This window comes from Lysinibacillus sp. COL-1 (genome assembly GCF_059814265.1).
On sequence record NZ_JCAWSJ010000004.1, the window covers coordinates 3,397,489 to 3,628,174 of the forward strand.

Genomic DNA, 230,686 nt, shown 5'->3' on the forward strand with positions numbered 1-230,686 from the left:
CCATGAACTATAGCAATCACAGCCTTTGCTTGTCCTTCAGCTTCCCATTTCCACATTCACATAGTCCTCCTAAAAAATAATTACACATTGATTATATCGAAATAAATAGCTCATTTTAATTTTATATTTCCATAAAGTTGCGTATTTGATACGATAATACTACATTATAGAAAGAATTGAGGCGATTTTCATGATTTATCCATTTAAAGATAAAATGCCAAAGATCGATCCATCTGTCTTCATTGCTGATTACGCAACTGTTACGGGCGACGTAACAATTGGTGCTGAAACAACCATTTGGTTTAATACGGTCATTCGTGGTGATGTTTCCCCAACCATTATTGGGAAACGTGTCAGTATCCAAGATCTTTGTTGCTTACATCAAAGCCCAAAATTTCCGCTAATTATTGAAGATGAGGTAACAGTTGGACACCAAGTCACTTTACATAGCTGTACAATTCGCAAAAATGCTTTAATTGGTATGGGCTCCATTATATTAGACGGGGCAGAGATTGGAGAGGGTGCATTTATTGGGGCAGGAAGCCTAGTACCTCCTGGTAAAGTCATTCCTCCGAATAGTTTAGCATTAGGTCGTCCGGCAAAAGTAGTCCGTGAATTAAATGCAGAAGATAAAGAGGATATGGAACGTATCGTGCGCGAATATGCAGAAAAAGGACAATATTATAAATCCCTTCAGAAGTAAACAATATACACAAAAATTCAATATTAACGAAAAAAATACCTCGCATTTCCGTGTAACCAAAATGTTCACGGATCGTAGCGAGGGATTTTTTGTAAAACAAAGGGGACAATATTGCCCCTTTCCTTTTTAATACATTAGAATAATTTTCTAATGTCTTCATTACTTTAGCTCAATAGTTTATAGATGTGCCTTTTCTCGTAGAGCATCTGCTTTATCGATTTGTTCCCATGGTACATTTAAATCTGTACGACCAAAATGACCATAAGCTGCCGTTTGTTTATAAATCGGACGACGTAAATCTAGCATTTTAATAATACCTGCTGGACGTAAATCAAATAGCTCACGTACCCACTCTACGATTGCGCTTTCTTTCACTTTACCTGTACCAAATGTGTCAACCGCAATGGAAACTGGTTGAGCCACACCAATCGCATAGGCAAGTTGTACCTCAGCGCGTTCTGCCAAGCCAGCTGCTACAATGTTTTTTGCTACATAACGTGCCGCATAAGCCGCTGAACGGTCTACCTTTGTTGCATCCTTACCAGAGAATGCGCCACCACCGTGACGTGCATAACCACCGTATGTATCAACAATGATTTTACGTCCTGTTAAACCAGCGTCCCCTTTAGGTCCACCGATAACAAAACGGCCAGTCGGGTTAATAAAGTATTTCGTGTTTGCATCTAATAATTCACTTGGCACAACGGGTGCAATAACAAATTCTTTCAGATCAGCTTGAATTTGTTCAAGTGTTGCTTCTTCATCATGTTGTGTTGAAATAACAATTGTATCCACTCGCACAGGTACATTATTGTCATCATATTCAATCGTTACTTGTGTTTTTCCATCAGGACGTAAATACGCTAATTCACCTGATTTACGAACTTCTGTTAATCGGCGTGCTAATTTATGTGCTAAGCTGATTGGCAATGGCATTAGTTCAGGTGTTTCATTACATGCATAACCAAACATTAGACCTTGGTCACCAGCACCAATTGCTTCAATATCAGCATCTGTCATAGAGCCTTCACGAGCCTCTAAAGCTTGGTCAACACCTTGTGCAATATCAGGCGATTGTTCGCCAATAGCTACAAGCACCGCTAGATTTTCAGCATCAAAGCCATATTTACCACGTGTATAGCCAATTTCTGCTACAGTATCACGAACGATACCTTTAATATCAACGTAAGTAGAAGTAGTTATTTCTCCTGCTACTAATACTAATCCTGTTGTGACAGTTGTTTCACACGCTACACGTGCATTTGGATCTTCTGCTAAAATAGCATCTAAAATGGCATCCGAGATTTGGTCACAAATCTTATCTGGATGTCCTTCTGTTACACTCTCTGATGTAAACAGTCGACGGTTTGTCATTTGGTTTTCCTCCTATTACTCTTACAAAAAGTAGTTGTGTATGAATACGGTACTCATTACCCATGTCAAGTCCGCTCCTAAGGATTGAACTCTCAAGCCGTTACTGCTGCTTTTAACACGAGGATTTCGAAAGATCTGTCATTATAATAAGGAAAGAACTACATATACTTACCTTTACATTCTTTTTTAGCAATAAAAAAATCCTTTACTCACGTTACTGCACATGAGGAAAGGAATAATGACTTCGTAACCTTTCACTCTTATCGTTCAAGGGATGTTCCCTTGCATCAGGTTGGCACCAACGCATGCTGTGAAATAAAACATGCAGGTTGCCGGGTTTCACAGGGCCTGACCCTCCACCAGCTCGGGATAAGAGTATCCGTTCATTTTCATGTTACTGAAAAGGTTGAACGTTGTCAAATATTTTCTTATGTATTACTGTATAGAAAGGAAGGAACTGATTACACAAAAACTTTTCATACTTGGATGATGATGTAAATAGAAGCAAATTAATCCCTACAACATACCTAGCTACTTGTGGTAACATATGTGTGGCTCAATTTTTGCGCCTAATTACAGTAGGATTGATCGGATTCTACTCGAAAAACATTATTTTTTGTCAGTTTATTGAAAAGTGATAAAAACTCTAAAATAATTTCTTAATTAGTATAGATTATTTAAGCAATTGTGTTATACTATTTTTGAAATTAAGAAAAAATCCCTCTAAATCAAGGGAATACTATAAAAAAGGATGGTATTTAATCGATGAATTCAGTAGAAATTGCAAACGAACTGAAGGAATTATTAAACGGCGGTAACATTAATGTTCAACTTTCAGTACCACAATTAGCAGAAAAAGCTACATCTCGTGGTGAAGCAATGTTAACAGTAGATGGCGCAGTTCGTGCAGAAACTGGCAAATACACTGGTCGTTCACCTAAAGATAAATATACGGTAGAAGAAGAAAGCACAAAAGATCAAATTGACTGGGGTAAAGTCAACCAACCGATTTCTTCTGAAGTGTTCGATAACTTATATGTAAAAGTAATAAAATATTTAAAAGAACGTGACGAGTTATTCGTATTTAAAGGCTTCGCAGGTGCTGACAAAGATTCACAATTAAGCATCCAAGTAATTAATGAATACGCTTGGCACAACCTTTTTGCTCATCAATTATTTATCCGTCCAACTGAAGAAGAATTAGCTTCTCATGTTGCAGACTTCACTGTCATCTCTGCTCCTAACTTTAAAGCAGACCCTGCAGTTGATGGTACTGCTTCTGAAACTTTCATCATTGTATCACTTGAAAAGAAAATGATCTTAATCGGTGGTACTGAATATGCTGGTGAAATGAAAAAATCTATTTTTGGTATCATGAACTACTTATTACCACAGCAAGGTATCCTTTCAATGCACTGTTCAGCAAACGTTGGTGAAGCTGGCGATGTGGCATTATTCTTCGGTCTATCTGGTACTGGTAAAACGACATTATCCGCTGATCCAGATCGTAAGCTAATTGGTGACGATGAACACGGCTGGTCTGATAATGGTGTATTCAACATTGAGGGTGGCTGCTATGCAAAAACAATCAACCTTTCTGCTGAGAAAGAACCAGAAATCTACAATGCAATCCGCTTCGGTTCTGTTTTAGAAAACGTAGCTGTTGATCCAGAAACTCGTATTTGTGACTATGATGATGGTTCATTAACAGAAAATACTCGTGTAGCTTATCCAATCCAATACATCGAAAATATTGTTGATCCTTCTGTTGCAGGTCATCCAAAAACAATCATCTTCCTAACAGCTGATGCGTTTGGCGTATTACCTCCAATCAGTAAATTAACAAAAGAGCAAGCAATGTATCACTTCCTAAGCGGTTTCACTTCTAAGCTTGCTGGAACTGAACGCGGTGTAACAGAGCCAGAACCAGTATTCTCTACTTGCTTCGGTTCTCCATTCCTTCCACTTCCAGCAACAGTGTACGCAGAAATGTTAGGTCAAAAAATTGACGAGCATGGTGCACAAGTATTCCTAGTGAACACTGGTTGGACTGGTGGCGAATATGGTACAGGTAGCCGTATGAAGCTGTCTTACACACGCACAATGGTACGTGCAGCAATCGACGGAAAATTAACAAATGTTGAAACGACACAAGATGCTGTCTTCGGTTTACACATTCCAACAGCAGTTGAAGGTGTACCGTCAGAAGTGTTAAATCCTCGTGAAGCATGGGCAGATAAAGCTGCATATGATGCGAAAGCTGCTGAACTTGCAGGCTTATTCAACGAAAACTTCAAGAAATTCTCAAACGTTTCTGATGCCATTACTACACTTGGTGGCCCATTAAAATAACGACTAGACACAAGAATCAAAGGGAACGAATTCATTCGTTCTCTTTTTCTTTACCTTGAAGGTAGCTAGTATTAGGGAGATACATATGACAAAAAAATATAAAATACTATTTTCTATTCTTATAATGTTGTTAGCTTTATTTGTTGGCGCTGGTTTTTTTGCAGGAAATTACTTTTATAATCTGGCATTAAATCCTGACACTGATAAAACAGCAGTGCTAGATGCACCTCATAATGTAATAGCTGTCAATCCTCAGGAAGCTAAAGAGAAAGAAACAACTGAGCAATGGTTTCATAAGCAATATGAAGATGCTTCGCTTCAATCCTATGATTCGCTAAAGCTCCATGCTTACTCCATCCAAAATGATCACCCCACTGACAAATGGGCTATCATCTTTCATGGCTATTCAAGCGAAGGCGCACAAATGACAAAGTATGCTAAACATTTTTATGATATGGGCTATCATGTACTTATTCCAGATGCGAGAGGCCATGGTAAAAGTGAAGGAGATTATATTGGCATGGGCTGGCATGATCGTTTTGATGTTGTTTCATGGGTCAATCACATTGTCAGCTTAAATGAGAGCGCTGAAATTGTACTTTATGGTGTTTCGATGGGTGGAGCCACTGTCATGATGGCTTCAGGAGAGAATTTACCAACAAACGTTAAAGCAATCATTGAGGATTGTGGCTATTCTTCAGTATGGGATGAATTTTCCTATCAGTTGAAAGCAATCTTTCACTTACCTGCATTTCCAATCATGCATTTCTCTTCTGTAGTGACGAAACTAAAAGCAGGCTATACATTAGGTGAAGCGAGTGCAGTTGAACAAGTGGCAAAATCGAAGACACCCATGTTGTTTATTCATGGAGACAACGATACGTTCGTTCCATCTACCATGTTGAATGAAGTATATGAAGCGGCAAATGTACCAAAGCAAAAGTTGATTGTTGAGGGAGCTGGGCATGGTGGCGCAGAAAGTGTTGCAAGCGAGCTTTACTGGGCTACCATACAACAATTTTTAGAAAGTAACATGAAATAATCATCACCCCTTTATTGCCCCCCTACTCCTTAGCATAGCTATCTTGCCTGAAGCGGATAGCTATTCTAAGGAAGGGGGTATTTTTTTATCATTCATTGCTGTTTCATCCATTCACAAAGTGCACGGACGGTTTCACGATTTTTTGCTGGTGGGTATTGATGTGCATGGTCTGGATCATACCAGGTTTCGTATGATTTATTCGCATCTTCTAAAAAAAAGGCTAGTTGTCTGGCATGTTCGATATCTACATTTTCATCACGATAGCCATGTATGATTAATACAGGCGCAGTGATCTGCTCTATCTCGAAAAGTGGGGTTCGCGCATCATATGCTTCTGGTACACGATTCGGTGTTCCGCCAATTACACGCTTCATCATTCTGCGCATATCCGTACGTTCCCAATAAGTGGCTGTTGCGTCCGAAACACCTGCCCATGTGACGACCGAGGTAATATCCTTTCTTAAAATGGCTGTCCAAAGAGCCATAATTCCCCCACGAGAAAAACCAAAAACATGTATATTGTCATTACAATATTGCTTGAGAACATCTACGGCATAAACAGCATCATAACGGTCTGCTCCTGCAAACTCATCACGGCCTTCTCCACCACGATTTCCACGATAGTATGGGGCAAAAACGATAAAGCCCTGTGCAGCAAATTGGGCAATACGTGAAGGTCTTACCATCCCAATGCTTTGCATGCCCCCTCTTAAATATAAAAAACCATCATATGTACCTTCTGCCTTTGGCTCTGCTAATAATCCTTTTATACGTAAGCCTTGTGATAGATAGGTTATTTCTGTTAGTCGTATGGCTGGATTCGGTGAGGGATAGGCACGTTTTTCCACAATTTCACCATTGTATGTCACGGTCTTTCAACTCCTCCAGCATTTTCTTCATACCCTCATCCTTCATATGAAAGCTTAAATTAGGATGATGAGCAAATTCTTCATCCGTTAGCCAAAGCATACCCGATGTTTCTAAATCAAATTCAATGTCCTCCTGCGTTAAAAATTGTGCAGTAAAAACAGATTTACAAAACACAATGGCATCATGAACGGCATATTCTGCGAACCATTGGAGATTTTTCACACGGACACCCGTCTCTTCGAAAACTTCCCGAATAGCCGCCTCCTCTAAAGTTTCACCTTGCTCTAATTTGCCCCCTGGCACCTCTACACCACGTCGTTTATGAATAGTACATAGCCATTTATTTTCATGCTTTAACAAAACAAGGACGTGCTTTGGCTCGACTTCAAATTCCCCTCTTGAAAAACTCAAATCTACTTGTAGACCATGTAAATCTGTAAATGTTAGCATATTTTCAACCTCACGTTCTTTCTTGATGACCAATAGAAGCTATACCTATTCTTTGCTCCTATTTTATGGACAGGATCTAATGTTGGTTCCTAGTTTAACGGAATGCTAGATGCAAAATGTTTCCTTTCCTCTAGCTTATCTATGTTAACTATAGTGTAATCCTACAAAGACAAGCAACTGTAAACTATAGTGAGGTAAAGCAAAAAAGCGTGCTTCATATGAAGACACGCTTTTCCTTAGATGACTTGCTGACCATCGAAATAGACAGTGGGGTTTTTCACAACGCAATCAATATGGACATCAGCCATATTTGCTCCACCGAATGGCTTATTACTACCAAATGCAATATGGATTGTCCCATACACCTTCTCATCCTCTAGTACATTACCACATAGGATGGCACTTTTATTCGCTCCGATGCCAAACTCTGCAATGATTCTACCATTTCCTTCACCAAGTAAAGCAAGTAATTGAGGACCATCAGGACCGATTGCCTCCTCTAAACGACCATTCGTGATTTTTAATAATAATGGCTCCTTTAAAACACCTATATTAGCAATCGAACCATCCACTAAAATCTCTCCATTCGCAGATGTTTCTAGTGGTGCAATATAAGATTCTCCAGAAGGGATATTTCCATGCTCTCCAGCTTGGCGTATAACACCTGTAGAACGAATTCCCAAACGATTTTCTACACTAAACGTTAATGTATGCCCGTCTTTGTCAATGCGAATATTTTTTGCTGCATCAAGTAAATGAACATATTTTTCTACCATATCTTCTATTTCCTGTGCATCTGCATGTAGCGCACCTTGCTCTAGCATATCCATTGTAACACCTGGCATTGTCGCCACTCGGCCACCCTGTTCACAGGCGTTTTTACGAGCAGCTGTATGTGTTAATGAGTGCGAGGTAATACAAAGCGTGACATCGACATTCGTCATCAGCATCGAAACAGCTTGGATTGGCTCCTGTCCAGATTTATCTAATAGCGGCATTACCATCAACATTGTCTTCGCTGTAATAGATTGCCCAGCTTTATAAAAGATTTGCGCAATATCTTGCTTATGAATATCTGTTAAGATTAACAGTGTTTCAGATGATTGAACATTTAGATTACCTTTTAGTATAGTAAGTGCAATATCATGTAAATGTTGCATAATAAAACTCCTTAATTAAAATTCAAATGATATCTACGAATAATTCCTTCTATTTCATTTCTCGCCTCTTTTAATGGTTCTAAAACTTCTGGAACACGTTGTTCCGTAAAACGATAGATTGGTCCAGAAACAGTAATGGAGGCTACGACCTGATCTTCACTATTGAATATGGGCATGGCAAGTGCCAGTACATCAACAGAATATTCACTGTTACTGAGTGCATAACCACACGCACGAATTTTTTCCAGCTCTGCTCGTATTTCATTAGCATCTGTCATCGTATTATTCGTATAAGCTGTTAAAGGCTCGTCAATCACCTTGGCAATTTGCTCTTCATTTAGAAAAGCAAGCATCGAACGATAGGATGCCCCTACATAAAGTGGGGATCTACTTCCTCTTGAAACAGTAAATTTCACCTTATTAACAGGTTCGGCTTTTAGTAATGTTAACGCTTCCAGTCCATTCAGAACAGTAAAAATAGCTGTTTCGCCTGTGACATCTTTTAATTTCTCAAGAACTGGCATACATAGCTGATCTATGTTTAATGAATCATACATATTCATACCAATCTCCCATAAAGCAATACCGAGTGAGTATTTTTTTGTTACAGGATCTTTTGTAATAAACCCATTATTTTCAAAGGTTTCAAGAATGCGATATAAATTTGTATGATTCATATTCATCGCCATTGCTAACTCTCTTCCACCCCATATGGGCTTTTCTTTTGTAAACATTTTTAAAACCGCAATTGATAAATTTAACGTCTTTAGCATATCTCTCATCCTTTTGATCTATTTATCTGTACAAACGGCTGCAAATCTTTCTCTTAAAGGGGGAAATAAGCGACAGATTTAGCAGCCGTCAGCACCTGATATCACTTTATCAAAAGTAAGAGAGTAGCTAATCTCTTACTTTTGATATAGGAAATCAACAGCAGCAGTAATATATACTTTTGCACAGCGTACGATATCCTCAACACGCACTTTTTCATTATAACCATGAATACTTGGTAAATAGGCTGGGCCGTACTGCAATACAGGAATATTATATTGTCTGAAATGTCGAGCATCACTACTTGCCCATTGCATAACGCCATATGCCTCTTGCCCTGTTACAAATGAAATATTTTCCACAATGGATTGGCATACAGGATTTTCGGCAGGCGTATAATTTGCTACACTTTTGAAGCCAAAACGTTTGATTGAATAATCAATAGCCAAACCATCTAGTTTATGTTTCAAAATTTCTGTTACTTCTTCTTGTGTAATACCGAATGGTAAGCGACAATCGACCTGAACCTTGCAATAATCTGGGATTACGTTGGACTTCGTACCTCCCTCAATTGTACCAATATTTACAGTAATTTTCTCTAAAACTTCTTGATATTTCAAACGATCTTTTTCCACCTCTCGCATGTATTTTTTAGATACCTCGATAAGTGGCAGTACCTCTTCTGGGATCGTAATTTCCAAATCCCATAGTGTACGAATCTCTTGAATAGCTCGAATGGCATCGACAATAGCATTTCTCCCAGCTAAAGGTGATAGGCTTCCATGTCCAGGTTCCCCACGAACCTCTAATTCAAACCAATAAGAACCCTTTTGCCCAATGGTTGGATTTAGCGGTGAAGAAGGCTCAGCGATTAAGCAACCATCTCCTTGCACAAAACCTCGCTCTAACAACCATGGAACACCAAATTCGCCGCCTGTTTCTTCATCTGGCACAATCGCCAATGTTAGTTTCCCTGGTAATTCAATATTCAATTTCTTTAGTAGCTTTGTTGCAAAAATAATACCAGCTAAACCAGCTTTCATATCACTTGCACCACGGCCCAGCATCCAGCCATCCTTCACCTCCCCTGAAAATGGATTGAATTCCCACTTTGATAAATCACCAACAGGAACAACATCTGTATGACCACAATAAATGAGTTCCTTGCCCTCACCACTCCCAATAGAAGCTACTAAATTAAACATTTTATCTGCAGCTTCGTATTTTTGATAAGTAATGCCAACATCCTGTAAATAGTTTTCGATAAAAGCTGTTATTTCAGTCGTATCTCCTGGAGGATTGACACTAGGAATTTGAATGAGTTTCGAACAAAATGCAATCAGTTCATCTTGATGCTTTTCAACTGCCTCTAATAATTGCACTTTGAGTGCTTGTAAATCATTCATGTGTATATACCTCTTTTCCTTTCGTTTGTAGATGATGCATGCTTCCATATAAATTTTTCATATGTGTAAACTGCTTTTCGTCAAAGAAGGAACATTTATGAGCTCCATACGTTTTTGCTACTTCTAACACAAATCGAACTACATTTTCTACATCTGTTACATGTGTGGCGCCTGTTGCACAGCCTGCCACGACAGATTCTGTTGTGATAGCCACACCTACAACAGGGCTTGTTGTTGCCACAGCTGGTTGTAAAATACTATTAATATGGAATAAACCATTGCCATATGGTGTAATGTCTTGCATGGTAATCGGTAGTACAACTGGAGAAATTCCTGCTGCTTGTGTGTAAACATGCAATAAATCATCACTGATTTTTAATATGTAACCTTCTTTGACTGTTGGCGTAATGGCAAACCCTTTATGGTTACATACTTGATTGCCTTTCGTTGTATCGATTGATAGAATGGCATCCATTGTTTCTTCCACTTCATTTTCGTTCATGACACTAATATCCACTGGAGAGTTCATAAATGGTACTGGCTCATGTGGCAAAGTGGGTGCTGTTGGACAAATATGCGTTGAGAAAATAACATCTCCTTCTAACTGATCACCCTTTAACGCCATATCAATGGCTTTGGCTGCACCTGCCATACATGCTAGTGCTCCATCTCCATCTGATACAAAGCCTGTCATTTCAGGACGTGCTCCAATACCACCGAGACGACCAATAATTCCTAACGTCGGTGCCTGACCACCAGAGGATTTTCCTTGCTTTCCTTTCACTAGTACACGCACAAAATCCGTTGAGCCACTTTCACCTTTAATCGTTTTGATCTTCACATCTGCTGTTGGATCAATGCTGTGTAAATAGGCTTTAATCGTTTCTCCGTTAACATGGAAATTATCCATTACCTCGTATAATTCAATAACATGCTTCAATGACATAATCAGTCCGCTCCTTTTTACTTCTATAATTTATTCAATTACTTTCTGCTCTAAGTCGTCGACACTTCTTGCTGTATCGACGAAAATAAATGACAAGAAACTTGATGTGTGGCTGTCACAGTATCGAGTGTCGGTTGGACGTCTGCACATTTGTCTGTAGCAAAACGACAACGCTTGTGGAATGCACAGCCACTCGGTGGATTTACTGGACTTGGAACATCTCCAGATAAAATAATACGGTCCTTTTTATCAAAGGGATTTTCCTTAGGAATTGCCGATAATAAGGCTTGTGTGTAGGGATGTTGAGGGTTCTCATAAATTTCCTTATATGTCCCGATTTCCACAATTTTACCCAAGTACATGACGGCAATCCGATCACACATATAATTCACAACATTTAAATCATGTGAAATAAAAATATATGTTAAACCGAAGTCTCTCTGTAAGTCTTTTAATAGATTGATTACCTGTGCTTGTACAGAAACATCTAATGCTGAAACAGGTTCATCGCATACAACAATATCTGGATTAAGCGCAAGGGCACGAGCAATATTGATACGTTGTCTTTGTCCCCCAGAAAATTCATGTGGATGGCGCTTTGCATGATAAGCACTTAATCCTACTGTTTCAAGTAATTCAATAACACGCTTTTTACGTGATGCTTCATCACCAATACCATGGATGACTAATGGCTCGGCAATGAGATATTCAATCGTTTTTCGAGGATCGAGTGATGCATATGGATTTTGGAAAACCATTTGTATCGACTTTCGAGCAGAGCGAATATCCTTTGTATTTAAGCTTGCTAAATCCGTACCCTTAAACTCTACGATTCCCTCTGTTGGAGAAATCAGCTGGTTGATTAAACGAGCAACCGTCGATTTCCCACAACCTGATTCACCTACAATCCCAAGTGTTTCGCCCTTATATAATTCAAAACTGACGCCATCTACTGCTTTCACAAATTGTGTTGATTTTTTAAAAGGGATTGAACTTTTAATGGGAAAATGCTTTTTTAAATTACTTACCTTTAAAACAAGTTCATTGTGCTGTTGCATTAAAAATTCCCTCCTTCCTTGCGACAATTTGATTTTTCGCTTGTAAATGGCAGGCTACAAAATGATTGTCCTGCACTTCCACTAAGTCGGGTACTGTATGACGACAAATATCTGTTGCTAAAGGGCAACGTGATGAAAAGTGACAGCCGCTATGTGGCATTGTTAAATCCGGTGGACTACCTGGAATGGCCGGCAATCTTTGTTGCTCCTGTGTGCCCATTGTAATTTGAGACTCTAATAATCCCCACGTATAAGGATGTAAAGGTTTTTCATAGAGCTGTCTTGTTGTAGTCGACTCAACTGTTCGACCTGCATACATAACATTTACTTTGTCACATAACTCCCAAACCACACCTAAATCGTGTGTAATCATAATGATGGCTGTATCATGGTCTTGTTGTAATTTTTTCATTAAATCAAGAATTTGAGCTTGTACAGTTACATCCAGTGCAGTTGTTGGCTCATCGGCAATGAGTAGTTTCGGGTTACAAGCAAGAGCAATAGCAATCATGACACGCTGACGCATGCCTCCTGAAAATTCGTGAGGATACATTTTTAATCGTTTCTCTGGCTCAGGAATACCAACCATTTTTAACATATCGACAGCTTTGATAGCGGCATCTTTCTTCGAGATCTTTTCATGTGCTTGGATGACTTCAATAATTTGATTGCCCACTGTTAATACAGGATTCAAACTTGTAATAGGATCTTGGAAAATCATTGAAATATCATTACCTCGCACATTGCGCATTTCTTTTTCAGAAATGCCAATTAAATCACGACCATTAAAGTCAATTTTTCCATTCGTTATTTTTCCTGGCGGAGATGGAATTAAACGCATGAGAGCAGTGGCTGTAACACTTTTTCCCGACCCTGATTCTCCAACAATCCCTAGTGTTTCCTTCTTATTTAATTGTAAATTTACTCCATTGACAGCTTTCATTGTAGAGCCGCCACTTTTAAATTCTACTGTTAAATTTTCTACATCTAGTAAACGTTCAGTCATGACTCCACCCCCTTCCATTAAACTTTCATTTTCGGATCTAACGCATCACGTAATCCATCTCCTAAAAGGTTAATACCAAGAACTGTTAATAAAATACAGATTCCTGAAAATGTCGCCATTTGAGGATTTAATACTAAAAAATCTTTACCATCTTTTAAAATACTACCCCACGAAGCTGTTGGCGGTTGAACTCCTAATCCTAAAAAGCTCAGTGCCGCCTCCGAAATAATAGCGCCCGCTGTACTCATCGTTCCATAAACAATTAAAGGAGCTAAACAGTTCGGTAATATATGGCTAAAAATAATTCGACTATGTGTAGCACCTAGAGAATGCGTCACTTCGATGAATTCTTCTTCTTTTACACTTAAAACCTGACCACGAACAAGTCTTGCGAACCCTGGAATGTTTGCAACACCAATAGCAACAATAACGTTGACAAGTCCTTGCCCTAATACCGTCATTAGTGTAATAGCAAGTAAAATGAATGGGAATGCAAAAAGACCATCCATCGTACGCATAATGATCGAATCAATGCGACCACCGAAATACCCAGCTACTAAGCCTAGGAGCGTTCCAAATACAGCACCAAATAGCACTGCCGCAATCCCAACAATCATCGATATTCTTGTACCATAAACTAAGCGACTAAACAGATCACGACCATAGTTATCTGTTCCTAATAAATGTCCTTCTGTGTTCATTGGTAAAAATGATTTGCCAACGATCATTTCATTTGGTGGATGGGTAGCAATCAATGGTGCAAAAATTGCAACAATGGCCATCAAGGTGACAATGACTAACCCAATTGTCGCTAATTTATTTTTTAGCAACTTGCGCAACAACGTATTTCTTTTTCTTGTTTCATTGACGATTGCTTGAGTCATTGTTATTTTTTCCCTCCATCCGATTCTAAATTGACCTTAGGATTGACAACTTTATAAAGCACGTCCACTACTAAGTTAACAAGTACAAAGATAAATGCGATGAAAATAACAGTACCTTGTACAACAACAAAATCACGTTTATCAATGGCATCTACAATTAGTCGCCCCATTCCAGGCCAACTAAAAATCGTTTCTGTTAAAACCGCTCCCCCCAGTAAATTGGATATCTGCATCCCTAATACCGTTAAAATAGGTGTTAGCGCATTTTTAAAGGCATGTTTACCAATCACTAAATATTCTTTAATGCCTTTAGAACGAGCTGTTTTAATATAATCTTGCGAAATAACCTCTAACATGCTTGAACGGGTAATCCGTGCAAATGTCGCCATTGGAATCGTTGCTAATGCAAATGCTGGCAAAATTAAATGTTTCAAATAGGTCCATAGGCCATCACTGATGTTGCCCATTCCAGTGGCTGGGAACCAACCAAGATTGACACTAAAGAATAAAACAAGCATGATCCCCAACCAAAAAATAGGCATGGATACACCAACTAATGATACAAGCATGACAATATAATCAATGATTGTATTTTGCTTTCTAGCAGCTAATATTCCTGCTGGGATACCAACCACAACCGCTATAAACAAGGCTGCCAATGCTAGTATCACTGTGTTAGGGAATCTTTCTATAATAAGCCCGATGACAGACTCACTATAAGAATAGGAATATCCTAAATTTAACTGTGCTAAGTCTCCTACATATGAAATAAATTGCGAAGGCATTGATTTATTTAATCCTAGCTCTTCTCTTAAATTCTCTACATCTTCCACACTGGCTTGTGGCCCAAGCATTACTGAAGCTGGGTCACCTGGAATCATTCGCGTAATAATGAAGACGATGATTCCTACTACTAGCAGTGTCGGGATAAGGTTGACTAACCTTTTTAAAATAAATGAGCCCATCTTATTAAGACCTCCTTTTCATTATTAGAATCAGTGGTTCATATTGTGAATAACCACATACTACACCATGTGATAATTATTTGTAAATATATTTTTTTCTGAATTTTTTTAATTTTATATTTACTTTCTATTTACAAATGTGCTAATTTTAATTCGAACCTATCATTTTTGAATCAACGGTTCATATTGTGAAACAAAATAAAGGAGGCTTATGCAGATGAAGAAGATAAACGTAAAAAAACCTTTACTACTACTCTTTTTAACTTTATTAATTGGTGTTTTAGCAGCTTGTGGTGGGAACACAGAAAAAAGTAATTCTTCAAATGAAAAAGATGGAGAAGTCACTTCAGGTGGCAAATTAAATGTTGGTCTTTCAGCCAATGCCAAAACATTTGACCCTATCAAATATACAGGGGTTTATGAATCGCAAGTTATGCGTCAAATGGGTGATACTTTAGTTGTTTATAACAAAGATCTATCAGATATCATCCCCTCTTTAGCAACAGAATGGAAAGTGTCAGATGATATGTTAGTCTATACGTTCAAATTACGTGAGGGTGTGAAATTCCAAAAGGGGCAATACCAGGATGGCCGTGAAATGACAGCGGAAGATGTGAAATATTCTTTAGAGCGCTCCGCCAAAGAATCCGCTATGAATCGTTTAAGTGGTGTGACAGAAGTTAAAGTGTTGTCAGATTATGAAATAGAAATTCACTTAACTACACCGAATGCTGCCCTTCTTGCTATGCTAACGGATGCAGGAAATATCATTATTCCAAAAGAAGAGGTTGAAGGCTGGGGCGATAACTTCTCAGAACACTTCATTGGTACAGGCCCATTCCAGTTAACAGAATGGAAAAAAGACCAAGAAGTAAAACTAGTTCGCCATGACAATTATTGGGGTGAAAAACCTCACGTTGATAATTTATCCATGAAGTTTATCTCCGATCAAAATATGATGACAAATGCATTACGTTCTGGTGACATAGATATTGCCATGGATGTCAAAGGCCAAAACAGAGAAATTATTAACCAAGATAGCAACCTTGAGCTTTTAACGAATCCAGGTTTATCTATTGTTTATCTTGACCTTAACAACAAAGTTGGTCCGACTGCTGACAAACGTGTTCGCGAGGCACTTTATATGGCAACAAATGTTGAGGAAATCATTTCTGGTGTTAACCAATGGGGTGGCGGTGATGTTTCTTATTTACCATTACCACCAGGTTCATGGGGATATGATAAATCATTAGTTGATTTAGTACCAAAATATAATCCAGAAGAAGCAAAAAAATTGCTAGCAGAGGCTGGTTATCCTGATGGCTTCAAAACAGAGATTTATGTATCAGAAGCACGTGTGCCTTACGCAACGATTTTCCAAAGTCAATTAAAGAAAAACTTAAACATTGATGTGGAAATTAAAGTGCTTGAATGGGGTACTTACAGTGATACTGTTGCAAAAGGGAACGCTCCAATGAATATTGGTGGCTGGACTTGGTATCCAGATCCTTATTTCTTCCTATATCAATTATTCCACACAAATCAAATCGGTGCGTTAGGTAATGGTAAAGGCTATAGCAACCCAGAGGTAGATAAATTATTAGAACGTGCCGTATCTGAAACAGTGGTACAGGAAGAACGTGCTAAATTATACCAAGAAGCATTAAAACTGATTTTAGCAGATGTTCCGCGTATTGAATTAGAAGCAACACAAACCGTTGCAGGTGTAAACAAAAAAGTACAGGGCTTTGAGGTTTCTACTGACAACTCCGTACAAATTGTACATCCAAACGGTACGAACGTATCCATTTCTAAATAATTAACTGGAAAAGTGGAGATGCTTGTCTCCGCTTTTCTCTTCATAAGGAGAGATTTAATCCCATGACTCGATATATAAATGGACTTGTTTTTAACTCTGAGACACGTAGCTTTAACAAACAGTCATTTCAAGTACAGGGGCAATACTTTGCTCCATCTTCTACAACGTCTGAAATAGACATCGATTTAGATGGCTATTATATTACACCTGGCCTTATCGACAGTTGTTCACAAATTGGCTTAGCTGAAATAGGGATTCGTTGGGAGGGGGATGATAGCTATGAATTTGACTCACATCTGGACTATTCTGTAGTTGATGGCATTTATCCATTCGATGCTGCCTTTCAAAAAGCTATCTCCCATGGGGTGACAGCCTCTCATATCGTTCCCTCCCCTAAAAGCTTGGTCGGTGCAAAAACAGCTATTATTCATCATACACATACAACGGTTGATGAAATGGTCATTGCCAAAGATATTGCTTATTCCTTCTCCATTGGACACCAAGCAAAAAGCACTTTTTTCGCTGAAAAGAGAAAGCCACTAACCCGTATGGGGATTGCCAAAATTTTAAGAGAAACATTGCAACAGATTCAGCAGCAAGAACCTTTAATTAAGAAAATTGTCATACGGGCACATAAAGCTGTGGATCTTGAATTCATTGACCGTCTTCAACAAGAGTTTAAGTCTACTTTTGATTTTCATATTATTCACGGCACTGAAGCTTCACTGCTTCAAGGGACATCCTTCAATACGGTCATTGCTGGCCCAACGTTTCGATATATCGAGCATAACGAGATGATGGCATTATCACCAAAACTATACCGCCAGTTGTCCCAACAACATACTCCGTTTGTTTTTTGTACGGATCATCCTGTTAGTAGCACCTCTCACCTAACATTAGAAGGTTGCTTAGCTGTAAGAGAAGGGCTGACACGTCAGGATGTTCTGTATGCACTAACAACAGGAGCTGCTAATTTCCTTGGAATCGCTCATAAAACTGGCACTATTCGTGATGGCCTTCTAGCTGATTTTGTCATATGGGATAAGCATCCATTAAATTTAGATGCACAGGTTGTAGCTACTTTTATTAAAGGAACAAAAGTTTATGCAAGGGAAGAAGGGTTCTCAGAATGATTATTTATCATCATGCAAAGTTTCTCACAGTCAATGAACAAAATGATATTTTTGAACAGTTATGGATCGAAGATGGACGTATAGTCTATGTCGGTCCAGCCAAAGATTATCCTCCTCAAGCAGAGTTAGTCGATCTTCAGGGAGCTTATGTCACACCAGGCTTAATTGATATTCACGCCCATGTTGGGACATGGGCAGAGGTTACTGAAGACATTAATGATGCTAATGAATATAGCGAGCCCTTTACACCTCTTATGCACGCTCTAGATAGTGTAGATATCCGACACTTTTCCTTCCAACATGCGTTAGAAGGCGGTGTGACGACTGTACAAACTGGTCCAGGTAGTGCCAATGTCATTGGGGGCATTTGGAGTATTCTTAAAACAGCAGGGCCCACTCTTACCTCTCGTGTTTTAGTAGAACGAAGCGGTTTAAAGGGCGCGTTAGGAGAAAATCCAAAGAATGTTTTTGGCAATCAATACAAACGAAAGCCAATGACTCGCATGGCCATTGCCCAGCTTTTACGTGATGGTTTCCAACGTGCAAGTCAACTGAATGAACAACAACGAGCTGAGCAAATTAAACAAAATTCAGAGTTGCGTCCATTCATTGAAGTGCTACGAGGTGACATGCCCCTTCGCCTTCATTGTCACAGAGCAGATGACATTATGACAGCTATAAGAATTGCTAAAGAATTTAATGTGAAGCTTCATTTAGAGCATTGCACAGAAGGCTATTTAATAGTCGATGCGGTAAAGAACAGTGGCTTTCATGCGACACTTGGGCCCTATATGTTAACCCCATCTAAATATGAAACACGTAATTCTACACCAGCGATTGCAGCCATTTTTAAAGAGCATAATATCCCATTTGCCATCATGACAGACCATCCATTCGTACCAATTCAGTACTTAAAATATTGTGCTACTGAAGCTATTCGCTATGGTTTAGATGAGGACACCGCCTTAAAAAGTATTACAATAAATGCCGCTAAGCTTGTACAGCTAGATCACCGCATTGGCAGCCTTGAGGAAGGCAAGGATGCTGATTTTGTTGTTTGGTCACACCCTATTTTTGAAACAGAAGCAAAGGTCTTACAAACGTATGTCAATGGACAAAAATATTACGAAGCGGAGTGAGCTTATTGAAACATTCAAAAATTGCCGTAGTCACAATTGGTCAAGCGCCTCGCAAAGATATGGCGGAGGATATTCAGCAATTAAGAGCATCTGGTTTACATGTTCATGAGTTTGGCGTACTGGATTCACTCTCTCCAGCCGAAATCACTTCCCTTTCACCCTCTAGTGAAGACACAGATGTTTTAGTAACACTTTTGACAAATGGACAACAAGTCAAGCTAAGTAAACAAAAGCTGATGCCCTATATTCAGACATGCATTGATGATTTACATGAATTCACTTGGGTTTTGCTTATGTGTACAGGAGATTTTACGAATAAGCTGTCATGTAAAAACCTGTTACTACCTGATCGCATGATGACAAATTTAGTGAAAGGGTTACAAACAGAATTAGCACTTGGTTTAATAGGCCCTGAGCCTGAGCAACAACAAACTGTTGCGGAGAAATGGCAAAAAGCACAGTTCGATGTCACCTTTTCAGCTAGCTCACCCTATCAGTTCAATACACAACATTTATTAGCAAAAGCACAGCTATTAGAATATCAAGGAGCTGATTTGCTCATTCTTGATTGTATGGGTTATTCCACAACAATGAAAAACATGATTAAAGATCAACTCACTATTCCCGTCATTGTTCCTAGAGAAGCAGTATTTACGATTTTAAAGGCCATTTGTTAATGGTAAAAAAGGTGATGTCAACAGCAGAAACAACCATTTTGAAAGGCGAGGGATTGATTTCCGTTCCGCCAGCATCCCTTCCAGGGAATGCCCGATGAGCCGCTTCACTCACAGGGTCTCATCAACCATGTGGAGAAGTGATGAGTGACAGCACCCCTCCATAAAGAGTAGTGAATACCCTCACTTTATTTGAAAACCTTGCTAAAAAGAAATATTTTTATGGATTGGAAGGCTAGTAGACTCCTGTGGGCGAGCGTCCCTACACGAAGCGGCTCGCCAACAGGAAAGCCCATGGAAATCCATTTTCACCTTTAACATAAATTCTATGGATGGTTTTGTTTTTCAACACTATGAAAAAGGGCACTGCCGATGCAGTGCCCTTTTCCCGTTCCACTAGACACGTTTATTGAAATAAGGAAGCTGCTCAACAAATGCCTTTGTGTCATCATCCCCATATTCATGAACGAGTGCATAAATTTTCATTAATCGCTTATCGATTTCATCATTTTCCCTGTCTAAGTGATACTGTATATACGGTAATTGTGCACGCCAAGCATTTGAAATTTCTAGCAGCTGCATTTGCTGAAAGATTCTCTCAAATACATCTAATGCCTGTCGATCTACATTCAGTTCAAAATTCCACGGCCCAGCATAAGGATTTGTATAATAGGTTCTATTGGCAAGTGAAAAATATACGCGCTGACGATCCATCTTTATGATTCACTCCTTTTTCCATAGTATGGAGAGAACGGAGTTGTTTTATTCGCTTTAATGTCAAACTTCCTTCACAATTAATAGAACCACATAATTTATAATAGGTATGATGAACAAAGAACGGAGTGAATACTATGAGTTTAACTACGCTCTTAATAGTCGCAGTTATCATTGTTATCTTTATCACTATTGCGACGATTATCAGTGTCAACCGTGCCTATGCCTTTAAACATACTATTGATGAAAAACCACAGCAAAGCTATCATCAAGAGGATAACTAATCATAATTTATTGAATTTGGAGTGAAAGCAATGGGTGTACCTTTACCAATTATCATTATGATTGCCATGATGATGCTAATGTTTGGTCTTTCTGTCATTATTATTTTGAAGAAAAAAAATCATATCTTTACACAAACTATTGATCCGAAGCCTGAACAAATGACGTCTCAGCAAGAGGAAGAACAACGATGAAATACCCCTTTATTTGGCTCATTCAGTTTTATAGAAAATTCATTTCACCTATGACGCCACCAACTTGCCGTTTCCATCCTACTTGTTCTTCTTACGGGCTGGAAGCTTTTCAAAAGCATGGAGCATTGAAAGGCTCCATCTTAACCATTACACGTATATCGAAGTGTCATCCGTTTCATCCTGGTGGCTTTGATCCTGTGCCTGAAAAATGGCCTTCGAAAAAGAATTAACTTTCGGAGGGCATTTTTTTCTTGTACTTTTTTAAGTTGTGCGTTATTATAATAACTGTTCTAAAAAATAAATCGTAATGATTACTATTTAAGAGAGGTATCTGATTATATGAAAAAATTGTATTTATTATTGTTAGTCGCAGTCCTTGCCTTATTCACTGCTGCTTGTGGAGACAAATCTTCCACTTCCCAAAAGTCTGATGACAAGGATACGTTAAGCATCTATACAACGGTTTATCCGTTAAGCTATTTTGCACAGCGCATTGGTGGCGATTTTGTTGAAGTATCTTCTATTTACCCAGCTGGTGCGAACGAGCATACATTTGAACCCACTCAAAAAGATATGATGAAATTAGCAGATGCAAATATCTTCTTCTATATTGGCTTAGGACTGGAAGGCTTTGTCGAAAACGCTAAAAAGACTTTAGCAAACGAAGATGTCACGATGGTGGCAACTGCTGACACAGTTTCAGATGAAAAATTAGCTATCAGCACAGGTCATGTTCATGCAGAAGATGAGCATGACGAGCATAATCACGCTGCCACAGAGGAAGAGCACGATCATGAGCACGATCACGCTGCCACAGAGGGAGAGCACGATCATGAAGCTGATGAGCACGGACATGATGAGCATGAACATGGCGATATCGACCCACATGTTTGGTTATCTCCTACAATTAGTCAGGATTTAGCACTTGCTATTAAAAATACACTAGTTGAAAAAATGCCTGCTCAAGAATCGACTTTTAATGAGAATTATGAAGCACTAGTAAAAGAACTGCAGGATTTGGATAATGACTTCAAAGCAATGGCTGACAAAGCACCAAATAAAACATTCTTTGTATCACATGCTGCCTTTGGCTATATTGCAGGTCAATATGGTTTTACACAAGTGCCAATTGCCGGCTTAAATTCACAAAATGAGCCATCTCAAAAAGAATTAACAAAAATCGTTGATAAAGCAAATGAATTGCATATTCACTATATTTTATTTGAACAAAATGTTTCTTCTAAATTAGCAGAGGTTATTCAAAAAGAAGTTGGCGCAGAATCTCTTGTCCTGCATAATTTAAGTGTATTAACAGCTGACGATGAAAAAAATAAAGAAACCTACTTCACCTTGATGCAAAAAAATATTCAAACACTAGAAAAAGCTTTAAACGCACATTAATCAAGTAAGAGCCAATAAGTAGAGATTAAGCCAGTGTAAACCAACATATTATGAGTAAGGAGGTGCCCCGACGAATGGGACACCTCCTTTATTATGACGTATTTTTCTTGTGGCATGCGTTTCCCCGTTCGATAAAAAGATGGTCGGCATTTTGTTGTTTTTAGTTCCTTATCCTGGATCACTTTTGGTTGAATCGCAATAAAAACGGACATACTTCCCACTAACATTGGTGTCCATTCAGTAAAGTCAAACTGAACTAAAGTGTTTGGATCATTTGTTTTTTGTGCAATAAGCTTTGTCGGCTGTTCCACTAATTGTTGTACTGCCAGCTTATTTTCTCCAATAATAGAGATTCCATTATTTTCAGTAAAGCTAGCTTGTAAAGGCATTGTTAAACTCTGTATTTTCGTTTCTTCTAGCATCTCCGTATACTTCTCGCTTGTTGCAGCAGGAAAACTTGCGTAGTCCCAAGTATGATCCTGTGCTAATTGACGATCCGACACTAAAAAATATTGATAGCGTACTTCTCCCTTACGATCCGGCAATGGATCATCCCAAGTGACATCAATATGATACCAATCACGATCCAACTTTACTAATACCCAGGCATGGAGCTGTTCACCCACTTTTCCTGGCACATATTGTACCTCAAAGCCCAACATTTCTAACATTCGATAAAGCACTAAAGCATATGCCTGACAAACTCCCTTATTTTCTGTTAGTAACGTGTAAGGGGAATATTGACTTCCTTCTGTTTCTTTGGAGTATTCCGCAGTTAAAACAATAAAATCATGTGCAGCCTGCAGTTTTTCTATGTCACTTAATCCATGCATGGGTGCAATAATATTCGCCAAAGTTTGCCCTACAAATGCTTCCTCTGTTGGGGAAATATGATAGGTAAATGCAAATGCAATGACAATATTATTGTTATAACCATCGTACTTCCATTTAAAGCTAGAAATATTAGTATAAATATAAGAGTTTTGAATCGCAGTTTTTGTAATGTCTGTTAGTCCATCTTTTATTTCAGTTATGTCACCAGTATAGCGAATGGAAAATTCCGAAGATAGCTGCGTAACTTCTTTATTAATGAGAGATTGTAGTGTTTCAATTGAATGAGCAGTTGCTACATTATCTTTTTCATCGTTTGCAAATACTTGCACATGACTCATTTGTAGAACAAATACTATAATGACAACATTATATATATATTTCCTCATATGAGTCATTCTCCTTTACTAACTAGTTTATGCCTCTCATTTTTTATTATGTTAATGAATGATTAATTTCATGCTAAAAGTGCGAATAAAAAAGAAGCCTTCATTTTAAGAAGACTTCTTTCACAAATTTTTTATTGTAATAATTTTCGTCTCAGCAATTTATCCGCACCATTTCGCGGAAGACTGTCTGTAATAATAATTTCTTTAGGTACTTTATATTTAGCAAGTTTCTGTAAACAAAAGGCTTGGAGCTGCTCAACAGATGCCTGCTCATGTAACACGATAAAGGCAATCGGAACCTGTCCCCATTGCTCATCTGCCACACCACATACCCCCGCTTCTTTGACAGCAGGATGTGTGAGTAACACATTTTCTATTTCTGCAGGATAAATATTTTCTCCCCCTGAAATAATTAAATCTGCTCTACGATCAATGACGAATAAATAACCTCCCTTATCGATATAACCAATATCACCCGTATGCAACCAGCCATCCATCGTTGCATCTTTTTGTGCAAAACGTCCAATATAGCCAGGAGTAACATGAGGCCCTCGAATACAAATTTCTCCCTCACCTTTCGCATTGGGCTGCGCAATCTTTATTTGATTAAAAAATAAAGGCTTGCCAGCAGAACCAATTTTTCGCATGGCATCTTCACTTGCCAATGTAGCTGTTTGTGAGGAAGTTTCTGTCATGCCATAGGTTTGGGCGACAGCTAAGTTTAACGCATGTGCTCTCACTAAATAATCAACGGGCACTGGCCCACCTCCAGCTAACATCAACTTAAAGTGTGGCGAAGCTTTGGTATTATGCTGCTCTAACGTATGTAGAATCCGTTCCAATGTCACTGCTACAACAGACATATGAGTTACTTCCCCAGCTATAATATGTTGTGAGATAGCCTCTACATCAAATTGATCGTATAAAACAACCTGATTGCCATACAGCAGTGAACGTACTAATATTGAAAATCCACTAATATGGAATAATGGTACAGCACATAACCAAACATCCTGAGCCTGTAGTCCAATGTTTAAAACGGAGGCAGTCGCACTCGCCTGATGATTCCCAACCGTTTGGCGAACTCCCTTTGGAAAGCCAGTAGTACCCGATGTATACATGATCGTTGTAGTTTGATGTAAAGGCCACTCCTTTTCAATATCTACGGTGCGCTCGACTCCCTCTTCAATCGTTGAAAATAAATGATGACCTGTTTCAGGTGGCAACTTTGCTATATCCTCATCTGCAATCAACACGCACACCGCTCCTGAATCCTCTAGCTGATAAGCCAGTTCATCCTGTGATAGTCTACGATTAAGCATCACCATCTCACATTGTAAATGCATACAAGCATACATCACAATAACTAGTTCAGGCTTACTTGGCCCCATAATCGCAATTCGGTCTCCCCGTTGAATACCGAGTGCCACTAATTGTCGGGCACGTTTTATAGATAAATCCTGTAGTTCCTGAAAAGTCCAGCTTTGTTTTTTATAAGCCAATGCCTTCCGTAATGGTGTTAAATAGGCTCGTTGTAAAATCCAATTTGGATACATCTTTGTCACTCCAATCACCCTACATCTTAACGCTTTCCCATCAACTTTGTCTATTAGTCGATGGTCTTTCTCGCCCTTTTGTATGTCTATCTGTTCCGCTAATCGCTCTATCCTTCACATTTTAAGTTTTATCCACCATTTTGAGCGTTCTATCCATCTCTTTTATTATAAGTACTACTCTATCCCTCACATCTTGAATTCTATCCACCACTTTTGATGTTTTATCAACCTCTTTTTGCATTTTATCCTCCAATTTGAGCGCTCTATCCTTCTCTCTTTTTCAAAGTACTGCTCTATCCCCCACATTTTGAGTTCTATCCAACACTTTTTACGTTTTATCAACCTCTTTTTGCATTCTATCCACTATTTTGAGCGTTCTATCCATCTCTTTTTCAAAGTACTACTCTATCCCTCACACCTTGAGTTCTATCCAACACTTTTGATGTTTTATCAACCTCTTTTTGCATTCTATCCACTATTTTGAGCGTTCTATCCATCTCTTTTTCAAAGTATTACTCTATCCCTCACACCTTGAGTTCTATCCAACACTTTGTGCATTTTATCCATCAATTTGAGCGTTCTATCCACCTCTCTTTTTCAAAGTACTACTCTATCCCTCACACCTTGAGTTCTATCCAACACTTTTGATGTTTTATCAACCTCTTTTTGCATTCTATCCACCATTTTGAGCGTTCTATCCATCTCTTTTATTATAAGTACTACTCTATCCCTCACATTTTGATTTCTATCCGCAACTTCGAGCGTTCTATCCACCACACTCCTCCTGCATGCATACAAAAAGCTCGTATCTCCAAAAAGATACGAGCTTTACACCCTTTCATCATCAAGGGAATCTTGGGAATTGACCAAAGTCTGGTTGACGTTTTTCTTTGAATGCGTCGCGACCTTCTTTTGCTTCATCTGTAGTGTAGTAAAGAAGTGTAGCGTCACCAGCCATTTGTTGAAGACCTGCTAAGCCGTCAGTATCTGCATTCATCGCTGCTTTTAAGAAGCGTAGTGCAGTTGGTGACATTTGTAGCATTTCTTCACACCATTGAACGGTTTCATCTTCTAATTGCTCATAAGGAACAACTGTATTGACTAAGCCCATATCAAGTGCTTGTTGTGCATCGTATTGACGGCAAAGGTACCAAATTTCACGTGCCTTTTTATGTCCAATAATACGAGCAAGATAGCCTGAGCCGTAACCAGCATCAAATGAACCTACTTTTGGTCCAGTTTGTCCAAAACGGGCATTGTCAGCAGCAATTGTTAAGTCACAGACAACATGTAAAACATGTCCTCCACCAATTGCATAGCCTGCAACCATTGCCACTACAGGTTTTGGAATTACACGAATTAAACGTTGTAAATCAAGAACGTTTAGACGTGGGATTTCATCATCGCCTACGTAGCCACCATGACCGCGAACTTTTTGATCTCCGCCTGAGCAGAAAGCATGTTCACCTTCACCAGTTAAAATAATCACACCGATATTTTTGTCATCGCGTGCACGTGAGAATGCGTCAATCATTTCCATTACCGTTTTCGGGCGGAATGCATTGCGCACTTCTGGACGGTTAATCGTAATTTTTGCGATACCGTTATAGAATTCATACTTAATGTCTTCATAAGTATGTAATGTAGTCCATTGACGTGTCATTGAATTGCCTCCTATATCAATAAATTCGTCTCGTTACTAGCGAGGCGCTAACGTAACAGTATATTACGTTAAATACTCCTCTACTATTGTAGCAAATTCAGCGGGATTTTCCACATGAATTGCATGTCCAGCGTCATTTACTGTAAGATGGCTAACAGTATTTAATAGCGCTTTCATTTCTAGTGCAATTTTACAAAATTTCTCATCCAATGAACCAGTAATGAGTAGTACAGGTATTTCCACTTGCGCTAGGCTCTCCCAATTTGAAGGCTGAACACCTGTTCCAATACCTCTCAGGCTTCCAGCCAGTCCCTCTTCTTTCTGAGAAAGTCTTTCTGCTCGAATGGTTTCTCGTACGCTTCTAGGAAGACGATGCTGTGTTGCAAAAAGAGGTATGTTCTCCCAAGCATGGACAAATGATTGTAACCCATTTGCCATTATTTTTTGTGCCAGTACTTCATCTCGCTCACAGCGTTCCTTTCGTTCTTCTGCTGTTCGTAAACCTGGAGAAGCACTTTCTAAGATAAGCTGTTGAATATGACCTGGGTGTGCAATAGCATACGATAAGGCAATTCTTCCTCCCATTGAGTAACCTAACAACGTAAATTTCTCTAGATGAAGCTGGCAAAATAATTCTTCTAAATCTTGTAATTGTTCCTCCATGGAGAAACGCTGTATATCCTCTGGAATAGCTGTTTGACCATGACCAATTAAATCAATGGCAATAACACGAACATTAGGTAGAGCTTGCGCTAGATCGTGCCATGTAGCCGTGCTGCCTGTAAATCCATGTAACGCAACAAGTGTATGTTCACTATTGTCATTCCATATTTCAATATGCGTTTCAAGTCCTCGAATCATGCATTTTGTCATGCTTTTAGCTCCGCATTAATTCGATTCCATAGCGCTCGATGAGCATTAACATTTTCGGTTCTATCGGTAAATATTTCAACCAAACGTAAAGGATGATGTTGCTTTGTTGAAAATTTCTCTGAAAGCTCGGAGATTGTTTCCACACGCACATAGTCCATCTCATACATATGGGCAATGTCACGGAATTCAAGTGCAGTCGGTGTGCCAAATAAATCTTCATAATGATCTTCGACAGTTGACTGTGGTAAATAAGAAAAAATACCGCCACCATCATTATTCATGACAAGAATGGTTAAGTTACACTTCTGATATCTGGAGGCAATCAATCCATTTACATCATGTAAAAAGGCTAAATCCCCAATCAGCAAATAGGTTTCTCGTTTATTTCCTTGACTGAAGCCCATCGCGGTTGATACTACGCCATCGATTCCATTCGTGCCTCGATTGGCAAAAATACGCAAATCTTTCGGTGTGGCCAATAAAAATGTATCGATATCACGCACTGGCATACTGCTACTAACGAAGATATCACTACCGTCAGGAATCATTTTAAGTAAACGGCTAACTATAGCGCCTTCATCTTTCTCTACTTCTGAATACTGCTCAATAGAAATGGATGCCAGCTCATTCGCATTTTGCCATTTGGCTAAGTATGTTTCTTCAAGGGCTGTATCATTGATAGCTAATTGTGTTAGCCACTGACCGATAGTAGCATGAATAAAATGCGTAGATACGCCCGTAGCATCTCTAAACATAGGATCTTCATCAATAATCACATAAGCGTTTGGCTGTGATTTTGTGATGAATTGCATAATAAATTTTGAGACAGGTTGGGCCCCAATACGTAATACTGTATCTGGTTGAACAAGTGCTTTAAAATCCTCGCTTTTCATAATGGCATCATAGGTTGTTACGATATATGGTAAACAATCCTCTGGTACAGATGCACGCATATTCGATAAGCTTTCAACAAGGACTGGCCACTTGAGCTGACGGACAAATTCCCAAACGATGGATAAGTCCGTGCCAAGCGCTAATTCCCCAATTATAATAAAGCCTCTTTTAGTCAATTGTAGTATAGAGGAAAGCTCCTGCTGATTAGCCAACGTTGGGGTTAGTTGTCCCATACTGCTATGTTTGAATGTTACTGTTGGCAGTTCATGCTGTAAATCAATTAATAATGGTTCGCGGAAAGGTACATTAATATGTACTGGTCCAAATGGTGCACTTGTGGCAATCGCTACCGCACGAGCAAGGTGACGCTCAATCAAAGGTAATGTCGGATCAGCCCCATCTGCTAACGGAAAATCTACACTCCATTTCACATGTGAACCATATAAATTAAGCTGATTGATAGCCTGTGGTGCACCTACCTCACGTAATTCATGAGGGCGATCTGCCGTTAAGACAATCAATGGAACTCGTGCATAGCTTGCTTCTACAATCGCAGGAAAATAGTTTGCTGCTGCTGTACCAGATGTACATAAGAGGACAACAGGCTTAGCAGTAGCCTTAGCCAGGCCTAACGCAAAAAATGCAGCTGAGCGTTCATCTACTTGACGATACATGTTTACTTCTTTCGTTGAAGCAACTGCATAGGCAAGAGGAGTGGAACGTGAGCCTGGACTGACGACAACATTTTCTACACCGGCTTGTACTAACGATGCAACCATTTTATAAACATAATCTGTTAATCTTTTTCGTTCACTCATGTAATCGTCCCCCTAGCGCACGAAGCATTGGACGGAATTTCACTAATGTTTCTTCATATTCAGATTGTGGTTCTGAATCTGCTACGATCCCTCCACCTGCATATAAATAAGCTTTATCACTTAGTAACGCAGCTGAACGTATCGCAACTGCAAATTCACCATTACCTTCAGCATCTAGCCAGCCAATTGGCGCGGCATACAGACCACGATTCATCGGCTCATACTTACGAATGGCTGCCAATGCTTCTTTGCGTGGTACACCACCTAAAGCTGGTGTAGGATGTAATGATTTTGTTAATTGTAAAATTGTAGCATTTTGATTTAACTGACCTTCTACAGGTGTATATAGATGTTGAATATCACGAATTTTTAATAGGCGTGGTCTATCTGGCACTGTCATGTCCACGCAATTTTTACGGAAAGTATCCACAATCATATCGACAACATATTGATGTTCACCACTATTTTTCGGATCATTTAATAAACTTTGTCCATAAGTCTCATCTTCCTCTGCCGTCTTGCCTCGTTTAATCGAGCCAGCAATGCAAGAAGAAAACGCACGACCCTCTTCTACTTTTACAAGGCGTTCAGGTGATGCACCAAAAAACAATAAATCTTTATGCTCTAAACCGAATAAATAGCTTTCTGGCTGCTCATGAATAATTTGAGAGAGTACTTGTGGTGCAGATACATCCTCTTTAAATTGCAATGCAAGTGAGCGTGCAATAACTACTTTATCCGCTTTTTTCTGTTTGATTAATGCTGTCACTTGGTCAATCGAGGCTAAATAAGGTTCCTTATAGGGTTCGAAATAATTTGTGATATCAGGTTTTGTATACGTTTTCACTTCTTTAACCTGGGCTGCATGAATTAAATGATCTCGCTCTTTTCTCAATACTTCTAGCTGATCTTCAGCCTGATGATTTTGTGTCAACAGATGAATACTCACGTATGCTTTATCATCACGAATCACAAGTTGAAATGTTGCTAATGCAAAATAAGCCTCAGGAAAATCCGTCCATTCTCCATCAACATTATTTTGCGGATCAAATGTAAAACCACCAAACAAAATAGGCTGTAACTCACTTTGTCCTTTTGGACAGTTTTTCGTTAAGTTTTTCCATTCTGCTTCCACAGCATCGAAACGTTCATGTTGAGCATTGTTTTGAATAGTATGAGCATGTCCTAGCCCAACTAATGTCATTGTTTTTTCTCTATTTTGCCAATAAAATCGTTCACCTTTATAACACTCTTCGCCTGCTGCATAGAACGCCAGTGCAGATAAGCGACTTACTTCAATTGTTTCCATATAAAAATGAAGGCTTTGGCCCAAAGAGTCCACTTCTACCTCTGTGGATTGGTACCACTTCTGTTGCATGAAAATTACCTCCGTTGCTGCAATGTTCATAATCAATGATGATTAAAATACATCATTTTTTTGGTTGGCAACACTGTTATTCGTACTGTTGCTAATCATTCTTATTTATTTTCAGTTCATAAATGCATGTTCTATTGTATCATTTTTTTTCATTAAACAGTATGTAATAAGCTGTGAACCTACCCATTTTCTCATTCTTCGTTTAAAATAAGAAGAGTCGACAACATTTGAAGGAGAGAAAGACCTTATGACCAAAGTCATTGAAGCTGATAGGGGTTTGAAAGTTTGGTGGCATTTAACACGTCCACATACTTTAACCGCTTCATTTGTTCCCGTATTTCTTGGGACAGCAATTGCTCTAGCAATTGAAAAAGAAGCAATTGATTTTGGACTATTTTTTGCTATGCTCATTGCAAGTATGCTTATTCAAGCAGCAACGAATATGTTCAATGAATATTATGATTACAAATTAGGATTAGATAACGAGCATTCTGTGGGAATTGGCGGAACGATTGTCCGTCATGGTGTACAGCCGAAAACAATTATGTTGATTGCGTTAAGCTTCTATGCCATTGCTATGCTTCTTGGCATTTACATATGTGCCTCAACATCTTGGTGGTTAGCAGCTGTAGGGCTTGTTTGTATGCTTATTGGTTTCTTATATACAGGTGGACCTTATCCAATCGCCTATTCCCCATTTGGAGAAATTGTTTCTGGGGCAGTAATGGGCATGGGCATTGTGTTAATCGCCTTCTATATTCAAACGCTTACAGTGACACTCGATGCTGTATTGCTGTCTGTGCCAAGCATGATTTTAGTCGGTGCTATTATGTTATCGAACAATATCCGTGATATTGTTGGCGATACAGAAGGTGGACGAAAAACATTGGCTATTTTAGTAGGACGCGATAATGCGATTTCTGTGTTATCTGGCTTTTTTATCGTCTCGTATTTATGGGTAATCGCCCTTGTAGCAGTTGATGGCATTACTTTTTGGGCATTAATTATTTTCCTAAGTATTCCAAAACCATTACGTGCTATTCAAATTTTCCGAGACAAAAAAGAAGCTAAAGAAGTAATGCCTGCGATGAAATATACAGCACAAACGAATACATTCTTCGGCTTCCTATTAGGAATCGGTTTATTAATTTATTATTTCTTTTATTAAAAATGCGGCAGCCTTAACGGGTTGCTGCTTTTTTTATATAACGTCTGAAATTTTGACTTGCGATACCATGCACTTCTTCGGCTGAAAAACGTGAGCGTAGTGCCTCTACTAAATTTTGTGCTTCTCCTGCATGCGCTAAGCCTTTGACAGTCCTATCAATCCCATCGAAATCTGAACCTAACCCTATGTGCTCGACACCTACTAATTTTGCTAAATGCTCCACATGATCCACTAAATGTTCTAGTGTTGCATCTTTACCAATGAAGGGTGGGAAGTAAACTACATGGATATGTCCCCCATGTTCTACAAGCGCCTTTGCTTGGGCATCCGTTAAATTACGTGGGTGGTCACATAGTGTACGTGCATTACTATGACTTGCAAGAATATGCTTCGCTAAAGGCAACACGTCCCAAAAGCTTTGTTCATTCAGATGAGAGACATCAATAATAATATCTCGCTCATTTAGTAATTGTATAACTTCTTGACCAAACGGCTTCAATCCTAAACTTGCATCCTGTTCAGCTCCATGTGCAACAGCATTTTCTTCATTCCATGTTAAGCCTACTAATTTTACACCAGCATCTAGTACGGCTGTCAGTTTTGCTAAATCATCACCAATGGCATTGCAGCCCTCTAAGCTTAAAATAGCTCCTATCTCATGTGGAGCTATTCGGTCTAACTGCACCCAATCTGTTATATGCACCATGCCCTCTGTTTGTAAAACATGGGTATGAAATGCTTCAATTTGGCGCATGACCTCAAGAAATTGCAGATTTTGTGGGATTTCTGGGTCAATAAAGATGGCGAATACTTGAGCCTCTATTTGCCCTAATTGCAGTCTTTTTTGATTGGTATGAAGACGCTCATCCTCTGCAAAATTTGCCGTTTCAAGAGTTGTTAATTTTAAAAGCGCATCACAATGTAAATCAATAATCTTCATATCCTCACCTCTACAGCTATTATACTGCTTTCACGAGGAAAAACTTACTAAATTTTATCTTGCGGTGTATCGGAAGAGCCAAATTCCTCAAGTTCAATAAAATCATCAGATCTTGGTGTTGAAGATAGTACATCTTCTTCCACCGGTCGTAAATTTTCTTCTTTCTGTTCTGCATGCTCCACGCATGTCAGAGCTTGCGGCATAGCCTCTAAACGTCCTAATGGAATGTCTTCACCACAGACCACACATTTACCATAGGTTCCGTCTGCCATTGCTTGAAGAGTTTTTTTAATTTCCTCCGCATTGTCGCCAAGATGCTCATCCATAGCCATTTCTGTTAGCTGATCCGTTAAATCACTCGCATTATCAGCAGGATGATTATCATAATTAGATAGCTCTGTCGCTTGGGGACGCTCTGATTCCTCTAATCGTCGTTCAATTTCTTGCAATTCTTGCTCTAGTTGTCTTTTTAATTGTTGCATTATTTGTTGATCCAAAAAAATCTCCTCCTCATGCCTTCATTTTTTCCTAATTTACGATTTCTAAAACATGTCAGCATAAGGAAGACCTATTTATTTACTCGTGTAAGCTATGATTGCATCGTGTAAAAATTGTGCAGTTCCCTTTGCACCTCGCTCATCATAATAAGCCGTAAATCGTTCGTCAGCTATATACATTTGTGCAAGTCCTGCATGGGCCTCTTGAGAATATTCATTCCATGTAAAGCTTAGCCAGCGTTTATGCAATTCTGCCACTTCCATCGCAATGTCACTTGTAGGATTCCCGAGCTCCATAGCCTCTGCTAACCGCTCAAACATTTGCTGTTCTAGCTCTTGCATCGCCTGATATTGTTGCTCTGTCATATTCATAAGCTTAGCATTCGAAGCATCCACTGTGCCTTCTCCATATTTCGCACGAATTTCTTGTCCGTATTGCTTTTCATTATATTCGATTAACCTTTCTTTAAAACCTTTAAATTTTTCTTCATTGGACATCGGTTGTTCCCCCTCAATGGATTGTATTGTTTTTTCTACCGTCTGTAAGATTGTTACAAGCTGTTCCTGGCGTTGAAGCAAAGCTGCTCTATGTGTTTTTAGCGCCTCTGCATGTTGAAAATTTGGCGCCTTAATAATCGCTTGAATCGTCGCAAGTTTCATATCTAATGCACGATAAAATAAAATCTGCTGTAGCATATCGACCTCCAATTGGCCATAGAATCGATACCCTGCCTCATTTGTTCTGGCTGGCTTCAGCAACCCAATTTCATCATAATAACGCAATGTTCTCGTGCTAACACCCGACAATTGAGAAAGCTCCTGAATGGAATATTCCATGTGCTCACCTCCTCTAATGCTACTGTAAACTTTGACGCAACGTTAAGGTCAAGACAAAATAAAAAATATTAATCGAACTATAATCATCCTTTCAGAATATATAATTCCATAAAAATCTATAATCTGAGTTTTTATACACCGATATGAATAATAAATATTTCACAGGAACGTGATAGGATGAAGTGCCCAAATTGTCACCATAAGAGTCATACAAAACAAGTACTAACTTTGCCTTCTCCATCCCTCTTTACAGTATGCTTGACCAATTTGGATGGATTGCTAAGCCACTTTCAGCAAATGAAGTTCGTGCTGTTGCGAATGTTTATGAAAACAGTCAACTATCTATTATTGAAACAGAATCCACTAACGAAGCAGACGCTATACTAGCTGGTCAATTCGTGTAAGCATTCCGTTTGTATTATGAGATGGCACTCAATGAGGGTGATTTTTATTGGATTGCTGATATGCTTGCACTTGGCAGTTCAGCTTATCAAAAATTAGAGAAATATAGTAATGAAATTACATATTACTTCTATTTAAAACAATGGGGTATAAGATGTACAATTTTCAAATGGTCAATACTATGTGGATATGAACGAAACGTGTGATTTTTATGATGCACAAGAAAATTATCAATTCTATGATTGCTATAAGACCTATACTGTTACAATAGATGATTATGGTGCTTTTAAAATTGCCCATATTACTATTCACTAATAAGGTCTTTTACAATCGTAAAATAAGCAAGGAAAAAATAAACTATCGCGAGATACTCTTATTTCGCAATAGTTCGTTTCTTCTGCATTGTTTTGGTAGTTTAAAAATGATCCAGCTATCTTACTGTTCATTGATTCGCATATTTCCCATGCCACACTATGTGATGATAATTCTTTTTATCTGTGTCGCCCTCTGTATTAATAAACAACACCCTCGCATGTTCGTCTAGCTGTAGGTCGAGTATTAAATCTTTGTAGTGTTCATTAGTCATTAATTCATAAAAGCAACCAAACGGAGCCGCTCCTGATTCTCCTGCTATAATACGTGAGTCTGAAGCCAATGGATTTGCAAGAACGCGCATTCCTGTTGCTGCTATTTCTTCCCCACAGGAGATGCTTATTTTTATATGGGCTTTTAAAAGTTGCCAAGCCTGTGGATTAGGTTCACCGCAAGCAAGGCCCGCCATTATGGTTTTCATCTCTCCACCAACAGTTACATATTGCTCAGTACCTGCCTTAAAGCTCTCATAATAACAATTAGCAACATGTGGCTCAACTAACACAAATGTAATATCCTGCTCATAATATTGTTGTAAAAAAGCTACTACTGCCCCTGCAAATGACCCAACACCAGCTTGTAAAAATACATGTGTCGGAGCTTGCTGCATCTGTTCAACGATTTCATGTACAAGTGTTGTGTAGCCTTGCATAATCCATAATGGTATTTCTTCGTAGCCATCCCACATCGTATCCTGAATCAGGACCCAGCCATTTTCTTGTGCTAGCTGCGAGGAATAACGCACGGTTTCATCATAATTCATTGTCGTTATTTCAGCATAGGCTCCTTCTTTTTTAATATGCTGTAAACGTTCATCGGCACTGCCAGCTGGCATATATATTCGCGCTTGATACCCCAGTTCACGAGCCGCCCATGCCACACCACGACCATGGTTACCATCTGTTGTTGAAATAAAGGTTAAATTACCTATCTGCGCTTTTACTTCTGATGATTTTAATTGTTCAAACGATAGTTCCTCTATATTTTTCTGGAGTCTATTGGCAACATACTGCGCAATTGCATAAACTCCGCCTAATACTTTAAATGCGTTTAAGCCAAATCGATAGGATTCGTCTTTTACCAAAATTTTTTCTACACCCATCCATGAAGCAAGTGAATCAAGATGATGGAGAGGTGTCTTTTCAAATTGCTCATATGTACGTAGAAATTGCCCCACTTTCTTTACTTGTTCCAATGTAAAATATGGCAGTAAAGCTGTTCCGTCATTTGCTTTATCCAGCTGATTGTGCACCCACTTTAATTTTTCATTCATTCCTATCCCTCCTTTATCATTAGCTTAGTCCATCTAGCTTCAAAATACAAAATTATACAATACAGAACTTACATTTGTCTAAGTTCCTTGTTATGCGTTTATGATCCCCTACGGAAAAGGGAGAAAAATTTCTTAACTTCCTATATAATTAACAAGCCTTCACAGATTCGATGTTCTGTGAAGGCTTCATTTTTATAGTAACTATGTTATCAAATCAATTAAAAAGTGCAGTAGATGTAATTCATCTACTGCACTTAGTATGACCCGTACGGGATTCGAACCCGTGTTACCGCCGTGAAAGGGCGGTGTCTTAACCACTTGACCAACGGGCCAATGGCGGAGAAGGAGGGATTTGAACCCTCGCGCCGGTTACCCGACCTACACCCTTAGCAGGGGCGCCTCTTCAGCCTCTTGAGTACTTCCCCACATAAAAATGGCTCCGAAGGCAGGACTCGAACCTGCGACAACCTGATTAACAGTCAGGTGCTACTACCAACTGAGCTACTTCGGAATAATAATGGGCCTAAATGGACTCGAACCATCGACCTCACGCTTATCAGGCGTGCGCTCTAACCAGCTGAGCTATAGGCCCTTGGAGCGGGTGATGGGAATCGAACCCACGACATCAGCTTGGAAGGCTGAGGTTTTACCATTAAACTACACCCGCATAAATGGTGGGTCAGGACGGAATCGAACCGCCGACACTTAGAGCTTCAATCTAATGCTCTACCAACTGAGCTACTGACCCATTTCGTCCATGCTAAGCTTATTTTCTTTTGCTTTTCATATCTTCTTATGAAAATAATGGCGGTCCCGACCGGGATCGAACCGGCGATCTCCTGCGTGACAGGCAGGCATGTTAACCGCTACACCACGGGACCATTTGGTTGCGGGGGCCGGATTTGAACCAACGACCTTCGGGTTATGAGCCCGACGAGCTACCACTGCTCCACCCCGCGATAATTTTATACGGTTTCGAGTTTTTAAAGCACCATTTATAAAGATTTAAAACTGGAGGAGGTAGAGGGATTCGAACCCCCGCGCGGTGTTACCCGCCTGTCGGTTTTCAAGACCGATCCCTTCAGCCAGACTTGGGTATACCTCCGTTGCAATATATAAATGGTGGACCTTGCAGGACTCGAACCTGCGACCGGACGGTTATGAGCCGTCTGCTCTAACCAACTGAGCTAAAGGTCCTTTAAGATGGCGGCAGAGGGGATCGAACCCCCGACCTTACGGGTATGAACCGTACGCTCTAGCCAGCTGAGCTACGCCGCCAGGATCTTTATACTGGTTAATTTATTATGGTGGAGCCTAGCGGGATCGAACCGCTGACCTCCTGCGTGCAAGGCAGGCGCTCTCCCAGCTGAGCTAAGGCCCCATAATTTCTTTGGAAATGGTCGGGAAGACAGGATTCGAACCTGCGACCCCTTGGTCCCAAACCAAGTGCTCTACCAAGCTGAGCTACTTCCCGTTCTTTTTGGCGCGCCCGACAGGAGTCGAACCCATAACCTTCTGATCCGTAGTCAGACGCTCTATCCAATTGAGCTACGGGCGCATTAAAAATGGTGCCGAGGACCGGAATCGAACCGGTACGGTAGTCACCTACCGCAGGATTTTAAGTCCTGTGCGTCTGCCAGTTCCGCCACCCCGGCACATTTGGAGCGGAAGACGAGGTTCGAACTCGCGACCCCCACCTTGGCAAGGTGGTGTTCTACCACTGAACTACTTCCGCATGTGCATAAGTTTTTTTATCTGGCAATGAAATAATGGTGCGGGTGAAGGGAGTCGAACCCCCACGCCTTGCGGCGCTAGATCCTAAGTCTAGTGCGTCTGCCAATTCCGCCACACCCGCTTATTATTATTTAAAAATGGTGAGCCATGAAGGACTCGAACCTTCGACCCTCTGATTAAAAGTCAGATGCTCTACCAACTGAGCTAATGGCTCTAAAAAAATGGTGCCGGCTATAGGAATCGAACCCACGACCTACTGATTACAAGTCAGTTGCTCTACCTGCTGAGCTAAACCGGCATATGGTGGAGGATGACGGGCTCGAACCGCCGACCCTCTGCTTGTAAGGCAGATGCTCTCCCAGCTGAGCTAATCCTCCTGGGTATTATGCCTAGCGACGTCCTACTCTCACAGGGGGAAGCCCCCAACTACCATCGGCGCTAAAGAGCTTAACTTCCGTGTTCGGTATGGGAACGGGTGTGACCTCTTTGCCATCATCACTAGACTTGCACATGGATGTGCTGGCTTCTGCGTTCTTAGCAGAAGTTTCTTTATGTATCTTGTTTTGAAGTTGTTTACCTGTCCTTCAAGACAAGAATTATTGTATAACGTTTTCTCACATTGTGCAATACTTTTTTATAAAAAAAAGAAATTATTACTTTTTGAAGTTATTTTTGCTAAGTAAGAGAAAATATTGCCCTGCAAAATATTATAACAATTGTTGTTTCAAAAGAAAACAATTATTTTATTTCACCTATTTTCTTAGCTTATAATCTATTTCTAAACAAGGAAAGGGTATAGAAAACCCTTCACTTGTTGTTTCATTAAATAGTTAAAAGCTCTTGTTTCAATCTTAGAATTTCTTCAAATGTTGTGGAAGCTCCAAAAGATAGTCTAAAAAATTGGCGTGCTGCTTCCAAAGAGTAACCCATTGATAAAATGGCTTTCGTTCCAGATTCACTATGAATATCACATGCACTACCCGTCGAAATACAGATTCCTGCCTCATTTAACTTTAAAAGAACATATTGTCCCTCTATTTTATCCATCATTACGCCACAAATAGTAGGCAATTGTTGGTTACATTCTATTAATTGGCATGTTTCAGGCAAATTGTTTTTCAAAAATCTTCTTAAAGTCTCATAATGTTGTCTTTCATATTGATAGTTTTCAATTGCTGCCGCAAAGGCTACAATTGCTGGTGTATCTAATGTGCCGCCTCTTAAACCCCTCTCATGAGTCACACCCGGTGTTAAGGCAGGTACTCGGAGCGCAGGATTCAGATAGACAGCACCACACCCCTTTGGTCCACCTATTTTATGAGCTGAGATTGTGATGGCATCTACTCCACTTGGTATAGCAAGCTTCCCAAATGATTGTACACAGTCAATATGGCTGAAAACATCAGATTTTTTAGCCATCTCTATTATTTTCTCTACAGGCTGAATAGCACCAATTTCAGAATTGACATGTTGAATTGTAATCAAAGCCGTATCTTTGCGGATTGCTTGCTGTAATTGTTCAAGGTCAATCCATCCATCCATCTGTAAAGGCAATTTTGTCACTATAAAACCCATTTTCTCAAGCGTATTCAATGCTGCATGCACAGACGTATGCTCAGCTTGAGATGAAATAATGTGTTTTCCTTTTTTAGAGGCTAGCGCTAATGACAAGATAGCCAGGATATTTCCTTCTGTCCCGCTCCCTGTAAAAATAATACCGTCACTATTTACGCCTAAAGCATTGGCTACAACCTCTCTTGATTGCTGGACAAAATAATAGGCTTGTCCTCCTAAATCATGAAGACTTGCACTATTTCCATAATAACGCTGTGCTACCTCTACATAAGCTGCAAGAGCCTCCTTCGTCATCGGTGATGTCGCAGCATAATCCATATAAATCATTGTCTTCTCCCTCTCTAGTTCATCAAGTCTTGTTTTCTTTTTTATTTTATGTAAAGATAAGTGTCAAGACAACTGTAAAGAGGGTATAACTATGGATGTAAAGGCAGATGTCCTTATAATCGGCAGTGGAATTGCTGCACTTCAAGCTGCTTTACTGCTCGAAGAACATTTTCAAGTACAAATTGTTACAAAATCATCTCTTTATATGAGTAGTTCTTATCGTGCACAAGGTGGCATCGCTGCTGTTACAAGTGAGAAAGATCATATTGAACACCACATTGCTGATACATTGAAAGCTGGAGAATATCATCACGAGAAAAAACATGTTACTACACTCATAGAAGATGGCACTAAAATCATGCAGAAATATTTAAAGACTGGTCTCCCTATCGATCGTCATGTTGATGGAAAACCGGCTCTAGGACTCGAAGGGGCACATAGTCATCATCGTATTCTACATGCAGGTGGTGATCGTACTGGTCAAATTTTCATAGATTACTTACTTCATAAACTTTCGCCTAAAACAAAGGTGAATTGTTATGAAATGGCTTATGAGCTTTTACGGAATACAGATGGTGACTGCATAGGCGCACTTACCAAAGGACAAAAAGGCATTACACGCTATTTGGCCCATCATGTCATTTTAGCGACAGGTGGTGCAGGTGCACTCTATTCAAGCACATCTAATTGTCCAACCAATACAGGTGACGGCATCGCGTTAGCATTTCGCGCAGGTGCTGCCATCAGTGATATGGAATTTATGCAGTTCCACCCTAGTCTGCTTTGGTGTGAAAATGAGGCGAAGGGATTAGTTTCCGAAGCTGTTCGAGGTGCTGGTGGCATCTTTGTCGATGCACAGCGTCAGCCCATTATGACAGGCTTACATGCCCAACTTGACTTAGCACCAAGACATATTACGGCACTTGCACTTTTTAAAAAACGTGCTGCTGGTGAGGAGACGTTTATTGATATTACTAACATTCAAAATTTTGAAGTGAAATTCCCAACAATTGCTCAGCTTTGCTATGACAATCAAGTTTATTTACAAGATGGCTTAATTCCTGTAGCTCCAGGAAGTCATTTCTTAATGGGGGGCGTTATTGCTGATGACAAAGGAAGAACCACTATACCTAATCTATATGCAGTGGGGGAAGTTGCCTGTACAGGTGTCCATGGTGCGAACCGTTTAGCAAGTAACTCCCTATTGGAAGGTATTACGTTTGGGCAAAGAATGGCTCAGTTCATCATTCAACATGGTTGCCATCAAAAAAATTTCACACATGACCACCATCAATGTGCTGAAATAATGCCATCTTTATTTAGCAAACAGCAGTTACAGCAATACATGATGCAGTTTTTAGGCATCGTGCGAAACGTTAATGACTTGCAGCATTTTATTCAGCAATTACCCTCCTTACAATCACTTCTTTATACGAATCTAAAGGGTCTAGAACAAGCTGAATTGGAACTATTTATGATGCATGTTGTTGCAACATTAATGGCACATGCTGCAATTACACGAACGGAAACGCGTGGTGCTCATATTCGTACGGATAAATTAGAAATGGACGCACACTGGGCAAGTCGTTGGATTATTTTTTCGCAAGGCCAAATGAAAGTGAGGAACTCATTGTATGAATATCATCAAACTCGAGGAAATGCTCAAGCAATTTTTTAATGAGGATTTAGGTGATGGGGATTTATCGAGTGAATATATCTTTTCAGCTGAACAGCAGGGATCATTTTCTTTTTATGCTAAAGAAAATGGGGTTTTCTGCGGGGCGCTCATTATTGAGTATGGCTTTCACTTACTCGATCGATCAATAAAAATCCAACTTCTAAAAAAAGATGGAGAGACAGTAAAGACCGGTGATGTGCTTGCTGTGGTAAAGGGACCCTTACAAAAATTATTAATAGGTGAGCGCGTTATATTAAATCTTATTCAGCGTATGTCCGCTATTGCGACAGCGACCCATCATGCCGTTCGAGAAACAGCTGGTACGCATGCGAAAATATGTGATACGCGTAAAACCATGCCTGGATTGCGTATGTTGGATAAATATGCTGTTAGAATCGGTGGTGGCTTTAATCATCGTAATGGCCTGTATGATGCCATCATGCTAAAGGATAACCACATTGCCTTTGCTGGTAGCATTACAAAAGCTGTTCAGGCTGCTAGAGCAAAAGTCGGTCATACTGTAAAAATCGAAGTGGAAATTGAAACAAAGGACCAGCTAGAAGAAGCCATCATTGCTGGAGCAGATATTATTATGTTTGATAACCGTAGTCCAGAAGAAATAGGAGCATGGCTTCCCACTGTCCCTTCTTCTATTGTGACAGAGGCATCAGGAGGCATCACACTTGAAAATTTAAAGGCCTATGCACAATCAGGTGTTCAGTTTATTTCACTTGGTTCATTAACGCATTCCGTTAAAGCCTTTGACATTAGTGCACTCGTTCAAATGAAAGGAGATCATTCCCTTGTCCATAACTAGTTTATTACAACAAACGACACTACTTCCAGAGCATTACCGGGCATTATCCGTAAAGGAAATGGAATCTCGTATTTTATCAATAAAGCAAAAATTAGGATCTAAACTATTTATACCAGGACATCATTATCAAAAAGATGAAGTCATTCAATTTGCAGATGCAACTGGTGATTCCCTACAGTTAGCTCAATTATCTGCCGCAAACAAGGAAGCTGAGCATATCGTATTTTGCGGTGTGCATTTTATGGCTGAAACTGCTGATATGCTGACAACGAAGCAGCAACATGTCTATTTACCAGATATGCGTGCAGGTTGTTCAATGGCTGATATGGCTGATATTTATCAAACAGAACAAGCATGGCCGATTCTTCAGCAACTCTTTGGTGATACAATTATCCCGCTAACTTATGTCAATTCAACTGCTGCCATTAAAGCCTTTACGGGAAGACATGGTGGTGCCTGTGTCACTTCATCGAATGCTAAGGAGCTTGTTCAATGGGCATTTACACAAAAACAGCGTATTTTCTTTTTACCTGACCAACATTTAGGAAGAAATACTGCCTATGATTTAGGTATTCCACTTAAAAATATGGCTGTTTGGAATCCCCATAAGAATATACTTGAAACAAATGAGCCGCTTGAGAACATTCAGGTTATTCTATGGAAAGGTCATTGCTCTGTACATGAAGGATTTACGGTTCACCATACGGAGGTCGTTCGCAAAGAACATCCAACTATGCAAATTATTGTTCACCCTGAATGCAGTCGTGAAGTTGTAGCAGCTGCTGATGATGCAGGTTCCACAAAATACATCATTGAGACAATCAATCGTGCACCAAGCGGATCGGCATGGGCTATTGGAACAGAAATGAATCTTGTCAATCGCATAATGAAGCAGCATCCAGATAAACATATTATCTCTTTAAATGAAAATTTTTGTCCTTGCTTAACAATGAATCGCATTGACCTTCCCCATCTGTTGTGGAGCTTAGAAAGTATTGAGCAGGGGCAACCACATAACCGTATCCAAGTAGATGAATATACTACAGCTGAAGCACTTAGCTCTCTCGAAAGAATGCTAGCACGAGGATAATTAGGTTGCTTTAAAAGCAGAGATGGTGTAAAAAAACGTCTCTGCTTTTTATGTTCATATAACATCTATTTTGAATAGCTTAAACAACTGCCATTTTCAAATGCATCATCATCGATCCAATCAAAGAATATCCATCTATTGCTGAAATTGACATGGCTTTATGCTCTATGCTACTGTCGATTTGGAGGTGAAAATAAATGGCTTTTCAATCGAAAAATATTTTTATCAATTTACCAGTGAAAGATCTAAACAAATCCATCAACTTCTTTAAGGAACTAGGCTTTGAGTTCAATCAACAATTTAGCGATGAGACTACAGCCTCAATGATTATTAGTGAAAATATCTTCGCATTAATGATGGTGGAAGAACGATTCAAAGGGTTTAGTAAGAAGGAAATTACAAATACTGCTACGTCTGCAGAAGCAATTTTATGTCTATCTGCTGAAAATCGAGAGCAAGTAGATCAATTAGTAAATAAGGCACTGGCCTCCGGTGGTAAATCTTATAGTGAACCCCAAGATCATGGGTTTATGTATGGCTGGGGATTTCAGGATGTAGATGGGCATATCTGGGAAGTAGTTTATATGGATGAAAATGCATTGAATCAAGAGTAATATTTATATCTATGAATATGAAAAAACAGTAGATGCGTGTGCATCTACTGTTTTTTAGTATGACCCGTACGGGATTCGAACCCGTGTTACCGCCGTGAAAGGGCGGTGTCTTAACCACTTGACCAACGGGCCAATGGCGGAGAAGGAGGGATTTGAACCCTCGCGCCGGTTACCCGACCTACACCCTTAGCAGGGGCGCCTCTTCAGCCTCTTGAGTACTTCCCCACATAAAAATGGCTCCGAAGGCAGGACTCGAACCTGCGACAACCTGATTAACAGTCAGGTGCTACTACCAACTGAGCTACTTCGGAATAATAATGGGCCTAAATGGACTCGAACCATCGACCTCACGCTTATCAGGCGTGCGCTCTAACCAGCTGAGCTATAGGCCCTTGGAGCGGGTGATGGGAATCGAACCCACGACATCAGCTTGGAAGGCTGAGGTTTTACCATTAAACTACACCCGCATAAATGGTGGGTCAGGACGGAATCGAACCGCCGACACTTAGAGCTTCAATCTAATGCTCTACCAACTGAGCTACTGACCCATTTCGTCCATGCTAAGCTTATTTTCTTTTGCTTTTCATATCTTCTTATGAAAATAATGGCGGTCCCGACCGGGATCGAACCGGCGATCTCCTGCGTGACAGGCAGGCATGTTAACCGCTACACCACGGGACCATTTGGTTGCGGGGGCCGGATTTGAACCAACGACCTTCGGGTTATGAGCCCGACGAGCTACCACTGCTCCACCCCGCGATAATTTTATACGGTTTCGAGTTTTTAAAGCACCATTTATAAAGATTTAAAACTGGAGGAGGTAGAGGGATTCGAACCCCCGCGCGGTGTTACCCGCCTGTCGGTTTTCAAGACCGATCCCTTCAGCCAGACTTGGGTATACCTCCGTTGCAATATATAAATGGTGGACCTTGCAGGACTCGAACCTGCGACCGGACGGTTATGAGCCGTCTGCTCTAACCAACTGAGCTAAAGGTCCTTTAAGATGGCGGCAGAGGGGATCGAACCCCCGACCTTACGGGTATGAACCGTACGCTCTAGCCAGCTGAGCTACGCCGCCAGGATCTTTATACTGGTTAATTTATTATGGTGGAGCCTAGCGGGATCGAACCGCTGACCTCCTGCGTGCAAGGCAGGCGCTCTCCCAGCTGAGCTAAGGCCCCATAATTTCTTTGGAAATGGTCGGGAAGACAGGATTCGAACCTGCGACCCCTTGGTCCCAAACCAAGTGCTCTACCAAGCTGAGCTACTTCCCGTTCTTTTTGGCGCGCCCGACAGGAGTCGAACCCATAACCTTCTGATCCGTAGTCAGACGCTCTATCCAATTGAGCTACGGGCGCATTAAAAATGGTGCCGAGGACCGGAATCGAACCGGTACGGTAGTCACCTACCGCAGGATTTTAAGTCCTGTGCGTCTGCCAGTTCCGCCACCCCGGCACATTTGGAGCGGAAGACGAGGTTCGAACTCGCGACCCCCACCTTGGCAAGGTGGTGTTCTACCACTGAACTACTTCCGCATGTGCATAAGTTTTTTTATCTGGCAATGAAATAATGGTGCGGGTGAAGGGAGTCGAACCCCCACGCCTTGCGGCGCTAGATCCTAAGTCTAGTGCGTCTGCCAATTCCGCCACACCCGCTTATTATTATTTAAAAATGGTGAGCCATGAAGGACTCGAACCTTCGACCCTCTGATTAAAAGTCAGATGCTCTACCAACTGAGCTAATGGCTCTAAAAAAATGGTGCCGGCTATAGGAATCGAACCCACGACCTACTGATTACAAGTCAGTTGCTCTACCTGCTGAGCTAAACCGGCATATGGTGGAGGATGACGGGCTCGAACCGCCGACCCTCTGCTTGTAAGGCAGATGCTCTCCCAGCTGAGCTAATCCTCCTGGGTATTATGCCTAGCGACGTCCTACTCTCACAGGGGGAAGCCCCCAACTACCATCGGCGCTAAAGAGCTTAACTTCCGTGTTCGGTATGGGAACGGGTGTGACCTCTTTGCCATCATCACTAGACTTGCACATGGATGTGCTGGCTTCTGCGTTGCAACATGGATGTTGCGTTCTTAGCAGAAGTTCCTTTATATCAGCTTCAAAATAAATGGTGTCTTGAAGCTCTCTTTTTTGAAAGAGTTGTTCTTTCAAAACTGGATAAACGGTTCATTGAATGGTTCAAACATTTTGGTTAAGTCCTCGATCGATTAGTATTCGTCAGCTCCATGTGTCACCACACTTCCACCTCGAACCTATCTACCTCATCGTCTTTGAGGGATCTTACTTACTTGCGTAATGGGAAATCTCATCTTGAGGGGGGCTTCATGCTTAGATGCTTTCAGCACTTATCCCGTCCACACATAGCTACCCAGCGATGCCTTTGGCAAGACAACTGGTACACCAGCGGTGTGTCCATCCCGGTCCTCTCGTACTAAGGACAGCTCCTCTCAAATTTCCTACGCCCACGACGGATAGGGACCGAACTGTCTCACGACGTTCTGAACCCAGCTCGCGTACCGCTTTAATGGGCGAACAGCCCAACCCTTGGGACCGACTACAGCCCCAGGATGCGATGAGCCGACATCGAGGTGCCAAACCTCCCCGTCGATGTGGACTCTTGGGGGAGATAAGCCTGTTATCCCCGGGGTAGCTTTTATCCGTTGAGCGATGGCCCTTCCATGCGGAACCACCGGATCACTAAGCCCGTCTTTCGACCCTGCTCGACTTGTAGGTCTCGCAGTCAAGCTCCCTTGTGCCTTTACACTCTACGAATGATTTCCAACCATTCTGAGGGAACCTTTGGGCGCCTCCGTTACCTTTTAGGAGGCGACCGCCCCAGTCAAACTGTCCGCCTGACACTGTCTCCTGCCCCGCTAAGGGGCATGGGTTAGAATTTCAATACAACCAGGGTAGTATCCCACCGACGCCTCCTTCGAAGCTGGCGCTCCGAGATCTCTGGCTCCTACCTATCCTGTACAAGTTGTACCAAAATTCAATATCAGGCTACAGTAAAGCTCCACGGGGTCTTTCCGTCCTGTCGCGGGTAACCTGCATCTTCACAGGTACTATAATTTCACCGAGTCTCTCGTTGAGACAGTGCCCAGATCGTTACGCCTTTCGTGCGGGTCGGAACTTACCCGACAAGGAATTTCGCTACCTTAGGACCGTTATAGTTACGGCCGCCGTTTACTGGGGCTTCAATTCGCAGCTTCGCTTGCGCTAACCACTCCTCTTAACCTTCCAGCACCGGGCAGGCGTCAGCCCCTATACGTCACCTTACGGTTTTGCAGAGACCTGTGTTTTTGCTAAACAGTCGCCTGGGCCTATTCACTGCGGCTCTCATGCGCTTGCACGCTCAAGAGCACCCCTTCTCCCGAAGTTACGGGGTCATTTTGCCGAGTTCCTTAACGAGAGTTCTCTCGCACACCTTAGGATTCTCTCCTCGACTACCTGTGTCGGTTTGCGGTACGGGCACCTCTCACCTCGATAGAGGCTTTTCTTGGCAGTGTGAAATCAGGAACTTCGTCCATACGGACTCGCCATCACAGCTCAACGTTACAGTGTGCGGATTTGCCTACACACACGCCTTACTGCTTGGACGCGCATAACCAACAGCGCGCTTACCCTATCCTACTGCGTCCCCCCATTTCTCAAACGGTGAGGAGGTGGTACAGGAATATCAACCTGTTGTCCATCGCCTACGCCTATCGGCCTCGGCTTAGGTCCCGACTAACCCTGAGCGGACGAGCCTTCCTCAGGAAACCTTAGTCATACGGTGGACGGGATTCTCACCCGTCTTTCGCTACTCATACCGGCATTCTCACTTCTAAGCGCTCCACCAGTCCTTCCGGTCTGACTTCAACGCACTTAGAACGCTCTCCTACCACTGACATCGTAGATGTCAATCCACAGCTTCGGTGAATCGTTTAGCCCCGATACATTTTCGGCGCAGCGTCACTCGACCAGTGAGCTATTACGCACTCTTTAAATGATGGCTGCTTCTAAGCCAACATCCTGGTTGTCTGTGCAACGCCACATCCTTTTCCACTTAACGATTACTTTGGGACCTTAGCTGGTGGTCTGGGCTGTTTCCCTTTTGACTACGGATCTTATCACTCGCAGTCTGACTCCCGTGTATAAATATCTGGCATTCGGAGTTTGTCTGAATTCGGTAAACCGGGATGGCCCCCTAGTCCAAACAGTGCTCTACCTCCAGTATTCTCATCACGAGGCTAGCCCTAAAGCTATTTCGGAGAGAACCAGCTATCTCCAAGTTCGATTGGAATTTCTCCGCTACCCACACCTCATCCCCGCACTTTTCAACGTGCGTGGGTTCGGGCCTCCAGTAAGTGTTACCTTACCTTCACCCTGGACATGGGTAGATCACCTGGTTTCGGGTCTACGACCACGTACTATTTCGCCCTATTCAGACTCGCTTTCGCTGCGGCTCCGCCTTCTAAAGCTTAACCTCGCACGTAATCGTAACTCGCCGGTTCATTCTACAAAAGGCACGCTATCACCCATTAACGGGCTCTAACTACTTGTAGGCACACGGTTTCAGGATCTCTTTCACTCCCCTTCCGGGGTGCTTTTCACCTTTCCCTCACGGTACTGGTTCACTATCGGTCACTAGGTAGTATTTAGCCTTGGGAGATGGTCCTCCCGGATTCCGACGGAATTTCACGTGTTCCGCCGTACTCAGGATCCACTCAGGAGAGAACGAACTTTCGACTACAGGGCTTTTACCTGCTCTGGCGGACCTTTCCAAGTCGCTTCATCTAACTCGCTCTTTTGTAACTCCGTATTGAGTGTCCTACAACCCCAAGAGGCAAGCCTCTTGGTTTGGGCTCTTCCCGTTTCGCTCGCCGCTACTCAGGGAATCGATTTTTCTTTCTCTTCCTCCAGGTACTTAGATGTTTCAGTTCCCTGGGTCTGCCTTCAAGACGCTATGTATTCACGTCAAGATACTACGCGATTAAACGTAGTGGGTTCCCCCATTCGGAAATCTCCGGATCAAAGCTCACTTACAGCTCCCCGAAGCATATCGGTGTTAGTGCCGTCCTTCTTCGGCTCCTAGTGCCAAGGCATTCGCCGTGCGCCCTTAATAACTTAACCTAACGGCTTTCAATACACATCACATTTCGTTGTCAGCTTCACTCGTTCAATCAGTCACGTACTCAAGTACGCTCCTTCATTCACTCGATTGCTTCCTAGAACTGCTCGTGTCTTGAAACCCTTTTAATGTTATTAAGCCTATAAAAAACTTAAAAAATAAATGTGTTTGTTACAATTTCAATGTCGTTTTATCCAGTTTTCAAAGAACAAAGCTACTGCCTGCTTCTACATCTCGCAGCTTTGCGACGAAAGCGTAGCGACAGGAGCACATAATTAGAAGTAATTCATTCAAGAAGAATGAACCTTCAAAACTGAACGCAAAACGTAATCTTACAAACCCTAGGTTTGTATTCCGAAATAATCCTTAGAAAGGAGGTGATCCAGCCGCACCTTCCGATACGGCTACCTTGTTACGACTTCACCCCAATCATCTATCCCACCTTCGGCGGCTGGCTCCAAAAGGTTACCTCACCGACTTCGGGTGTTACAAACTCTCGTGGTGTGACGGGCGGTGTGTACAAGGCCCGGGAACGTATTCACCGCGGCATGCTGATCCGCGATTACTAGCGATTCCGGCTTCATGTAGGCGAGTTGCAGCCTACAATCCGAACTGAGAACGACTTTATCGGATTAGCTCCCTCTCGCGAGTTGGCAACCGTTTGTATCGTCCATTGTAGCACGTGTGTAGCCCAGGTCATAAGGGGCATGATGATTTGACGTCATCCCCACCTTCCTCCGGTTTGTCACCGGCAGTCACCTTAGAGTGCCCAACTAAATGATGGCAACTAAGATCAAGGGTTGCGCTCGTTGCGGGACTTAACCCAACATCTCACGACACGAGCTGACGACAACCATGCACCACCTGTCACCGTTGCCCCCGAAGGGGAAACTATATCTCTACAGTGGTCAACGGGATGTCAAGACCTGGTAAGGTTCTTCGCGTTGCTTCGAATTAAACCACATGCTCCACCGCTTGTGCGGGCCCCCGTCAATTCCTTTGAGTTTCAGTCTTGCGACCGTACTCCCCAGGCGGAGTGCTTAATGCGTTAGCTGCAGCACTAAGGGGCGGAAACCCCCTAACACTTAGCACTCATCGTTTACGGCGTGGACTACCAGGGTATCTAATCCTGTTTGCTCCCCACGCTTTCGCGCCTCAGTGTCAGTTACAGACCAGATAGTCGCCTTCGCCACTGGTGTTCCTCCAAATCTCTACGCATTTCACCGCTACACTTGGAATTCCACTATCCTCTTCTGCACTCAAGTCTCCCAGTTTCCAATGACCCTCCACGGTTGAGCCGTGGGCTTTCACATCAGACTTAAGAAACCACCTGCGCGCGCTTTACGCCCAATAATTCCGGACAACGCTTGCCACCTACGTATTACCGCGGCTGCTGGCACGTAGTTAGCCGTGGCTTTCTAATAAGGTACCGTCAAGGTACAGCCAGTTACTACTGTACTTGTTCTTCCCTTACAACAGAGTTTTACGAACCGAAATCCTTCTTCACTCACGCGGCGTTGCTCCATCAGGCTTTCGCCCATTGTGGAAGATTCCCTACTGCTGCCTCCCGTAGGAGTCTGGGCCGTGTCTCAGTCCCAGTGTGGCCGATCACCCTCTCAGGTCGGCTACGCATCGTCGCCTTGGTGAGCCGTTACCTCACCAACTAGCTAATGCGCCGCGGGCCCATCCTATAGCGACAGCCGAAACCGTCTTTCAGTGTTTCACCATGAGGTGAAACAGATTATTCGGTATTAGCCCCGGTTTCCCGGAGTTATCCCAAACTATAAGGTAGGTTGCCCACGTGTTACTCACCCGTCCGCCGCTAACGTCGAAGGAGCAAGCTCCTTCTCTGTTCGCTCGACTTGCATGTATTAGGCACGCCGCCAGCGTTCGTCCTGAGCCAGGATCAAACTCTCCATAAAAGAAATTTGAATAGCTCAAATTGTTTTGCTGGCATCATTTTGATGTCCAAAATTTTGTTTCGTTCACTAACCGAAGTTAGTTACTGAAAACTTTATTGATTACGTTTTGCTTGTTCAGTTTTCAAGGTTCATTTTATTCAAGTCGTTTTCAGCGACTTTATTATCATATCTTGTTCACAACAAGAAGTCAACAACTTTTTAAAACTTTATTTTCAAGCGTTCCTTCTTGTTAAGGACAAGTAATAATATATAATATAGCATTATAAAAATCAAGCATTTTTCGTAAAAAAATTAAAAATCTTTTTAACATCGATGACAAACAATAGAATCCCTGCTAATACAATCAATCCACCAATGATTTGTGTCATAATCAAATACTCTTTAAATATCAGCAAGGCTAAAAGAGCTGCCCCTACAGGTTCAAATAATATAGCGATTGAAACAACATTCGTACTAACATATTTAATAGACCAATTAAATAGAGTATGACCCAATAAATTAGGGACTAACGCTAATAAGAAAAACCATAACCAATCCATCGAAGAGTATGGACCAAAAGATTCTCCTTTAATCAATACATAAAAAAGTAAAGTAATGGTACACACAACATACACAACCATCGTATACGTCATTAAAGATAATCTTTTACGCACATCCTGTCCTAATAGAAAATAAGCCGTAGCAAGCGCACAAGCAATGAGCGCAAGTATATCTCCATAAAAAGCTGTTCCACTTACTTTAAAATCTCCCCAACTGATTAACACACTACCTACTATAGCGATGGTACCTGCAACGATCGTTTTCTTTGTTATCTTCTCTTTAAAGAAAAAGTATGTTCCCACAAATGCAAACAACGGCTGTAATGTCACCAAAACTGTAGAGCTTGCTACTGAAGTATAGTTGAGTGATTCAAACCATAAAATAAAATGGAAAGCTAAAAAGATTCCCGCAACTGAAGAAAATAACCAATCACGTCTCCTTAAAGCTGTTAACTCCTTTGTATACTTCCTCAAAAATAACGGTGCCATTATTAAAACAGAAAATAGCATACGATAAAAAGCTATGATGCCAGCTTCCGCTGATGCTAATTTCACAAAAATAGCGGACATGGATACTGAAATAACACCAATTACGATTGGGATGTATGGATGAATTTTAGGTTGCTCCAAAAATCTCACCTCCATCATTGATGCCTCGCGCGTAATATTCTAACTGAATCCCCAGAAGCTATTACGTCTTGTAACAACAGTTAATTGATCTGCCTCATGCAAACACATTACCTTAGCACATAGGTTCCCCTATTTCACCAGGTGTTTGAATCCCCGCTGAAAAAACAAGCTCCACTCCATTCATTACAAGAAGGAGATTTTCTATGTCTGATACTTCTCTTTCATTTCAAAAAAACATCTGCTTAATCAAGAAAAAAATAATTATATTTCCTTACTTCCATGATGTACAATACAAAAAAGTAATGCACATATAATAATGACAGCTTGCATATCTCTTAGCAATACGAAATATCTATGGAGGGTTGTGTATGGAAACATTATTGGAAAATATGATTACATATGAAGTTGGCATAAAATTAATTATTGCAGCCACATTAAGTTTAGTGATCGGTATCGAAAGGGAATTAAAGAAGAAGCCAGTTGGATTAAAAACCAGTTTAGTTATTGCTACTTTCAGCTGCCTATTAACCATCATCTCCATTGAAACAGCATACTCAACTCCTTCCAGAGAAGATATTAATATTACGATGGATCCTCTCCGTTTAGCTGCACAAATTGTCAGCGGGATTGGGTTTCTTGGAGCAGGTGTCATTTTAAGACGTGGCAATGATAGCATTACGGGATTAACAACTGCAGCCATGATATGGGGAGCCGCTGGTATCGGTATTGCAGTTGGTGCAGGATTTTATATGGATGCAACGCTAGCTGTCGTAATTATTGTGTTCGGCATTGAAATACTATCGCCTTTCCTGATGAAAATTGGACCTAAGCGAATTCGAATGCGAGAAATTTTATTAAAAGTCCAAATTGATGATGACAACCATACGGAATCATTTCTATTATTTTTAAAGGACAACAACATTATCATCGAAAATATCCGCATTAAAGATGTACCTTTAAAAAATGATAATGTTTTACATGAATTGGACTTGCGGCTATCCTTAATTGTCTCTGATAACCTATTATCATTTTATCGTTCATTACGAGCACTATCTTATATAGAAAAAATCGAAATGGAAATTTTAAACTAGTTGGAGGATTTTTTATGGCAGAACTATTAAAATTACTAAAGGATGGCAACAAACCCTCCCTATTGGCAGCATGTGTCAACACCTTTTTAGGAATCATCAAAGGAGTCGCCTTTTTCTTAACTGGTAATGTTGCCATGTTTGCAGAAATGATGCACTCTCTCGGTGATGCAGCAAACCAATTATTTGTGTATATAGGCTCAGCACTTTCAAAAAAGGCACCTACAAAACAATTTCCCGGTGGTTTCGGTCGAATTGTCAATTTAGTCTGCTTATTTGCTGTCATTATTGTAGCTATCCTTTCTTATGAAACGATAAAAGAAGGTTGGCATCATTTTATTCATCCTACAGGAGAGTCTAGTGGAATACTAATTGCACTCGGGGTATTATTCATAGGGATTGTTTTAGAGGGTACAGTGCTTGCCAAAGCAGCTGCTGAAGTGCTGCATGAAGCGGGTCAAGAAAAAGCAGGTCTCTCCACAATTCCAAAAGCGTTTTCTTATTTAAATCGTGCAAAGCCTGCAACCAAATTAGTCTTTATGGAAGATTTAGTTGCTACTAGCGGAAACTTTTTAGCCTTTGCTGCCATTTTAATTGCCTACTTTACTGGTTGGGGCCGAATAGAAGGTCTTGTTTCGATGATTATTGGCGCGATGATGTTTTATGTTGTCGGTAAAGTATTTCTAGATAACGCTCGTGGCGTCATTGGGGAGACTGACGAGGAAATGTTAAATCACATCGCCCATATTGTAATGGATGATCCCAATATTAAAGATATCTTCCGCCTTGAAGTAATTAAAGAAGGAGAATTTTTGCATGTCGAATTAGTAGCTGAAGCGGATCCTCATTTATCGCTGGCTTTTTTAGATGACGTACGTGACCATTTAACAGAGGTCATCTTAAGCCAAAAAGGGGTATCGAAAGTAGCGATTTTATTTGATGAAGATGATGGAAAAACAAATTGGGTACATGTTAACGAAAAACCAAAAGACACCATATAATCATTTAAAGAAAACAAATAGCCAATTGCCATATTTCAGGCAGTTGGCTATTTGTTATACTGGTATTAAACAATCTCGTTTGACATAATTTTCAACTTCATTTTGATAATCAGGTATATCCTCGTACCCAACAAAGACATGGTTGGTAATCATAAAAGTAAGCAGTCTGTCACAGGCTATCGCCTTTCTCTTCCCCCTTTGTAGAATGATGATTTTCGAAAATTGTAATGAAGCTTGACGGTTAGCTAAAGCATATTCATTAGCATTTTGAATTTCTCTGCCATCCGTATGACAACCTAATACAAAATGTCCAGCAAAAGAATCCTTTAAAACATTTGGATGCATGGATTGATAGTGCACCTCTGCAATCGAATCTTCTCTGTTCATGAATTGATGGGCCACCAGATAATGTTTTAAAGCACCTTTTAAATCAATTGCGATAAATGTATCCGCTAAAATTGTTCGATAATACACAGAGACAATTTCAGCTTCTCCTAAATAAGGCTTTACTTCTACAACAATTTCTCCAGAAGGACGAACAAATAATTGTACAATTGCTTTATTTACACCATCCGAAAAATGAATAATCGTTTGCCCAAAACGTAAGCTTTTGAAAAATATACTTTGATCATCAATGTATCCTGTGATAATTTTATTATTTTCAATTTGTAGAGATTTCGCTTCAATTCCCAATACTTCTACACAATTTTGCATTTTATAAACATGCTGTTGAAATGGTATCTCCACACAATTTAATGTAACAATGCGCTTCTCTAACAATCGTTTCAACATTTGATCCCTCTCCCCTTTGTTTTAAATTGTCATTATTTTAATAAAGATGGCTGAACAATTTCTGAACATCTTTACATCATTCGAGCAATTACGACAAAAATACTTTTCTTCTTATTCAAAAGTAATATTGTTTTCAATAATTAACCAATAATTCAATTTTCACATGACTTTTCTCACCTAAAAATAATAGAAATAATATTTCTACCATCTTATTCATCTATCTATTTCACTATATCGCAGGACTTAAGAAACTTCTACGACAAAATTCAACATGAATCGTTAATTTTTCTTAACATTTCGATTCATGAAACCTAAAAAAAAACAATGCGTGCAAGACCATAAATCATAGCCTCACACTCATTGTTTTAAAGAGAATTTTGTAAAATGGTTCTTACATCTTCCTCTTGCAGTTTATTAAAGTTTCCAAAAGGACCGTTCTGCATAGCATGCTCTACAATCTGTTGGAATTTCGAATCATCAATATCATAATCAGCCAAGCGATTAGGCGCCCCTAATGACGTCCAAAATGCTGATAGACGATCGATTCCTTCGTAAGCAACTTCTTCTACTGTCTTGCCTGTTGCGTCGACCCCAAATACACGTGTTGCTATACCCGCAAAACGCTCAGGATTCACAGGCACATTTAAACGCATCCAATGTGGCTGGAGGATAGCTAATCCCCCTGCATGTGGAATATCGTATACAGCGGATACAGCATGCTCAATATTATGAGATGCCCAATCACCACGAGAGCCGATTGATAAGAATCCATTTAAACCAATTGTCCCCGCCAATAAAATCGTTTCACGTAATGTCGTACTCTCTAAATCCTCAAGTAATTTGGGCGCTGTCGTAATAACCGTTCGTAATACTCCTTCACACATTTCATCTGTAATCGGGGTATTCGTTGTGTTATGGAAATATTGTTCGAAAACATGTGACATCATATCAACGATTCCATAAACGGTGTGGTTTTTAGGTACCGTCACCGTATAGACTGGATTCAGTATTGAAAATTTCGGGAATGTCGCTGGGCTACCCCAGCTTAGTTTTTCTTCGGTAGCTGCATTGGTAATAACAGATCCTGAGTTCATTTCAGAACCAGTAGCTGCAAGCGTTAATACCGTTCCTAACGGTATGGCTTGCTCTACAATTACCTTACGTTTTACGATATCCCAAGCATCACCATTATATTTTGCACCGGCAGCAATTAATTTGGAACAATCAATAACAGAGCCGCCACCAATAGCTAGCACTAAATCAATGCCTTCAGTTTTACAAATTTCAATACCACGTCTCGCTGTTTCCACACGTGGATTTGGTTCAACACCACTTAATTCAACTATTGTTTTATTTGCCTGTTGTAATTTCTCTATAACAGCATTGTAAACACCATTTGCTTTGATGCTTCCGCCACCATAGACAACTAGTACCTTCTCGCCATATTGCGCTAATTCGTTCGGTAATTTTTCCAGTGCATCTTCACCAAAATGGAGCTTCACTGGGTTAAAAAATGTAAATGAATCCATTTAATTCGCCCCTTTCTAGTTGGATTTTCTCATATTTATATTGGAGAAAGCAAAGATTAAACGCCGACTTTGCAATCATAATACTAGTGATTGTTCAGATTTTGTTGAGTCACCCTCTATATAAATGGAATATTGCGTATACTTATTACGTCATTACTACTTAGATTAGTACAACAGCGCCTCGAGTACCTTATTCAAACAAATAAACAAGAAAAAACGAGTCACCCCATTAATATAGGAATGACTCGTTTCATTTATCTTCTACTTAAACCCATCCACGGAAGCGTGAAGCTTCAGCAGTACGGCGAACACCTACCATGTAAGCCGCTAAGCGCATGTTGATGTTACGTGTTGTTGCTGTTGTATAAACATTGTCAAATGCTTCAACCATTTTTTTGTATAGACGCTCTTCAACTTCTTCTTCTGTCCAATAATAACCTTGGTTATTTTGTACCCATTCAAAGTAAGAAACTGTCACACCACCAGCAGAGGCTAATACGTCTGGTACAAGTAAAATGCCACGTTCTGTTAAGATTTTAGTTGCTTCAGATGTTGTTGGACCGTTTGCTGCTTCTACTACGATAGTGGCTTTAATATTGTGTGCATTGTCAGCAGTAATTTGGTTTTCAATAGCAGCTGGCACTAAAATATCACAATCAAGCTCTAATAATTCTTTGTTTGAAATCGTATTTTCAAATAAAGTTGTTACTGTTCCGAAGCTATCACGACGATCTAATAAATAGTCGATATCTAAACCTTCAGGATCATGCAGTGCACCATAAGCATCTGAAATACCGATTACTTTTGCACCTAAATCATGCATGAATTTCGCAAGGAAGCTACCTGCATTACCAAATCCTTGAATCACAACGCGAGCACCTTTAATGTCAATGCCACGTTTTTTTGCTGCTTCTTCGATTACGATTGTAACACCTTGTGCAGTCGCACGATCACGACCTTGAGAACCACCAAGTACTAGTGGCTTACCAGTGATGAAGCCTGGAGAGTTGAATTCATCCATGCGGCTATATTCATCCATCATCCATGCCATAATTTGTGCATTTGTAAATACGTCTGGCGCAGGAATATCTTTTGTTGGTCCTACGATTTGACTTACTGCACGTACATAACCACGGCTTAAACGTTCGATTTCGCCCATGGACATTTGACGAGGATCACAAATGACACCGCCTTTACCACCACCGTATGGTAGATCGACAATACCACATTTCAATGTCATCCACATTGAAAGCGCTTTAACTTCCTCCTCAGACACTTGTGGGTGGAAACGAACCCCACCTTTAGTTGGTCCTACAGCATCATTATGTTGTGCACGGTAACCAGTAAATACTTTTGTTGTACCATCATCCATTTTCACTGGAATGCGTACTTGTAGCATGCGAAGCGGTTCTTTTAGTAATTCATACATTGCTTCATCATAGCCAAGTTTATTTAGAGCATCTTGAATGACATCTTGTGTTGATGTGAAAAGATTTAAGTTTTCAGACATATTAAATCGCCTCTTTGTTTTTTTTAATGATAGTATATCGGCATCATTGTAACATACTTCCGAATTAAAATGTGAACATTTTGTTAAAGTTTAAATACTTTTTCAATTTGTTCAATTGACCAATCTAAATCCTCTTGAGAAATAACAAGTGGTGGTGCAAAACGAATAACTGTATCATGTGTTTCTTTACATAATAGACCTAATTCTTTTAGTTTTTCACAGTATGGACGCGCTGCCTCTGTTAATTCCATACCGATAAATAAGCCACGACCACGTACTTCTTTAATAACCGGGTTGTTAATTTCTCTTAATTTACCTTTGAAATATTCACCAAGGTCATGTGAACGTTCTGCTAATTTTTCATCTAATAACACTTTAATTGATGCAATTGAAACTGCACAAGCTAAAGGATTTCCACCGAAAGTTGAACCATGAGAACCTGGGTTGAATACGCCTAGGATATTACGGTTTGCAGCCACACAAGAAATAGGGAATACACCGCCACCTAGTGCTTTACCTAAGATGTACATATCTGGTTCTACTTCTTCCCAATCACAAGCAAACATTTTACCAGTACGTGCTAGACCTGCTTGAATTTCGTCAGCAATGAATAATACGTTGTTTTCACGGCAAAGTTCACGAGCAGCTTTTAAGAAGCCTTCTGTTGGAATGACAATACCAGCTTCGCCTTGAATTGGTTCGATTAAGAATGCTGCAGTGTTTGGTGTAATAGCTGCTTTTAATGCTTCAAGATTACCATAGTCTACTAATTTAACGTTTGGTAACATTGGACCGAAGCCACGACGGTATTCTTCGTCAGAAGATAAAGATACAGCAAGCATTGTACGACCGTGGAAGTTACCATTACATGCAATAACTTCAGCCTTGCCATCTTCTACGCCTTTTACATCATATGCCCAACGACGAGCTGCTTTAAAGGCAGTCTCTACTGCTTCAGCACCAGTATTCATTGGTAAGACCATTTCTTTATTTGTTAATTTTCCTACTAGCTCATACCATTCACCAAGATTTTCGCTGTAAAATGCACGTGAAGTTAACGTTACTTTATCAGCTTGTTCTTTTAAAGCAGCAATAATTTTTGGGTGACGGTGTCCTTGGTTTACAGCTGAATAAGCTGATAGCATATCTAAATATTTGTTGCCCTCTGGATCTTTAACCCAAGCACCCTCAGCCTCTGAAATTACGATTGGCAGTGGATGATAGTTTGCTGCACCATAATTTTGTGTTTGTTCAATAACTTGTTGAGTTTTTGTCATATCCTATTCTCTCCTTACTAAATCATGATGAAAAATCTATGGAAGATAGGGACTATGTATCTCTATGAGTAGAATAATTAAGAATTCAGCAACAATTCAACCATAAATTTGCTCACTTCTCCAAAATAAACTACCTCGTCATGAGTGTCTACGGTTTGAGCCAGGGATAGTATTACCTGGAGAAGTTTTGCAAATCCTGTCATAATGCTTTAATTTCTACTTATTAGAGTAGCCCTAACGTCAATATAAAATTAAAGCATTTCTGAAGTTGTTTTTGCTTGCATATGCAGTTGTAGGTAGTCTGGGCCACCTGCTTTTGAGTCTGTACCTGACATGTTGAAGCCACCAAATGGTTGGTAGCCAACGATGGCACCTGTACAGCCACGGTTGAAGTAAAGGTTACCTACATGGAATTCTTCACGTGCTTTTTCTAAGTTCACACGGTTTTTCGTGATGACTGCACCTGTTAAACCGTATTCTGTATCGTTCGCAATTTCAATAGCGTGATCGAAATCTTTTGCTTTTGCGATCGCTACCACTGGCCCGAAGATTTCTTCTTTCATAATACGTGCAGAAGGTTCTACGTCTGCGAACACAGTTGGCTGTACGAAGTAACCAACTGAATCATCTGCTGTACCACCAGCCACTAGACGACCTTCACCTTTACCGATTTCGATGTATTCCGTAATTTTGTTGAATGCCGCTTGGTCAATAACTGTTGCCATGAAGTTGCTGAAATCTGTTGGATCTCCAACTGTTAAAGCATTTGTTAATTCTTCTACACGATTAACAACTTGCTCATATACATCTTCTACGATGACTGCACGAGAACAGGCTGAACATTTTTGACCTGAGAAGCCAAATGCTGATTTGACGATTGATTGTGCAGCTAATTCTAAGTCTGCTTCTTTATCAACTACGATTGTATCTTTTCCGCCCATTTCAGCGATGACACGTTTAATCCAAATTTGACCATCATTTAATACAGAAGCACGTTGGTTGATACGTAAACCAACATCACGTGAACCTGTGAAGCTGATGAAGCGTGTTTTTGGATGATCAACTAAGTAGTCGCCTACTTCAGCACCAGAACCTGGTACGAAGTTCACAGCACCTGCTGGAAGACCTGCTTCTTCTAATACTTCGATAAATTTATACGCCACTACTGGTGTTGTAGAAGCTGGTTTTAATAAGACTGTGTTCCCTGTTACTAAAGCGGCCACTGTTGTACCAGCCATGATAGCAAATGGGAAGTTCCAAGGAGAAATAACGATACCGATTCCTAATGGAATATAGTCATAACGGTTGTATTCGCCTGGACGGCTTTCTACTGGTTGACCGCCTTTAATGCGTAGCATTTGGCGACCATAGTATTCCAAGAAGTCGATTGCTTCCGCTGTATCTGCATCTGCCTCTGCCCATGGTTTCCCTGCTTCTTTTGTTAATAATGCAGAGAATTCATGTTTACGACGACGAATAATAGCTGCTGCTTTGAACAAAACGTCAGCACGAATCGCAGGGTCAACTTTTTTCCATGTTTTGAATGTTTCATCCGCTGCTTGCATCGCTTTTTCAGCTAACTCTTTGCTTGCTTTTGACACACGGCCGATCACTTCTGTTTTCTTTGCAGGATTGTACGAAACGATTTTATCTTCTGTTGTAATGCGCTCGCCACCAATAATAAGTGGGTAGTCTTGACCTAAGTAACCTTCAACTTTATTTAAAGCCTCCACATAAGCATTGTAGTTTGCCTCTTGTGAAAAATCTGTGAATGGTTCGTGTTTGTATGGAATCATACTTAATCCTCCCTTGTGAGATGTATTTGGGTATGCAAAAAACATTGACGCAAAATATCTTTGCGTATAAAATATTCTTACACTTATTATAATGCAAAATTTCGTTGCATATTTCAAGTAAAAAATTTTTGAGGTGCACATTTTTATGAAAAATTCTGAACCTTTACTACCTTTTTATGAGTTTATTGCAACAAATGTATCCGTTGGTATCCATGCAGTAGACCTATCTGGTAAAACAATTATTTACAATACAAAAATGAAAGAAATTGAAGGATTTCATTTTGATGAACTTGCGGACCGTTCCATTATTGAAATGTTTTCGTTCCGTCAACACGAAAGTACATTAATGCGTGTTTTACAAACAGGAAAAAAGGAAATCAATGTTAAACAATCCTATTGGAATAAAAATGGTCATGAAATTACAACAATCAATGATACTTTTCCACTTTTTGTGGAAGGTAAACTCATCGGGGCAATAGAATTTGCTCGAGATATTACCTCACTTGAAAAGCTTGTTTATCAACCCCTTCGTCGTTATGATGAACCATTAACATTTGATATGATTAAAGCTGATTCAGAATCAATGAAGCAGGTTATCGAGAATGCTAAAAAAGCAGCAGCCGTAAAATTACCTGTATTATTAATTGGTGAATCTGGCACAGGGAAAGATTTAGTGGCTGAAGGAATCCACCATGCAGCCTCTCCAGATCCTGAAGCTTTTGTGACGCTTGTCAGCCGCCGTTCTGCTCAATCCGTGCTGGATAAATTACAGCAACTGTTAGAAGAAGATACGGACTATACCTTTTTCTTTGAACGCATAGATTTTTTGAGCTTAGACATTCAGGAACAACTTTTAGCTATACTACAATCCCTTCCACAGTCCAAATATATGCTGATTGGAAGTGTGGGCAGTGACCCCATTACATTGATCGCTGAAAAAAAGCTGTCTAAGTCACTTTATTATTTCTTTGCAACAATGGCTATTACCATTCCTAATTTAACGGATCGAAAAGAAGATATTCTTCCATTTGTCGATGATTATTTTACTCGACATCGAGAACGCTTTGCCTCCCAAGTCACTGAACTTGCACCAGATGTACAGGAATTATTTTTACAATATGATTGGCCAGGAAATCTTAAGGAACTTGAGCTGCTGTTGGATGAAATCGTTTCATTTATGACAACAGAGTCAACGGTTACTTCAGATTTATTGCCACTCCATTTCCGCTTCAAGGTACAACAGCAAGACACAAACAACCGTGAGCCAGAATTTTTTATGTTTCATCAAAATCATGAAGTCATGCCACTGGATGCTTATTTGCGTGAAGCCGAATCATATTATGTGCAAAATGTCTTAAATTTATATGAGGGCAATATTACAAAAGCAGCGAATGCACTTGGCATGAGTCGCCAAAACCTGCAATATCGAATCCGAAAAATAAAAAAACAATAGCAAAAAAACGAGGATCCCTTCCGTCGAAAGTATCCTCGTTTTTTTAGTGTCCTGATTGTTCGATCCAGTCTTGCAACTTATCTTTTAAGGAATTAAAACCATTTGCATCCGATTCATCTACACGGTCCTGCAATGTTTTACGCGGCGGTGCATCTTTTTTTCGTACTGATGTGGGGCGTTCCTGTAGCGCTCTCATCGATAAACTAATTTTTTCGGCCTCTTCATCGATTTCAAGAATTTTTACTTCTACTTCCTGCCCAACAGCTAAAAACTCACTAACGTCTTTAACAAAGCCGTACGTTATTTCCGAAATATGCACAAGGCCTTGCGTATTGTCATCTAGTGCTACGAATGCACCGTATGGTTGAATACCTGTAACTTTTCCGGTCAACACGTCTCCTAATTCATATTTTTTTACCATAACCTTTGCCCACTTTCTTTTTGTTTGCTACGTATATATCGCTTAAATTATAACATACGTGTAAAAACGGGGCAAAAAATCTCCTTACTCGGAAATGGCCGTAATGATGCAACGTTCTCCGCCTTTTTCTGTAGACATTGTACTTAGCTGGAAGGTTAAATGCTGACCAATCTTCTGCATTGATTCTGGTTTAACGCCCACTTTAATTGTTGTTTGGGATGGATTTATTGCATAGCGATACTTTACATCAAGAGTTTGAATGGCACTATGTAACAGCCTGTCCTCTTCAAATAGAAGAACATTATCTTCTGCAGATGAGTAGTTATTTTGTTGTTGAGCGTGTAGCTTGTCCTCTTTTTCCTGCTGTCATTGTTCCTTGCGGTAGTAATCACGAGTAGCATTTAAGGTGATTTTATAGAGCCACGTTGTAAGACGATCCTGCTTAAATTGATGTAAAAAGCGGTACAATTTGACAAATACCTCCTGTGAAACATCAGCTAAATCATTCCTATGTACATCACATTGAAAGGCAAATTTTTCAACAGTTCGTTGATGGATACGAATAAGCTCGGTATAGGCCTCCTTATCTCCTTGTTGGGCCCTTGCTATTAAGTCCGACTCCGTCAAAGCGATTCCCCCTTTTGTTAGTGAAACGAAATATTATACCCAATTGTTACAAAAATAATATACCTTTTACTCAAAAAGAAGACCCTTCCTAATATGTTATTATTCTATTTCTAAATAGCTGCTGATATAGGAATATCCGTCGTCAATTTTCTGATATCTGCTTGTGTTATGAGAATATTGAGGTAAAATAAAACTTTAGTATAAGGAGGATTTATTTTCGTGTCATCGAGAGATCAGTTTACAACTAAAATTGGTTTTATTTTAGCTGCTGCTGGAAGTGCTATAGGGTTAGGAGCCATTTGGAAATTCCCCTATATGGCAGGTACTAATGGCGGTAGTGTCTTTATTTTATTATTCATTTTATGTACATTTTTTATCGGCTTACCAGTGCTTATTGCTGAGTTTATGATTGGTCGTCGAGGGCAAAAAGACGCTGTCACTTCCTTTAAGGAACAAGCGCCAGGAAAGCCGTGGTATTTGATTGGCTGGGGTGGCATGGTGATTGCGGGCCTTATCTTATCGTTTTATAGTGTTGTTGGTGGATGGATTTTAAGCTATTTGGGTCGTGCCATTACATTTAAGCTAACAAATGCTAGTTCTGAGATGAATTACGCAGATTTATTTACCAATATTATTTCAAGCCCCTCCGAAGCCATTCTAGTACAGGGACTATTCATGCTATTAACAGTAGTGATTGTATCGGCAGGTATTAAGGGTGGAATCGAAAAAGCCAGCACATGGATGATGCCCTTGCTCTTTATTTTCTTCATTGTCTTAGTTATACGCTCATTAACTTTAGATGGCGCAATGGAAGGCGTTAAATTTATGTTTGTGCCTGATTGGTCTTACTTTAACGCTGAAACATTTTTAATGGCTTTAGGACAAGCCTTCTTCTCTTTAAGTGTAGGTATTGCCGTTATGATTACATATGCTTCCTATTTGTCTAAAACAGAGAAGATTGGTAATTCAGCAATCAATGTAGCTTCCATGAATATTATTATTTCTTTACTTGCGGGTCTTGTTATTTTCCCCGCAGTATTCGCTCTAGGCTATACGCCTGACCAAGGGCCTGGCCTTGTTTTCATTATTTTGCCAGCTGTTTTCGAGCAGTTGCCACTTGGTGGTCTATTCTTAACCATTTTTTTCATCCTGTTGCTATTTGCTACCGTCACTTCCTCCATTTCTATGTTAGAAATTGTTGTAGCCATTGCGATTGGAGACCATCCAGAAAAACGTAGAAAGATTGCTTGGATTGGTGGAATCATCATTTTTATTTTCGGTATCCCAAGTGCGCTGTCGTTTGGTATATTATCAGATGTAAAAATATTAGATCGCTCTATTTTTGACTTTGTTGATTTTCTGACGAACAGCATCGGCATGCCGATAGGAGCCTTCCTTATTTCTATATTTGCAGGTTATTATTATACGAAGGATATTTCACGTAAGGAATTAGCCGCATCTAGCTTAATGTTTAATATCTGGTATATTTTAGTTCGTTTCGTTTCTCCAATTGCCATTTTCATTATTTTCATTCAGGGGATTTTACCTTTATTTAAATAAGAACTAGCCTCAAACGTGCACATTAAAAAGAGGTTGTCGAATGACAGCCCCCTTTTTTTATAAGAAATATGCAAAATATTTTAAATAATACATTTTGCTTCAAATTTAATAGCAATTAGTTTGTAAGAAATGGCTACACAATCTTCAAATGGTATCCATTGTTCAAACGAATGCTCATATGTTTCTTGAATAATTTTTGCAAGTGTCGATGGATCATCTATCCCTTGCAATGCTGCTACTACATCTGCCGTTTCTGTATCATAATGGTCTGGACCTAAGTGGAATGGATCCCACTCCTCTAGCAGATGTACAGCTGCTTGATTCATTTTTATATTTTCCAAAATACTCACCTGTTATCCTTTGATCATACCCGTATGATACCATATTAAATAAAAAAGAAAAGAGTGATTTGCTTGTCTATTTTTGATCAAACTTTCAAACGTCGATGTACAAACTCTGTAAAATGGGACGCAATGGAAAAGGTATATGGCCTAGATGATGCGTCAGATATCTTGCCAATGTGGGTAGCCGATATGGATTTTGCAGCACCAATAGCCGTTTCAAAGGCATTACAGAAACACGCTGAACAAACTATTTTTGGCTATAGTTTTATGGGTGAAGAAGCGATTCAGTCAATCGTAGACTGGCAAAATACTCGCCATGCCTGGCATATTGATAAAGAATCTATCCTATTTTGTAATGGTGTTGTAGCGGCATTACAAAATAGCATTGTAGCCCTAACAAACCCTGGTGACAAAGTACTCATTTCGCCACCAGTCTACCCACCATTCTATAACATCCCCAAAAGTAATGGGCGTGAAGTTGTAAGCTGCCCATTAGTTGAAAAAGATGGTGTGATTGGCTATGATTTCGAAGCCTTTGAACAGGCATTAGCGCAAGATGTGAAAGCCTACATATTATGTAACCCTCACAATCCAGGAGGCTATGTATGGGATGAAGCTACTTTAAAGGAGATTGTACGACTTTGTGCTAAATACGATGTCATCATTATTTCTGATGAAATACATGCTGATTTAATGTTAAACGGGGATAAGCATATTCCTCTAGCAAAGGTTGCAGGTGATGAGATCAATCGTATTATTACTTGCATGGCTCCTACCAAAACATTTAATTTAGCAGGAATTCAAGTTTCTTATATGATCGTAACAGATAGGAAAAAACGTCTACAGCTAGAGGCAATAAATATGGCAAGTGGGCAAGGCTCGTTAAATACATTTGCCTCTGTTGCACTTCATGCCGCTTATACAGAAGGAGCTCCTTGGTTAGACGAGTTACTTCCATATATTTCTACAAATATGGAATATGTAAAAGCCGAGTTAGAGCAGCTTCCAGGCATTCGTGTCACAATACCACAATCCACTTATTTAATCTGGATTGATTACCGCGAGCTAGAGCTTGAAGAAAAGGACATCATGAATCGCTTATTAAAAATCGGAAAGCTTGCATTAGAGCCAGGGACAAAATATGGGGAAGAAGGTCATGGCTTCCTACGTATGAATGTCGCTTGTTCATTTGAAACCGTTCAAGATGGTGTAAAACGCTTTAAAAAAGTGTTTGAATAGAAAATGACAGTAAAAAGGATATCTCAACTTTTGGAGATATCCTTTTATATGTTTAAAATAATGATTTTGTGGAAAAGTTTCTTATCAATCGGATGTAAAAAGAGGTGTTTTCATGGACTTAGCGCCATTAATGATTAAACGTGCATATATGACATTCTTATTTCCCTTTGCCTATTCCACGAAAAACCGTCAAAAAATTGGAGAGGTACTACTAAAGGAAGGTTTTACTTTTTTCACCCTAAATAATACAGCTCTTGAAAATGCCTTTTATGGTGATACGACAATCATCCATGAGGAGCTTGCCCAGTTTTTCTATCCCTTTTTAGAGGATAAATTATTCCCATACGATATGAATAGCCCTGACTTTATTCGGTTTTCAAAAGCATTCTATACCCAAGGCTCCTTACATCATCTAGACAGTCGTATTCATTATGAAATCACGAGTATTGATGTAACACTATGTCCTTTTGGAAACGGTATTATAACCGTGAGAACAAATATAACAGATACCCCACATGATATAAGTGACATTTTAAATTTTATTCACTATTTTAGAGTACTGGAGGCTAAGCTTCGAGAAGAAAAAGGGGCGAGTCATCATTTTTCCTTTGGCCATTGTTCTTCAACCAGTGAACTATTATTTAACTATTTTATCCCCTATTTACAGCCTTTTTTACAGCATCAACAAGACACTAGCTACGAAGGATTACCGTTTTTCGAGGATGAGCGGATGTATGCTTCTGCCTATTTAATTGCTGAGAAAGAAGCAGACATATTACCTGAGCATTTATTTCGATTAGGACAAGTAGATGGTAGAACACCTGCAGGCAAGCCCTTTATTTCCAGCACAAACGCTCAATATATTGCGCAATATGTGCAAGACCATGCACATACACGTTGGGCACCCAATAGCTATATTATTACTTCGGCACAGGCACAAATGACCCTTACGAATTTGCCCTTTGAAAAGTGTACACATAGCATTCAAGAGTTTATGGGAACACACTATTATAATCTTTTCATTCATTATTTTTACAAAATGATGCTCTTAAAGTTGTCCTATGAATATAGTGAAATCAAATGGGGCAAGGATAAGCTCGTTGTGAATGAATTAATTGAATTAATTACAAAATTTTCGGCACGCTATTATTTTGAAGAAGTGATTGTTCGAACGGAAGGAAGAGAAATTTCCCAAATGCTACGAAAGCTGTTCCGTATTAATGAGCATTATGTAGAAACCAAAGCGACATTGGACAGTTTGTATCGCACACAAGAGGATCAATCAGATAATAGAAGTAATAATTTACTGTTTATTTTAACTGTATTTACTGTGGTATCTGGTATTTACGGTATGAACTTAGTTATTGAGGGGTGGAAGGATAGCAGTGATTTCGAGAGTATTTGGAGTTATACACTATTCGAATGGCTAGCGTTTATTACCGCATTAAGTGGGATTGGTTTATCGCTTGTACTCGTTTGTTTCACTGGCTTCAAGACGGTGCAAAATATGATTCGTCGTTATAAAAAATGATCTATAAAAAAGAATCTGCTTACCCTTAACATCTAATGTGGGAAGCAGATTCTTTTTTAGCTAAATGTTTTGTTGATTGTTTGTATTTTTCTTATCTGCTAGAATACGTGCTTCGATTTCTTTTGATTTCATTTCCTGTTTCTTAGAAATTTTTCTAAAAAGCATAAACACGATAATACATAGAATAAGCATGATTAAAAACTCAAAAGCCGCTGGAATATAACCTGATTTGTCTTCAGGGATATATAAAAATTGGTACATAAAGTTTTGCATACTCTACACGTCCTTATAAGTATTATTCAAAAACTGTAATTGACTCAATTTTCACATCTTCTAATGGTTTATCGCGGAAATCTTTTTCAACATCCGCAATTTTGTCCACAATGTCCATACCTTCCACAACATGACCGAATACTGTGTGTTTATGGTCTAACCAAGGTGTACCACCATTTTGTGCATAAGCTTCAATGATCTCCTCTGGGAAACCAGCTCCTTGTAATTGGCGAAGCATATCACTTGGCAGATGCTTCATTTGTACGATAAAGAATTGAGAGCCATTTGTGTTTGGACCCGCATTTGCCATTGATAGCGCACCGCGCAGGTTAAACAAGTTATCTGAGAATTCATCTTCAAAAGAATTACCCCAAATCGATTCTCCACCCATACCAGTACCAGTTGGGTCTCCACCTTGAACCATGAAGTCTTGAATAACACGGTGGAAAATAATGCCATTATAGTAACCTGATTTAGCATGGCCTAAAAAGTTCTCAACCGTTTTGGGTGCATGCTCAGGGAACAACTTAATTTTGATAGCACCTAGTGTTGTGTTCATTTCTACAAGCACTTCGCCTGCTTGTACGTCTGTTGTTAATTGTGGAAACATGGAAGTCTCTCCTTTAATGATAAATTTCAGTTTCAATGAAAAAAATGACTAATGCATCCTTTCCGACCTCATTTTAGTCTAACATACTTCTTATTGGTTTTCTTCATCAAAGTATTGACGATTTTTGCAATTTTAACTTTCATAATCAAAACCAAGGAAATAGGTCTGAGCGAGTATTTGGAATCAATCCAAAATATGTTATTCTGATGAAGGATTTATCGAAAGAGTGGAGGCACACATGAAAAAGGCTTTTGGTTTTTTTATTATATTACTATCCCTACCTGCTTTATGGTGGATTAGTACAAACATTAGGACAGAAATCAATACCGCTCAAGCACATGAGGAACAAATATCGAGTGCTATTCATTTACCTGAGGTACAAACCCAACTTCCTGTCACTCTAATTGATCGAAATGGGCAAACATTTAGCGAGGAATATGTCGAATGGCGACAGCCGTTAACCTTACAAGAAATTCCACAAATTGCCCAGGAAATATTCATTACAAGTGAAGATGCTGATTTTTATGAGCATATCGGTTTTGATTTAAGTGCAATCATTCGTGCAGTTGTAGCCAATTCGAATAGCAACACAGCCTCTCAAGGTGGTAGTACGATTACACAGCAGCTCGTTCGAATGCGTTATTTATCTGATGAAAAAACATATGAGCGGAAATTAACAGAGCTTTTTTATGCGCATGAATTAGAAAAAGAATTTGATAAAGAAACTATTTTAACAATGTATCTTAATGAATCCTATTTTAGCAACCAAGTTTATGGTATCGGTGGAGCAGCGACCTATTATTTTCAAAAGCCACTTCAAGAATTAAGCATTGCTGAAATTGCTTTTATTGCGGCGATCCCAAATAACCCCTCTCTTTATAATCCTTTGAAAAATTTCGATCAAACTAAAGCGAGACAGGAGCGTTTGTTAGATACGCTAGCAGTTAATGGCGCTATTACAAAGGAAAATGCAGCTACCTACAAAGCTGAGCCGATTACATTAAATGTGAAAGATAAAATTCAAAGTTATCCAATGTATAGCACTTACGTTCTTCAAGAGCTAAAGTGGTTAGTTGCTGAAAAAGAGGGTTATGCGGATCGACTGAGCAATACAGAGAATGAGGAAGAAAAGAAAAAAATTAAAGCACAATTAGATAATCGACTAGATACACTATTTCAAAATGGACTCATCATTCAAACTGCACTTGATCCAAATAAACAGCAACATGATGAGGTTAAAATGTCAGCTATTCTCGGTACAGGTTCGTTGCAAGCAGCTGGTGCAGTCATTGAAAACCAATCAAGAGAAATTGTCAGCTTGTATGCAGGAAAAAACTATGAAAAATTTGATTATCATCGTGCATTCCAAGGAACACGTCAGCCTGGATCAGCCTTTAAACCTTTAGCAGTCTATGCCCCTTTCTTTGAAACGTCAGCACATACACCTGATTCTATTGTCAATGGAGGTAGATACTGTGTTGGCTCGTTCTGTCCGCAAAACTATGGGGGCTATACGTATGGTGATGTGTCCCTCCGTACAGCTTTTCGACACAGCTACAACACATCTGCACTGCGTCTCTTTGAAACTATTGGCGTTGAAACGGCCTTTCAATACCTTAATCGCTTTCACTTCCGTTCGATTGTAGCGAAAGATCATAATTATGCCGCTTCATTGGGTGGGCTAACTTACGGTGTGACAGCCTTAGAGCTAGCAGATGCCTATACAAGCTTTATCGATGGCTCCTATGTTTTAGCTCATGGTATTCGTAAAGTGACAGCTTTAGATGGAACTGAGCTTTATAGTTGGGATACACAGCGTAATCAAATCTGGTCTCCGAAAACGGTGAAATATATGCGTGAGCTTCTTGCTGATGTTGTGGCAAATGGGACAGGACAAGGGGTTTACAGTAACAGCGACTATATAGGAGCAAAAACAGGCACAACTAATGACTATCGGGACTACTGGCTTGCCGGACTTAATGATGGTTATACTGCGGCTGTATGGCTAGGCTATGATAAACCTCAATCCATGCAAAAATTAGAGGCATACAAAATTCATCATCAATTATTTAATGTTTTATTAGAGTAGTGAAACAGCAAAGAGGTAGCAGTCTTACATGACTGCTACCTCTTTTCACTAGTATGTAATGTAACTAATTGGCAAACGGCAAACTTGCCAAAATGCCATTATATAGCTTCAACACAACATAAATAATGAGTGTTAAAAGAATGGTCCACATAAAAAGCTCAAAGATTAATAGACCAATTGTGCCGCCCATCGACATAAAATGACTCATTTTATAAATCAGATAAATAAAATAGGTAAACACTGTTATGATAAAGATACCAATCAAAACATAAATAAATTGGATGGCAAATGCGGAACACATGGCGCCGATAAACAAGATAATGTAGCCACCTCGAGCCTGACTAACAGTAGCTCCATCATTATCTTTTGAGAAAAACAGCATTCCTAGCTCATGAATCGTTTCCCCTACTAGTTTCAGTGCAGAAAATAACATAAAAAAAACAATAGCAAAAACAATGAGCAAAAATACACGTAACTCAAAATCAGATAAAAATTCTCGCATACCTGAATAAACACCGATTGCTTGAAAAATCTGTAAGGATTCGCCAACAGCATACATGCCAAATGTCAAACTAAACAATAAAATTGTAATTAATGGTAGATAACCATAGATATAAGGATTCCTCATAAAAAATTTTTTCCTCTATTTTTATTGATAACTTCCTATTTATAATATAACGAAAAATCTTCCACTACCGCAAGCTAAATCCCATTCGTCCATATGCATTCGCAATTAAAGTACGTTATAATTGGTATACTTACCTGCATAAAGGAGGGTTTTTTTGTTACAAGTACTTTATATTTTCATTCCAATGCTTGCTGCAATATTAGTGCCTTTTTTATATAAACGCATGAAAAATATTCACACAGGCTGGTTTGTTCTTGCTGTACCTGCTACACTCGCAGTAATCTATGCAACATATATTGCACAAGTAGCTGAAGGAGAAGTATTTATTGCAGAGCTACCTTGGATTCCATCACTTGATATTTCCATCGTTTCGTATTTGGATGGACTTAGCTTATTATTCTCACTACTCATTACCGGAATTGGTTCATTGGTTGTACTTTACTCTATCTTTTACTTAGATAAGCATAAAGAAAAATTACATAATTTTTATGTTTACTTATTGCTATTTATGTCAGCCATGCTGGGAGTAGTACAGTCAGATCATTTAATAACACTTTATTTCTTTTGGGAACTAACATCTATTTCGTCATTTTTACTCATTGGCTATTGGTATAACCGTGATGCCTCACGCTTCGGTGCACTGAAGTCCATGATGATAACAGTCGGTGGCGGCTTAATGATGCTAGGTGGTTTCGTTCTTCTTTATTTAATGGGAGGAACCTATTCCATCCGTGAACTGATTGTGATAGCACCTAATTTAGTAGACCAACCTTTATTCACTTGGTCGCTCGTTTTATTACTTTTAGGCGCATTTACAAAGTCCGCACAATTCCCATTCTATATTTGGCTACCAGATGCAATGGAAGCACCGACACCAGTAAGTGCCTATCTTCACTCCGCAACAATGGTCAAAGCAGGTATCTATTTAGTGGCACGCTTTACACCTATTTTTGCTGCCTCAGAGCTTTGGGTATGGCTTGTAACAGGAGTAGGTCTCTTAACATTATTCTGGGGTTCCTTCTTTGCAGTGAAGCAAACAGACTTAAAAGGCATTCTTGCATTTTCTACAGTCAGTCAACTGGGACTGATTATGTCACTGCTTGGGGCGAGCGCCGTTGCCTTTCATGCTAACGACACAGTCGATACGATTAAATTTGCGGCATATGCAGCTATTTTCCACCTTATCAACCATGCAACATTTAAAGGCAGTCTATTCATGATTGCAGGGATTGTGGATCATGAAACAGGAACTCGTGATATTCGAAAACTTGGTGGTTTAATGAGTATCATGCCGATTAGCTTTACTGTGGCAGCAATTGGCAGCTTATCAATGGCCGGTCTTCCACCGTTTAATGGCTTCTTAAGTAAAGAAATGTTTTTAACAGCTATGCTTGCCCTTCAAAAGTTTGAATTTTTCGGCTTTGAAACATGGGGAGCACTCTTCCCTATTATTGCTTGGATCGCTAGTATTTTCACATTTATCTATAGCTTTTATTTTGTTTTCCGAACATTTAATGGCAATTACAAGCCGGAACAATTACCTCATAAACCACATGAGGCACCAATAGGGATGCTTATTTCGCCGATACTTTTAGCAGCATTAGTCGTAATTATTTTCTTCATCCCGAATTTGATAGGCAATACCTTTGTCAAGCCTGCTGTTCAAGCCATTCAGCCATTTTTATATGATACGCCACAAGCTGTTGATATACATGTATCAGCTTGGCATGGCATTAACCCTGAGCTACTGATGACAATCGGAATAATTATCATTGGGGTATTATTATTTGTTGCCTTACCAAAATGGCAAGGAATATACCAACGATTCCCACAAGCATTCACATTAAACAATGCCTATGACAAAATCATGCAGGGGTTGGGTGTTGGCTTAAATCGTTTATCACGACGCTATATGACTGGCTCGATGCGTCACTATTTACTGTATATGTTTAGTGGAATCGCTATTATCGTCATTGGCTCTCTTTTCGTGAAGGATGCTTTTAGTCTTTCATTCCAAGGGGCCTCACCAATTAGACCATATGAAATTATATTGATTGTGGTTTTATTAATTGGTACAGCCATTACTATCTTGGCCAAGTCACGTTTAACAGCCATTATTGGACTGGGTGCTGTTGGCTACACTGTTGCATTATTCTTTGTTATTTTTAACGCGCCGGATTTAGCGTTAACACAGCTCGTTATTGAAACGATTTCAGTAGCACTATTTTTATTAGCATTTTATCACCTCCCGAAGCTTGGTAAGCGCGAGGAAAGAATGAGATTCCAATTAAATCGTGCCATTGTTTCAATTGCAGTTGGTGTTATGGTAACACTTGTGGCACTATCTGCGCATTCACAAAAACTGATTCCTTCTATTGCTAAGTACTACGAGGAAACCGTGTACTCATTAGCTGGTGGAGGAAATATTGTAAACGTAATTTTAGTAGATTATCGTGGTTTCGATACATTATTTGAAATTACAGTACTAGGCATTGCGGGCATGGCGATTTTAGCCATGATTAAGTTACGTATGAATAGAAAGGAGAAAACACATGAAAACAAATGATGTGATAATACAATTTACAGCTAAAATTGTGTTTTTCATTATTTTCTTCTTCTCCATTCATATATTTTTAGCTGGTCACTACACGCCTGGGGGCGGCTTTGTTGGAGGACTGTTAACATCAAGTGCACTTGTTCTCTTAGTGTTAGCTTTTGATATCAATACAGTGCGCCATATCTTACCTATCAATTATACGTATGTAACAGCTATTGGCTTACTATTAGCCCTTGCTACTGCGGCATTCCCAATGTTTGTGGGCAAACCGTTTTTTACGCATTACTTTGATTATTTCGATTTACCGCTTCTGGGCAAACAGTCATTACACACGGCTATGCTTTTTGATAGCGGTGTCTATTTGGTTGTTGTCGGCGTTACGATGACCATTATTCAAACGATTGGGGAGGATGAATAATGGAAATAATTATGGCCTTTGTCATCGGCTTTCTCTTTATGGCAGCTGTCTATTTAATTTTATCGAAAAGCTTATTACGCATTATTATTGGAACAGGTCTTTTAAGTCATGGTGCCCACCTGCTCATCTTAACAATGGGGGGCCTTGGTGGCGAAGCACCACCCGTTTTAAACGAAGGAGCCAAAACTTTTGCGGACCCTTTACCCCAGGCACTTATTTTAACAGCTATTGTTATTAGCTTTGGGGTTACAGCATTCTTCCTTGTACTTGCTTATCGTTCCTATCAGGAGCTTAACACAGATGATATTAGCTTAATGAGAGGAAGTGATGAGGATGAATAACTTCCTATTATTGCCCATTATCATCCCGTTTTTCTTCGGTATGATTTTAATGTTTGGGCAAAAAAATCTAACCTATCAACGGTCATTTTCATTACTTGGTATTGGGCTCGCCTCCATCTCTGCTATTTCACTTCTTTTAAAAGTGAAACAGGATGGTATTCAAAAGGTAACATTCGGAAATTGGCCTGTTCCTTACGGTATTACAATGGTATCTGATATGGTATCTGTATTACTCGTTACAACGACATTGCTTATTGCATTTTTTGTTGTTTGGTATGGTTTCGGTTCCATTACGAAGGAACGTGAACGCTTCTTTTATTACCCTGGTATTATGTTTATTTTAACGGGGGTCAATGGGGCCTTTACGACTGGCGATATTTTCAACTTGTTTGTTTTCTTTGAGGTATTGTTAATGGCTTCCTACTTACTCATCGTTCTAGGTGGTGAGAAGGGACAACTGAAAGGGTCTATTAAATATATTTTAATTAATGTTATTTCTTCGGCCTTATTCGTTATTACCGTTGCCTTTTTATATTCCGTAGTCGGTACATTAAACATGGCGGATATTGCTGTCAAAATTGCTGAAATTAATCAGCCGGGAATTATTACGGTTATTGCCGTCCTATTTTTAATGGTATTTGGACTAAAAGCAGCCATTTTCCCATTATACTTTTGGCTTCCTACTTCTTATGCAGCAGCGCCAATTCCTGTCCTAACTCTATTTGGTGCTTTGCTTACAAAGGTGGGTGTCTATGCCATTACACGTACCTATACGCTATTTTTTGTACATGATTTATCCTATACGCACGATTTATTAATGGTACTAGCCATTGCTACTATCGTAGCTGGATGTATTGGGGCACTCGCTTATTTTGATGTCAAACTCATTATTATCTACAATATTGTTATTGCAGTAGGTGTCATTTTATTTGGTGTTTCTCAAATGAATGAGGTTTCCTTAAAGGGTGCTATGTTTTATTTAATTCACGATATGCTTATAAAGGCAGCACTCTTTATGTTAATCGGCATTGTCATCTACATTACTGGTACATCTGATTTGCGTAAGATGGGTGGTCTCATGAAGAAATATCCTGCCCTAGGCTGGTGTTATTTGATTGCAGCTTTTGGTTTAGCCGGCATTCCACCACTTAGTGGATTTGTTGGAAAGTTGCTTATTGTACAGGGAGGCTTTGAGGCTGGTAGTATGTGGAGTAGTATTTTTATCTTAGCATCTTCACTGCTTGTCCTATTATCCGTGATTCGTATTTTCCTTTATGCTTTTTGGGGTGAGGAGAAAGAAACACACGGGTCTGTCGATAAATCTGTCTATAAGATGCTGTTTATGCCTACTGCCCTTTTAGTACTCATTACTGTAGCATATGGTGTTGGTTCAGAATGGATTACGCCATTCATGGACGATGCAGCAAAATTATTAACGGATCCATCTATCTATATAGATGCTGTCATGAAGGGGGATTAACACAATGGCATTTCAAATGATTTTAAATTTTGTACTTGCCTTCGTCTGGATGTTCCTCTCCTCTAATTACACAGCAGCTGGCTTTATCATAGGGTTCATCATGGGGATCATTTTACTTATCATCATGCGAAGATTTTTCAAATCACGTCTTTATGTCTACCGCTTATGGGCCCTTATTAAACTGACTTTGCTGTTTTTTAAAGAGTTAATATTAGCCAATGTGCAAGTTTTAAAGGTCGTGTTAAAGCCTAAATTGGACATGCAACCTGCCTTTTTTGCCTATCCTACTGTTTTAACCGAAGACTGGGAAATCACTTTATTATCAAGTCTTATTACGTTAACACCCGGAACAGTGGTAGTGCATGTATCAGATGATGCGAAAACATTGTATGTACATGCGATTGATATTAATGATGTGGATGAAGCTGTTGCTTCCATTCGAGATTCATTTGAGAAAGCGATTTTGGAGGTGAGTAAATCATGACAACATTTATTATTGCTGTGATCGTAGTGATTTGCTTATCGATGATTGCAGTTATTTACCGAATGGTAAAAGGCCCTTCTGCATCTGATCGTGTTGTCGCTTTGGATTCACTTGGTGTTTCACTTATTTCTCTTATTGGACTATTTTCGATTTTAGTGGAAACAAGCTTCTTTCTAGAAATTATTTTATTGCTTGCGATTTTATCGTTTATCGGGACAATGGCTTTCTCTAAATTCATAGAGAAAGGAGATATCATTAAACGTGACAATTCTCGCTAATAGCTTAGTTATCTTTTTCATTTCTGTTGGCGTACTGTTTATCGTCGTCACAGCTATCGGACTTGTCCGCTTACCTGATTTGTATACGCGTGCCCATGCCGCTTCTAAAAGTGCAACACTGGGTGTCATGTGTGTATTGATTGGTGTATTCTTTCACTTTTGGCTAATAGAAGATCATTTCAATCCCCGAATTTTACTAGGGATACTGTTCCTCTTCATCACTGGTCCTGTAGGGGGACACATTATGACTCGTTCTTCCTATATCGCTGGTGTAAAGCCTTGGAAAGGTACAGTACGTGATGAGTTAGGTCCTGAAATTGACAGAATGAAAAAAGAACAAAATGTAAAATAAACATAAAAGAACTGCTCGTTCGTACTGTCGAGCAGTTCTTTTAATTTCTTTAAATGTATCCCTTCAAAGTTAAAATCTTCGTCAGTTGTTCAACACACTCCTCGATGGAATGCTGTTCTGTGTTCAAAATAATTTCTGGATTCTCTGGTTCTTCATATGGGGCACTAATACCTGTAAAATTCGTAATTTCAGCATTCCTTGCCTTTTTATATAAACCTTTCGGATCTCTTTTTTCACATGTTTCTACTGAACACTTTACATAGACCTCTAAAAATTCACCGTCGTCTACAAGTCCACGTACTACTTGACGATCTTCTCGATAAGGTGAAATAAAAGCGGTTAGCACTATTTGACCACTTTCAATAAATAGCTTAGAAACTTCCCCTATTCGGCGAATATTTTCCTTTCGTCCGGACTCATCAAATCCTAAATCCTTATTCAAGCCATGGCGTACATTATCACCATCTAAAACGAAGGCTTGATTGCCCCGTTCAAATAATCGACGGGCAAAAGCATTGGCCACGGATGATTTCCCTGAAGCAGATAATCCCGTAAACCATAAAATAAAGCTTTGATGTTTGTTTTTTGAACGACGTTCCTCTTTCGTAATGGAGGCTTCATGCCAAACAATATTTGAACTCATCTAACTACCTCCTTACGCATGCCTTTGATTAATACATCTACAACTTCTTTGCGGCTAAATGTACTAGGTGGTACTTCTCCATTACGAAGCATTTCACGTACTTTCGTTCCTGATAGAATAACATGGGCAGAGCCATCATGCGGACACGTTTTGGTAGTAGCCATCCCCTCACATCGCTGGCAATAAAAACTATGTTCGAATTTTAATGGCACTATTCCTAATTCATCTTCCGTAAACTGTTCAAAAATCTTTTGTGCATCGTACGTACCATAATAATCACCTACACCTGCATGGTCACGACCAACAATAAAATGGGTACAGCCATAATTTTTCCTTACAAGCGCATGGAAAATGGCCTCCTTTGGCCCAGCATAACGCATTGCGGCAGGAAAAACGCCTAATTGTACACGGCTTTCAGGATAGTAGCTTTTCAATAAAACCTCATAGCTCTCCATACGTATTGTAGCTGACACATCATCCGATTTTGTTTCACCAATAAGTGGATTTAAAAATAACCCATCAATCGTTTCAAGCGCTGCCTTTTGAATATATTCATGCGCCCTATGAACTGGATTACGAGTTTGGAAGCCAACAATTGTTTTCCATCCCTTGTCGGCAAATAATTGACGTGTTTCTACGGGATCAAACGAATACGCAGGAAATTGTTGTGCGATACGTTTGATTAAGGTAATTTTTCCACCGACATAAATAGCAGGTCGGTCATGAAGCTTTTGAACTCCTGGATGTGCTAAATCCTCTGTCCCATATACAAGCAAAGCCTCTTTTCGTTTATTCGGCTCATAAATATCAACTACTTCAATAACGCCATAAACTTCATCTTGATAGACCAGTTTCACCTCATCACCAGGCTGTATAGTAGCTGCTTTTTCTTGTGTAACAGGTAATGTAATCGGAATACTCCATACTACGCCTGATGCTAAGCGACTTTGTTCCACAACTGACTCATAATCTTCTTGTGTTAAAAAGCCTTCAATTGGGCTATAGCCACCTATCGCAATTAACTCTAAATCACTTAAAGAAATAGCATCCAGCTTAATTTCCTTGTGAATGGTTGCTATCTCTTTTTCTGGGTTAAACGCTTGCACAAGAAGCCCACCATGTGGTTGTAAACTCATGAAAATCTCCTCCTACTTCTAGTTAAATACTAAGTTTTATAGTCAAAATAGTAGTTCTAGCATGATTCAATTTATATGCCTTCACCTGCGTCATAAATGGACTGCTCTTCTTCTCGCATCGTCCGCATTAGGCTAATGACACCTAGTGTCCCAACAATAATAGTGCCAATCAAAATAATGGCATAGAGGTCCTTTTCTAAAAATAGCTGCACTAAAAAGTACGAAATAGCTAACGAAAAGATAGGCGATACAATCCAAATCCGAATGATTTTTTTGACAATATGCTGATGGAAAATTTGTTTTCCATTCTTCGCCATGCCCATCCCGATGATGGATGAAGATGTTACTTGTGTTAAAGGAACTGGAAGCCCAAAAAGCGAGCTTACGCCAACAAGAAGGGCACCTGTACTAGAAATTAAGATTCCTTCTGCCTTTTGAAAGCGCACAATTTTTTTACCATTGGTTTCAAGCACCCGTTTGCCAAGTAGCATAGCACCTAGTGCCACAAATGCCCCACCTAGGACAATGCCCATCGTAACATCCATCATCCCTGCACCAACAAGTGGTCCAACAGCATTGGCGACATTGTTCATGCCCGCTGAAAAGGCTTCGAAAAATCCAGCTAATACGAGCAGAACCGTTAAAATCGGACGATCTTTTAGCAGCCCTCTGTTTTGTAATTTATATAATAATTTTCCAAAGACAAGTGCAATGACAAAGGCGACAAGCGGTACAATGATCCAAAATGATATGATAACTAGCAATGAACGCACGAATAATACTTTATAGGCTATTCCTACTCCAACAACAGCGCCAACCGTTACTTCGCTCGTTGATAAGGGGATACCTAAAAGATTGGCGAAAAATAAGGAGCTTGTCGCCGAAATTAGGATAATGATGACAACCTTTACCGTAATATAGTCCTGCGGCATAATGCCTGAGCTAATCGTTTTGACAACCTCTCCTCCGCCTAATACAGCTCCACTATAGACACCTATTGCACATAAAAGTAATGCTTGCCAAGCTTTTTTGATGGCACCTGCACCGTAAGCAACGCCCATTGAGGCTGCTGCTCCGCTTGCCCCTATATTCATCGCAAAAAATAAACTAATAGCTATTGCAAAATATTCAAGCATGGCAAAACTCCTTTATTCATGTAAACCACACTCCGTTTTACCAGAACCTTGCCATCGTCCTGAACGTAAATCATCCATCGTAAATGCTGGCTTTGTACAATGCTCACAGCCGATACTTGGATAACCTTGATCATGCAATGGGTTGTATGGCAGATTGTGCTTAGAAACATAGCGCCAGACATCCTTCCATGTCCAATGAATCAGTGGACAAACTTTAATCGATTTAAATTTATCGTCCCGATTTAGAAAGTTTGTCTGTTGACGTGTTGGCGATTGTTCACGCCGCAAGCCAGATATCCAAGCCTTGTTACCTGACAAGGCTTCATGCAAAGGTTTTATCTTGCGAATGTCACAGCATTTATTTGGATTGGACTTCCAAAGCTCATCACCATATTGAGCAGCTTGTTGTTCTAATGTAAGGATAGGCTTCTTCATGACAATATTTAGTTGTGGATATTTTTCTTTGACTCTATTAATCGTTTCATAGGTTTCTTTAAAATGGACATCTGTATCTAAAAAAACAATCGTAGCGTTTGGCTTTACCTTTGAAATGAGATCAATTAAGACAATACCTTCAATGCCAAAGCTACATGCATAGACGATTTCCTCTCCATATTCTCGATAGCCCCACTGTAAAACTTCCAGTGCACCCTTATACAGATCATCGACTTGAAAATCAATAATCGGTTCTTGCCAATTTTCGTACGTTAACATCAAATCCCCCTCATAGCAAAAAAGGCATTTTAACAATAGACACAGTAAAACAGGTCTTTGTTAAAACGCCTCTAGTTTGACTAGCCAGCTCTTTATTTAATGATTGTTCACTAGTATTTGCTACCTCGTACCACAATCATTCTTCTTATTACCAAATATATACTAAAATACACCAAGTAGTCAACTAGGTTTTTTGACATATCTTTTTCATCCACCCATTTTTTCAGTTCCTTCCTGCATAGAATGAGTGGTATCTAGTGACCGTTACATTCATTTTCAAAATAATTAATTTTTTATTTAATTCCTTGTTGACTAATAGGAAATATATGTTTAATGTATTATTAAAGCTTTGACATAAATAATAAGTTGCTGATCAGAGAATCTGAAGGCCATCTACCCATGAAGTCATAACATTATGGGGGATGGCTTTTTGCATTCTTTAGATGGAAAAGGAGCGAAATGATATGAAAAAAAGGAGCTATGTTCTCCAAACGTTAGCACTATTAGCTGCAGTAACGTTAAGTTTAACTGGCTGTGGAAGTGCTAATTCTGATGAAAAAGCAAGTGGTCAGGAAGCAAAGAAGTCTGTAGAACTACTCAATGTTTCCTATGACCCAACACGCGAGCTTTACGATGAATTTAACAAGGATTTTATAAAAAAATGGAAAGACGAAACAGGTCAAGATGTCAAAATCAATCAATCACATGGTGGATCTGGCAAACAAGGTCGAGCTGTGATCGATGGTCTCGAAGCTGACGTTGTCACCCTTGCACTAGCTTACGATATAGACGAAATTGCTCAAACACGCGAGCTATTGAATAAAGATTGGCAGACAGAATTTGATTATAACTCGACCCCCTATACATCGACCATTGTGTTTTTAGTACGCAAAGGGAATCCAAAAAACATTCAAGACTGGGATGGTCTAATTAAAGAAGATGTGTCGGTCATTACACCCAACCCCAAAACATCTGGTGGTGCACGTTGGAACTACTTAGCGGCTTGGGCTTATGCTGGAAAGTTATATAACAATGATGAAACAAAAATAAAAAAATTTATGAAATCACTCTATAGCAATGTTGAAGTATTAGATTCTGGCGCTCGTGGTGCTACAACGACATTCGTAGAACGAAAGATTGGAGACGTCTTAATTGCATGGGAAAATGAAGCCTACTTATCTTTAAATGAATTAGGGAAGGACGAATTTGAAATCATCACACCATCATTAAGTATTTTGGCAGAGCCACCAGTTGCAGTTGTTGACAAAATCGTTGATAAAAAAGGGACACGTGAAGTTGCGGAAGCTTACTTACAACATTTATATAGTGATATCGGGCAAGAAATTGCGGCAAAAAACTATTATCGACCACGTAATGAAACCATTCTAGCAAAATATAAAGAGCAATTTCCTCAGCTTGAACTTGTGTCCATTGATGATTTTGGCGGTTGGTCACAAGCACAAGCTACCCATTTTAAAGATGGTGGTACCTTTGATGAAATATATGTACCACAATAAGGAGCGTTTTGATGAGTCAGTTAATCCTTCCTAAAAAATCACGGCGAATAATCCCAGGCTTTCATCTGTCTCTTGGTTATACAATGCTCTATGTTAGTTTACTAGTGTTACTACCACTTTCAATGATTTTCATTCATACCATGTCCTTAAGCTGGACTGAGTTTATCGCTATCATTACAGAGCCTCGTGCTGTTGCCTCTTATAAAGTGAGCTTCAGCACAGCATTGATTGCGGGCTTACTAAATGTACTTTTCGGCACCATTATCGCATGGGTTCTCGTTCGCTATCAATTTCCATTTAAACGAATCATTGATGGGCTAGTAGATTTACCCTTTGCCTTGCCTACTGCTGTTGCTGGTATTGCTTTAACATCACTCTATGCGCCAAATGGCTGGATCGGTCAATTTTTTGATTTTAAAATTGCCTTTACACCTCTTGGTATTATGATCGCGTTAACATTTATCGGGCTACCTTTTGTAGTACGTACAGTCCAACCCGTATTACAAAATATTAGCGTTGAGGTCGAGGAAGCTTCGGCAAGTCTTGGTGCCAATCGTTTACAAACCTTCAGTAAAGTCATTCTGCCAGAGCTATTACCTGCCATTTTAACTGGCTTTTCATTAGCCTTTGCCCGTGCACTTGGTGAATATGGCTCCGTTGTTTTCATTGCAGGAAATATGCCGATGAAAACAGAAATTACACCGTTAATTATTATGACGAAGCTAGAACAATATGATTATGCAGGTGCTACCGCAATAGCAGTTGTCATGCTTGTGACATCCTTTATTCTGTTGTTCACCATCAACTTGATCCAATGGCTAGCCAATCGTCGTTTTGTACAGTAGGAGGTACCACATGGAACAATCAACATTTATTCAGCAGGCTAGTAGTGAGAAAAATAAAGCAGCCCCAAAGTCTGCTGCATTACAGGAGCCCCGTATTGTTCGCTATTCGTTAACGTTCATTGCCTTAGCTTTTTTAGCTTTCTTTATCGTACTACCTTTACTATCTATTTTTATTACAGCCTTTCAAAAGGGAGCCGACGTTTATTTTGCTGCTATTACACATCCAGATGCGTTAGCTGCTATTAAGCTTACGTTAACGGTTGTAGCTATTGCTGTACCACTTAATGCTCTTTTTGGCGTAATGGCTGCATGGGCCCTTACAAAGTTTAATTTTAAAGGGAAAAATCTATTACTTACCATCGTTGATTTACCATTTGCCGTCTCCCCTGTTATCGCAGGACTAGTATTTATTTTATTGTTTGGTTCACAGGGACTTTTCGGTGATTGGCTGTTCGCACATGATATTAAAATTGTTTTTGCCTTGCCTGGCATTGTCCTCGCCACTATTTTCGTCACTTTACCCTTTGTTGCACGTGAGTTAATACCACTCATGCAAACACAGGGCACATCTGAGGAGGAAGCGTCCATTTCACTTGGTGCCAACGGCTTTAAAACATTTTGGTATGTTACATTGCCCAATATTAAATGGGGATTGTTCTATGGTTTGATTTTATGTAATGCACGAGCCATCGGGGAATTTGGGGCGGTCTCTGTTGTATCAGGTCATATCCGTGGCATGACCAATACGATGCCACTTCATATTGAAATTCTCTATAATGAATATCAATTTTCAGCAGCCTTTGCTGTTGCCTCCTTAATGAGTGTTATGGCCATCTTTACATTAGTTGTGAAAGATATAATCGCATGGAAATCAAAATCTAGTTAAAAGGAGATGGTCACGTTGAGTATACAAATTCAAAACGTATCCAAAAAATATGGTGCTTTTCAAGCCTTAGAGGATATATCAGTTCATATTCAGTCAGGGGAGCTAGTAGCACTGCTCGGCCCTTCTGGTTCGGGAAAAACCTCTTTATTACGTGTGATTGCGGGGCTGGAAACCACTGATGTTGGTGACATCTTATTTGATGGTCAGTCCATAACCAATCGACATCCAAAGGAGCGCAATGTGGGCTTTGTCTTTCAGCATTATGCCCTTTTTCGTCATATGACAGTCTTTGATAATGTCGCATATGGGCTAAAGGTTCGCCCGCGAAAAAGCAGACCCTCAAAACAAGAAATAACAAATAAAGTGATGGAATTATTGCAGCTAGTCAAACTCGAAAATTACGCTAATCGATATCCAACACAGCTTTCAGGGGGGCAACGGCAACGTGTAGCACTGGCAAGAGCCCTTGCTGTAGAGCCTAAGGTTCTTTTATTGGATGAACCGTTCGGAGCACTTGATGCAAAAGTTCGCAAGGAATTACGTCGCTGGCTACGAAAGTTGCATGATGAATTTCATATTACCAGTATATTTGTGACACACGACCAGGAGGAAGCACTAGATGTAGCGGATCGCATTGTCGTAATGAATAATGGCAAAATCGAACAAATTGGCAGCCCAGATGAGGTGTATACGAATCCAAATAGTCCATTTGTTTATGACTTCTTGGGCAATGTCAATCTTTTTAAAGGTCGCTTACATAATGGTAAGCTCATGCAAGGCGAAGTTGCACTGGATGTACCAGATGCCCTCACACATACGAATGATAACGTAATTGGCTATGTGCGCCCTCATGACATTCATATCGAAAAAACAAGTATTCCAGGGACAGTTCCTGTTAAAATCAGTCATATTCATTTGCTAGGACCTATTGTCCAAATTGAGCTACGCCGTGAGGATCTTGATGAATTTTTAGAGGCGGAGTTATCAAAAGAACAATTTTTCCACCTACAGCTTAAAGTTGGCGACCAAGTATTTGTAAAGCCAAAACAATTAAAAGTATTTACCCCCGAAGATTACTCCATTTAAAAAGCCATGTAGCAAAACAATTTGCTACATGGCTTAGTGTTGAAAAAACAAAACCATTAATAGTATTTTTGTGAAATGTGAAAATAGATTTCCATTGCAGGCTACTTGCTTTCCTGTGGGCGAGCACCGAGCCGCTTCCTCCGCTACCGCTCCAATCCATAAAAGTGTTTCTTGTTAGCAAAGGCTTTCAACTAAAGTGAAGGTATTCACTACTCTTTATGGAGGGATGTTGTCACTCATCACTTCTCTACATTGAAAATAAGAGGCTATCCTTTCTCTACAAATAATGGGCTATTTTGTTCACTACGGCTCGTATGAAAGATAAGGAAAAAACACTTTTATCACATGGTTGATTGAAGTGGAGCCAGCGTCACTCCTAGGGGATTTAGCGTCATAGCTGAGACCCTGGAGCGAACGTAAGTGAGTGAAGCGGCTCATCGGACGCCCCCTGGAAAGGACGCTGGCGGAACGGAAATCAACCTCTCGCCTTGCTAGGTTCTTTTTTTGCTATTGACATCACCTTTTTTCAACAACAAGCCATGTAGCAAAGCAATTTGCTACATGGCTTTAATCATTAGTGAAATTCTCTCCCATCATTAACAGCTGTCACATATCCAGCACGAATAACAAAGTCACCAAAATGCTCCCCCTCTAAACGCTCCTTCGCAAAATGCAGAAGAATTGGTCGAAGCTCTGCTAATATTTCTTCTTCGCCAATATTTTCACGATAGATTTTATTCAATCGGTTGCCTGTAAAACTTGCCCCTAAATACATATTATATTTCCCTGGTCCTTTACCGATAAAGCCGATTTCAGCCATCGCTGCACGTGAACAGCCATTCGGACAGCCAGACATGCGTATAACAATTTCTGTTTCATTTAATCCTGCCTCATCGATAATGGCATCAAGCTTCGTAATGAGAGAAGGTAAATAGCGTTCTGCTTCCGCCATTGCTAAACCACAGGTTGGTAAAGAAACACAGGCAATGGAATTGCGACGTAAGGCAGAATAATGCGCTCCATCCGTTAGTTTGTATTGTTCAATAATCGTATTAATTTTTTTCTTTTTTTCTGGAGTCACATTGCTAATCATTAAATTTTGGTTCGGTGTTAGGCGAAAATCACCTGTGTGTACTTTAGCTATTTCGCGTAATCCTGTTAACAGCTGATAATCTTCAAAGTCTTTTATACGACCATTTTGAATAAATAACGTGTAATGCCAATGACCATCTGCCCCTTTAATCCAGCCAAATTCATCACCAGTACGCTCAAATGTATAGGGACGAGCCTGCTGAATTTCCCAGCCTAGCCGACGTGTTAATTCTTCTTGGAACCAGGCAAGCCCTCTTGCATCGATCGTGTATTTAAAACGTGCATTTTTGCGCACAGAACGATTCCCATAATCACGCTGTATCGTAATAATTTTCTCTGCTGTTTCCAATAATTTATCTGGCGTAATAAAGCCAATTAAACGAGCAAGCTGTGGATAGGTTTCATGGTCACCATGGGTCATGCCCATTCCTCCACCAACAGCTATATTAAAGCCAATAAGCTGATTTTTTTCAACGATGGCAATAAGTCCAATATCTTGTGAAAAAACATCCACGTCATTACTTGGTGGAATCGCAATCCCTATTTTAAATTTACGAGGCAAATATTGTGCTCCGTAAATCGGTTCAATTTCTTCATCCTGACTATCTACCACCTTTTCCCCATCCAACCACAATTCATGGTAAGCCCGTGTTCGAGGTAATAAATGCTCACTTAGTTTGGCAGACCAGTTGTAAACCTCTTCATGCAATGCCGATTGGTTTGGATTCACATTACACATCACATTGCGGTTTACATCTCCACAAGCTGCCAGAGAATCCAATAGTACCTCATTGATTTCCTGCATATATTTTTTGACATTCCATTTTAAAATACCATGTACTTGAAATGCTTGACGTGTTGTTAACTTTAAAGAGCCATTACCATACGTTCTAGCCATTTCATCCATGACTAGCCACTGTGCTGGTGTAGCTGCGCCACCTGGTGTTCGTACACGCACCATAAATTGATAAGCAGGCTCCAACTTTTGGCGTTGACGTTCATTGCGCAGATCTCGATCATCCTGTAAATAACTACCATGGAATTTCATAAGACGATTATCATCCTCTGGAATACCAGAGCTTAATGGATCATTCATGGTACGTTCGAGCGTACCACGTAGGTAATTACTGTCAGTCTTAATGCGCTCTACATCACTTGGTTCTCCAGGCTGTGGAGGTAAAACTATCTTTTCTGTCATTCTTGATCGCTCCTTTAATCCTTTACACCTCGGCGTTTTGGCTTCCATCTGGGGCTGTGCTTTTTAGCTAAGGTACGAGCCTCACTATAGGAATCATTTGCTAAAGAACTCATGCTAAATACAGTTAGTAAACGTCACGTTGGTAGCGTTTCTGCTGTTTTAATTCATTCACAATGATTTTTGCTTCCTCTGGTGTTTTCTGCCCTTGCTGCTCAATGATGTGATGAATGGTTGCATCCACATCAGCTGCCATCGACTGTTTATCACCACACACATAAATGACAGCACCCTGCTCAAGCCATTCATAAAAGCTCGCCGCATTTTCTTGTAATTTATGCTGAACATATACTTTTTGGTCGGTATCTCGTGAAAAGGCTACATGCATTTGGCTTAATGTGCCCGATGCAAGCCAACGTTGCCAATCCGTTTGATAAAGAAAGTCCGTAACAAAATGCTGGTCGCCAAAAATAAGCCACGCTTTCCCCTCAATCCCTAACTCTTCTCGCTCCTCTAGGAAAGCTCGATACGGGGCAACTCCTGTACCTGCTCCAATCATAATAATTGGCGTATCTTCATTCTCTGGTAATCTGAAGTTCGGGTTTTTATGAACATAGATTGGTAATGTATCACCAATTTGAACGTGTTCTGCTACACTGCCAGAACAAACACCCAAACGTTTTCTGCCAGCTGTCTCGTAGCTAACCTTTCCAATGGTTAAATGAACTTCTTCGTTATTGGCCTTTTGGCTACTAGCGATGGAATAAAGTCGTGCTGGAATTTTACGTAGCATCTCTACAAATTGCTGAGCACTCCATGTAAATGGTGCAAAATCCTTTACCACATCAAGTAAATCTCTACCTTTTGCATAGCCCTTCCAAGCATTCGGTTCCTCAAATAGCTTTAAAAATTGTTGATGCTCTGTATAAGCACCTATTTTTTCGAGTAAAGGCCTAGATAACACCGTAATCTCTAATTTTTTCTGTAACGCATCCCTCAATGCTACCGTTTCCTCAAAAACAGTCACTTCCGTTTCTGGATTGAATTGAAGGGCTGCCAGCAATGTATGGACTAATTGCTCATCATTCTCTGGCAGAATGCCAATGCTATCTCCAGGTTCAAAATGAAAATGAGCTCCCTCAATTGATAATTCAAGATGACGTGTCTCTTTATTCGAGCCACGACCATTTAAATTCAGATTTTCAAGTACTTCAGCGTAAAATGGATTTTTTCTTGAATATGTAGATTCTTCTAGTAGTTGCGTGTCTTCGTTTGATGTTGAAGTAGACCCTACAGCAGTTGCTTGCTGCAGAAATTTTTGTTGAACTGCTGAGAACCATTGTGCAGCTGCGTCGTCATAATCCACATCACAATCAGTTCGGGGAACCATTCTTGTTGCACCTAATTTGGCGAATTGCTCATCGAAATCCTTCCCCGTTTTACAGAAAAATTCATAGGAGCTATCCCCTAAAGCAAGGACCGAATACTGTAGATGCTCTAGCTTAGGTGCGCGCTTACTGTGCAAAAACTCATAGAATTGTATCGCTTGATCTGGTGGATCACCTTCCCCATGTGTACTAACAATCAGTAAAAGATTTGTTATCTTTTTTAAATTAGTTGCTTTAAATTTTCCTAATGATGAGATAGTAACCTCTACATGTTGAGCTTTTAAAGCGGCTGCATATTTTTCAGCTAACCCTTGACTATTGCCTGTTTGAGAGCCATATAAAATGGTCATTGTTTGGGTAATGGGTTGGGCTGCTGGTGTTGGCTGTTCCTCATTTGCCTCCAATGTTGCTAGTGGTGCACTTAAATAACCGTTAAGCCAAATTTTTTGTTCGGTTGTTAATTTAGGAAGAAGCTCATTTAATAACTTCACCTGCTCTTCATTAAATGGACTGTTTATTACTTGCAATTTCAATCTTTGCCACCTCACGAATCATCATCATTTCATTTTTTAGATTATCGAAGCCTGATTTTTTCCTTTTTTTCAATTTGAACCACGTAAGCATTTTGTACAATTAATGTAATTGATCCGTGGTTCACAGTATTTAACATTTGGCGGACATTCTCTAATGCTAGATTTACGTTTTCAGCTCTTTTATCTACCATTACGAAACACCTTCCTCTTTAAAATGTAATAATTCATCAATACGTTCCACTAACACCTTTTTCACATTGTCATCGTAGCCTAAGCTTTCACAAAGCACGATATCTTGGCTGTCAAAACTCTGTATTCGCTTGGCAATACTTTTCCTTAAAATACCTGTAAATAATAAATACGGTACAATAAAGACTTGCCGTTGCTTCCCTTTTTCTTGTTGGAGCCAGTCTTCAAAAGTCGGTCCCATCCCATATAAAAAGCATGTATCAACAACTTTATAGTGATATTTAGTACGTAACTTTGCTGCAATTTTTGCTAGATCTCTTTTGACGGCTGGATCACTACTCCCACGCCCTATGAGTAAAACACTTGCATCAAACTTAGGTTGCTGTTTTTCTATTATCCTAGCTTGTAATGAGTCAATTAATCGTTCATGGATTCCAAGAGGCTCACCATAAGTAAACTTTACAGATGGATATTGCTTTTGAGCTTTTGCCACTTCTTTCGGAATATCTTGTTTGGCGTGTTGGGCAGCTAGTAGTAAAATGGGCATCACTGCAATCGCTGTTGCACCTTTTCGAATACAACTCTCAATTCCTTCAGCAATGGTCGGTGTTGCAAGCTCCAAAAAGCAGACTTCTTGAATGGATACATGAACTTCCTGTTGCACTCCTTGAAGAAACGTTACGGCCTGCTCTACGCCTGCCTTGACTCGGCTGCCGTGTGCAATATATAAAATTGCTTGCATCATTCCACATCCTTACCTCGTTATTTGGGCTGGCTGTGGCGTGTTATGCTCAAACCATTGAATTGTTTCTCTTAGTGTCACAACTTTCCCTACTAATATGATGCTAGGGTTTTGAATAGTTTCCGTACACACAATTTCTTCAATTGTAGCTAAAGTACCCGTAACGGTTTGTTGCTTTGTGGCTAATGTGCCCCAATGAATAACAGCCACAGGCGTATTTTCATCACGGCCATATTTGAGTAATTGCTGACGAATGTATGGCAGATTACCAACCCCCATATAAATGGCAATCGTGTCAATTCCCTTCGCAAGACTTTCCCAACGTATCGCATCTTCTTTCCCATCCTGCATATGCCCCGTAACCATGGCAAAACTTGAACCTAATGCCCGATGTGTAACAGGAATGCCTGCATACGCTGGCGCTGCTATACCTGAAGTAATGCCAGGTACAATTTCAAATGGAATCTGATGCTTAGCTAGTACCTCAGCTTCCTCAGCCCCTCTACCAAAGACAAACGGATCTCCTCCTTTTAATCTTGTTACGACATACCCTTGCTGTGCATAACTGACAAGAGTCTGGTTGATCTGCTCTTGAATCATTGCATGCTGTTGTGGTAATTTCCCACAAAAAATCAATTTAGCGTCTTGCTTGGCATAATCCAATAGCTCTTTATTAATGAGTCTGTCATATAAAATAATGTCAGCACATTCAATACAACGTAATCCTTTGACCGTAATGAGGTCAACATCTCCAGGACCTGCACCTACGATATAAACTTTCCCCATTCCGTTTCACTCCTTCTATCCTCTATTTATAGTGGAGGGAGTCTTCTGTACCTGGTGGTTCAAAAAACACTTATTGAATCAAGATAATAAAAGAGGCCAATATTATCCTTAGGCACAACAATGCCTATGAACAATAAAAGCCTCTAGTTTGCTAGTCAGCCACCTATTTAATTCTTAGTAATATAATAAGAATAATAAATAATTTAGTATATTCTGTCAACACCCAATTTGCTACTTCGTAAGGCACAACAAAAACCAGTTGCCGATTATAGGGCAACTGGTTGATCGTTTTATGTGCTTACCAAGGTCTGCGATACCGTGGACCTGGTCGAAAATATGGACCTGGCTGATATGGTCGATAGTTTGGATAATATGGATTATAAGGATATTGATTAAATTGAGAGCCAAGGAAACTTCCTAAAAAACCACCGAAAAACGGTGCACCAAATGGCCAAATAAAGCCTCCAAATCCTCCTCCTGGGTAACCTCCGAAATTGCGCATATGCTACCTCCCTTTTTACTCTATCGTATGAAGGAAGATACATCTATCATATGTAGAATGCCTATTCTATCGGGATTAGTGCTTAAATCACAAAAAATCAGCGAGAACAAATTCCCGCTGATTGCCATTCTCTCTTACTTTTCTTCCCCTAAACGTTGAACAAAATTCGCAAGCGTACGTACCATAACCCCAGTACCGCCTTTAGGCCCTAAATCATGTATAGCCACTGCATCAGATGTGCCAGCAATATCTAAATGAATCCATGGCGTATCGCCAACAAATTCGCCTACAAAGCCTCCACCGAAAATCATATGACCATCACGACCTGGAGAGTTGTTTAAATCAGCTACATCTGATTTACGAATTCGTTTTTTATCATTCTCTGTTAAAGGCATACGCCAAACAAATTCATCTGTCTCATTTGCAGCTTCCATAAATGCTGCGAAAAATGCATCATCATTCGCAAGAGCACCTGTTTTATCCATACCTAGCGCAGTAATGACGCCTCCAGTTAAAGTAGCAACATCAATCAGTGATGTAGCACCTTGCTGTTTAGCATATGTAGTTGCATCTGCCAGAACTAAACGTCCTTCTGCATCCGTGTTTAAGACTTCAACCGTTTTCCCACTATACGTAGTAATCACATCATCTGGTTTAAATGCTGTATCAGATACCATGTTATCTGTAGAACCGATAACAGCTACAACATTTTTATTTGGACGTAATTCACCGATAATTTTCATCGCTCCAAGCACAGCTGCTGCGCCGCCCATATCGCCTTTCATACCGACCATTGAGTCTTTTGGCTTTAAAGAATATCCACCTGTATCATACGTTACCCCTTTACCGACAAGGCCAATTGGATCTTCAAAATCTTCAGTCGCTTTATATTTTAAAGTAATTAATCGTGGTTCTTCATATGAGCCTTGGTTAACACTTAAAATACCGCCCATACCTAGTTCCTCTAATTGAGCTTTACCTAAAATCTCTACTTCAAAATCATACTCTACTGCAAGTGATTGTGCATAATTGGCTAAATCAGTTGCTGTTAGTAGATTTGGTGGTAGATTAATTAAACTACGAGCTTCATTGACAGCATCCGCATAAATTACACCTACTTCAAAGCTAGCCACAACCTCATCTATATCCTCTGACATTGTCACAAGATGAACAGCATTAATACGTTTATCTACTTCGTTTGAAGTTGTTTTGTAATGAGGAATAGCATAATAGCCAAGTCCAATTCCTTCTCCTGCTAAAAACGCTACATCTGTAGTTGCAATTGAATCTGTTGTAAATGATTCAAGCCAAATGGAATACTCTTTTGCCTTTAAAGCTTTTAATTCTTTTCCTACTAAACCAAATGCTGCGCGAATATCACCTTCTGTTAAGTTTTTACGCTCGTCCAGGCCTACAAATAAAATACGTTTAAGGTTCGCATGGTCTTTCACAAATGGCAATTTCGTTAGTTTCTTTAATTCTGTTGATACGTCCCCAGCACTAATCCACGTATCAAGTGATTCACCGTAAAAAGATGAAAAGCTTGTCCAATCCTGCATTTGTTCACGATGTTTTGTGACTCCCACCACTAATAGTTCTGTAGAAATCGTTTCAAATGTTTTTGCTTCTTTTACAATATGCATGTAAATTCCTCCATTCCATATACTATTATAACGAAGTTTCTGAAAAGTACGTAATATTTGCCTGTATCTTCTTTTAGAAAATAATGAATGTTATAATAAAATCAATTATTTGCGAAGGTTGTGATGAATTGAGTTTACTTCAAAATACCCCATTACTAATTGCCCTCTTTGCCGTTCTCTTTGCACAGTTTGTCAAAATCCCCATCCATTTTTTAATGACTAGACAAGTGAATTGGAGCCTGTTTACCTCGACGGGTGGTATGCCTAGCTCTCACTCTGCCTCAGTCACTGGACTGGCAACCTCGATTGCTTATGAGACGGGGTTGGAATCCCCTATTTTTGCAGTAGCCGCTATGTTTTCCATTATTGTGATGTACGATGCCAGTGGTGTTCGTTACCAAGCAGGACAGCATGCCGCTATATTAAATCAGCTGCGCAAGGACTTCCAAACATTGCTCCATGATTTAAAAAAATGGCCTCAGATGGATGGGCAGGAGAAAATGGAGGAATTAAAAACATTATTAGGTCATAAACGAAGCGAAGTATTTTTTGGGGCTCTCACAGGTATTTTTATCGCCATCATAACCTACGAGTTTTTCATATTATAAGCAATAAAAACACATCCTCTAGAGGGAGGTTGTGTTTTTTTGTATAAAAAAAGTATTCTTCCTTCGATTGAAAGAAGAATACTCAGCAAGTTAGAACATTCGATATCCACTTTTTCGTAAATAAATCATCACGATACCTGCCACAATGGAACCCGCAAATCCACCTGATAAAATAGCAATATCTACAAACTGTAGCGCCTGTAATTTATCGATTAGTGCTGGGAATGCAGAACCTGGCTTAAAAATATAATCTAAGAAGCTTACTTCATCTACAATAAAGATGACAACGATTGGATACACAATCGACATTAACCATGTCATACGTAACAGCATATTTAACAAAAATCCGATACCAAAGAACATGACGAAAAATAACAATATTGAAATGATTAACTGTACTAATGAAACTGGACCATCCATGTATGTATAACCTCCGTTTTCCTCTCATTAGTTTACATGATTACGACAACGCTTTCAATGAACATATCCTTGTTTTCGCTTGTTCGACATATTTAGTTAATCTTTCAGTTATCGTGGATTTTTGCAGGTATTCTTTCTCTTAACAAGAGTATTTCTTTGTCTTCCGCGAGTATTCCTCCTCCTATCGAGAGTATTTCCCTGTCTTCTGCGAGTATTCCTTCCTTCATCGCGAGTATTTTCCCGCTTTTATCATCAAAAAACTATTGAAGATAGGACTTCTAATCTTCAATAGTTTTACTGTTTCTTTATGAAGCTGTTTGAGCTAGCAAGAACTTCGGTGATTTCCAAAGCTGTGCCCATTTTTTAAAGGCTGTGATGACGATTAATAAACCGAGCATCAGCATAATAACGGATAAGATGCCATTTAACATATTGAAGCCTGCAGCTGCTGGATTCCAATACACATTTTTAATCATCCAATAGCCTGCAACATTGACAGTGACGTATAAATAAGCCAATGGAATAAAGCATGTTAACGCATAAACTCGCTTATCTGCCACCTTCAATACCATCGTCACTCCACATACTAAACCAATAGCTGCCATCAGCTGATTGGATACACCAAATAATACCCAAATGGAGCTAATATCTCCCGAATACAATAAATAGCCCCACATAAAGCAGGCGAGTGCACTGGCAAAAATTGTACCCGGTACCCAATTGGTACGCTTCAATGGTTTATAAACATTGCCACCAAAGTCTTGAATCAAATAGCGCGCTACTCTCGTTCCTGCGTCAATGGCTGTTAGAATAAAGACAGCCTCAAACATTATCACAAACTGATAGAAATAAGAAGATAACTCTGCGAACCAAGGAATGCCTGTAAAGATATCTGTCATTCCAACAGCCAAAGTTACAGCGCCTCCTGTTCGTCCCTCTAAATCCATGCCAATGCTTTGAGACAAGGCTTGTAAATGAACAGGCTCCATCCCTAATGTGGCAAATACAGCTGGTGCTGAGTTAATCGCAAAATAGTCTGCTGGATGAAGGGCTGTAGCTGCAATCAAGGCCATCACGCCTACTAATGACTCTACTAACATTGCGCCAAAGCCAACAATACGAATATCTTCCCAACGATCAATCATTTTAGGCGTCGTTCCTGAGCCTACAAAAGCATGGAAGCCTGAAATAGCTCCGCAGGCAATCGTAATAGACACAAATGGCCATACAGGACCTGCAATTACTGGGCCACCGCCATGAATAAATTCTGTTAACGGCGGGAACTGAATAGCAGGATTGACAAAGAAAACGCCAATAATTAATGCAATAAATACACCAATCTTCATGAAACTACTTAAATAATCACGTGGGGCTAGTAATAGCCATACAGGCAAGGCAGCGGCGAAAAAGGCATAAATCGGTAAGATAATAGCTAATGTATCACGGTCAAACGTTAAAAATTCACCAAATGCTGTACCTTGAATAAGTGGCCCGATAAATACGCCAATCATCAATAAAATAAAGCCTACTGTGGATGTTAAAATTAAATTGCCTGTTTTTCGATAAGCAATCCCTACTAGTATCGCGATTGGAATAGTAATCCCTACCGCAAACGTTCCCCACGGATTACGTTCTAAAGCTCCTAACACCACCATTGAAAGACCTGCCATAGTAATCGTAATAATAAATAGCATCGCAAGGCCTGTACAGAAGCCAGCAATAGGACCAAGCTCCTCCTTCATCACTTCTGATAAGGATTTCCCCCCATGACGCATGGAAGCAAATAACACAACAGCATCATGGACAGCCCCACCAATTACCGCTCCTATTAATAACCATAGAAGTCCAGGTAAATACCCGAACTGTGCAGCTAAAATCGGTCCAACCAACGGCCCTGCGGCGGCAATCGCTGCAAAATGATGCCCAAAGGTTACCCATTTATTCGTCGGAACATAGTCCTTACCATCTTCCAAAGCATGCGCTGGCGTGGGCGTATCATCTTTTATTTTGAGTACCTTTTTTGTAAAGAATATGCCATACAAACGATAGCTAATCACCAAAACACAAATAGATCCTATCACAATTGTAATCGCATTCATGCAAACACCCCTTTTACTTTTTTCACATCATAGCAAAGGAATGTCCCCCATATTCATAAAATTAACTGAAATGTCAGAAATCAAAGTTGAAATGTCGTATTCTTCTATTGAAATGCAACTATTTTGATAGGTCAAAAATTTTCCGTACATCCTTCATATACAGCCTACTAACCGGAATTGAATGTCTGTTGTGCAATATTAAATTATATTTAGAACTACTCCAAGGCTCTAGTTCCACAATATGCTCTAAATTAACAATGAACGCACGATGGACACGCACAAAACCTTTTAAAGCCAGCTTCTTCTCTAACGCTGCCAATGACTCCGAAGCGAAAAATCTCCCTTGCTCTGTCACAACCACCGTTTTACTGTCCTCAGATGTACAATATAAAATATCCTGTATTTTCATTAATAAAATTCGATCGTTTACATAAACCGTTAATTTATCGAGCTTGTCCAACTGTGAAAACTTTATTTCTTCCATTGTTTTTACCTGGGCAGCTCTTTTTTTAGCTAATAGCTTTTCCACAGTAGCTTGTACTCTTTGTGCCTCAAATGGTTTCAAAATATAATCAAAGGCACTGACCTCAAATGCCTGTAATGCATATTCATCATAGGCTGTAGCAAAAATAATTTCGGGTCTTTGTGCATCTAACAGTAGTTGCTTAGCTAAATCGAGTCCATTATTCATTCCTAACTCAATATCTAAAAATACACAATCTATCTGTTCATACTGTTTGCAAAAGTCCTCTAGATTTTCAGATTCGCCACAAACATTTACTAACGCTGTTTGCTCTAATAAATACCTCAACTCAGCGCGTGCCAACGGTTCATCATCCACAATATATACATTCAATCTTTTCTACTCCCATCTAGTCGCCTTTAGCGGCAGTTGAATCATTATTTTCGTTCCTACATCCAATGTACTCGCTATATGAAAATCTGCCTCTGTGCCGTAAATTTCATGAATGCGTTGGTAAATATTCCATAACGCCGTTCCTGTTCCTTGCTCCGATTGCATAATATGTTTACCGAGCTGTTTCACCTGTTCTTTTCTCATACCACAGCCATTATCTTCCGTTACTAGTACTAGCTTATCGTTCACTCGTTGTACTTTGACAAAAATCTTGCCTTCCTTGCGGTTTTTAAAGGCATGATAAATAGCATTTTCAACAAGAGGCTGTAATGTAAATGGAGGAATTTGCACATCAAAGAGTGTTTCATCCATCATAAATTCGACTTCGTAACGATTAGGAAATCTTGTTTGCTCAATGGATAAATAAGCCTCAACATGATCAATTTCATTTTTTAATGGAATGAGCATTTGCCGTGCGCCTTGCAAATTGCTTCTAAAAAATGTGCTTAGTTTGATCAATAGTGCTCTTGCCGCATCTGCATCTGTTCGGATCAAGCTCGAAATCGTGTTCAGACTATTAAAGAAGAAATGAGGATGAACTTGTGCCTGTAATGCTTTAATTTCAGCGTCTTTTAATAACTTTCGCTGTTGTTCAATTTCAGCATATTCGAGCTGTGAGGAGAATAGTCTACTTAAGCCCTCCGCAAGCTCCTTCTTCACTCCTGTTAAAGATTCTGCTTTCGTGAAATAGAGCTTTAAGCTTCCAACAGTGCGCTGCTGTACCATTAAAGGCAGAACAATGGCAGCGCTTAATGGGCAACCATCATGTGGACATTGAATCTCCTTTGCCGAAGTAGCCATTAAAATTTCGCCTTCCTTTAATACACGTTTCGTTAGAGCTGTCATAATTTCACGATGAATTAAATGATGATCCTCACCAACACCGACATGTGCCAATATGCCCTTTTTATCAGTAATAGCGACCGCCTCTACTTTTATTTCCCTTTTAATAATTTCAGCAACCGTTTGGCATGATTCTTCATTCAAACCCTTACGAAAATGCTCAATCGTTTGTTGGGCAATCGAAAAAGCTTGATGTGTTTGTAAAGCTTTTGTCCGTTCTTCCTCATCAATAAATGTTTTAATAATCATGAAAAATAAAAATATCCCAAAGGCATTCATCAAAATCATTGGCAGCGCAATTAACGATACTAACTGCAAAGCTTGCTCGAATGGCTTCGCGACTACTAAAATGACAATCATCTGAATCGTTTCCGCACAGATTCCAATAATGACAGCTTTCTTATAGGAAAAAGTTTGACGTATTTTGAAACGTTTGCTTAATCCACCTGTCATAAAGCCAGCAAGAATCGTCGAAACACCACAGGCTATCGCTGTAAAGCCCCCAAGTGTAATTCGGTGAACACCTGCAATAATCCCTACACAAACACCTACAAGGGGCCCACCAAAAATACCTGCAATGGCTACGCCGATTAACCTCGTATTAGCAATAGCCTCCTCAGCATTGATCGTACTATGTATCATCTGATTTAAAGGATGAATCGTACCGCTTTCAATTTTAATACCTGTATAGCTACTAATAATACATAAGCTACTAAAGATAATGATAAGCCATATTTTCTCCTTCTTTCCTTGCTCCTGAAACAGCTTCTCTCGAAAAAGTCTCCATCTGGACATTAAAAAGGCAAACACAATGATCAAACCGACTCGCTCCAGCATAAATAAAAATAACTCCATCATAGCCTTCCTCCTGAAGTCATATCATTTTTTAAAGAACAGTCGATAAGAGGTATAACCAAAAATATCGCCAGGATTAATCCCCTCTATCGCTTCTAATTGATGTTTTTCGAATTGATTGGATGCCATTTCTTTTAACATAACCGAGGTTGTTTCATCCTGTGCTAGCTCATGAGGATACAACCATTTGGCTTCTAGTATTTCTTTTTCCTGAATGCATACCTGTTGCTGCTCATCTAGCATATGACAATAAAAAATCGCCATATTATCACTAATGTCATCACGGATGACACCCGTTCTAAATCCAATTAAGCCTGATACACTGCAATCAATTCCTGTTTCTTCTTTGATTTCACGAATGACCGCCTCATCCACTGTTTCACCTGCGTTGACAAACCCTGCTGGCAATGACCAACGTCCTTTCAAGCCGCTATAAGCCTTTTTCACAACTAACCATTGTCCAAGCTCATTGACCGTAACACCTGATACACCCAACCATATTTTTCCTCGATCTTTTTTCATAACCTTCACCTCTATCTAACTATTATACCTGCTTGCTTTCAATGGAATGAAGCTTTTATTCAGAATTTTAAGACCAATCTTTATATACTATAAAAATGCGTATACATACCTTATTTGTAAATATGTTACACTTTCAATAACAAGGAAGTTTGATTTAGGAGGAGACCTTATGTTAAATGCACTCTCAGTGCGAGCAAAGTACTTTATAACAGCACTTATGTTAGCAATATTAACTCCTTTTCTTGCCTTTTTTATGCCCTTAACTATATCGCATACATTTTATTTTAATAGGGATAATGTCGTACTGATTACACCTCCTAGCAACTTTATTATGCTTTTAATAGCCATCGGATTGATAGTATTAGCTTTGATTGTCCTCGGATTAAAAAGAAATCCATATATTTACGCCATTTCTTCTGCAATCATCTTAAGCAGCTTCGTATTAGGTTATTATTCTTTTTTAAGCTATAGCGCCATACAAAAGGATCAAATCGTTTTTCAACATTATCACAAACAAATTATTTATAAATGGCAAGATATAAATGAGGTTATCTACGAATATGAAATAGGCTCTGTAGGAACGTATTACTTTCAAACAACAAACAATGAACAATTTGTTATCGAGGAAAACGGACAATTTGGTCTCGATGAAAAAAGGGCCATTTACCAGCTAGCTATTTTAAATGAGGCAAAGTTTATTGAGCGTGAAAAATCTGATTAGCCCATGAAAAAGACTTCTTTCATTATCAATGAAAGAAGCGCTTTTCTTAGAACTGATTGTACATTAACTATTATTTCATTAAAGAGGGTCTCACCAATGTAAACATGTAAATTCCAATTTCCTGCTGTCGGGAATTCCATTAAAGAAGGTAGATGTTAGTTTGGCTTAAGATAGGTAGAAATCCTACCTCAATGGAGAAAGGGAGATGAAAATGATTATTAAAATGACTCAAGATAATCTAAGGGATTTTAATAAAACAAACGACGGTTTTATGGTTTCAGGAAGGATTGTACCGACATATGCAAATAATATTTGGACATTCACAGAGGAAATATTTGCTGAGCCTTACTTCAAGAAATATGATGATAATGAAATGGACCTTCGTTACATAGAGGAAGTCGAGAAAGCTGTATTTTTTTATTATATTGAAAACAACTGTGTTGGGCAGATTAAGATGTGCTCTAATTGGAATGGATATGCACTTATTGAAGATATTGCTGTTGCAAAGGATTATAGAAAAAAGGGTGTTGGTACTGCCTTACTAAATAAAGCAATTGAGTGGGCAAAAGAAAAGAGCTTTTGTGGTCTCACTCTTGAAACACAGGATATCAATGTTTCAGCTTGTCATTTTTATGCCAAAAATCACTTTATAATAGGTGCAGTGGATACAATGCTTTATGCAAACTTTCCAACAGCAAATGAAATAGCGATTTTTTGGTATTATAAATTTTAGATTATTAGAATGCCCTGTTTCATTATATAAACAGGGCTTTCGTTTTAAATTTTTATGTTTGCAAACCATAGTAAAAGCCTCTTCAATTTGTTGTTATCCCAACATACAAATCAAAAAGGCTTGGTATCTATAACCCTAAACCGCTATTTTAGGGTTGTGTTCTTATTTTAAGGATTGTGTACACTTATCTATCAACTTCTTGATACAAGTTTTTATTCACAAACCTCAGGTGTACCTTCACGTTTAGCTGTTTTAAATGAAGTACCACAGCCACATGATGCAATAGCATTTGGATTATCAATTGTGAAGCCACCGCCCATTAGCGATTGTTTATAGTCAATTTTTGTTCCCATCAAAATCGGCGCATCTTCACGGGAAACAAGAATTGTTAAACCATGCTGTACATCTTCAAAGTCATCCTCTTTTTTCTCTTGATCAAAGTGCATGCCATAGGATAGTCCGCTACAGCCGCCACCGTTCACCACTACACGTAAAAAAGAACCTTGTTCTTCATTATGCTCCATCATTTCATTAATATGAAAGCCAGCAGCTTGTGTAACTTCTATTACTTTTTTTGTACTTGTCATCCCAATCACCTTCCTTCTTACGTATTATCATATCAATTTTGACCATTGTATGACAAACATTCAGCTTCAAGTCGATTTTTAGTCATAATTCTAATATTTTTCACATTTTTAGTATTTTTTATTCATGTTAATAAAAACTCTATTGGTATAATAGTTACAACGACTTCTTTGTAGGGGGGAATATATATGGAGATTTCACCATATTACGAAAAAAAAATTCAATGTTTGAATTGCAAAAAAGAATTTCCAACATTAAAGGTACGCTCAAAATTTATTAAAGTAGACCATACCGAAACAGATTTTCAACCGATCTATGCAGATGATGTCAATGCTCTTTATTACAACGTCTTTGTTTGCGAGCATTGCGGCTTCTCCTTTACAGAAGACTTTACAAAATATTTTGCACCAGGTATTCAAGATGAAATTCGTACACACATTACGGAAAAATGGGTGCACCATGATTTCAAGGGTGAACGTACCGTATTTCAAGCGATTCAAGCCTATAAGTTAGCTTTTCTTTGTGGGACAATTAAAAAAGAAAAAAATGTAGCGATTGCCGGATTAACTTTACGTCTTGCTTGGCTCTATCGTTCGTTGAACAATAGTGGACAAGAGGAGCGCTTTATGAAATTAGCACGTGATTATTATATGGAATCTTATTCTACCGAGGATTACAGCTCCACACAAATGTCAGCTGTCCGCATCATGTATATGATTGCTGAATTATCCAGACGCATTGGAGATATTGAAAATGCCACACGTTTCTTTTCAAGAGTCATTGAAAAACAAAGTGCTGGGGGCGAAGCAAAAATTGTGGATATGGCGAAAGAGCAATGGGCCATTATACGTGAAGAGAAAGAACATGCACGCCATGTATAGCTGAAAAAAGTTCTAGCTGTGCTGACAGCTAGAACTTTTTATGATAGCTTAGAATACTTGCTCTACTTCCACAATACCTGGTACTTCTTCTAGTAAAGCACGTTCAATACCAGCTTTTAATGTAATCGTAGAACTTGGGCAACTGCCACATGCACCTAATAAACGTAATTTAACAACGCCATCCTCAACATCTACTAATTCGCAGTCTCCACCGTCACGTAGTAAGAATGGACGTAATTTATCTAATACCTCTTGTACTTGGTCGTTAATTGTTGCTTCTGCCATTTATCTCGACTCCTTTCCTTATAATGATTATAATGTTAGCAACAGAAAAAATCCAATATTGAATCACAAGGAGAGAAAATACTATGCCATCAACAAAACCGATGATTGAAATTTATGGAACAGCTGTTATCTGTGCTAGCTGTGTCAATGCTCCATCTTCAAAAGATACATATGAGTGGCTTCAAGCAGCCATCGACCGTAAGTACCCAGATCACACCTACGATATTCGCTATATTGATATTGAAGGTCCAATTGAGAATGATCGCGACCAAGAGTATGCCAAACGTATTCAAGAAGATGAGTTTTTTTACCCTCTTGTCCTCATAAATAATGAAGTTGTTGGTGAAGGCTATGTGCAATTAAAGCCTGTATTTACAGCACTTGAAAATTTAGGCTTTGTTCCAGACGAAACTGTTTAAACAAAGCTAAGGGATTGCTTCAACATGATGTTAGAGCAATCCCTTTTCTCTCTATGAAAGACAGTAGCTAATTAATCATTTTGACGTTTGTAATACCATAATAATCCTGATTTCATTAAGCGCGCGATACGTCCAGTGACTGTTGTATCAGCTAAGTACACAAAGCCTTGTTTTTTACCAAGAGCCCCCATGAAGCCTTTTAATTTAATGTCCGGCATCTTCTCTGGTAAATGTTCACCTTTCCAACGCATACGAAGTACTTTTACGATTTGCTCCGCTTGTTCCTCAGCTAACTGTGCTGTTGGAGGTAAATCTGATGAAGCACAATCCCCTACAATATAGACATGTTCATCATCAAGTACATTAAAATACTGAGTGACAAGTGGACGGTCATGTTTATCCTTCTCAACATCCATATCACGAACGATTTTGACAGGCTGTACACCTGCAGTCCAAACGACAGCATCGAGTAAAATTTCATCTTCGTGATTGAAAATTTTACCTGGTTCTACTTTTGTAATATTGGAGTTGGCTATAACATCAACATTATGCTTAACAAACCAATCCTTTACATACTTACTTAGTTTTTCTGGAAAATCCTTAAGAATACGTTGACCACGGTCAAATAACTTTATTTTTAAATCTGATCGACTTTCACGTAGCTCACTTGCAAGCTCAATTCCACTCAAGCCAGCCCCTACAATTCCCACTGTAGACCCAGCTGGTAAACCACAAAGTGCTTGGAATGTTGCGCGCGATTGTCCCATCGTTTGAATGCTATATGTGTGCTCTTCCGCACCTGGTACACCATGATATTTATCTTCACAGCCAAGCCCAATGACTAAATCATCATATTCAATACGTTGCCCATCTTCTAAAAGGACTACTTTTTCTGCACGATTAATTTCAACGACTTCTCCATATACAGCCGTTAAACGTTCATGCTCTGGGAAGCTTACACGAATTTCTTTATCTGTTGCAGTCCCTGCCGCCAATGCATAAAATTCTGTTTTTAAACTATGGAAAGGGGCTCTATCTACTATAACTACCTCTCTGTCTAATGGTAAGCTATTTAATAGACGAAGCATGACACGCATATTGCCGTAGCCGCCACCTAAAAGTACTAATTTACCCATAATAGTCTCCTTTTATATCTCTTTTAATAATTGTTCACAAAGTATCCACAAACGAGTATAACCGATTGTGAGAAGTTTCACAATATCAGAATGAAATTTTGTGAAAGATTTCACATAATAAATGAGAACTTGTTCATTTCGATTGATTTTAGAGCTATTAATAACGAATTCCCTTTATCTTTTATCAAAAAACGTTTCTTTTACCTTAAACATAAATAATTGACGAAAATCGTAAAACCGAGTAGCATTACTTTGGTGAGGTGACATGAATGAATCCAATGGTTGAATTTTGTATAAGTAATTTAGCAAATGGCTCTCAAGCAACTTATGAAGTACTCGAACGCGACCCAAACATCGACGTTTTGGAATATGGCTGCCTCAGTTATTGTACAAAGTGCTCGGAATCTTTTTATGCAATTGTAAATGGTGAATTAGTAGAAGCCGATTCTCCTGATGCATTAACGAAAGCCATTTATCAATTTATTGAAGAAAATCCATTATGGTAGTTTTCTAAAATGCCTATATGAAATAAATTTGAACAAATAAAAAGGATGTTATGCTAAAAATCAGCATAAACATCCTTTTATTATTTTAATACATCCACTACATATGTAGGTTGACATTCTTTTTCTAGTACAACCTTTGTAGGAGTAACACCTGTATTCACATGAATGGTGTCACAGCCAAAATGAATACCACACATAATGTCCGTGTCATAGTTATCACCGATCATCACCATGTCTTCTTTAGCCATTCCATGTTCTGTAGCGATTACTTCCAGCATAGCTGGTGATGGTTTACCAATATAGATTGGTTCAACATCTGCAACCTCTCCTACTAAGCGAGCAAAAGAACCATTGCCTGGTAAAAAGCCGTACTCTGTCGGGAATTTAATATCTTGATTAGTCGCAATAAAGGTTGCCCCTTTTTGGACAAAAATCGTTGCTCTAGCAAGTGCCATATAATCAAGCGTACGATCAATACCCATAACAAATACTTCCGGCTCATCTTCAACAGGTTCAATATTTTCATTGAGTAATGCCTGACGTATTCCATCTGTGCCCATCATGGCTACTTTTTTGCCTGCGAAATGAAGTGCCACATATTTTGCTGTTACCAATGCACTTGAATAAATATGCTCTAATGGTGCGTTTACACCAATAGACATTAAAGCTTCCTGCAGTTGTTCTCGCGTCTTCGAAGAATTATTCGTTACATAAAATGGCTCAATTCCTGCTTGCTGTAAACGATGAATAAACGCAACCGCTGAAGGAATTCCTTCCTTCCCGCGATAGACAGTGCCATCTAAATCAAAGCAATAGGCTTTATATTGTTTCATTGATGGTCCTCTGGTAAAAAAGCTGAAACTGGCCCTAATTCATTTGTTAAATAATGGTGGACTGCTGGCGAGAATTGCTTTAAAGCCTCTAAATTGGCTGTTAGTACCTGAATAACCTCTGGGATATCTACATCTATAAACTCGCGTACAAGCATTTTACGCAAGCCAACAACTGCTTTATATGGTGCTTCCATTTCAGCAGCTACAACTTTTTCATCGACTAAAATATCGATGATATCCTCGTAGCTTCCTGGATCACGCATAATGAAACCGTCAATCATTAAATTGCCTACATCCATCATTGACTCCATAATGTTGTGTCCAATTCGCTCGATAGCTAATTTCTTTATATCATTTTGAAGCCAGTTATCATTATCCTCTGTCTCCAAAATAGTTAATAGCCCATCTAAGTACTGTAAATTTTTTGTGATTTTATTACGATCTACAAAATACACAAGGAAAGCCCCCATTCAAATCATTAAAAGTTGATAGTCTTTTCTCTTCTATAGTACCATAACTATAGGACTGGAAGGAGATTAAAAGATGGAACGTTTTTTTTTATATGATGATGTAGAAGATACAAAAACACGCTTTGTTAGTTTTGCTGGGAAAAAGCTACGTTATGATTTAGCTATTTTACAATCAGGCCGCTTCTTTGGAAAAGTGCTTGTCATGGATATTCAATTTGGTCGCTTTGCTATCATCGGCCCTGATGATATAGAAGAACCTGGTTACTTAGAACATGTGTACAATCGCACAGAGGAAGAAACGATAGAGTTACGAGAATATTTACGTGAATTATTGAACTAACACCCTTTTTATTGGGTGTTTTTTTATAGGGCATAAAAAAATTCCGCGTTACCCTGTAGGCGATTGCGAAATCTTTTTACGTATTGTTATTTATTTAAAGTAGATGGATTATTTTTATTATGGGGCTTATTGTCTTTGTTTTCTTCATCATTTTGTTTTTTTGCTTGCTGATTTTGACCAATAACCGCTAAATCATCTACACTTATATCAAAACCATATCCGTATTCCTCACGATCTAATGGCTTTTTATCGCGCTTGTTCTTTGCCAATATCATCACCTCCACTCATAAATTATCCTTTTTTTAATGTTTTATACTTCTTTTTTTCACACTAATTAAGTCGTTGAATCCTCAATAATCCAATGTGCAGCACTTATTAAATCTGGGAAAACGGCATCTGCTAATGGATCTTGGTCTCCTAAAAATACACCCTTTGTTCCTGCTTGTTTGCCTGCAATTATATCCGTGTCCGTATCACCAACCATATAGGATTTAGATACATCAATGTTATATTTCCTCGCTAAATCCACAATTAATTTACTATTGGGCTTTCGGCAAGCACAGCCCGACCTAGGCTTATGTGGACAATAAACGACCTCATGGATAGTGGCGCCTTTTTTCTTGAGCTCCTTCACCATATGCTCATGTATTTTCTGTAAGCTCGTTTCCTTCATGAAACCTAAACCGACACCACCTTGATTTGTCACAACAAACACATAATCAAAATGTTTATTTAACTTCTTGATCGCCTCAGGCACCTGTGGTAAAAAGTATAAATCCTTAGGCTTATTGACAAATTTCACACGACTCGTTAGTACCTCATTGATGACACCATCGCGATCTAAAAATACGGCTCTTTTCATATGCAACACACCTTTAATAAGCTGTTTTGTGCTTTAGTTTTCCCCCATTACTGCAAAAGAAAACAAGGACACAAGAAAAAACCTGATGCCTATCACATCAGGTTTCTCTTATCTTTTTTATTCCGCTAAAGGTTCTTGGTCTGTTGGCTTTGTTACCACACTTGTATCCAACACTTCGGGCTGTTTCATGACTTTGCCCGTTTTACGTAACACAAAATAAGCACAGCCAAAATTACAATACTCATATAGATAGTCTTGAAGCGTACTTATTTTCGTATCAAAAGTTGATTTTTGATTTTTATCATCAAAAAAACCCTTTAAACGTAATTGATTATAGCCCCAATCCCCTACAATATAATCGTATCTGGCTAAAATATCTGAATACCTTTCCTGAAAAACTTCCTCCTGAAAGGCTTCTCGATAATCCTTTATTAGTTCATATTCTAATCCTTCAATTATGATCAAAGTGACACCACCCTTTTCGTTCAGCCTTGACGTTTAGAGTTCTGCTTGTAATTGACGTTCTTTTGTTGCAGCATTTACTTGTTCATCTGCATGATAACTACTACGTACAAGTGGGCCTGCTTCACAATGTTTAAAGCCTTTTTCCATGGCAATCTTACGCAGTTTACCAAATTCAATTGGTGAATAATATTTTTTAACTGGTAAATGCTTTTTCGTTGGCTGTAAATATTGACCGATTGTCATAATATCTACATTATTCGCACGTAAATCGTCCATTACTTCTAAAATTTCTTCGTGTGTTTCGCCTAAGCCAATCATTAACGATGATTTCGTTGGAATTTCTGGCTGCATCTCTTTAGCCAAGCGAAGGAACTCTAATGAGCGTTCGTATTTTGCACGAGCACGTACTCTTGGTGTTAAACGGCGTACCGTTTCAATATTATGGTTTAAAATATCTGGTTTCGAATCCATTAGCAGTTGAAGGTTTTCTTTTATACCACCTAAATCTGATGGCAGCACCTCAACAGATGTGAAAGGACTTTTACGGCGAATAGCACGAACTGTTTCGGCTAATACTTGCGCACCGCCATCCTTTAAATCGTCACGCGCTACCATTGTGATTACAACGTGCTTTAAGTTCATAATTGCTACTGAATCTGCAACGCGCTCTGGTTCAGCCAAATCTAGTTCATTGGGTAACCCTGTTTTGACTGCACAGAAACGACAAGCACGTGTACAAACGGAACCAAGAATCATCATGGTAGCAGTACGTCTTTCTCCCCAGCATTCATGGATATTTGGACAGCGAGCTTCTTCACATACTGTATGCAGATTTTTCTCACGCATCAGCTTTTTAAGCCCTTTATATTCGTCGTTCGTGTTTAGTTTTATTTTTAGCCAGTCTGGTTTTCTTACATGTTCTTCTTTACTTGTAGGTTTACAAGATGTCATACGAATATCGCCCCTATCAAAAATATGCATTTTTTAATATTAACTATCTTCACTGTTGTCAATGTAACATATTAAAGGAGCTCCAACAACTATCACAATAACATTTCTACTTATAAGGGACAGGTATTTCGATGGAGGGTTGCGGTGCATCACTACTATTTGTATAAATGTTTGGAACAGGACCTCTCGTTAAGCCCATTGCTACAGGGATATCTTGTGCAACGGTTGAAGATTTACTAGCGAACGGGACAATAATCTGTACATTGACTTCTAAATGAATACCTACCTCCACATAAGCACTGTTGATCCCAAATTCCTGAATGGAGGACGTCACATTGCTATGAACATTTCCAATCACGTGGAAGCGTATCGGAATCTTTGGCCCTAAATTTCCGAGCAAAGGTATATTGGCCGCTTGACCAAGAGGTACAAAGAAGACAATACCATCACCTTCCTGAATTCTGTTAATATCATATTCAACATTATCTAATTCAGGTAAATGCGATAATTCTCCTTGTTCAGCTTGCTCTAAATACATTTTAACAAGCTCTAATGTCTCTGCTCGAACACGATTAATAATTTCTGTATTAAACTTAGTCGTCATCATTTCAGATGTACCGGGAGGAATATCTTGAATGATATCATTGACATCTAATACATTTGAGGTACGTGAATTAATGGCTTTGCTCACAACGTATGACGCAATCTTAGTGGTTTGTACCTCGGCATACTGCAAATAGGTTGGCATGAGCCGTTCGTTTAAATAATAAATAAATAATATAAGGCAAATAACCGTACTTACAATTAAAATTGTTAATCGATTAAGACGTATTCCCCTTTGATTATATGAGCGTAATTTCATCCTTTTTCGAGGGAAAAACAAAAAAATCTCCTCCTGTTCCATAACGTATGAACAGGGGGAGCAATTTATTCTACTTTTGCGGAAGCCACGTAATCGGTCTCAACACTTTCAATTGAAACACTAGGATAATCCACTAAATTGATTTCATATGTAGCTGCGAGCAATTGATTTTGCTCTTCAAAAATACGAATCCACGGTAATGCTGCATCCAATGTATTTTGTCTGGATACAATACCGCGTCGTCCATCCGATAATTTTAAAATAACGCCATTTGGATAGTGGACCACTGCCCTTTTTAACGCTTTTACAACCCGAGCATCATAAAGAGTACCAGAGCCTGCTTCAACAATTGCTAACCCTTGTGAAGGTAGCATCTTTTCACGGTAAACACGATTGGTTGTAACTGCGTCAAAAACATCTGCCACGCCAATAATCTTGGCAAAAGGATGAATTTCAAAATCAACAAGCCCTCTTGGATAGCCGCTTCCGTCAATTCGCTCATGATGCTGAAAAGCACAATGTGCCACAAGTAATGAGATAGAATGTAAATTGCGCAATAAATCGAAACCATAACGAGCATGCATTTTCATTGTTTCAAACTCATCATTAGTGAGGCGATCAGGCTTTGTTAATATATCTTTAGGTACCATGAGTTTACCAACATCATGCAGTAAAGCACCAATACCGATTAAGCGTAAATCCTCAGCCGAATAACCAAGCTCTTTGGCAATCGCAATGGAGTACAAGGTCACTTGGAAGGAGTGTTGATATAAATATTCATCAAATAAATAAGCATCTGTTAAAATAGTTAAAATTTCATCATTTCCAGTAACTGCAGAAAGTAGTTCATCTACAATTGAGACAATTGTCTTTGATTGCTGATCTAATATATAAGAGGCATTTACGGGATTACAACCATCAATGGATTGGAATGAATCCTTTATAGTTGTAATCACTTTATTTCGCATAGCAGGTGGAACGGTCTCTTCTACTTCTATACCTTCAGAAATATCATCGTTAATATATAGATAATGCATATTTAACTGTTGAAGTCGTTGAATAATCCGGTCATTAATAACAACATCTTTCTTTAAAAGTGGATGACCTGCCTCATTCCAAATGGTTCTACCTAATACCATTCCTTCTTTTAATACATCGATTGAAATTAATCGCATGATTTCTTCCCCAATCCATTCTTTAAACTCTCTCTATTGTTTAAAGAATCTTTGACCATAATCTATCATAATGTTTCGTAAAAATTCAGGTAAAATATATTGTTTCTTCGCATATTTAAAGCTTGGATAAAAATAACCAAATGTAAATAAATCTAACGTCACAAGTTTATAAATATGATCGTGATCCGCTAGCTTGCCATTAATCAATAATTGGCGATTGTCATTCATTGAAAATCCATATGTCAACATTTTCCCAAAAATAACGCCTCTAAACCCTAAACCTTTTAATTCGATATAGGGCCACTCTTCATTTTTGGATTGCATATAAATTTCTTTCATTTCTGCAACGGATAATTCAATTGTACATAAATTAATAGGATGTGGAAAAATTCGATGCAAATCTAGCGCAGTTACAGTGCCCTTCGGTAAACCATCTAAAAAGATACCTGCATTGAACAATGCACAGTCGGCACCGCTTTTTTCCAAAATGGCATGTGCAAATAAATCTGATAGCTGTGAGTAATGGAACCATTCCTTGTTATAGGATTTATTTGTTGTAAAGACTGGTGTATCCAGTATTCTGTTACCTTCATCCTCCCAAAACTGTACCATTTTCTGTTCATTATTAACAATTGGCAAATCCTTATTATGAATTAAAGTATCCTCTTTTTCAACAATTTTCCTCATTTTTTTATCATATTCTATGACAAGATGACCTGTATATTGGCCAAATTTCCCTCCACCTGTCAGTAAAACACCATTGATATGTTTGCCAGTTGGCAAGACATGATGTGTATGGGACCCGAATATCACATCAATTTCGGGACATTCTTCCGCTAAGAGCTCATCCTCTGTAATGCCTAAATGTGACAAGCACACAACAATGTCAACCTCTTTACGTAGTTGATGTGCTAGACGTAGCAATGTACTGCGGGCATCGTCCATATGCCAATTTAATTCTTGATAATACACTTCAAACATGGCTGTAGCAGCAATTACACCTATTTTTGTACCTGTTTCTGTTGTTAAAATAACATAGGGCTTCATCCAAGATGGCTTTTCCCCTTGAGAGGCATAGACATTCGCCACCACAACTTCAAAATTGGCATCATCATATAAATGGAAGAGCTCTTCATGTGACAATGTAATGCCTTCGTTGTTACCGATTGTCACTACATCATAACCTGCCTCATTAAGTAATTGTACATTGCCTCTCCCAACCGTCGCCTCTGTATAAATATTAGAACGGTCTAAGTGATCTCCAACATCAAATAAATAGCTTGTTTCCCCTATTGCCGCTAGATTGTTACGCATCTCTTTCACATAGCTTTGCATACGTGGCCAATACTTAAAATGACTATGCAAATCATTTGTGTGAAAAATATGGATTTTTTCAAGCATTAAAGCCACCTCATTTCAAATTAAGCTAATATGCCTTCTATAATGGAACGAATTCCTAATAATAATAAAATAATCCTTAGGGCGAGTACAAGCGTATCTGATTTAATTCTTTTATTTAATGCCGCCCCCAATTTTGCCCCAATATAGGCCCCTGGAATAACAGGGATTGTATAGAGCCACGGCACATGTCCGAAGTAAATATGGCTTGAGGAATTTACAATGGACGTTAAAAACACCATAAACATCGATGTTGCCACTGCGACATGTGGTGGAAATAAAAACAAAATAATCATTGCTGGTACAATCATCGAGCCACCACCAATGCCGAACAGCCCAGAAGCAAAGCCAATACCAAATGTTAATATAAAGGCAAACCAAATAGGATAGCCATATATAAAGGTATTGCCCTCAGAGTCTGTAAATTCTTGTTGCGTACCATTTTTCACAAACCATTTTACTGGCTTCAACTTGTCACGGACAAGCAAAATGATTGATAAAATAATAAGCAGAATACCAAAATATAAATTGAAGGATGGTAAGTCTAATCCTTTATTGACCCAAGCTCCAAGAATCGTTCCTGGAATACTTCCAAGAAAAAATATAAAGCCACTTTTATAATCCACCGTTTTGGATTTCATATAGCTTAATGTGGAGGCTAGCCCTGTAAAGATCATCATAACAACTGATAAACCGACTACTTTTTGAGGCGTAATATCTGGAATCATTCCTAGATTTAAACCAATATATAAGGTTGCTGGTACTAAAACGATACCACCACCTAGCCCAACCAATGAGCCAATTAGACCCGCCAATAGTGCAATGATGACTAATAAAATAAATTCCATTATAGTTCCCCTTCAAACATGTTTAATTGTTTAGGCGCTAGTCCAACATCTTTAATATTCAACATGTCTTGTAGCTCCTTTGCATTTTTCGCTGCATGATTACCTGAATTATTATTAAATAATACGAAGAGTTCATTGACCTCTTTTTCAAGCTTTTGCATGCTATGCCCAAGCTGTTGTAATTCTTCTTTATTATAATCATATAAAAAGCGAACTTTACGCCAATTTTCAGCATTCCCTGTGTTGCGCCACCCATGGATATTGCGCCCATGGATACGGATAAGTGCTTTACTCGCCGTCACTACAGGATAGAAGGGGACTGAACCTACACCAGCCTGTGGTTCATCACAAATCGTATGAATAAATTGATGTTCACGTAAAAAATCCATCGTCTGCTGTACGACATTTTCTGCATACCATGTTTGATTTCGAAACTCAATAGCTACTTCAAAATCCTTGAGCTGCTGCCGTATATACAATAAATATTGTACATTTTTTGCCTGGCAATCGAACCACGGTGGAAATTGTGCTAATACCATCGCTAGCTTTCCATAACGTTTAAATTCATTCACACATTCGATAAAAGCATTGAACATGTCATTTTTTGTTTCAAAAGGTATATCACCACGCAAATGGCCAGTCATACCTTGGTACGCCTTTACAACAAAACGAAAATTTTCAGGTGTATCCTCACACCATTTACGAACATGCTCCTTGGACGGGATGGCGTAAAAAGACGTATCGACTTCGACCGTTAAAAAATGACCTGTATAATCAAATAATTTATCTTTTGAGGTAGTCACTCCACTAGAAAGTGAAGGGTGATCGCCCCAACCAGTTAATCCAACTACAATCATGTGACACCCTCCTCTATGTACATAATCATAGCACACAGTATGATACTAGAAATAAACATCATGTAAAAAATATCGCATTCTTTTGTACATTCAAAATGAAGGTTTGTCTCTTATATGCAAAAGAAAAAGCATGAGTCCATATACCCTTGAACTCATGCTACTTAATTGGGCTACCTATTATTTCACAAGATTTTGTTGGATAGCCTCTAAAAACTTAATTCGGCTATAAGCTGGGCCACCTTCCATTAATGGATCAAGTACATTGACAAACACTTGGTCATTTTTAAAGGCATTAATATTTTGGATGATTGGATTGTTTTTAAAGTCTTCTAAAGCATTTGGTGCATCCGCATTTTCATCTGTTGAAAACTGTACAAATAAATAATCAGGGTTCATATCTGCCAGTTGTTCCACAGAAATGGCTTCTTGTGCTTTTGCTTTCGCAACTTCATCAGGCACTGCTAAACCGAGTTCTCCATAAAGAACAGCATTTAAAAATACTTCTTTTGGATAAACATAAGCCTGTCCACCACGAATACGAACAGCAGCTACTTTTTTATCTTGTAGTTTCTCAGTTAACGTCGTTTTAGCAGCTTCAATATCTGCCTTATATGTAGCTAAGATTTTCTCTGCATCTGCTTGCTTACCTGTTAATTCAGCTAATAAGTTTAAATTAGACTCCCAGTTCGTCGATATATGTGACACTAAAATAGTAGGAGCGATTTTCCCTAATTTACTTTGTACTTCTTCTGGGAACTTTGTTGAACCTAAAATGACATCAGGATCTAATTCTAATATTTTTTCAAAATTTGGTTTGATTTTCTCACCAATTGATTCTGCTTTGTCTGTTACAGAAGCATATAGCTCAGGGAATTTGCCACCAATAGCAATAGCTCCTACTGGATGAACATCAAGAACAACCATATCCTCCATCGCTTCCATAGCACCTGTTACAACAATTCTTTCGACCTTTTCTGGTACTTCATAGCTTTCACCAAGATATTCAATTGTTCTCGTACCATCTTCATTTGTAGATTCATCTTTTGTTTGCGTTGCTTCTTCTTTTGGCGTATCTGTGGATGTTTCCTCTTCCGTAGCCTTTTTCTCACCACATGCTGCTAGGATCAGCATAAATAATGCGATGACACTAATAAATAGAAACTTCTTTTTCATTGACAATAATCTCCTTTAAATTGTTATCGTTATGACAAACAGCTATGTCATCTGGCATGTTGAAGCATTGAACATGAAATTATTTTATCAGCTCCTACTTTTCAATTGATATTGATTCTCATTATCATTTTAGTATGTATTCATCCAAAAATCCAGTATTATTTTAATATATTACAAAAATCCATTTTCGATCTGATATATCAGATCATAAAAAAACCCCTAGTCACAAGTTTTACTGTGACTAGGGGTGGTAAGTTAATTACCCGATAGACCCTTCCATCTCGAATTTAATTAATGACAATATAAATAGGAAGAAACACGATAAAACGATTACTTCATTTAGTTCCTTTTGTAGCTATTTATCAAAATACAAAAAAATAGAACGGAATGTATTTGTGGTCATTTTGTGGGTTGACCACATTTTAATAAGTAATACTTTCGTGCTTTTTACCATTTGCTTTATATTGCTTTCTCCAAATCATTTATCCGATCAGAAAGAAGATTATTCATGAATATTAAATCATCATTATTATAACGTCCTAATACATTATTGTCATAGAGTAGATAAAGTAATTCTGTATCTATATCGTTAACTACTTTATGCCACCAATGTCCAATGTCATTTGACCATGGTGGTGGTATATTAAAGATTTCTGAAAAAAATTCTAATACACTTAATAATTCGTTTACTGTTGTCTCCATACTCATGCCCCCATTTATTTGGGAGTAACTTCCACTTCTAATCGAACCAGTTAAATGGTACAATACATTTAGTTTATTGGAGTGGTTGTCACTCGTTAGTTACCACATATCAAGCGCCAACTTGATATGTGGTTTTTATTTTCTTCTAAAAAACTATTAATGATTCTTTAGCACCACCTTCGTACAATTATTAAGAACAATAGTTCTTTAAATTTGTTACTTTAATGGTAGCATTGGAAGCATTAAATTTAAATGGGTTTCCCGACCAATTGAAAAATTTTGTCGAGGTATCTACAATTTGCGACAAAATATTACATTTTACAACGAGATAAAGTCTATAAAATCGCCATCCGGAGTTAAGATAACCTTCTTTAACACGATACCGCGTTTGCATTTGTAAAGGGCATAAAATACATAATTTCCTTTCTCTTCTTTATAATGGATTATTTTTGCGAATTCGCAATTCGATTTTATTTTTTCGAAGTAATAGGTTGCAATTAGGCTCAATGTCTCGATGTCCATACTTTAGTATTTGTAATTTTTTCAAATCTAATCTTTGTATGTATAAAAACAATACTGACAACACCTGCCAATATTGATACAATTTAAATGGTATAAATATTTACAGAGGAGACTATTACATGAAAAAACCTTTTTATAAAAAATGGTGGTTTATCTTAATCGTTGTCATTATAGGAATTGGTGCTATTGGCAATGCAATTGAGGGTGACGATGGAAAAGCTTCAGAAAAAGCCAATGCCACTAACCAAGAAGAAAACGTGAAAAAAGAGGTTTCTACTGAACCAAAAAAAGAATCAGAAAAGAAAAATGATGATGTAGTGGTTGATATGAAAGCTGCAAACGATACAACAATCCCTCTAGAAGAACGAATTGTTAAGATAGCTACAGATTTATTTGGTACTACTACTACTGATGGTAGTGATCGTAACATCACTGTTGAAAGTATGGGGGATATTTATTATTTAAAGTTGATGATTGATGATGCCATAACTAAAAAGAATACTTTAAATTATGCTCAACAAAATACAGTTGAATTACTTAAAGTTTTAAAAGATGTAGAAGATATGCGTGACATTAATATAAACTGGCAAGCTAACTTTAAAGATGCTTCTGGCAACAGCAACGTTGGATCTGCGATGACTGTGTTACTTAAAAAGAGTGACATTGACAAGATTGATTTTGATAAATTCAAAGCATCTGATTTAAAAGAAGTAGCTACAAATTATGAAACACATAATGATTTCAAATAAGTTGACATTAAATTAACAATATACACAGTAAAGCCACTCAAATATGAATCTGAGTGGCTTTACTTCATCATATAAAACTGTTCATGGCCTCTTTTGTTTCAATTGAGTATGTTTCATCTTCTCGAATGATTGGTTCATTTCGATCTATCCTTATTTCATTTTGTGATCCACGTTTCATATCTTCCTCAATCAATCTTTTTACATACTTACTGAAGTTACGCGGTTTACCAGTCAACGGGTTTGTTTGTTCTGCATGATTTAATAGTGCAAGGTCGTGTTCATCTTTGATGTTAAAACTAACAGGTTTGTTCTTCCTGCTTTCATTACTCACCCAAATGCCCCCTTTGCTATTGCATAAAATCCAACTGCATTTGCAAAGACAGGGTGTAAAGTAGTCACCCCATTTCCACGCTGTATTGTTGGATTAATGATTTCTGCATTAATGTAATGTTCTATTATATATGGTGTTATTCCTTCTGTAATACCTCCGCAAATAAGTATCTTGTCATTTTTACTCCACTTTAGCTTAGTTGTATTACGTATTATTCCCCGAGCTATCTTCTGGACATCATCTTTATCAGCCACAGTCTCAACCCCGAAATTAAAAGTTGTGCTGGCTTTATTAATATGTCTCTTATCAATAATAGTAGCAGCATTAACAGTTCCACTTCCTATATCAATCACTCTGATAACTCCATCACTTGGTTGCGCCCAAAAAGCCCCACTACCTTCAGGAGCCACGGCCACTTGATCTATGAGGACTTTTCTAATCTTCCCATTAACCTTTATTTCATATTGTCCTTTTAGCATGGCTATAATTGATTCCTTCTCAGCTTGCTTATGCCGTTTAATTGGCTGGCCTGTAACAAAGCTTACTTGTTCAATGTGTGGACAGTAACGGCTTAAATAACGGTGAATTGCTAGTAAGACTCTGATTTTAGTATCCTCATGGGCCTTGCTATCTCCGTACCTGGTACCATCCCCGAATTCATCTTCAAACTGCGCGATTGTACCAGCAAACCCTTTGCGACCACCTATCTCAAACTCCATATCATCAGGACCAAATGACTCCTCAACATCACGCTCAAACCAATCGCAGATATTCGTTTTAAATGAATCGACTCCAAATGGTCCTACTACCTTCGCTTTGTGATTCCCTGCATCGATTCCCAAAATTATTCTATTCAATAAAATCCCCTTTCGTTTTTGTATTACAAATGTAGTACATTTTATAACTCAAAGACTCTGATTATTACAATTGTAATAAATATTTTTACTGTGGTTCTTTTACACTTCCCTACCACGTATACCTACATTAAGTCTAGGAATCAATTATGGTTAGGATTAATTCCTAGGGATAAGGTTCAAAAAGGTATGGGGAGGAGGGGAAATTTCGATGGGGAACAGGAGAATCACTCGCTCAGATAAAAAAGTTGATGTGAAACCCACTATCTCAGAAAGTCTCAAGACCACATTATATCGATTTGCTGAAATCTGTGATGAACCTGTTAAAGATGTAGCAGAAAGATTATGTAATACTGGTGCTGTGTCAGAAATCATTGTAGAAGAAATAAGAAAGTGGTTTCGGAGAGATTATCGTTGGAAGAACACCATCACGTTAGGTTACCCAGAAAGACCGAAATTAAAGATAACTGTTCATGCTGATAAAGGTAAAGTAACGATCAAATTTAAACAGAGAGACTACGACCAATTGAGTGTATTAGCTTTTGCACTAGATATAACACCAACCACCACTGCTGCTGTTCTTATTCGTGTGACACTGAGTAATAGGAAGTTCATGCAATGGTACTTATCAACTTATCTTTTACACTTAGATCAGGTTAAGATACGGCAGATTTATCGGTTACTAAAATTATAAAAAGGAGATGACTTGTGGACATCATTGACTTTGTTGGTTATACATTTAGCGGCGGGATCATAGTCGTGTGGATTGCCGAAAAGGTAGAGCGAGTGGTTAAAACTGTGAAGTTGATGTTTGGTGAATCAATTGACGAGGCAATTACTGTGGTGATGAAGGTAGTACCTAAAAAGAAAGAACACGATGAATTAGAAGTTTAACAATTTAGGGCTCTTGTCTGAGCCCTAACCGTTTTTTAGATGTTCATTTATCAATTTTTCCACCTTGGTTTTAAGTGCTTGATTAGCATATCGAAGAACTACATCATCCCCTGCTGTAGCAACCTGTACGTCACTGAAATACTCATCTACATTAGTCCAACCTACTACTCGGATACGTTGTTGCCCTAGTTGTCTTTTGAGTTCAAAATACTCATGACGCAATGTCTTTAACAAGGAATCCATCATTGGAAAAAATACTTCTTTCATTTTAAATTGTTCTACTTGTGGATAATCAATCTGCAATGATTTCACGGATAATTCTAATAATAAGAATTTGTGTAATAATTGACGCTGTTCCGGATTAATCATGAGCGTCTACTAATAATGCATTTTGAATTTTATCAAATGTAATATGCTTTATTGCTGAATCTGTATCTAATAGTAACTCCTTTTTGTACGTATCAGTGCCAGTTATCAGCCCTGTATGTTCATGTAGTTTATTATGGTCCCACAGCGTTAATTTAACATATTTCCTCAATTTAAACGCTCGCTGGATTGTTTGCTCGATTTCTTCAAGCTCCCATTCCGTCAACTCACGCTTTTTATCGTAAAATTGTTCCTCTTTCCACTTCTTAATCTCTACAAGATGCTCTGGTAGCATCATAGCTGTCCACTTCATGTTTCCGCGGTCATGTAACATACAAATCACACTCCATTAACAGAACGTTCGTTTGTATTATTTTAGAACAAACGTTTGTGTTTTATCAAGTGTAATATCTGGAAATAAAAAAGCCCATTACCGATTGGGTAACGGGCGATTGTTGTTAAATGCTACGTTGTGCAATGATAATTTTCAAACCTTCAAAATCTCCGCCAGTTAACGTACCAGCATCGAATTTTTCCAAGTGTGATTTATTAATTAGCTTTTTATCAACTGCTTGTTTAAGATAGTCACGTACAGCAGCTTTAGTTGTCTCGTTTGTAAATTGCATTTTATCATCATCCTTTACTATTTGTTGTGGTTTGTTGGCTTGCTCATTATTAGTAAACCAAGATAATGGCTTATTTCCATTTAGTAGGTTTAAATCCACTGGTCCTTTAATGCCTTGTACAATGCCTCGATCTGTATACTGCCACAAATCACAAGCAACGCTTGGTTTTATACTGCTATAACGTGGAATCCATAAAAAATCGTAATTTTTTACTGTGTCCATTTTGTACGGCTTGTAAAAATGGTGTCCTGTATATAACCCAACTTTAACGCCCTTTATTTTTAAATAGTCAATAAATGTTTGAGTGCCTTTTACTATATTTTGTACACTTCCACCGAAACTTTCTTCTACGTCCACAACATAAAAGAGTGGCTTGTACCCTTGTGCTCTGTTATAAAAATCTTTAGCTTGCGTTAATGCCTCCGCTTCATTTCGGAATGTTACGTAAATATAAACTCCAAATGGCACTTTATACTTTTTACATTCCTCGATATTTCTTATATATTTACGATCTATAGTGCTTGTACCGTACTGTGTACGAATGATAGCTAGAGCCACTTCCTTACTAGCCCTTAACCAATCAATATCACCTTGATGGTGCGAAATGTCTATGATCTTACTCATTTAACCTCACCCTCTCCTGTTTTATCCTTTACAATTGCTAAAATATTTTTTACAAAGTCAGGCATTGGCAAGCCCATTTTAGTACCATTTTCAGTAATTGAAATGAATTCTAGTACACAAAATGCAATAGCCGCCCCATCACCTGCGTACTCGATACCAGGAATCACAGCTGACAGTAAATACACTGATCCTACTAGCATTAAGTAGTAAACCTTACGTATGATGCCGTTAAAGCCTGTACGACTGTTTAAGTTTTGATTGACGATCCCACTCATAATCCCTGTAGCGTAGTCAATTGCCATGAAGCCTATAAGTACTGTCACAGCCATACCTAGTCCATCAACTGAGTATGAAATTATTGTGCCGATTGCTCCGCTTACTGTAGCGATCCATTTTTCCATTTGAACACTTCCCTTTTTGCAATATAAAAGCCCCACACAATGGCTGTGAAAGGCATTAAAAATAACGCTAGCTTAATGCTGCGTCTACTTGTTTTCGTTATTCTGTTCAGTAGCTTTTATTTTGATAGCCTCTTCTTCGGTTAGTAACTCTTTTGTAACAGCTAAGTCAATTTGTTCCTCCGTTGCTCTGCAATTACACCAATTGCGTAAGAATAAATTATAAACAGCACTCAAATTAATCCCCTCCTAACAATAAAAGCATGATATTTTCATCTTGATCTGCTTGAGATTGTTTAAATGCCTCATTCTCAGCTTGTAACATCTCAATCTCCGTTTTAGGAATATCAGTATACTCATAATATAACGACTTTGTTTCTTTGTCGTAAAATAATTCGTGTGTTTTACCTGGTATGTTTTCTGGTTGCGGCATTGTACTCATGTCATACTCGACCGCGATTTCTCCAAACGAAAACACGCTTACTACTTTGACTTTCGTTTCTTCTGTATTGTTAATGATAATCATATGTTTCACTCCTTTTATTTCAGCCATAAAATAATTATTTTATGGGTTAAGTTACCATATTAAATAAACTCTTCCGTGTCCACCGTTCGCACCTCTCATATAAGTAGCGCCTCCATAACCAGCACCACCACCACCTCCACCGCCCGGAGCCTGTCCTTCGCTTGCCGCAGGGGTATTAGCATTAGCGGCATTTCCTCCGTTACCGCCACGTACTACTAGAACGTTCAATAAATTGTTGTTACCGGCTATATTACCACTTCCTGCTTTACCAGGTAGTATATCGCTAGGTGCACTACCGCCACCGCCACCAGTGACAGTTTGCGAACCCATCATTCCTCCACTACCTCCAGAATATGCTTGCAATTCTGTACCAAGCAAAAATGGCCCAGTTAATATACCATCAATCGGGTTTGCGGTATAGTTCGTTAGACCAGTGGAGGTTATAGTACCACCGCCACCGCCGTTTCCGGGTGCAGTGTTTCCGCCACCTCCACCTCCACCGCCGTAAGCATAGTAAGTTTTGCTTCCGCCCGGATGAGCGCTGTCAATAACATAAGTTGTGCCGCCTGGTTGTCCATTAAGTCCCAGATTACCTCCAGTTCCTCCGTTACCAACCACTACATTTATAGTGCTTCCTGGTGTAACTTGCAACATGCGCAAGGCGAAAGCCCCTCCTCCTCCTCCTCCGCCTGAGTAATTACTGTTTCCGTCAGTTTTACCGCCACCTCCACCTCCACCGCCTGCTCCGAATAGATAGCAAGTTATCATACTAACGCCATCAGGAACAGTAAAGGCATGCGTTCCGGGTGTGGCAAAGGTTTGACTTCCTCGTACTACTGTCGTCACCCCACTTTCACCCTGTAAGATAAAAGCCGAACCATTGAAAACCAGTGTATAAATGCCGTCTTTCACCATTTCTCCACCGTTTAACTGCTGCCCGCTGCCGTTTAATATCGGGTACGTGGCACTACTTGGATTTCCTGGTAACGTATCAGATACTATTGCAAATGTGTGAGGTCCCGTATTAGCGACATCCACTTTGAGGAAACGGAAGGCGTGACCTTTCCTCGGAACCAACTTACCGTTTACTAAATCTACTGGCGCTAAATCAGTCCTACAAGCCATGCCAGTACCACCAGCCGCGTTACCAATGAATCTAACGTGTCCAGAATCATCTTTGATATGGGTATCGAGCTTCGTATTTATGTCGGCAATAGCATTAGTGTTATCAGCTACTTGTTCGTTAAAGCTCTTTGATTCATCCTCAATTCGTTTCATCTCTGTATCAATCTTATCCAGATTGGCATTAACAGTATTTACATTATAAAATTCATCTTCGTTGTCCTTTGTAAACCCATAATTGGCAGTCTCATTAGGCATTATGGTAACACTTCCTCTCTTAGTTGTTTATGTGTATAGGCAGCCAGTTGAGCGTGTGTAAAGCGCGCTAGAGTGCTGTGTTGGTTGTATCTGACTTCTACATACAACAACATATTTTGAGGCGTCACCCTTTCAAGTAAAACCTCAACGATTTCAAATTGACGAGATACCGTTAACTCTAGCTTTACACGTACCCACTTTTCAGATGTACTGCGAGTAAGCTCGTATTTCCCCTCTCCTAGCAAGCTATCAAGTAGCTGTTTAAGGACAGGGTAACTATAGGGAGCTTGCTCTTGATACCTTGATAGAATGCGGAAACGACGTGTCTCAAGTGTTTCTGATTCACCTGCAACCAAACCAAGCATTTTCTCATAACGATTGGCACCACGTTCATCAAGAGTTAAGATGAATTGATTATTTAACAATGATTCAGTTAGTTCCCATACTCGCTCTAACGATGGATTTTCAAGTGATGCAATTCTTTGCAGCTCTTTTATTTCGTGCAGGATAGGGGGTAAATAGCTTAAAATATCTACTTCTCTAGCCACTTACAGTCCCCCTTTTAGGTATAGCCTCTTTATCTAACTCAAGATTGCTTGCTGTGCCATTTAATGTTGTGTTGGCTATGTCGATGACTCCATCAATGCCAAGAATACGTGTTTCAATTTGGCTAATACGAACGATTAACCCTGTATTATCTTCTTGTTTTGTAACTGCCTTTGCCCATTGTTCCGCAATTTCTTTAAAGTATCCATCGATTACTTCTTTAATAGCATTTTCCACATCCCCGAAGGACCATCCTGATTGTAAGGTTAATGTTGTAGCTATATTCACTACAGTTTCGTTAACAGCCGAGATTGTGACGACGTGGTCTATAGGAGCAAGTCCTACTCCATCACCTTGACTATCTAATGGATCTATTAACTGCTGTACCAACTCTACTAAAGCTGTGGACGGCTTCAAATACGTTGAGTCAATGATCGTAACACCAACAGTGCCACCACCATATTTAGCCCGGTAGATGCGCGCACCTCCAACACCAGGTATATTACCCACACGTTCTTTGTAGTCAGCTCGATTTCCACCAAATGAAACACTTTCAAAACTATTGAAATAGCGTGATCTAAAAGCCTCCGTATCTTCCTCATTTTCTCCTGGAATCAACAAGTCCATTAACTGTGCTGTTTCAAGACCTGTAATGTAATCAATCGGTATAAGTTGTCCTGTCTCGAAATTTCCAACCTCACCTTCCGTTTCGCATTCCAACTTAAAAATACCATTTTCTATTTTCTCGATGACAATAAAGTTGTATTCTTCCTGTGAAAAACGAGCACCTATAGGAACATCAATATTGAATACTCCTTTTCGAATAGCTTTCGTTGCTGGAGTTGGGCTAAGCCCTCGCTCAGCAGCACGTCTTATTAAGTTTTCACGAGGTGCGGTGTCCGCGAACATTTGATTTTCATAGTTCAATAGCGTGAATAATATTTGTGCTGTCTCGATTGTATTGGCTGCTGTGGCTTGATAAATCAATGATGTCTCTCGTTTATCTTGCGCTGGCACATTAGTTAGTTTCTGAACTAATAAATCCTCATAGGAAGTATTTAAATCAAAGGCTACTGCCATCAATAATTCACCTCTTTCTCTGCTGTGATTTCACCAAATATGGTATGTGCTGTGTATTGAACATGCACTTTATTTTTATTTGTTGTTACTTCAAAAGTATCTACTTCCGTAATGCGGTCATCCTGTAGTAAAGCCTCTCGGATGCGTCGTTTTACTTCGCTGGCAACATATACTGTTGGTTGACCAATTAGATCATTAGTTTCAAAGCCTGTGTTCCAACTGTAAATTAAATGATTGTATCGTTCGATATTAAGCATTAAAAAAATCGCTTGTTTCATGGCCTCTAGTTCATCTACGGTGCCATAACAGCGATCTAATTGGTTATTTATTTTGAAGGTATTAGAGGGTTCAACAACTTCCTCAAAGTCTATTAATAAACCATCATTTTCGACTTCTGGCAACATATCATCACACCCTATCCACTACTAAAAAAGGCATGCCTCCTTGAATTCTAAGCAATACCACTTTTTCGTCTTGTTTTAGTGCATTAAACACTTTATACATTTGTTTAGCGTCACCGTCTATACTCATTTCGGTTTCATAATCGGTGACATTGCGAGTTAGTTTTAAGTGAGCATCACTAAGGATTAATTTTTGGTCTACTTGTATTTTAAGAGGGTTCTCATTAATCACGGTACCATAGCGTATTTCTAAAGGGTTGCTGGCGTGAATGGCATCTAGTGATGTTTGTTTGATTAACACTAATAAATCGTTGATACTACGCATTAAACTCGCCTCCTATAAACACTAAATCCATCGTGTGCTGAGATTCTGTAAATGTGTGCTTGGCACTCTCCACGACCATGTGGTTAGATACAGTCATATCACCGAGATGCAACATAATCGGTAACAATGAGCCACCGCGTACACGAATATCTCCTTTTACTTTATTGATTGATAATTTCCGTGTTTTCTTATTGTACAATTTGAGCAACGTGTCGGCTTTAAGCTTCCCATTTGTGTTGCTTTGAATTGATTCAAAATATTGTAGTACACCCCACCTGTTTTGGTTAGATGAGTCTTGAGCAATATAAACTTCACGCTTCCCTTTATCTTTATTCTCGTATACTAATTTAATTTTGTTATACGTCTCTGAATCAATGGAAGTAGAATATGAAAAGCTTTCGCTTGTTGTTTCATCAATCAAAATGTTGAGTTTCATGTCCTTCATGTTTTTTAAATTGATGCCATTATGATCAGCAAACAATACGTACATAGCTCCTGTAGCTTGTGTTGTTTGATCAAGAGCGTTTTGTACAATCTCGAAAAGCTCTTTATTGTCTTCTGCCCCAGAAGGGATTACGTACTTCGTGTCATCGACCAAACCAAACTTTAACTTAAAATCAGCAATCAACATTTTGAGTATTTGTGAGGCTGTTTTCTTTGTGTACACGTAGGTATCCTTGTTTTTAAAGTACCTTAGCGCATCGTATGCGACTACTTTTATTTTCTCATTATTAGAGCGTTCTTTTGTAAACACAAAGCCATAAAAGACCTTCTGACCATTATACATAAAGATAACAGGATTACCCTCTTGAAAGTCGAGGGCTTCATCCTTTAGAACTGTGAACGAGAGTTTGCCAGCTGTTTTTCGTCTAGCTGTTTCTAACACTATACCTTCCTCAACCACACATTGCTGTATATACGATCCGTTTTGGATGAGCAGTTTACATTCAGCCAAGCTTCAACACCTGCCCCTCCTTTATAAGATTAGGATTTGCTAAGTTGTTTAATTTCACAATTTCATTAATCTTTGAATCCGTTACAGTTCCGAAATACTTTTTACAAATGCCCCACAAAGTATCCCCCTTCACAACCTTGTGGGTCTTGGCTGTACTTTTTGTGCTCGTGTCACGCTTCTTTTCTACTTTAGAAGTCGCTGGAGCTTTTGCGTTTTTGGCTGTTGTAATAATTTCGACTTTTTTTGTACCCCATGTACGATATTGTTTTAATTCAATATCTACTTCTAAATCAAAACCATTCTCGGCTGATTCATAAATTCCATATGACTCTAATGAAACTAAGATATTTGTATCAAACAACAACGTACCATTAGGTTTCATACGATTGACAAGAAAATAAAAAGGCTTCTGATTAAGTTTCAGCGCCTCTAGTTTGTCCGTATAGTAAGTTGCCGGTTGAAACCCGTTAGGGTAGACCGCAAAAGGGTATTTCACATTTGGCAATAAGATCTTAAAACTAAAATCAGTGAGTCCAGCCTTTTTTAATAGATTAATCTCGCTATTATCAATGAGTGTGATAGTTTCGTTTTTGTTGTTTATATTTATTGTTAACTCAGCAGGCGCAATAGGTAACTGTACGCCATCTAAGAAGAAATTGTACATACCTTGTTACACCCCTTCCGCAACTGTTTGCATTGCTTCTTCTGTTTTTACGACCATTTGATCAATGATACCATCAAGGTCCATGTCATTGTTGATATGATTTTCATTGCTCATTTTGACTTCTATTTTTGCAGTAGTAAAACGATTGATGGCCTCTTGCGCTGCAATATCACGTAGGTATTTCAGATCTTCATTCATCATCTTAACGCCATCGGCTGTTTTCTTAGTATTGTCAGCAGTTTTCTTTCCTGCCTCATTGCCTTTATCGAGTTTATCGCCTAATCCAAGAGATTCATTAACTGACTTCATAAGCGCATCAGTATTGGCTCCTTGCCCTTTCATTGAATCAAGCATATTAGCACCCCAGTTATAGCCTGTGTCCCAAGCATCACCTAAAGACTTCATTTCCATTTTAGGAGCTTCCCAATAATCGTCTGGCGGTTCTCCGATCCAATCATCCAGTGTCCCTTTTAGATTCTCTATATCACTTGTAATGGACTCTCGGTGTGAATATTCAGTACCTGCTTTCAAACCAATAGTTTTACTTATACCATCTGGTAACTTATCGATAAACCAATTCCACGCTCGGATCGCTTTATTTACGGCATCTATTATGGCATTAACAAAACTAGTTGCAAAGCCATCCCAACCTTTAGTCATTGAAATAATTACATCTAACACGTTCGTAGCCAAATTGTAAAATAGTCGCCTTACCGCATAAGTCCTTCCTTGCGTAATATTAACAAAGAATTCAATGTAGGATGCCCACATATTCCATAAATAAGCTATGGAGTTATAAATGAAAGTACCTAACACCATGAATGCACCAGCAACAATGCCTGTAGCACTGATAGATGACCCTGTAAAATGGTTTATTGCAGCTATCGCTAAATAGAATATTACAATTAATACCACTATTGCTCCGATAAGCCATGCAATCGGATTTGCTGCTATCGCAATACTTAGGGCTGCCATAGCTGCTGTGAATCCATATGTTGCCCAAGTAGATAAAACGGTAGTTGCTACATACCATAAATTTCGTATCGCTGCTGTTGCAGTCATAAGTGCGTTTATAGCTATTTCTCTATTATTCCATGCCCATGCTCCTGCATTAATTATTAGCGCTGCTGTAACTCCTCCAATTACTGGAGCAATAAACGACCAGTTATCATATACAAAACTACCTACTGTTGTCATTGCTGTTAGAGTAATATTTATCGCATCTGCAATCATGTATAGAGCTTGTATTGCACTAGCACTAAATTCTTTAAATCGATCACTATTAGCAATTTCATTTATTTTTTGTAATACTGGTCCAAAAGCACGTAAACTTTCATTTTTGAAATAAGTCCACATTTGTGACCACGTCGCTGGCATACTGTCAAACTTTTTATTGATTTCGTCTGTGGCGGCAAACATGGCATTTTTTACGATGTCTGCTGTGATCATTCCGTCTGCAGCTAAGTCACGAATAGCTCCTAAGGGTTCTCCCATATAATCTGCAATAGTCGAAATTAAGTTCGGTGCTTGTTCAAAGATTGAGTTAAGCTCGTCACCACGTAAAACACCTGAGGCTAACGCTTGAGATAACTGGATAGTTGCATTACTTGCTTCAACAGCACTCGCTCCAGCAATACCAAATTGCTTTTGTACAAGTTCACTAAATGCTACCACTTCACTTAAATTACTAAACGAATCACGCGCATTAGTACCAATTCTCGAAACCATATCAGCAGTATCTTTGAATGACGAGTATGAACGTTGTGCAGCATCATGAATAAGTTGTTGGGCAAGTTCTATGTCACTCATGTCACCAAGACCGAAATCTACTTTTGCTAACTGATCGGGGATTACAGGCATATCCTCTACTAGTAGTTGTACACGGGCCTTAGTATTGGTTAATTCATCAGAAATCTCGATTGCTTTACTTAACCCTTGTAATGACAAATAAGCACCAATTAAAGCTCCAACTTTTTTTACCAACCCATTCATTTCATCTGTACCATCCCGTATCCGGTTGTTTAATCCTCCTTGTGCGTTATCTGCGGATCGAATTTCTTGTTCAATCTGATTCATAGAATTTGCTGCATTTCCTAGTTCTCTTCGCATCAACGCTATAGATGAAGTATCAAACAGAGTTCCAGAGGCAACATGCATAGCCTCCATTTGATTAACCATCATTGAAACAGCGTTATGCATAGCTCGAATAGGTTGACTCAAGCGATCTTCGATTTGAATCGCGGTGCGAATTGTTGCCATGAATTCACCTCTTTTGGCATAATAAAAAGCACCCCTTAAAGGATGCTTTATTTCATATATTCTTTTCCATCAATTATTAATGAAACCACATTATTATTTTTAATAATAAACTGGAACTCAGAACGTGTCATAGCTCCTAAACTATTTTGTGAATCTACATAACTTTGAACAATCGTTTGTCCGTTCTCTTTCCAGACTTTCCAATCTCTTACTCCTGCAAACTTAGCTGTTGAAGGGGATTTTAAAACTGATTTTATAGATTCTTGACATTTAATTTGTAATTCTGATTTTTCTGAACTAGTTACAATATAATCATTAATTTTAGATAAAACTTTACCATCTTTGTACATTTCGTTATCAGCGTATCTAATGTTATGTACTTCGCCACCATTCATATATAAAATGATGTTTGAAACATCTCGATTAGATAACCTATAACCTTTTTCTCCTTCGAAATGAGCATTATCTAAGCTTTCATCATGTTTTATAGTTATATCTTCACTTATTCCAACAGAAGCTAATGTTTTAATAACTCCTTCACCCTGTTCAACCGTTAAATCTAATTCTCTTATTAACTTACTTTTAGAATCCATATTGTGTTTTTCTGGATTTTGAGTAATAAATAACACAGGTATAACTATAAAGAAAATAACTATTACTAAACAACCTATTGGTAAACAACCTTTTTTCACATAATCCCTCCTTATACACAAATATACATAATAAGAAGAGATTACACTATAGCTATCTAGCATAATTATCTAATTTTTATCGTTTCTTGCCCTTTTTTGAACCACGTTTCACTTCACGTTCTTGCTTTTTGTCATCTGCAATTTTGATTTGTAGTGATGCGATGATACACGCTTTATCAACTAAAGGTAACGACATAAATTCAGAAGGAAGGCGACGTTGTTTTTGTATCCACCAATGCATTATATTGGCGTCAACATCACCGTCCTCAATTAGTTTTTTACTTCTTCAACCATATCCTCTAGCTCAGCTTGATACCCATTGACTTCCTGTGCTACCGCTGAGGCATCTGCAATCTCACCGATTGTCAACATCTTTCCAAGTAAAGCATCTGCCCCCATTACACCATAAGAATCCTGTAGCTCTTTATCGTTTAAATTAGGAAATACAATAGATTCAACTGTTAATAAACGTTGATATTTAAAGTGGTCAAAGTCTGTGTTAAATTGTCCTTTTCGTTTACCTTGTGTAATCATAGAGCGCTTTGTAGAGTCAGATTTCAATTCAACATCTCGCTCTGGCGTGATAGGCGCAAACTCCCATTCAATCGGATTGCCTTGTTCATCCACGAAATTTTTTGAAACAACTCGCTTAATATTTCCATTTTGCTTTTTGTTGTGTGCAAAGAATGCAGCTAAGTTTGACATGTATGATCACCTTATCCTTTTCGTTTTAATTAAAAAGAGCCCACAATGACGTGAGCTCTAGTCTTATAACATTTCCTGTAAAACTCCGAATTCTTCTGGCATATCCCAATCCTCGAATGTAAAGTCGATGGAATCCTCTAGGTACTCCGCATCTGCATCTAATGCAGCGATGATGCCACCATCCATATTACAATCGATTAGGATTGTCGTTTGACGGCCAACTGTTGATGATTTATCCTCATTCGTTACTTGGATATCAAAGTAAACATCTTCTCCAGTGTCTTTATAACGCTTCAACAACTTACGGAAAATGGATGTATTGAAATAGAATGTGGCACTGCCTGAATACTCCGCACCTGTTGATCTATTCCCTTTAGCTACACGGCCCATAATAGGGACCTGAGTTTTGGTTTTATCCATACGTGCCTCTAAGTTGATTAGCTGTGCAAATAAATAACGATTTCCTTCAACCGTCACATAAGCTTTACCTTGTGCACCATGAATAGCATCACGAGCATGCATGGTTGTATCTGCAAAGTACTGAAGATTCAACGGAATCAATATTTTCTTTTGTTCCAATTTATTGCCCTCCTTTATGCTACTACTGTTGTGATATAGAGCTGAGACATAGCCACTGTTACGTTTACAACTTCGCTCGTAACAACAGATTTCTTTGTTTCGCCTTTAGTAACAACAAGTGCATCTTTATCATAGTTTTCAATGGCGCGTAGTCGCTGTAACTCTGAGCGCTGTTTGCCGATATCGTTCCACAAAGAAACCCGTCCATCTTGGTCGTTTGGTACTTCACCTAAATATCGGGTATTAAATAACTTAGCTGTATCGATAGCGATTTGATCTAGCACTCGAACAACTTGGTTCAAGCTGAAATCCTCGTTTTTCACATCCGTGTACGATGTAAATGTATTCACATCTTCAAGCACTCGAACTTCATCCCCAACACGATGTAATAAATATTTACCAGCCTTTAATAACGTTGTGAGTTGTGACTGCGTCTTTGTTTCAGACATATCAACTGTAAATCCACCTTCGTATTTTTTATTAGTATTTGACTTATTGACAGCCACTCCAGCCTGAGCACCAGATACCCAATATACTGCACCAAACACTTCTTCTTCTGGTCCGTTAGTATCGTTTTGTACGTCAATAATCCCTTCATGGTTAGTACTGCCAAGTTTATGACCTACAAGTTGGAATTTGCCACCCACCTCGTCACGAATACGTTTTGTATACTCTACGTACAATGATTTAATAGTGCTTTCAGAAGATAAACAGCCCAAAGTATTAAATCCATATGCCTCTAGTGCATCTAGCGCCTCTTGATGGGCTCCACCTGTGATTGCTGAGCCATTGGTGCCTCCTGCTAACGGTGTTCCTGCTGTAACTGCAAGTGTTGCGTCTGCTTTAAACGTCACATAATCATTTGCTTTTAGGTCTGTAGCAGTAGCTACCGCCATTTGTTCGTCTACTAACACATTAGCTAGCAATGTTTTAACATCGAATTTTGATGGCTCATCGACATTTGCCTGAATGACAATCGTAATATCATTCCCTCGTGCACCTTTGTACTTAGCTGTTGCAAAATCATTTGTAGCTGCTTCTGCATCCACAGCAAGTTTGTAAAAATAAACCGTGATAGCATTTTTAAATACATCACGGATTCCTTTTAGTTTCGAGTGCTTGTAATCATAACCAAATATCTTGCGAGAATTGTTTTGAAAATCCTCTTGAGTTACAGCAAATACATCACCATCCACACCCCAATCAAGCGCAATTGGCAAACCAACGTAACCACGTTCACTTAGTTCTACAAATGCACGAGCAGCACTAATGAAGTTATGGTACGTACCTGGTAGTGTTTTGTTTTGAGTTAAGAAATTGCCTCCACCTAATGCCAAGTTATTTACCTCCTTTGTCGAATTTCTTTAAAATGTTATCTACTTCAGTAGTTGAATAGGTTTTATCTGCTTCCAGCAATGCATTAAGGGCATCACGTCGAGCAACATACTTGTTACTATTTACAAATTGGGCTTTTGTGAACTCAGGAACTTTCACTTTGTCCTTAACTGCTTCGTCTTTAACAGTTGTCATCCCCTCACCCTTTCATTTTCGTATTTTGTTTTAGTGATTCCATGAAGATTTTCTCTTCGACTTCTTGTAAAAAGAAATTGAAATGAACGAAATTATGACCTATTCCGTCTACAACCTCACTGTTCGCTCCTGTTCCAAGCATTAGCGAGCCATTTAACAGCGTTATTTCTTGTAGTGTTTGTTGTACCTTCAAAGTCATGTTAGACGCCTCAGACAAACCGTTTTGAGGGAAATACTGCACGTTAAAAAACGTTGTTACCTTCCACCGTTTTCCGATTTGTCGAATGTGCTCAAGGTTCAAAAATTGAATTAAAAAAGCAGGAGTTTTAAACCCCTGCGGAATTTCATCTATATACTTTTTATAGCCATCTCCGAAAGCTTCGTGAAGCTTAACAGATATAGCATTTTGAATATCATTAATCTCCATCGAAAGACTCCCTTAACATTTCGAATAGTTTGCGTTCAAGAATAGTTGGCGCTTGCTGTTCGACTTCATCTGCTGAAATAGTCATCATGAATCGACCTTCTACCCATCCTTGATGATTTGAAGTACGATGCCCAAATTCAATATACTGTGCATACTCTACTGGGTTAATTACTGAAAGTTCATAAACGTTACCTTGTTTTTGAACACTTAAAGATTCCGCATATTCTTTAGCATTTTTACTAGAGCCTGATTCAGCCTCCGCATGTGTTTTAGCTGTCCATCCACGTCTTAAAGTCCCTCCATCAACTATCCCAACTGGAGTTCGTCTAATTACTTTACCTAGTAACCTAGCTGCCAATTCTTTAGCTGCAGCCTCACAAAACCTCTCGAAATCACCCCTAGCCAACTTAGCTAACTTTCGCTCAAATGCTTTCAGTTGCCTTAAATCAACGCGGCCACCTCTACCCATTTATGCGTACCTCTCAAATGCTTCAAGCATTATCTCTTGATGATCTGTATAAATAGCTGGTTCGCCACTTCTGGCGAATTCAGAAGTTTTGCCATGCTGAGTAACGATGATTTTTGAACCTGCTGGTATATCCAATTCTGGAGCGATAAATAGTTTAGTAGTCTGGGCAATTGCTGCTGGACCACCTGTCTGAGTAGTTGATGCTTGCTTTTCGTATGAAAGCTTGCACTTTTGGTCAGTGAATAACGGCACTTCTTCATGTTTTGTAACATGAGTAATAGGATCAGTAACTTCTCCCCATACCTTCACTGTACACAATCCTTTGTACAACGACTCTACAGCCTTTCTACGAGCGCTTACCATGTAAGTACCCTGTACTTTATAAAGTCTGTATTACCGTGCTGTAGATATAAGATAAATGCATCGAATTGAGCTTCTGGAGTCCTATTCGCTTCAACCGCAAACACTACATTCGTGTCACCGTCTTGAACTTGCTTTGCAACAGCTTCGAAATTAAGTGTTTCAATATCCAGTAGTCCCATCGCTTTTTTAGTAAGCAAGAACTCTCCTACTACCATATCTATAGCAATTTCATTTAAACCTGCTGGAATCCTTGTTAAATTGGTTTGGTTATTAATATGGCTAGTAACTTTATCGATAGCGAATTTTAATAGCATATCGTCTGAACTACTTGGAGCGCTAGATAAGGCCACTCCAAGTGCAGATAAACGCATTACTGCATCTAAATACATACGAATCACTCGCTTTCAGACGTTTTACTTGTTTGAGTAGCTTTCTTCGGTTCTTCTAATTTTTCCATCGTTGATTCGTTTAAATGTTTTTCATCAATAGTGAATTCTTCACCAACTAAATAACGCTCTCCCTTATAACGTATTGGGAAAGCGCCTTTTTTCACTTTTACTTTAATGTTCGCCATTTCAAATAGCCTCCTTATGCAATTGGTTGCGCTTGGAATACATTTTGCGCTTCTGGGAATGACGGAATGGCTGTAGCTGCTGCTTTTGCCCATGTTGAAACAGGATCTTTCCCTTCTTCGTATACCATTCCAATTACGTTACCAATGGTAGTCATTTCTACGTCAGAACCTTCACGGATAAGGCGTGATTCTTCAGGAGTCGGACCATATAACGATTCGCCAAGTGGGCCATCACCAAACATTACGAATTTATTGTCTGGGAAGTAACTTTTTGTTGTATATGTGCCATCCGCGTTTTGCTCACGATATTTGGTGTTTGAAGTTGATTCATACACAGCGATAGTAGGTAAGCCTTGTTGTGTAAAGAAAGCATTTAAATCTGTTAAATTTGCCACGCGAGCAGAACCAGCACCGTATAGATAACCAATAATCTTCGGATTACGTAAAATAAGAGCTGCAATCTTTTTAGATGTTAATGCACGAGTTGGAGTAATATCTAATGCACCAGACCAACGTTCTAAATCCCCTAAGATATCCTCAGTACCTGAACCCCATTGTTCAGCTCCAGCAAGTGCTTCTTTATGATCTGCTGGTACTCCATATCCAACTGTAAGCGTCTTTGGTGTGCCATCTGCTGTATTCAAAGCTAATTTCAATTCACCTGTACTCAGTGCTTGCATACGCATTAGTTCAACGCTTGCACGAACATCATTGGCTGCTTTATCGATTAAATTAAATACTCGTTGCATCAAGTATTGTTGCTCCTGTGCTGTTCGTGGGAATTGCAATGCGATTAAATCCTTTTCAGTAATTTGGTACTTCTTCTTGATATAAGCAGCCTCTAGTACCTGTTTAGCAGCATCTAATGAGCCAATTTCTGCTTCAGTATCAAATGAGTGTACCTTTGCAATAACGGGTAGTTCATTCGCTCCTACGAGATACTCGAACTCTAGTGTGTTGTGTTTAACTTCTGGGAAAAGAGCTTCTCCCACACCATAGCTTTGATATTTTCGTTCCTTCATGTAATCTAATACTGTTTTCTGATCAAATAATTCTAAAATGTCTGGCATATTGTTTTCCCTCCAATTATCGGAATTTAATTTCTTTTAATGCTGTTTTAGCTGCTGCATCTGGAGCAGTAGGTAGACGATCCTCTAAAACGTAAGCTTCCACAATCAATGAACCTGGTTGCGGTCCACTTGACACATCGACGTCGGTATATAGGATACCTTCTGCGGTAGCATCATTTTTAGGTAAGATAGTTCCTGCCTTAACGATCTTCTTTCCATTTGCATCAGGAGTTACACCTACATCACTCACTAAATAGGTAAAGGCCTGCACCTTAGATGATGCTAGGAAATTTACACGTTGAAATTTTTCAATTGGTTTTACATATGGCATATATAGCCCTCCTTATTGTTTATCCCCAAGGGTTTTTACTTGCATCACTTGAGCCTTTGTCATTCGCTATTTTTGCAAAGTTAGAACCTATGTCACTTGTATCTGTACCACCGTCTGCGCCCCCGGCAGGATTCCACCCTCTAAATGTCGGTTGTTGCTTTTCTGGCACAAACAAAAAGGACTTTGATTCTTGCAACGATTTAAGTTGCTCATCCAGTCCTTTTGTAATTTTCCCATCTTCACTTAATTCAATTGTAGTTTTATCAATGAGGCCAGCTACTAAATCAACATCATGTACTTTGCTGTGCAACGACAATTTCAGTGCTGCACTCATGCGTTCGTCTTTCAATTGTTGCTCATACTCCGTTTTGGCCGTTTCATTAGCCTGCTGCAAATCAGTGATTGTCTTTTGTAGCTCATCATTACCTTTTGCTTTGTCTTGCAAATCCTTCAACTGGGTTTCGTGGTTTTTCACTTGATCTTCAAGCGTTTTCTTCGCCTTGTTGACCTCATCAAAGCGTTCTTCAGGAATCATTGTTCCATATTTACCAACGACAGCATCAGCTTGTTCCTCACTTAATCCTATTACAATTAAATCTTCTTTTTTCATTTGATAGCCTCCTAATTCGTGTTTTACGTGCAACGGCACGATAGGTTTAGAAGCTTATTCTTTAACGTCTCTAAGCTCAAAAAAGACGTGAAAAGACAAAATATAAAGCCACTCTTTTGAGAGACTTCACTCAGGATATTATTTTTTCTTTTGAATCGACCTTCTTCGATTTTTTAGTTCTTCCCATTCTGCAGCATTACTGTATTTAACATCTTGGAAATCACTGAATGTTTTAATACCTAAATCTTTTCCGAGTAAAGATTTATACTCTTTAAACTGAATTTTATCGTTGATTGCATTACGTTCTTTTTTCTTAGCAACAAGTATTTTATCTTCTCCATGCTTTTCAACCTGCGTTTGATACCATTCTTCATACTTCATATCCGCTGGTACATAGTACGTCTGCCCATCTAAATCACGGGCTACTCGTTGACTATAATCATCTTCGAACCAAGGTGCTGTAGTTGTACGACATCGTGGGTGAAATGGATTAGCAGTTATGCCAGGTTCAAAGTCTACCATCTTAAATACTTTGCCATCCATCGACTGACAGATGCTACTCGTTTTATGGTCTAAAGTTGCGATTATTTCATAACGCTCTACATCAAGTTCGTTAAATGCATCCTTTTGAGCAGAAGCACTAAAAAACGCTGATTCGGTTAAAACAAGCCGAGCAGCGTTAGAACGTGAAGTATTCATTTTTCTAGATATTGAACTAATCATACGGTCAGGAGCTTCACCACGAGCCATAGATTGTATTAGTTCTGTATGCAATGTATCTAGCAAGAGGTTACGATCACGCCATATTTTTTGGCTGAACGTTTGGCCGTCAGCAGTCCATGGCTTGCTGATCACTTTAGTCAATAAATTCTCATCTAACGCCTGTAATGTAAAACCAATCTCAAAGGCTTTTTGTATCTCATAAGCAGTGTGATAGTACTGTGTTTGATATGCTTCTTTCATCAATCGTTCAAAGCCCTCAATTTGCCCACCATAGAGCTTTTCGGCATGTTGTTGTAATTGTAACTGCAAACTTTCTAAACGGCTTATATGGACACGAGAGGATGCATTTTCGAGTTGTTTCATCCACTTTTGATTGATAGCATTCTTCTTGCCATAATCGATGTATTCATCAACAGTCCATCTAAACTCACGTAATTCATCATTTTTTAGTAACTGTTTAGCTTCATCAAGACTAATCTCATTGTTTTTAGCAAAGCGTTGATACCAACGAGCAATATCTTTCTCGATTTCGCCCATAGTTTGAACATAGGCTTTTTCAAGGTCTTTGTAATAATTAACAGCCTTGCGATTTTGAGCATCTTCCAACAGTTTGAATCGTTTGCGCCAATAGTCTCTACTCTTGGTCATCATCATCACCAGACTTCGCATTCAGCGATTTGAAATGATCATCATAGCCATCGAACTCGTTTAATCGTTTCTGACGTTCTTGCTCATTCCGTTGCATTTCTAGTGGAACGTCTTTAACGTAAGGATGTTGCGCTATTTTGGTTTCCTCAGATAAATAAGGTGATTTATTTAACACATCGACAACTTCCATCTCATTAATAAGGATGTCACGGTTAAAAATGATGTTTACATATTCCCCTTCATAATCACCTTGGCCTGTGTTAGCTAAATGAACATTGATGAACCATAGTAATTCCTCAAATGACGCTTGGAACTCTGTTTCGATACCATCAGCATCAAGATCGATTTCACTATACATAGCTCTAATATTTAATTGATTTGGGTTATTCGCCATACGATCATCTTTCGCATCATAACCTCGTCCATTTTCAATCAAAGCTTTTTTAAATAACGATAAGATAGATTTGTAGTTGTCGGCATTCACTTCAACTGTTAGAGTGTCAACCCCGCCTTTAACCGCATCTGACCGCACTTTAACCACACCATACACTGATAGATTGCGCCTAAACTCCGCTAAGTCTTGTCCATCATAATTGTGAAGCACTAGAAGAGTATTTCGAGCATCCTCCTGCATGTTGTTTTCAAAGTCACTTAACATGATGTTAATACCATCTTGTAGCGATTTTACACGCTTAATTAAAGGGATTTCTTTGTTGTTGAATTTAAACGGAATCAAAGGAGCTCGCTGCCAATTCATACTTAATTCATTTTCACCATCATTGATAGTGATATAGGATGCCTGTTTTTTTGTGACATCTTGCACCAGACGCCCTGCAAACCATTGATAGTGTTCTACTCCGTTGGCGCTATAAACCTCTACCTTTTCTACCACAACTTCTCTATCGCCTTCGTAAGTTTTTACAGCATATAGTCGAATTGCGAAATCAAGAATTGTTTGCTCTGAATCCTTCCAATAAGGTATGATTTCGTGTGGTGGAAATCGTTTTACGGCAAATTCACCGTTTTCATTGTAAAACGGATAAAGCCAACCAATACCACCATTAAAGGAATCCTGACCTATACTTCTTAATGTACGGTGGAATCGTTTGTTGAAAATGTCTTGAAGTTTCTTTAAGTACTCACTGTTTTCTGTTTCAATTGTAATTGGTTTGCCGAGTTGATAGTTTACTTTTTGATCAACTAGCTTAGCATATTGGTTATCCAGTATCTTATTATTCGGTAGGTTATCGTTTACCTCTAAACGACCGCCTTTACCAATGACCCAACGTTTCCGTTCTAAAATATCTTGATTGCCCTCGTAGTAAGCTTCACCAATCAGTATCCACTTTAGTTTCTCTGACCTTTTAAACTTATTAATCTCGTTTTCAAGCCATTTGATGTCAGTTATAACACTCTTTGCACCAGTTGTTATGTTTTCATTGATAACGTCTGTGTCCGTTACAGCACCCTGGTACGGAAAATAACTCATGTTCTCACCTCTTTCTAATCAAAGCTGTATGTGCTGCCACGCATATCTTCTTCAAATGCATAACGAGTACTATCGATAGTATGATTATCCTTGTCCTCTAAGCGAGGAACCGGATTGCCATCTTTATCTGTCTGATAATCGATGTTTTCAAACTCTCTTGCTATGTTTGGCGTACGAACTGGATCAATGCAAATGAAATCTAAGTCGTCTAGCCACTCCTCACCATACTCCACACTATCAGGTCCTTTTTTAACGCCATAAATGCGTGGTATTTGTAGCTCGTCTCTCAATTCAGCAATAGACTTCGGCTCGGCTGAATCGGCTGCCATACGGTCTGATTGGTACCCTTTAGCTTTCAATTTCTCAGCTAATTTTCGGTTACTGATTTTCACACCGTATATTTCATCAATTGCATAGATACCATTCTTCTTTTTGTCATAATGCCAACGGACAAAAGCCAATGGATCTGTAGCATACCCAAAGTCAACTCCATTTCGAACGTTGTCAAACGACGCAACCATCTCATCAGTAATTGAACCCTTTTCAATTTTCAAGTTATCAAACGGCACAACACCACTCCCTATCGCTTCTCCGAGGTATTCCCAACGGTATTTTAATGGCTTATTTTTCTTAACGTTTTCGGCTTCTTCAATAAATTTCTTAGACAAATGCGGATTTCCTAAGTAAGTTGAATGATCTACATAAGTATTAGCATCAATCATTGAGCTCTCATACTTCTTGTTCACCCACGATTGCTTACGTTTCGGTGGATTGTAAGAATAATAAAAAGAGTAGTCAAAAGGGTACGCCTGCTGTCTGTCAGCTTGCGAGAATATCTTCCCTTCCAACTCCTCACGTAGGATTGAGTTTTCAATTGTAGTTACTTCATCTTCTGACTTAAACTCTGCTAATTCCTCGAACCATACGATGGCTAGTGGAAAATCAGCGTCTTTGATAGATTTAATCTTTTCAGGATCATCAGCACCAGCAAAATAAATCTTGTTCCCTCGGCCCAGGTAAGTAATCTCAAGTTTAGAATCAACAAAACGGAATTGGTCACGTACACCCATTATGTTTGCAGCAGCCTTAAAGTTAGCGTACACAGATTTTAAAATGGTGTTCTGTACTTTCCTGATACCAAGTGCCGACACTGGATATTCCATGATGTCTAACAAGATACGCATAGGTATGTGAAATGACTTACCAGAACCACGTCCACCCTTTAATACATAACGTAGATGTTCCTTCGCTCTGGAGGCACGCCAAAATGGTTTGAATTGCTCTGTAATGATACTAGCTAGGCTTATTCGTTTATTATCCATTACACATCATCCACAATCACCACTCTAATTTCTTTATCACGGTTTTTATCAAGATTAGTGATTTCTACCTTAGTCTTATCAATGTTCAACTGCATCTGCTCAAGTTTTAACCTGCGTTCGTCGTCCTCTGTTGTAAGGTCCATGAACTGCTTGACCAAGTTTCGGTGTTCTGCAAATGCCCTTGTCTGAGCCTTAATATAAGATTCATAGCGTTCATGAGCATAGATGACTTTGTAATCAGTCTTGCTCATCCCCTCTGCATCCATCTCACCACTGATTTCTTTTAGATGGTCGAATGGATCTTCAACCCACATAATCTTTTGAGCACGAATGATAGCAGAAAAGCTTAATTCGATTTGTAGCCAAAGCTGATCAACCACATCGAAGTCCTGCAAAGCCTCCATAATCTCGACTTGTTCATCGAATAAGAACTTACTTCGCAAGCCATGAATCATAGCAGCCCTGTTCCGTTTGGTGAATTGATTTTGTGGATTTGGGTTACCACTCCTCTTCTTTACTCGCCCATCCTTCTTAGGTGGTTCATCCTGTAGGATTTCATCGGTATCAGGTTCGGTTGCATCCTTACTCGAAATAGTTGCAACCTTTTGTATTTTGGTTGCATCCTTTTCAGTTGCATCCCTAGACCATTTTTCACGGCTCTTACGGCTCTTTAAAGTCCCAAGCTTTATCCCATGCTTTTCAGCAAGATCAGCTAAAGTAATCTTTGTGGTTTCCCACTCATGTTTAATTTCATCCCAATTAGCCATATCTCATAAACACCACCTCCAGAATCATGTCTGGTTCACGATGAACCTGACCTATATGTATTTCACTCTCAAAAGTAAGTATCAAGGAATCAAAGGGGAGGAAAACTCTGCTCGATACTCACTTTTCAGGGCAAAAGAAAAGCCACTCATATCGAATGGCTCAAGCAAACACTACATTTTCGTACATTCTCTTGGTCTTTAACAGATATTCTCTTGTCTTACTGTGTTTAGTGTATTTAAGAGCTGAACAAATATCGTCATAACGTTTCTGGATGATTGATAAATCACATGTAGTTTTTATCTGAGTATATAAACCTTGTTTTTCAAGCCATTTAATATGCTCAATGTTTTTTGTCTTTAAGTTTGTTTTCGGTCTTCCTAATAAAGCTGTTTTTACTTTGATAAACCATTCTTTTATTGCTTTAATCAACAATTCGAACATTGTTCATCCCTCCAAACTGAGTATTTTGCTCTCAAAACCACACCAAACTCTGCCCTCTCAACTCGTAGCGTTTTGGCTGTTTGATGCAGTTTTCAAAGCAAAAGAAAAAGCCTTCGTAAAAAGGCCTAATCAACGATTACCCAATCCTCTGCTAACATGTCTGCTTGCGATGGTAGCCAACCTGGTTGCATTAAGTTGTTAGCTGTTTTCATACCAACACAATCCTGCATAGGATAACCCTGAAACATGGCGTTACCAGATGGAATAAGTTTTAACCACATGCCCTTACCATTCCAACCCTTTCGAGCTACTTTCTTACCCGATTTTAAAGCTTCAATCGCTTGTCCAAAATTCATTCTAATTCCTCCTTTCTACATAAGAAAAAGCCTCCATCCGAAGATGAAAGCTTAAATATTGTGGTAACCCTAATGTCGAGTGCTCACTTTTGACATCGTGGCAGAGCGTACCACGTTATTTCGTAATTGTGTTTTAGATTTATAGTGCATTTCCGTGCACTTTGAACCTGTAGTAAGTTTGTTTTAGTAAGTTTGACTGAATTCTATGGAAAGTGGACGAAGTTCACATATAAACCACTCCTTCAGTTTTATTAGCCTTTTATATTAATTAAGATACCTAATCTCTTAAAAAATATGGGCCGGCCGTGTATGTCATGCTCCGAACAAGTTTGCTCAGCGCGGGTCGGTCGTCGGTCTGTCTTTCCCTAATATTTAGGTTTTTATAAATACCAAGGGAAGAAACATTTACCTGTCCGACCTCCCCTCCATTTTACATCTTCTATTTTCATTTCACCTAATGTTGAAAGTATGGCAACTTTGGAAAGTATGGCAACTCTGTTGTTTTTATTCGTTGAAATACTATCCACCCTCAATGTAGTTTACGGACCACTCTTTCCATGATTGCTCTAAAAACTCCTCTAAATCCTTGTCATGTTTAGAGTCATAAGCTAATTCTTCAAGTGTAAATTCCTCTTCATGTGTGGCGCCTGCAAAACCAATGCTCAAAGTAAATTTCACTATTTTGTTGGTATCCGTTTCGTTTCACCTCATCATTTGATTAACAATGTTTTCTTTAATATTTCGTACATGTGTATGGCTTAATCCCATATTTATTGCTATCCAACGTTGTGATTTGCCGTCTAGCATCCAGTTCAACACTTGAACCTCTCTATCACCAGTAACATTATCAAGAAGCTTCTGAACCTCTAAAAGCTTTTTCTCGTACTCTGCAACACGCTTAATGTTTTTCGAACGTCTAACAGCCTCCTGCATAATTGGATCACCTACACCGCCTGCTGCCTTTGGTAGTGTAGCCTCAATTCCATACTGTGCCGTTTTTGCCCCTATAACCATTTCTGACCGCATTTCTTTGATGGCGTTAACCATCCAGTGGTAGTCTGTAATCATTGAATCTAAAGCATCTGGTGTAATCGTTAGTGTTCTTTCTTTTAACATAGGTTTGCCCTCCTAAGTTGTGTTATAATTACTTATCTGACTAGCCTAGATGGGCATAAACCAATTCGAGCTGTAGCGTCTGATCACGCTGCGGCTTTTAATCCTTGAAAGGACGTTTTCTAATGCAAAATACAAAAAGTTTTATTGTATACCCAAGAACAAAAATTGATGTAGCTGATCCACGGGTACAAATAATCAATGCTCCAATTAAAGAGAAACTTAAATCATTTATAACAGGTTACTTGCAAGATTATGGTGAACTACCAACTCCACAATATCTCCGAGAAATATTTAGCATCTCTGAACTGGATGCGGAAATGGCAATTCACTTGTTTAGCAACTCTAAATGAGTTGTCTTTTTTATGCGCACAATCCTCAAAATGTTCAGTAACTAAATCGACCGTCGAAGAACTCTCTAGCTGGTCTTGTGTGACGGATTTTTACATAATCGTGTTTCGTTTCATTGTTAAATGGATGATAGTTTACAGCATATTCAGCTTTACTGTTATGACTTAAAATACTGAAATGCGTAATGCGGTAATACTCACCATCTTTCTTTAAAATTACTAATCTTCCTGAATAAATATCGTTATACTCATCTAGTTTTGCATTCAATTCTTCAAAAGATAGTCGTTTCTCAATCGCCCAAATCTTAGTCTTTACCGTCATTTTCATCATTCCTTCTCTTTAATTTTTTTAAATTGTTCGGCTACTTCTCAGACCACATATCATGTAATTTGCTAAATTCACTTTCCAATTCGGATAATTGAACGCCAATCGTGCGGTCCTTTTCATCAACTTCACTTACTTGCATCTGAATATTCTGTAGTTTTGAAATAGCTGTTAAAAATAAATCTCCAGCTGTTTTTAAATCATTTCGAGATTCTTTAATTTCCTTTACCATTTCATCAATTACAACGGACGGTTCTGCATACATACCTGTTGCCATAACTTCATCAACGCTGTATAACTCTTCACGAATACTTGCTAATCGAGCTGTTAACCGACGTTCTGTCATTCTTTCACTCTCCTGTACAATATTTTTCAACTAACCACTTTCCTCTTACCTAACAGCCCTCCAGCCCTTGGCCTAATTCATCCTGCCATTGTCTTATATGGTCAATTGTTTCTTGCCAGCCATCTCGACATTCTTTAAAGTAAAGCATAGATTCAACAACTTTATCTTTATCACAATCGTCAGCGGTCATAGTATTTAGTTTATTGTCCAAACTATCAAAACCTCGTTGGCATTCATCACGCTTTTTATACGCCTCTTGCATAGCTAATTGTAAGATTATCTGACGTTCATTTATAATTTTGAAATCCAAATTTACCAACTCCCTTACTGCATATTTTCTTTCAAGATTGATTATGATAGGCTGCCATCCCAAAGCACTGCCATTTCTTCATGTTTTTCTAACTGCGTAAATACAAAGTTCATATCCATTAAACTTCCATCTTCATTTGTTCCACGTGCCATACGTACTGCTGCGTACACTTCTGAAACAGGTTTCGCTTCTTCTGTCAGCTCCTCTAGTTCAGATTCATCGCCAGCTACTTCATCAATATATACACGAGCAGCTCCCTCTTCATTTCTCGCTTTAATAAGCGCATAATAAGGCTCTGAAAACTCGAAATATTGTAAAGGAATACGTTCCCAAGAACGCCCGTTTTTGTTATCAATGCATTTTACACCGTACTTTTCCAATCGTTCGAAATTGCTTTCTTCATCATCATTTGGACTGTATACCAATTTGTTATCTTGCGTAAAAATATCTAATTGGTGATCCAATCCCCACATGATTGCGTCAAAATCATCTTCGATAGCAATTGTTTGATATTCTTCAAATAGTTGCCATGCTTTAAATTTGTATTCCATTTCTCCATCTCCTTTATTGAACAATTTCTTTCGATTCTTCACTTCTTCCACCTACGTAAATTACTAATATGTTCCAGTTCTTTCCCAATGCTACGTAGTTCTCTATAAACCTTGCATCCTCTGCATTTCTTGGTAGGATCATAGGCTCTCTTTTTCGGGCACCCTTTACACTTTAGAAAAGCTATGTGGTCCTGTTGATTGATTAGCCTGGCTCTACGTTGTTTGACTTCCTTGCGAACTGTATTCATTTCCATCACCCTGCTTTTGCCTCTTTACGTGCTTTCCTAGCCTTTTTAAGATCATCATGAGTTATCCAACCACCATCAATCTTTGAATACGTTAGAAGCTTTAATTCGTGAGGAAAACGGTATTCGAATAACTTCTTCCTCAATTCAAATTGCTGTGTAACCATTCCCTTAATATCAACCACTTCTGTATGTCCATCTGCATAATGAACTGTGAAATCTGCGTTATAACCAATCTCACGATATTTCTTACCGTTCTTTTCGAACTTCGGCAGTAATACGAATCTAGGCTGTAATTCAAAGGAGGTCACAATGCCTTGCGCTTGTAGATGTTTCAAATGATCGTAATATTTTGCTTCCATTGCTGAATCGAATGTATTTCCATCACGCACAACTTTCTTGTTGCCGTATTTCGCTTTGCTCATGTTTGCCTCCTGTTAGCACTCTTAAAAGTCTGCTGATAAAACAACCTAATGCCGTTCTATCAGCAGCGTGTATATTTAAGCTGTTTTACTTTCCATCACTTCATCGATTGTAATTTGGTTTTTATTGAACTCAATCTCTGATTGTTCAGTTTCATGCTTTTTCTTACATGTTGGCCCCATACCTACATCAATTGATTTTTGAGACTTTAGTTGGCGATTACAACGTTCACATAGTTTCATCAATACCCACTCTCCTGTCTAGCATGATTCACCTTATTTTTATCGTAGTAAGCTTCTTCGACTTGATCCCATTTGAAGCCTAGCAACTTACCTAACAGATAAAATTCCTCAAAAAGCTCCTCCCAAGAGTCGGTATTCTCCCACTGATCCACTTCAAGGATTCTAGAAGTAATCTCTAAAAATTTACGTGTAATATCTGATTCATCAGTTGTAATGTCATCCCAATCTAAAGTTGGATTAATGACTAATTCCAACCCAATACTCAAAATGAAATGCAAGCAGTCAACGTATTCTTCAAGGAGTGGGTTAGTTACTTTCTCGATTTCTTGTCCATCAGGTAGAACAAGGTATTCACCGGAGTATATTTCGGTCCTTGGCTTCTGGTCCTTACTCCACTTCTTAAACCCACGCCATTCGTTCGCGCATTCCCCTAACTCAACCTGTAACGCTAACAACTTCCAGTCAAGATTGTTCTGCCCTCGTAGCTCTGGATGTTCCTGAATGATGTGCTCGTCCAATGCTGCTTGTGTTTCAAATAGTTTTGTTAAGTTCATTGTTTTCTGCCCCTTTTCCGAATTTCATTAAGACTTGATATGGCTTTGGTTCATGATCGTAAAATTTAATATCGCTGATTGGATACCAATGGTTCCTTGCTTCTGCTTGGATTTGTTTATTGAGCCTATCTCTTGTTTTAGCTTCAAGGATTTTCTTTTTTGGTTGTTTCGTTATCATCAGTGATCACTCCTTACATCAGAATGGCAAATCTGATTCATCCACCTCTATTGGTGCCTTTGAATTCGCAAACGGATCTTCATTCCCCTGCATATAACTTGGCTGGTTGTTATTACCGCTATATTGCCCCTGTGAACTGCCTTGATACTGTCCACCTGTATTTGTACTAGATTCGTGGTTTGATGCGCCCTGCGAGCTCCCTGTGCTGTTTCTCGGCTCTAAGAATTGGATGCTGTCTGCTACAACGTCAGTAGTAAACACACGCTTTCCATCCTGCCCTTCATAGCTACCTGTTTGAATTCGCCCTTCCAAACCTATTAGACTAGCTTTCTTCATGAAGTTAGCTAGATTTTCAGCCTGTTTACGCCAAGCCACACAACTAATGAAGTCAGCTTGTTTTTCTTCACCCTCTTTGTTGAATGCACGATTTACTGCAACTGTGAAGCGACATGATGCGATTCCATTTGGCGTATAGCGCAATTCAGGATCTTTTGTAAGTCGGCCAACTAAAACGACTCGGTTGATCATGATGTTACCTCCAGTAGGTGACTGTCTTCGTAGATGTTGCCAATGATTTCATACGTAATTTCTGTGTATTTATCAGCAAAACCTTTTGGGTTTATAAGGTAAATACAATGTGTAACGCCATCGTCGGTATATTGTGCTTTATATCCACACTCTTCTAAATCAAAAACTACTGTACCGATTTCCTCATATACTTCGTCTATTCCATTTGTGAAACGGATTATATCCCCCTCAAAAATCTCTGTACCATGCTTGTCCTTTAAGCCTGTGTATTGCAGAAGAATTACATCTGAATGTTCATCAAAATGCATCCAGCCTGGTTCTCGTTCATAATCCACATTTTCAGGTTCTACCCATATACAATGAGCTGTATAATTTTCATCTGTTGTATCTGTATTACCTACAAGCACTTTATAAGACATGAAGTTGTATGTTTTATCCCATGCTCGAAACTTAATCTCTCTACTCATGCTGAAACCTCCCTCTTATCCCACACCTCAATTATTTTGAATCCCTCTCTTTTGAGTGATTTAAAATCAGGATGTGCAATTGGTATGCCGTTGCGTCGTCTCATGCAGCCATCGCCCCTTCCAACGTTCCGATATAGTAATCCGTGGCTTCTTCCCGGTCCTTTAATCCCTTTAAAGCGATTAATTGATCAAGACGTTTATAAGCCATTCTTTCGTTATGTTTACCACCAAACTCTTGATGTTGCCCTAGATAGAAAGTGATTTGATCAATCAGAAATTGTTCATTCAAGAAAAGTACTCCTCTCTAATTCTTTATTTTGAAACTGCTCGACCTTTGCGATGATATGGTGCCATTGCTGTATTTCTGTAGCATTTAAAATCCTCGTTAACTCACCATCCCTAATCATGATTTTGCTATTACTACGTGTGATGATTTTGTTTCCGTTGGACATCCAATTCACCATCCAATGCTTCGTGCGCTATTTTATAAGCAGATGTTTCCCAACCTTCCATATTTGGTGATTCGACTTCCATGACTTTTTCTAGTGCTTTACGTAGTCGTTCAATTTCTTTAACAGCATCAGATTTTTGTTTTGCAAGCTTACCGTTGTGGTCCATCCGTTTGAATAAATCTGTGGTTAATTGTTCATTAAATTTAGATATTTGCTCAATCGTTTTCTTGTCATTTCTTTTAGCAAGTTCGTAAAGTTCGCAACGATTCTGCAACCTCTCAACCTCGGCCACAAGTGCTGGCACATCTTCGCGAGCATTAGCTATAAATGCAGCATCTAATTCTTTATTATCAGTCCAAACATCTGCTACATCTTGTGTATGTTTCAGATAAACCGTACCGTCAGGACTGGAATACCATGGCCCCGGCGTAGCCTTCTCCACACGTTCTTTAATGGCATTCAATTGTTCTTGCTTCATCCTCATTCACCCCTTTAAATAGCCAATCTCTTTGGCATAGTCGATTATTTCTTGCTGAATTTCATCGCTGTGACCCCAATCACCACTGTATAAACCACCATAGCCATACGTGCCGTTACAAGGAATGCCAGTGCGAATAAAATTAGCAAATTCTGAAACTAATGCTCGTAATGTACCTCCGTGACTAAAACCTTGCCAGCTCCCATGTTTGACCATCGGTATTTCTGTTTGAGTGTAATCATCAACATAATAAACACGATTGTTTTTTATTTTCATGTAAGCTGTGAAATCTTTATTTTTATCTAATAGAGTTTCTTCTCGATAAAAGAATCTACGACCTCGTTCTGAAATGAAACGAATAAGACTATTCATGATATTTAAACGATGCTGTTTAGGTGTAATATCAAGCATCTTCAATACTTTGCGTTCAACCTTTGCATCACGCGTAAATTGCATTTCACTGTATCGTCGTGGATTTGGGTTTACTGGTTCATCATCTTGGCAACCTTCCCGATTCAATTGATGCTGAAAGCGATCTTCAGGACACCATTTCAATCCGCCCCACGATACCCAATCTTCTTCCGAAACTGTAACTCTTACTAAGTTCAATGATTTATCGTTCTTACTTAACCAAGCCCATTCATCGAATTGCATCTGCCACGGTTTATATGAATCTCCAAAAAGCATCGTAGTGTTTTCAAATTCTGCTTTAACTATCATCCCTTCACCCTCCATCAAGGGGCTGTTGCCCCTCTAAAATCCAATATTTTTAATACGTTTGTCCGTTGTTTCTGTAAAAATAATCGTTTCTAAATTCTTCATCATGCGGCTAATTAGCTTTGGATCATACATATTCATTAGCGCTTTACTTGATAGATTCGTAGTTACGATTGTTGATTTATCTTGTCTTCCATTAACAACAGCTCGTAATAATCTGCTGGTGAAATCCGTAGCCTGTTTGTTCGTATCGATGTTACCTGTTTCTGCTCCTAAATCGTCCAGTACCAAGTAGTCAACGTTCGTTAGTAAATCGGTGAAATACTGCTCAGTGAATGGAGAGTCCTTGTCGTTAAAACTAGATCTAATCTTTCTCAACATTTCATCGATGTCGATATACAAACATGATACATGCAAGCTATTGAGAGCCTTTAAGATGCTCATAGACAAGTGACTCTTCCCAACACCTGGCTTGCCGTTAAACCAAAGATTGAAACGGCGGCCTTGTTGGTAGCGTTCTAAATATTGCAATGCTTTTTGTTTATTTGTCTGTTCTTCGGCTGTCCGTGCAATATAGCTATCAAACGTGGCATCTAATAATGTTTTGTCCTGTATCAAACTTTTATTTGCGAGTGTATTAAACTTAACCTTTGCTTGCTGTTGCTGGAGTTCAGCTTTAAATTCAGCTTCGAATGCAGCATTTTCTTTCTCGCAAAAGCATCTAGGACAAGATTCTTTACCATTTACGATCATCAGTGGAATATCATGTTTCTCACATTTACTAGAAGCCCACATCAACCCCGAGTTCACTTTGTGTAGTACGCTGTCCTTTTGTAGTGTTGTGTTGATTGCCTGCAAGTTGCTGCGCCTCCTTTTTAGCTAATAGTTGGATAGATGTTACGCCTTCATGTTTCCAGTTGCGTAATGTTCCAGTAGCATATTTTTCTTTATTTGTAACTCGGCTATTTATAAGTGCTCGCTCAAACGCTTCGATAATAAGATCCACATCATGATAGGTTGCTAGGTAGTATTCAATGTCATCTCGTAACTTATCACTAGGAAACTTTTGCAGACGACTGACAAAAAACTCATATAGCTTTTGAGCATGCTTCGTGTCTGTAGTCAGTACTTGGTTATTATCAGTATTTGGTTTATTCAATACTTGGTTATTATCAGTACTTAGTAGTCTGCTGTTTTGTACATCTTCATTTTGTACATGTACGTTTTGTACATCTTCATTCTCTACATGTACAAAACCGCAAAGTAGAGAATCTTCTTTTTCTTGAGGAACTTCATGAACTATCGTTTCCCAACTTGCAATGCGTTGCCCTTCGCGTACAGGTTGACGTGTAATGTATCCATGATCTTGTAGTTCCTTAAATCCAGCCCTAAAAGCTCGCTCTCCATCAGTTGAGTGCGTCACTAGTTCATTCATGTGGAACACCCAATCATCCGGCATTGAAAGCATGTATGCCATTATGCCTTTAGCTTTCCAAGATAGCCGGTTATCGTTCAATGCCGTTCGATTCATCACTACATAGTTGCTGTTCTTAGCCACTCGGATGATGCCCATTTGCCCTCGCCCCTCCTAGCCTTTGTATGGTCGAATAATAACCTTGTCGAAATGCTCTAATTCGAAATCCCAGTCGTTAAATGGAGCAAGTAATTCGACTACTGAATCGGTAATTACAATCAATTGAGTTTCGCCTTCGTTTCCAACTTCCTGTACTCCAATACAACTTCGTAGACTGTGTATTAAAGCCTCATGCCTAATTTCATCCCTTTTCAACCTTTCGTATTCTTCAACTGGCATCGTTACTGTAATTTGTTTATCCATGCCTCGCCCCTCCTAGTACGTTTTCACTGACTCCCAACCATTCGCTTCACATGCTAGATTGAATTTATCTACTGGTATGTCGATGTTCACTGGCTCATAAGTTTTTAACCATTCCGTTACGTCATAACTGACCACAGCTTTGTCACCATACTTTTTTATCATCCCTCGCTTATGTGCCTCTGATAATAAACGCACCTCTTCGACATCTTCTGGACCTGGCTTTTGACGATCGTTACGAACAATGATGAAAGCATCTTGGATATCGTCCATCGTTATATCACCGTCTGGATCACTGAAATCTGCTACTTCAATATCTGCAGCTAGATAACGGCTTTCCTTTTCTTTGTGCTTTAACACAATGACTGGCACAGTAGAGATAATTTCATCCTCGCCACCGAAGATGTTTTGTTGAAATACTTGCATGGTTTGCCCTCCATATTTTCAATATTCAAATTTTTAATCACAGACTTATTCATAAATCCCACATTAATCGTATTCAGGATTAGAAATCTCTAATTCACACGATTCTTCATCAATAATTAACTTTGCTCCACTTGTATAAATCTTGAATAACGTTTCTTCCAGTCCGTGCAAACCGTTTAATACTGCTTTAACATCAAATTCATTGATATTTCTACGACTGTAACTTTCCTTATTATTTATTTTTACAGAACAAACTTCGCCTTCACTGTTTACAAGGAGCCTGTATTTGCAATCGTATTCACTTATATCGTTTCTTGAATCTAATCCAATCCACGACGAGCCATATGGATTGTCTACATGTAACGTCATTTCGTGGTATTCTTCATAACCTAAATCATCTAAATCCTCAATTTCCTTCGAAAGTTCTTTAACTAATTCGGATAATTTGTATTCACGTTTTGTATCAGATAACAGAACTTCGATTTGATTTTTTATTTGAGCTACGCCTTGATTTGTAATCTCATCATCCAGCTTATCTTTAATTGCTTGTAAAATTAGATGGTTATATGATGCAAGATTTAAGTCTTTGAAGTTGATCTGTAGCGCTTCATTTGCTTTTTCTTTAAGTTGCTTAGAAAAATCACTCCAGTTACCAAACAAGTCCTTAACAACATCATTCACAGTGGATTCAACGTGTTTATCAACAATCTCTTGAACCTTTCCTTCTGATTGCATTTTCGCTAAACTATCCATCACCATTTTATTTAAGTCCATTTATTTCTCCCTCTTTCATTTATTTTTCTGTGCATCTATAACAGTCCGTCCTGTCTCTCACAGATTGCCAAACTACCACTAACCTTGGTCACCCTATAGTTTGGGTATCTACGCATGTAATCCAGCACCAAGCGTCTGATTTCATCGTTATCCTTCGCCTGCTCAAATATCCAAGCAGGCAGAAGGACTTTGTGAGGCACGTTACTGTTCAATAATCAATTCCTCTTGAGTTTGTTCTTCTTCAATAACTGAGTAATCTGTAACATCGATAACATCACTCATATCCTCTGAAACCTCGGTTTTGATCGTTTCATCAGCCTCTACAACCTTCTGTAGCTCAATTGATTTTGGAGCGTATTTTAGTACTTCTTTGAGTACAGTTTTCTTAGCCATCGCGTCATAATTGGTTTTCCATGGGCTTGTCCAACCCTTTTGAACAGCTTGAGAGAAGGTCTTAGCATGCTTATCAATATGCTCTCGTGTCCAGTACACAAAGTCATATCCACCGTTTTTCAAGTGGTATACAGCGTAGTAGCCGATTGGCTCACCTTCTGGATTTGTTGATGGCACATGCACTAAATCCTTGTGTAATCCGTATGCAAACGAAAATTTATCCTCTGCATATACTTCGTGTGCATAAATAGCCTTGTACTGACCACTACGTACAGCTAGATCGATTAAACCTTTGTATCCTAGTTGGAACTGTACTTTGCCTCCATAAGGGATTAAATAGGCTTGTCCAAGCCCTGTATTTGGTTCCACACCTAGTTGAGCTGATTGCATAAGCGCAGCTACAAAACTGATTTGGTCGCATTCCAGTAACTTTGGAGTTGTTCGAACTGCTGTTAAAGCGATACGAGCAATTCGATCAGCGTCCATGTGTTTTGGTAAAGCACGTTGGATTTCAGGACCCATCTTTTTTAACAAAGCATTTAAGGATGTTTCAGGAGAAGCTTGCTTTGATACTTGATTTTGTGACTTTGCTTTTAATTCATTTGTAGTAGCCATTTATTAAGCCTCCAATTTTTTTATTGTTAGTCGTCGAGAAGATGATGGTTTAATGAATTTGTCGTAAATATCAGGGGCGTCTACTTTCAGTCGTTTACTATCAACACGATTCGAAACAACCGTCTTAAATGTCACCTTATGACGTTGAGAGTGCCCTTCTGTAGCGTTTTCTAACCTGAGCTTTAACTGATTCTCATACTCTTTCTTTTGTTGCTCTAACGCTTTAATTTCGCTTGAAATGGAATCGATAGCATCCAGTAGGACATCATCATCCTTTGTGAGCATGATGGCCGTACCATCATCTTGTGGGTACATTTTTTTGATTAAGTCGTTTGTTGCATCTGAACCATCAATAGGTGGCGCCACATCTTTTAAAACGTGATTCTCCCAAAAGTCTTTCTCTCGATCTATGAGGATTTCTATAAATTCGTCGTCACGTTCGATTTCTTTCCAGATGAATTTGTTGCCACCAATCAGTACCGCAATATAAGCCTTTTCAAAGCCTGTAACAGCTAGATAATGATGGACTTGGCATAAATAACTTGCTGGTATTTCCTCACCTTCCCATTCACCCTTTAAATACTCATTAGCTGTTTTACATTCAAGTACAGCTCGCTCACCAACGACTACTCGATCTAGATTAGCCAACATAAAATTGTGTTCTGGATGAACCAACATTTTGTTCATACGTCTCACTTTTTTACCTGTACGTTCTGCAAATTCTTCAGCAACTAAATTCTCAAACTTATTTCCGAAATGAATAGCTTCATTTTCGATCTTCTCGTAAAACTGACCTGTCTTTTCTAAAAATAGTTGGTAAGCACTTTTATATGGATTAAACCCCATAATTGTCCCTGCATCAGACCCACCGATACCAGCGCGACGAGCGTCTAACCACTCGTCACGACTCATATCAGCAGTTGTAATTTTTGCTAAAACCATGCAAATTACTTCCTTTCGTGATATGATGGTAAAAATGTTTTTTCCTAAGCCACTATTCTGAGTAGTGGTTTATTTTTTTGTGCAAAATACCGCATTGTGATGTTCCTCAAGGTACGTATGAATGTTATCCATGTGGACGATATCACCGTTTTGAAACTTCATGAAATCATCATTGAAAACTATTAAACTACCATAGATATCTCGAAAATCATTTTTCATTTCTACATAACGAAATGTTGGCACCTTATTGGTTGGCTCGAACGTACCAAGAACCATTGGATTCTCTACTTCCATAAGTTGTCTCATGCAATCACCTCACATTTACAACAAGCAAATGATATGCCATATTTGTTGAGTTTGTACTGTACACATTGCTCACCTTTGTAGCCTATAAATCTCTCGGTTTCATAGTCACCTAGCTTTTTTATAGACTCTAAAGAACAAAGTAATACTGAGACATCAATATCAGCAGCACCAGCGCTATACTCGGCTTTGAGTACATCTTCTGTAGATATGCCATATCGCTCTAAAATCAGTGGCAATTCAGCAATCTTAGATACTGCATTAACTAATTTCATATAGATCAATCCTTTCGTATATTTTTGATGGATAACCACCAATCTACTTACATCACGTCTTGGCGTTGGCTATTGCTGCTGCTCGGGATTTAAACGGTCCGTCTTGGCATGCTCCGCTCGGTTTATATAAGTAGATTGCTAGCCCCATCAAGCAACCAACAATTTTGGCAAAGCTTACCGTAGGGAGACGGCAAATTGCTGGCTGCTTGACGAGGGCGAATTTTCATTCGCAAACGTCTATGATTATAAAAACGAATTCACAACAGATTTGAATAACTTGTACTTTGTGCGCTGATACTCTGGTAACTCGTCATATTGTTGGATACATGGATGTGTTTTTAACTCTGAGTCCATTATGTGCCCATAAACCCAGCCTTCTTCACGCATTCGGACCAACCAATGTTCATGCATTTCTTCTGGTGTACGTTCATTTTCTAAAGCAAATTTGACTCCCCTTATAGCAGATTCTTTTTGCCAGTCAGGAGCAATATCCCATAGTGTTTCCGAAAAATTGTATTGGCTCTTACAGTATTCGTAGATAACGTTGTTACAGATTTTTGCAATTAATTCTATATTCATTTAATTACCTCCATGTGATATAATGGACTTGTATATGATTGTCATGCTGTTTAATCCTCGCTCGATTAAGCAGCTTTTTTGTATTCATTTAGCCTCACCAACATCCTCTTATCACAAAAGAAATGTACATAGATTAACCTCTGTTTTAGCGTCATATGTCGCCACGCTCTAGGCTTGATGCGCAAGTTTCTTCACCACCTGAACAAGTATCCCTCGTTGGTTTAAATCTGCTACAGTTGTCCATAACTCTTTTTTCTTATGAAGTTTTTCTAGTTGTGTTAACGAATTATGTAGGTCTCGTTCTAGTTGTTTTGCTATGTTGATACGACCTGCTTTTACATGTAGTTTGATTACATCTGTAAGATCATCGATGCAAGCTACTTCTCTTTTAATCTGTTGATTTAGTTTTTTTAAAGCATCCAAGTGAACATACCTCCTATAAATGTTGGTACTAATTGAAGCATTTGTGATACAAGGCTCATATCTATGTTGAACATCATTGCCATTAAGACATCTTGAGCATTTGTCTTTTGTGCAATACTCATTAACGTGTTCACGTCACATGTGATTTTGTTTTTCTCCAGTCGACTCACTGTTGATTGAGATATATTTGCATTAAAAGCCAATTCCTCTTGTGACCATTTCATCTTTTTTCTACACTGTTTAATTATTTCACCGACGTTTAAATTCATGATTTCCACCCTTTTTAAAATATGCATATTCTGCATAATGCACACCGTGCATAGTAAGTAAATGTATAACTTAGTAATATATAGATAAGAGGTAGTTGCCCCTACCTCTTAGATTTCTACTAGATTGGTAGTTTGATTGAGGCCATTTGCCCTGGCCTCTCCTAATTTCGTGGTTGTCTTTGCCACCACTTGCGAATGTAATCATTAGCAAGTTCAGCATCCATCCACCACTTAGAACCTATTTTCTTTTTAGGAAAATCTTCATCATAAAAGAAGTGCTCTTTTATAAAAGGAATACTCATATTTGTTTGTCGAACTAGTTCTTCCATATCCCAAAGGGTATGTTTAATAACTAAAGTGTCGACCTTCTTTTTTGCTTCTTGGCGGACAATATCTTCAATTAATGCGTTATCTAATTCGAATGTTTTAATCATTTAATGCCCTCCTATCAGTAAGGTTTCTCTGCCCAGCAGCCTTTACTTAACTAATTTAAGTTGCGATTGTTTGTTGTAACTTTCGATTTCGATTTCTAGTGAAGTACTTGGTCGCCATTTAGATATGAAGTAAACTGCATCATCAAATTTTGTTTTTGGTAACTCACTATAACGAGGTAATTGGAAATGACGTTTGAAGTCACGCCATAATTCTGCGAATGCTTTACGTGACACTTCGTTATACGCTGTTGAGTTATATCCACCAAGAACTTCAAATACTTTGGCTTTACCTTGTGAATTAAGCGCGAATTCTTGAGAACCATCGATTCGCATGTGATCTTTTAGATACTCAACATCACCTTTAATTGATTTAATTTCTTGATAGTTTTTTAGTGATGTTTGAAGTGCCAGTTCTAATGGATCTTGTACATATTGTTGTTTTTGAAGATGGTGTTCCATTTCGTTAAATCGTTCAATGTACTTCATAGCAAATTGTGTACCTTTTTCGCCAGTCATTCGAGTGCCATATAATTCACAGCCTTTTTTAGTTAATAAGAAACAAGGTTGCTGTTTATTTTGACTATTTGCGTAAGTTGATTCAATGAAATAGGACTCCACAAAAGTGTGGTCACCTAATTGTTCGATGATATTGCGAATGTCGCGTGTAACTTGGTCATGTCTACGACCAACCATTTCTGCCACTTCTGTACTTGGGATGTTTTTAGTTAATTGATTCATGATAAAACCTCCGATTATCTATTTTTGAACTACAAAACTATTGATTAACTATCAAGCTAATTGCCTCGTGATAGGAGGCGAGATATTTATAATCTCTTTTATAACGGAATCCGTTAGTTTATCATCAAAAAAAGTTGCTACAGGTACTCCTAGTATTGTAGCTATAATTTTTAAATGTTCTGCACTCAATTTACTATTTCCGTTTTCAATTCGACCATATGTCATTTCCGTAACATTAATGCCATTAGCAACACGCCTTTTAGTTACACCGCGTGCTATACGAATTCTTTTAACATTTTCATAAATCATATAATCACCTCTTTCCAACTAACGTAATCCGTTAATAACACTATACTAACGAAATGCGTTAGTGTCAACTAGTTTTATATGTTTTTTCTCAAATTCCGTTAATAATATATCAAATTCCGTTAGTTTCGGGTATTCTACAATTATAGGAAAGAGGTGTTAAAATGAGTGATATTATTGGTTCTCGCATCAAGGAACGTCGAAAAAAGATGCATTACACACAACTGCATTTAGCTCAAAAAATTTCTGTTTCTCCTCAAGTGATTTCAAACTGGGAACGTGGTTATACTGAACCGAGTGCAGAAGATATCGCGAGATTATCAGAAGTTTTATCTTGTCCTAGTGATTACCTACTTGGTAAGTCGATAACTGATACTTCTATAGAAGAAAATAATAGAGTTTCAAAAGATGAACGTGATATCGCAAAGCGTATGGACGAATTACGTGAAGATTTATCATCTGCTACAGGCTTGTTATTCAATGGTGAGCCAATGTCGGATGAAGCAAAAGAATCTTTGTTAGAAGCAATGGAATTTGGTATAAGACTTGCTAAAAAAAATAACGAAAAATACATTCCTAAAAAATATAGAGGTAAAGAATAATGATCTGATTCGAGGGATGCAAATGGATTACATCCAAACTAAAGTTGAGGATTTATGTCAAAAATATAACACTAGAAATCCATTTGAACTAGCAAATTTTCTGAAGATAAATATTATCCATTGGGATTTACACCATGAAATTAATGGTTTTTATCAATATGAAAAAAGAAATCAACTTATCTTTTTGAATAACAGTCTTTCATACAACGAGAAACGTGTAGTATGTGCACATGAATTAGGTCATGCAGTTTTACATAGACGCTCCAGTGTTCCTTTCATGCGTGCAAATACACTTTTTTCTATCGATAAAATAGAAGTCGAGGCAAATAAATTTTCTGCTTATCTATTAATTCCAGATGAAAGTTTATTCGAATCATATGAACAATTATCTATATATGATATAGCTGCCTTACATCATGTTCCAATCGAACTAGTGGAACTGAAATTTAAGGGGCTATTTTAATACCTAAAAAAAGAACATACATTCTTTTTGTTACAGGAGGAGCGATGATGGCTAGTTTCCGTAAAAGAAATAATACATGGCAGTACCGTATAAGAATAAAAAACAAGCAAACCGGGGAGTGGAAAGAAGAATCAAAAGGTGGTTTTAAAACAAAAAAAGAGGCGCAATTAGCTGCTGCTGAAATGGAATTATTAATGAAAAATTCAAATTTCAAAAGCAATGGAACTGAGACTGTCGGAGAATTTTTTCCCAGGTGGTTTGATACGTACAAAAGACCAAATCTAAGTGCATCCACTATCGATTTACAAGAACGCGTAATCAAAAACAATATATTACCACGTTGGAAGAATTATAAGTTAAATGAAATTGAATATAACGAGTACTATGAATGGCTTGTTGAATTAAAAGAGGATTATGCTGTTGGTACAATACGTCGTATTAATAGTATATTTTCTAGTGCAATATATTCGGCTGTGCATAGATTTAAGATTTTACGTGAAAATCCAATAATGAAAATGGAAATACCAGGTTCAAAAATTAAAACAAAGGATGCTGTAGAGTTTTTCACTGTTGGGGAAATGGAAAAATTCCTAAAAGCTTCGGGCACAAAAGTAAAGCATTCAAAATATCAGTTATCTTCCGAACACTACACAATGTTTTATCTAATGTTTAATACTGGCATACGGATTGGAGAGTGCCTTGCGCTTGAAACAAATGACGTAGACTTCGAAAACAATCGATTATCAATTACAAAAAACGTTTACTATCCCAATACAGGAGATACAAACACGCCGATTATAGGACCAACAAAAAATAGAGCTAATAGAACGATTGAAATAGATGAAGATACCATTGCAGTACTAAAAAGTTATTTGTTAAATCGTGAGGTTATATATGAAGCGTACCCAAATATAGTTAAACCAGAGTTGCCTCTTCTATTCCATAATACTTTGGGTAAACATTGGAGAGCAAATGTAGTCCGTGAGTTTTTTAAAGAAGTATGTAAAAGAGCTGGCGTCCCAGTGCTATCTCCTCACGCTTTGAGGCATTCACACGCGGTTCACTTATTAGAAGCTGGTGTGGATATAAAAAGTATTGCGGATCGATTGGGGCACGAAACTACAAAAACAACTACTGATTATTATTTGCACATCACAAAAAAGACCGAGCAAAATGCGCTCGATCTCTACAAAAAACATATAAAAAATAAAGGAAAATAAAATTTTGTGGTCAAAATGTGGTCAAACAGGCTTTTTGATATCATATATACATGTACGAAAGCCTGTTATCATCACGTTTTCATCACATTACCCGATAGAACCTTCCATCTCGAATTTAATCAGACGGTTCATTTCTACTGCGTATTCCATTGGTAGTTCTTTTGTGAATGGCTCGATGAAGCCCATTACAATCATTTCTGTCGCTTCTTCTTCAGAAATTCCGCGAGACATTAAGTAGAATAATTGCTCTTCAGATACTTTTGAAACTTTTGCTTCATGCTCTAAAGAAACATTATCATTTAAGATCTCGTTGTACGGAATTGTATCAGAAGTCGATTGATTGTCCATGATCAGTGTGTCACATTCGATGTTCGCACGTGCACCACTAGCTTTAGGACCAAAACGAACTTGTCCCATATAAGTTACCTTACCACCTTGTTTAGCAATCGATTTCGATACGATTGTTGAAGATGTGTTTGGTGCCATATGGATCATTTTTGCGCCAGCATGTTGGTGCTGTCCTTTACCTGCTAATGCAATGGATAATGTCATACCACGAGCACCTTCACCTTTAAGGATACATGCTGGGTATTTCATTGTTAACTTAGAACCGATGTTACCATCAATCCATTCCATTGTACCGTTTTCTTCAACAACTGTACGTTTCGTTACAAGATTGTAAACGTTATTCGCCCAGTTTTGAATCGTTGTATAACGGCAATAAGCATCTTTACGTACAACAATTTCTACAACTGCAGAGTGTAAAGAGTTTGTTGTATAAACAGGCGCTGTACAACCTTCAACATAATGTACGTGTGCACCCTCGTCCACGATAATTAATGTACGTTCGAATTGACCCATGTTTTCAGAGTTAATACGGAAGTAAGCTTGTAATGGTGTTTCTACTTTTACACCTGGTGGTACATAGATAAATGATCCACCTGACCATACAGCTGAGTTTAATGCAGCAAATTTATTGTCCGTGTAAGGAATCACTTTGCCCCAATATTGTTTGAAAATATCTTCGTTTTCACGTAAAGCTGAGTCAGTATCTTTGAACACAATACCAAGATCCTCAAGATCTTTTTTCATGTTATGATAAACTACCTCAGACTCATATTGTGCTGATACACCAGCAAGATATTTTTGTTCTGCTTCTGGAATACCTAATTTATCAAATGTAGCTTTGATTTCCTCAGGTACTTCATCCCATGATCGTTGTGTAGCTTCTGATGGTTTTACATAGTACGTAATTTCATCAAAATCTAAATCTCCAAGATCGCCACCCCATTGTGGCATTGGTTTTGTATAAAATGTTTCAAGTGCTTTTAAGCGGTACTCAAGCATCCACTCTGGCTCTTGTTTCATATTTGAAATTTCACGGACGATTTCTTCAGTTAAACCACGTTTTGAACGGAAAATTGATACGTCCTTGTCATGGAATCCGTATTTGTAATCGCCGATATCAGGCATTTTTTTAGCCATCGTTTCTCCTCCGTTCACTGAGATGTATTTTCTCCAGGTATTCAACCCTTGTCTTGGATGAAAGCCATGTTGCTTTCATCCAAGCAACAAGGATGTAAGATTTATTTCACGCCTTTTTCCATTGCTTTCCAAGCTAATGTCGCACATTTAATTCGTGCAGGAAATTGTGAAACACCTTGCAGTGCTTCTACATCCTCAAGGTCGTATTTATCGCTATACTCTTCCCCCATCATCATCTTAGAAAAAATATCTGAAAGCTCTATTGCTTCTTCAACCTTTTTCCCTTTGATGAGCTGTGTCATCATCGATGCAGAGGACATGGAAATAGAGCAGCCTTCGCCGTCAAATTTTGCATCCTCTACGATACCGTCAGTCACTTTTAATGTTAAGTGAATGCGGTCGCCACATGTTGGATTGTTCATATCAATCGTTACAGCATCCTCTTCTAAAGATCCTTTATTACGAGGATTTTTATAGTGATCCATAATGACCGAACGATATAGTTGATCTAAATTATTAAAAGACATCTCCAAAATACTCCTTCGCAGAACGTAACCCTGCAACTAAACGGTCAATATCCTCCTCTGTATTGTACAGATAGAAGCTTGCACGCGCTGTTGCTACTTGCTGAAGACATTTCATTAGTGGCTGTGCACAATGATGTCCTGCACGAACAGCAATCCCATTCATGTCAAGCACCGTTGCAACATCATGTGGATGTACATCATCTAAGTTAAATGTCACCAATCCACAACGCTTCATTGGATCACGTGGGCCGAAAATTTTCAAACCGTCAATTGTCTCAAGCTGATCCATTGCGTAGCCTACAAGCTTATGCTCATGTGCTGCAATATTATCTAGCCCAATGTCAGTTAAGAAATCAATAGCGGCACCTAAACCTATTGCACCTGCAATAATAGGCGTTCCACCTTCAAATTTCCACGGTAATTCCTTCCACGTTGAATCATAAAGCCCGACAAAATCAATCATTTCGCCACCAAACTCAATTGGCTCCATCTTTTCAAGGTGTTCCTTTTTACCATATAGTACACCTATTCCAGTTGGTCCGCACATTTTATGCCCTGAGAATCCGAGGAAATCCACATCCAAATCTTGCACATCGATTTTCATATGTGGGGCAGCTTGTGCACCATCGGCTACCATAACCGCACCATTAGCATGTGCAATTTGAGCAATTTCTTTAATTGGATTTATTGTTCCAAGGACGTTTGACGCCATAGATACGGAAACGATTTTTGTTTTAGGTGTGACTGTTGCACGAACTTTTTCCAGACTAATAGTACCATCCGCTTCTAGCTCAATGTATTTCAATGTTGCATTTTTCTCTTTAGCCAGCTGTTGCCAAGGAATAATATTGGAGTGATGCTCCATATGGGTAATAACAATTTCATCACCCTCCACGACATTAGCACGCCCATAACTTGACGCCACCGTATTTAAAGCCGTTGTTGTGCCACGTGTAAATATAATTTCCTGCGTTGATTGTGCATTGATAAACTTACGAACTTTTTCACGTGCACCTTCATATTTATCTGTTGCACGATTTCCTAATGTATGCACGCCACGGTGAACATTAGAATTATCAAATTCATAATATGCTTTAATAGCTTCAATCACTTGAACAGGTTTTTGAGACGTTGCAGCACTATCAAGATAAACAAGTCTATGACCGTTGACATCCTGATTTAAAATTGGGAAATAGCTTTTAATGTCTTTATTCATCATTAGCGAACTTTCCTTTCAATAACCTCCGTCAGTTGCTTTTGAACGCCCTCAATTGGTAATTGCGTAACAACTGGCGCAAGGAATCCATGGATAACAAGGCGCTCTGCCTCTGCTTTTGAGATACCACGGCTCATTAAATAATAAAGCTGTAATGGATCTACTCGACCAACAGACGCTGCGTGTCCTGCTGTTACATCATCTTCATCAATTAATAAAATTGGGTTTGCATCCCCACGAGCTTTTTCTGACAACATTAATACACGTGATTCTTGTTGTGCATCTGCTTTTGTCGCACCATGCTCGATATAGCCAATACCGTTAAAGATTGATTGAGCTGCATCTTTCATTACACCATGCTTTAAGATATGCCCGTTAGAGTTTTTACCCCAGTGACGAACCTCCGTAGTGAAGTTAAGTTTTTGTTCTCCACGACCAACTACTACTGTTTTTGTATCTGCATGAGAACCGTCACCAATTAAATGTGTAATGTTTTCAGAGATTGTATCTGAGTCATTCATCAAACCAAGAGCCCAGTCAACTTTTGCATCACGTGCTAATCGTGCACGACGATTTACGTATGTCGTAAAGCCTTTTGCAAGTACATCTACTGCACCATATGTTACTTGTGCATTATCTTGGACAACGACTTCAGCAATAATATTTGCTTGACCTTTTGCCTCTTCAATTGTTGAAATATATGTTTCTACATAAGTTACAGCAGAATTAGCTTCCGCTACTACTAAAACGTGGTTGTATAATGAAGCTTCTGCATTATCGTTTAGGAAAACAACTTGAAGTGGTTGCTCAATGATTACGTTCTTTGGTACGTATACAAACACACCACCATTAACAAGCGCTGTATGAAGTGCTGTTAACTTATGCTCCTCCACTTTAACAGCTTCTGTCATAAAGTATTTTTGAACAAGTTCACCATGTTCACGGACTGCTGTGAAAATATCAGTAAAAATAACACCTTTATCAATAAGTTCTTGCGATGTCTTAATGTACGCTGGTGTATTATTACGTTGGATATATAGGTTTTCTTGTGATTCAAGGTCAATTAACCCTTTTGCTTCTTCAGGTAGAGCATCCAATGAAGAGAATGCCTCACTATGAACCGCCAATTGCGGGAATTCCATGAAATCCCATTTTGTAATATTCGTTCTATCTGGTTTTGGCAAATCTAAACCAGTTACTTTGTCTAGTGCTGCCGCGCGAAGTTCTGTAAACCAAGTTGGTTCACCATTTGCTTCTGAGAACGAGCGCACGTCCTGTACTGTTACAGGCAAGTTAAGTTCCACTGTCATGCTAGTTCGTCCTCCTTCTTATGCTTCTTGTTCTTCTGCTTCTTCTTCGATACCTAATTCTTTTTTAATCCAATCATAGCCTTCTGCTTCTAAGCGTTGTGCAAGCTCTGCACCACCAGATTTTACAACACGTCCTTGCATCATTACGTGTACATGATCTGGAGTAATGTAGTTTAATAGACGTTGATAGTGTGTGATCATTAAGCAGCCAAAGCCTTCACCGCGCATTGCGTTAATGCCTTTTGATACTACTTTTAATGCATCAATATCAAGTCCAGAGTCAATTTCGTCTAAAATGGCAAATGTTGGTTTAATCATCATTAATTGAAGAATCTCATTACGTTTTTTCTCACCGCCAGAGAAACCTTCATTTAAATAACGTTGAGCCATATCTTCATGCATTTCTAGGAAATCCATATTTTTATCTAATTCACGAATAAATTTCATTAATGAAATTTCATCGCCTTCTTCACGACGTGCATTAATCGCCGAACGTAAGAAATCAGCATTTGTTACACCAGCAATTTCTGATGGATATTGCATTGCTAGGAATAAACCAGCTTGAGCACGCTCGTCCACTTCCATTTCAAGTACATCTTCGCCATCAAGCTCTACAGTACCTGAAGTGACTTCATATTTAGGATGACCCATAATTGCAGAAGCTAGTGTCGATTTACCAGTTCCGTTTGGCCCCATGATTGCGTGAATTTCATTTGTATTAATTGTAAGATTTACGCCTTTTAAAATCTCTTTCCCGTCGATCGCAACGTGAAGATCTTTAATAACTAAAGTTGACATGAAAATACCTCCATAGTGTTCAGTGAATGGGTCAACCATTCCTTAATTATTATCATTCTAATCTTAACTGAAAATCGTTCTCTATGCAAACCATTTCAATTACTTTCCCATTTCTCAAATAAAATATTGAAAAACAAAGGATTTATAAGCATTTTCAGATTATTACTAGTTCAGCTAGACAATGAGAATAGACTTTCTTCATTTTCAATGAAATATCCCTAATTGAGAATAGATTTCATCTAGCTACATAGTGAAAACCCCTTGGAAAGTGTTAATTGTAGCGGTTTTATGACAAATTTGCATAAACAACCATAACTATACTATAACCTATTTCATTAAAATGGAATCAATTAAAAACAAGATATTTTAAGCAAAGTTTCTTCTAGACTTCAATAACCAAATCCATCTCTCAAGATAACATAATATTCTAATTATTATTTTGACATTTACAATCATTTTTCATCTTAAATAATATATAATTAAGGTAAAATCAATCTTATTTTTAGATTAATAGAGGTGAATATTTGTGGAGTTACGTCAATTACGCTATTTTGTAGAGGTTGCTGAACGGGAGCATATTTCAGAGGCCGCGGAGCATCTTCATGTAGCCCAATCTGCCATCAGTCGGCAAATCGCAAACCTTGAAGATGAATTAGGCACGCCATTGTTCGAGCGCGTTGGTCGAAATGTGAAATTAACTCCCATTGGGAAAACATTTCTTGAGCATACCATTACAGCCTTAAAGGCCATTGATTTTGCGGCAAAGCAAGTAGAAGAATATTTGGATCCTGCCAAAGGTTCTATTAAAATTGGCTTTCCAACAAGTTTGGCTAGCTATGTTCTGCCTACTGTTATATCCGCCTTTAAACGAGAATATCCCGATTTACAATTCCAACTACGTCAAGGATCTTATCGATTTTTAATTGATGCGGTCAAAAACCGGGAGTTAAACCTAGCCTTTTTGGGACCATTACCCCCTAAGGACGAATCCATTCAGTCCACAATTCTGTTCACTGAGAACATCGCCGCACTACTACCCGCTAATCACCCATTAGCTAAAAGGGAAAGTATTCAGCTAGCAGAGTTGAAAAACGATTTATTTGTCTTATTTCCAGATGGCTATATATTACATAAAGTAGCTATGGATGCTTGCCGTGCTGCAGGCTTCTTACCAAATGTTATTTCAGAAGGTGAGGATTTGGATGCACTGAAAGGTTTAGTAGCTGCTGGTATAGGTGTTAGTCTATTACCTGAAAGCTCCTTATATGATTCAGCCGCTCGATTTACCGTCAAGGTTCCAATTGAATCACCCACAATACCTAGAACAGTTGGCATTATCTCACCCGTAAATCGAGAAATCGCACCATCTGAAGCAATCTTTTTAGATTTTGTGAAACATTTCTTTTCTCGTCTTTCCCAATTCCAATAAAAAGGCGATGTCAATAGCAGAGAAAGACTTTTTGACAAGGCGAGAGGTTGATTTCCGTTCCGCCAGCATCCTTTCCAAGGGGCATCCGATGAGCCGCTTCACTCACCGCGTTCGCTCCAGGTCTCCGCTGTGACGCTAATCCCTAAGAGTGACGCTGGCTCTACTCTAATCAACCATACTGCATTTTGTCTTTCTTACTAAACTTAAGGAACATAGCCTATTATTAGAGAAAGGATAGGCTATTATTTTCAATGTGAAGAAGTATTGGTCCCAACAGCCATCGATTAAATGAGTAATGAACACCATCATTTTATTTGTGCAACCTTTATCACTTTGCAGATGAGAGTGGCAGACTACTTGACTCCCGTAGGATAGCGTGACAGGGGGCAACTGCTTTTATTCTGCACAACAAGCGGAAAGCAAGTTTCCTAAAACGAAAAGCCCTTTTCACCTTTCACTTTCAATACTATGAAAAAAATCGCCTGAAAAGGCGATTTTTTTGCATGAATGCTATTCAATTGATTGCTCACTGATCCATTGTAAAGTTCTTGCACCTAAGCCTCCAGCACGCCATAGCACCACGTCATGATAGCTTCTTTTTTGTATATAGTTTACCCATTTCTCAAGTGTTTCTTGATCTGCATACCAAACCTCATGACTGACATTGTCATCATCTACATACGTAAAATAAACGGCCCCACTCCCCTTATCACGCTGCTTCACTGCATTCGTTTCAGCTAATAGTTGTTCAGCCTCAAGCTCTGTTAAAGCAACAATTTGACCTTCGGCTACCCAATCAAAGCCTCCTGTAGCAAAGGCAATCGCTAAATCCTGATTGGACTTCTTCACTTTTCTCACTAAATCATTGAGAAAAGAGTAAGTGGCCTTCGCACCTGGACCACTATGATAGCCATGAACATTATAGGCCATGACAGTATAGATTGGTCCATTTGGCAATTTCATATTAAATGGAAAACTTGGCTCTAGAACGACATGTAATGTCACATCCTTTTTTGAAAGAGCTTTGTACAGCTCTTTTAAAAAAAGAATGTAGTTTCGAAGGTCTTTCTGTGCTACCTTTTCATAATCAATCTCAATGCCACTCACTTGGTATTGATCGACTACTTGCAAAATATTATTGATATGCTTTTGCCTCGCAGAAGAATCCTGCACGAGTCTATGCAAAAGCGTACTGTCCTTTTGAACAGAAGGGGCATTATCTGTTACATAATCATTGATAAGCGTTAGGATTACAGGATGGGAATCATTAAATTGTTGCTGCGTTTGTTGTAGCATGTCAATCGCATTTTCAGTTAATAATAGTTCATCTTTGCTATTAAAATAAGCACCAAAAACCCGTATATCTTGTAATCCATCTAGAGAATTTTTCACATCCTCCATCGCAGATTTATTTTGCCATTCTGGTAACCAGATGGACAATCGAAGCTTCTCCTTGTCCTTTATTCCTACCTTTGCTTCAGCTGGTGGCTCTTTACTATTACTACAAGCAGTGATAAATAGTAGTGCTATACATATAAACAATACAAAGTTCTTCACTTGAATCAAATTTCACCCCGATTTAGAAGGTTTCAATAAAGAAATCCACAACATGATTAAACATGGTGATGGTTTTATGCTTCACCTTCTCAAAATTCGTATATTGGTTCGTAAATATGGTTTGATCTTTACTGTCTGTAATTAATATATCCTCTATCAATGTATCGTAAATATCATCTGCATACTGTTCATGTGAAGTATCCTTTTTACTGTACAATGCACCAAATCCAATTTGTGACCCTTGTAACAATGGATTTATTTGAACGGTCCCGGATAATACATTATCAACATCTATTTCTATTTTATCCTTATTCACGGTAATGTTAAATACTCTTTTTTTCGTTAAGTTTCTTGGGTATTCTTTGTCATTAATCCGTGACCCATTTTGTGTATCTTGATAGGAATAAACGGTCGCTTTGTTAAAGGCATATTCCTCTTCATTCCATTTTATTTCATTTAACTGAAAACGCTGCTTTTCAACAATTCCTGCTCCTGGTAATTTTTCGCTAATCACAATCTCATTATCTACTAATGCAACTCGCAAATAGCTATTCGTTTTTTCATCGTAATTAATATAGAAGGCTTGCTGACCCACAACATTTCCCTTAAAAGTAAAATGCGCCTGATAGTTTTCGGGTAAGGCTTCCTTAAAGAGAATTCTCCCTTCACTTGATGGTGCTGATGTTAACGTAACTTCATTGTTTTCAAATTCAGCAGCACCGTTCATTACATCCCACTTCTGTGCTAATGAAAGATCCCCTATTTTGAATTCAACATTTTGTTTACTAGCTTGACGGATTTTCATCATGACATGATTGGTTGACCAATAGGGGGAGACTTGCAAGCGATTTAAATTATACAAATCTGCCTCTCGATCATTATAGGCACCTAACTCTAAATTGAAGTGCATACGAAACTTGTCTTTAATTTCCTTATCATTGACATGCTGAACAAGTGGGTCCATATTGTTATACAGTGAGTTGGCATGCATAATTGCATAGGCTTTCGGCACTTCGCCAAACTCCTGTTGATAGATTTCCTCCATCAATGTGTAATCCTTGCGAATGCGTTTTTCCATCTCTAATCGTGTTTCACTTGGAATCATATATTGATTTCGAATAAAGTCCATTAAATAGTGGTTATAGTATTCTATCGTTGTTTTATTTGGTACATTATTTTCATCAATCACACCAAGAGACTGTCCCTTATCATTAAAAATATTAATATAGGTTAGCCTATATCCATTAGATCCTAGCTCCCAATAACCGCTTCGTTCCATTAGCTTTAAATCTTTAGGCTTTAAAAATTTATTGTCTCGCGTATCCATTTTATTAGCATACGTAAACATCGTCGCCTTATAATTTAATTTTTCCATAATATTTTGAGCAAAAATACTGGAGTCTGTTCGTCCATCCTCAAACGATAAATACAATGCTTTTTCTGGCAATGGTTTATCTTTTTGATAAAAATCTAAAATATCCTGTTGCGTAATGGTTTGATAACCTTGCTTTTCTAGCAATGTTAATTGTTCTTCTAAATTCTTTTTGGACACATATTTAGGTGAATCATTTCTACTCACACCGAAATAGGAAAGGGCAATAAAGCCCTCTTTATTGTTTAATAGTACCGTTTCAGCTGTTCGTTTCTCTGTTAAAAATACAGCTTTTATTAAAATAACAGCTAACAAAACTACAATGATTAATTGCACGATTGAACGGATGATTTTTCGACGATTTTTTTTTGCTGGCTGGAGTTCTATATTTCTCTCATTCATTCCTTCTCACCCATTTTTCTAATTTTTAACATCAAAAATCGGGATTTTCGTAATTTTTGCTTTTCCATTTTCTTTTCTTTCGCGAGAATGTCCTGAGGTGTCTCCCTTGTCCCCCATGTAGATTTCCAAAACGTCACCCAAGCAACTGGCATCTGCCAAAGCAAAATAAATTCATAATAGAGAACAAAGATAAAGCCAAATCCCCATAATTTACTTTTTCTAAAGAATAAATGAGCCAAACTCATTAGCATGGCCATTAGTAGTAAGCCAATTAAAAAAGTGGTTGGAAAAATACCATACATCAGTGGTACATAAATTAAGTTATAAACAACGACAATTGGTGCAGCAATCGGCACAATTAAACCAATAATGAAGAAAAGGAACATAAACGGTTCTTTTTTCCACATAAATAAAAATGCTCGTAATGATTCTCTTAGCCAAGAGCGTTTCCATCTCATTTGCTGTGATAAAAAAACTTTTGTGTCAGAGGGTACGATCGTTGAGCAAATGGCATTGTCCTGATAACCTGTTCGATGCGTTTTCAAAATATAGTTAGTCATACTGCGATCATCACCAAATGTCGCTGGCTGACCAAGAAATTTTTGATTGAGCCAGGCCTTTTCATTTTTTAAAATAAGCTCTTTTCGATAACATGCTAATGGCCCAGATAAGCAAGTAACCGTATCAAACCATGATTCAGCCGCTTTCATAATGCGGAAGGCGATATAATAACGGACCGTTTGTAATTTCGTTAGAGCATTCGTAAATTTATTTTCAACCTCAGTTCGGCCAGCTACACCGCCCATTTTAGGATCTTGAAATGGCTGTACTAAATTGCGGATTGCATGTGGCTCTAAAAAGCTATCTGAATCCACAAAAACAACTAAATCATGCTTTGCTTGATGAACACCAGCTACTAACGCTTCACGTTTCCCTCCATTTTGTGGCAGCTTATAAAACTGTAAGCGATCATTTGTCCTAAAACGCTGGCCCTCTTGATGAATAAGGTCAATCATGTCCTTTGCCTTTTCTTCCGTACGATCTGTTGAACAATCATCCACAACAATGACTTCTAATTTATCTACTGGATAATATTGATTGATACAGCTTGAAATTGTGCGATGAATCCATTCTTCCTCATTAAACACGGGGATAATAATCGATACACCTGGTTCAAACTTCGGATTGATTGGTACATTCTTATAGAAAATACCAAATATATATCTACTTAGTAGAAACGTAGCCGCAATAATACTATATAAATATAAAAATTTATTAAACCTAAAGTAAATCACACTTTCGGCTCGCATTAACATGACAATAAGTGATACAACCAATAAAAATAAACTGGCCATAAAAATAGAAATGCCCCAACGTTTTTTTGTCATATATTCATTCAAAGGCTGTAAAAATTCACAGGCAACGTAATACCGGATTTGTCCATCTATCTCTTTCGTAAAAAAACGTTTAACCTTAGCCTTTAACTTTACTTTAGCTTCATAGCCCTCAGGCATCGCTCCACCTGGTATTGTAAAATTCATTGTTAAAATTTCATCGATGAGTAAATGATGGGGCTGATTCGTGTAAACAAGGATACCTGTTACTGAAATATCCTCCGCATAGTATTTGTCTGAACTCACTTGACGTCGTGCTCGTTTAATTTGCACCTCAAAATGAGTTTCATAGCGCAAGCTTAGTTGTTGGAGCCGATAAATTTCATTCACATCGGCAGGATCAATTTCATCTTTCTGGTAGGATGCGCCACGCCGATTGACAAGGCTCCGTACATTTTCGGGATCAGGAATATTTGATAAAATCCGACGATCAGAGCGTGGTATGGTTAAAACCTCTTTTTTCGTTTTCATCATTCATTCACATCCCTATTTGAATCTTCTTCAATCCAAGTCGACATTTTACTAAAGCTGTAACCATCTTGTTGCAGCTTTTCAATGATGAGTGGCAGTGCTTCTACCGTATTAGTTCCATCTAAAATGTGCATGACAATGACCTTTCCTGGCCCGACCCTAGACATCACTCGATCATAAATGTCTTGTGCTGTATACTCTAAATTCCAATCAAAAGAAGCTATATCATACATAGCAATCGTTTTAATGCCCGCAGCAGTGATGATTTTGGCTGTTCGCTCATCCATTATGCCTTGTGCTGGTCTAAAATAGAGTAGAGGTGGCTCTTGTAGCGCATAGGTCAAAGCCCTATGTGCTTTTACTAAATCGTCCTGTAAATCTTCGGGTGTCATTTTCGTAACATCTAGATGGTAATAGGAGTGACTAGCTACCTCATGACCTTCCTCTACAATCATCTTTGCTAATTGTGGATTTTTCTCCACGCCACTACCGATCAAGAAAAAGGTGCTTTTGATTTCATATTTACGTAAAATATCCAACACTTCTTTTACTCTTTTTTCATGTGCCCAGTCATCAAAAGTAATCGCAATCTCCTTTTTAGTCGTCTCTTTCCGATAATATAAATTCGGCTTGACCTGCTCATAATTTAAATTGGGGCTAACAGCATCATAACCAGCTATCTCTTCTACAGACTTTGTTAAATAGCGCTCATCTAATAAATCACTTAAAGTAGTAAAGGTATACTCCCGTTCATTCGCTAATTGGGCTAATAAAGGAATGGCATCCATAATAGCAGGGTTAATGTATGTGTTGAGATGAATAATAGAGCCCCTATCAATATATTGGCCGATATAGTCGATCAATTCCTGAGCACTTTGCATTTTTCGATCAAGTGGATTAATAGATAATCCAATAACGGCCTTCATATTTAGTGCTGCTGCTGCTAAGCGCATATTATCGGTAACATCACCTGAGCGACTGCGAACAAATTGTGGTGTATAACCTAAATGCTCTTTAAAAATTTGATTGGTTAAAACGATTTCTTCATACGTTTGGTCATAATCTAAAGTTGATACATCTGGAAATGTCAATGTACCATTTTGCACCTCATGTCCCCTTTTTAATATTTCTTTAACAAGCTCTGGCTCCTGAGCAACACGCATCCCCTCTAGAAAAAAGGTTGCTTTCATATTCGATTCATCTAATTTTGTCAGTAGTAACTCCATCGTTTCATTATCTGCGAAGCCATTAAATGTTAAGGCAACCTTTGGCACAACTATATTGGCATGACTGATTAAGTCACTCATAGTACCATCAGATTTTTTGACGTCTATGGTAGAATCAACTGGGTGAATCGTTTCTTTAGGAGTAGATTGACAGCCTGCTAACAACAGTAGAATGAGCAGACCACATAGTTTAAGTTGTTTCATTTCCCATGAATTCTCCTTATAATTTGTAATAATTTTTATTTTTAAACAGAAAATGGGTATTTCGTGTATCAAAAATTAAAGAAGCCTGTTGGTCAATTAAAGAGTAATCAATATCTGAATGATTCGTTAAAATTAATACTGCGTCTGCCTGTTGGATTATTTCTACTGTTAGTAGGTCCGTCTTGACAAGAGCTTGCTCTACAGAAAAGGTTTCAATAAAAGGATCGATAATCTTTAACTGACACTGATTATCTAGTAGTTGTTGAATAACACGAAGTGCTGGAGATTCACGTGAATCATTTATATTGGGCTTATAAGTAACGCCAATGACAACAATGTTTGCCTTACACAGCTCTTTACTTTGTAGACGTAAGTAGTTTTCTAATCTGTTCACAACAAAATGAGGCATGGAATCATTGACTTTATCTGCCGCTTCAATTAGCGTTGCCGAGATCCCGTGTTGTTGTCCTGCCCACAATAAGTATTTAGGATCGACTGGAATACAATGCCCTCCTACTCCTGGTCCAGGTGTAAATGGCATAAAACCATATGGCTTTGTAGAAGCTGCATGAATGACTTCCCAAATATCGATATCCATTTTGTAGCAAATCTGACTTAACTCGTTGACAAGGGCAATATTAATTTGACGAAATGTATTTTCCAGCAATTTCTCCATCTCAGCCACTCTTGGGCTTGAAACAGGACAAACATTGGTATGAATGACTGTTTCATAAAAGATCTTTGATACTTCTAAGCATGCTGCAGTTATTCCACCAACCACTTTAGGCGTATTTGATACGGAAAAGTTGATATTTCCTGGATCCACACGTTCTGGTGAATAGGCTAAAAATAAATTTTGACCAATCACAAAACCATAGTTTTCTAAAATAGGCTGGACAATTTCTTCTGTTGTCCCAGGATACGTTGTACTTTCAAGAATAACTAACCCATTCGTCTTTATATATTGTCCGATGGTATGTGTTGCCTCTTTTATATATGAAATATCGGGAGTTCCTTCTGCAGAAGTAGGTGTAGGCACACAAATCATAACGACATCCACTTGTGAAAGCTTAGAAAAATCATTCGTTGGCTCAAATTGATTACTCTTTAGCATTTGCTGTATATTTTCTTTAGGTAGATCAGCGATATAGCTATGACCATTTTGTAACTGCATGATTTTATCTTGGTTTTTATCAAAGCCTATCACCTGAAACCCACTTCGAACCATTTCCACTGCAAATGGTAACCCTACATAGCCAAGCCCAATAACCCCAATTGTAGCTTTTTTTGTGTGGATTTTTTTTAATAAAGCTTTGCTTAATGATGTCGTTTCAATTGTCATAAAAAATTACTCCTTTATCTAATCTAGTAGTCCATTGTCATCGTTCTTTTCGTTACAGCTTCATTTGACCATAGTTATTCATGGCAAGCATTTTGCAAAGTAATTTGTCACTTCTCATCATCGTACTGTACAGACTCCTTTCATCGCTACATACTTACGTATGATTTTTCTAGTCAAAATAGATTAAAAAAATAAATTTAACTCAAAAAAACTTCATCAACATTTATATAGTACTAATTATAACTAAACAATTTCTAAACAATTATAAAATATACTCATAAACACCTATATTTTATGAAATCTAATAATATTTGTGCAATAATGTTCATCCTATTTAACAAATAATTTCAGAATTACTTTCTAACTCTAAAATAATTTGATTAAAAACAACACTGATTGATGTTAATAGTTGATAAATCAACTTTTTAATAATTGCAATAAAAATAACCCCCAAGTATCATTAATGAGCGATACTTGAGGGGGCTAATAAAAAAGTAAGTGAGTTAGATCACTCACTTACCCTTTTAATTATTGTACTGGTACTACTGCACCTTTCCATTCTTCTAAAATGAAGTCTTGGATTTCTTTAGAAGTTAATACTTCTAATAATTTTTTAATTTCTGGTCTTGTTTCGTCGCCTGCACGTACTGCGATAATATTCACATATGGAGATTCTTTGTCTTCAAGAGAAATAGCATCTTCGATTGGATTTAAACCATTATCGATCGCAAAGTTAGAGTTGATAAGTACTGCATCGCCCTCATCATTTTCATACATTTGTACAAGCATTTCTGGTGCAGTATTCGCATCGAATTTAAAGTTTTTAGGATTTTCTTCAATATCCTTTATTTCTGCTGCCGTTTTATCAATACCTTCTTTTAATTTAATTAAGCCTTTAGCTTCCAGTAATGATAGCATACGACCGTGGTCTGATACTGAGTTAGAAAGTAAGATTGTTGCGCCTTCAGGCAGATCTTCTAAAGTTTTATATTTTTTTGAGTAAATACCGATTGGTTCAATATGAACGCCACCAGCATTCACGAAATCATAGCCATTATCTTTAATTTGTAACTCCAAGTATGGAATATGTTGGAAATAGTTTGCATCAAGTGTTTTTGAATCTAGATCTTGGTTTGGAAGAACATAATCTGTATAAGTTTCAATTTCAAGGTCGATGCCTTCTTTAGCTAAAATTGGTTTTGCTTTATCTAGGATGACTGCGTGTGGTGTATTAGAAGCACCTACTTTTAATGTTACATTGTCTTTACTATCTGTTTGATCAGATGCTGAATTGGCATCTTCCTTTTTATCTGTACCACAAGCTGCTAATGCTAGTACAAGTATAGATAAAAATAATCCTGCTAATAACTTTTTCATTTATGACACTCCCTTTTATTTGTTTCAAATATGTTAGCGGTTAGAACCGGAATAACCTCTTTTAGTCTTACTAACGTTTATCAATCTTCACCGTTATGAGATCACCAATCCATTGAATGATAAATACAACTACTAAGATCAAAATAGTTGCCATTAATGTCACATCTTGGCGATTTCGTTGGAAGCCGTCTAGGAAAGCTAAGTTACCAAGACCACCTGCACCGATAATCCCTGCCATTGCAGTATAACCAACGAGGGCAACAGCCGTTACAGTAATTCCTGAAATTAGTGCTGGTAAAGATTCAGGGATCAGTACTTTCCAAATAATTGTGGATGTTTTTGCCCCCATTGAACGGGCTGCTTCAATGACACCTTTATCTATTTCACGTAACGCAATCAATACCATACGAGCGTAGAACGGGGCTGCACCGATAATTAGAGCAGGTAATGCCGCATTTGCTCCCCGAATCGTACCAAGTAAGAATTTCGTAAATGGAATTAATAAAATAATTAACACGATAAATGGGATGGAGCGGAAAATATTAACGATTGAACCCGTTAAAAAGTTAACCATTTTATTAGCCCATAGCTGATTAGGGCTTGTTAAAAATAGAACGATCCCAATGACTAACCCAAGAATAAATGTGACAACTGTAGAAATTGCCGTCATGTACAATGTTTCATACATAGCTTGCCACATATTTTCCCAGTCTACGTTTGGAAAAAGATTAGTTAGCATTTGCGATCACCTCCGTTTGTACTTCGACTGTATTTAAATAACGAAGGGCTTCAGCCACATTTGTCTTCGAGCCATCAATTTGCACAATCAGTGTACCGTATGCACCGTTTTTCGTTTGCGAAATATTACCATGAACAATGCTTACTTCTACATCAAATTGTTTCACAAGATGTGAGATAACCGGCTGCTCGGTCTTTTCACCAACAAAAATCAGTTTAACAAGTTGTCCAGTTGGATAATTTGTTTTGATTTGTGCCACCGTATCCTGTGTTTCCTTTGTATCTGTAATCTGAGATACGAATTTTTTAGTGATAGCCGCTTGTGGTGCTTGGAAAACTTGCAATACCTCACCACGTTCCACTATTTCGCCTGCCTCCATGACCGCTACACGATGACAAATTTTGCGGATGACATGCATTTCATGGGTAATCAAAACGATTGTTAGGCCTAAACGTTCATTGATATCAACGAGTAAATCAAGAATGGCATCCGTCGTTTCAGGATCGAGTGCGGAAGTCGCCTCATCACATAGTAAAACCTCTGGATTATTCGCTAATGCACGGGCAATCCCTACACGCTGCTTTTGTCCACCAGAAAGCTGGGATGGATATGCCCTGTCACGTCCCTCTAGACCAACAAGTGCAATTAATTCCTTCACTCGTGCTTCACGTTGAGCCTTTGAAACACCTGCTATTTCTAGTGGAAATGCAATATTTTCGGCAACTGTTCTAGACCAAAGTAAATTGAAATGTTGGAAAATCATACTTACCTTTTGTCTAGCTGCTCTAAGCTTTTGCCCTTTAATCGATGAAAACTCTTGACTGTTCACCGTTACTGTTCCTGTTGTCGGTTTCTCTAAACCGTTTAATAAACGAATCATGGTACTTTTACCAGCGCCACTATAGCCGATAATGCCAAAAATTTCACCTTTATTGATGGTAAGGTTGACGTCTTTGACTGCCGTTAATTCGCCATTTGCTGTTTTGTACTTCTTCGTAATATTTTGAAGCTGGATCATAGCGAATACTCCTTTTCTCATATAGAAAACCCCTTCACTCACAGACAAGTAGAAGGGGTCACGTATAATAACGTTAAACCGTTCTCTCATCTTTCAAAGAAAAATCTTTGAGTGATTTGGCACCTTTTCACTTTGTGATGGTTGCCGGGCTTCATAGGGCACTTCCCTCCGCCACTCTTTATAAGAGTTCGATATATTTAATGTTTTAGTAATATATTTGATACTTTACCACGCTAGTAAAGTTCAGTCAATTGATTTTTTTAACAATTCGTATAAAAATGGTACGGATTGAAAAGCATAAATCTTATCTGTCACTTTTCCGCCATCACTAACAAGTAAACACGGAACACTTTCAATTTGGTGCTCAACAGCAACATGCTCTAAAAAATTTATATTCGCTTTACCTATTGGTAGCTGTGGCAGTAATTGTTCAATAATGGCCATCATTTTAGATGCCACTGCACACGTTCCACACATCGGTGTATATAAATAAAATGCAGCTTTCTGTCCAGACTGTTTAGCCGTTTCCCACTGCTCTTTTGACCATTCTTCCATTTCCTCACGCAACCTTACAAAATATATTCATTATGGATTGAAAAATGTGCACGCAGTAATATCATCGCTAACACTTTTCTTGGTGTCGTCTCTACTTCCTTATAGGTTGGCATTGTACGTAAATGCTCTGCCTCTGGATAATGTCTGTCCATTAATGCACGTAGCTTATCGCCTGAAGTATCTGCATCAAAAAAAGTAAATAGCTCACAGCTCTCATAGGGATCAAGCAGCTCTTCTAATTGATGCACACCAATTGTACCATTCGTACATAGTATTGTAACATTCTCATTTAAAATTGGCTCAATTTGTAGCTTATCTGAGCGTCCTTCTACTATTAAGCATTTTCCCTCGAACATTACGCCACCTCCATTTAGACATACCCACTTATAAGTCATTATATAACAAAAAACGCCGGTAGTTTCCGACGTTTTTCGATTATAGCTTGTCTTATTCAGCGATCATTTCTTCGTATTGCTCTGCTGTCATTAGTTTTTCAACTTCTGATGCATCAGCAGGCTCCACAACGATCATCCATGCTTTTTCATATGGTGATTCATTAACGAATTCTGGGCTATCTTCTAAATCTGCATTTACTTCAACTACAGTACCTGAGATTGGTGCATACAATTCAGAAACAGTTTTAACTGATTCTACGCTACCGAATGGATCATCTGTTTTGATTTCGTCGCCAACTTGTGGAAGCTCAACGAAAACGATATCTCCTAATTCAGATTGTGCGAAGTGAGTAATACCAATACGTACTTTTCCATCTTCTGTTTTTACCCATTCATGTTCTTCAGAATAACGTAAGTCTTTAGGTGTGCTCATGCAAAAAACCCCTCCATAAATATGTAATATATTCACTTTCAGTGTGCCATACTTCTCCTATAAAAACAAGATTCAATTACGTGCCAGCTTAATTGCAGTCCACAATTTTTTCAAGTTACTTGAAATACATCTCTGTTAAAAATTTGTGACATCTGCCAGTGACTTTATCTCGGTTAGAAGAGTCGTTCGATCCTGTTTAAATACGGCTATTTCCAAGTTTGCTCAAAATCTGATTCTTTAAACCCTAGCGTTACTTTTTGGCCATCCGTTACGATTGGACGTTTGATTAACATCCCATCAGAAGCAAGTAGCTCCAGCTGCTCATCTTCAGTCATTTCCGCTAGCTTGTCCTTTAAACCAAGCTCACGATATTTCATACCCGATGTATTAAAAAATTTCTTCAAAGGCAGTCCACTGGCTTGCCAAATGGCTGTTATTTCATCCTTTGTTGGCGATTGCTCTACAATGTGTACCTCTTCATAGGAAACCTCATGATCATTTAACCACTTTTGTGCTTTTTTACATGTCGTACATTTCGGATAATGGATAAATTGAATCGTCATTAAAATGCTCCTCTACTGTCTTTTTCTGTAGTATACCATCATAATTGTTTCGAATGGTGGAACTTCTCTCATTTTCGTAAGCCTATCCATCCGTTTTGCTGTTCTATTCATCACTTTCTCCATTTTATCCGTCAATCTAGCTGTTCTATCCGTCAGTTTCACGCTTCTATCCATCTCTCATAAAAAAACCTAGCTATCCTCTTACAGATAGCTAAGTGAAAGTGTATGCTATTAAACAATATATTTTTCAGCTTCGATTAGTTTAACAGAAGCTTCACGTTTCTTCGCAATTAAGTTATAAGGATTATTGCGTGTTAATTTACGAAGTGCAGATAATGTCATACGTGCTGCATCGCCATCTGCTGAAGCAAGAATTGTGTCTTTTGCTTCTTTTTCGATTTCTGTGAATGCTTCTTGGCAGAAGATTTGCGTGTATAGCAATTTCTGCTGTGCTTTTTCAGCGCCATCACGAGCAATTGCCTTTTCTGTACGTAAGACAGCTGACTCCATTGCAAATAATTGGTTAGCGATATTAGCAATATTCACTAATACCTCTTGCTCCTGATCAAGCTTCGCACCAAAGCGTTGTGCTGCTAAGCCTGCAGCTAATACAGCAATCTTCTTAGCATTTTTCACTAAATATTTTTCTTGTGCTAGTGGCTCTGTACCGATATCTTCTGGCATTAACATTAGCAGCTCTTGCTGTAAATTTTGAGCAACTTGTAATAAAGGAAGCTCGCCTTTTAGCGCCTTTTTCATAAATGTGCCAGGGACAATCATGCGGTTAATTTCATTTGTACCTTCAAAAATTCGATTAATACGAGAATCACGGTAAATACGCTCTACCTCATATTCAGCCATAAAGCCATAACCGCCATGTAATTGTACGGCTTCATCTGCAATATAATCTAATGTTTCCGACCCAAATACTTTCGCAATAGAGCATTCAATTGCATACTCAGCAATAGCACCTGCAATTACTTTTCCTTGCTTTTGCTCTTCAAGGCTTAACTGGCTTAAACGATCCTCAAATAGACCAACAGTACGATAGTTTAATGATTCGGACGCGTACAATTGAGAAGCCATTGTTGACAATTTCTCTTTTGTTAGATTGAAATCAGAAAGCTTTGTTTTAAATTGCTGACGTTGGTTTGTATACTGGATAGCTAACTCCAATGCACGTTTAGAGCCACCAATTGTGCCCACACCAAGCTTATAACGACCAATATTTAAAATGTTGAAGGCAATGACATGCCCACGACCAATTTCACCTAATAGATTTTCTACAGGTACTTCCGCATCTTCTAATACTAATGTACGAGTTGACGATGATTTAATCCCCATTTTCTTCTCTTCCGGGCCTACTGAAACGCCATTGTAGGCACGTTCTACGATAAAGGCAGAGAATTTATCACCATCAATTTTTGCATAAACAACAAATACGTCAGCAAAGCCTGCATTTGTAATCCATTGCTTCTCACCATTTAAAATATAATGTGTGCCTGCCTCATTTAATTTCGCAGTCGTTTTTGCCCCTAGAGCATCTGAACCTGAGCCTGGCTCTGTTAATGCGTATGCTGCGATTAATTCACCTGAAGCAAGCTTAGGTAAATATTTTTTCTTTTGATCTTCATTACCAAATAGAACGATTGGTAGTGAACCAATCCCAACATGTGCACCATGTGTGATGGAAAAACCACCTGCAACAGACATTTTCTCAGCAATTAAAGCTGAAGAAACTTTGTCTAGTCCAAGCCCTTCATATTCTTCTGGCACATCTGCTCCAAGCAAACCTAATTCGCCTGCACTTTTTAGGAGACGCACTGAATGCTCAAATTCATGGTGCTCTAAATTTTCAACTACTGGTAAAACTTCATTTGCTACATATTCCTCTGTTGTTTTAGCAATCATCTTATGCTCGTCAGTGAAATCTTCTGGTGTAAATACACGATTTAATTCCACATCTTCAATTAGAAATCCGCCGCCTTTAATGAAATCAGTTGTTTTTTCAGTCATGATAAATTCCTCCCAATATATCTATTTTGATTGTTTAATCCCCAAATGAACATGTATAGAAAAGCTTGATGTGAACATGTTCGGAGGCAACCGTAAACCGTACACCTCAAGCTGATCTAGAAAATTTTATAAAATTTCAAATACACCAGCAGCACCCATGCCGCCGCCAATACACATTGTCACCACGCCATATTTCTTCCCTTGACGCTTCAATTCATGAATAAGCTTTAACGTTAAAATAGCTCCTGTAGCACCTAGAGGGTGACCTAATGCAATTGCTCCACCATTGACATTGACTTTTTCTTGGTCGATGCCTAAATGACGTACTACCTGTAATGATTGAGAAGCAAATGCTTCATTGATTTCCCATAAATCAATGTCATCTATGGATAAACCTGCAATTTCTAACGCTTTAGGTACTGCCACAATCGGACCAATTCCCATTACTTCAGGAGGCACACCACCAACTGCAAAGCCTAGGAATTTTGCCATTGGTGTCAGTCCTTGCTGTTCGGCCTCCTCACGATCCATCACTAGTACAGTTGCTGCACCATCAGAAGTTTGAGAGGCATTACCAGCCGTTACACTGCCCTTTACATGGAAAGCTGGACGCAATTTTGCTAAGCCTTCAACTGATGTACCTGGTCGTACACCTTCATCCATACTAAATGTAAATTTTTTTACTTGTGGTTTATTGTGATCGTCTACGTAATGCTGTTCCACTTCGATTGGTACAATTTCATCATTGAATTTGCCTTCTTTAATCGCCTTTTCAGCAAGAACATGCGAGCGAACTGCAAAAGCATCTTGATCTTCACGACTAACATTGTACTGGCGAGCCACTTCCTCAGCCGTATGCCCCATACCCATATAATATTGCGGAGCCGTTTCAGCTAATGTCGGATTTAAGCGTGGTGTATTCCCCACCATCGGCACCATACTCATAGACTCGACACCGCCAGCTAGAATCACCTTTGAATGACCTAGCATAATTCGTTCTGCTGCATACGCAATTGCCTGTAAACCTGATGAACAAAATCTATTAATCGTTAGCGCAGGAGTTGTATCTGGTAATCCTGCTAGTGCCCCAATACTACGTGCTACATTCATCCCTTGCTCTGCTTCAGGCATCGCACAGCCTAAAATTAAATCATCAATCGGTCCTTCATAGCCCGCTCTTTTCAATGTTTCTTTGACTACAACAGCACCAAAATCATCTGGTCTTACTGTTGCTAAAGAACCTTTTTTTGCTTTTCCAATTGGAGTTCGTGCTCCTGCTACAATAACGGCTTCACGCATCGTATTAATCCCCCTTTGTTTCATATGCAAGATTGATCTATTTTGTCAATTAGTTACGAAGTGGTTTACCTTTTAACAGCATGTGTTGCATTCTTTGCTGAGAAAGTGGATCAGCAACAAGGCTAAGGAAAGCCTCACGCTCTAAGTTCAATAGATACTGTTCGTCAACTAATGTACCGTACGGAACCTTACCACCCGCAATGACATAAGCTAATTTTTTAGCAATTTTTAAATCATGTTCGCTAATAAAGCCTGACTCAAACATGCCTTGCGCACCGATGAGTAATGTTCCGTAGCCTGATGCACCGACCACTGGCACTTTTGTTGGTACAGGTGGTTGATAGCCCGCTTCGTAAAGCGCTAATGCAGCCTGCTTCGCATCATATAATTGATGGTCTGGGTTAACAGAAATACCATCTGCAAAGTTTAAGAAGTTATTTTCACGTGCTTCCTCACCAGAAGTTGAAACCTTCGCCATTGCAATTGTTTCAAATACTTTATTAGCAATATGTTGATAGTCTACATCTACGCCGTTCGGTAAGCCCTTTAGGAATTTTTGATAAAGCGCTTTATTACCACCGCCGCCTGGAATTAAACCAACGCCAACTTCCACTAAGCCCATATACGTTTCCATCGTTGCTTGAATATGTGCAGCTGGTAAGCAAACCTCTGCTCCTCCACCCAATGTCATGGCAAAAGGTGCTGCCACAACAGGCTTACGTGAATATTTGATTTTTTGCATAGCATCTTGGAATGCCTTAATCACGAAATCTAGCTCAAAAATATTATCATCCTGTGCTTCTACTAAAATCATCCCTAGATTTGCACCTACACAGAAGTTTTTCCCTTGATTGCCGATTACTAAGCCCTTATAGTTAGCCTCTACTTCATCAACCGCAAAGTTAATCATTTGGATAATATCTAAACCGATTGCGTTCGATTGTGAATGGAACTCAAGCAGTGCAACTCCATCACCTAAATCTATTAAACTAGCACCTGTGTTTGATTTAATAACACCATGCTTTTTCTTATAGCGTTTTAAGTTAATCTCTTTTTCATTGACTGGAACTTTCACATATTGCGAACCATCATAGTAAGCTAAATCGCCATCTAATTCAGAATAAAATGTCTCAAAGCCATTCGCTAACATCTCTTTGACAAATGCAGGGACTTCTCGACCTTCAGCCTCCATTTTTGCTACAGATTCTTGTACACCAATAGCATCCCAAATTTCAAATGGTCCTTGTTGCCAGCCGAAGCCCCATTTCATAGCATTATCAATGGCTACAACATCATCTGCAATTTCACCGTGTAGCTGTGCTGAGTAAATTAATGTTGGAGCAAAGATCCCCCACAATAACTCACCTGTACGATCCTTTGCATAGGTTAATGCCTTCACTTTATTAGCTAACCCACGTGTTTGTTTCGCCATTTCAATAGAAGCTGTTTTTAACTTTTTCGCTGGACTATACGATAATGTTGTTGGATCAATCTCAAGTATCTCTTTTCCTTGTTTTAAGAAGAAACCTTGACCCGATTTTGCACCTAACCAGCCGTTTTCAACCATTTTTTGTAAAAATTCGGGTACTGCAAATACTTGCTGTTCCTCACCTGTTGTTTGGTCGTAAACATTTTTTGCTACATGAATAAATGTATCTAAACCAACAACGTCTAGTGTACGGAAAGTTGCAGATTTTGGACGACCAATAAGTGGACCTGTTACAGAGTCTACTTCACCAACTGAATAACCACCTTTTAACATTTCCTGTAATGTGATCAGTAAACCATATGTTCCAATGCGGTTTGCAATAAAGTTTGGTGTGTCCTTCGCCAGTACAACACCTTTACCAAGCACATCTTCCCCAAATGTTTTCATGAAACTAACTACTTCAGGAGCAGTTGTATTAGCAGGAATCACCTCTAGTAATTTTAAATAGCGAGGTGGGTTGAAAAAGTGTGTGCCAAGGAAATGCTTTTTAAAATCATCTGAACGTCCCTCTGCCATAGCATCAATACTAATACCAGATGTGTTTGAACTAATGATTGTTCCCTGTGTACGAACAGCATCAATTTTTTCATAGAGACTTTGTTTAATTGGTAAATTTTCCACAACAACTTCGATAATCCAATCTACATCTTTTAGTTTCCCTAGATCATCTTCAAAGTTGCCAACCGTTAGTAGTGATAAATTTTTCTTAGAAGTAAGTGGTGCTGGCTTTTGCTTTAATAACTTTTGCAAAGCTCCGTTTACAATACGATTTCTTACAGCTGGATGCGCTAAAGAAAGACCCTTTGCTTCTTCCTCTTGCGTCAGTTCCTTCGGTGCGATATCCAATAGTAATGTTGGTATACCGATGTTTGCTAAATGTGCTGCAATTCCAGAGCCCATCACCCCAGAACCTAGAACAGCTGCTTTTTTAATGTTGTAAGTCACAAGCAATTCCCCCTTATTCTCCCATTGAATGAATAGCCATTCATTTTTTGGCCAAAAAAATATCAAGTGTACCTTAGTGGATTTTTGTCTTGTTGTTGGATGAGATTCACTCCATTCAACCAAGCACTACTAAGGTTTATCTCCGTTCCCATTACAACTCTTAATGAATGAAGATAAAACTACTTTTCTGTTTTTAGTGTAGATTATTTTGTCTAATTTAGCAATCTTTTTTCAAGAATTATTTTTGCAATATACATCTTTTTTTGTTCTTTACGAGCTAAAAGCAGACAATATGTAGCGATCAAAACAGCCAAACAGAAAACTTTCAGGTTGAGAGAAAAATGTGTAGAATGAAAAGCAAGGAGAGTGAATACTGATGAAAACAATTACTACTGCAGAACAATTTAATGAACTAATCGCTGGTGACCAAAAAGTGCTAGTGAAATTTTACGCTGGCTGGTGCCCAGATTGCACACGCATGAATATGTTCATCGATCCAATCATTGAAGAGTACAACCAATATGATTGGTATGAGCTAAATCGTGATGAGCTTCCAGAAATCGCTGACAAATATGATGTTATGGGAATCCCAAGCTTATTGATTTTCCAAAACGGTGAAAAACTTGCACACTTACACAGTGCCAATGCCAAAACACCTCAGCAAGTAACAGAATTTTTAGCTGCACAATAATAATGAAAAAAGAGCTGCATTTCTTCTTGAAATGCAGCTCTTTTTGGAAGGGAAACATGATGCACCAACAATTGGCTTTATATGGAACATCACAATATGATGCATCCATTGCACCAAGCTATCGAAATTCTGCCTGTGGGCCCACTACGATTTACGTCATTTTAAACTATTTGAACAGTTCAGCTCCTTCTATTAATAAGCTTTATCAACAGCTTGGTGGCACAAAAATTGGTTTGTTTAAATGGCGACTGATTCACAACCTCCGCGAACTGCAACCCACCTGGGATATTCGAACTTGTTCACTAAAAGAAGCTTTACAAGAAATTGACGCAGGTCGCCCTGTTGCTATGCGTTTTGACCGCTATTTTAGCCTACAGTGGCAGAATAAAAAATCAACATTTGCCTACCATTGGGTACCGCTTATTGGCTATACCATAAAAAATGATACGTTATCGTTAATATTTCATGATAATGGTGGGCCACAACGTGACAGTCAAATTCGGCAGGCTCTCTACAAAGACAATGACAAAGTATTATCGTTCGTTAAAATAACACCTCAGTAGGGCAAATAATGAAACGTCCTTATTTGCTCTCTCCACTCATTTCTCATAAAAAAACAGAGCATATTGCTATACTCTGTGATGATCCATTAAATAAGGGAATATAATGAGCGTGCATGCTTTGCAATTAGCGTGTAGCCACTCTCTTCTATCTCTTTAAAAATTTGCGGTTCATAGTTTGGTAACATAAGGCTTGTAAAATCGGCATCAATTGGAACATTCGTTTGAATTGTTGCAAGCTCATGGGATAATTTCAGCATGTCCAAATTCTCTTGAATTTTTGTCCGTTGCCCTGGCTTTAATTCACCGAGCGACGCTAAAATTTTGTCAATCGAGCCATATGTTTGGATTAACGTTAGTGCTTGCTTAGGACCAATCCCCTTCACACCTGGATAGCCATCACTTGTATCACCCATAAAGGCTTTAACCTGTGCAAACTGTGTTGGTTCAATACTATATTCTTCTTTAAAGCGAGCATGTGTATAAATATCGTATTCTGTGTAGCCTTTTTTCATAAAAGCAATTTCTGTAGATGGTCTTAAAAGCTGAAGCAAGTCTTTATCACCACTAATGACAGTAATATCTGCCTGTTCCTGCCATTTGGTAATCATCGAGCCAATTAAATCATCAGCCTCCATGCCCTTCACTCCGAAATTTTGCCAGCCAATTTGCTGTGATAAATTTTTCGCCATATCAAATTGAGGGAGCATTTCCTCTGGTGGTGCTGGGCGATTCGCTTTATAGCCATCATATAAATCATTGCGGAATGTATGTGCCCCCATATCCCAGCAAACAGCCATATGCGTTGGCTTCATGATCGATTGTGCCGTTAACACATGTCGCACAAATCCTTGGGCTCCATTAGTCGGTGTTCCATCTGCCAGACGAATAAAATGCCCCATTGCAGCGGAAGCGAAAAATGACCGGAATAACAGTGCCATCCCGTCAATAATCAATAGTTTTGGTTTTGTTGTCATGCTATATTTCCTCTCTATTACAATACAAAGTTTGTATCTATTATTGTTTTCTACTTAAACATTATAGCAAACTTTCAATAATCAGCATTGTTAATACACGGAAATACGCTTACTTTACAACATAACCTTCCCTTTTTTCGAGATGCGATTGCGGTGATCCAGTTGAATCCCTGTTAACCATTGTAAAAAAGCTGTCACTCCAATCTTAACAGTTTCTGGACGCAGCACTCCTTCCTTCGGGTCGGCGTAAACAAAATCAATATGACGAACCCCTTCATTTTCACCAATTAGTTTAAGAATATCAAACAATTCATAGGCCGTTAAACCACCTGGTGTTGCTGCCGGAACATCGCGCGCAAACATAATATCAAGAGCATCTAAATCAACGGAAACATAAATGCGATCTACCTCATACATAAGCTGACGTAGCATTTCGCGGATTGTGAGCTGAATACCATCACGTCGCATTTGCTTTAACGTAATCATATGAATCCCTTGCTCTCTTGCATAATGAATCATTTCAGGAGAATTAAAAAAGCCATGCAGACCGACATTATACACATGTTTCCCCTCCACAACCCCTGCTGCCATTAACTGATGGATTGGCGAATCTTGCGCTAAACCAACCTCCTCTTGATTTCTTGCATCTAGATGCGTATCAATTTGAATAATGCCAATCCGATCTTGTGGAAAAGCATTCTTTATGCCTTTTAGTGAGCATGCTGTAATGGCATGATCGCCTCCAATCAAACAAGTAAAGCTTTTTTGAAAGGCGATACTTAAATTTTCCGCCGCCGCCTCGATGGCCGATTCTGAAAGCATTCTATCTTGTTCATGAATCGCCACATCTCCTATATCAACGACTGATAGCGCACGTAAATTTATCTGCTCATCTAAATTATACGATTGAAAGCTTGGCCAAGCTTTCCGAAATGCTGTTGGGTATTGCGCTTTTGTTGAGGCTCCACTGGCATACGATAAATGAGCACCATATACGACAATATCCACATCATTCGGGTTCGGATTTAGCTGCTGCTTTATCCATTGATGCATCGCTGATCCATTTTCTTGCTTCCATTGGCATTCTGGTTGTATAAACATATTCATCTACCACCTTTATATCTTTTCTATTCAAGTTAAATTGACCTATACGAACTTACGCTCTCCCTAAAAAGTCTTAACATATATCCTCTATAGTAATAGTACCATTCGTACATTCAACTTCGTCACTGTTTTTCTTTTTTCCTCTTTTCTTTTAAATTTTCTCCTTATACAACAAAAGAGCAAACTAGAAATCAGTTTGCTCTGCCCATTTTATATGAATAAATATTTGTTTTTCGTCCCGAGTTGGTGTCTTTCACGAGAGTTACCACTATTTTAGAACGCTTGCTCTTCTTTATAAGCGGCTTTCTCACCTCGAGAGCTATTGGACCACTTTCATGAGCAAGCTACCCTTCGTAAAGAAGATGTGAACCCCAACTTTGTTTCCAAAAATTCTCTACTTTTAATAAAAGCACTCGAATCCTCTACTTCTGCTGTTTAGAACGACTTTCACAAAGTTCTGCTACTTCATACATGGAGTAACTTTGAAAATCATATTGACTGCGCAAGGTCTGAAAATAACTTAATAGCTCTTCTAGCATAGCTAAATTTTTATCAAGATGTTTGCCAAAATTATGAGGATGCCACCATAAATGATAAAATGCTTGTGCCTGAGCAGCTTCGAGCATGCCTTCCTTTATGCGATTTACTTTTAAACCCTCGAATACACGTAACGGACTACAATAAGGTCTTAAAAAGGCACTTGATCGAATATTTATTAGTTGGTCCTCTTGCATATCCTCCAGTGTAGCCATATGATGACCAGTTAGATTCCAATAGCTATCTAGCCACTTTTTGGCACCCAAAAGTCTCCCCTTTTTCGTAAACTTTTGGGCATCATACAGAACATGATTTTCGGTACCTCTGTAGCAAACATAGCCCGCTTCTAAACATGCTGCTAAATAATCTTTGTTTACTTGATTACGGGGAAAGACTATGGATTTCATCGGAGCAACATACCCCTCACTAATCGTTTTTGTCGCATGTAAGTCTGCGCAAAAGGCTGCTTCTGTTTGACCATTCTCTAAGCAATAGAAATGAGAAAAGGTATGACTTCCTATTTCCTGATGTGGTGTACGTTTAATCTCCTCAATTAATGATTTCCCAAAATGCAAGAGATCCTCTTGTTCATTTTCGCCTACTTTTGCTAGCTGGCTATGCGCCGCAAAGCGCATGTTATCATATTTCACAGGGATACCTCGTAAATAATGAGCCATTTCTGCCTTTGATTCTGCAAACAATAATCCGACTGTAGCCCAAGTCGCATGTATGTCATATTGCTCAAATAACGCTAGTATCCTGGGCAAGGCTTTCCGTACACCATAAAGGTTCTTATTATATTGTCCATATCGAAATACATCATGGACACCCCAATTCAGCTCAAAATCTAATGAAATAACGAGACCCCCACCATTCATGTAACTACTTCCTCCATTTTTGCACACCTAGTAACAGTGCACGTATTTTGGATTGAGTAATATAGCCTGAGTAAACATGGACAAGCTTGCCTCCAAAGCTTAATTTAAAGGCTCGTACATTTCGATTGTCCGTTAACTCACCCATATCATATAAAACAAACCCTTGTGCTTTTAGATGCAGTAGGTTATGCCAGATTAAAAAACGATTAGCATAACGGATTGGGCGTTTTAAATGAGCAGGCATAGCTGATGCATGACAAGTTGCCACATAATAGGACATCGCTTTTTTCTCATGTACAATATCTAATCGATAGCACAATGTTTGTCCACAAATACTTTGGATCTCAGATAATAATAATGCCCCCTGTTCGTTGAGGAGCATAATAGTTTCCATTTGCGACTTGCCAATCGCTTCAAGCTTTTTTCTTTTTGCAAAATGATTATAAAATTGCTGAAAGGCTCGTAAGTTCTCCAGGGATGGCTCTTTATACAAAATGACTTGATAAGATTCCTTTTGGGCACGTCGTAAAATTTTGCGATTGCCTTCAGAAAGCGCTAAATACAATGATAGCTCATGTTCTTGCAAATGAATGTGAATCGTTTCACTTTTTACAAGCTTTCGACTAGGTACCAATGAATGTGTATACCCTACGACTTTCATTGATTTTCGAAAATTCGCTGGTTTTTCTAAAAAATAAAAATGCTGCATTGCGATATTCCATCGCTTACTTTTAATGGACAGAATGAACATCGCCCCCACTCTCTGTATATTTTTCTACACGCTGTCGCTCAAAACGAGCGATTTTATAATGTTTCATTCGAGAAATAGGTTTATAGCCTAGCTGTACTAAACGTTTACGTTTCCGCCATTGCCAAAAGCTTGCTGTTACCCACAATGTTTGTGCTGGTTTTATTTTTCGGAAATACGCTGTAATAATATCGATTTGTTTGAAAACATCATAGGCTAAAAAATAGGTTTCCTTCGGTAAGGCTTCTACAATTTTCATTGAATCTACACGCCAATTGGAGGCATGTAACGCAAAGGCTGGCTTATTCGTTTCCGCAAAGGAGTCTTTATAGATCTTATAGCCCTTATAATAAAGAGCAATGACTTCTTCCTGATCAAGCTGCATCGCTTCCTGAATGGACATTTCTTCAAATAAATTACCTACAGGCTGCTGTGGCGATACGTCCTCTAATGGGGATAATTCATACAGCTCCACTTGTTTCAAACGAATACATTTTTCTACGAATTGTTGTCCATATTCTAGCCAATCTTTTATCTTTCCATACTTTACTAAATAACGTAAATAGCCCAGTGTATTACGCTTCCAGTCCACAATTCGTTGATTGCCCTTTACGTGTTCTTTGAGCCGTTCCTTTAGCGTCAAAAAACCTGCCAATAGATTTGTACGTTTCGTACCACTGCTAGCAAGCATATGCCTCGTAAAATCAATGCTAGAACGCCAATCAAATTTATAAGGCTCATAGCCAATGCTCATATCAAATAAGTTATAGTTTGCTGCAAACGTTCGCTGAATGGTTTCCTGATTGACTATACGACCAGCACCAAATAAATTGAAGGTTGGCTCATGTGCCAGAGCATAAGTTACATAACGACCACGACAGCCAAGACCATAGGTGAAAGCAATCCACTGGTTTTCAAAAACAAGTGCATCGACCTCCACCTGTAATGCCTCTCCTTTTAGCATTGTAAGACGCTCAAAGAAATCTCTTTTCTTGCCCTTTGTAAAATCACTTGTATCTAGCTTCTTTGCCCAGCGTCTATCAAACAACCGAAACATTTGCCAAAGCTCGTCCTGTGATGGCTCACGCCTTGTTAAGGAGCCTAAATTTCGGAGCTTTCGTTCGCGACGATCAACACCATGCATTTTTCGCCGTTGCTGGAAATGATGCTGAAAATCTACTTCTGAAAAGGCGAGATAGGGTGTCACAACACGGAAAATACTTGTACGTAATTGTCGCTCTACAAAGTATTGCTCCACGACTTTTGTAGACACTTTACTTTCTAATAAGCCATGCAGTGAAAAAACAATATGCCGATGCTTCTTAATCAGTTCATCAAATACGAAGGTCGTTGCTTGTAGTAACCATTGATGTTTGGCAACAACCCCTGTATAGTTAGCAATATTTTCACCTGCAAAGGCATACACTCTTATCCCCCATCGAACAGATACCTTAAAGGGGAAAAACGCAATGATTGTCCCGTCATGTTCAATGGCGTAAAGCTCAACTCGTTCTTTACGCCCTACAATTTGCCACCAATTATAAAACCAAGCAAATTCTATAAACGGGTTATCATTGTCCTCTGCTTCTAAAATGGCATCCCAAATTTCCTTGTACCACATAAGCTCATCATCTGTTCTAATGCGAATTAATTGCAATTTAATCCCCTTTCTTAACAAGTTCTGAAACAGCCTGTTGATAAACTGTTACTGTTTTTTGATACATGGGGATAAACGTGAAATCCTGCAAGTAACGACGTTCACTTGCATTCCCCATTTGTTGCCTTAAAATAGTATCCATTAACAATGTACGAAGCCTCTTCTTCAATAATTCATATTCTTCTCGCCCTACTAAAAATCCATTATCCTTATCTGCAATAAGTTCATTCACACCACCTACATTTGTTGCAACAATTGGAAGACCTACACGCATTGCTTCAATGATAGAAATCGGCAAGCCTTCCCAATCTGACAACAATACAAATACATGGCTCTTCTCTAGATATGAATGAACGTCTAATTGATTGCCTAAAAAGGTTACACGATTCGTTAAACCATGCTGAACAACGAAACCCTCAAGGGCTGGACGTAAAGAGCCATCCCCAATTAATTGAAGATGCCAAGATAGATCTGTGAGCTCTGCTAATGCCTTTAGTAAAATATCCTGTCTTTTTGGCACTTCAAAACGAGCAACCATGATAATGATTGGCTGCTCCACGAATGTCTTTTCAGTTGCCTTGCTTCTCTCAATTCGATCAATTCCATTATGGATGGTCAGCAATTTATGAGCGGGCGCAACCTTTTCCAAGAGGGCTAGTTCCCGATCATATTCAGATACTGTAATTATTTTTGTTGTGAATGGCTGAACCGATTTTTCCACCCGATGATAGAGTAGCTTTTTCTTGCGGGGAACACCTTCTGTAAAACTCCAGCTATGTGCAGTAAAAACAGTTGGGATACGTAGTAAACTGCCAACGACACGACCTATTACACCTGCCTTAGATGAATGGGTGGCTACAACATCAGGTTGTATTCGTTTGAAGATTGCTCTTAATTGCCAAAATGTTTGAAAGTCTTTCGTTACATGAATATTTCTTTGCAAGGTAGGGATGGTGATCACTGGAATTTGTTGTTCTTGTAAGCACCATAATGAGGGCTGATAGGAACCTGTCACGACAGTGACTTCATGCCCATCTTGTTTGAGCTGGATAGCAAGTGCCTCCACATGCTTTTGTGCTCCTCCCACTTTATCCATTCGTGTAATAAGCTGAACAATCTTCAGTCTAGCCACTCCTTATTTCTTTAATAGGCACCTGTTCTTGCTACTACGACATAAAGTGTCTTCAACACAATTTGAACATCCATCCAAAAGGAATAATTTTCAACGTATTCAACATCATAAGAAATTTTTTGTCCATGTGAAATATTCGACCTACCGTTAATTTGGGCAAGACCCGTTAAGCCGGGTTTTACCTTCAGACGCCTGGCCTGTAGCGGGTTATACGCATTTGTAATGGTGGGAACCTCTGGGCGTGGTCCGACAATGCTCATCTCACCCTTTAACACATTTAAAAGTTGTGGAATTTCATCAATACTGAGCTTTCGAAGGATAGCACCCACTTTTGTAATCCGTGTATCTTGCTCTGTTTTAAAATAATAATCATCAGGGATACCGTCAGCACAAATAGCAGGCATATTCACTGGAATTGCTTGAATACACATGGTTCGTAGCTTCCAAATCACAAAGCGGTGATGATCGAGGCCAGTTCTTATTTGTTTAAAGAAAATAGGGCGACCTGTCGTCATGAGTAAAATGAGGAATACTATTAGCATAAGAGGGATTGTCATGAAAAGTAAAAATAATGCTCCAACTATATCAAATATTCTTTTGCCGTACTGACCATAGAATGTGAGATTCTGAGCTGTCTGAACGTGCAATACATCATCCTTTGCATTTTTTTAGCACTTATCACTATATATTCATTTTGAACATTTCTAGAACTATTAAAAAAAAGTGCCTCCTTTTATAAAAAAAAGAGTTATATCAGCGACCTATGCTGAATAACTCTTTTTGCCTTATTATATGCTTGCTTCCAAAATTTGAACATCACATTCAATCATAACGTTACCTTTTAACGCTTTACTAATCATACACGTTTGTTCCGCCTTTCGTGCTAAACGTTCCACTCTTTTTGCAAGTTGTTCTGATAATGCTTGGACAACAATCCTTGGGTTATGCACAATTTTCTCATAAGTAAATACACCATTTTCTACACTGACAAACCCATGCGCTTGCATGGATAATTGCTGCACCTCAATTTCTGATCTTTCAAGGAGGGCTGCTAATGTAATTAAATAACACGTTGCCGCTGCCCCTAACAGCATTTCATCAGGATTTGTCCCAATGCCAGGTCCATTCATTTCCTGAGGAATAGAAATTTCTGTTTGCAAATTGCTTGCTTTGATGTTCCCTGTACCATTTCTTCCCTCTGCCCATGTTAAATCCATTGTAAATTGATGCTGAACCATTCTATATCCTCCTTCTGGAGATGAGTATTCCTTTTATTCAACTATTGCTGTGTTTTTTTCTGCCTCAACATGACGACCTTTTTTAGTTACGGTTTGATACTCAGCAAGGCGAGCCGTTGTACGCCAATAGTGATAAATAAGGCGATCAAGCCACAGTAAAGCCTCCACTTTCGATACGGCTGTCTCTAACTCTACCACATTTTCAACAGTATGCTCGAAGTACGCATTTCGTTTGTCACGTCGAACTGCCGCCATTTCGGAGGATGTAACCTCAAGCAGAGTTGCAATCTCAGGTAAACGCTCATCCTCATCGATAATCAATAGAACTTTTTCCAATACCTCTAACCATTTTTGAGTTAACGTCACCTGTAATTGGAAGGCATTAGGGTTCTGCTCACGTAATGCCTTAGATAGACGGTACAAATGATCTAAAGCATGTAAAAGTGCTATATGCTTAGAACGTTCCTTTTGCGAAGAAGATTGTATAGCATCCATAAATAAACGTGTTTTTTCAATCGCCTCATCAATTTGAGCTAATTGACTGTCTATTTCGGCTGTTCGTTTTTTCCCTTGTATAAGGATAACAATGACAGTCGTCAATTCCTTGGTAATGTCCTGTAACGTATTGAAGGATACTTCTACAGCTACCCCTGGTAATTTAGCTACACTATCATCTAAATTCCGTGTTAAATGATTTCCTTTTTCAGGAATCATTTTTTCAATAGCCTTTGCGAAAGGGCGTACAAAAGGCACAAAAAGAATGGCTCCGATGACACTAAATAATGTATGGAAAACAGCAATGCCTAATGTTTCATCGAAGCTACCATTGATGGATTTCGTGACAAATTCGGTTAGAGTGAACATAAACGTTGCACCAAATGTTACTAGAATAGCCGTTACTACGTTGAACAATACATGTGTCACGGCTGTTCGTTTAGCAGCTGTTGATGCACCAATTGCAGCAAATAATGCTGTAGCAGTCGTACCAATATTTTGGCCAATAACTAAATAAGCTGCCTGTTCAAAATCAATAGCGCCTGCATATAAAGCTGTTAAAGTGGCGGCGATTGCGGCACTAGAAGCCTGCATAATAACTGTCATAATAAGACCTAAAACAATTAAAATTAGTATTCCACTAATAGAATTTGCACTAAATGCATCGAATGGAATTTTATCCTGTACAGCTGCCATTCCTCCCTGCAGGACATCAATACCTAAGAATAATAATCCAAAACCAGTAACTAGCCCACCAACTGCTTTGTAGTCACGAGGAGCAAGCAATTGCACAAACACACCAAGAGCAATAAAAGGCAGTGACATTGTCTGCATATTAATTTTGAAGCCGATTAGTGAAATAATCCAACCAGTACTTGTACTCCCAATATTGGCGCCAATAATGACACCAATTGATTGGACAAACGTGAGGAGACCAGCACTGACAAAACCAATGGTAATCAAGGTAGTGGCGGTGGAGGATTGCACTAGCATCGTCATCAATGTTCCTGATAATACCGAGCTAATGGTCCCACCTGTAAAACGATTTAGCCATTTTTTCAAGGCATCTCCTGCCAATTCCTTCAAACCGTTAGTTAGCATCGTCATCCCAAGTAAAAATAAACCGATGCCCCCTAGCACATTGATCAACCTATCAACACTCCCTACTAAATAATCTCTATTGATGCTCGACTCCTCTTTGGAGACATTTTATTTCTTCATCGTACCATTATTGAATTTGAGAAAATAGGGATGTTTTCCTTTAACGAACAAAATAATCCATAATTTTACGAAAAACAAGATGATAATTTTTATGGTAGAATAGAATAAATAATTATTTAGGAGATTTTCAAATGATTTTAACAAAGCAAGAAGCAATACAAGCACTTAAAAAGAATAAGTTTATCGGTTTTACAATTACAACAGGCAATATTATTATGAAAAAGATCAATAAAACCGAATATAATATTTTTGTCTTTGAAGAAGGGCGAGATAAACCTTTACGTTATGTTGGTTCTATTATGAACGTTATGGCGACCATGAGCGATAAAGCTTCTAATAAAGATTTTGTCATTGTTGAACAACTTCCAGCAGCAAGCAGCAATGAGGAATCCCAAACTTCTAATCAACAGGCTGCAACAGAAGAAAAAGTAGCACCAGCGATAGAAAAAGAAGAAACTGTAGCTGAAAAAACAGAAGAAAGCCGTGCTATTGCTGGCTATGAAGGGCTATATGAAATGACAGTGAGTGGTCGCATTTTAACGGTCCGTGAAAATCGTCCTTTAGCTCGTTGTAATGACGAATACGGCTTCCATATTGCACGACTAACGAAGGATGGCAAAGCATCCAGTCATAATGTCTTTGAGCTTTGGAAGCAAACATTCCCTGAACTTGAGCACACTCATTTCAAAGGTGCGTTAAAAGCAAAATATGGTACAGGCTGTAAACTAATCGATAAACCTGGTATCCATTTTTAATGAAACACCCTCAGCTTTTTTTGCTGAGGGTGTTATTTTTTAGAATTGATATATTTTTCGCCATTTGAACAACTTCACAATGTGAATTTTGGCTACCTTATGGAACCCAGCATACTGAAGCTTGCGCCGCCTGTGTCCATCATACCATGAAGCGATTGTACAAACCGCTCTCCCTTCACGCTGCACATCAGCAACAATGTCAGCTAGTCGCTGGCTATCATATTCCCTGATAAAGGACATATTTTCTGGCAGCTCATAAGAATAGTCAAGCATTTCTTCAATTGCTATTTTATCGTGTCTCCTATATAAAACTTGATTGTTTTCCCCAAACAGCCGATAGCCCTTATAGAAACTTGCAACATAATGTGCTCGCTCATTCAGCGTCATGATATCCTTCATTGTTATCTCTTGAAAGTTTACTAATTCTTTTGCTTGATTTTGCTCTGCGATATAAACGTCTAATATATGAATGGCTAGAATTCGTTGGAGTCTGCTTGTTAAAGCCTTTAACCAATTTTTTGCACTGGCATTCTTCACAAAATAACGCAGTTCCCCTAGTCGATCTCTCTTCAATTTCACTAGCTGATGATTATTCGTTAATAGACTTTTCAGGCGATCACGAAATACCATCCATGTTCGAATAACACGCTCTTTGACCCCTTTTGTACTCATGACAAACTTCCTTGTGAAATCAATATGTGTATACCATTCAAACTTATATGGCTCATAGCCACTTCCTAAGTCATAATAACGATAGCCAGAGTCATGGGCTTTTAACATATTTTCTTTTTCTATGATGCGACCAGGACCAAATAGATTGAAATCAGGCTCATGTCCCATTGCCTGACAGAAGTTACGCTCTCTACAGCATAGATCAATGGTAAAAGCAATCCACTGCCCTTCAAATTGCAAATGATCTACTTCTACTCGTAATACCTTGCTGTTCGTTTTGGCTAATCGTTCATAAAATAAGCGAGTTTGCTTTGCTGTAAAACCACTTTTATCAATTTTCTTTTGCCATCTTCTTGTAAATAACGTAAACATATCCTGTATATGATTGTGCTTCACACTTTGAAAGACTACTTGACCAAGTGACCTTAATTTATGTTCACGACGCTTCAAGCCTTTGAATTTTTTCCGGTGCTTTTTCAAAAACTCATCCAATGAGATCGATTGAAAATCTATATAGGATGTTACTGTTCGAAATATAGAATAAGGCATCTGGTATTCTATGGCATACTTTTCAAGCGCTTGCGAGGTAATTTTACTTTCTAACAAGCCATGAAATACTAACAAATAACGCTTATATTGTTGGCTAAATTCCTTTATTAAATAAGCAATTGCCTGCTCTAGCCATCGCTTTTCTGCTATGACTTCCATATAGGTCGCAAATCCTTGTCCTATAAAGCTAAAATGATGGATTCCATACCTCACAGAATGAATGAACGGAAAAAAAGCAATGGCCATGCCTTCATTTTCGACTACATAAATCTCTACATTGTCATGAGCCCCTAGTGTTGCCCACCACGTTGAGATCCATTCGTATTCAATAAAAGGATTATTATTATGCTCTCGTTCAAGTATTCCTGACCAAGTACTTCTATAGGGCTCTAATGTTTCAATGTCCGTGATGAGTCTATAAGCTAGCAACGTACTAAATCGCTCCTTTTTCCGTTTTCATCGCCATACATTTAGTAGCCACTATATTCCTAGCAAGAAAGTGTTAGAACATTTCCCCAATGTAAAAACCCTTCCTCATCAGCGTGCTGGAAGGGTTCCGTCCAATTTATACATTTACAAGTGATGCCTCTTCTTTTGCTACTCCTTTGGCCATATATGTTGTCGCCACATAGCTTAAAGTCATACCAGGTCCAATGGTCGCTCCTGGTCCGGGATACGTTTCTCCCATAATAGACGCTGAACAATTGCCAGAAGCATATAAACCTTCAATTGGTTCACCATCTTTCTTAATCACCCGAGCATATTCGTCCACAACTAAACCACCTTTTGTACCAATATCTCCTGGAAATAAACGCAATGCATAGAACGGGGCTTTCTTTATCTCTGCCAAATTTGGATTTGGTAATGTCGGGTCCCCATAGTAATTATCATAGGCGCTATCTCCTCGATAAAAATCATCATCATGACCGTTCCGTACAAAGTCATTAAAACGATCTACCGTCGCTACTAGCCTCTCAGCTGGCACATCCATTTCTCTGGCAAGCTCTTCAATCGTCTCCGCACTTTTCACGATGCCATGATCATACCAACTTTTCGGGAAGGCTTGTCCTGGAAACAGCCCTGTAAAAATATAACGGCTTTTAGCAGAGGCATCAATCAATATCCAGGAAGGAACAGCCTGCTCTGTAGCTTCTTGATGCTTGTACATCCTCTCTACAAATTCATGATAGGGTGCCGCTTCATTAACAAAACGTTGCCCTGTGCTATCCACTACCATCATATTCGGTACACCGCGATCTGCCACTAGGAAGAATGGTTGCCCTTGCGGATCAATAACAGAAGGCGCTCCCCACACTTTATCCATTAAATCTAACGTAGCGCCAATTTTCACGCCAGGTTCAATGATGTCGCCTGTCTGCCCTTCTGGTGAAGAAGTCCACGCAGCATTCGTTGGGCTAGGTAAATACTTTTCGCGGAGTGCCTGATTATGTGAAAAGCCACCTGATGAAAGAACAACACCCTTCTTTGCCTCAATGCGCTGCTCTTGCCCATCACGTTCCACAACGATGCCAATCACTCGTCCCTTGTCCATAATGAAATCTTTAAAGGCAGTTGATAGCCAAAGCTCGCCATTTGCCTCCGCAAGAGAGAGCCGTAAACGTGCCACTAAAGCCTCGCCTAAAGCTACTGGGTCACTCTTTGTCACCTTTGATTTTACTAAACGCGCCCCTAATTTCAGTGCAGTCGTTTTTCCTTGCAACGTTCGTGTAATCATATTCACCTTATGAAACTCGTAACTATTCATCGTAAAGCCTTTTGTTGATAGTGTTGCCCGACGCATAGTATTCGCTAAAGAACCCATTTTCGTTAAATCGAAAATCAGTGGTTCAATGGAACGTCCCTGTGACAAGCCACCGGGTTTTTCAGGATAATAATCCGAGTAGCCTTTTGCATACTGGAAGCGTATATGCTTAGTTTTATTGTATAAAAAGCGTAACATTTCAGGTCCTCTCGTAATATAAGCTTCCTTTAATGCTTCTGGCACACGATCACCGATTGTTGAATCTAAATATTGGCGTGCAAGCTCATGTGTATCTGGAACACCTGCGCCTTTAATGACATGATTATTCGGAATCCATAAGGCACCGCCTGAAATAGCAGAAGCACCGCCGTAGCGAGCTGTTTTTTCAATCACTAATGATTTCAATCCTTGTAATTTTGCTGTTAAACCTGCTGTCAATCCTGCTGCACCTGATCCTACTACAACTACATCATAACTTGCATCCCATTTCATTCAACCATTCCTCCCTATATGAGCTTAATCGATGAATCTGGTCTTTCTATTAAAAAGTATAAAATTAAACTAATATTCAGCCAATTGAATGAATTCGCTATTTTCCTACATTATGAAATTATCCACCGCTTTCTAGATACATTCTTGCAAGCATATTCATGTCCAATTAGCATATATTTGGAAAAATGACATTCAAGTTTATGATAGGGCGGAGGAACTTTACAGGTGAGTGCAATGATACTTGGCGGATTTCTATTTTTCAGTGTGAGCATTGGGGGTGCGATTGCCTGGATTTTCTCTAAGCTATTTCAGCATACGACACAGGGATTATCATTATTATGTGGGGGCTTTCTAGTAGGCATACTTGTGCTAGATATCATCCCTTCTTCATTTCAAATCTATCAATCATTCGGTATTATACTAGGCATTTTTATCGGTTATTTCATCTTTCAACTACTAGACACCCTATTTCATGCTTCACATACACAAAATCCATCGGTTTCTCTCCTAACTCTAGCTATGATTATCCATACAATCCCTATTAGTCTCACTGTTGGAAACTTACTTGGAAATGCTGCCTTAAGTATTTCGCTCACAGCCTCTATTATTCTTCACCATGTTCCAGAAGGCTTTGCTCTTTCAACCGCACTTATTTCTCAAGGGGAAAAGCTATGGAGACTTTTCATTTATTTCTTTATCTTCTCTATTTTCTTTAGTATCTTTATTTGGTTTGGACAATACTGGTCTTTGACGGAGAAAGCACAGGGGGTTTTAATGGGGATATCGATAGGATTAATTGCCACGGCTAGTATTTCTGAATTTATTTTGCATCAGCTACAGAAAGTCTCATTTAAATCATTTTTTATCTACCTCTTTTTAGGCTATTTCCTCAGCTATATTTTCCATATACTTGTGGAGTAAAAAAAGGGTGTCTCTAATATTAGAGACATCCTTTTTCATTATTCTTCTTCACTTAGTAGCATTAAAGTAAGCGTTAAAATTTTAGAAACCTCTGCACGAGTCAGATTTCCTTTCGGGTTAAACTTCCCATTCGTGCCATTTAAAATTCCTAAATGCTGTAAGAGACCAATAGCTTCTACTGTTTCTTTACGCATTTGATTTTTATCTGTGAAAGTATTAGTTGTGCTCACTTGTGAAACATTAACTTCCATACTTTCTAAATATCTAGCCGTAATGTATGCCATTTCCTCGCGTGTAACAGGCTTTTTCGGCTCAAATTTTTCACCATTAAAAATATCAATTAAGCCATACTCTTCTAGAATCGCTACTTCCTTTGCACCCCAGAATCCATTCAGGTCCGTATAAGTAGCTGGTCCCTCATAATCTTCATTTACATTTAAGCCAGATGCTCGGAAAATAATGGCCGCTAATTCTCCTCTAGTTACTTGTCCATTCGGATTAAAAGTTGTGGCAGATGTACCCGTGATAATATCAGCTTGATATAGCAATTGGATATAGCTCTCAGCCCAATGACCAATGGCATCCTTAAAATAACCACCTGGCTTTAACTCAACATCTGCACGAGCAAATACTTGAACCATATCATTTAAATCCTCTGTGCTAACAGCTTCCCATTTCCCTGCTGTATAAACTTCACTCTTAAAACCATTGCCAGTTTGCGTAATTTTTATTTGAATCGCATTACCGAATAACTTTTTAAGCTCTTCGTAGTTTTCTTTAAATTCTTTTTCTCCCTCTGGATATAGGTTTGTACCATCCTTGTAGGATTGAAGAATCGACTCTAACGAAATTTTTACTGTAATACTATTTTTCGTTGTAACAATCGAGACTTCATCATTCTCAAAGCCTATTTTAGATAGCAATAGCATTTTATAAATATCTTGATAGGACATTGCCTGTAATTGACTAGTAGCTGCAACAGCCTGCTTTGGATGGATAATATTTGCCACATTTACAGTTTCCTGTGCCTGTGCCTGTCCACCAAATCCTCCTGTTAAACATGCAATACTTAGTGCACCAGCTAACATTACTTTTTTCATCGTTCTTCCTCCTTCAATTCATACACCAAGTGTACTAAAACAGGACTTAGTAAATCTATAAAAATATGTAAATAATTCAATAATTATAAGAAAGACCTATTTATTACATACTAAAATTTTACTACTTCCCTTTTTATTTCGGCATGTATTCAATTAAGCGACAAGGTAATTTTTTATTATTTCTAAAAAAATTTAATAATATTACCGCCTTATATTAATTACTAGCATGATTTTTATGTGTGTTTCTAGTCATAGATGCTATTGAAACCATCCGCCTCACATGTCCTAAATTTAACAACGACAAACATACAATAGAAAATCATGCTTACAGGAGGCTTCTTAATGGTTATCACCCCTGGTATTAAAGATTTACCCTATGTCACGCAAGTAAATGGTACGAAGTTTTTCACTTTGATTGCAGAAGAAATAACGTGGGAGCTTGTCGATGGAATCTTCATTCAGGCGTGGGGCTACAACGGTTCCACACCTGGGCCAACCATTCGTGTTTATCCGGGGGATCATATATGTATTCGTGTCATTAATCGACTACCTGAAAAAACTAGTGTACATTGGCACGGCTTACTTGTCCCGAACACAATGGATGGTGTTCCTCCCATTGAACCGTCACCTTTTATCGAGCCAGGGCATTATTTCGATTATCATTTTACAATTAAAAACCCTCCCGGAACATATATGTATCATTCGCATGTGAATGTCGCTGTGCAAGATAATGCTGGCCTTTTAGGCGGATTTATCGTTGAAGACCCATACTTACAAAACATTTCTCAGCACAAGGATTATCTATGCCTATTACAAGAATGGGCTGTCGATCAATTATCCTGGGGGAAGCTTACAAAAGGTACGTATCCTTTAAACTTTATTAAGCCTGAATTTAATTTCTTCACGATCAATGGCAAATGCTATCCTTTCACAAAGCCATTAGCCGTACATTTGGGTGATACTGTAAAAATTCGTTTTGGCAACATCCAAATGCATCACCATCCCATCCATTTACACGGTCACCAATTCCATGTCGTTGGGGCAGATGGTTTTCCTATCGCTAGCCACACACAAATTGCTAAAAACACCATTCTTGTTGCCTCTGGTGAAACATGGGATATAAGCTTTACGGCTAATAACCCTGGTATCTGGCCCATCCATTGCCATATGCCCCATCATGTTACAAACAATGGCGCACCTGGTATTGGGGGCATGTTTACTACAGTGAATTATCTTTAACATGGAGGACAGCTTAAAAGCTGTTCTTTTTAACGTTATATTTCTTTATTATTGGGTACATACTTGATAAGGAACATCACATAAATCTTTATATCTCTATAATATTAGAGTCTATCATTTGATTTTTATTGAAGGTTAGAAGTAGTATGGAATTGTAACGAAGGATTATCTACCTATCCACACTATTATATTAATGTAACAATTTCAAAGGAGGAATTTCGATGAATTATCAAAACATTACGGTTGCAGGTAGCGGTGTATTAGGAAGTCAAATTGCTTACCAATCTGCTTTCAAAGGTTTTAATGTAACCGTTTACGACATTAATGACGAGGCTCTAAGAAATGCACAGGATCGCATTACAAATTTAAAACCCTTGTATCAACAAGACCTAGGTGCAACACAAGAAGAAGTAGATGCTGCTTATGCACGTCTTACTTTTAATAGTGACTTAGCTCAAGCTGTTGCGAATGCAGACCTTGTAATTGAAGCAATTCCTGAGGTTGTGAGCATCAAAACTGAGTTTTACACAAATCTAGGCAAAGTAGCACCAGCAAAAACAATCTTTGCAACAAACTCGTCTACTTTATTACCTAGTCAATTTGCTGAGGCAACTGGACGCCCTGAGAAATTTTTAGCTCTCCACTTTGCAAATACTATTTGGAAAAACAATACAGCTGAAATTATGAAACACCCTGGTACAGATATGACAGTATTTGATGAGGTTGTAGAATTTGCACGTGCAATCGGCATGGTACCTCTACCATTATATAAAGAACAACCTGGCTATATTTTAAACTCATTGCTTGTGCCATTTTTAGATGCAGCTGAATCTTTGCTTGTAAAGGAAGTAGCTGATCCAGAAACGATTGATAAAACATGGATGATTGGTACTGGTGCTCCACTTGGGCCATTTGCTATCCTAGACATCGTCGGCATTAACACAGCCTATAACATTGTGGAAGCGAAAGCAAGTGCTACTGACGATGAAAACATGAAAAAATTAGCTAACCTATTAAAAACAGAGTACATTGAAAAAGGTAAACTTGGTCGTGCAACTGGCGAAGGCTTCTACACATATCCAAACCCAAGCTTTGCTAAACCAGACTTCTTAAAAGGTTAATGCTTCAAAAGAGCAATTATCCCATTAAAAAGGAAAATTGCTCTTTTCTTTTGTTTCATGTAAAGAAATCCCAAAATCCAGGTGTGTCCTTAAATTCTTTTGTCGCCATTTTTTCAATAATTTTTAATTTGATCTCCTGTTCCAGATCCTCTCTTTCCTGATAACTTGTTTGATGAAGACACTGCTTAATTTTTGGCATGAAGTTCTCAATGATTATTAGCGTCTCCTCATTGTAGTTGTTTTCCATTGATTATCTCTCCCCTTTTTTAAGCATCTGCTGAAGTTTCTTTAATGCCTTTCGATGTAGATTGGATATGTTTTGAGGTGATGTGTGTAATGTTTCTGCTATTACTTTAATCGTACAATCTTTGACATAAATCAGCTCTAAAATTTGAAGTTGCTTGCCCGTTAATGTTTTTAAAGCTTTAAAGAGCTGTTCGTTTTCAACCATGTCCAATAATCCTCCCTCAATTCTTACGTCTCCTCTAGTACACTCAGTCTCAAATAGGTCATTATCTACGATTAATAAGAAGCGGTTTTGCAATCTTCTCCTTTTTTTATCAAAATCCAAGCTGAAGAAATAAATTAAACTGCTGACATATGTTATTTTTCGAACCCTTATATAGTGAGTTTGAAAAATTTCATCAACCATTTTCCTATTACAATCGGTTGGATATAAAATGGCATTTTGAACCAAATAAAGATTTTTAGCATCAGCTAAAAAACTTCTAATAATTGGATTTTTAATCTGCTCTATATTCCTGCGAAAAAACGCCTCTATTTTTTGATACTCATTACACATTATTATCACTCCTATCTATCCGTCTTCTTGCTAAATAAAGTGAATATCCTCTCTCTATTATAAACCAAAAACAGAACAAATGTTCTATTTAAGATTAATTTATATTGATTTTATGGTGCAGCAATTCACTTTAGTCATTGTAAGGCACAACAATATTGAAGGAGGAAGATGTCATGATTACACCTGAAACGATTCAAATATGGGTTAGCTTAATTGGAAACTCTGGTTTCCCTATTGCCATTACCATCTATCTCTTTGTGCGATTCGAAAAGAAAATAGAGGTTTTAGAAGCGGTCATCTTGAGATTATTAGATAAAATGGAGCAATAATCAGCCTAAAAAAATTTACGGCAGCACTCTTTAAAAGGAATGCTGCCGTGTGACTTAACCGTGCAAATTCATACAATATATGTAAGAACAAATACTTTTTAGATGGGAGGGGATTTTATGAATCACAATAACATGCTGTCACCGAATATTGTCATGACCCTTTTTATCATGCTTGGCATTTCCTATAATTACTTTTACGATTCATTCGCCATTCAAATTGAATACTTAGGCAATCTAGGATTTTGGCTGACACTCCCCTTATCAATTATTATTATTGTGTTGAGTATATGGCTACTTAAAAAGAAAGTGTCCATTGTTAGCACTTTACTTATACTTGTTATGGCTGGTATTACTTTAGTCATTGCATTATTTTCATTGTTCCATTGGAGTTCACCATAAAAATTTATAGCCTTTGAAGGCTGACTTCAAAGGCATTTCTTTTTTTACTAGATGTACAGCACCATATAATCTTCATCAACATATTGCTGTCCTATTTTTAACGCACGCTTTTCTGTTCCAAACACCTGAAAGCCTAGCGATTTATATAGCCCTTTTGCTGAATCATTGGAAGACACAACCGTTAAATTGATCTGCTCAACGACCGCTAATACCTTTGCTTGATTAATGACGGCTAACATTAAATGTTTACCTAAGCCAAGCCCTCGCTTTTTTGGAGAAACATAAACGGCAAAAATGTTCGCTTTATGCTTTAGCTTCATTTTATTTTCCTGTACCAATGTCGCAACGCCCAGCAAATCATTCTGTTCAAATGCCCCGAATGTAAACGATTCCTGACCCTCGAGTCTACTTGCAAATAAGGCAAGCCCCATATCCTTTTCCTCTTCAAAGCTAGAACCAAATGCCTCCGGATTCATTTGGAGTCCCTCTAATCTCAATTGACGATATACCGCAGCATCTGCTGCTGTTAAAAGCCTAATTTCCATTCTTCCCCTCCTATAACACTTTTCATTTTTATCGACCCTAGCGAATAGCATTTGATGTATTTTTTCAAGAAAATGAAGGAGGTTAAAATAGATGTCTAGCAGTATCGCGAAACACACTCTTATACTGTCGGTGAACACTATTAGCAGTACAAGAAAAATACACTTTGTACTAAGTAATCAAGACATAGAGCAACCTTAACGAAACAATCGTTTTGCAAGCGTTCTTAAAAGATTTTGCTAGGCAAACCCAATGCATATTTTCAAGCTATACAGTTGCTGGTTATTTATAGAAGACATCATTTTCGTATAACACTAGGGATTTTTCAGAAGATTTGTTTTCTTATCAAGCATAACCTCTACTAAATAAGTGATATAGTATCAATTATTTACGGAAATGATTTTATTAAGCATAAAGGATAATTATATATGAAACACCTTACTTTTAGTGATTATAATCCGTTGTTGATAAAATAAACAAACCAAATTACATACATTAAAGAGAAAAAAAGATATATATTCAGAAAATTACGACATATTATATTGACACTGTGTCATTTTTAATTTAGTATATGCATAGATTCACCAGATTTTTTAGAAATGATAGAAAGAAGTTGATCTATGAAAGATGAAATTTACACAAAGGGGATGAAAGAATGGTTAAACATAACCACAGTATGGAAGACATTATGGAACGTGAGCAAGGTTTAAACAAGGGATTAAAGACAAATCAAATTACGATGATTGCCATTGGAGGTGCCATTGGGACAGGGTTATTTCTCGGCAGTAGCTTAGCCATCGGTCTAGCTGGTCCAAGTGTTATTGTGAGTTACGCTATAGGAGCTCTCATTGCACTATTACTAATGGGTTGTCTCGCAGAAATGACGGTTGCGCACCCTACAACTGGATCATTTGGTGCTTATGCTGAAAAATACGTAAATTCCTGGGCAGGATTTGCTATTCGGTATTCCTATTGGTTCTCATTAATCTGTTCAATTGGTACAGAGGTGACCGCTGTTGCCCTTTATATGCGGTATTGGTTCCCAAGTGTACCCAATGCTGTATGGATAATATTATTTGCTGCTATACTGCTTTATGTAAACGCTACCACAGTGAAATTATTTGGCGCTGTAGAATATTGGTTCTCCGTTATTAAAATCACTGCGATTGTCGGCTTTATTATTTTAGCTAGTATTGTTATTTTCGGGGCAGATAGCTCCTCCAATATTGGCATCCAAAACTACTTCAATGATGGCGGCTTTTTCCCACATGGTTTTTGGGGAATGTGGATGGGTATATTTATTTCATTATTTAGTTATCTAAGTATTGAAATGATTGCTGTAAGTGCTGGGGAAGCAGAGAACCCAAGGAAAGCTGTCCCAATTGCATTAAAATCAGCTGTGATTCGTTTAATTTTATTTTATATTGTAACACTTGTACTAATGCTGATGATTGTCCCTTGGGGAATGGCAGGTGCAGACAAGAGCCCATTCGTTAAAGTAATGGAAATATTAAATATTCCTGGTGGCGCATCCATGATGAACTTTGTTGTTCTAATCGCAGCGCTTTCGGCTATGAATAGCCAGCTTTATATTTCTACTCGTATGATGTTCTCACTTTCACGGGGTGGCTTTGCTCCGAAGCAATTGGGTAAGCTTAACAAAAGACAAGTTCCGACGAGGGCATTGCTCGCATCTGTTATCGGTATTATCATTGCTACAGCATTTTCGATTTTCAAGCCAGAATCAGCTTTATCGCTTATGATTTCAATTTCAAGCTTTGGCGCTATGTTTGCGTGGTTTATGATTTTCATTACGCATCTATTTTTCCGTAAAAAATACAAACCGATAGATGGAGAAAAACTACCTGTACGTATGATTGGTTATCCTTATTTAACCATTTTAGGAGCCGTTCTATTAGCTTCTGTCGTATTATCAACATGGTTCTCTCCTGATTTTAAAGCAACATTACTTGTCGGCTTCCCTTGGCTTATCTTCATTTCCATCTGCTATTATATTTGGAAACGAATAAACATAGCAAAAAATCGTGTCATCACAAATGATCTTGAGGAAGAGCAAGTAGAAACCATATAGCATAGTTGTTAAAGCGCTAAAACTAATAAGATACCTCCAAGACTGATAAAGGATAGGAAATTCTCTATCCGTCTTGGAGGTATTTTTTAGATGAATGAAATGGAAAAATAGCTCCTAGAAAACCAGATGTATACTTGATCTTAATACTATTAGAAAGCAAAGCCATTCAGTTCTAAAAGTCTATTGATCGTACACATAGCTAACAGCCAGATAAAGATGCTACTATATAAAAGGCCTGAGTTCCTATACTATACTGAACTCAGACCTTTTCAATTTCTTTTTACATTCATATAATCTCAGTTCTTCGAGTACAATTACACAATTTGACCTTTTAATAGATCCTCTGCGCTTTCATATGGTAGCTGTAAAGCTTCAGCAACCTTACGCATTGTAATTATACCTTGATAAACATTCAAACCTTTTCGCAATGATTCGTTTTGTAATAGTGCTTCCTTATAGCCCTTTGCTGCAATTTGTATAGCATATGGTAATGTCACATTCGTTAAAGCCATTGACGATGTTTTCGGCACTGCACCTGGCATATTACCGACTGCATAATGCACAACACCGTGTTTTTCGTATGTTGGATTATCGTGTGTTGTTACACGGTCTGCTGTTTCCACAATTCCGCCTTGATCAATGGCCACATCTACGATAACAGAGGCTGGCTGCATGGCTTTCACCATCATCTCTGTCACAAGTCGGGGCGCCTTGGCACCAGGAATAAGTACTGCACCAATAACCAAATCTGCTGTTTTTAATTGTTCTGCAATGTTGAAGCTATTGGATAGCAACGTTTGAATACGATCCCCAAATATCTCTTCAAGCTGGCGAAGTCGAGCAGGATTGACATCTAAAATCGTTACATTTGCACCTAAGCCTACAGCAGTCTTTGCTGCATTATAGCCGACAACCCCACCACCTATAATGGTTACATTACCTTTTGCCACACCTGGCACACCGCTTAGTAAAATACCTTTACCACCATTTGTTTTTTCTAAATAATGTGCACCGATTTGCGCAGCCATTCGACCAGCCACTTCTGACATCGGAGCAAGAAGTGGCAGGCTTCCATCGGCTAATTGGACCGTTTCATAAGCAATGGCTACTACTTCTTTTTCTAAAAGTGCCTTCGTTAATGCTTCATCTGCTGCTAAATGTAAGTAGGTAAATAAGATTTGTCCTTTGTAAAAATAATCATATTCTGAAGCGATTGGCTCTTTTACCTTTAGGACCATTTCGGCAGTCCATACGTCCTTCGCCGTTGGAACGATGGTTGCACCAGCTTCCATATAGTGCTCATCTGTAAAATTCGAGCCAAGACCTGCGTTCGATTCAACAAGTACTATATTACCTGCAGCTATTAAAACACTTGCACTTGCAGGCGTTAAAGCAACACGGTTTTCCATTACTTTTATTTCTTTAGGTACACCAATAATCATTCCATTACTCCTTTATTATGCAACGATTTCCCGTTCATTTTTGAATTGCTCATACAATTTTTCATCCATAATTGTTTTTAGTATTTGAACGACTTCATACACCTCTTCAAAGGTGTTATAAAGTGCCACAGGTGCGATACGAATACCATTTGGTGCTCTAAAATCAGGAATAACTCCCTTCGCTTTTAATGCCTTACAAATACGAGCCGCTTCTGTATGTGTTAAAAAGATATGTCCACCTCGTTGCTCATTGATTACTGGGCAATTAACTTCGAAACCATATTCGCCCAAATATTGATAGTATAGTGCAATGAAATACTCTGTTAGCTGAATTGATTTCTTACGAATACGTTGAATGCCTGCTTCATTAAAGAGTTCCAACGCACCTAGCAGTGGCGCAAGGTTTAATAAATGTGGTGAGCCCATTTGATAAGCACCTGCATCTGGTGCCTGTATAAGGCTTGTTTCCATATCAAATTGCTTTTCTTTAGCCGAGCTAAACCAACCTGCCAAGCCTGGCTTTGTATTAAAATGCTTCTCATTGACGAATAATCCAGCGACAGCACCAGGACCTCCGTTTAAATGTTTATAATTACACCAGAAGGCAAAGTCCACATCCCAGTCATGTAGTGAGTGCTCTATAGAACCCACTGAATGACAAAGATCAAAGCCAATTAGAATACCACGCTGATGCGCTTCCTTTGTTAGCGCTTCCATATCAAGAATCTGGCCACTTCGATATAACACACCAGGAAGGATAATCAATGCCACATCATCTGTCATCGCAGATACAATATCATCATGCGCATAAAAGTGCCCGTCCTTACTACGAACATATTGAATATGCTCCTCAATATTTTCATAATGCAAACCTAATTGACTTTGTACTGCATATAAGTCAGTTGGGAAATTTAATTCATCAATAACAATTTTTGTTTTATTACCTGTTGGCTTATAAAATGTTGCAATCATTTGATGCATATTCACAGTAGTAGAACCTGTTGCAATGACCTCCTCTGGTTTCGCGCCTACAATCTTGGCCAGCTGAGCACCCACTTGCTCAGATAAATAAAACCAAGGATATTCCCCTTGCGTCCACCCATCAATGCCGTACTGTTTCCAAGAATCTAAAAGCGTCAACAGACTTGCCTCAGCTTTCTTTGATAAAAGCCCTAATGAATTCCCATCAAAATAAATGGTCTCTGGCTGAAGATAAAATTGTTCTCTAAATCCTTGTAAATCATCATTTTTGTCTAAAAAAGCTGCGTATTCTCTTGTAGGATTAAACTCCATATTAAACACCTCACCTTTCTAAAATAATGGTAGCATGGTCATCTTTTAACCACCTTATATTCATCTTATCAAAAAGTGACACAGTGTCAATATTTTTAAAAAAAGAATTTTTATGTTTTAAAATTGATTTTTAATACATAAAACAGAAAAAACCTCCAACAGGGGGAGGTTAATCAGTATAGAGGCCTTTCATATAAAAATGTACCATTAATTCTACATTTTGCTCGATTGAGACATTTGGGTCTTGCAAGCAACGCCAAAGGAAACTCTCATTAATGTGATACCACATATTTGCAACATCTTTGGCATTTAGATGGGCGTATGCAATATTATTATTTTGCACATATAAAATATCTTTCTCAATATGATCAATAAAGTGTTGCTGAACAAGAGACCATTTTTGACGAATTTCCTCTGAGCTCCCTATTGCCTCAAGAACCAGCTTCATGAGCTTCTCGTTTTCTATACCTTGCTTATTGAATGCCTTTACCTGGAATGTAATTTGCTCTCTTGCTTCTTCCTTTGATTTCGGAACAAAGCTTAACTTCGCAATATTGTACATTTTTTCAAGAAGCGAATCGATTATTTCTATTAAAAGTGCATCTTTATTGGAAAAATAAACATAAGCTGTGCCATGCCCAACACCAGCTTCCTTAATAATTTGCTTCATCGTTGATTTCTGAAAGCCCAGTTCGAAAAATACTTTTTTCCCAGCCTCAATTAATGTCCTACGCGTTTCATGAGCACGGTCTTGTTTAATTTGACTACGATTCTTCATATTACACCAACTTCCACTTTCTCATTATACAGTGATAAAAAATAACAAGGTATTACATGAGGTTGAACAGAACCAAAGCCAATTTTGATTGTACTTCAATCAAAACTGGCTTTCCTTTTCATTATAACATTTTTATTATGACGAAATAAGAAGAAACCTTTTATTACAGCACACTACGTTTTTTCTGCACCCTAACAACACTTAACTTCCCAAAACGAGTAAGCTCACAATCGCTTGTTCAAAATATTTTAATACAAAGTGAAAAGAGAAAGATACGCTGCTTGCACACGGTTAAGTAATAAACTTAGCTAATAGAAATTAAAAAGGCTTCCCATATCAAACTTATAACCTCAATTGTATTTTTTAATATTTAACTTTAAATTCTACGCACATTATTTAGTCACAAATAGTGCCCTAAAATAAAAGCGGCGTGTAAGCTCATATTAGCCCCCTCGCCACTCATAAATTTATCAATCCTTCAAGAAAATCAAATGACCCTTTTTCAAATATCCAATAGAGGAAATCAATAATAATCTAAAGTAGCATGCGTAAAAACTGTTCAAAATGTACGCCTGCCTCGCGTGGAACTTGCTCCTTCGATGTAGCTTCGATCGCGGCGGCTAAAAATGTCTCTGCCAGCTTCATAGACTCCACTAAATCTTGCCCACGCATCATGCCGCCCATCACAACGGATGCAAATAGATCACCTGTACCTGAATAGCTCTCACCGTTATAGTTGCGAATACTATGGAAAGACCGCTCCGCATCGACAAACATATTGCCAACATAACGCTTGCCCGCAGCTGCTGTTGGTGGATTCAATCCAGTAATAATGACGTTCGCTCCAGTCGCCTGTTGTAGCTGTTGTCCTGCCTCTTCAAGAGTCTGAATATACTCGATATCGTTTTGATAGCGCTGTAGCTTCTCATACGACAAACCTGTAAGCAAGCAGCATTCCGTAACATTTGGTGTAATAATGTCAGCACACTTCACTAACTCTTTCATTCGATCAAGTAACTCACCCGTAAACATTTTATAAACCTCGCCATGATCGCCCATCACTGGGTCAACAAGCAATGTCGTTTCATTGGCGTGAAACACGTCCAAAAAACGAAAGATATTATCGATTTGCTCCTTCCCTGTGACAAATCCTGTGTGAATGCCATCAAAGGTAGTTCCAAGCTTGCTCCACTCATCTACAAAATAGTCCATCTTTGACGTTAAATCCTCACAATAAAAACTCGAATACCCTGTTTGCGCCGTTAAAATAGCTGTTGGAAGCGGTACTGCTTGTACGCCCATTACAGACAGTACAGGTATCGCAGCCGTTAACGAGCACTTCCCAAAGGATGACATATCTTGAATTACAGCAACTTTTTTCATCATTCATTCCACCTAACTCATCCTGCTTATACTTACCTCATCGTATCACAATTAGAAAGATGCGAAAATAACCTCAATCTGACCTCTAATTTTTTTATAAAATTGACACTTTCACAACAGTCAGTCCTTTGCTAAAGTAAAAATCATCAAAATATTCATCATAGTGAGGAAGAGATAAATGCAAAATATACAAAGGCCATCATCCTTTACAAAATCACGCACGAAAACATTTGATTTAGTCATTACAGCTATTTTAGCAGCACTTGTTTTCGTAGCTACCATGTTCATCAATCTTAAGCTACCGATCGGGCAAGGTGGACTTATTCATTTAGGGACATCCATGCTTTTCATTTCAGCCATTTTATTCGGACCTAAAAAAGGGGCACTTGCTGGAGCCATCGGAATGGGTTTATTCGATATCGTAGGCGGCTGGTTAATCTGGGCACCGACTACTATTATTTCACGTGCATTACAAGGCTTCATCGTTGGTAAAATCGCCTGGTCAAAAGGACATACAGGTGATAATCTTGGGCTGAATATTTTAGGGGCCGTCGTATCCATGCCTGTGATGATTGCCGTTTACTATGTGGGGCAAGCCATTATGTTCAATAGCTGGATTGCACCGATGGCATCCATTCCAGGAGACGTCATTCAAAACTTTGTAGGCTTAATGATCGCCATTCCAGTATGTGTTGTACTGAAAAAAACACCTTATTTTAAAAAGAATTTTTAATCTAAAGACGCCATCTTGCTGTTTGTACACTGCAATGATGGCGTTTTTTTATTGAGTAGTATGAAAAACAACGAATTTCTAGATAAAGCGAAACCAGCCTTGATCTTTTTCATACTATAGGGTGGAGGTGTAAAAATGCCAAGAGTAAAATACCGCGATGCAGACGTTGCTTTAATGGCAAGGATGATGAGAGCTGAGGCTGAGGGTGAAGGACAACAGGGTATGCTATACGTTGGCAACGTCATTGTCAATCGTGCAGTAGCATCTTGTTTAGACTTCAACGATGTTAGAACCATTGAACAAGTTATTTACCAGGTACAAGGTGGAAATTATTCTTTTGAAGCCGTTCAAAAAGGCAATATGTTTTACCAAAGAGCGAGAGAAACCGAAAAAAGATTAGCGAAACAAAATTTAGACTTCTGGCGAGATCATCCAGCAAAATATGCACTCTGGTACTTCAATCCATATGCCCCATGTCCCCCAACATGGTACGGCCAGCCGTTTACTGGTCAATTCAAAAATCATTGCTTCTATGAACCAGCTCCAGATACTTGTGAGAGTGTTTATATGGGATAGGGTAATATTTGAGTTCGCTACGCATTTTTAGTTATTCCTATATTAAATAAGGAAAAACATATTATTGACCAATGAAATAAAGGGGAACAATCTAAAACTTAGATGTTCCCTTTTTGAAATTGAGTTAGGATCATTCAGAAGATGGAGCACCAACGTTCAAACGATTTTTATACATTTACGAACAGTAAATAATAAAATGCATTAGTGAAATTGATTTAAACTCCTTATTTAATCTTGGAAACTAGTTAATATACCATCTTCAAAATAAAGATATTGCCCGTTTCCATAAACCCATTGTTCATAAGACCCGTATTCTGTTACTGTTCTATTAATATCATAAGGTGCGCCCCATAGTGATGCTAATACTTCGTCATATGTCATTCCAAGTGTAGGATTCATCCCCCTTGCATTTTCAATTTTTTCGTTCATTACTTTTTTTTCTTCAGCTCTTCTCTCCATTGTATATAAATTACTTCGATATTCATGTTCTATCCATCCCCAATCATTTAGAGTTATTGGCCCAAACGATGATGGATTGGCATAAGACGTATTTGTTATTCCTGCTACAATTTCATCCCTCATTCTTCCAAAGTATTTAGGATTTACAGCAAGTGCTAGTGCTCCTGAAGCCTTATAGGAATTCTGATCGGTTTGTAAATATAAAGCATAATTATACATTGCTAAAAATTCTTCATTGTCTTCTAGTACTTTTGTATTTTCATATAGTTCTTGAACTTTTAGGAAATCTTTTGTTCTGACTGCTTGTTCCATCTCATCTAATTTTAACTTTTTCTCTTCTTCTATAATTTTTACAACCTTATTCCAATCTTCACGATTCAAAACGATTCTCATTCTGTTATATTTAGATCCCAAGAATTGTACATTTTTTTCCTGTATTAATTGATCTACAAATTTTGTACCAACTGCTCTAACTTTATCAATTTCTGATTCTGATACATCTAAAGTTTCCATTTCAACTAAAAGATCCTCATATTTCCTTTCTTTTATAAGTGTTTCTAATGTTAAAATCTCTGCCTCAATACCGCTTTCCATATTTTTTTCTTTTATAACTTTTTCATCATTACAAGCAGACAACATTAAAATGAGACCAACACCGATTGCAATATGTTTAACTTTTAACACTGTTCATTACCCCTTTACGCTTTCCCCATTATGTAATATTGCTATTGAAAATCTTTTGTTCTTGAATGCAAAAAATAATAACGATCCATTGGTACTATTCTTATGTATCAATCTTTTCATAAAAAATAAATCCTACTCAGGGGAAACATCTTTTTAAATACCTAATTATGAAATATGTTACAAAAAGCTCAATATATACATTTTATATTTCTATGTAATTTTAATCAATAAGATAGTAAATTTATACTGTAATGATTACGTTGAAGGAGTAATGTGGATTCGTTTTGTACAATAAAAGGGAATTACCTTTAATACAGGTATTCCCTTTTGTCATTACATTATGGCGTAGTTTTATTCACCTTCAAAATCCATGCTCTGTTTATAAGTAGGATAAAAGGATGTTGTCAACCTCCTGTTTCCACACGCCTTTCCTTAAACAACATCACCCCAATTAAGCCCATAACAGAGAATGCGACTGGCGAGATGAAACCATAGTAATATCCATCACTGATGTTACCTGAGGCAGACTGAAAATAATCCAAAATATAGCCAAACATAATGGGTAATAATGCTGCACTTAGAAAGCCCCCTGTATTGGCAAACCCCGAAACGATACCTGATTCAGCTAAAGGGAAAGTTTGGCGAACAGCTGCAAAAGTCAAGGCACTTGCACCATATCCAAAGCCGATGATAAAGAACAGGACAATGAGCATGAAAATGGATGGATGCCCTTTCCATAAAAGAAAGGCAAACCAACTCACTAAAACTGCAATATGAACAACAATATAAGGCTTTTTAATCGTTCCTAACCAACCTGCAACCCAACTCGTTAACGGAGCTCCCATCAGTGCCCCAATCAATCCAATCATAATGAGCTGGCTTGCCTCAGCACGTGTCATCTCATACATATTGATCCCATACGGAACAGCCCACGAGCTGATAAAGCCAACATAGCCTCCCACAACGCCAAAATGACAAAAAAATAAAGCCCACGCTTGTCGACTCAAACATATTCTGCGTAATAAAACAGAGGTTTTTTCACGTTGTACTTCCTCAGTTACTACTACTAATTCTTCTGCAAAAATTCGTTTTGTAGTTTTCACAAGCACAAAATAAAGAAGCACTCCACATAAGCATAATAAGAGCCCCGTTGAAAAAAATGTGATCCGCCAACCAAATAACAGGATCAAGGTCGCAAAAGGGACTGTCGCCAATAAGAAACCAAGACTCCCAGTCATCCCAGTAAAACCAATTAATCGGACAAACTCCTTTTTCTGAAACCATTGCGCCAAAATGAGCACCATATTCACCCATATGGTCGCATCTCCTACCCCAGTAAGCATTCTAGAGAAAAACAGTACGAATTCATGTGTACCTAAACTATAAAGAATTGTACCTAATCCTGTAAGGGCAGCACCAACGATAAGAAAAAAATTCGGCCCAAACCGATCCGCTAAAATCCCCATCGGAATCTGCAAACCCGCATACACAAAAAATTGTATACTCGTCAATAACCCGATCGTCGATGCTGTCACACCAAAATCCTTCATTAATTGGTCCGTAATTAACCCCGGAGCAGTTCGCTGACTTGCCATTAACAAATAGGTAAACAATACAGCAACAAACACAACCCATCTGTACTTATGATGTTGTTTGTCCAATAATCACTACTCCCATTAGCTTTTATTTTATGTATATGAATTTTAGGTTGGGGAGAAGACCTTCTATTTGAGGTAGTTTTGAAATGAACATACATGCTGACATTACATTGAAAGAAAATGCACCTAGCCTAGACTAGGTGCATTCCATAGTGTTGAAAAACAAAACCATCAATAGACTTTTTGTGAAAGGTGAAAATAGATTTCCGTTGCAGGCTACTTGCTTTCCTGTGGGCGAGCGCCGAGCCGCTTCCTCCGCTACCGCTCCGTGTAGGGGCTCGCCTGTCTCGCTATCCCACGGGAGTCAAGTAGCCCTCCACTCCAATCCATAAAAATATTTCTTTTTAGTAAAGGTTTTCAAATAAAGGGAAGGTGTTCACTACTTTTTATGAAGAGGTGTTGTCACGCATCACTTCTCCACATTGAAAATAAGAGCCTATCCCCTCTAAGAATACAGATAATGGGCTATTTGATCGCTCTACTACTATGAAAAAAAGTAAAGAAACTTTGCAGAATGGTTGATTGGAGTGGAGCCAGCGTCACTCCTAGGGGATTTGGCGTCACAGATGAGACCCTGGAGCGAGCGTAAGTGAGTGAAGCGGCTCATCGGACGCCCCCTGGAAAGGGCGCTGGCGGAACGGAAATCAACCTCTCACCTTGCAAATTTGCTTTTTCTGCCGTTGACATCATCTTTTTTCAACAACATGAAATGCACCTAGCCTAGACTAGGTGCATTCATGCTATATTATATGGCTGGAGGTTGTGCTTTACTCACATGTACTTTAATGAACCAACTAGTCTCTTGAAAAATATTTTACTGGAATCATTAACAACTCACCGTCACATTTTCTGTAAAGTATTTATTACTTAAACAGCTAAGATATTATGTGACTTTATTAAGTTTGTCCGAAAGAATTGAAATAACAGGATTTCCATATTAAAACTTCACAAAAAAATGGAACTTTTATACTTTAAAATCATCAAATAAAGCTTTTTTATTTCTGCAAATATGACTTTAATTCATCATTTTTTTGTTCCCAATCTAATAAATAATTATATGCTTCTTTTATATTCATATACATAATTTTACTATTTTTAGCTGTGCTTAAATCTCTTCTCAGTTGTAATAAATTTTCAAACTCAACTATATTATTACCTGTTTGATCATTATATTCATAAACTTCAAACTTACCTAATAAGTTTTTGGTTACTTCATATTTAGGATATTTGATTATTTTGCCGCTATATAACGCAAAACAGAATAAGATTAAACAACTTGAAATTATGATTTGTATTATGTGAATAATTCCAAAGAATATACCTTGATCAAGGGAATATGATACATTAAATAATTGTGTAGCGAAACTTCCCAAAAACAAATTAATTATATTTTTGACTTCAATCGAACTACTGCTTAAATCATTCACTAAATAATAATAGGTTACCTTCACAATGAATGATAGAAACGCAATCTCGATTAGACTTTTTATTATCAGTATTATTCTATCCATTGAGTTTAAAGAAGACGACTTTATGCGATCCGAAATTACATCGACAAAAAACGCTTTTAAAATCTCATATCCTCTCATTAAAAATCTTGTGGAAATAAACAGAAGTGACATGATTAAAAATGTTAAAAAATAGTCATTAGAAACTTTCAATAACAATAATGCTGTTGCGAATACAATTACTGTAATATAAAAACTTATATATAAATTCATACTATTACGGCGTTTAATTATTTGCGCTCTCTCATTCGCAATTTCTCGCCTACTATATCTTTTTCGCTTAAAAAAACTAATCTCTAATGATGAATAAAAGCCAATCTTTTTATCAACAGTAAAATATTCAACAAACAAAAATTTTTTCTCTAAATCTGCTATTAAATATTCAAACTTAATCGTTCGATAAAATACCCAAATTATAATAACCATCATACTTATAAAAGAATATGTAGCCGTAAATAAATCCATCATTACTAATAATTTTTTATATTCTATAGGAAAATTACAAATGACTATAAAATCCAAAATGATGGTAATTACTAGACTTATAGCAATGATTTTAAATGTCTTTACATATAAATATTTCACAAAGAGAAATGATATTAACAAAACAATGATAATTAGTAAAGCTGCGTTCCAATCAAAATTAAAAATTAGCGGCAATAAAAAGGGTACAGTATATAGACCTTTTATTAAAATCTTTTCCAACGAAGAGATATAAGTTAAATTATGTTTCATTAGTTTAAATAATAAGGTAAATTGTCTCAATAAATCAGTATTTAAAATTTTCATTAGAAATAACACAAAATAATATATTAATAATAACAATATTAATAACAATATTACTTCATTAACAAACGATATAATTTTCGTTAATAATGATAAATCCAACTGATTTGAATCTGGATTATATAAACTTTTAATGTTTTTATCAACAGAAGTGAAAAACTGTTTATCCTTCAATAAGGAAAAAAATCGAATTTGATCGGTAAAATCCACCGTTTTAATAGCCAAAAATAAAGTGAACACAAATGCACTAATAATAATTATAAATTTCTGTGCTTTGTGTAATCCTATAGGTTGTTTCCTACCCATTTTTAACTTCCTCCAATTCTAAGTATTGCTATATAAATTGCTCTCTCCACTTTAAAGACAAAAAAATACTTTTCGAAAAGTACATACTCACTACTGATTTTTTAATAATCCATTTGAAAGCTATGCTATAAGCGGAACCATGAATAATATAATTACTTATTTTTAACACATATTATAAAAACAAAATTTTGATATAATTTACAATTTACATAGTAAATAATCATAAAATAACCAAAAACAATTTAAGTTTTCAAATATAGACCGCCCCCTAATATATAAGGAATTTTGATATTGTTAATAAGCTGAAATTATAATTAAAAAGTATGCGGTAATCGCAAATATTGACATAGAATTAGAAATTACAATGCATTGAGCTTTTTCTAATTGTCTTAAATCCTATTTAGAAAAAACTCCGCTTCAGTAATCCCTGTATATAGCTAGTAATAGGTATAAGTAAAAGTTTTCATCTAATCTATAAAGTTATTTTGTTTGACTTGGCATACTAGAAAACATATAGTGTTGAATCGTTGTTTATCCTTGATAAAGAAATCTTGTATACTCAATAAAAATTTCTTCTAAAGATCCATACACGTTATCTGTGGTCAATCAATAATTCAGGCGGATTATTGCTATCATTTAATTTTCAGTTTTTCATTTATCGTTTTTATAAAAGGCTACCTCAATATCTATTAATGTCAGAGGAGGGCTCGTTTAAATACCGACATCGCCACATTCTACCTACTAAAAATTAAAAAAAAACGGGGTTTCTTCATATCTTCGGCATTTACTTAAAGACTATCCATGCATTTGGATATTAAAACTAAACTGCTCTCTATACTCACACTACAGAAGAATTAGATAATTAGGGATAAGTTACCACTTAACTACCACTATAGTATATAATAATTTTATAAGTTAAGTTTTTATATTTAATGATGTAATGTGGTTTTATGCAAAATTAAACCAAAATGAGATGTTAAATAAAAGAACTTTTTATTAACAATATTAAAAGATGCATTTAAAAAATAAAGCCTTTAATTTACAATAAATTCCAATAAATATATTTAATGAAGCGTTTAGGTATGAATCTGATATTATGTTTTTCATCAACAATTAGGAATGCTTATTTTTGAAGTAAAATCCTATAAATTCGATCAAATAAAAGATGTATTTAGGGCAGAATGGTTATATTTCAAGGCATAATTTGGGGGTTATTGAAAAATGAAAAAGAATAACGTTTACAAAGTAATAATTGCAATTTTAACATCTATTATAGTGATGGCTATTGTAGTTATAGGGTATCTCTTATCAACCAATGGTTATCTTACAGAGAACAAACAAGAAAGTTTGAGCCCAGAAGGTGAAAATCCTGAGGTGATAGAAACCAAAGAGGTAGAAGCAGTTGAGGTAATAAACAAGCCAGCTACTGATAAATCTTGTCTATCACCTGAATACGCAATTGCTTTAGACGAAATGTATGCTAATTACCTTGAGTTTAAACGAGTGGCACTTAATGAAGGTGGATCACTAAATTTCGATAACGCAATCAACGCTTATAACGGCATCACACAGAACTTAGCTACATCGGTCCTTATAACTAAAAAAACGGCTTATGACAAAGAAGTATATAAAGTGGTGAACGAATGGGCTGTGGATGCTTCTAACGTCTCGAATGACATGCTGGGATTCATTCAAGGTACGCTGGAGCCGACTGACTTTAATTTAAATGTCTTCAGAGCTTCGTTTGATGATCTTGATAACTTCTATGGAAATAAACTGAAATGGGAGAATTGCCAATGACTATGATGTCGAGAAGTGAGTAACTCCTAATGATATATGCCCAGTTGGGAGGTCGAAAAATTATTCTCCGTCGCTGGTGAAGCGGTAGGATGTCTTAGCACAGTGAAGGATAATAATAAATATAGCGGTGATGGTTTTTATTGTTGAAACAGAGGAAATCAAAGCTAATGTTTAATAATATATGAACTATTAGAACAAGCTCTTTTTTAGACTTGTTCTTTTTATTTTTCTACAAACTCTAATTTGTCTATAAACACTATGATAAGTATGTACGGTTCTACTCCCCTAACACTCTGTCTCTGTAAGCAGTACGGAGGCGAAATTACTTGGGCGAGAAATTCCCAAATCAAAGAGTATACATTAAAAGATGGCGAAAAACGTTTTATGTTTAAGTTTTACCTTGGTACAAATTCATTAACTTGAGAGCCTTTAATTACTACTCGACGTAGCTTCAAATCATGTAAAGAAGTGCAAGATGCTATGAATCAGTTACAGCTCTAGACATACAGTGGCACATATAAACAACAACAATATGAAACTTATCAAGATATTTATAACATGTGGATTGAGCAGTATGAAGATAGCGTTGAAGAAAGAAAGTTTGTAAAAACTATCGATATTTTCAGAATCATATTTTACCTGCTATGGATGTTATAATATTGCTACTTGTCAAATGCATGTAAATCAGTGGACAAAGAAGCTAAAGCGATTTCACATGGATTATTCCTATTCTGCAAAAGTTCTCGTTTATGCGATTTAACATGGCTACATTGATTAAAATCCTTTTACATTGGTTGAAATGTCTAAAAGCGCAAAAAGATCATTATGAAGAAGAATTTGAAAACTTCTATACAAAAACACAATATATAGTAAACTCTTTAAAACATAAAAACGCCCGTTTTGTATGTAGTATAAAATAGGCACCTCTATTTAATATTTAATTTAAAAATTTAGATCTAATCCCTGCATCACCTACCTTCAAGTATTTATGGTATGGGGCCCTTATCACAAATAACTATGTCAGTTCAATTAAATACGAAAAAGGTATGTTAAAAGTTTAGCAAACTTTAACACACCCTTATACAATCACTAATCAAAAGCAATTACATTCACTTCTTATTCTGTATCCCACGAATTGTACTTTTTGGAATCGTAGCATCATGTTCCACAATGAATACTTTCGAGAAGCAGTTGTAATACGTTTCATCATGTCCCTTTGGTGACACAATAATCAGTTTACGTTGTAGCTCTTCGGCATAGAGATTAAACACTTTATTTTTTCGCTCATCATCTAATGCGCTATCAAACTCATCGAGTACGATATAGCCTGGTGAAGTGGCTAAGTTTTGTAGTAGTGCGAGTGCAAAAAGGAGTGAACTTAGTGATTCCTCCCCACCTGATACACCTAGCCCCACCTTTCCACTACGAGCCTTCATACTCACATCTTCAAGCGCACCTTGATGCCCAATTTTACGCGCTTTAATATAAAGTCGGAAATTGACACGACCTGATTTATCTTCAATGCGTTCCTTTTCAACTTGCCCCTCAAATTGAAATAAATCCATATACTTTTGGAAAAGCGTATTGATTTTTATCAAGTGCATCGTAATCGTGGTTTCTAAACGGTCCTCTAGCTCATTTGCACGAATCGTATTGCTTTCAAGTAATTGCTCCGATTTCGCTAGATCAGCATTTTTCTTATCGAAATCAGCCTTTTGTTGATCATAATTTTGCTGGGCATTTTCGTTAATTTTTTCTAAGCGGGCATTGCGTAGCTCTGCTTTAGCCTGTTCAATTTCAGCCTGTAGCATTGTCAATGATAAGCTCATCATGAGTAGTTGTTCGTCTAGTTGCTGTGCTTCTTGTGGTAAAACCTGTTCAAGTTCAATTTTATCAAGCTCACAGCGACTTTTCATCGTTTCATCCAACTCCAGCTTTTCCTTAGCCTTTTGAATCGATAAATCATAACCTGTTATTTGACTTTCGACGATTTTTAAATCGCTTTCGAATAGTTGTTGCTGTTCACCAAGTTGTGATTGCTTGCGTTTTTGCTGATGATTTTCATGCTCTTTTGTCTCTTGTTCATTAATAAGTTTTCGAATGTTTTGCTGCAAATATTTTCTTGTCCGCTCAATCCGTTGTAGCTGCATTTGCTGCTCTGCAAAGGCACCGAGCTCCTCATGAATTTGCCATTGTTGCTTATAAACATTCTGATGATACTGTACATCAATTTGCTCGCCTTTCAGCTTTTCTAGTTGGATTTCAAGTATGGTTAGCTCATCATCAATATCTGACAATTTTTGCTCGACAAGCTCAAGCTGCTGCCTATAAGATGCATAATCCGCTTGTTTTAATAGAGTACTTTCGGCTAATTGGATCGTATGAAGATGACCTTGTAGCTGTTTCAACTGTTGTTGATTTTCTTCGTATTGTTGTTCTAAATATTGCTTCTCGTTCATTGTTTTTGTATATTTCTGTTGTACTTCCTGTAACAACTTTTCGATGGCCAAATCACTTAAAATATATGGAGCCGCTTCCTGTGCACCGCGAATACCGCGCGTATCATATAATAGACCTTGCTCGATTTTCGGGCTCTCTAAGAAAAATTGCTGCACCCACCAAAGTGCCTTATTCGCATAATTCTGCTGCTGTTCAGGTAAATCGCTACGAATTTGTAAGCCATACTCAGGTAGCTTCGAGATACTTTCAGTCGGCACAAGCTGTTGAAGTGATACATAATACAAATCATTGACTGGCTTATAATTTTTCCCAACATAAAAAATGGTATATTTAATCGCCTCCAGCTGCTTTTCTAACGCCAATGGAGCAGATGGCATAAGTTCGATCAACTCACGTAATGTATACGCCTCTAGCTGCTGCTGCTTTAAATGAAGTAGTCCCTGCTGCTGGCGTTTGGATACAACCTTTTTTTGTTCATACAGTGTCACTTTCTGTTCCAACATTTTTAATTCCATTGTAAGATGCTGTATCTGTTCAAAACCTTGCTCATTTTGCCGTGATAGAGTGTTAATTTGCTGCTCGATTTGCGCACTGCTTCCATATATTGCTTTGTGCTTTTCTGCATTTGTGATTTTTTCTTTTAGCTCTGATGAAGTGATTTCTAAACGGACTTTTTCTTGATCGAGCTCGCGTTGTTGATGGCGTAGTTGGCTGTGCTGATTACTGAGCCCACCTATTTGGTTTGTAATTGTAGCTAATTGTTCATTTATTTCTTCTAGCTTACGTTGTGTCGTTTCGGCATCAAAATGTAAATACTTTCGCTTTTCATCGATTTCTTCAAGCTGCTGCTCTAACTGCTGCTGCAAGGCTTGTTGCTGTGTGTCTTCATTTTCCTGCTTCTGTAAGTTATTGGTAATATCGATTAATTGCTGTGTCAATGTCGCAATATTCTCCGATAATTGTAATTTTTGTTGCTCTAGCCTTTCAATATTACTCTTTAATTGTTGCTGAGTAACCGTTAGTTTTTCCTTTTCCACTTGATATTTCGCCTTTTGCTCAGCCATCCTTTCCATTGAGGTGCTATAATACGTGATGATTTGATGGAGCAAGGTATAGTATTTTCGGCCGGATGTGAAAATACGTTTTTTGTTATCTAAATATTTATTGAGCTCGGTTTGAGCCGCATTTACACTTAATTCCGCACCTTTTTGAATACCCTTTAAATATTCAATTTCCGTGCGAACTTCTTTAATTTTTTCTAATGAATTTTCCCATTCCTTTTGCATGTCAGAAATCTCAAACATGTCACTAAATTTGCGGAAACGCTCTTCCGGGTACATCGCCGCAAATTGATTGACTTCTTGCTGATACCAAATTAAATAATAAACATCTGGTTCAATTTTATAGCGCACACGTAAATCCTCGCGATACGCCTTGAGTGTGCGACCCGCTGTACCACCAGATGTATAGCGGGCATGAGATGTTAAATTAGCTGTATCTTGCCCATTTAACACCTCATACTCGCGCTGAATCGGGCTATTTTTCGTATCTTGATTAACTGTCAGCTGAAAGGCGATAAATTTAGGACCATCAATTTTCGTAGGTCCTTCATTTAAAAAGACGAGTGTTATACGTGCATACCAAGGGTCATTTACGTTTAAATTTGTTGAACGAAGTCCCTCTAATTCTACCTTCGAAGAATGTAGCACGGCACCAAGGCAAAATGTTAATGTCGATTTCCCTACACCATTTGGACCAGTAATTAAAATATGCTCGTCTGCTTCCCCAAAATCAATATTTCGCGGTGAGTAGTCGCGAACACCATGAATTTTCAATTGATACGGGATCATTCGTTTTCCTCCTTGATATGTAGGTTATAACGATTGAAAAACTTCATTACTTCTTCTTTACTAAGCTGTGTTTCCTGGGCAAATTCCGTTGTACGTCGTAAAAATGATTCTGAAAACATATGTACTCCTATGGCTGTTAACATATATGCCTCTTCAGAGACGGATTCGTAGTCTGTAACCGCGCCAATTTTTTTCAGTTGGTCGATATTATTTTTTAATTTGCGATTGGCATTTAGCGATTCATGGCCAAAATCAACTAGGATTTGATGCAGCAGCGTAAATTCATGCCCGAGTACTTCTTGGTGATAAAACAAATACAACATAATCGCGAGTGCCTCACTGCTTAATGTTGATTTCGCATGTTTTGCCGTTACATGCATCATGACAATCACGCGGTCTCGACGATCATCATAAATAATACGGAAATAGCGACTTAACGCAGCATTTAAACGATTGATGAATGAATGGAAAGCATCATCATCTCCACTTTTAATGCCAAGCAACTTTTCTAAATCCTTCTTAGCTAAGCCGTAATTTGCCCCTTTGATCGATGCAGATGAAGAAAATAATAACTGCATAAATGCTAATTCTTCTTCGGTAGTTAAATAACCCTTTAAACTATTCATCATCATGAGGGTATTGTCGAACCGTGAATCGTTTGTCGTCATCGTCTATCCACTCCCATTGTTTTTCATAATCTTTCGTTTGTTCGATACGCTGCTGTTCAACCTTATTGTTACTAGTTAATGCGGAGACAGCTAATAATGAAAGAATGGCATCATGCCATCTATTTGAGCTTGATTCCACAATGAGCTCTTCCATTTCTGTTTCACCATGTTCACTTAAAAAATTTTCAATTCGCTCTGTATCAATTAGTGATTGGGTCATTTTCCATGAAACTTCCTCCAAGGCTTCTTTTATTGGACGAACATCCATTTCGGTCTCTTCATATTCAGGCTCAGGCTGATGAGAAATCGGCTTTTCTAGCTTCGGTTCATACGTTTGCAAATAATGGATGGCATCTGTAATATCCTGCGGACCAATTGGTGCAGCAAATTTTACAGGGACCCACAGGCCATCCATCGCCTCTTCTTCATATTGATTTTGTTCCATAAAACTTAAAATATCATGGGCTGTCGGGATATTCGGATTAGCTTCTGGTGAATGCATCGCCAAAATAAACTGGCGCACTTTTTCAGGTGAAATGGTGTTAGCGGTAGGTGTGAGCTGCATATTGACAAAGCGGATATATTTTGTAAGCAAGCTTAAGCTAAGAGAAGTCCCTTTTGAAATGGCAGCTGTTCCGCGGCGCATTAAATCGCTCATTTTCGTACTTTCTTCGACAGTGCCAAACTGTTGTAAGCGCTCATTTAATTTTGTTTCAAGCTCTTGCATTAGGTGATTAATTTTCTCCAACTGCGGTAAGGCATTGCGATCAGCAAGGAGTTCAAGCTGACGTTCCTCTAATTGCTTAATCGCCTCTTGAAGAGTTTCAATAAAGTTGTATACTAACAAATGTTCAAACCCGCATTCTTGTGTCTTTCTTATCTTTAAAATGACAATAAAGTCGTATACTTATTTTCATCAAATTAACTTATTTTGCAATAAACTGTTACAAAAAAGTTGTATACCAATACGAAAATTATGTACTTACATTATAGTTTAAATATGTTTCTTCACAGCTTTATTCTATAAGAATTTGTTATTATGGATAGTTACTAAATCCTCTATATATTTTAGTAATTTTTCTCGTTTCTCTATATTAATTCTAATATAGTTTTTAAGATTAGCTGCTTCAATAACCATATTTTTTGTTACAATCTCGTCTTTATATTTGGTATCCATAACAATTTTTATTCTTCTATGCCGAAAATCCTCAACCGTCTCTATATTCGAATTGATATACTTAGTAGTAAGTGGGTATTTTCCACTGAACAAACTATAACTTGCTTTGACATCAAGTAAATTTATTATCCCTGTCCTACTTTTCCTAACCAATCTCTTTAAATTTCCTTCATGTTCTGACCAACTATCTATTATTAATTTTGCTTTGCTTAGTAATTCTTTATCTCTCTCTAAGTAATCTATTTTTTCTCTATTACCAGTACTCCTCAAGTAAGGAGAATTGCGAATTAACCATTCTTTATCATATTGTAAAAGCCATCCGTATATTTTAGTATATGCTTTACCTAAGTCAGAGCGTGAATATTCTGGATTTTCTTTTCGGATTTTTAGAAATTCCTCTTTGTAGTACTCCGTTTTTAATTTTTGTTTGTTCATTAATCCTTCTTTGTTTTTTAATTGAACTGAAGAAAGATGCCCCCTATTCTTAATCCTTATTACTGTATCCCTAGATATATTTGCTAATTCCGCTATTTTGTTCAGTGTTAGATCTTGTTTAAGTAATTCATTAAAATTAAGTTCCCATACTCGGCCTCGCTTTACTATTCTTCTATGG

Annotated in this window: 243 protein-coding genes, 40 tRNA genes, 4 rRNA genes and 2 riboswitches (2 of these 289 running past the window's edge); of the genes, 61 read left to right on the forward strand and 226 right to left on the reverse strand. The window is 38.4% G+C overall.

Features of this window, described 5'->3' with window-relative positions; translation table 11 throughout:
• A protein-coding gene (locus AC6BKE_RS24905) for an alpha/beta hydrolase (RefSeq protein ID WP_036118754.1) crosses the window boundary here: on the reverse strand, positions 1–56 show its start. It extends 751 nt beyond the left edge of the window; the window shows 56 of its 807 coding nt (coding positions 1–56); it begins with the start codon at positions 54–56; its stop codon lies off the left edge, out of view.
• 134 nt (positions 57–190) lie between these two features.
• Between AC6BKE_RS24905 and AC6BKE_RS24910 the strand changes: the two genes are divergently transcribed.
• On the forward strand, positions 191–703 hold the full coding sequence (locus tag AC6BKE_RS24910) for a gamma carbonic anhydrase (protein WP_036118752.1): 513 nt from the start codon (positions 191–193) through the stop codon (positions 701–703).
• A 177-nt stretch (positions 704–880) separates the two neighbouring features.
• Here the strand turns inward: AC6BKE_RS24910 and metK are convergent, their stop codons facing one another.
• Entirely contained in the window at positions 881–2,077 is a 1,197-nt protein-coding gene (gene metK, locus AC6BKE_RS24915; RefSeq protein WP_058845047.1) for a methionine adenosyltransferase, read from the reverse strand.
• Between the two features lie 257 nt (positions 2,078–2,334).
• Positions 2,335–2,453: riboswitch (SAM riboswitch) on the reverse strand.
• A 389-nt stretch (positions 2,454–2,842) separates the two neighbouring features.
• Between metK and pckA the strand changes: the two genes are divergently transcribed.
• Together pckA and AC6BKE_RS24925 are read left to right on the forward strand one after the other, a co-directional pair.
• Positions 2,843–4,429, forward strand: coding sequence for a phosphoenolpyruvate carboxykinase (ATP) (gene pckA, locus AC6BKE_RS24920; RefSeq protein ID WP_036118749.1), 1,587 nt, complete (start codon positions 2,843–2,845; stop codon positions 4,427–4,429).
• A gap of 85 nt (positions 4,430–4,514) precedes the next feature.
• The gene (locus AC6BKE_RS24925) at positions 4,515–5,471 is read left to right on the forward strand and encodes an alpha/beta hydrolase (RefSeq protein ID WP_499858209.1); all 957 of its coding nucleotides are present in this window, start codon (positions 4,515–4,517) and stop codon (positions 5,469–5,471) included.
• A 92-nt stretch (positions 5,472–5,563) separates the two neighbouring features.
• On the opposite strand, the gene AC6BKE_RS24930 is transcribed toward AC6BKE_RS24925, so the two are convergent.
• The 10 genes from AC6BKE_RS24930 to AC6BKE_RS24975 all read right to left on the reverse strand — a co-directional run bounded on the left by AC6BKE_RS24930 (position 5,564) and on the right by AC6BKE_RS24975 (position 14,987).
• The gene (locus tag AC6BKE_RS24930) at positions 5,564–6,340 is read right to left on the reverse strand and encodes an alpha/beta hydrolase family protein (RefSeq protein WP_036118745.1); all 777 of its coding nucleotides are present in this window, start codon (positions 6,338–6,340) and stop codon (positions 5,564–5,566) included.
• Complete coding sequence (locus AC6BKE_RS24935; RefSeq protein ID WP_036118781.1) at positions 6,324–6,791, reverse strand: NUDIX domain-containing protein; 468 nt, start codon at positions 6,789–6,791, stop codon at positions 6,324–6,326. Before AC6BKE_RS24935 ends, AC6BKE_RS24930 begins: the two co-directional genes overlap by 17 nt.
• Before the next feature lie 236 nt (positions 6,792–7,027).
• A complete protein-coding gene (locus AC6BKE_RS24940) occupies positions 7,028–7,951 on the reverse strand; it encodes an aminopeptidase (protein WP_089934503.1) in 924 nt (307 codons plus the stop codon).
• An 11-nt stretch (positions 7,952–7,962) separates the two neighbouring features.
• The gene (locus tag AC6BKE_RS24945; protein ID WP_036118741.1) at positions 7,963–8,724 is read right to left on the reverse strand and encodes an IclR family transcriptional regulator; all 762 of its coding nucleotides are present in this window, start codon (positions 8,722–8,724) and stop codon (positions 7,963–7,965) included.
• 135 nt (positions 8,725–8,859) lie between these two features.
• Positions 8,860–10,128: a M20 family metallopeptidase gene (locus AC6BKE_RS24950; protein WP_499858210.1), complete on the reverse strand. Its 1,269-nt coding sequence runs from the start codon at positions 10,126–10,128 to the stop codon at positions 8,860–8,862.
• Positions 10,121–11,074 carry a DUF1177 domain-containing protein gene (locus tag AC6BKE_RS24955; RefSeq protein WP_036118738.1) on the reverse strand — a complete coding sequence of 318 codons (954 nt, stop codon included), beginning with the start codon at positions 11,072–11,074 and terminating at the stop codon, positions 10,121–10,123. The genes AC6BKE_RS24950 and AC6BKE_RS24955 overlap by 8 nt, the downstream gene beginning before the upstream one ends.
• Before the next feature lie 50 nt (positions 11,075–11,124).
• Positions 11,125–12,132, reverse strand: coding sequence for an ABC transporter ATP-binding protein (locus AC6BKE_RS24960; RefSeq protein ID WP_036118734.1), 1,008 nt, complete (start codon positions 12,130–12,132; stop codon positions 11,125–11,127).
• Positions 12,116–13,138, reverse strand: a complete 1,023-nt coding sequence (locus AC6BKE_RS24965; RefSeq protein WP_036118732.1) for an ABC transporter ATP-binding protein — start codon at positions 13,136–13,138, stop codon at positions 12,116–12,118. Before AC6BKE_RS24965 ends, AC6BKE_RS24960 begins: the two co-directional genes overlap by 17 nt.
• A 17-nt stretch (positions 13,139–13,155) precedes the next feature.
• Complete coding sequence (locus tag AC6BKE_RS24970) at positions 13,156–14,022, reverse strand: ABC transporter permease (RefSeq protein ID WP_036118729.1); 867 nt, start codon at positions 14,020–14,022, stop codon at positions 13,156–13,158.
• A gap of 2 nt (positions 14,023–14,024) precedes the next feature.
• A complete protein-coding gene (locus AC6BKE_RS24975) occupies positions 14,025–14,987 on the reverse strand; it encodes an ABC transporter permease (RefSeq protein WP_036118726.1) in 963 nt (320 codons plus the stop codon).
• Positions 14,988–15,204: 217 nt separating this feature from the next.
• On the opposite strand from AC6BKE_RS24975, the gene AC6BKE_RS24980 reads away from it, so the two are divergent.
• From AC6BKE_RS24980 to AC6BKE_RS24995, 4 genes are all read left to right on the forward strand, one after another.
• Complete coding sequence (locus tag AC6BKE_RS24980) at positions 15,205–16,806, forward strand: ABC transporter substrate-binding protein (protein WP_141905357.1); 1,602 nt, start codon at positions 15,205–15,207, stop codon at positions 16,804–16,806.
• Between the two features lie 62 nt (positions 16,807–16,868).
• The gene (locus AC6BKE_RS24985; protein WP_036118719.1) at positions 16,869–17,939 is read left to right on the forward strand and encodes an amidohydrolase family protein; all 1,071 of its coding nucleotides are present in this window, start codon (positions 16,869–16,871) and stop codon (positions 17,937–17,939) included.
• A complete protein-coding gene (locus AC6BKE_RS24990) occupies positions 17,936–19,078 on the forward strand; it encodes an amidohydrolase (protein ID WP_330492983.1) in 1,143 nt (380 codons plus the stop codon). The genes AC6BKE_RS24985 and AC6BKE_RS24990 overlap by 4 nt, the downstream gene beginning before the upstream one ends.
• Entirely contained in the window at positions 19,075–19,755 is a 681-nt protein-coding gene (locus AC6BKE_RS24995; RefSeq protein ID WP_499858211.1) for an AroM family protein, read from the forward strand. The genes AC6BKE_RS24990 and AC6BKE_RS24995 overlap by 4 nt, the downstream gene beginning before the upstream one ends.
• Positions 19,756–20,148: 393 nt before the next feature.
• Here the strand turns inward: AC6BKE_RS24995 and AC6BKE_RS25000 are convergent, their stop codons facing one another.
• On the reverse strand, positions 20,149–20,466 hold the full coding sequence (locus tag AC6BKE_RS25000; RefSeq protein WP_016992524.1) for a hypothetical protein: 318 nt from the start codon (positions 20,464–20,466) through the stop codon (positions 20,149–20,151).
• A gap of 137 nt (positions 20,467–20,603) precedes the next feature.
• Here AC6BKE_RS25000 and ytzI point away from each other — a divergent pair, with 137 nt between their 5' ends.
• The 4 genes from ytzI to AC6BKE_RS25020 all read left to right on the forward strand — a co-directional run bounded on the left by ytzI (position 20,604) and on the right by AC6BKE_RS25020 (position 22,343).
• On the forward strand, positions 20,604–20,750 hold the full coding sequence (ytzI, locus tag AC6BKE_RS25005; RefSeq protein ID WP_094029263.1) for a YtzI protein: 147 nt from the start codon (positions 20,604–20,606) through the stop codon (positions 20,748–20,750).
• Between the two features lie 30 nt (positions 20,751–20,780).
• Positions 20,781–20,942 (forward strand): hypothetical protein, encoded by a 162-nt coding sequence (locus tag AC6BKE_RS25010; RefSeq protein ID WP_180957787.1) that lies wholly within the window; start codon positions 20,781–20,783, stop codon positions 20,940–20,942.
• Positions 20,939–21,172 carry a membrane protein insertion efficiency factor YidD gene (gene yidD / locus AC6BKE_RS25015; protein ID WP_036123166.1) on the forward strand — a complete coding sequence of 78 codons (234 nt, stop codon included), beginning with the start codon at positions 20,939–20,941 and terminating at the stop codon, positions 21,170–21,172. The genes AC6BKE_RS25010 and yidD overlap by 4 nt, the downstream gene beginning before the upstream one ends.
• Before the next feature lie 109 nt (positions 21,173–21,281).
• Positions 21,282–22,343, forward strand: a complete 1,062-nt coding sequence (locus AC6BKE_RS25020; RefSeq protein WP_089934515.1) for a metal ABC transporter solute-binding protein, Zn/Mn family — start codon at positions 21,282–21,284, stop codon at positions 22,341–22,343.
• Here AC6BKE_RS25020 and AC6BKE_RS25025 read toward each other — a convergent pair.
• From AC6BKE_RS25025 to AC6BKE_RS25055, 7 genes are all read right to left on the reverse strand, one after another.
• Positions 22,340–23,563, reverse strand: coding sequence for a transglutaminase domain-containing protein (locus AC6BKE_RS25025; RefSeq protein WP_330492979.1), 1,224 nt, complete (start codon positions 23,561–23,563; stop codon positions 22,340–22,342). The genes AC6BKE_RS25020 and AC6BKE_RS25025 overlap by 4 nt on opposite strands.
• A gap of 131 nt (positions 23,564–23,694) precedes the next feature.
• Positions 23,695–25,119: an o-succinylbenzoate--CoA ligase gene (locus tag AC6BKE_RS25030; protein ID WP_499858212.1), complete on the reverse strand. Its 1,425-nt coding sequence runs from the start codon at positions 25,117–25,119 to the stop codon at positions 23,695–23,697.
• A 597-nt stretch (positions 25,120–25,716) separates the two neighbouring features.
• Positions 25,717–25,893 (reverse strand): hypothetical protein, encoded by a 177-nt coding sequence (locus AC6BKE_RS25035; RefSeq protein ID WP_499858213.1) that lies wholly within the window; start codon positions 25,891–25,893, stop codon positions 25,717–25,719.
• 70 nt (positions 25,894–25,963) lie between these two features.
• Positions 25,964–26,782, reverse strand: coding sequence for a 1,4-dihydroxy-2-naphthoyl-CoA synthase (gene menB, locus AC6BKE_RS25040; RefSeq protein ID WP_036123154.1), 819 nt, complete (start codon positions 26,780–26,782; stop codon positions 25,964–25,966).
• A gap of 63 nt (positions 26,783–26,845) precedes the next feature.
• Positions 26,846–27,655: a 2-succinyl-6-hydroxy-2,4-cyclohexadiene-1-carboxylate synthase gene (gene menH, locus AC6BKE_RS25045; protein WP_089934524.1), complete on the reverse strand. Its 810-nt coding sequence runs from the start codon at positions 27,653–27,655 to the stop codon at positions 26,846–26,848.
• On the reverse strand, positions 27,652–29,367 hold the full coding sequence (menD, locus tag AC6BKE_RS25050; RefSeq protein ID WP_058845032.1) for a 2-succinyl-5-enolpyruvyl-6-hydroxy-3-cyclohexene-1-carboxylic-acid synthase: 1,716 nt from the start codon (positions 29,365–29,367) through the stop codon (positions 27,652–27,654). The genes menH and menD overlap by 4 nt, the downstream gene beginning before the upstream one ends.
• Entirely contained in the window at positions 29,360–30,745 is a 1,386-nt protein-coding gene (locus AC6BKE_RS25055) for an isochorismate synthase (RefSeq protein ID WP_058845031.1), read from the reverse strand. Before AC6BKE_RS25055 ends, menD begins: the two co-directional genes overlap by 8 nt.
• A 247-nt stretch (positions 30,746–30,992) precedes the next feature.
• On the opposite strand from AC6BKE_RS25055, the gene AC6BKE_RS25060 reads away from it, so the two are divergent.
• On the forward strand, positions 30,993–31,913 hold the full coding sequence (locus AC6BKE_RS25060) for a 1,4-dihydroxy-2-naphthoate polyprenyltransferase (protein ID WP_058845030.1): 921 nt from the start codon (positions 30,993–30,995) through the stop codon (positions 31,911–31,913).
• A 13-nt stretch (positions 31,914–31,926) separates the two neighbouring features.
• On the opposite strand, the gene AC6BKE_RS25065 is transcribed toward AC6BKE_RS25060, so the two are convergent.
• The 26 genes from AC6BKE_RS25065 to AC6BKE_RS25190 form a co-directional block, all read right to left on the reverse strand.
• Complete coding sequence (locus AC6BKE_RS25065; protein WP_499858214.1) at positions 31,927–32,853, reverse strand: dipeptidase; 927 nt, start codon at positions 32,851–32,853, stop codon at positions 31,927–31,929.
• A 47-nt stretch (positions 32,854–32,900) separates the two neighbouring features.
• Positions 32,901–33,350 (reverse strand): TraR/DksA C4-type zinc finger protein, encoded by a 450-nt coding sequence (locus AC6BKE_RS25070; RefSeq protein ID WP_499858215.1) that lies wholly within the window; start codon positions 33,348–33,350, stop codon positions 32,901–32,903.
• Positions 33,351–33,425: 75 nt separating this feature from the next.
• Entirely contained in the window at positions 33,426–34,187 is a 762-nt protein-coding gene (locus AC6BKE_RS25075; RefSeq protein ID WP_499858216.1) for a MerR family transcriptional regulator, read from the reverse strand.
• An 844-nt stretch (positions 34,188–35,031) separates the two neighbouring features.
• Positions 35,032–36,234, reverse strand: coding sequence for a diaminopropionate ammonia-lyase (locus tag AC6BKE_RS25080; protein ID WP_499858217.1), 1,203 nt, complete (start codon positions 36,232–36,234; stop codon positions 35,032–35,034).
• Positions 36,235–36,494: 260 nt separating this feature from the next.
• Positions 36,495–36,566 (reverse strand) — tRNA-Glu (locus tag AC6BKE_RS25085).
• Positions 36,567–36,568: 2 nt separating this feature from the next.
• Positions 36,569–36,659, reverse strand: a tRNA-Ser gene (locus AC6BKE_RS25090).
• 9 nt (positions 36,660–36,668) lie between these two features.
• A tRNA-Asn gene (locus AC6BKE_RS25095) sits at positions 36,669–36,745 on the reverse strand.
• A gap of 7 nt (positions 36,746–36,752) precedes the next feature.
• Positions 36,753–36,826, reverse strand: a tRNA-Ile gene (locus tag AC6BKE_RS25100).
• Position 36,827: 1 nt separating this feature from the next.
• A tRNA-Gly gene (locus AC6BKE_RS25105) sits at positions 36,828–36,901 on the reverse strand.
• A 5-nt stretch (positions 36,902–36,906) separates the two neighbouring features.
• A tRNA-Phe gene (locus AC6BKE_RS25110) sits at positions 36,907–36,982 on the reverse strand.
• 57 nt (positions 36,983–37,039) lie between these two features.
• Positions 37,040–37,115, reverse strand: a tRNA-Asp gene (locus tag AC6BKE_RS25115).
• A gap of 3 nt (positions 37,116–37,118) precedes the next feature.
• Positions 37,119–37,193: transfer RNA gene (locus AC6BKE_RS25120), tRNA-Met, on the reverse strand.
• 53 nt (positions 37,194–37,246) lie between these two features.
• Positions 37,247–37,339 (reverse strand) — tRNA-Ser (locus tag AC6BKE_RS25125).
• Positions 37,340–37,354: 15 nt separating this feature from the next.
• A tRNA-Ile gene (locus AC6BKE_RS25130) sits at positions 37,355–37,431 on the reverse strand.
• 7 nt (positions 37,432–37,438) lie between these two features.
• A tRNA-Met gene (locus AC6BKE_RS25135) sits at positions 37,439–37,512 on the reverse strand.
• A gap of 27 nt (positions 37,513–37,539) precedes the next feature.
• Positions 37,540–37,615, reverse strand: a tRNA-Ala gene (locus AC6BKE_RS25140).
• A gap of 16 nt (positions 37,616–37,631) precedes the next feature.
• Positions 37,632–37,708, reverse strand: a tRNA-Pro gene (locus AC6BKE_RS25145).
• Between the two features lie 7 nt (positions 37,709–37,715).
• Positions 37,716–37,792, reverse strand: a tRNA-Arg gene (locus AC6BKE_RS25150).
• Between the two features lie 8 nt (positions 37,793–37,800).
• Positions 37,801–37,889 (reverse strand) — tRNA-Leu (locus AC6BKE_RS25155).
• 5 nt (positions 37,890–37,894) lie between these two features.
• Positions 37,895–37,969, reverse strand: a tRNA-Gly gene (locus AC6BKE_RS25160).
• A 35-nt stretch (positions 37,970–38,004) separates the two neighbouring features.
• A tRNA-Leu gene (locus tag AC6BKE_RS25165) sits at positions 38,005–38,089 on the reverse strand.
• A 17-nt stretch (positions 38,090–38,106) separates the two neighbouring features.
• Positions 38,107–38,182 (reverse strand) — tRNA-Lys (locus AC6BKE_RS25170).
• Positions 38,183–38,190: 8 nt separating this feature from the next.
• Positions 38,191–38,266, reverse strand: a tRNA-Thr gene (locus AC6BKE_RS25175).
• 3 nt (positions 38,267–38,269) lie between these two features.
• Positions 38,270–38,345, reverse strand: a tRNA-Val gene (locus AC6BKE_RS25180).
• A gap of 10 nt (positions 38,346–38,355) precedes the next feature.
• Positions 38,356–38,471 (reverse strand): 5S ribosomal RNA (rrf, locus tag AC6BKE_RS25185).
• Positions 38,472–38,790: 319 nt separating this feature from the next.
• Complete coding sequence (locus AC6BKE_RS25190) at positions 38,791–39,861, reverse strand: cysteine desulfurase family protein (RefSeq protein ID WP_082673677.1); 1,071 nt, start codon at positions 39,859–39,861, stop codon at positions 38,791–38,793.
• Positions 39,862–39,961: 100 nt separating this feature from the next.
• Here AC6BKE_RS25190 and nadB point away from each other — a divergent pair, with 100 nt between their 5' ends.
• From nadB to AC6BKE_RS25210, 4 genes are all read left to right on the forward strand, one after another.
• Positions 39,962–41,548: an L-aspartate oxidase gene (gene nadB, locus AC6BKE_RS25195; RefSeq protein ID WP_342535049.1), complete on the forward strand. Its 1,587-nt coding sequence runs from the start codon at positions 39,962–39,964 to the stop codon at positions 41,546–41,548.
• Positions 41,505–42,365 (forward strand): carboxylating nicotinate-nucleotide diphosphorylase, encoded by an 861-nt coding sequence (gene nadC / locus AC6BKE_RS25200; protein WP_089935049.1) that lies wholly within the window; start codon positions 41,505–41,507, stop codon positions 42,363–42,365. Before nadB ends, nadC begins: the two co-directional genes overlap by 44 nt.
• On the forward strand, positions 42,352–43,455 hold the full coding sequence (gene nadA, locus AC6BKE_RS25205; protein ID WP_058843236.1) for a quinolinate synthase NadA: 1,104 nt from the start codon (positions 42,352–42,354) through the stop codon (positions 43,453–43,455). The genes nadC and nadA overlap by 14 nt, the downstream gene beginning before the upstream one ends.
• Before the next feature lie 197 nt (positions 43,456–43,652).
• Positions 43,653–44,069, forward strand: a complete 417-nt coding sequence (locus AC6BKE_RS25210) for a VOC family protein (protein WP_141905951.1) — start codon at positions 43,653–43,655, stop codon at positions 44,067–44,069.
• 60 nt (positions 44,070–44,129) lie between these two features.
• On the opposite strand, the gene AC6BKE_RS25215 is transcribed toward AC6BKE_RS25210, so the two are convergent.
• From AC6BKE_RS25215 to AC6BKE_RS25330, 24 genes are all read right to left on the reverse strand, one after another.
• Positions 44,130–44,201: transfer RNA gene (locus tag AC6BKE_RS25215), tRNA-Glu, on the reverse strand.
• A gap of 2 nt (positions 44,202–44,203) precedes the next feature.
• A tRNA-Ser gene (locus AC6BKE_RS25220) sits at positions 44,204–44,294 on the reverse strand.
• 9 nt (positions 44,295–44,303) lie between these two features.
• Positions 44,304–44,380: transfer RNA gene (locus tag AC6BKE_RS25225), tRNA-Asn, on the reverse strand.
• Positions 44,381–44,387: 7 nt separating this feature from the next.
• Positions 44,388–44,461 (reverse strand) — tRNA-Ile (locus tag AC6BKE_RS25230).
• A 1-nt stretch (position 44,462) separates the two neighbouring features.
• A tRNA-Gly gene (locus AC6BKE_RS25235) sits at positions 44,463–44,536 on the reverse strand.
• 5 nt (positions 44,537–44,541) lie between these two features.
• Positions 44,542–44,617: transfer RNA gene (locus AC6BKE_RS25240), tRNA-Phe, on the reverse strand.
• Positions 44,618–44,674: 57 nt separating this feature from the next.
• A tRNA-Asp gene (locus AC6BKE_RS25245) sits at positions 44,675–44,750 on the reverse strand.
• A gap of 3 nt (positions 44,751–44,753) precedes the next feature.
• A tRNA-Met gene (locus AC6BKE_RS25250) sits at positions 44,754–44,828 on the reverse strand.
• A gap of 53 nt (positions 44,829–44,881) precedes the next feature.
• A tRNA-Ser gene (locus tag AC6BKE_RS25255) sits at positions 44,882–44,974 on the reverse strand.
• Positions 44,975–44,989: 15 nt separating this feature from the next.
• Positions 44,990–45,066, reverse strand: a tRNA-Ile gene (locus AC6BKE_RS25260).
• 7 nt (positions 45,067–45,073) lie between these two features.
• Positions 45,074–45,147 (reverse strand) — tRNA-Met (locus AC6BKE_RS25265).
• Between the two features lie 27 nt (positions 45,148–45,174).
• Positions 45,175–45,250, reverse strand: a tRNA-Ala gene (locus AC6BKE_RS25270).
• Positions 45,251–45,266: 16 nt separating this feature from the next.
• A tRNA-Pro gene (locus AC6BKE_RS25275) sits at positions 45,267–45,343 on the reverse strand.
• 7 nt (positions 45,344–45,350) lie between these two features.
• Positions 45,351–45,427 (reverse strand) — tRNA-Arg (locus AC6BKE_RS25280).
• An 8-nt stretch (positions 45,428–45,435) separates the two neighbouring features.
• Positions 45,436–45,524, reverse strand: a tRNA-Leu gene (locus AC6BKE_RS25285).
• A 5-nt stretch (positions 45,525–45,529) separates the two neighbouring features.
• Positions 45,530–45,604: transfer RNA gene (locus AC6BKE_RS25290), tRNA-Gly, on the reverse strand.
• A gap of 35 nt (positions 45,605–45,639) precedes the next feature.
• Positions 45,640–45,724, reverse strand: a tRNA-Leu gene (locus AC6BKE_RS25295).
• Positions 45,725–45,741: 17 nt separating this feature from the next.
• Positions 45,742–45,817: transfer RNA gene (locus AC6BKE_RS25300), tRNA-Lys, on the reverse strand.
• A gap of 8 nt (positions 45,818–45,825) precedes the next feature.
• Positions 45,826–45,901, reverse strand: a tRNA-Thr gene (locus tag AC6BKE_RS25305).
• A gap of 3 nt (positions 45,902–45,904) precedes the next feature.
• Positions 45,905–45,980: transfer RNA gene (locus tag AC6BKE_RS25310), tRNA-Val, on the reverse strand.
• Positions 45,981–45,990: 10 nt separating this feature from the next.
• Positions 45,991–46,106 (reverse strand): 5S ribosomal RNA (gene rrf / locus AC6BKE_RS25315).
• Between the two features lie 165 nt (positions 46,107–46,271).
• Positions 46,272–49,199, reverse strand: a 23S ribosomal RNA gene (locus AC6BKE_RS25320).
• Between the two features lie 368 nt (positions 49,200–49,567).
• Positions 49,568–51,119, reverse strand: a 16S ribosomal RNA gene (locus AC6BKE_RS25325).
• Together the 16S, 23S and 5S rRNA genes with 20 tRNA genes alongside form the textbook arrangement of a ribosomal RNA operon.
• Before the next feature lie 269 nt (positions 51,120–51,388).
• Positions 51,389–52,288, reverse strand: coding sequence for a DMT family transporter (locus AC6BKE_RS25330; protein ID WP_089935024.1), 900 nt, complete (start codon positions 52,286–52,288; stop codon positions 51,389–51,391).
• Between the two features lie 368 nt (positions 52,289–52,656).
• On the opposite strand from AC6BKE_RS25330, the gene AC6BKE_RS25335 reads away from it, so the two are divergent.
• Together AC6BKE_RS25335 and AC6BKE_RS25340 are read left to right on the forward strand one after the other, a co-directional pair.
• The gene (locus AC6BKE_RS25335) at positions 52,657–53,379 is read left to right on the forward strand and encodes an MgtC/SapB family protein (RefSeq protein ID WP_036119888.1); all 723 of its coding nucleotides are present in this window, start codon (positions 52,657–52,659) and stop codon (positions 53,377–53,379) included.
• 14 nt (positions 53,380–53,393) lie between these two features.
• Complete coding sequence (locus AC6BKE_RS25340; protein WP_036119886.1) at positions 53,394–54,377, forward strand: cation diffusion facilitator family transporter; 984 nt, start codon at positions 53,394–53,396, stop codon at positions 54,375–54,377.
• Between the two features lie 54 nt (positions 54,378–54,431).
• On the opposite strand, the gene AC6BKE_RS25345 is transcribed toward AC6BKE_RS25340, so the two are convergent.
• The 5 genes from AC6BKE_RS25345 to pruA form a co-directional block, all read right to left on the reverse strand.
• Entirely contained in the window at positions 54,432–55,169 is a 738-nt protein-coding gene (locus AC6BKE_RS25345) for a hypothetical protein (RefSeq protein ID WP_499858218.1), read from the reverse strand.
• Positions 55,170–55,534: 365 nt separating this feature from the next.
• On the reverse strand, positions 55,535–56,698 hold the full coding sequence (locus tag AC6BKE_RS25350) for an iron-containing alcohol dehydrogenase (RefSeq protein WP_342503509.1): 1,164 nt from the start codon (positions 56,696–56,698) through the stop codon (positions 55,535–55,537).
• 265 nt (positions 56,699–56,963) lie between these two features.
• Positions 56,964–58,208 carry a Glu/Leu/Phe/Val family dehydrogenase gene (locus AC6BKE_RS25355; protein ID WP_036119879.1) on the reverse strand — a complete coding sequence of 415 codons (1,245 nt, stop codon included), beginning with the start codon at positions 58,206–58,208 and terminating at the stop codon, positions 56,964–56,966.
• Between the two features lie 83 nt (positions 58,209–58,291).
• Positions 58,292–59,485 (reverse strand): ornithine--oxo-acid transaminase, encoded by a 1,194-nt coding sequence (locus tag AC6BKE_RS25360; RefSeq protein ID WP_036119876.1) that lies wholly within the window; start codon positions 59,483–59,485, stop codon positions 58,292–58,294.
• Between the two features lie 251 nt (positions 59,486–59,736).
• Entirely contained in the window at positions 59,737–61,281 is a 1,545-nt protein-coding gene (gene pruA / locus AC6BKE_RS25365; protein WP_036119871.1) for an L-glutamate gamma-semialdehyde dehydrogenase, read from the reverse strand.
• A gap of 145 nt (positions 61,282–61,426) precedes the next feature.
• On the opposite strand from pruA, the gene AC6BKE_RS25370 reads away from it, so the two are divergent.
• Positions 61,427–62,734, forward strand: a complete 1,308-nt coding sequence (locus tag AC6BKE_RS25370; RefSeq protein ID WP_058844857.1) for an AAA-type ATPase lid domain-containing protein — start codon at positions 61,427–61,429, stop codon at positions 62,732–62,734.
• A 43-nt stretch (positions 62,735–62,777) separates the two neighbouring features.
• On the opposite strand, the gene yugI is transcribed toward AC6BKE_RS25370, so the two are convergent.
• Positions 62,778–63,155 (reverse strand): S1 domain-containing post-transcriptional regulator GSP13, encoded by a 378-nt coding sequence (yugI, locus tag AC6BKE_RS25375; protein ID WP_036119858.1) that lies wholly within the window; start codon positions 63,153–63,155, stop codon positions 62,778–62,780.
• A 366-nt stretch (positions 63,156–63,521) separates the two neighbouring features.
• A complete protein-coding gene (locus tag AC6BKE_RS25380; protein ID WP_244504873.1) occupies positions 63,522–63,782 on the reverse strand; it encodes a sigma factor in 261 nt (86 codons plus the stop codon).
• A gap of 219 nt (positions 63,783–64,001) precedes the next feature.
• Here AC6BKE_RS25380 and AC6BKE_RS25385 point away from each other — a divergent pair, with 219 nt between their 5' ends.
• Entirely contained in the window at positions 64,002–65,342 is a 1,341-nt protein-coding gene (locus AC6BKE_RS25385) for a sodium-dependent transporter (protein WP_036119854.1), read from the forward strand.
• 80 nt (positions 65,343–65,422) lie between these two features.
• Here the strand turns inward: AC6BKE_RS25385 and AC6BKE_RS25390 are convergent, their stop codons facing one another.
• Entirely contained in the window at positions 65,423–65,683 is a 261-nt protein-coding gene (locus AC6BKE_RS25390; RefSeq protein ID WP_080717041.1) for a DUF1871 family protein, read from the reverse strand.
• A 72-nt stretch (positions 65,684–65,755) separates the two neighbouring features.
• On the opposite strand from AC6BKE_RS25390, the gene AC6BKE_RS25395 reads away from it, so the two are divergent.
• Together AC6BKE_RS25395 and AC6BKE_RS25400 are read left to right on the forward strand one after the other, a co-directional pair.
• On the forward strand, positions 65,756–66,925 hold the full coding sequence (locus AC6BKE_RS25395; protein WP_499858219.1) for a MalY/PatB family protein: 1,170 nt from the start codon (positions 65,756–65,758) through the stop codon (positions 66,923–66,925).
• Between the two features lie 112 nt (positions 66,926–67,037).
• On the forward strand, positions 67,038–68,456 hold the full coding sequence (locus tag AC6BKE_RS25400) for a magnesium transporter CorA family protein (RefSeq protein WP_036118111.1): 1,419 nt from the start codon (positions 67,038–67,040) through the stop codon (positions 68,454–68,456).
• Positions 68,457–68,516: 60 nt separating this feature from the next.
• Here the strand turns inward: AC6BKE_RS25400 and AC6BKE_RS25405 are convergent, their stop codons facing one another.
• Together AC6BKE_RS25405 and AC6BKE_RS25410 are read right to left on the reverse strand one after the other, a co-directional pair.
• Positions 68,517–68,729 carry a hypothetical protein gene (locus AC6BKE_RS25405; RefSeq protein ID WP_089934031.1) on the reverse strand — a complete coding sequence of 71 codons (213 nt, stop codon included), beginning with the start codon at positions 68,727–68,729 and terminating at the stop codon, positions 68,517–68,519.
• Positions 68,730–68,751: 22 nt separating this feature from the next.
• Complete coding sequence (locus AC6BKE_RS25410; RefSeq protein WP_036118107.1) at positions 68,752–69,339, reverse strand: peptidylprolyl isomerase; 588 nt, start codon at positions 69,337–69,339, stop codon at positions 68,752–68,754.
• Between the two features lie 238 nt (positions 69,340–69,577).
• Here AC6BKE_RS25410 and AC6BKE_RS25415 point away from each other — a divergent pair, with 238 nt between their 5' ends.
• Positions 69,578–71,428, forward strand: a complete 1,851-nt coding sequence (locus tag AC6BKE_RS25415; protein ID WP_036118104.1) for a transglycosylase domain-containing protein — start codon at positions 69,578–69,580, stop codon at positions 71,426–71,428.
• Positions 71,429–71,492: 64 nt separating this feature from the next.
• Here AC6BKE_RS25415 and AC6BKE_RS25420 read toward each other — a convergent pair whose 3' ends face one another.
• Positions 71,493–72,056, reverse strand: a complete 564-nt coding sequence (locus AC6BKE_RS25420; RefSeq protein ID WP_089934034.1) for a DUF5366 family protein — start codon at positions 72,054–72,056, stop codon at positions 71,493–71,495.
• A 154-nt stretch (positions 72,057–72,210) separates the two neighbouring features.
• Between AC6BKE_RS25420 and AC6BKE_RS25425 the strand changes: the two genes are divergently transcribed.
• Genes AC6BKE_RS25425 through mnhG form a run of 7 tightly spaced genes read left to right on the forward strand, consistent with a single transcriptional unit; the run spans position 72,211 to position 77,966 of the window.
• A complete protein-coding gene (locus AC6BKE_RS25425; RefSeq protein ID WP_499858220.1) occupies positions 72,211–74,622 on the forward strand; it encodes a Na+/H+ antiporter subunit A in 2,412 nt (803 codons plus the stop codon).
• Positions 74,609–75,031 (forward strand): Na(+)/H(+) antiporter subunit B, encoded by a 423-nt coding sequence (locus tag AC6BKE_RS25430; RefSeq protein ID WP_036119837.1) that lies wholly within the window; start codon positions 74,609–74,611, stop codon positions 75,029–75,031. Before AC6BKE_RS25425 ends, AC6BKE_RS25430 begins: the two co-directional genes overlap by 14 nt.
• On the forward strand, positions 75,031–75,372 hold the full coding sequence (locus AC6BKE_RS25435; protein WP_004228379.1) for a Na(+)/H(+) antiporter subunit C: 342 nt from the start codon (positions 75,031–75,033) through the stop codon (positions 75,370–75,372). The genes AC6BKE_RS25430 and AC6BKE_RS25435 overlap by 1 nt, the downstream gene beginning before the upstream one ends.
• Positions 75,365–76,852, forward strand: a complete 1,488-nt coding sequence (locus AC6BKE_RS25440; RefSeq protein ID WP_499858221.1) for a Na+/H+ antiporter subunit D — start codon at positions 75,365–75,367, stop codon at positions 76,850–76,852. The genes AC6BKE_RS25435 and AC6BKE_RS25440 overlap by 8 nt, the downstream gene beginning before the upstream one ends.
• A gap of 4 nt (positions 76,853–76,856) precedes the next feature.
• A complete protein-coding gene (locus tag AC6BKE_RS25445) occupies positions 76,857–77,336 on the forward strand; it encodes a Na+/H+ antiporter subunit E (protein WP_036119832.1) in 480 nt (159 codons plus the stop codon).
• Complete coding sequence (locus tag AC6BKE_RS25450; RefSeq protein WP_004228375.1) at positions 77,333–77,614, forward strand: Na(+)/H(+) antiporter subunit F1; 282 nt, start codon at positions 77,333–77,335, stop codon at positions 77,612–77,614. The genes AC6BKE_RS25445 and AC6BKE_RS25450 overlap by 4 nt, the downstream gene beginning before the upstream one ends.
• Complete coding sequence (mnhG, locus tag AC6BKE_RS25455; protein ID WP_036119829.1) at positions 77,598–77,966, forward strand: monovalent cation/H(+) antiporter subunit G; 369 nt, start codon at positions 77,598–77,600, stop codon at positions 77,964–77,966. Before AC6BKE_RS25450 ends, mnhG begins: the two co-directional genes overlap by 17 nt.
• Before the next feature lie 49 nt (positions 77,967–78,015).
• On the opposite strand, the gene cysC is transcribed toward mnhG, so the two are convergent.
• The 4 genes from cysC to AC6BKE_RS25475 form a co-directional block, all read right to left on the reverse strand.
• The gene (cysC, locus tag AC6BKE_RS25460; RefSeq protein ID WP_036119825.1) at positions 78,016–78,609 is read right to left on the reverse strand and encodes an adenylyl-sulfate kinase; all 594 of its coding nucleotides are present in this window, start codon (positions 78,607–78,609) and stop codon (positions 78,016–78,018) included.
• Entirely contained in the window at positions 78,606–79,745 is a 1,140-nt protein-coding gene (gene sat, locus AC6BKE_RS25465; protein ID WP_499858222.1) for a sulfate adenylyltransferase, read from the reverse strand. Before sat ends, cysC begins: the two co-directional genes overlap by 4 nt.
• Positions 79,746–79,816: 71 nt before the next feature.
• Positions 79,817–80,881 (reverse strand): sulfate permease, encoded by a 1,065-nt coding sequence (gene cysP, locus AC6BKE_RS25470; protein ID WP_330493971.1) that lies wholly within the window; start codon positions 80,879–80,881, stop codon positions 79,817–79,819.
• A gap of 12 nt (positions 80,882–80,893) precedes the next feature.
• Complete coding sequence (locus AC6BKE_RS25475; protein WP_271910781.1) at positions 80,894–81,595, reverse strand: phosphoadenylyl-sulfate reductase; 702 nt, start codon at positions 81,593–81,595, stop codon at positions 80,894–80,896.
• A gap of 464 nt (positions 81,596–82,059) precedes the next feature.
• Between AC6BKE_RS25475 and AC6BKE_RS25480 the strand changes: the two genes are divergently transcribed.
• From AC6BKE_RS25480 to AC6BKE_RS25495, 4 genes are read left to right on the forward strand one after another with little or no spacing between them, the layout of a single operon-like run.
• Positions 82,060–83,112: a sulfate ABC transporter substrate-binding protein gene (locus tag AC6BKE_RS25480; RefSeq protein WP_499858223.1), complete on the forward strand. Its 1,053-nt coding sequence runs from the start codon at positions 82,060–82,062 to the stop codon at positions 83,110–83,112.
• 11 nt (positions 83,113–83,123) lie between these two features.
• The gene (cysT, locus tag AC6BKE_RS25485; RefSeq protein WP_330493973.1) at positions 83,124–83,957 is read left to right on the forward strand and encodes a sulfate ABC transporter permease subunit CysT; all 834 of its coding nucleotides are present in this window, start codon (positions 83,124–83,126) and stop codon (positions 83,955–83,957) included.
• Positions 83,958–83,967: 10 nt separating this feature from the next.
• Complete coding sequence (gene cysW, locus AC6BKE_RS25490; protein ID WP_036119808.1) at positions 83,968–84,843, forward strand: sulfate ABC transporter permease subunit CysW; 876 nt, start codon at positions 83,968–83,970, stop codon at positions 84,841–84,843.
• Positions 84,844–84,858: 15 nt separating this feature from the next.
• Entirely contained in the window at positions 84,859–85,929 is a 1,071-nt protein-coding gene (locus AC6BKE_RS25495; protein WP_499858224.1) for a sulfate/molybdate ABC transporter ATP-binding protein, read from the forward strand.
• A 574-nt stretch (positions 85,930–86,503) separates the two neighbouring features.
• Here AC6BKE_RS25495 and cysI read toward each other — a convergent pair.
• The 7 genes from cysI to AC6BKE_RS25530 form a co-directional block, all read right to left on the reverse strand.
• Positions 86,504–88,219: an assimilatory sulfite reductase (NADPH) hemoprotein subunit gene (gene cysI / locus AC6BKE_RS25500; RefSeq protein ID WP_499858225.1), complete on the reverse strand. Its 1,716-nt coding sequence runs from the start codon at positions 88,217–88,219 to the stop codon at positions 86,504–86,506.
• 124 nt (positions 88,220–88,343) lie between these two features.
• Positions 88,344–90,137 (reverse strand): assimilatory sulfite reductase (NADPH) flavoprotein subunit, encoded by a 1,794-nt coding sequence (locus AC6BKE_RS25505; protein WP_342503503.1) that lies wholly within the window; start codon positions 90,135–90,137, stop codon positions 88,344–88,346.
• Positions 90,138–90,178: 41 nt separating this feature from the next.
• Positions 90,179–90,328: a YezD family protein gene (locus AC6BKE_RS25510; protein ID WP_080717104.1), complete on the reverse strand. Its 150-nt coding sequence runs from the start codon at positions 90,326–90,328 to the stop codon at positions 90,179–90,181.
• Entirely contained in the window at positions 90,328–91,068 is a 741-nt protein-coding gene (locus AC6BKE_RS25515; protein ID WP_340835055.1) for a sirohydrochlorin chelatase, read from the reverse strand. The genes AC6BKE_RS25510 and AC6BKE_RS25515 overlap by 1 nt, the downstream gene beginning before the upstream one ends.
• A 12-nt stretch (positions 91,069–91,080) precedes the next feature.
• On the reverse strand, positions 91,081–91,854 hold the full coding sequence (gene cobA, locus AC6BKE_RS25520) for a uroporphyrinogen-III C-methyltransferase (RefSeq protein WP_342535056.1): 774 nt from the start codon (positions 91,852–91,854) through the stop codon (positions 91,081–91,083).
• A gap of 298 nt (positions 91,855–92,152) precedes the next feature.
• A complete protein-coding gene (locus AC6BKE_RS25525) occupies positions 92,153–92,356 on the reverse strand; it encodes a hypothetical protein (protein ID WP_036119794.1) in 204 nt (67 codons plus the stop codon).
• Positions 92,357–92,490: 134 nt separating this feature from the next.
• On the reverse strand, positions 92,491–93,999 hold the full coding sequence (locus tag AC6BKE_RS25530) for a leucyl aminopeptidase (RefSeq protein WP_036119791.1): 1,509 nt from the start codon (positions 93,997–93,999) through the stop codon (positions 92,491–92,493).
• Between the two features lie 83 nt (positions 94,000–94,082).
• On the opposite strand from AC6BKE_RS25530, the gene AC6BKE_RS25535 reads away from it, so the two are divergent.
• A complete protein-coding gene (locus tag AC6BKE_RS25535; protein ID WP_499858226.1) occupies positions 94,083–94,607 on the forward strand; it encodes a divergent PAP2 family protein in 525 nt (174 codons plus the stop codon).
• Positions 94,608–94,697: 90 nt separating this feature from the next.
• On the opposite strand, the gene AC6BKE_RS25540 is transcribed toward AC6BKE_RS25535, so the two are convergent.
• From AC6BKE_RS25540 to AC6BKE_RS25560, 5 genes are all read right to left on the reverse strand, one after another.
• Positions 94,698–95,027 carry a YuiB family protein gene (locus tag AC6BKE_RS25540; RefSeq protein ID WP_036119784.1) on the reverse strand — a complete coding sequence of 110 codons (330 nt, stop codon included), beginning with the start codon at positions 95,025–95,027 and terminating at the stop codon, positions 94,698–94,700.
• A 305-nt stretch (positions 95,028–95,332) separates the two neighbouring features.
• The gene (locus AC6BKE_RS25545; protein WP_058844843.1) at positions 95,333–97,126 is read right to left on the reverse strand and encodes a carbon starvation CstA family protein; all 1,794 of its coding nucleotides are present in this window, start codon (positions 97,124–97,126) and stop codon (positions 95,333–95,335) included.
• 118 nt (positions 97,127–97,244) lie between these two features.
• Positions 97,245–97,982 carry a LytR/AlgR family response regulator transcription factor gene (locus tag AC6BKE_RS25550; RefSeq protein ID WP_058844842.1) on the reverse strand — a complete coding sequence of 246 codons (738 nt, stop codon included), beginning with the start codon at positions 97,980–97,982 and terminating at the stop codon, positions 97,245–97,247.
• A gap of 6 nt (positions 97,983–97,988) precedes the next feature.
• Entirely contained in the window at positions 97,989–99,740 is a 1,752-nt protein-coding gene (locus tag AC6BKE_RS25555) for a sensor histidine kinase (RefSeq protein WP_058844841.1), read from the reverse strand.
• 24 nt (positions 99,741–99,764) lie between these two features.
• A complete protein-coding gene (locus AC6BKE_RS25560) occupies positions 99,765–100,262 on the reverse strand; it encodes an NUDIX hydrolase (RefSeq protein WP_058844840.1) in 498 nt (165 codons plus the stop codon).
• Positions 100,263–100,431: 169 nt separating this feature from the next.
• Between AC6BKE_RS25560 and AC6BKE_RS25565 the strand changes: the two genes are divergently transcribed.
• Positions 100,432–100,983 (forward strand): hypothetical protein, encoded by a 552-nt coding sequence (locus tag AC6BKE_RS25565; RefSeq protein ID WP_036119763.1) that lies wholly within the window; start codon positions 100,432–100,434, stop codon positions 100,981–100,983.
• Here AC6BKE_RS25565 and AC6BKE_RS25570 read toward each other — a convergent pair.
• Positions 100,980–101,123 carry a hypothetical protein gene (locus tag AC6BKE_RS25570; RefSeq protein WP_499858227.1) on the reverse strand — a complete coding sequence of 48 codons (144 nt, stop codon included), beginning with the start codon at positions 101,121–101,123 and terminating at the stop codon, positions 100,980–100,982. The genes AC6BKE_RS25565 and AC6BKE_RS25570 overlap by 4 nt on opposite strands.
• A gap of 71 nt (positions 101,124–101,194) precedes the next feature.
• Here AC6BKE_RS25570 and AC6BKE_RS25575 point away from each other — a divergent pair, with 71 nt between their 5' ends.
• Positions 101,195–101,716, forward strand: coding sequence for a GNAT family N-acetyltransferase (locus tag AC6BKE_RS25575; RefSeq protein WP_342504467.1), 522 nt, complete (start codon positions 101,195–101,197; stop codon positions 101,714–101,716).
• Between the two features lie 212 nt (positions 101,717–101,928).
• Here the strand turns inward: AC6BKE_RS25575 and AC6BKE_RS25580 are convergent, their stop codons facing one another.
• Positions 101,929–102,303, reverse strand: a complete 375-nt coding sequence (locus tag AC6BKE_RS25580; RefSeq protein WP_036119760.1) for a HesB/IscA family protein — start codon at positions 102,301–102,303, stop codon at positions 101,929–101,931.
• Between the two features lie 186 nt (positions 102,304–102,489).
• Here AC6BKE_RS25580 and AC6BKE_RS25585 point away from each other — a divergent pair, with 186 nt between their 5' ends.
• Positions 102,490–103,182, forward strand: coding sequence for a DUF2225 domain-containing protein (locus AC6BKE_RS25585; RefSeq protein ID WP_058844838.1), 693 nt, complete (start codon positions 102,490–102,492; stop codon positions 103,180–103,182).
• Between the two features lie 48 nt (positions 103,183–103,230).
• Here AC6BKE_RS25585 and AC6BKE_RS25590 read toward each other — a convergent pair whose 3' ends face one another.
• Positions 103,231–103,467: a NifU family protein gene (locus tag AC6BKE_RS25590; RefSeq protein ID WP_004228295.1), complete on the reverse strand. Its 237-nt coding sequence runs from the start codon at positions 103,465–103,467 to the stop codon at positions 103,231–103,233.
• 83 nt (positions 103,468–103,550) lie between these two features.
• Here AC6BKE_RS25590 and AC6BKE_RS25595 point away from each other — a divergent pair, with 83 nt between their 5' ends.
• Entirely contained in the window at positions 103,551–103,886 is a 336-nt protein-coding gene (locus AC6BKE_RS25595; RefSeq protein ID WP_036119745.1) for a YuzD family protein, read from the forward strand.
• Between the two features lie 71 nt (positions 103,887–103,957).
• On the opposite strand, the gene AC6BKE_RS25600 is transcribed toward AC6BKE_RS25595, so the two are convergent.
• Complete coding sequence (locus AC6BKE_RS25600; protein WP_036119742.1) at positions 103,958–105,022, reverse strand: NAD(P)/FAD-dependent oxidoreductase; 1,065 nt, start codon at positions 105,020–105,022, stop codon at positions 103,958–103,960.
• A 269-nt stretch (positions 105,023–105,291) separates the two neighbouring features.
• On the opposite strand from AC6BKE_RS25600, the gene AC6BKE_RS25605 reads away from it, so the two are divergent.
• Positions 105,292–105,528, forward strand: a complete 237-nt coding sequence (locus tag AC6BKE_RS25605; RefSeq protein ID WP_036119739.1) for a YuzB family protein — start codon at positions 105,292–105,294, stop codon at positions 105,526–105,528.
• 80 nt (positions 105,529–105,608) lie between these two features.
• On the opposite strand, the gene AC6BKE_RS25610 is transcribed toward AC6BKE_RS25605, so the two are convergent.
• Positions 105,609–106,361: a TIGR01457 family HAD-type hydrolase gene (locus tag AC6BKE_RS25610; protein ID WP_036119736.1), complete on the reverse strand. Its 753-nt coding sequence runs from the start codon at positions 106,359–106,361 to the stop codon at positions 105,609–105,611.
• The gene (locus tag AC6BKE_RS25615; protein ID WP_036119733.1) at positions 106,358–106,816 is read right to left on the reverse strand and encodes a DUF86 domain-containing protein; all 459 of its coding nucleotides are present in this window, start codon (positions 106,814–106,816) and stop codon (positions 106,358–106,360) included. The genes AC6BKE_RS25610 and AC6BKE_RS25615 overlap by 4 nt, the downstream gene beginning before the upstream one ends.
• A gap of 88 nt (positions 106,817–106,904) precedes the next feature.
• Here AC6BKE_RS25615 and AC6BKE_RS25620 point away from each other — a divergent pair, with 88 nt between their 5' ends.
• Positions 106,905–107,171: a DUF3055 domain-containing protein gene (locus tag AC6BKE_RS25620; protein WP_036119730.1), complete on the forward strand. Its 267-nt coding sequence runs from the start codon at positions 106,905–106,907 to the stop codon at positions 107,169–107,171.
• Positions 107,172–107,257: 86 nt separating this feature from the next.
• Here AC6BKE_RS25620 and AC6BKE_RS25625 read toward each other — a convergent pair whose 3' ends face one another.
• The 11 genes from AC6BKE_RS25625 to AC6BKE_RS25675 form a co-directional block, all read right to left on the reverse strand.
• Positions 107,258–107,446: a hypothetical protein gene (locus tag AC6BKE_RS25625; protein ID WP_170829885.1), complete on the reverse strand. Its 189-nt coding sequence runs from the start codon at positions 107,444–107,446 to the stop codon at positions 107,258–107,260.
• Positions 107,447–107,505: 59 nt separating this feature from the next.
• Complete coding sequence (locus tag AC6BKE_RS25630; RefSeq protein WP_058844836.1) at positions 107,506–108,033, reverse strand: D-glycero-alpha-D-manno-heptose-1,7-bisphosphate 7-phosphatase; 528 nt, start codon at positions 108,031–108,033, stop codon at positions 107,506–107,508.
• A 117-nt stretch (positions 108,034–108,150) separates the two neighbouring features.
• The gene (locus AC6BKE_RS25635; RefSeq protein WP_036119722.1) at positions 108,151–108,498 is read right to left on the reverse strand and encodes a YutD family protein; all 348 of its coding nucleotides are present in this window, start codon (positions 108,496–108,498) and stop codon (positions 108,151–108,153) included.
• A 33-nt stretch (positions 108,499–108,531) separates the two neighbouring features.
• Complete coding sequence (gene lipA, locus AC6BKE_RS25640; protein ID WP_036119719.1) at positions 108,532–109,449, reverse strand: lipoyl synthase; 918 nt, start codon at positions 109,447–109,449, stop codon at positions 108,532–108,534.
• Between the two features lie 106 nt (positions 109,450–109,555).
• Positions 109,556–110,353, reverse strand: a complete 798-nt coding sequence (gene yunB, locus AC6BKE_RS25645; protein ID WP_051891599.1) for a sporulation protein YunB — start codon at positions 110,351–110,353, stop codon at positions 109,556–109,558.
• A 23-nt stretch (positions 110,354–110,376) separates the two neighbouring features.
• Positions 110,377–111,486 carry an HD-GYP domain-containing protein gene (locus AC6BKE_RS25650; protein WP_036119715.1) on the reverse strand — a complete coding sequence of 370 codons (1,110 nt, stop codon included), beginning with the start codon at positions 111,484–111,486 and terminating at the stop codon, positions 110,377–110,379.
• Between the two features lie 33 nt (positions 111,487–111,519).
• Positions 111,520–112,887, reverse strand: coding sequence for a bifunctional metallophosphatase/5'-nucleotidase (locus AC6BKE_RS25655; protein WP_058844835.1), 1,368 nt, complete (start codon positions 112,885–112,887; stop codon positions 111,520–111,522).
• Between the two features lie 20 nt (positions 112,888–112,907).
• Positions 112,908–113,732 carry a sulfite exporter TauE/SafE family protein gene (locus tag AC6BKE_RS25660; RefSeq protein ID WP_058844834.1) on the reverse strand — a complete coding sequence of 275 codons (825 nt, stop codon included), beginning with the start codon at positions 113,730–113,732 and terminating at the stop codon, positions 112,908–112,910.
• Positions 113,732–114,589 carry a DUF72 domain-containing protein gene (locus AC6BKE_RS25665; protein ID WP_499858228.1) on the reverse strand — a complete coding sequence of 286 codons (858 nt, stop codon included), beginning with the start codon at positions 114,587–114,589 and terminating at the stop codon, positions 113,732–113,734. Before AC6BKE_RS25665 ends, AC6BKE_RS25660 begins: the two co-directional genes overlap by 1 nt.
• 177 nt (positions 114,590–114,766) lie before the next feature.
• Complete coding sequence (locus AC6BKE_RS25670; RefSeq protein WP_499858229.1) at positions 114,767–115,762, reverse strand: ABC transporter substrate-binding protein; 996 nt, start codon at positions 115,760–115,762, stop codon at positions 114,767–114,769.
• Between the two features lie 459 nt (positions 115,763–116,221).
• Positions 116,222–116,464, reverse strand: a complete 243-nt coding sequence (locus AC6BKE_RS25675; RefSeq protein WP_499858230.1) for a hypothetical protein — start codon at positions 116,462–116,464, stop codon at positions 116,222–116,224.
• Positions 116,465–117,105: 641 nt separating this feature from the next.
• Here AC6BKE_RS25675 and AC6BKE_RS25680 point away from each other — a divergent pair.
• Positions 117,106–117,735 carry a hypothetical protein gene (locus tag AC6BKE_RS25680; protein ID WP_499858231.1) on the forward strand — a complete coding sequence of 210 codons (630 nt, stop codon included), beginning with the start codon at positions 117,106–117,108 and terminating at the stop codon, positions 117,733–117,735.
• 67 nt (positions 117,736–117,802) lie between these two features.
• Here the strand turns inward: AC6BKE_RS25680 and AC6BKE_RS25685 are convergent, their stop codons facing one another.
• Positions 117,803–118,066, reverse strand: a complete 264-nt coding sequence (locus tag AC6BKE_RS25685) for a hypothetical protein (RefSeq protein WP_499858232.1) — start codon at positions 118,064–118,066, stop codon at positions 117,803–117,805.
• A complete protein-coding gene (locus tag AC6BKE_RS25690) occupies positions 118,063–118,923 on the reverse strand; it encodes a ParM/StbA family protein (RefSeq protein WP_499858233.1) in 861 nt (286 codons plus the stop codon). Before AC6BKE_RS25690 ends, AC6BKE_RS25685 begins: the two co-directional genes overlap by 4 nt.
• 208 nt (positions 118,924–119,131) lie before the next feature.
• Between AC6BKE_RS25690 and AC6BKE_RS25695 the strand changes: the two genes are divergently transcribed.
• On the forward strand, positions 119,132–119,614 hold the full coding sequence (locus tag AC6BKE_RS25695) for a hypothetical protein (protein ID WP_051891666.1): 483 nt from the start codon (positions 119,132–119,134) through the stop codon (positions 119,612–119,614).
• 14 nt (positions 119,615–119,628) lie between these two features.
• Complete coding sequence (locus AC6BKE_RS25700; RefSeq protein ID WP_499858234.1) at positions 119,629–119,814, forward strand: hypothetical protein; 186 nt, start codon at positions 119,629–119,631, stop codon at positions 119,812–119,814.
• A 24-nt stretch (positions 119,815–119,838) separates the two neighbouring features.
• Here AC6BKE_RS25700 and AC6BKE_RS25705 read toward each other — a convergent pair whose 3' ends face one another.
• The 36 genes from AC6BKE_RS25705 to AC6BKE_RS25880 all read right to left on the reverse strand — a co-directional run bounded on the left by AC6BKE_RS25705 (position 119,839) and on the right by AC6BKE_RS25880 (position 144,177).
• Entirely contained in the window at positions 119,839–120,183 is a 345-nt protein-coding gene (locus AC6BKE_RS25705) for a YhjD family protein (RefSeq protein WP_499858235.1), read from the reverse strand.
• Positions 120,176–120,514 (reverse strand): YolD-like family protein, encoded by a 339-nt coding sequence (locus AC6BKE_RS25710; RefSeq protein ID WP_499858236.1) that lies wholly within the window; start codon positions 120,512–120,514, stop codon positions 120,176–120,178. The genes AC6BKE_RS25705 and AC6BKE_RS25710 overlap by 8 nt, the downstream gene beginning before the upstream one ends.
• Before the next feature lie 124 nt (positions 120,515–120,638).
• Complete coding sequence (locus tag AC6BKE_RS25715; protein WP_499858237.1) at positions 120,639–121,430, reverse strand: GH25 family lysozyme; 792 nt, start codon at positions 121,428–121,430, stop codon at positions 120,639–120,641.
• The gene (locus tag AC6BKE_RS25720; protein WP_499858238.1) at positions 121,427–121,831 is read right to left on the reverse strand and encodes a phage holin family protein; all 405 of its coding nucleotides are present in this window, start codon (positions 121,829–121,831) and stop codon (positions 121,427–121,429) included. The genes AC6BKE_RS25715 and AC6BKE_RS25720 overlap by 4 nt, the downstream gene beginning before the upstream one ends.
• A gap of 84 nt (positions 121,832–121,915) precedes the next feature.
• On the reverse strand, positions 121,916–122,065 hold the full coding sequence (locus AC6BKE_RS25725) for a hypothetical protein (RefSeq protein WP_499858239.1): 150 nt from the start codon (positions 122,063–122,065) through the stop codon (positions 121,916–121,918).
• Position 122,066: 1 nt separating this feature from the next.
• Positions 122,067–122,354, reverse strand: coding sequence for a hypothetical protein (locus AC6BKE_RS25730; RefSeq protein ID WP_499858240.1), 288 nt, complete (start codon positions 122,352–122,354; stop codon positions 122,067–122,069).
• A 51-nt stretch (positions 122,355–122,405) separates the two neighbouring features.
• On the reverse strand, positions 122,406–123,734 hold the full coding sequence (locus tag AC6BKE_RS25735; protein ID WP_499858241.1) for a glycine-rich domain-containing protein: 1,329 nt from the start codon (positions 123,732–123,734) through the stop codon (positions 122,406–122,408).
• Positions 123,734–124,282, reverse strand: a complete 549-nt coding sequence (locus AC6BKE_RS25740) for a putative phage tail protein (RefSeq protein ID WP_499858242.1) — start codon at positions 124,280–124,282, stop codon at positions 123,734–123,736. Before AC6BKE_RS25740 ends, AC6BKE_RS25735 begins: the two co-directional genes overlap by 1 nt.
• The gene (locus tag AC6BKE_RS25745; protein WP_499858243.1) at positions 124,275–125,360 is read right to left on the reverse strand and encodes a baseplate J/gp47 family protein; all 1,086 of its coding nucleotides are present in this window, start codon (positions 125,358–125,360) and stop codon (positions 124,275–124,277) included. Before AC6BKE_RS25745 ends, AC6BKE_RS25740 begins: the two co-directional genes overlap by 8 nt.
• A complete protein-coding gene (locus AC6BKE_RS25750; RefSeq protein ID WP_499858244.1) occupies positions 125,360–125,764 on the reverse strand; it encodes a DUF2634 domain-containing protein in 405 nt (134 codons plus the stop codon). Before AC6BKE_RS25750 ends, AC6BKE_RS25745 begins: the two co-directional genes overlap by 1 nt.
• Before the next feature lie 4 nt (positions 125,765–125,768).
• The gene (locus tag AC6BKE_RS25755) at positions 125,769–126,086 is read right to left on the reverse strand and encodes a DUF2577 domain-containing protein (protein WP_499858245.1); all 318 of its coding nucleotides are present in this window, start codon (positions 126,084–126,086) and stop codon (positions 125,769–125,771) included.
• Positions 126,079–127,041 (reverse strand): XkdQ/YqbQ family protein, encoded by a 963-nt coding sequence (locus AC6BKE_RS25760; RefSeq protein WP_499858246.1) that lies wholly within the window; start codon positions 127,039–127,041, stop codon positions 126,079–126,081. The genes AC6BKE_RS25755 and AC6BKE_RS25760 overlap by 8 nt, the downstream gene beginning before the upstream one ends.
• Entirely contained in the window at positions 127,034–127,705 is a 672-nt protein-coding gene (locus tag AC6BKE_RS25765) for a LysM peptidoglycan-binding domain-containing protein (protein WP_340811221.1), read from the reverse strand. The genes AC6BKE_RS25760 and AC6BKE_RS25765 overlap by 8 nt, the downstream gene beginning before the upstream one ends.
• Positions 127,706–127,711: 6 nt before the next feature.
• The gene (locus tag AC6BKE_RS25770) at positions 127,712–129,964 is read right to left on the reverse strand and encodes a tape measure protein (protein WP_499858247.1); all 2,253 of its coding nucleotides are present in this window, start codon (positions 129,962–129,964) and stop codon (positions 127,712–127,714) included.
• Positions 129,965–130,011: 47 nt separating this feature from the next.
• Entirely contained in the window at positions 130,012–130,656 is a 645-nt protein-coding gene (locus AC6BKE_RS25775) for a hypothetical protein (RefSeq protein WP_340811223.1), read from the reverse strand.
• Between the two features lie 76 nt (positions 130,657–130,732).
• The gene (locus AC6BKE_RS25780; protein WP_499858248.1) at positions 130,733–130,897 is read right to left on the reverse strand and encodes a hypothetical protein; all 165 of its coding nucleotides are present in this window, start codon (positions 130,895–130,897) and stop codon (positions 130,733–130,735) included.
• Positions 130,898–130,926: 29 nt separating this feature from the next.
• On the reverse strand, positions 130,927–131,361 hold the full coding sequence (locus tag AC6BKE_RS25785; RefSeq protein ID WP_499858249.1) for a phage tail assembly chaperone: 435 nt from the start codon (positions 131,359–131,361) through the stop codon (positions 130,927–130,929).
• 63 nt (positions 131,362–131,424) lie between these two features.
• Positions 131,425–131,940: a phage tail tube protein gene (locus AC6BKE_RS25790; protein ID WP_340811228.1), complete on the reverse strand. Its 516-nt coding sequence runs from the start codon at positions 131,938–131,940 to the stop codon at positions 131,425–131,427.
• 14 nt (positions 131,941–131,954) lie between these two features.
• On the reverse strand, positions 131,955–133,277 hold the full coding sequence (locus tag AC6BKE_RS25795) for a phage tail sheath family protein (protein WP_499858250.1): 1,323 nt from the start codon (positions 133,275–133,277) through the stop codon (positions 131,955–131,957).
• Position 133,278: 1 nt separating this feature from the next.
• Positions 133,279–133,470 (reverse strand): hypothetical protein, encoded by a 192-nt coding sequence (locus tag AC6BKE_RS25800; protein ID WP_499858251.1) that lies wholly within the window; start codon positions 133,468–133,470, stop codon positions 133,279–133,281.
• Between the two features lie 4 nt (positions 133,471–133,474).
• Entirely contained in the window at positions 133,475–133,897 is a 423-nt protein-coding gene (locus AC6BKE_RS25805; protein ID WP_499858252.1) for a phage tail terminator family protein, read from the reverse strand.
• A complete protein-coding gene (locus AC6BKE_RS25810) occupies positions 133,887–134,366 on the reverse strand; it encodes an HK97 gp10 family phage protein (protein WP_499858253.1) in 480 nt (159 codons plus the stop codon). The genes AC6BKE_RS25805 and AC6BKE_RS25810 overlap by 11 nt, the downstream gene beginning before the upstream one ends.
• A complete protein-coding gene (locus AC6BKE_RS25815) occupies positions 134,367–134,675 on the reverse strand; it encodes a hypothetical protein (protein WP_499858254.1) in 309 nt (102 codons plus the stop codon). It lies immediately after the preceding gene.
• Between the two features lie 47 nt (positions 134,676–134,722).
• The gene (locus AC6BKE_RS25820) at positions 134,723–135,127 is read right to left on the reverse strand and encodes a hypothetical protein (RefSeq protein ID WP_499858255.1); all 405 of its coding nucleotides are present in this window, start codon (positions 135,125–135,127) and stop codon (positions 134,723–134,725) included.
• Positions 135,124–135,303, reverse strand: coding sequence for a hypothetical protein (locus tag AC6BKE_RS25825; RefSeq protein ID WP_499858256.1), 180 nt, complete (start codon positions 135,301–135,303; stop codon positions 135,124–135,126). Before AC6BKE_RS25825 ends, AC6BKE_RS25820 begins: the two co-directional genes overlap by 4 nt.
• Positions 135,304–135,317: 14 nt before the next feature.
• Positions 135,318–136,373, reverse strand: coding sequence for a major capsid protein (locus AC6BKE_RS25830; protein WP_499858257.1), 1,056 nt, complete (start codon positions 136,371–136,373; stop codon positions 135,318–135,320).
• 16 nt (positions 136,374–136,389) lie between these two features.
• Entirely contained in the window at positions 136,390–136,704 is a 315-nt protein-coding gene (locus tag AC6BKE_RS25835) for a hypothetical protein (RefSeq protein WP_203582573.1), read from the reverse strand.
• Positions 136,705–136,723: 19 nt separating this feature from the next.
• Positions 136,724–137,314 carry a phage scaffolding protein gene (locus AC6BKE_RS25840; protein WP_499858258.1) on the reverse strand — a complete coding sequence of 197 codons (591 nt, stop codon included), beginning with the start codon at positions 137,312–137,314 and terminating at the stop codon, positions 136,724–136,726.
• A gap of 138 nt (positions 137,315–137,452) precedes the next feature.
• Positions 137,453–138,685 carry a minor capsid protein gene (locus tag AC6BKE_RS25845; RefSeq protein WP_499858259.1) on the reverse strand — a complete coding sequence of 411 codons (1,233 nt, stop codon included), beginning with the start codon at positions 138,683–138,685 and terminating at the stop codon, positions 137,453–137,455.
• The gene (locus tag AC6BKE_RS25850) at positions 138,672–140,174 is read right to left on the reverse strand and encodes a phage portal protein (RefSeq protein ID WP_499858260.1); all 1,503 of its coding nucleotides are present in this window, start codon (positions 140,172–140,174) and stop codon (positions 138,672–138,674) included. Before AC6BKE_RS25850 ends, AC6BKE_RS25845 begins: the two co-directional genes overlap by 14 nt.
• Positions 140,175–140,188: 14 nt before the next feature.
• A complete protein-coding gene (locus AC6BKE_RS25855) occupies positions 140,189–141,496 on the reverse strand; it encodes a PBSX family phage terminase large subunit (protein WP_499858261.1) in 1,308 nt (435 codons plus the stop codon).
• The gene (locus AC6BKE_RS25860; RefSeq protein ID WP_499858262.1) at positions 141,496–142,263 is read right to left on the reverse strand and encodes a phage terminase small subunit; all 768 of its coding nucleotides are present in this window, start codon (positions 142,261–142,263) and stop codon (positions 141,496–141,498) included. Before AC6BKE_RS25860 ends, AC6BKE_RS25855 begins: the two co-directional genes overlap by 1 nt.
• A 160-nt stretch (positions 142,264–142,423) precedes the next feature.
• Positions 142,424–142,705, reverse strand: coding sequence for a hypothetical protein (locus AC6BKE_RS25865; RefSeq protein ID WP_499857816.1), 282 nt, complete (start codon positions 142,703–142,705; stop codon positions 142,424–142,426).
• Between the two features lie 125 nt (positions 142,706–142,830).
• Positions 142,831–143,061 carry a DUF2829 domain-containing protein gene (locus tag AC6BKE_RS25870; protein ID WP_499858263.1) on the reverse strand — a complete coding sequence of 77 codons (231 nt, stop codon included), beginning with the start codon at positions 143,059–143,061 and terminating at the stop codon, positions 142,831–142,833.
• 519 nt (positions 143,062–143,580) lie between these two features.
• The gene (locus AC6BKE_RS25875; RefSeq protein ID WP_499857817.1) at positions 143,581–143,739 is read right to left on the reverse strand and encodes a DUF7167 family protein; all 159 of its coding nucleotides are present in this window, start codon (positions 143,737–143,739) and stop codon (positions 143,581–143,583) included.
• A gap of 24 nt (positions 143,740–143,763) precedes the next feature.
• Positions 143,764–144,177 (reverse strand): LuxR C-terminal-related transcriptional regulator, encoded by a 414-nt coding sequence (locus AC6BKE_RS25880; RefSeq protein WP_499857819.1) that lies wholly within the window; start codon positions 144,175–144,177, stop codon positions 143,764–143,766.
• Positions 144,178–144,299: 122 nt separating this feature from the next.
• On the opposite strand from AC6BKE_RS25880, the gene AC6BKE_RS25885 reads away from it, so the two are divergent.
• Positions 144,300–144,527: a hypothetical protein gene (locus AC6BKE_RS25885; protein WP_499857821.1), complete on the forward strand. Its 228-nt coding sequence runs from the start codon at positions 144,300–144,302 to the stop codon at positions 144,525–144,527.
• A gap of 34 nt (positions 144,528–144,561) precedes the next feature.
• Here the strand turns inward: AC6BKE_RS25885 and AC6BKE_RS25890 are convergent, their stop codons facing one another.
• The 28 genes from AC6BKE_RS25890 to AC6BKE_RS26025 all read right to left on the reverse strand — a co-directional run bounded on the left by AC6BKE_RS25890 (position 144,562) and on the right by AC6BKE_RS26025 (position 158,654).
• Positions 144,562–144,846: a hypothetical protein gene (locus tag AC6BKE_RS25890; RefSeq protein ID WP_499857823.1), complete on the reverse strand. Its 285-nt coding sequence runs from the start codon at positions 144,844–144,846 to the stop codon at positions 144,562–144,564.
• Positions 144,847–144,886: 40 nt separating this feature from the next.
• The gene (locus tag AC6BKE_RS25895; RefSeq protein WP_499857825.1) at positions 144,887–145,195 is read right to left on the reverse strand and encodes a hypothetical protein; all 309 of its coding nucleotides are present in this window, start codon (positions 145,193–145,195) and stop codon (positions 144,887–144,889) included.
• A gap of 49 nt (positions 145,196–145,244) precedes the next feature.
• Positions 145,245–145,505: a hypothetical protein gene (locus AC6BKE_RS25900; protein ID WP_499857826.1), complete on the reverse strand. Its 261-nt coding sequence runs from the start codon at positions 145,503–145,505 to the stop codon at positions 145,245–145,247.
• Between the two features lie 41 nt (positions 145,506–145,546).
• Positions 145,547–146,056 carry a YosH family protein gene (locus tag AC6BKE_RS25905; protein WP_499857827.1) on the reverse strand — a complete coding sequence of 170 codons (510 nt, stop codon included), beginning with the start codon at positions 146,054–146,056 and terminating at the stop codon, positions 145,547–145,549.
• Positions 146,057–146,309: 253 nt separating this feature from the next.
• Complete coding sequence (locus AC6BKE_RS25910; protein WP_330493025.1) at positions 146,310–146,726, reverse strand: DUF1064 domain-containing protein; 417 nt, start codon at positions 146,724–146,726, stop codon at positions 146,310–146,312.
• Between the two features lie 75 nt (positions 146,727–146,801).
• Positions 146,802–146,966 (reverse strand): DUF6011 domain-containing protein, encoded by a 165-nt coding sequence (locus AC6BKE_RS25915; protein ID WP_499858329.1) that lies wholly within the window; start codon positions 146,964–146,966, stop codon positions 146,802–146,804.
• The gene (locus tag AC6BKE_RS25920) at positions 146,966–147,520 is read right to left on the reverse strand and encodes a dUTP diphosphatase (protein WP_499857829.1); all 555 of its coding nucleotides are present in this window, start codon (positions 147,518–147,520) and stop codon (positions 146,966–146,968) included. The genes AC6BKE_RS25915 and AC6BKE_RS25920 overlap by 1 nt, the downstream gene beginning before the upstream one ends.
• Positions 147,498–147,698 carry a hypothetical protein gene (locus tag AC6BKE_RS25925; RefSeq protein ID WP_499857830.1) on the reverse strand — a complete coding sequence of 67 codons (201 nt, stop codon included), beginning with the start codon at positions 147,696–147,698 and terminating at the stop codon, positions 147,498–147,500. Before AC6BKE_RS25925 ends, AC6BKE_RS25920 begins: the two co-directional genes overlap by 23 nt.
• Positions 147,699–147,716: 18 nt before the next feature.
• Positions 147,717–148,226 (reverse strand): single-stranded DNA-binding protein, encoded by a 510-nt coding sequence (ssb, locus tag AC6BKE_RS25930; protein ID WP_499857832.1) that lies wholly within the window; start codon positions 148,224–148,226, stop codon positions 147,717–147,719.
• Entirely contained in the window at positions 148,223–148,693 is a 471-nt protein-coding gene (locus AC6BKE_RS25935) for a YopX family protein (RefSeq protein WP_499857833.1), read from the reverse strand. The genes ssb and AC6BKE_RS25935 overlap by 4 nt, the downstream gene beginning before the upstream one ends.
• A gap of 100 nt (positions 148,694–148,793) precedes the next feature.
• On the reverse strand, positions 148,794–148,982 hold the full coding sequence (locus tag AC6BKE_RS25940; protein WP_499857835.1) for a hypothetical protein: 189 nt from the start codon (positions 148,980–148,982) through the stop codon (positions 148,794–148,796).
• Positions 148,983–149,113: 131 nt separating this feature from the next.
• Entirely contained in the window at positions 149,114–149,623 is a 510-nt protein-coding gene (locus tag AC6BKE_RS25945; protein WP_499857836.1) for a hypothetical protein, read from the reverse strand.
• Between the two features lie 6 nt (positions 149,624–149,629).
• Positions 149,630–150,343 (reverse strand): YoqU family phage-derived protein, encoded by a 714-nt coding sequence (locus AC6BKE_RS25950; protein ID WP_499857839.1) that lies wholly within the window; start codon positions 150,341–150,343, stop codon positions 149,630–149,632.
• A gap of 33 nt (positions 150,344–150,376) precedes the next feature.
• Positions 150,377–151,198 (reverse strand): ATP-binding protein, encoded by an 822-nt coding sequence (locus AC6BKE_RS25955; RefSeq protein WP_340811275.1) that lies wholly within the window; start codon positions 151,196–151,198, stop codon positions 150,377–150,379.
• Positions 151,122–151,913 carry a DnaD domain protein gene (locus tag AC6BKE_RS25960; RefSeq protein WP_340811277.1) on the reverse strand — a complete coding sequence of 264 codons (792 nt, stop codon included), beginning with the start codon at positions 151,911–151,913 and terminating at the stop codon, positions 151,122–151,124. Before AC6BKE_RS25960 ends, AC6BKE_RS25955 begins: the two co-directional genes overlap by 77 nt.
• 15 nt (positions 151,914–151,928) lie before the next feature.
• On the reverse strand, positions 151,929–152,177 hold the full coding sequence (locus tag AC6BKE_RS25965) for a hypothetical protein (RefSeq protein ID WP_340811278.1): 249 nt from the start codon (positions 152,175–152,177) through the stop codon (positions 151,929–151,931).
• A 12-nt stretch (positions 152,178–152,189) separates the two neighbouring features.
• A complete protein-coding gene (locus AC6BKE_RS25970) occupies positions 152,190–152,600 on the reverse strand; it encodes a hypothetical protein (protein WP_340811279.1) in 411 nt (136 codons plus the stop codon).
• A 63-nt stretch (positions 152,601–152,663) separates the two neighbouring features.
• Positions 152,664–153,374 (reverse strand): hypothetical protein, encoded by a 711-nt coding sequence (locus AC6BKE_RS25975; protein WP_499857842.1) that lies wholly within the window; start codon positions 153,372–153,374, stop codon positions 152,664–152,666.
• Between the two features lie 201 nt (positions 153,375–153,575).
• On the reverse strand, positions 153,576–154,382 hold the full coding sequence (locus tag AC6BKE_RS25980) for a recombinase RecT (protein WP_499857844.1): 807 nt from the start codon (positions 154,380–154,382) through the stop codon (positions 153,576–153,578).
• A 3-nt stretch (positions 154,383–154,385) separates the two neighbouring features.
• Positions 154,386–155,324 carry a YqaJ viral recombinase family nuclease gene (locus AC6BKE_RS25985; protein WP_499857846.1) on the reverse strand — a complete coding sequence of 313 codons (939 nt, stop codon included), beginning with the start codon at positions 155,322–155,324 and terminating at the stop codon, positions 154,386–154,388.
• A 69-nt stretch (positions 155,325–155,393) separates the two neighbouring features.
• Positions 155,394–155,630, reverse strand: coding sequence for a YqaI family protein (locus tag AC6BKE_RS25990; RefSeq protein WP_499857848.1), 237 nt, complete (start codon positions 155,628–155,630; stop codon positions 155,394–155,396).
• On the reverse strand, positions 155,627–155,902 hold the full coding sequence (locus AC6BKE_RS25995) for a hypothetical protein (protein ID WP_499857850.1): 276 nt from the start codon (positions 155,900–155,902) through the stop codon (positions 155,627–155,629). The genes AC6BKE_RS25990 and AC6BKE_RS25995 overlap by 4 nt, the downstream gene beginning before the upstream one ends.
• A gap of 243 nt (positions 155,903–156,145) precedes the next feature.
• A complete protein-coding gene (locus AC6BKE_RS26000) occupies positions 156,146–156,481 on the reverse strand; it encodes a RyR domain-containing protein (protein WP_499857852.1) in 336 nt (111 codons plus the stop codon).
• A 168-nt stretch (positions 156,482–156,649) separates the two neighbouring features.
• On the reverse strand, positions 156,650–156,904 hold the full coding sequence (locus AC6BKE_RS26005) for a hypothetical protein (RefSeq protein WP_499858264.1): 255 nt from the start codon (positions 156,902–156,904) through the stop codon (positions 156,650–156,652).
• A complete protein-coding gene (locus tag AC6BKE_RS26010) occupies positions 156,892–157,173 on the reverse strand; it encodes a helix-turn-helix domain-containing protein (protein WP_499858265.1) in 282 nt (93 codons plus the stop codon). Before AC6BKE_RS26010 ends, AC6BKE_RS26005 begins: the two co-directional genes overlap by 13 nt.
• A gap of 161 nt (positions 157,174–157,334) precedes the next feature.
• Positions 157,335–157,607 carry a group-specific protein gene (locus tag AC6BKE_RS26015; RefSeq protein WP_499858266.1) on the reverse strand — a complete coding sequence of 91 codons (273 nt, stop codon included), beginning with the start codon at positions 157,605–157,607 and terminating at the stop codon, positions 157,335–157,337.
• A 42-nt stretch (positions 157,608–157,649) separates the two neighbouring features.
• Positions 157,650–158,345: a Rha family transcriptional regulator gene (locus AC6BKE_RS26020; RefSeq protein ID WP_499858267.1), complete on the reverse strand. Its 696-nt coding sequence runs from the start codon at positions 158,343–158,345 to the stop codon at positions 157,650–157,652.
• Positions 158,346–158,396: 51 nt separating this feature from the next.
• Positions 158,397–158,654, reverse strand: a complete 258-nt coding sequence (locus tag AC6BKE_RS26025; RefSeq protein WP_499858268.1) for a helix-turn-helix domain-containing protein — start codon at positions 158,652–158,654, stop codon at positions 158,397–158,399.
• Positions 158,655–158,815: 161 nt separating this feature from the next.
• Between AC6BKE_RS26025 and AC6BKE_RS26030 the strand changes: the two genes are divergently transcribed.
• Genes AC6BKE_RS26030 through AC6BKE_RS26040 form a run of 3 tightly spaced genes read left to right on the forward strand, consistent with a single transcriptional unit; the run spans position 158,816 to position 160,936 of the window.
• The gene (locus AC6BKE_RS26030; RefSeq protein WP_499858269.1) at positions 158,816–159,253 is read left to right on the forward strand and encodes a helix-turn-helix domain-containing protein; all 438 of its coding nucleotides are present in this window, start codon (positions 158,816–158,818) and stop codon (positions 159,251–159,253) included.
• A gap of 22 nt (positions 159,254–159,275) precedes the next feature.
• Complete coding sequence (locus tag AC6BKE_RS26035) at positions 159,276–159,716, forward strand: ImmA/IrrE family metallo-endopeptidase (protein ID WP_499858270.1); 441 nt, start codon at positions 159,276–159,278, stop codon at positions 159,714–159,716.
• 47 nt (positions 159,717–159,763) lie between these two features.
• On the forward strand, positions 159,764–160,936 hold the full coding sequence (locus AC6BKE_RS26040) for a site-specific integrase (RefSeq protein WP_499858271.1): 1,173 nt from the start codon (positions 159,764–159,766) through the stop codon (positions 160,934–160,936).
• Positions 160,937–161,023: 87 nt separating this feature from the next.
• Here the strand turns inward: AC6BKE_RS26040 and sufB are convergent, their stop codons facing one another.
• The 5 genes from sufB to sufC all read right to left on the reverse strand — a co-directional run bounded on the left by sufB (position 161,024) and on the right by sufC (position 166,272).
• Positions 161,024–162,421 (reverse strand): Fe-S cluster assembly protein SufB, encoded by a 1,398-nt coding sequence (sufB, locus tag AC6BKE_RS26045; RefSeq protein WP_271910798.1) that lies wholly within the window; start codon positions 162,419–162,421, stop codon positions 161,024–161,026.
• Between the two features lie 101 nt (positions 162,422–162,522).
• Positions 162,523–162,948, reverse strand: coding sequence for a Fe-S cluster assembly sulfur transfer protein SufU (gene sufU, locus AC6BKE_RS26050; protein WP_036119698.1), 426 nt, complete (start codon positions 162,946–162,948; stop codon positions 162,523–162,525).
• On the reverse strand, positions 162,938–164,167 hold the full coding sequence (locus AC6BKE_RS26055; protein ID WP_058844830.1) for a cysteine desulfurase: 1,230 nt from the start codon (positions 164,165–164,167) through the stop codon (positions 162,938–162,940). Before AC6BKE_RS26055 ends, sufU begins: the two co-directional genes overlap by 11 nt.
• Complete coding sequence (sufD, locus tag AC6BKE_RS26060) at positions 164,167–165,474, reverse strand: Fe-S cluster assembly protein SufD (protein ID WP_036119683.1); 1,308 nt, start codon at positions 165,472–165,474, stop codon at positions 164,167–164,169. Before sufD ends, AC6BKE_RS26055 begins: the two co-directional genes overlap by 1 nt.
• Before the next feature lie 18 nt (positions 165,475–165,492).
• Positions 165,493–166,272: a Fe-S cluster assembly ATPase SufC gene (sufC, locus tag AC6BKE_RS26065; protein WP_036119680.1), complete on the reverse strand. Its 780-nt coding sequence runs from the start codon at positions 166,270–166,272 to the stop codon at positions 165,493–165,495.
• Positions 166,273–166,798: 526 nt separating this feature from the next.
• Here sufC and gltC point away from each other — a divergent pair.
• On the forward strand, positions 166,799–167,701 hold the full coding sequence (gltC, locus tag AC6BKE_RS26070) for a glutamate biosynthesis transcriptional regulator GltC (RefSeq protein WP_036119678.1): 903 nt from the start codon (positions 166,799–166,801) through the stop codon (positions 167,699–167,701).
• Between the two features lie 510 nt (positions 167,702–168,211).
• Here the strand turns inward: gltC and AC6BKE_RS26075 are convergent.
• The 15 genes from AC6BKE_RS26075 to AC6BKE_RS26145 form a co-directional block, all read right to left on the reverse strand.
• Entirely contained in the window at positions 168,212–169,258 is a 1,047-nt protein-coding gene (locus tag AC6BKE_RS26075) for a glycosyl hydrolase family 18 protein (protein ID WP_230593772.1), read from the reverse strand.
• Positions 169,259–169,280: 22 nt separating this feature from the next.
• Positions 169,281–171,032, reverse strand: a complete 1,752-nt coding sequence (locus AC6BKE_RS26080) for a polysaccharide deacetylase family protein (protein ID WP_499858272.1) — start codon at positions 171,030–171,032, stop codon at positions 169,281–169,283.
• On the reverse strand, positions 171,029–172,900 hold the full coding sequence (locus AC6BKE_RS26085) for a glycosyltransferase family 2 protein (protein WP_499858273.1): 1,872 nt from the start codon (positions 172,898–172,900) through the stop codon (positions 171,029–171,031). Before AC6BKE_RS26085 ends, AC6BKE_RS26080 begins: the two co-directional genes overlap by 4 nt.
• Entirely contained in the window at positions 172,897–174,327 is a 1,431-nt protein-coding gene (locus AC6BKE_RS26090; RefSeq protein ID WP_230593769.1) for a polysaccharide deacetylase family protein, read from the reverse strand. The genes AC6BKE_RS26085 and AC6BKE_RS26090 overlap by 4 nt, the downstream gene beginning before the upstream one ends.
• A 16-nt stretch (positions 174,328–174,343) precedes the next feature.
• Positions 174,344–175,669: a nucleotide sugar dehydrogenase gene (locus AC6BKE_RS26095; protein ID WP_499858274.1), complete on the reverse strand. Its 1,326-nt coding sequence runs from the start codon at positions 175,667–175,669 to the stop codon at positions 174,344–174,346.
• 528 nt (positions 175,670–176,197) lie between these two features.
• On the reverse strand, positions 176,198–177,046 hold the full coding sequence (locus tag AC6BKE_RS26100; protein ID WP_036119645.1) for a MetQ/NlpA family ABC transporter substrate-binding protein: 849 nt from the start codon (positions 177,044–177,046) through the stop codon (positions 176,198–176,200).
• Positions 177,047–177,116: 70 nt separating this feature from the next.
• Entirely contained in the window at positions 177,117–177,785 is a 669-nt protein-coding gene (locus tag AC6BKE_RS26105) for a methionine ABC transporter permease (RefSeq protein WP_036119643.1), read from the reverse strand.
• Positions 177,775–178,803 carry a methionine ABC transporter ATP-binding protein gene (locus AC6BKE_RS26110; RefSeq protein WP_036119655.1) on the reverse strand — a complete coding sequence of 343 codons (1,029 nt, stop codon included), beginning with the start codon at positions 178,801–178,803 and terminating at the stop codon, positions 177,775–177,777. The genes AC6BKE_RS26105 and AC6BKE_RS26110 overlap by 11 nt, the downstream gene beginning before the upstream one ends.
• 83 nt (positions 178,804–178,886) lie before the next feature.
• Positions 178,887–178,990: riboswitch (SAM riboswitch) on the reverse strand.
• 56 nt (positions 178,991–179,046) lie between these two features.
• Positions 179,047–179,358 carry a thioredoxin family protein gene (locus tag AC6BKE_RS26115; RefSeq protein WP_036119641.1) on the reverse strand — a complete coding sequence of 104 codons (312 nt, stop codon included), beginning with the start codon at positions 179,356–179,358 and terminating at the stop codon, positions 179,047–179,049.
• Positions 179,359–179,372: 14 nt separating this feature from the next.
• A complete protein-coding gene (locus AC6BKE_RS26120; protein ID WP_036119638.1) occupies positions 179,373–179,714 on the reverse strand; it encodes a toprim domain-containing protein in 342 nt (113 codons plus the stop codon).
• 91 nt (positions 179,715–179,805) lie between these two features.
• A complete protein-coding gene (gene gcvH / locus AC6BKE_RS26125) occupies positions 179,806–180,186 on the reverse strand; it encodes a glycine cleavage system protein GcvH (RefSeq protein WP_036119635.1) in 381 nt (126 codons plus the stop codon).
• 206 nt (positions 180,187–180,392) lie between these two features.
• Positions 180,393–180,749 (reverse strand): arsenate reductase family protein, encoded by a 357-nt coding sequence (locus tag AC6BKE_RS26130; RefSeq protein ID WP_036119632.1) that lies wholly within the window; start codon positions 180,747–180,749, stop codon positions 180,393–180,395.
• A 231-nt stretch (positions 180,750–180,980) separates the two neighbouring features.
• Positions 180,981–182,765, reverse strand: a complete 1,785-nt coding sequence (locus AC6BKE_RS26135; RefSeq protein WP_036119631.1) for an acyl-CoA dehydrogenase FadE — start codon at positions 182,763–182,765, stop codon at positions 180,981–180,983.
• 126 nt (positions 182,766–182,891) lie between these two features.
• Positions 182,892–184,064, reverse strand: coding sequence for an acetyl-CoA C-acetyltransferase (locus AC6BKE_RS26140; RefSeq protein ID WP_058844823.1), 1,173 nt, complete (start codon positions 184,062–184,064; stop codon positions 182,892–182,894).
• Between the two features lie 49 nt (positions 184,065–184,113).
• The gene (locus AC6BKE_RS26145; RefSeq protein ID WP_499858275.1) at positions 184,114–186,498 is read right to left on the reverse strand and encodes a 3-hydroxyacyl-CoA dehydrogenase/enoyl-CoA hydratase family protein; all 2,385 of its coding nucleotides are present in this window, start codon (positions 186,496–186,498) and stop codon (positions 184,114–184,116) included.
• 376 nt (positions 186,499–186,874) lie between these two features.
• Here AC6BKE_RS26145 and AC6BKE_RS26150 point away from each other — a divergent pair, with 376 nt between their 5' ends.
• On the forward strand, positions 186,875–187,189 hold the full coding sequence (locus tag AC6BKE_RS26150; protein ID WP_036119622.1) for a thioredoxin family protein: 315 nt from the start codon (positions 186,875–186,877) through the stop codon (positions 187,187–187,189).
• Positions 187,190–187,248: 59 nt separating this feature from the next.
• The gene (locus AC6BKE_RS26155; RefSeq protein WP_499858276.1) at positions 187,249–187,752 is read left to right on the forward strand and encodes a C39 family peptidase; all 504 of its coding nucleotides are present in this window, start codon (positions 187,249–187,251) and stop codon (positions 187,750–187,752) included.
• 86 nt (positions 187,753–187,838) lie between these two features.
• Here AC6BKE_RS26155 and AC6BKE_RS26160 read toward each other — a convergent pair whose 3' ends face one another.
• The 9 genes from AC6BKE_RS26160 to AC6BKE_RS26200 form a co-directional block, all read right to left on the reverse strand.
• A complete protein-coding gene (locus AC6BKE_RS26160) occupies positions 187,839–188,726 on the reverse strand; it encodes a 5'-3' exonuclease (RefSeq protein ID WP_330493984.1) in 888 nt (295 codons plus the stop codon).
• A gap of 114 nt (positions 188,727–188,840) precedes the next feature.
• Positions 188,841–189,833 carry an agmatinase family protein gene (locus tag AC6BKE_RS26165; protein ID WP_036119616.1) on the reverse strand — a complete coding sequence of 331 codons (993 nt, stop codon included), beginning with the start codon at positions 189,831–189,833 and terminating at the stop codon, positions 188,841–188,843.
• Positions 189,834–190,252: 419 nt separating this feature from the next.
• Positions 190,253–191,245 carry a polysaccharide deacetylase family protein gene (locus AC6BKE_RS26170; protein WP_036119612.1) on the reverse strand — a complete coding sequence of 331 codons (993 nt, stop codon included), beginning with the start codon at positions 191,243–191,245 and terminating at the stop codon, positions 190,253–190,255.
• 4 nt (positions 191,246–191,249) lie between these two features.
• Entirely contained in the window at positions 191,250–191,996 is a 747-nt protein-coding gene (locus AC6BKE_RS26175; RefSeq protein WP_230593767.1) for a GNAT family N-acetyltransferase, read from the reverse strand.
• Positions 191,977–193,650 carry a GNAT family N-acetyltransferase gene (locus AC6BKE_RS26180; RefSeq protein WP_499858277.1) on the reverse strand — a complete coding sequence of 558 codons (1,674 nt, stop codon included), beginning with the start codon at positions 193,648–193,650 and terminating at the stop codon, positions 191,977–191,979. Before AC6BKE_RS26180 ends, AC6BKE_RS26175 begins: the two co-directional genes overlap by 20 nt.
• A gap of 1 nt (position 193,651) precedes the next feature.
• Complete coding sequence (locus tag AC6BKE_RS26185) at positions 193,652–194,782, reverse strand: glycosyltransferase family 4 protein (RefSeq protein ID WP_499858278.1); 1,131 nt, start codon at positions 194,780–194,782, stop codon at positions 193,652–193,654.
• Positions 194,783–194,793: 11 nt separating this feature from the next.
• The gene (locus AC6BKE_RS26190) at positions 194,794–195,429 is read right to left on the reverse strand and encodes a sugar transferase (protein ID WP_036119603.1); all 636 of its coding nucleotides are present in this window, start codon (positions 195,427–195,429) and stop codon (positions 194,794–194,796) included.
• A 141-nt stretch (positions 195,430–195,570) separates the two neighbouring features.
• Positions 195,571–196,020 carry an SACOL1771 family peroxiredoxin gene (locus tag AC6BKE_RS26195; protein WP_499858279.1) on the reverse strand — a complete coding sequence of 150 codons (450 nt, stop codon included), beginning with the start codon at positions 196,018–196,020 and terminating at the stop codon, positions 195,571–195,573.
• Positions 196,021–196,053: 33 nt separating this feature from the next.
• Entirely contained in the window at positions 196,054–197,655 is a 1,602-nt protein-coding gene (locus tag AC6BKE_RS26200; protein WP_230593771.1) for a Na/Pi cotransporter family protein, read from the reverse strand.
• A 212-nt stretch (positions 197,656–197,867) separates the two neighbouring features.
• Between AC6BKE_RS26200 and AC6BKE_RS26205 the strand changes: the two genes are divergently transcribed.
• Positions 197,868–198,491, forward strand: a complete 624-nt coding sequence (locus AC6BKE_RS26205) for a 3-ketosteroid-delta-1-dehydrogenase (RefSeq protein ID WP_499858280.1) — start codon at positions 197,868–197,870, stop codon at positions 198,489–198,491.
• Positions 198,492–198,530: 39 nt separating this feature from the next.
• Here the strand turns inward: AC6BKE_RS26205 and AC6BKE_RS26210 are convergent, their stop codons facing one another.
• The gene (locus tag AC6BKE_RS26210; RefSeq protein ID WP_499858281.1) at positions 198,531–200,141 is read right to left on the reverse strand and encodes a GNAT family N-acetyltransferase; all 1,611 of its coding nucleotides are present in this window, start codon (positions 200,139–200,141) and stop codon (positions 198,531–198,533) included.
• Positions 200,142–200,277: 136 nt separating this feature from the next.
• Positions 200,278–201,966 (reverse strand): FAD-dependent oxidoreductase, encoded by a 1,689-nt coding sequence (locus AC6BKE_RS26215; RefSeq protein ID WP_499858282.1) that lies wholly within the window; start codon positions 201,964–201,966, stop codon positions 200,278–200,280.
• Between the two features lie 234 nt (positions 201,967–202,200).
• On the opposite strand from AC6BKE_RS26215, the gene AC6BKE_RS26220 reads away from it, so the two are divergent.
• Entirely contained in the window at positions 202,201–202,887 is a 687-nt protein-coding gene (locus AC6BKE_RS26220; RefSeq protein ID WP_244504876.1) for a ZIP family metal transporter, read from the forward strand.
• 38 nt (positions 202,888–202,925) lie between these two features.
• On the opposite strand, the gene AC6BKE_RS26225 is transcribed toward AC6BKE_RS26220, so the two are convergent.
• Positions 202,926–203,987 carry an S-layer homology domain-containing protein gene (locus AC6BKE_RS26225; protein WP_036122855.1) on the reverse strand — a complete coding sequence of 354 codons (1,062 nt, stop codon included), beginning with the start codon at positions 203,985–203,987 and terminating at the stop codon, positions 202,926–202,928.
• Positions 203,988–204,329: 342 nt separating this feature from the next.
• Between AC6BKE_RS26225 and AC6BKE_RS26230 the strand changes: the two genes are divergently transcribed.
• Together AC6BKE_RS26230 and AC6BKE_RS26235 are read left to right on the forward strand one after the other, a co-directional pair.
• Complete coding sequence (locus AC6BKE_RS26230; RefSeq protein WP_036122857.1) at positions 204,330–205,226, forward strand: copper oxidase; 897 nt, start codon at positions 204,330–204,332, stop codon at positions 205,224–205,226.
• Positions 205,227–205,447: 221 nt separating this feature from the next.
• Positions 205,448–206,347, forward strand: coding sequence for a 3-hydroxyacyl-CoA dehydrogenase (locus AC6BKE_RS26235; RefSeq protein ID WP_089934116.1), 900 nt, complete (start codon positions 205,448–205,450; stop codon positions 206,345–206,347).
• Between the two features lie 55 nt (positions 206,348–206,402).
• Here the strand turns inward: AC6BKE_RS26235 and AC6BKE_RS26240 are convergent, their stop codons facing one another.
• Entirely contained in the window at positions 206,403–206,594 is a 192-nt protein-coding gene (locus AC6BKE_RS26240; RefSeq protein ID WP_036122865.1) for a hypothetical protein, read from the reverse strand.
• A 3-nt stretch (positions 206,595–206,597) separates the two neighbouring features.
• Positions 206,598–207,149: a sigma-70 family RNA polymerase sigma factor gene (locus tag AC6BKE_RS26245; RefSeq protein ID WP_036122868.1), complete on the reverse strand. Its 552-nt coding sequence runs from the start codon at positions 207,147–207,149 to the stop codon at positions 206,598–206,600.
• Between the two features lie 173 nt (positions 207,150–207,322).
• Between AC6BKE_RS26245 and AC6BKE_RS26250 the strand changes: the two genes are divergently transcribed.
• Both AC6BKE_RS26250 and AC6BKE_RS26255 read left to right on the forward strand, forming a co-directional pair.
• Positions 207,323–207,478 carry a YvrJ family protein gene (locus tag AC6BKE_RS26250; RefSeq protein WP_080717074.1) on the forward strand — a complete coding sequence of 52 codons (156 nt, stop codon included), beginning with the start codon at positions 207,323–207,325 and terminating at the stop codon, positions 207,476–207,478.
• 117 nt (positions 207,479–207,595) lie between these two features.
• Complete coding sequence (locus tag AC6BKE_RS26255) at positions 207,596–207,877, forward strand: hypothetical protein (RefSeq protein ID WP_230593837.1); 282 nt, start codon at positions 207,596–207,598, stop codon at positions 207,875–207,877.
• A 47-nt stretch (positions 207,878–207,924) separates the two neighbouring features.
• Here AC6BKE_RS26255 and AC6BKE_RS26260 read toward each other — a convergent pair whose 3' ends face one another.
• Complete coding sequence (locus AC6BKE_RS26260) at positions 207,925–208,422, reverse strand: GNAT family N-acetyltransferase (protein WP_330493708.1); 498 nt, start codon at positions 208,420–208,422, stop codon at positions 207,925–207,927.
• 653 nt (positions 208,423–209,075) lie between these two features.
• Between AC6BKE_RS26260 and AC6BKE_RS26265 the strand changes: the two genes are divergently transcribed.
• On the forward strand, positions 209,076–210,512 hold the full coding sequence (locus AC6BKE_RS26265; RefSeq protein ID WP_036122875.1) for an amino acid permease: 1,437 nt from the start codon (positions 209,076–209,078) through the stop codon (positions 210,510–210,512).
• Positions 210,513–210,826: 314 nt separating this feature from the next.
• On the opposite strand, the gene ald is transcribed toward AC6BKE_RS26265, so the two are convergent.
• The 4 genes from ald to AC6BKE_RS26285 form a co-directional block, all read right to left on the reverse strand.
• Positions 210,827–211,954: an alanine dehydrogenase gene (gene ald / locus AC6BKE_RS26270; RefSeq protein WP_499858283.1), complete on the reverse strand. Its 1,128-nt coding sequence runs from the start codon at positions 211,952–211,954 to the stop codon at positions 210,827–210,829.
• 15 nt (positions 211,955–211,969) lie between these two features.
• Entirely contained in the window at positions 211,970–213,256 is a 1,287-nt protein-coding gene (gene kynU, locus AC6BKE_RS26275) for a kynureninase (RefSeq protein WP_170829884.1), read from the reverse strand.
• Positions 213,257–213,416: 160 nt separating this feature from the next.
• Positions 213,417–214,025: a TetR/AcrR family transcriptional regulator gene (locus AC6BKE_RS26280; RefSeq protein WP_036122895.1), complete on the reverse strand. Its 609-nt coding sequence runs from the start codon at positions 214,023–214,025 to the stop codon at positions 213,417–213,419.
• A 534-nt stretch (positions 214,026–214,559) separates the two neighbouring features.
• A complete protein-coding gene (locus AC6BKE_RS26285) occupies positions 214,560–215,408 on the reverse strand; it encodes a pyridoxamine kinase (protein WP_036122898.1) in 849 nt (282 codons plus the stop codon).
• 178 nt (positions 215,409–215,586) lie between these two features.
• Between AC6BKE_RS26285 and AC6BKE_RS26290 the strand changes: the two genes are divergently transcribed.
• Together AC6BKE_RS26290 and AC6BKE_RS26295 are read left to right on the forward strand one after the other, a co-directional pair.
• Positions 215,587–216,141 carry an ECF transporter S component gene (locus AC6BKE_RS26290; RefSeq protein ID WP_036122901.1) on the forward strand — a complete coding sequence of 185 codons (555 nt, stop codon included), beginning with the start codon at positions 215,587–215,589 and terminating at the stop codon, positions 216,139–216,141.
• 135 nt (positions 216,142–216,276) lie between these two features.
• Entirely contained in the window at positions 216,277–216,717 is a 441-nt protein-coding gene (locus AC6BKE_RS26295) for a cell wall hydrolase (RefSeq protein ID WP_036122904.1), read from the forward strand.
• A gap of 228 nt (positions 216,718–216,945) precedes the next feature.
• Here the strand turns inward: AC6BKE_RS26295 and AC6BKE_RS26300 are convergent, their stop codons facing one another.
• The 3 genes from AC6BKE_RS26300 to AC6BKE_RS26310 all read right to left on the reverse strand — a co-directional run bounded on the left by AC6BKE_RS26300 (position 216,946) and on the right by AC6BKE_RS26310 (position 222,118).
• Positions 216,946–217,860 (reverse strand): hypothetical protein, encoded by a 915-nt coding sequence (locus AC6BKE_RS26300; RefSeq protein ID WP_058844805.1) that lies wholly within the window; start codon positions 217,858–217,860, stop codon positions 216,946–216,948.
• Between the two features lie 404 nt (positions 217,861–218,264).
• Positions 218,265–219,521: an MFS transporter gene (locus tag AC6BKE_RS26305; protein WP_499858284.1), complete on the reverse strand. Its 1,257-nt coding sequence runs from the start codon at positions 219,519–219,521 to the stop codon at positions 218,265–218,267.
• A gap of 992 nt (positions 219,522–220,513) precedes the next feature.
• Entirely contained in the window at positions 220,514–222,118 is a 1,605-nt protein-coding gene (locus AC6BKE_RS26310; RefSeq protein WP_058844395.1) for a hypothetical protein, read from the reverse strand.
• Between the two features lie 1,221 nt (positions 222,119–223,339).
• On the opposite strand from AC6BKE_RS26310, the gene AC6BKE_RS26315 reads away from it, so the two are divergent.
• Positions 223,340–223,918: a hypothetical protein gene (locus AC6BKE_RS26315; protein ID WP_036122920.1), complete on the forward strand. Its 579-nt coding sequence runs from the start codon at positions 223,340–223,342 to the stop codon at positions 223,916–223,918.
• 1,109 nt (positions 223,919–225,027) lie between these two features.
• Here AC6BKE_RS26315 and AC6BKE_RS26320 read toward each other — a convergent pair.
• From AC6BKE_RS26320 to AC6BKE_RS26335, 4 genes are all read right to left on the reverse strand, one after another.
• On the reverse strand, positions 225,028–228,228 hold the full coding sequence (locus AC6BKE_RS26320; RefSeq protein ID WP_499858285.1) for an AAA family ATPase: 3,201 nt from the start codon (positions 228,226–228,228) through the stop codon (positions 225,028–225,030).
• Positions 228,225–228,896, reverse strand: coding sequence for a hypothetical protein (locus AC6BKE_RS26325; protein ID WP_330493715.1), 672 nt, complete (start codon positions 228,894–228,896; stop codon positions 228,225–228,227). Before AC6BKE_RS26325 ends, AC6BKE_RS26320 begins: the two co-directional genes overlap by 4 nt.
• Entirely contained in the window at positions 228,847–229,743 is an 897-nt protein-coding gene (locus tag AC6BKE_RS26330) for a hypothetical protein (RefSeq protein ID WP_499858286.1), read from the reverse strand. Before AC6BKE_RS26330 ends, AC6BKE_RS26325 begins: the two co-directional genes overlap by 50 nt.
• A gap of 174 nt (positions 229,744–229,917) precedes the next feature.
• Positions 229,918–230,686, reverse strand: partial view of a TnsD family Tn7-like transposition protein gene (locus tag AC6BKE_RS26335; protein WP_009370511.1) — the final stretch only. 1,118 nt of this gene lie beyond the right edge of the window; 769 of the gene's 1,887 nt are visible here — the last part of the coding sequence; the start codon falls outside the window, past its right edge — the gene reads right to left on this strand; the stop codon is at positions 229,918–229,920.

Bases quoted from the DNA above. Each gene is read 5' to 3' on its own strand.
- AC6BKE_RS24910 (WP_036118752.1), top strand. From the start codon at position 191: ATGATTTATCCATTTAAAGATAAAATGCCAAAGATCGATCCATCTGTC.
- metK (WP_058845047.1), bottom strand. From the start codon at position 2,077: ATGACAAACCGTCGACTGTTTACATCAGAGAGTGTAACAGAAGGACAT.
- pckA (WP_036118749.1), top strand. From the start codon at position 2,843: ATGAATTCAGTAGAAATTGCAAACGAACTGAAGGAATTATTAAACGGC.
- AC6BKE_RS24925 (WP_499858209.1), top strand. From the start codon at position 4,515: ATGACAAAAAAATATAAAATACTATTTTCTATTCTTATAATGTTGTTA.
- AC6BKE_RS24935 (WP_036118781.1), bottom strand. From the start codon at position 6,791: ATGCTAACATTTACAGATTTACATGGTCTACAAGTAGATTTGAGTTTT.
- AC6BKE_RS24940 (WP_089934503.1), bottom strand. From the start codon at position 7,951: ATGCAACATTTACATGATATTGCACTTACTATACTAAAAGGTAATCTA.
- AC6BKE_RS24945 (WP_036118741.1), bottom strand. From the start codon at position 8,724: ATGCTAAAGACGTTAAATTTATCAATTGCGGTTTTAAAAATGTTTACA.
- AC6BKE_RS24950 (WP_499858210.1), bottom strand. From the start codon at position 10,128: ATGAATGATTTACAAGCACTCAAAGTGCAATTATTAGAGGCAGTTGAA.
- AC6BKE_RS24955 (WP_036118738.1), bottom strand. From the start codon at position 11,074: ATGTCATTGAAGCATGTTATTGAATTATACGAGGTAATGGATAATTTC.
- AC6BKE_RS24960 (WP_036118734.1), bottom strand. From the start codon at position 12,132: ATGCAACAGCACAATGAACTTGTTTTAAAGGTAAGTAATTTAAAAAAG.
- AC6BKE_RS24965 (WP_036118732.1), bottom strand. From the start codon at position 13,138: ATGACTGAACGTTTACTAGATGTAGAAAATTTAACAGTAGAATTTAAA.
- AC6BKE_RS24970 (WP_036118729.1), bottom strand. From the start codon at position 14,022: ATGACTCAAGCAATCGTCAATGAAACAAGAAAAAGAAATACGTTGTTG.
- AC6BKE_RS24975 (WP_036118726.1), bottom strand. From the start codon at position 14,987: ATGGGCTCATTTATTTTAAAAAGGTTAGTCAACCTTATCCCGACACTG.
- AC6BKE_RS24980 (WP_141905357.1), top strand. From the start codon at position 15,205: ATGAAGAAGATAAACGTAAAAAAACCTTTACTACTACTCTTTTTAACT.
- AC6BKE_RS24985 (WP_036118719.1), top strand. From the start codon at position 16,869: ATGACTCGATATATAAATGGACTTGTTTTTAACTCTGAGACACGTAGC.
- AC6BKE_RS24990 (WP_330492983.1), top strand. From the start codon at position 17,936: ATGATTATTTATCATCATGCAAAGTTTCTCACAGTCAATGAACAAAAT.
- AC6BKE_RS25000 (WP_016992524.1), bottom strand. From the start codon at position 20,466: ATGGATCGTCAGCGCGTATATTTTTCACTTGCCAATAGAACCTATTAT.
- ytzI (WP_094029263.1), top strand. From the start codon at position 20,604: ATGAGTTTAACTACGCTCTTAATAGTCGCAGTTATCATTGTTATCTTT.
- AC6BKE_RS25010 (WP_180957787.1), top strand. From the start codon at position 20,781: ATGGGTGTACCTTTACCAATTATCATTATGATTGCCATGATGATGCTA.
- yidD (WP_036123166.1), top strand. From the start codon at position 20,939: ATGAAATACCCCTTTATTTGGCTCATTCAGTTTTATAGAAAATTCATT.
- AC6BKE_RS25020 (WP_089934515.1), top strand. From the start codon at position 21,282: ATGAAAAAATTGTATTTATTATTGTTAGTCGCAGTCCTTGCCTTATTC.
- AC6BKE_RS25025 (WP_330492979.1), bottom strand. From the start codon at position 23,563: ATGAGGAAATATATATATAATGTTGTCATTATAGTATTTGTTCTACAA.
- AC6BKE_RS25030 (WP_499858212.1), bottom strand. From the start codon at position 25,119: ATGTATCCAAATTGGATTTTACAACGAGCCTATTTAACACCATTACGG.
- menB (WP_036123154.1), bottom strand. From the start codon at position 26,782: ATGACACGTCAATGGACTACATTACATACTTATGAAGACATTAAGTAT.
- menH (WP_089934524.1), bottom strand. From the start codon at position 27,655: ATGACAAAATGCATGATTCGAGGACTTGAAACGCATATTGAAATATGG.
- menD (WP_058845032.1), bottom strand. From the start codon at position 29,367: ATGAGTGAACGAAAAAGATTAACAGATTATGTTTATAAAATGGTTGCA.
- AC6BKE_RS25055 (WP_058845031.1), bottom strand. From the start codon at position 30,745: ATGCAACAGAAGTGGTACCAATCCACAGAGGTAGAAGTGGACTCTTTG.
- AC6BKE_RS25060 (WP_058845030.1), top strand. From the start codon at position 30,993: ATGACCAAAGTCATTGAAGCTGATAGGGGTTTGAAAGTTTGGTGGCAT.
- AC6BKE_RS25065 (WP_499858214.1), bottom strand. From the start codon at position 32,853: ATGAAGATTATTGATTTACATTGTGATGCGCTTTTAAAATTAACAACT.
- AC6BKE_RS25075 (WP_499858216.1), bottom strand. From the start codon at position 34,187: ATGGAATATTCCATTCAGGAGCTTTCTCAATTGTCGGGTGTTAGCACG.
- AC6BKE_RS25080 (WP_499858217.1), bottom strand. From the start codon at position 36,234: ATGAATGAAAAATTAAAGTGGGTGCACAATCAGCTGGATAAAGCAAAT.
- AC6BKE_RS25190 (WP_082673677.1), bottom strand. From the start codon at position 39,861: ATGGATTATGCTGCGACATCACCGATGACGAAGGAGGCTCTTGCAGCT.
- nadB (WP_342535049.1), top strand. From the start codon at position 39,962: ATGGATGTAAAGGCAGATGTCCTTATAATCGGCAGTGGAATTGCTGCA.
- nadC (WP_089935049.1), top strand. From the start codon at position 41,505: ATGAATATCATCAAACTCGAGGAAATGCTCAAGCAATTTTTTAATGAG.
- AC6BKE_RS25210 (WP_141905951.1), top strand. From the start codon at position 43,653: ATGGCTTTTCAATCGAAAAATATTTTTATCAATTTACCAGTGAAAGAT.
- AC6BKE_RS25335 (WP_036119888.1), top strand. From the start codon at position 52,657: ATGGAAACATTATTGGAAAATATGATTACATATGAAGTTGGCATAAAA.
- AC6BKE_RS25340 (WP_036119886.1), top strand. From the start codon at position 53,394: ATGGCAGAACTATTAAAATTACTAAAGGATGGCAACAAACCCTCCCTA.
- AC6BKE_RS25345 (WP_499858218.1), bottom strand. From the start codon at position 55,169: ATGTTGAAACGATTGTTAGAGAAGCGCATTGTTACATTAAATTGTGTG.
- AC6BKE_RS25350 (WP_342503509.1), bottom strand. From the start codon at position 56,698: ATGGATTCATTTACATTTTTTAACCCAGTGAAGCTCCATTTTGGTGAA.
- AC6BKE_RS25355 (WP_036119879.1), bottom strand. From the start codon at position 58,208: ATGTCTGAAAACTTAAATCTTTTCACATCAACACAAGATGTCATTCAA.
- AC6BKE_RS25360 (WP_036119876.1), bottom strand. From the start codon at position 59,485: ATGACAAAAACTCAACAAGTTATTGAACAAACACAAAATTATGGTGCA.
- pruA (WP_036119871.1), bottom strand. From the start codon at position 61,281: ATGATTCCATACAAACACGAACCATTCACAGATTTTTCACAAGAGGCA.
- AC6BKE_RS25370 (WP_058844857.1), top strand. From the start codon at position 61,427: ATGAAAAATTCTGAACCTTTACTACCTTTTTATGAGTTTATTGCAACA.
- yugI (WP_036119858.1), bottom strand. From the start codon at position 63,155: ATGGTAAAAAAATATGAATTAGGAGACGTGTTGACCGGAAAAGTTACA.
- AC6BKE_RS25400 (WP_036118111.1), top strand. From the start codon at position 67,038: ATGGACTTAGCGCCATTAATGATTAAACGTGCATATATGACATTCTTA.
- AC6BKE_RS25405 (WP_089934031.1), bottom strand. From the start codon at position 68,729: ATGCAAAACTTTATGTACCAATTTTTATATATCCCTGAAGACAAATCA.
- AC6BKE_RS25410 (WP_036118107.1), bottom strand. From the start codon at position 69,339: ATGTTTCCACAATTAACAACAGACGTACAAGCAGGCGAAGTGCTTGTA.
- AC6BKE_RS25415 (WP_036118104.1), top strand. From the start codon at position 69,578: ATGAAAAAGGCTTTTGGTTTTTTTATTATATTACTATCCCTACCTGCT.
- AC6BKE_RS25420 (WP_089934034.1), bottom strand. From the start codon at position 72,056: ATGAGGAATCCTTATATCTATGGTTATCTACCATTAATTACAATTTTA.
- AC6BKE_RS25430 (WP_036119837.1), top strand. From the start codon at position 74,609: ATGAAAACAAATGATGTGATAATACAATTTACAGCTAAAATTGTGTTT.
- AC6BKE_RS25435 (WP_004228379.1), top strand. From the start codon at position 75,031: ATGGAAATAATTATGGCCTTTGTCATCGGCTTTCTCTTTATGGCAGCT.
- AC6BKE_RS25440 (WP_499858221.1), top strand. From the start codon at position 75,365: ATGAATAACTTCCTATTATTGCCCATTATCATCCCGTTTTTCTTCGGT.
- AC6BKE_RS25445 (WP_036119832.1), top strand. From the start codon at position 76,857: ATGGCATTTCAAATGATTTTAAATTTTGTACTTGCCTTCGTCTGGATG.
- AC6BKE_RS25450 (WP_004228375.1), top strand. From the start codon at position 77,333: ATGACAACATTTATTATTGCTGTGATCGTAGTGATTTGCTTATCGATG.
- cysC (WP_036119825.1), bottom strand. From the start codon at position 78,609: ATGAGTTCAAATATTGTTTGGCATGAAGCCTCCATTACGAAAGAGGAA.
- sat (WP_499858222.1), bottom strand. From the start codon at position 79,745: ATGAGTTTACAACCACATGGTGGGCTTCTTGTGCAAGCGTTTAACCCA.
- cysP (WP_330493971.1), bottom strand. From the start codon at position 80,881: ATGCTTGAATATTTTGCAATAGCTATTAGTTTATTTTTTGCGATGAAT.
- AC6BKE_RS25475 (WP_271910781.1), bottom strand. From the start codon at position 81,595: ATGTTAACGTACGAAAATTGGCAAGAACCGATTATTGATTTTCAAGTC.
- AC6BKE_RS25480 (WP_499858223.1), top strand. From the start codon at position 82,060: ATGAAAAAAAGGAGCTATGTTCTCCAAACGTTAGCACTATTAGCTGCA.
- cysT (WP_330493973.1), top strand. From the start codon at position 83,124: ATGAGTCAGTTAATCCTTCCTAAAAAATCACGGCGAATAATCCCAGGC.
- cysW (WP_036119808.1), top strand. From the start codon at position 83,968: ATGGAACAATCAACATTTATTCAGCAGGCTAGTAGTGAGAAAAATAAA.
- cysI (WP_499858225.1), bottom strand. From the start codon at position 88,219: ATGACAGAAAAGATAGTTTTACCTCCACAGCCTGGAGAACCAAGTGAT.
- AC6BKE_RS25510 (WP_080717104.1), bottom strand. From the start codon at position 90,328: ATGGTAGATAAAAGAGCTGAAAACGTAAATCTAGCATTAGAGAATGTC.
- AC6BKE_RS25515 (WP_340835055.1), bottom strand. From the start codon at position 91,068: ATGCAAGCAATTTTATATATTGCACACGGCAGCCGAGTCAAGGCAGGC.
- cobA (WP_342535056.1), bottom strand. From the start codon at position 91,854: ATGGGGAAAGTTTATATCGTAGGTGCAGGTCCTGGAGATGTTGACCTC.
- AC6BKE_RS25525 (WP_036119794.1), bottom strand. From the start codon at position 92,356: ATGCGCAATTTCGGAGGTTACCCAGGAGGAGGATTTGGAGGCTTTATT.
- AC6BKE_RS25530 (WP_036119791.1), bottom strand. From the start codon at position 93,999: ATGCATATTGTAAAAGAAGCAAAAACATTTGAAACGATTTCTACAGAA.
- AC6BKE_RS25535 (WP_499858226.1), top strand. From the start codon at position 94,083: ATGAATGTTATAATAAAATCAATTATTTGCGAAGGTTGTGATGAATTG.
- AC6BKE_RS25540 (WP_036119784.1), bottom strand. From the start codon at position 95,027: ATGGATGGTCCAGTTTCATTAGTACAGTTAATCATTTCAATATTGTTA.
- AC6BKE_RS25545 (WP_058844843.1), bottom strand. From the start codon at position 97,126: ATGAATGCGATTACAATTGTGATAGGATCTATTTGTGTTTTGGTGATT.
- AC6BKE_RS25555 (WP_058844841.1), bottom strand. From the start codon at position 99,740: ATGGAGTTATTTTTATTTATGCTGGAGCGAGTCGGTTTGATCATTGTG.
- AC6BKE_RS25560 (WP_058844840.1), bottom strand. From the start codon at position 100,262: ATGAAAAAAGATCGAGGAAAAATATGGTTGGGTGTATCAGGTGTTACG.
- AC6BKE_RS25565 (WP_036119763.1), top strand. From the start codon at position 100,432: ATGTTAAATGCACTCTCAGTGCGAGCAAAGTACTTTATAACAGCACTT.
- AC6BKE_RS25570 (WP_499858227.1), bottom strand. From the start codon at position 101,123: ATGGAATTCCCGACAGCAGGAAATTGGAATTTACATGTTTACATTGGT.
- AC6BKE_RS25575 (WP_342504467.1), top strand. From the start codon at position 101,195: ATGATTATTAAAATGACTCAAGATAATCTAAGGGATTTTAATAAAACA.
- AC6BKE_RS25580 (WP_036119760.1), bottom strand. From the start codon at position 102,303: ATGACAAGTACAAAAAAAGTAATAGAAGTTACACAAGCTGCTGGCTTT.
- AC6BKE_RS25585 (WP_058844838.1), top strand. From the start codon at position 102,490: ATGGAGATTTCACCATATTACGAAAAAAAAATTCAATGTTTGAATTGC.
- AC6BKE_RS25590 (WP_004228295.1), bottom strand. From the start codon at position 103,467: ATGGCAGAAGCAACAATTAACGACCAAGTACAAGAGGTATTAGATAAA.
- AC6BKE_RS25595 (WP_036119745.1), top strand. From the start codon at position 103,551: ATGCCATCAACAAAACCGATGATTGAAATTTATGGAACAGCTGTTATC.
- AC6BKE_RS25600 (WP_036119742.1), bottom strand. From the start codon at position 105,022: ATGGGTAAATTAGTACTTTTAGGTGGCGGCTACGGCAATATGCGTGTC.
- AC6BKE_RS25605 (WP_036119739.1), top strand. From the start codon at position 105,292: ATGAATCCAATGGTTGAATTTTGTATAAGTAATTTAGCAAATGGCTCT.
- AC6BKE_RS25610 (WP_036119736.1), bottom strand. From the start codon at position 106,361: ATGAAACAATATAAAGCCTATTGCTTTGATTTAGATGGCACTGTCTAT.
- AC6BKE_RS25620 (WP_036119730.1), top strand. From the start codon at position 106,905: ATGGAACGTTTTTTTTTATATGATGATGTAGAAGATACAAAAACACGC.
- AC6BKE_RS25625 (WP_170829885.1), bottom strand. From the start codon at position 107,446: ATGATATTGGCAAAGAACAAGCGCGATAAAAAGCCATTAGATCGTGAG.
- AC6BKE_RS25630 (WP_058844836.1), bottom strand. From the start codon at position 108,033: ATGAAAAGAGCCGTATTTTTAGATCGCGATGGTGTCATCAATGAGGTA.
- lipA (WP_036119719.1), bottom strand. From the start codon at position 109,449: ATGACATCTTGTAAACCTACAAGTAAAGAAGAACATGTAAGAAAACCA.
- yunB (WP_051891599.1), bottom strand. From the start codon at position 110,353: ATGGAACAGGAGGAGATTTTTTTGTTTTTCCCTCGAAAAAGGATGAAA.
- AC6BKE_RS25650 (WP_036119715.1), bottom strand. From the start codon at position 111,486: ATGCGATTAATTTCAATCGATGTATTAAAAGAAGGAATGGTATTAGGT.
- AC6BKE_RS25655 (WP_058844835.1), bottom strand. From the start codon at position 112,887: ATGCTTGAAAAAATCCATATTTTTCACACAAATGATTTGCATAGTCAT.
- AC6BKE_RS25660 (WP_058844834.1), bottom strand. From the start codon at position 113,732: ATGGAATTTATTTTATTAGTCATCATTGCACTATTGGCGGGTCTAATT.
- AC6BKE_RS25665 (WP_499858228.1), bottom strand. From the start codon at position 114,589: ATGATTGTAGTTGGATTAACTGGTTGGGGCGATCACCCTTCACTTTCT.
- AC6BKE_RS25670 (WP_499858229.1), bottom strand. From the start codon at position 115,762: ATGAAAAAGAAGTTTCTATTTATTAGTGTCATCGCATTATTTATGCTG.
- AC6BKE_RS25675 (WP_499858230.1), bottom strand. From the start codon at position 116,464: ATGGAGACAACAGTAAACGAATTATTAAGTGTATTAGAATTTTTTTCA.
- AC6BKE_RS25680 (WP_499858231.1), top strand. From the start codon at position 117,106: ATGAAAAAACCTTTTTATAAAAAATGGTGGTTTATCTTAATCGTTGTC.
- AC6BKE_RS25695 (WP_051891666.1), top strand. From the start codon at position 119,132: ATGGGGAACAGGAGAATCACTCGCTCAGATAAAAAAGTTGATGTGAAA.
- AC6BKE_RS25705 (WP_499858235.1), bottom strand. From the start codon at position 120,183: ATGATTAATCCGGAACAGCGTCAATTATTACACAAATTCTTATTATTA.
- AC6BKE_RS25710 (WP_499858236.1), bottom strand. From the start codon at position 120,514: ATGTTACATGACCGCGGAAACATGAAGTGGACAGCTATGATGCTACCA.
- AC6BKE_RS25715 (WP_499858237.1), bottom strand. From the start codon at position 121,430: ATGAGTAAGATCATAGACATTTCGCACCATCAAGGTGATATTGATTGG.
- AC6BKE_RS25720 (WP_499858238.1), bottom strand. From the start codon at position 121,831: ATGGAAAAATGGATCGCTACAGTAAGCGGAGCAATCGGCACAATAATT.
- AC6BKE_RS25730 (WP_499858240.1), bottom strand. From the start codon at position 122,354: ATGATTATCATTAACAATACAGAAGAAACGAAAGTCAAAGTAGTAAGC.
- AC6BKE_RS25735 (WP_499858241.1), bottom strand. From the start codon at position 123,734: ATGCCTAATGAGACTGCCAATTATGGGTTTACAAAGGACAACGAAGAT.
- AC6BKE_RS25745 (WP_499858243.1), bottom strand. From the start codon at position 125,360: ATGGCAGTAGCCTTTGATTTAAATACTTCCTATGAGGATTTATTAGTT.
- AC6BKE_RS25750 (WP_499858244.1), bottom strand. From the start codon at position 125,764: ATGTTGCCAGAAGTCGAAAATGATGGTTTATTAATAGACTTTGAGGAA.
- AC6BKE_RS25755 (WP_499858245.1), bottom strand. From the start codon at position 126,086: ATGCGTAGTATCAACGATTTATTAGTGTTAATCAAACAAACATCACTA.
- AC6BKE_RS25765 (WP_340811221.1), bottom strand. From the start codon at position 127,705: ATGTACAATTTCTTCTTAGATGGCGTACAGTTACCTATTGCGCCTGCT.
- AC6BKE_RS25770 (WP_499858247.1), bottom strand. From the start codon at position 129,964: ATGGCAACAATTCGCACCGCGATTCAAATCGAAGATCGCTTGAGTCAA.
- AC6BKE_RS25780 (WP_499858248.1), bottom strand. From the start codon at position 130,897: ATGCATTGGTGGATACAAAAACAACGTCGCCTTCCTTCTGAATTTATG.
- AC6BKE_RS25785 (WP_499858249.1), bottom strand. From the start codon at position 131,361: ATGTCAAACTTAGCTGCATTCTTTGCACACAACAAAAAGCAAAATGGA.
- AC6BKE_RS25800 (WP_499858251.1), bottom strand. From the start codon at position 133,470: ATGACAACTGTTAAAGACGAAGCAGTTAAGGACAAAGTGAAAGTTCCT.
- AC6BKE_RS25805 (WP_499858252.1), bottom strand. From the start codon at position 133,897: ATGGAGATTAATGATATTCAAAATGCTATATCTGTTAAGCTTCACGAA.
- AC6BKE_RS25810 (WP_499858253.1), bottom strand. From the start codon at position 134,366: ATGGGTAGAGGTGGCCGCGTTGATTTAAGGCAACTGAAAGCATTTGAG.
- AC6BKE_RS25825 (WP_499858256.1), bottom strand. From the start codon at position 135,303: ATGGCGAACATTAAAGTAAAAGTGAAAAAAGGCGCTTTCCCAATACGT.
- AC6BKE_RS25830 (WP_499858257.1), bottom strand. From the start codon at position 136,373: ATGCCAGACATTTTAGAATTATTTGATCAGAAAACAGTATTAGATTAC.
- AC6BKE_RS25835 (WP_203582573.1), bottom strand. From the start codon at position 136,704: ATGCCATATGTAAAACCAATTGAAAAATTTCAACGTGTAAATTTCCTA.
- AC6BKE_RS25840 (WP_499858258.1), bottom strand. From the start codon at position 137,314: ATGAAAAAAGAAGATTTAATTGTAATAGGATTAAGTGAGGAACAAGCT.
- AC6BKE_RS25845 (WP_499858259.1), bottom strand. From the start codon at position 138,685: ATGACCAAGAGTAGAGACTATTGGCGCAAACGATTCAAACTGTTGGAA.
- AC6BKE_RS25850 (WP_499858260.1), bottom strand. From the start codon at position 140,174: ATGAGTTATTTTCCGTACCAGGGTGCTGTAACGGACACAGACGTTATC.
- AC6BKE_RS25855 (WP_499858261.1), bottom strand. From the start codon at position 141,496: ATGGATAATAAACGAATAAGCCTAGCTAGTATCATTACAGAGCAATTC.
- AC6BKE_RS25860 (WP_499858262.1), bottom strand. From the start codon at position 142,263: ATGGCTAATTGGGATGAAATTAAACATGAGTGGGAAACCACAAAGATT.
- AC6BKE_RS25865 (WP_499857816.1), bottom strand. From the start codon at position 142,705: ATGTTCGAATTGTTGATTAAAGCAATAAAAGAATGGTTTATCAAAGTA.
- AC6BKE_RS25870 (WP_499858263.1), bottom strand. From the start codon at position 143,061: ATGAATTTTGGACAAGCGATTGAAGCTTTAAAATCGGGTAAGAAAGTA.
- AC6BKE_RS25880 (WP_499857819.1), bottom strand. From the start codon at position 144,177: ATGTTAAAAGAAAGAACACTAACGATTACACCAGATGCTTTAGATTCA.
- AC6BKE_RS25885 (WP_499857821.1), top strand. From the start codon at position 144,300: ATGCAAAATACAAAAAGTTTTATTGTATACCCAAGAACAAAAATTGAT.
- AC6BKE_RS25890 (WP_499857823.1), bottom strand. From the start codon at position 144,846: ATGACGGTAAAGACTAAGATTTGGGCGATTGAGAAACGACTATCTTTT.
- AC6BKE_RS25895 (WP_499857825.1), bottom strand. From the start codon at position 145,195: ATGACAGAACGTCGGTTAACAGCTCGATTAGCAAGTATTCGTGAAGAG.
- AC6BKE_RS25905 (WP_499857827.1), bottom strand. From the start codon at position 146,056: ATGGAATACAAATTTAAAGCATGGCAACTATTTGAAGAATATCAAACA.
- AC6BKE_RS25910 (WP_330493025.1), bottom strand. From the start codon at position 146,726: ATGAGCAAAGCGAAATACGGCAACAAGAAAGTTGTGCGTGATGGAAAT.
- AC6BKE_RS25915 (WP_499858329.1), bottom strand. From the start codon at position 146,966: ATGAAACTATGTGAACGTTGTAATCGCCAACTAAAGTCTCAAAAATCA.
- AC6BKE_RS25920 (WP_499857829.1), bottom strand. From the start codon at position 147,520: ATGAACTTAACAAAACTATTTGAAACACAAGCAGCATTGGACGAGCAC.
- AC6BKE_RS25925 (WP_499857830.1), bottom strand. From the start codon at position 147,698: ATGATAACGAAACAACCAAAAAAGAAAATCCTTGAAGCTAAAACAAGA.
- ssb (WP_499857832.1), bottom strand. From the start codon at position 148,226: ATGATCAACCGAGTCGTTTTAGTTGGCCGACTTACAAAAGATCCTGAA.
- AC6BKE_RS25935 (WP_499857833.1), bottom strand. From the start codon at position 148,693: ATGAGTAGAGAGATTAAGTTTCGAGCATGGGATAAAACATACAACTTC.
- AC6BKE_RS25945 (WP_499857836.1), bottom strand. From the start codon at position 149,623: ATGAAGCAAGAACAATTGAATGCCATTAAAGAACGTGTGGAGAAGGCT.
- AC6BKE_RS25950 (WP_499857839.1), bottom strand. From the start codon at position 150,343: ATGATAGTTAAAGCAGAATTTGAAAACACTACGATGCTTTTTGGAGAT.
- AC6BKE_RS25960 (WP_340811277.1), bottom strand. From the start codon at position 151,913: ATGGGCATCATCCGAGTGGCTAAGAACAGCAACTATGTAGTGATGAAT.
- AC6BKE_RS25965 (WP_340811278.1), bottom strand. From the start codon at position 152,177: ATGGATAAACAAATTACAGTAACGATGCCAGTTGAAGAATACGAAAGG.
- AC6BKE_RS25970 (WP_340811279.1), bottom strand. From the start codon at position 152,600: ATGCAAGTATTTCAACAAAACATCTTCGGTGGCGAGGATGAAATTATC.
- AC6BKE_RS25975 (WP_499857842.1), bottom strand. From the start codon at position 153,374: ATGGACTTAAATAAAATGGTGATGGATAGTTTAGCGAAAATGCAATCA.
- AC6BKE_RS25980 (WP_499857844.1), bottom strand. From the start codon at position 154,382: ATGGCTACTACAAATGAATTAAAAGCAAAGTCACAAAATCAAGTATCA.
- AC6BKE_RS25985 (WP_499857846.1), bottom strand. From the start codon at position 155,324: ATGGTTTTAGCAAAAATTACAACTGCTGATATGAGTCGTGACGAGTGG.
- AC6BKE_RS25990 (WP_499857848.1), bottom strand. From the start codon at position 155,630: ATGAGACAACTTATGGAAGTAGAGAATCCAATGGTTCTTGGTACGTTC.
- AC6BKE_RS25995 (WP_499857850.1), bottom strand. From the start codon at position 155,902: ATGAAATTAGTTAATGCAGTATCTAAGATTGCTGAATTGCCACTGATT.
- AC6BKE_RS26000 (WP_499857852.1), bottom strand. From the start codon at position 156,481: ATGAATATAGAATTAATTGCAAAAATCTGTAACAACGTTATCTACGAA.
- AC6BKE_RS26010 (WP_499858265.1), bottom strand. From the start codon at position 157,173: ATGAATTTAAACGTCGGTGAAATAATTAAACAGTGTAGAAAAAAGATG.
- AC6BKE_RS26015 (WP_499858266.1), bottom strand. From the start codon at position 157,607: ATGATTAAAACATTCGAATTAGATAACGCATTAATTGAAGATATTGTC.
- AC6BKE_RS26020 (WP_499858267.1), bottom strand. From the start codon at position 158,345: ATGAATCAATTAACTAAAAACATCCCAAGTACAGAAGTGGCAGAAATG.
- AC6BKE_RS26025 (WP_499858268.1), bottom strand. From the start codon at position 158,654: ATGATTTATGAAAATGTTAAAAGAATTCGTATAGCACGCGGTGTAACT.
- AC6BKE_RS26030 (WP_499858269.1), top strand. From the start codon at position 158,816: ATGAGTGATATTATTGGTTCTCGCATCAAGGAACGTCGAAAAAAGATG.
- AC6BKE_RS26035 (WP_499858270.1), top strand. From the start codon at position 159,276: ATGGATTACATCCAAACTAAAGTTGAGGATTTATGTCAAAAATATAAC.
- AC6BKE_RS26040 (WP_499858271.1), top strand. From the start codon at position 159,764: ATGGCTAGTTTCCGTAAAAGAAATAATACATGGCAGTACCGTATAAGA.
- sufB (WP_271910798.1), bottom strand. From the start codon at position 162,421: ATGGCTAAAAAAATGCCTGATATCGGCGATTACAAATACGGATTCCAT.
- sufU (WP_036119698.1), bottom strand. From the start codon at position 162,948: ATGTCTTTTAATAATTTAGATCAACTATATCGTTCGGTCATTATGGAT.
- AC6BKE_RS26055 (WP_058844830.1), bottom strand. From the start codon at position 164,167: ATGATGAATAAAGACATTAAAAGCTATTTCCCAATTTTAAATCAGGAT.
- sufD (WP_036119683.1), bottom strand. From the start codon at position 165,474: ATGACAGTGGAACTTAACTTGCCTGTAACAGTACAGGACGTGCGCTCG.
- sufC (WP_036119680.1), bottom strand. From the start codon at position 166,272: ATGTCAACTTTAGTTATTAAAGATCTTCACGTTGCGATCGACGGGAAA.
- AC6BKE_RS26080 (WP_499858272.1), bottom strand. From the start codon at position 171,032: ATGAATGAGAGAAATATAGAACTCCAGCCAGCAAAAAAAAATCGTCGA.
- AC6BKE_RS26085 (WP_499858273.1), bottom strand. From the start codon at position 172,900: ATGATGAAAACGAAAAAAGAGGTTTTAACCATACCACGCTCTGATCGT.
- AC6BKE_RS26090 (WP_230593769.1), bottom strand. From the start codon at position 174,327: ATGAAACAACTTAAACTATGTGGTCTGCTCATTCTACTGTTGTTAGCA.
- AC6BKE_RS26095 (WP_499858274.1), bottom strand. From the start codon at position 175,669: ATGACAATTGAAACGACATCATTAAGCAAAGCTTTATTAAAAAAAATC.
- AC6BKE_RS26100 (WP_036119645.1), bottom strand. From the start codon at position 177,046: ATGAAAAAGTTATTAGCAGGATTATTTTTATCTATACTTGTACTAGCA.
- AC6BKE_RS26105 (WP_036119643.1), bottom strand. From the start codon at position 177,785: ATGCTAACTAATCTTTTTCCAAACGTAGACTGGGAAAATATGTGGCAA.
- AC6BKE_RS26110 (WP_036119655.1), bottom strand. From the start codon at position 178,803: ATGATCCAGCTTCAAAATATTACGAAGAAGTACAAAACAGCAAATGGC.
- AC6BKE_RS26115 (WP_036119641.1), bottom strand. From the start codon at position 179,358: ATGGAAGAATGGTCAAAAGAGCAGTGGGAAACGGCTAAACAGTCTGGA.
- AC6BKE_RS26120 (WP_036119638.1), bottom strand. From the start codon at position 179,714: ATGTTCGAGGGAAAATGCTTAATAGTAGAAGGACGCTCAGATAAGCTA.
- gcvH (WP_036119635.1), bottom strand. From the start codon at position 180,186: ATGAGCACACCTAAAGACTTACGTTATTCTGAAGAACATGAATGGGTA.
- AC6BKE_RS26130 (WP_036119632.1), bottom strand. From the start codon at position 180,749: ATGACGATTCAATTTATCCATTATCCGAAATGTACGACATGTAAAAAA.
- AC6BKE_RS26135 (WP_036119631.1), bottom strand. From the start codon at position 182,765: ATGACTGAAAAAACAACTGATTTCATTAAAGGCGGCGGATTTCTAATT.
- AC6BKE_RS26140 (WP_058844823.1), bottom strand. From the start codon at position 184,064: ATGCGTGAAGCCGTTATTGTAGCAGGAGCACGAACTCCAATTGGAAAA.
- AC6BKE_RS26150 (WP_036119622.1), top strand. From the start codon at position 186,875: ATGAAAACAATTACTACTGCAGAACAATTTAATGAACTAATCGCTGGT.
- AC6BKE_RS26155 (WP_499858276.1), top strand. From the start codon at position 187,249: ATGCACCAACAATTGGCTTTATATGGAACATCACAATATGATGCATCC.
- AC6BKE_RS26160 (WP_330493984.1), bottom strand. From the start codon at position 188,726: ATGACAACAAAACCAAAACTATTGATTATTGACGGGATGGCACTGTTA.
- AC6BKE_RS26165 (WP_036119616.1), bottom strand. From the start codon at position 189,833: ATGAATATGTTTATACAACCAGAATGCCAATGGAAGCAAGAAAATGGA.
- AC6BKE_RS26170 (WP_036119612.1), bottom strand. From the start codon at position 191,245: ATGAATGGTGGGGGTCTCGTTATTTCATTAGATTTTGAGCTGAATTGG.
- AC6BKE_RS26175 (WP_230593767.1), bottom strand. From the start codon at position 191,996: ATGTTCATTCTGTCCATTAAAAGTAAGCGATGGAATATCGCAATGCAG.
- AC6BKE_RS26195 (WP_499858279.1), bottom strand. From the start codon at position 196,020: ATGGTTCAGCATCAATTTACAATGGATTTAACATGGGCAGAGGGAAGA.
- AC6BKE_RS26205 (WP_499858280.1), top strand. From the start codon at position 197,868: ATGATTTTAACAAAGCAAGAAGCAATACAAGCACTTAAAAAGAATAAG.
- AC6BKE_RS26215 (WP_499858282.1), bottom strand. From the start codon at position 201,966: ATGAAATGGGATGCAAGTTATGATGTAGTTGTAGTAGGATCAGGTGCA.
- AC6BKE_RS26220 (WP_244504876.1), top strand. From the start codon at position 202,201: ATGATACTTGGCGGATTTCTATTTTTCAGTGTGAGCATTGGGGGTGCG.
- AC6BKE_RS26225 (WP_036122855.1), bottom strand. From the start codon at position 203,987: ATGAAAAAAGTAATGTTAGCTGGTGCACTAAGTATTGCATGTTTAACA.
- AC6BKE_RS26230 (WP_036122857.1), top strand. From the start codon at position 204,330: ATGGTTATCACCCCTGGTATTAAAGATTTACCCTATGTCACGCAAGTA.
- AC6BKE_RS26235 (WP_089934116.1), top strand. From the start codon at position 205,448: ATGAATTATCAAAACATTACGGTTGCAGGTAGCGGTGTATTAGGAAGT.
- AC6BKE_RS26240 (WP_036122865.1), bottom strand. From the start codon at position 206,594: ATGGAAAACAACTACAATGAGGAGACGCTAATAATCATTGAGAACTTC.
- AC6BKE_RS26245 (WP_036122868.1), bottom strand. From the start codon at position 207,149: ATGTGTAATGAGTATCAAAAAATAGAGGCGTTTTTTCGCAGGAATATA.
- AC6BKE_RS26250 (WP_080717074.1), top strand. From the start codon at position 207,323: ATGATTACACCTGAAACGATTCAAATATGGGTTAGCTTAATTGGAAAC.
- AC6BKE_RS26255 (WP_230593837.1), top strand. From the start codon at position 207,596: ATGAATCACAATAACATGCTGTCACCGAATATTGTCATGACCCTTTTT.
- AC6BKE_RS26260 (WP_330493708.1), bottom strand. From the start codon at position 208,422: ATGGAAATTAGGCTTTTAACAGCAGCAGATGCTGCGGTATATCGTCAA.
- AC6BKE_RS26265 (WP_036122875.1), top strand. From the start codon at position 209,076: ATGGTTAAACATAACCACAGTATGGAAGACATTATGGAACGTGAGCAA.
- ald (WP_499858283.1), bottom strand. From the start codon at position 211,954: ATGATTATTGGTGTACCTAAAGAAATAAAAGTAATGGAAAACCGTGTT.
- AC6BKE_RS26280 (WP_036122895.1), bottom strand. From the start codon at position 214,025: ATGAAGAATCGTAGTCAAATTAAACAAGACCGTGCTCATGAAACGCGT.
- AC6BKE_RS26285 (WP_036122898.1), bottom strand. From the start codon at position 215,408: ATGAAAAAAGTTGCTGTAATTCAAGATATGTCATCCTTTGGGAAGTGC.
- AC6BKE_RS26290 (WP_036122901.1), top strand. From the start codon at position 215,587: ATGCAAAATATACAAAGGCCATCATCCTTTACAAAATCACGCACGAAA.
- AC6BKE_RS26295 (WP_036122904.1), top strand. From the start codon at position 216,277: ATGCCAAGAGTAAAATACCGCGATGCAGACGTTGCTTTAATGGCAAGG.
- AC6BKE_RS26310 (WP_058844395.1), bottom strand. From the start codon at position 222,118: ATGGGTAGGAAACAACCTATAGGATTACACAAAGCACAGAAATTTATA.
- AC6BKE_RS26315 (WP_036122920.1), top strand. From the start codon at position 223,340: ATGAAAAAGAATAACGTTTACAAAGTAATAATTGCAATTTTAACATCT.
- AC6BKE_RS26320 (WP_499858285.1), bottom strand. From the start codon at position 228,228: ATGATCCCGTATCAATTGAAAATTCATGGTGTTCGCGACTACTCACCG.
- AC6BKE_RS26325 (WP_330493715.1), bottom strand. From the start codon at position 228,896: ATGACGACAAACGATTCACGGTTCGACAATACCCTCATGATGATGAAT.